General features: G+C 71.0%; 205 protein-coding genes, 5 tRNA genes and 1 riboswitch (2 of these 211 running past the window's edge). Of the genes, 69 read left to right on the top strand and 141 right to left on the bottom strand.

The window, feature by feature from the left end; translation table 11 throughout:
• The 19 genes from J5V96_RS07075 to prmC all read right to left on the bottom strand — a co-directional run.
• On the bottom strand, positions 1-1,714 hold the 5' portion of the coding sequence (locus J5V96_RS07075; protein WP_208502088.1) for a cation-translocating P-type ATPase. 1,019 nt of this gene lie to the left of the window's left edge; 1,714 of the gene's 2,733 nt are visible here — the first part of the coding sequence; the start codon lies at positions 1,712-1,714; the stop codon falls past the left edge of the window.
• 139 nt (positions 1,715-1,853) lie between these two features.
• A complete protein-coding gene (locus J5V96_RS07070; RefSeq protein WP_208502086.1) occupies positions 1,854-4,646 on the bottom strand; it encodes an FtsK/SpoIIIE domain-containing protein in 2,793 nt (930 codons plus the stop codon).
• Positions 4,647-4,703: 57 nt separating this feature from the next.
• Entirely contained in the window at positions 4,704-5,621 is a 918-nt protein-coding gene (locus J5V96_RS07065; RefSeq protein WP_208502084.1) for a PP2C family protein-serine/threonine phosphatase, read from the bottom strand.
• A gap of 122 nt (positions 5,622-5,743) precedes the next feature.
• Positions 5,744-6,709 carry an aldo/keto reductase gene (locus J5V96_RS07060; protein ID WP_208502082.1) on the bottom strand — a complete coding sequence of 322 codons (966 nt, stop codon included), beginning with the start codon at positions 6,707-6,709 and terminating at the stop codon, positions 5,744-5,746.
• Between the two features lie 67 nt (positions 6,710-6,776).
• Positions 6,777-7,679, bottom strand: a complete 903-nt coding sequence (locus tag J5V96_RS07055; protein WP_208502080.1) for a DUF5684 domain-containing protein — start codon at positions 7,677-7,679, stop codon at positions 6,777-6,779.
• A gap of 135 nt (positions 7,680-7,814) precedes the next feature.
• Complete coding sequence (locus J5V96_RS07050; protein WP_208502078.1) at positions 7,815-8,585, bottom strand: magnetosome magnetite crystal formation protein family; 771 nt, start codon at positions 8,583-8,585, stop codon at positions 7,815-7,817.
• Positions 8,586-8,714: 129 nt separating this feature from the next.
• Positions 8,715-9,476: a YaaA family protein gene (locus tag J5V96_RS07045; RefSeq protein ID WP_236014540.1), complete on the bottom strand. Its 762-nt coding sequence runs from the start codon at positions 9,474-9,476 to the stop codon at positions 8,715-8,717.
• Positions 9,473-9,736 (bottom strand): F0F1 ATP synthase subunit epsilon, encoded by a 264-nt coding sequence (locus tag J5V96_RS07040; protein ID WP_208502076.1) that lies wholly within the window; start codon positions 9,734-9,736, stop codon positions 9,473-9,475. The genes J5V96_RS07045 and J5V96_RS07040 overlap by 4 nt, the downstream gene beginning before the upstream one ends.
• 2 nt (positions 9,737-9,738) lie before the next feature.
• Positions 9,739-11,175 (bottom strand): F0F1 ATP synthase subunit beta, encoded by a 1,437-nt coding sequence (gene atpD / locus J5V96_RS07035; protein ID WP_208502074.1) that lies wholly within the window; start codon positions 11,173-11,175, stop codon positions 9,739-9,741.
• A 29-nt stretch (positions 11,176-11,204) separates the two neighbouring features.
• On the bottom strand, positions 11,205-12,098 hold the full coding sequence (locus J5V96_RS07030) for a F0F1 ATP synthase subunit gamma (protein WP_208502072.1): 894 nt from the start codon (positions 12,096-12,098) through the stop codon (positions 11,205-11,207).
• A gap of 21 nt (positions 12,099-12,119) precedes the next feature.
• A complete protein-coding gene (gene atpA, locus J5V96_RS07025) occupies positions 12,120-13,763 on the bottom strand; it encodes a F0F1 ATP synthase subunit alpha (RefSeq protein WP_208502070.1) in 1,644 nt (547 codons plus the stop codon).
• 80 nt (positions 13,764-13,843) lie between these two features.
• Positions 13,844-14,626, bottom strand: a complete 783-nt coding sequence (locus J5V96_RS07020; protein WP_208502068.1) for a F0F1 ATP synthase subunit delta — start codon at positions 14,624-14,626, stop codon at positions 13,844-13,846.
• On the bottom strand, positions 14,626-15,189 hold the full coding sequence (locus tag J5V96_RS07015; RefSeq protein ID WP_208502066.1) for a F0F1 ATP synthase subunit B: 564 nt from the start codon (positions 15,187-15,189) through the stop codon (positions 14,626-14,628). Before J5V96_RS07015 ends, J5V96_RS07020 begins: the two co-directional genes overlap by 1 nt.
• Positions 15,190-15,223: 34 nt before the next feature.
• Positions 15,224-15,460 (bottom strand): ATP synthase F0 subunit C, encoded by a 237-nt coding sequence (atpE, locus tag J5V96_RS07010; RefSeq protein WP_208502064.1) that lies wholly within the window; start codon positions 15,458-15,460, stop codon positions 15,224-15,226.
• 44 nt (positions 15,461-15,504) lie between these two features.
• Positions 15,505-16,338, bottom strand: a complete 834-nt coding sequence (atpB, locus tag J5V96_RS07005; protein ID WP_208502062.1) for a F0F1 ATP synthase subunit A — start codon at positions 16,336-16,338, stop codon at positions 15,505-15,507.
• 171 nt (positions 16,339-16,509) lie between these two features.
• Positions 16,510-17,016, bottom strand: a complete 507-nt coding sequence (locus J5V96_RS07000) for a Cg1360 family ATP-synthase-associated protein (protein ID WP_208502060.1) — start codon at positions 17,014-17,016, stop codon at positions 16,510-16,512.
• Complete coding sequence (locus tag J5V96_RS06995) at positions 17,013-18,194, bottom strand: MraY family glycosyltransferase (RefSeq protein ID WP_208502057.1); 1,182 nt, start codon at positions 18,192-18,194, stop codon at positions 17,013-17,015. The genes J5V96_RS07000 and J5V96_RS06995 overlap by 4 nt, the downstream gene beginning before the upstream one ends.
• Positions 18,191-18,898 carry an L-threonylcarbamoyladenylate synthase gene (locus J5V96_RS06990; RefSeq protein ID WP_208502056.1) on the bottom strand — a complete coding sequence of 236 codons (708 nt, stop codon included), beginning with the start codon at positions 18,896-18,898 and terminating at the stop codon, positions 18,191-18,193. The genes J5V96_RS06995 and J5V96_RS06990 overlap by 4 nt, the downstream gene beginning before the upstream one ends.
• Before the next feature lie 62 nt (positions 18,899-18,960).
• Entirely contained in the window at positions 18,961-19,845 is an 885-nt protein-coding gene (gene prmC / locus J5V96_RS06985; protein ID WP_208502054.1) for a peptide chain release factor N(5)-glutamine methyltransferase, read from the bottom strand.
• A 206-nt stretch (positions 19,846-20,051) separates the two neighbouring features.
• Here prmC and cysK point away from each other — a divergent pair, with 206 nt between their 5' ends.
• The 5 genes from cysK (at position 20,052) to J5V96_RS06960 (ending at position 25,665) form a co-directional block, all read left to right on the top strand.
• Complete coding sequence (gene cysK / locus J5V96_RS06980; RefSeq protein ID WP_208502052.1) at positions 20,052-20,990, top strand: cysteine synthase A; 939 nt, start codon at positions 20,052-20,054, stop codon at positions 20,988-20,990.
• Positions 20,991-21,020: 30 nt separating this feature from the next.
• Positions 21,021-21,584: a serine O-acetyltransferase EpsC gene (gene epsC / locus J5V96_RS06975; protein ID WP_208502050.1), complete on the top strand. Its 564-nt coding sequence runs from the start codon at positions 21,021-21,023 to the stop codon at positions 21,582-21,584.
• Positions 21,585-21,664: 80 nt separating this feature from the next.
• Positions 21,665-23,056, top strand: coding sequence for an amidase (locus tag J5V96_RS06970; RefSeq protein WP_208502048.1), 1,392 nt, complete (start codon positions 21,665-21,667; stop codon positions 23,054-23,056).
• A gap of 70 nt (positions 23,057-23,126) precedes the next feature.
• Positions 23,127-23,921: a WecB/TagA/CpsF family glycosyltransferase gene (locus J5V96_RS06965; RefSeq protein ID WP_208502045.1), complete on the top strand. Its 795-nt coding sequence runs from the start codon at positions 23,127-23,129 to the stop codon at positions 23,919-23,921.
• A complete protein-coding gene (locus J5V96_RS06960) occupies positions 23,914-25,665 on the top strand; it encodes a glycosyltransferase family 2 protein (RefSeq protein ID WP_208502043.1) in 1,752 nt (583 codons plus the stop codon). Before J5V96_RS06965 ends, J5V96_RS06960 begins: the two co-directional genes overlap by 8 nt.
• A 302-nt stretch (positions 25,666-25,967) precedes the next feature.
• On the opposite strand, the gene J5V96_RS17390 is transcribed toward J5V96_RS06960, so the two are convergent.
• The 29 genes from J5V96_RS17390 to argS all read right to left on the bottom strand — a co-directional run bounded on the left by J5V96_RS17390 (position 25,968) and on the right by argS (position 61,916).
• Positions 25,968-27,008, bottom strand: coding sequence for a glycosyltransferase (locus tag J5V96_RS17390; RefSeq protein WP_208502041.1), 1,041 nt, complete (start codon positions 27,006-27,008; stop codon positions 25,968-25,970).
• Positions 27,005-28,366, bottom strand: a complete 1,362-nt coding sequence (locus J5V96_RS17240; RefSeq protein WP_208502039.1) for an O-antigen ligase family protein — start codon at positions 28,364-28,366, stop codon at positions 27,005-27,007. Before J5V96_RS17240 ends, J5V96_RS17390 begins: the two co-directional genes overlap by 4 nt.
• A gap of 8 nt (positions 28,367-28,374) precedes the next feature.
• The gene (locus J5V96_RS06945; RefSeq protein WP_208502037.1) at positions 28,375-29,331 is read right to left on the bottom strand and encodes a YveK family protein; all 957 of its coding nucleotides are present in this window, start codon (positions 29,329-29,331) and stop codon (positions 28,375-28,377) included.
• On the bottom strand, positions 29,328-29,987 hold the full coding sequence (locus J5V96_RS06940) for a hypothetical protein (RefSeq protein ID WP_208502035.1): 660 nt from the start codon (positions 29,985-29,987) through the stop codon (positions 29,328-29,330). Before J5V96_RS06940 ends, J5V96_RS06945 begins: the two co-directional genes overlap by 4 nt.
• Entirely contained in the window at positions 29,984-31,222 is a 1,239-nt protein-coding gene (locus tag J5V96_RS06935) for a rhamnosyltransferase WsaF family glycosyltransferase (RefSeq protein ID WP_208502033.1), read from the bottom strand. Before J5V96_RS06935 ends, J5V96_RS06940 begins: the two co-directional genes overlap by 4 nt.
• Complete coding sequence (locus J5V96_RS06930) at positions 31,219-32,406, bottom strand: glycosyltransferase family 2 protein (protein WP_208502031.1); 1,188 nt, start codon at positions 32,404-32,406, stop codon at positions 31,219-31,221. Before J5V96_RS06930 ends, J5V96_RS06935 begins: the two co-directional genes overlap by 4 nt.
• A gap of 67 nt (positions 32,407-32,473) precedes the next feature.
• On the bottom strand, positions 32,474-33,460 hold the full coding sequence (locus J5V96_RS06925) for a glycosyltransferase family 2 protein (protein WP_208502030.1): 987 nt from the start codon (positions 33,458-33,460) through the stop codon (positions 32,474-32,476).
• Positions 33,457-34,965 carry an oligosaccharide flippase family protein gene (locus J5V96_RS06920; RefSeq protein WP_208502028.1) on the bottom strand — a complete coding sequence of 503 codons (1,509 nt, stop codon included), beginning with the start codon at positions 34,963-34,965 and terminating at the stop codon, positions 33,457-33,459. Before J5V96_RS06920 ends, J5V96_RS06925 begins: the two co-directional genes overlap by 4 nt.
• Positions 34,962-36,191, bottom strand: a complete 1,230-nt coding sequence (locus J5V96_RS06915) for a glycosyltransferase (protein ID WP_208502026.1) — start codon at positions 36,189-36,191, stop codon at positions 34,962-34,964. The genes J5V96_RS06920 and J5V96_RS06915 overlap by 4 nt, the downstream gene beginning before the upstream one ends.
• Before the next feature lie 3 nt (positions 36,192-36,194).
• Entirely contained in the window at positions 36,195-37,328 is a 1,134-nt protein-coding gene (locus tag J5V96_RS06910; RefSeq protein WP_208502024.1) for a DegT/DnrJ/EryC1/StrS family aminotransferase, read from the bottom strand.
• Positions 37,325-38,008, bottom strand: coding sequence for an acetyltransferase (locus tag J5V96_RS06905; protein ID WP_307793549.1), 684 nt, complete (start codon positions 38,006-38,008; stop codon positions 37,325-37,327). The genes J5V96_RS06910 and J5V96_RS06905 overlap by 4 nt, the downstream gene beginning before the upstream one ends.
• The gene (locus J5V96_RS06900) at positions 38,008-39,207 is read right to left on the bottom strand and encodes a DegT/DnrJ/EryC1/StrS family aminotransferase (RefSeq protein ID WP_208502023.1); all 1,200 of its coding nucleotides are present in this window, start codon (positions 39,205-39,207) and stop codon (positions 38,008-38,010) included. The genes J5V96_RS06905 and J5V96_RS06900 overlap by 1 nt, the downstream gene beginning before the upstream one ends.
• Positions 39,204-40,220 (bottom strand): dTDP-glucose 4,6-dehydratase, encoded by a 1,017-nt coding sequence (locus tag J5V96_RS06895; protein ID WP_208502021.1) that lies wholly within the window; start codon positions 40,218-40,220, stop codon positions 39,204-39,206. Before J5V96_RS06895 ends, J5V96_RS06900 begins: the two co-directional genes overlap by 4 nt.
• Complete coding sequence (locus tag J5V96_RS06890; protein ID WP_236014539.1) at positions 40,217-41,311, bottom strand: Gfo/Idh/MocA family protein; 1,095 nt, start codon at positions 41,309-41,311, stop codon at positions 40,217-40,219. Before J5V96_RS06890 ends, J5V96_RS06895 begins: the two co-directional genes overlap by 4 nt.
• Before the next feature lie 52 nt (positions 41,312-41,363).
• Positions 41,364-42,215, bottom strand: a complete 852-nt coding sequence (locus J5V96_RS06885; protein ID WP_208502019.1) for a glycosyltransferase — start codon at positions 42,213-42,215, stop codon at positions 41,364-41,366.
• Between the two features lie 275 nt (positions 42,216-42,490).
• A complete protein-coding gene (locus J5V96_RS06880; RefSeq protein WP_208502017.1) occupies positions 42,491-44,974 on the bottom strand; it encodes a CHAT domain-containing protein in 2,484 nt (827 codons plus the stop codon).
• Positions 44,975-45,162: 188 nt separating this feature from the next.
• Positions 45,163-46,770, bottom strand: coding sequence for a S8 family peptidase (locus J5V96_RS06875; protein WP_208502015.1), 1,608 nt, complete (start codon positions 46,768-46,770; stop codon positions 45,163-45,165).
• Between the two features lie 85 nt (positions 46,771-46,855).
• Positions 46,856-47,326 carry a hypothetical protein gene (locus J5V96_RS06870; protein ID WP_208502013.1) on the bottom strand — a complete coding sequence of 157 codons (471 nt, stop codon included), beginning with the start codon at positions 47,324-47,326 and terminating at the stop codon, positions 46,856-46,858.
• On the bottom strand, positions 47,323-48,012 hold the full coding sequence (locus J5V96_RS06865; RefSeq protein WP_307793548.1) for an RNA polymerase sigma factor: 690 nt from the start codon (positions 48,010-48,012) through the stop codon (positions 47,323-47,325). The genes J5V96_RS06870 and J5V96_RS06865 overlap by 4 nt, the downstream gene beginning before the upstream one ends.
• Positions 48,013-48,077: 65 nt before the next feature.
• Positions 48,078-49,811, bottom strand: a complete 1,734-nt coding sequence (locus J5V96_RS17000) for a DUF4012 domain-containing protein (protein ID WP_208502009.1) — start codon at positions 49,809-49,811, stop codon at positions 48,078-48,080.
• 31 nt (positions 49,812-49,842) lie between these two features.
• On the bottom strand, positions 49,843-50,499 hold the full coding sequence (locus J5V96_RS06855; protein ID WP_208502007.1) for a cell wall protein: 657 nt from the start codon (positions 50,497-50,499) through the stop codon (positions 49,843-49,845).
• A gap of 138 nt (positions 50,500-50,637) precedes the next feature.
• On the bottom strand, positions 50,638-51,717 hold the full coding sequence (gene prfA, locus J5V96_RS06850; protein WP_208502006.1) for a peptide chain release factor 1: 1,080 nt from the start codon (positions 51,715-51,717) through the stop codon (positions 50,638-50,640).
• 18 nt (positions 51,718-51,735) lie between these two features.
• Complete coding sequence (gene rho, locus J5V96_RS06845; protein ID WP_208502004.1) at positions 51,736-53,742, bottom strand: transcription termination factor Rho; 2,007 nt, start codon at positions 53,740-53,742, stop codon at positions 51,736-51,738.
• Positions 53,743-53,915: 173 nt separating this feature from the next.
• Positions 53,916-54,875 carry a homoserine kinase gene (gene thrB, locus J5V96_RS06840; protein ID WP_208502002.1) on the bottom strand — a complete coding sequence of 320 codons (960 nt, stop codon included), beginning with the start codon at positions 54,873-54,875 and terminating at the stop codon, positions 53,916-53,918.
• Positions 54,876-54,877: 2 nt separating this feature from the next.
• Complete coding sequence (locus tag J5V96_RS06835; protein ID WP_208502000.1) at positions 54,878-56,182, bottom strand: homoserine dehydrogenase; 1,305 nt, start codon at positions 56,180-56,182, stop codon at positions 54,878-54,880.
• Positions 56,179-57,669 (bottom strand): diaminopimelate decarboxylase, encoded by a 1,491-nt coding sequence (lysA, locus tag J5V96_RS06830; RefSeq protein WP_307793547.1) that lies wholly within the window; start codon positions 57,667-57,669, stop codon positions 56,179-56,181. The genes J5V96_RS06835 and lysA overlap by 4 nt, the downstream gene beginning before the upstream one ends.
• A 986-nt stretch (positions 57,670-58,655) precedes the next feature.
• Positions 58,656-59,420, bottom strand: coding sequence for a GNAT family N-acetyltransferase (locus J5V96_RS06825; RefSeq protein WP_208501998.1), 765 nt, complete (start codon positions 59,418-59,420; stop codon positions 58,656-58,658).
• A gap of 56 nt (positions 59,421-59,476) precedes the next feature.
• Positions 59,477-60,244 carry an LmeA family phospholipid-binding protein gene (locus tag J5V96_RS06820; RefSeq protein ID WP_208501996.1) on the bottom strand — a complete coding sequence of 256 codons (768 nt, stop codon included), beginning with the start codon at positions 60,242-60,244 and terminating at the stop codon, positions 59,477-59,479.
• A gap of 4 nt (positions 60,245-60,248) precedes the next feature.
• Positions 60,249-61,916, bottom strand: coding sequence for an arginine--tRNA ligase (gene argS / locus J5V96_RS06815; RefSeq protein ID WP_208501994.1), 1,668 nt, complete (start codon positions 61,914-61,916; stop codon positions 60,249-60,251).
• 56 nt (positions 61,917-61,972) lie between these two features.
• On the opposite strand from argS, the gene J5V96_RS06810 reads away from it, so the two are divergent.
• Positions 61,973-62,758, top strand: a complete 786-nt coding sequence (locus J5V96_RS06810; RefSeq protein ID WP_236014538.1) for an SGNH/GDSL hydrolase family protein — start codon at positions 61,973-61,975, stop codon at positions 62,756-62,758.
• A gap of 16 nt (positions 62,759-62,774) precedes the next feature.
• Positions 62,775-62,847, top strand: a tRNA-Arg gene (locus J5V96_RS06805).
• Between the two features lie 125 nt (positions 62,848-62,972).
• On the opposite strand, the gene J5V96_RS06800 is transcribed toward J5V96_RS06805, so the two are convergent.
• The 4 genes from J5V96_RS06800 to J5V96_RS06785 form a co-directional block, all read right to left on the bottom strand.
• On the bottom strand, positions 62,973-64,427 hold the full coding sequence (locus J5V96_RS06800) for a serine/threonine-protein kinase (RefSeq protein ID WP_208501992.1): 1,455 nt from the start codon (positions 64,425-64,427) through the stop codon (positions 62,973-62,975).
• A gap of 83 nt (positions 64,428-64,510) precedes the next feature.
• The gene (locus J5V96_RS06795) at positions 64,511-65,350 is read right to left on the bottom strand and encodes a CPBP family intramembrane glutamic endopeptidase (RefSeq protein ID WP_208502431.1); all 840 of its coding nucleotides are present in this window, start codon (positions 65,348-65,350) and stop codon (positions 64,511-64,513) included.
• A gap of 38 nt (positions 65,351-65,388) precedes the next feature.
• Positions 65,389-66,171, bottom strand: a complete 783-nt coding sequence (gene trmB / locus J5V96_RS06790; RefSeq protein WP_208501990.1) for a tRNA (guanosine(46)-N7)-methyltransferase TrmB — start codon at positions 66,169-66,171, stop codon at positions 65,389-65,391.
• 14 nt (positions 66,172-66,185) lie between these two features.
• Entirely contained in the window at positions 66,186-67,019 is an 834-nt protein-coding gene (locus tag J5V96_RS06785; RefSeq protein ID WP_208501988.1) for a DUF3097 domain-containing protein, read from the bottom strand.
• Positions 67,020-67,161: 142 nt separating this feature from the next.
• Here J5V96_RS06785 and J5V96_RS06780 point away from each other — a divergent pair, with 142 nt between their 5' ends.
• The 5 genes from J5V96_RS06780 to J5V96_RS06760 all read left to right on the top strand — a co-directional run bounded on the left by J5V96_RS06780 (position 67,162) and on the right by J5V96_RS06760 (position 73,321).
• A complete protein-coding gene (locus J5V96_RS06780; RefSeq protein WP_208501986.1) occupies positions 67,162-69,171 on the top strand; it encodes a TPM domain-containing protein in 2,010 nt (669 codons plus the stop codon).
• Complete coding sequence (locus J5V96_RS06775) at positions 69,171-71,102, top strand: TPM domain-containing protein (protein ID WP_208501984.1); 1,932 nt, start codon at positions 69,171-69,173, stop codon at positions 71,100-71,102. The genes J5V96_RS06780 and J5V96_RS06775 overlap by 1 nt, the downstream gene beginning before the upstream one ends.
• 56 nt (positions 71,103-71,158) lie before the next feature.
• Positions 71,159-71,896, top strand: a complete 738-nt coding sequence (locus J5V96_RS06770) for a PspA/IM30 family protein (protein WP_208501982.1) — start codon at positions 71,159-71,161, stop codon at positions 71,894-71,896.
• Between the two features lie 106 nt (positions 71,897-72,002).
• On the top strand, positions 72,003-72,827 hold the full coding sequence (locus J5V96_RS06765; protein WP_208501980.1) for an arginase family protein: 825 nt from the start codon (positions 72,003-72,005) through the stop codon (positions 72,825-72,827).
• Entirely contained in the window at positions 72,824-73,321 is a 498-nt protein-coding gene (locus tag J5V96_RS06760) for a Fe-S oxidoreductase (RefSeq protein ID WP_236014537.1), read from the top strand. The genes J5V96_RS06765 and J5V96_RS06760 overlap by 4 nt, the downstream gene beginning before the upstream one ends.
• A gap of 8 nt (positions 73,322-73,329) precedes the next feature.
• Here the strand turns inward: J5V96_RS06760 and J5V96_RS06755 are convergent, their stop codons facing one another.
• Both J5V96_RS06755 and J5V96_RS06750 read right to left on the bottom strand, forming a co-directional pair.
• Entirely contained in the window at positions 73,330-73,830 is a 501-nt protein-coding gene (locus tag J5V96_RS06755; RefSeq protein WP_208501978.1) for an SIP domain-containing protein, read from the bottom strand.
• A 62-nt stretch (positions 73,831-73,892) separates the two neighbouring features.
• Entirely contained in the window at positions 73,893-74,357 is a 465-nt protein-coding gene (locus tag J5V96_RS06750; RefSeq protein WP_208501977.1) for a carboxymuconolactone decarboxylase family protein, read from the bottom strand.
• A 218-nt stretch (positions 74,358-74,575) separates the two neighbouring features.
• Here J5V96_RS06750 and J5V96_RS06745 point away from each other — a divergent pair, with 218 nt between their 5' ends.
• Genes J5V96_RS06745 through J5V96_RS06720 form a run of 6 tightly spaced genes read left to right on the top strand, consistent with a single transcriptional unit; the run spans position 74,576 to position 80,496 of the window.
• On the top strand, positions 74,576-75,505 hold the full coding sequence (locus tag J5V96_RS06745) for an alpha/beta fold hydrolase (RefSeq protein WP_208501975.1): 930 nt from the start codon (positions 74,576-74,578) through the stop codon (positions 75,503-75,505).
• Positions 75,506-75,535: 30 nt separating this feature from the next.
• Entirely contained in the window at positions 75,536-77,056 is a 1,521-nt protein-coding gene (locus J5V96_RS06740; protein WP_208501973.1) for an ABC transporter substrate-binding protein, read from the top strand.
• Between the two features lie 47 nt (positions 77,057-77,103).
• Positions 77,104-78,054 (top strand): ABC transporter permease, encoded by a 951-nt coding sequence (locus J5V96_RS06735; RefSeq protein WP_208501971.1) that lies wholly within the window; start codon positions 77,104-77,106, stop codon positions 78,052-78,054.
• Positions 78,051-78,944 carry an ABC transporter permease gene (locus tag J5V96_RS06730; protein WP_208501969.1) on the top strand — a complete coding sequence of 298 codons (894 nt, stop codon included), beginning with the start codon at positions 78,051-78,053 and terminating at the stop codon, positions 78,942-78,944. Before J5V96_RS06735 ends, J5V96_RS06730 begins: the two co-directional genes overlap by 4 nt.
• Positions 78,941-79,723 (top strand): ABC transporter ATP-binding protein, encoded by a 783-nt coding sequence (locus J5V96_RS06725; RefSeq protein WP_208501967.1) that lies wholly within the window; start codon positions 78,941-78,943, stop codon positions 79,721-79,723. The genes J5V96_RS06730 and J5V96_RS06725 overlap by 4 nt, the downstream gene beginning before the upstream one ends.
• Positions 79,720-80,496, top strand: coding sequence for an ABC transporter ATP-binding protein (locus J5V96_RS06720; protein WP_208501965.1), 777 nt, complete (start codon positions 79,720-79,722; stop codon positions 80,494-80,496). The genes J5V96_RS06725 and J5V96_RS06720 overlap by 4 nt, the downstream gene beginning before the upstream one ends.
• Before the next feature lie 11 nt (positions 80,497-80,507).
• Here J5V96_RS06720 and J5V96_RS06715 read toward each other — a convergent pair whose 3' ends face one another.
• The gene (locus tag J5V96_RS06715; RefSeq protein ID WP_208501963.1) at positions 80,508-81,482 is read right to left on the bottom strand and encodes an aldo/keto reductase; all 975 of its coding nucleotides are present in this window, start codon (positions 81,480-81,482) and stop codon (positions 80,508-80,510) included.
• Between the two features lie 349 nt (positions 81,483-81,831).
• On the opposite strand from J5V96_RS06715, the gene J5V96_RS06710 reads away from it, so the two are divergent.
• The 6 genes from J5V96_RS06710 to J5V96_RS06685 all read left to right on the top strand — a co-directional run bounded on the left by J5V96_RS06710 (position 81,832) and on the right by J5V96_RS06685 (position 87,608).
• Positions 81,832-82,605, top strand: a complete 774-nt coding sequence (locus J5V96_RS06710) for an ABC transporter ATP-binding protein (RefSeq protein WP_208501961.1) — start codon at positions 81,832-81,834, stop codon at positions 82,603-82,605.
• Positions 82,581-84,035 carry a hypothetical protein gene (locus J5V96_RS06705; protein WP_208501959.1) on the top strand — a complete coding sequence of 485 codons (1,455 nt, stop codon included), beginning with the start codon at positions 82,581-82,583 and terminating at the stop codon, positions 84,033-84,035. Before J5V96_RS06710 ends, J5V96_RS06705 begins: the two co-directional genes overlap by 25 nt.
• Before the next feature lie 120 nt (positions 84,036-84,155).
• Entirely contained in the window at positions 84,156-84,356 is a 201-nt protein-coding gene (locus J5V96_RS06700; RefSeq protein ID WP_208501957.1) for an AsnC family protein, read from the top strand.
• Positions 84,353-86,206 carry an ABC transporter ATP-binding protein gene (locus J5V96_RS06695; RefSeq protein ID WP_208501955.1) on the top strand — a complete coding sequence of 618 codons (1,854 nt, stop codon included), beginning with the start codon at positions 84,353-84,355 and terminating at the stop codon, positions 86,204-86,206. Before J5V96_RS06700 ends, J5V96_RS06695 begins: the two co-directional genes overlap by 4 nt.
• A 48-nt stretch (positions 86,207-86,254) precedes the next feature.
• Complete coding sequence (locus J5V96_RS06690) at positions 86,255-86,815, top strand: dihydrofolate reductase family protein (protein WP_208501954.1); 561 nt, start codon at positions 86,255-86,257, stop codon at positions 86,813-86,815.
• A gap of 25 nt (positions 86,816-86,840) precedes the next feature.
• The gene (locus J5V96_RS06685) at positions 86,841-87,608 is read left to right on the top strand and encodes an alpha/beta hydrolase family protein (protein WP_208501952.1); all 768 of its coding nucleotides are present in this window, start codon (positions 86,841-86,843) and stop codon (positions 87,606-87,608) included.
• A 1-nt stretch (position 87,609) separates the two neighbouring features.
• On the opposite strand, the gene J5V96_RS06680 is transcribed toward J5V96_RS06685, so the two are convergent.
• The 5 genes from J5V96_RS06680 to J5V96_RS06660 are packed head-to-tail and all read right to left on the bottom strand — an operon-like array spanning position 87,610 to position 92,730.
• Positions 87,610-89,235: an acyl-CoA synthetase gene (locus J5V96_RS06680; RefSeq protein ID WP_208501950.1), complete on the bottom strand. Its 1,626-nt coding sequence runs from the start codon at positions 89,233-89,235 to the stop codon at positions 87,610-87,612.
• A 44-nt stretch (positions 89,236-89,279) separates the two neighbouring features.
• Positions 89,280-89,735: a MaoC family dehydratase gene (locus J5V96_RS06675; protein WP_208501948.1), complete on the bottom strand. Its 456-nt coding sequence runs from the start codon at positions 89,733-89,735 to the stop codon at positions 89,280-89,282.
• A gap of 19 nt (positions 89,736-89,754) precedes the next feature.
• On the bottom strand, positions 89,755-90,927 hold the full coding sequence (locus J5V96_RS06670; RefSeq protein WP_307793546.1) for an acyl-CoA dehydrogenase family protein: 1,173 nt from the start codon (positions 90,925-90,927) through the stop codon (positions 89,755-89,757).
• Positions 90,924-91,808: an amidohydrolase family protein gene (locus J5V96_RS06665; protein ID WP_208501946.1), complete on the bottom strand. Its 885-nt coding sequence runs from the start codon at positions 91,806-91,808 to the stop codon at positions 90,924-90,926. Before J5V96_RS06665 ends, J5V96_RS06670 begins: the two co-directional genes overlap by 4 nt.
• A gap of 4 nt (positions 91,809-91,812) precedes the next feature.
• Positions 91,813-92,730: an SDR family oxidoreductase gene (locus J5V96_RS06660; RefSeq protein WP_208501943.1), complete on the bottom strand. Its 918-nt coding sequence runs from the start codon at positions 92,728-92,730 to the stop codon at positions 91,813-91,815.
• A gap of 87 nt (positions 92,731-92,817) precedes the next feature.
• Between J5V96_RS06660 and J5V96_RS06655 the strand changes: the two genes are divergently transcribed.
• Entirely contained in the window at positions 92,818-93,258 is a 441-nt protein-coding gene (locus J5V96_RS06655) for a MarR family winged helix-turn-helix transcriptional regulator (protein ID WP_208501941.1), read from the top strand.
• Positions 93,259-93,317: 59 nt separating this feature from the next.
• Entirely contained in the window at positions 93,318-93,902 is a 585-nt protein-coding gene (locus J5V96_RS06650) for a MarR family winged helix-turn-helix transcriptional regulator (protein WP_208501939.1), read from the top strand.
• A 3-nt stretch (positions 93,903-93,905) separates the two neighbouring features.
• Here the strand turns inward: J5V96_RS06650 and J5V96_RS06645 are convergent, their stop codons facing one another.
• Genes J5V96_RS06645 through J5V96_RS06610 form a run of 8 tightly spaced genes read right to left on the bottom strand, consistent with a single transcriptional unit; the run spans position 93,906 to position 102,414 of the window.
• On the bottom strand, positions 93,906-95,084 hold the full coding sequence (locus J5V96_RS06645) for an MFS transporter (RefSeq protein WP_208501937.1): 1,179 nt from the start codon (positions 95,082-95,084) through the stop codon (positions 93,906-93,908).
• Positions 95,085-95,092: 8 nt separating this feature from the next.
• Positions 95,093-96,340 carry a 2-hydroxyacyl-CoA dehydratase family protein gene (locus tag J5V96_RS06640; RefSeq protein ID WP_208501935.1) on the bottom strand — a complete coding sequence of 416 codons (1,248 nt, stop codon included), beginning with the start codon at positions 96,338-96,340 and terminating at the stop codon, positions 95,093-95,095.
• Positions 96,333-97,406 (bottom strand): 2-hydroxyacyl-CoA dehydratase family protein, encoded by a 1,074-nt coding sequence (locus J5V96_RS06635; protein WP_208501933.1) that lies wholly within the window; start codon positions 97,404-97,406, stop codon positions 96,333-96,335. Before J5V96_RS06635 ends, J5V96_RS06640 begins: the two co-directional genes overlap by 8 nt.
• Positions 97,403-98,638, bottom strand: a complete 1,236-nt coding sequence (locus J5V96_RS06630; RefSeq protein ID WP_208501931.1) for a CaiB/BaiF CoA transferase family protein — start codon at positions 98,636-98,638, stop codon at positions 97,403-97,405. The genes J5V96_RS06635 and J5V96_RS06630 overlap by 4 nt, the downstream gene beginning before the upstream one ends.
• Positions 98,635-99,768 carry a CapA family protein gene (locus J5V96_RS06625; protein ID WP_208501929.1) on the bottom strand — a complete coding sequence of 378 codons (1,134 nt, stop codon included), beginning with the start codon at positions 99,766-99,768 and terminating at the stop codon, positions 98,635-98,637. Before J5V96_RS06625 ends, J5V96_RS06630 begins: the two co-directional genes overlap by 4 nt.
• On the bottom strand, positions 99,765-100,598 hold the full coding sequence (locus tag J5V96_RS06620; RefSeq protein ID WP_208501927.1) for an amino acid ABC transporter ATP-binding protein: 834 nt from the start codon (positions 100,596-100,598) through the stop codon (positions 99,765-99,767). The genes J5V96_RS06625 and J5V96_RS06620 overlap by 4 nt, the downstream gene beginning before the upstream one ends.
• Entirely contained in the window at positions 100,595-101,512 is a 918-nt protein-coding gene (locus J5V96_RS06615; protein ID WP_208501925.1) for an amino acid ABC transporter permease, read from the bottom strand. Before J5V96_RS06615 ends, J5V96_RS06620 begins: the two co-directional genes overlap by 4 nt.
• Positions 101,509-102,414: a transporter substrate-binding domain-containing protein gene (locus J5V96_RS06610; RefSeq protein WP_208501923.1), complete on the bottom strand. Its 906-nt coding sequence runs from the start codon at positions 102,412-102,414 to the stop codon at positions 101,509-101,511. The genes J5V96_RS06615 and J5V96_RS06610 overlap by 4 nt, the downstream gene beginning before the upstream one ends.
• Positions 102,415-102,617: 203 nt before the next feature.
• Here J5V96_RS06610 and J5V96_RS06605 point away from each other — a divergent pair, with 203 nt between their 5' ends.
• From J5V96_RS06605 to J5V96_RS06585, 5 genes are read left to right on the top strand one after another with little or no spacing between them, the layout of a single operon-like run.
• Complete coding sequence (locus J5V96_RS06605; RefSeq protein WP_208501921.1) at positions 102,618-103,625, top strand: ABC transporter substrate-binding protein; 1,008 nt, start codon at positions 102,618-102,620, stop codon at positions 103,623-103,625.
• Positions 103,626-103,642: 17 nt separating this feature from the next.
• A complete protein-coding gene (locus tag J5V96_RS06600) occupies positions 103,643-104,485 on the top strand; it encodes an ABC transporter permease (protein WP_208501919.1) in 843 nt (280 codons plus the stop codon).
• Positions 104,485-105,261 carry an ABC transporter permease gene (locus tag J5V96_RS06595; protein ID WP_208501917.1) on the top strand — a complete coding sequence of 259 codons (777 nt, stop codon included), beginning with the start codon at positions 104,485-104,487 and terminating at the stop codon, positions 105,259-105,261. The genes J5V96_RS06600 and J5V96_RS06595 overlap by 1 nt, the downstream gene beginning before the upstream one ends.
• Positions 105,251-106,111 carry an ABC transporter ATP-binding protein gene (locus tag J5V96_RS06590; RefSeq protein WP_208501915.1) on the top strand — a complete coding sequence of 287 codons (861 nt, stop codon included), beginning with the start codon at positions 105,251-105,253 and terminating at the stop codon, positions 106,109-106,111. The genes J5V96_RS06595 and J5V96_RS06590 overlap by 11 nt, the downstream gene beginning before the upstream one ends.
• Positions 106,092-107,321 carry a multidrug effflux MFS transporter gene (locus tag J5V96_RS06585; protein WP_208501913.1) on the top strand — a complete coding sequence of 410 codons (1,230 nt, stop codon included), beginning with the start codon at positions 106,092-106,094 and terminating at the stop codon, positions 107,319-107,321. Before J5V96_RS06590 ends, J5V96_RS06585 begins: the two co-directional genes overlap by 20 nt.
• On the opposite strand, the gene J5V96_RS06580 is transcribed toward J5V96_RS06585, so the two are convergent.
• The gene (locus J5V96_RS06580; protein WP_208501911.1) at positions 107,309-108,352 is read right to left on the bottom strand and encodes a LacI family DNA-binding transcriptional regulator; all 1,044 of its coding nucleotides are present in this window, start codon (positions 108,350-108,352) and stop codon (positions 107,309-107,311) included. The genes J5V96_RS06585 and J5V96_RS06580 overlap by 13 nt on opposite strands.
• A gap of 21 nt (positions 108,353-108,373) precedes the next feature.
• Positions 108,374-109,576 (bottom strand): Gfo/Idh/MocA family protein, encoded by a 1,203-nt coding sequence (locus J5V96_RS06575; RefSeq protein ID WP_208501909.1) that lies wholly within the window; start codon positions 109,574-109,576, stop codon positions 108,374-108,376.
• 155 nt (positions 109,577-109,731) lie between these two features.
• Here J5V96_RS06575 and J5V96_RS06570 point away from each other — a divergent pair, with 155 nt between their 5' ends.
• From J5V96_RS06570 to J5V96_RS06560, 3 genes are read left to right on the top strand one after another with little or no spacing between them, the layout of a single operon-like run.
• Positions 109,732-110,661 (top strand): carbohydrate ABC transporter permease, encoded by a 930-nt coding sequence (locus J5V96_RS06570; protein WP_208501906.1) that lies wholly within the window; start codon positions 109,732-109,734, stop codon positions 110,659-110,661.
• 10 nt (positions 110,662-110,671) lie between these two features.
• The gene (locus tag J5V96_RS06565; protein ID WP_208501904.1) at positions 110,672-111,610 is read left to right on the top strand and encodes a carbohydrate ABC transporter permease; all 939 of its coding nucleotides are present in this window, start codon (positions 110,672-110,674) and stop codon (positions 111,608-111,610) included.
• A gap of 25 nt (positions 111,611-111,635) precedes the next feature.
• Positions 111,636-112,967, top strand: coding sequence for an ABC transporter substrate-binding protein (locus J5V96_RS06560; RefSeq protein ID WP_208501902.1), 1,332 nt, complete (start codon positions 111,636-111,638; stop codon positions 112,965-112,967).
• Between the two features lie 176 nt (positions 112,968-113,143).
• Here the strand turns inward: J5V96_RS06560 and J5V96_RS06555 are convergent, their stop codons facing one another.
• The 4 genes from J5V96_RS06555 to J5V96_RS06540 form a co-directional block, all read right to left on the bottom strand.
• Positions 113,144-114,316: a 4-hydroxybenzoate 3-monooxygenase gene (locus tag J5V96_RS06555; protein WP_208501900.1), complete on the bottom strand. Its 1,173-nt coding sequence runs from the start codon at positions 114,314-114,316 to the stop codon at positions 113,144-113,146.
• A 56-nt stretch (positions 114,317-114,372) separates the two neighbouring features.
• Positions 114,373-115,170 (bottom strand): IclR family transcriptional regulator, encoded by a 798-nt coding sequence (locus J5V96_RS06550; protein WP_208501897.1) that lies wholly within the window; start codon positions 115,168-115,170, stop codon positions 114,373-114,375.
• A 67-nt stretch (positions 115,171-115,237) separates the two neighbouring features.
• Positions 115,238-117,328, bottom strand: coding sequence for a SpoIIE family protein phosphatase (locus tag J5V96_RS17385; protein ID WP_208501895.1), 2,091 nt, complete (start codon positions 117,326-117,328; stop codon positions 115,238-115,240).
• A 250-nt stretch (positions 117,329-117,578) separates the two neighbouring features.
• Positions 117,579-119,474 (bottom strand): phosphoenolpyruvate carboxykinase (GTP), encoded by a 1,896-nt coding sequence (locus J5V96_RS06540; RefSeq protein WP_208501893.1) that lies wholly within the window; start codon positions 119,472-119,474, stop codon positions 117,579-117,581.
• 83 nt (positions 119,475-119,557) lie between these two features.
• Here J5V96_RS06540 and J5V96_RS06535 point away from each other — a divergent pair, with 83 nt between their 5' ends.
• The gene (locus J5V96_RS06535) at positions 119,558-121,015 is read left to right on the top strand and encodes an XRE family transcriptional regulator (protein WP_208501891.1); all 1,458 of its coding nucleotides are present in this window, start codon (positions 119,558-119,560) and stop codon (positions 121,013-121,015) included.
• A 207-nt stretch (positions 121,016-121,222) separates the two neighbouring features.
• Positions 121,223-122,185, top strand: coding sequence for an alpha/beta hydrolase (locus J5V96_RS06530; RefSeq protein ID WP_208501889.1), 963 nt, complete (start codon positions 121,223-121,225; stop codon positions 122,183-122,185).
• A 108-nt stretch (positions 122,186-122,293) separates the two neighbouring features.
• Here the strand turns inward: J5V96_RS06530 and J5V96_RS06525 are convergent, their stop codons facing one another.
• Complete coding sequence (locus J5V96_RS06525; protein ID WP_208501887.1) at positions 122,294-123,175, bottom strand: bifunctional methylenetetrahydrofolate dehydrogenase/methenyltetrahydrofolate cyclohydrolase; 882 nt, start codon at positions 123,173-123,175, stop codon at positions 122,294-122,296.
• Positions 123,172-124,446 carry a serine hydroxymethyltransferase gene (gene glyA, locus J5V96_RS06520; protein WP_208501885.1) on the bottom strand — a complete coding sequence of 425 codons (1,275 nt, stop codon included), beginning with the start codon at positions 124,444-124,446 and terminating at the stop codon, positions 123,172-123,174. Before glyA ends, J5V96_RS06525 begins: the two co-directional genes overlap by 4 nt.
• Positions 124,447-124,483: 37 nt before the next feature.
• Positions 124,484-124,568, bottom strand: a riboswitch (ZMP/ZTP riboswitch).
• 171 nt (positions 124,569-124,739) lie between these two features.
• Here glyA and J5V96_RS06515 point away from each other — a divergent pair.
• Together J5V96_RS06515 and J5V96_RS06510 are read left to right on the top strand one after the other, a co-directional pair.
• A complete protein-coding gene (locus tag J5V96_RS06515) occupies positions 124,740-126,854 on the top strand; it encodes a sigma-70 family RNA polymerase sigma factor (protein ID WP_208501883.1) in 2,115 nt (704 codons plus the stop codon).
• A 372-nt stretch (positions 126,855-127,226) separates the two neighbouring features.
• The gene (locus tag J5V96_RS06510) at positions 127,227-129,341 is read left to right on the top strand and encodes a sigma-70 family RNA polymerase sigma factor (protein ID WP_208501881.1); all 2,115 of its coding nucleotides are present in this window, start codon (positions 127,227-127,229) and stop codon (positions 129,339-129,341) included.
• Positions 129,342-129,371: 30 nt separating this feature from the next.
• On the opposite strand, the gene J5V96_RS06505 is transcribed toward J5V96_RS06510, so the two are convergent.
• From J5V96_RS06505 to J5V96_RS06495, 3 genes are read right to left on the bottom strand one after another with little or no spacing between them, the layout of a single operon-like run.
• Positions 129,372-131,264, bottom strand: a complete 1,893-nt coding sequence (locus J5V96_RS06505; RefSeq protein ID WP_208501879.1) for a helicase HerA-like domain-containing protein — start codon at positions 131,262-131,264, stop codon at positions 129,372-129,374.
• Between the two features lie 10 nt (positions 131,265-131,274).
• Positions 131,275-131,934 (bottom strand): phosphatase PAP2 family protein, encoded by a 660-nt coding sequence (locus J5V96_RS06500; RefSeq protein WP_208501877.1) that lies wholly within the window; start codon positions 131,932-131,934, stop codon positions 131,275-131,277.
• 19 nt (positions 131,935-131,953) lie between these two features.
• Entirely contained in the window at positions 131,954-133,237 is a 1,284-nt protein-coding gene (locus J5V96_RS06495) for a multidrug effflux MFS transporter (protein WP_236014535.1), read from the bottom strand.
• A 121-nt stretch (positions 133,238-133,358) separates the two neighbouring features.
• Between J5V96_RS06495 and J5V96_RS06490 the strand changes: the two genes are divergently transcribed.
• Entirely contained in the window at positions 133,359-134,045 is a 687-nt protein-coding gene (locus J5V96_RS06490) for a thioredoxin-like domain-containing protein (RefSeq protein WP_307793545.1), read from the top strand.
• A 1-nt stretch (position 134,046) separates the two neighbouring features.
• Complete coding sequence (locus J5V96_RS06485; protein ID WP_208501871.1) at positions 134,047-134,694, top strand: DUF305 domain-containing protein; 648 nt, start codon at positions 134,047-134,049, stop codon at positions 134,692-134,694.
• Positions 134,695-134,865: 171 nt separating this feature from the next.
• Here J5V96_RS06485 and J5V96_RS06480 read toward each other — a convergent pair whose 3' ends face one another.
• From J5V96_RS06480 to rplJ, 5 genes are all read right to left on the bottom strand, one after another.
• On the bottom strand, positions 134,866-135,816 hold the full coding sequence (locus J5V96_RS06480) for a carbohydrate ABC transporter permease (protein ID WP_208501869.1): 951 nt from the start codon (positions 135,814-135,816) through the stop codon (positions 134,866-134,868).
• Positions 135,816-136,949, bottom strand: a complete 1,134-nt coding sequence (locus tag J5V96_RS06475) for a carbohydrate ABC transporter permease (RefSeq protein ID WP_208501867.1) — start codon at positions 136,947-136,949, stop codon at positions 135,816-135,818. Before J5V96_RS06475 ends, J5V96_RS06480 begins: the two co-directional genes overlap by 1 nt.
• Before the next feature lie 30 nt (positions 136,950-136,979).
• Complete coding sequence (locus tag J5V96_RS06470; RefSeq protein ID WP_208501865.1) at positions 136,980-138,326, bottom strand: ABC transporter substrate-binding protein; 1,347 nt, start codon at positions 138,324-138,326, stop codon at positions 136,980-136,982.
• 254 nt (positions 138,327-138,580) lie between these two features.
• Positions 138,581-138,958, bottom strand: coding sequence for a 50S ribosomal protein L7/L12 (rplL, locus tag J5V96_RS06465; protein WP_208501863.1), 378 nt, complete (start codon positions 138,956-138,958; stop codon positions 138,581-138,583).
• 48 nt (positions 138,959-139,006) lie between these two features.
• Complete coding sequence (rplJ, locus tag J5V96_RS06460) at positions 139,007-139,495, bottom strand: 50S ribosomal protein L10 (RefSeq protein ID WP_208501861.1); 489 nt, start codon at positions 139,493-139,495, stop codon at positions 139,007-139,009.
• Positions 139,496-139,884: 389 nt separating this feature from the next.
• Between rplJ and J5V96_RS06455 the strand changes: the two genes are divergently transcribed.
• From J5V96_RS06455 to J5V96_RS06440, 4 genes are all read left to right on the top strand, one after another.
• Entirely contained in the window at positions 139,885-141,777 is a 1,893-nt protein-coding gene (locus J5V96_RS06455; protein WP_208501859.1) for an amidohydrolase, read from the top strand.
• Positions 141,778-141,856: 79 nt separating this feature from the next.
• Entirely contained in the window at positions 141,857-142,522 is a 666-nt protein-coding gene (locus tag J5V96_RS06450; RefSeq protein ID WP_208501857.1) for a hydrolase, read from the top strand.
• Between the two features lie 82 nt (positions 142,523-142,604).
• Positions 142,605-144,359 (top strand): MFS transporter, encoded by a 1,755-nt coding sequence (locus tag J5V96_RS06445; RefSeq protein WP_208501855.1) that lies wholly within the window; start codon positions 142,605-142,607, stop codon positions 144,357-144,359.
• 10 nt (positions 144,360-144,369) lie between these two features.
• Entirely contained in the window at positions 144,370-144,825 is a 456-nt protein-coding gene (locus J5V96_RS06440) for a MarR family winged helix-turn-helix transcriptional regulator (RefSeq protein ID WP_208501853.1), read from the top strand.
• A 62-nt stretch (positions 144,826-144,887) separates the two neighbouring features.
• Here J5V96_RS06440 and J5V96_RS06435 read toward each other — a convergent pair whose 3' ends face one another.
• The gene (locus tag J5V96_RS06435; RefSeq protein ID WP_208501851.1) at positions 144,888-145,574 is read right to left on the bottom strand and encodes a YqaJ viral recombinase family protein; all 687 of its coding nucleotides are present in this window, start codon (positions 145,572-145,574) and stop codon (positions 144,888-144,890) included.
• Between the two features lie 78 nt (positions 145,575-145,652).
• Positions 145,653-146,540, bottom strand: a complete 888-nt coding sequence (locus J5V96_RS06430) for a LysR family transcriptional regulator ArgP (RefSeq protein WP_208501849.1) — start codon at positions 146,538-146,540, stop codon at positions 145,653-145,655.
• Between the two features lie 75 nt (positions 146,541-146,615).
• Between J5V96_RS06430 and J5V96_RS06425 the strand changes: the two genes are divergently transcribed.
• Together J5V96_RS06425 and J5V96_RS06420 are read left to right on the top strand one after the other, a co-directional pair.
• Positions 146,616-147,359, top strand: a complete 744-nt coding sequence (locus tag J5V96_RS06425; protein ID WP_307793544.1) for a LysE/ArgO family amino acid transporter — start codon at positions 146,616-146,618, stop codon at positions 147,357-147,359.
• Between the two features lie 108 nt (positions 147,360-147,467).
• Entirely contained in the window at positions 147,468-147,749 is a 282-nt protein-coding gene (locus J5V96_RS06420) for an acylphosphatase (RefSeq protein WP_208501847.1), read from the top strand.
• Positions 147,750-147,811: 62 nt separating this feature from the next.
• Here J5V96_RS06420 and rplA read toward each other — a convergent pair whose 3' ends face one another.
• Complete coding sequence (gene rplA, locus J5V96_RS06415; RefSeq protein ID WP_208501845.1) at positions 147,812-148,504, bottom strand: 50S ribosomal protein L1; 693 nt, start codon at positions 148,502-148,504, stop codon at positions 147,812-147,814.
• 14 nt (positions 148,505-148,518) lie between these two features.
• On the bottom strand, positions 148,519-148,950 hold the full coding sequence (gene rplK, locus J5V96_RS06410; RefSeq protein ID WP_208501843.1) for a 50S ribosomal protein L11: 432 nt from the start codon (positions 148,948-148,950) through the stop codon (positions 148,519-148,521).
• Between the two features lie 357 nt (positions 148,951-149,307).
• Between rplK and J5V96_RS06405 the strand changes: the two genes are divergently transcribed.
• A complete protein-coding gene (locus tag J5V96_RS06405) occupies positions 149,308-149,922 on the top strand; it encodes a TetR/AcrR family transcriptional regulator (RefSeq protein ID WP_208501841.1) in 615 nt (204 codons plus the stop codon).
• An 82-nt stretch (positions 149,923-150,004) separates the two neighbouring features.
• Here J5V96_RS06405 and nusG read toward each other — a convergent pair whose 3' ends face one another.
• The 5 genes from nusG to J5V96_RS06380 all read right to left on the bottom strand — a co-directional run bounded on the left by nusG (position 150,005) and on the right by J5V96_RS06380 (position 153,867).
• Positions 150,005-151,057 (bottom strand): transcription termination/antitermination protein NusG, encoded by a 1,053-nt coding sequence (gene nusG / locus J5V96_RS06400; protein ID WP_208501839.1) that lies wholly within the window; start codon positions 151,055-151,057, stop codon positions 150,005-150,007.
• Between the two features lie 62 nt (positions 151,058-151,119).
• Positions 151,120-151,380 carry a preprotein translocase subunit SecE gene (gene secE / locus J5V96_RS06395; protein WP_208501837.1) on the bottom strand — a complete coding sequence of 87 codons (261 nt, stop codon included), beginning with the start codon at positions 151,378-151,380 and terminating at the stop codon, positions 151,120-151,122.
• 35 nt (positions 151,381-151,415) lie between these two features.
• Positions 151,416-151,488: transfer RNA gene (locus J5V96_RS06390), tRNA-Trp, on the bottom strand.
• A 173-nt stretch (positions 151,489-151,661) separates the two neighbouring features.
• Positions 151,662-152,768 (bottom strand): thiolase family protein, encoded by a 1,107-nt coding sequence (locus tag J5V96_RS06385; protein WP_236014534.1) that lies wholly within the window; start codon positions 152,766-152,768, stop codon positions 151,662-151,664.
• A complete protein-coding gene (locus J5V96_RS06380; RefSeq protein ID WP_307793543.1) occupies positions 152,761-153,867 on the bottom strand; it encodes a class I adenylate-forming enzyme family protein in 1,107 nt (368 codons plus the stop codon). Before J5V96_RS06380 ends, J5V96_RS06385 begins: the two co-directional genes overlap by 8 nt.
• 152 nt (positions 153,868-154,019) lie before the next feature.
• Here J5V96_RS06380 and J5V96_RS06375 point away from each other — a divergent pair, with 152 nt between their 5' ends.
• Positions 154,020-155,219 (top strand): pyridoxal phosphate-dependent aminotransferase, encoded by a 1,200-nt coding sequence (locus J5V96_RS06375; protein WP_208501833.1) that lies wholly within the window; start codon positions 154,020-154,022, stop codon positions 155,217-155,219.
• Between the two features lie 130 nt (positions 155,220-155,349).
• Here the strand turns inward: J5V96_RS06375 and J5V96_RS06370 are convergent, their stop codons facing one another.
• Genes J5V96_RS06370 through J5V96_RS06355 form a run of 4 tightly spaced genes read right to left on the bottom strand, consistent with a single transcriptional unit; the run spans position 155,350 to position 158,223 of the window.
• Positions 155,350-156,489, bottom strand: coding sequence for a UDP-N-acetylmuramate dehydrogenase (locus tag J5V96_RS06370; protein WP_208501830.1), 1,140 nt, complete (start codon positions 156,487-156,489; stop codon positions 155,350-155,352).
• The gene (locus J5V96_RS06365; protein WP_208501829.1) at positions 156,489-156,902 is read right to left on the bottom strand and encodes a MaoC/PaaZ C-terminal domain-containing protein; all 414 of its coding nucleotides are present in this window, start codon (positions 156,900-156,902) and stop codon (positions 156,489-156,491) included. The genes J5V96_RS06370 and J5V96_RS06365 overlap by 1 nt, the downstream gene beginning before the upstream one ends.
• The gene (locus tag J5V96_RS06360; protein WP_208501827.1) at positions 156,899-157,345 is read right to left on the bottom strand and encodes an FAS1-like dehydratase domain-containing protein; all 447 of its coding nucleotides are present in this window, start codon (positions 157,343-157,345) and stop codon (positions 156,899-156,901) included. The genes J5V96_RS06365 and J5V96_RS06360 overlap by 4 nt, the downstream gene beginning before the upstream one ends.
• A gap of 38 nt (positions 157,346-157,383) precedes the next feature.
• The gene (locus J5V96_RS06355; RefSeq protein WP_208501825.1) at positions 157,384-158,223 is read right to left on the bottom strand and encodes a class I SAM-dependent methyltransferase; all 840 of its coding nucleotides are present in this window, start codon (positions 158,221-158,223) and stop codon (positions 157,384-157,386) included.
• Positions 158,224-158,421: 198 nt separating this feature from the next.
• Between J5V96_RS06355 and J5V96_RS06350 the strand changes: the two genes are divergently transcribed.
• Positions 158,422-158,910: an FBP domain-containing protein gene (locus J5V96_RS06350; RefSeq protein WP_208501824.1), complete on the top strand. Its 489-nt coding sequence runs from the start codon at positions 158,422-158,424 to the stop codon at positions 158,908-158,910.
• 73 nt (positions 158,911-158,983) lie between these two features.
• Here J5V96_RS06350 and J5V96_RS06345 read toward each other — a convergent pair whose 3' ends face one another.
• Together J5V96_RS06345 and J5V96_RS06340 are read right to left on the bottom strand one after the other, a co-directional pair.
• Complete coding sequence (locus J5V96_RS06345; protein ID WP_208501822.1) at positions 158,984-159,970, bottom strand: malate dehydrogenase; 987 nt, start codon at positions 159,968-159,970, stop codon at positions 158,984-158,986.
• 60 nt (positions 159,971-160,030) lie between these two features.
• Complete coding sequence (locus J5V96_RS06340) at positions 160,031-160,840, bottom strand: sulfite exporter TauE/SafE family protein (protein ID WP_208501820.1); 810 nt, start codon at positions 160,838-160,840, stop codon at positions 160,031-160,033.
• Between the two features lie 213 nt (positions 160,841-161,053).
• Between J5V96_RS06340 and J5V96_RS06335 the strand changes: the two genes are divergently transcribed.
• Complete coding sequence (locus J5V96_RS06335; protein WP_208501818.1) at positions 161,054-162,202, top strand: zinc-dependent alcohol dehydrogenase; 1,149 nt, start codon at positions 161,054-161,056, stop codon at positions 162,200-162,202.
• A 302-nt stretch (positions 162,203-162,504) separates the two neighbouring features.
• Here the strand turns inward: J5V96_RS06335 and J5V96_RS06330 are convergent, their stop codons facing one another.
• From J5V96_RS06330 to J5V96_RS06300, 7 genes are all read right to left on the bottom strand, one after another.
• The gene (locus J5V96_RS06330) at positions 162,505-163,908 is read right to left on the bottom strand and encodes an APC family permease (protein WP_208501816.1); all 1,404 of its coding nucleotides are present in this window, start codon (positions 163,906-163,908) and stop codon (positions 162,505-162,507) included.
• 159 nt (positions 163,909-164,067) lie between these two features.
• Positions 164,068-164,141: transfer RNA gene (locus J5V96_RS06325), tRNA-Met, on the bottom strand.
• A 28-nt stretch (positions 164,142-164,169) separates the two neighbouring features.
• Positions 164,170-164,241: transfer RNA gene (locus J5V96_RS06320), tRNA-Thr, on the bottom strand.
• Between the two features lie 82 nt (positions 164,242-164,323).
• A complete protein-coding gene (locus tag J5V96_RS17380) occupies positions 164,324-165,574 on the bottom strand; it encodes a M23 family metallopeptidase (RefSeq protein ID WP_208501814.1) in 1,251 nt (416 codons plus the stop codon).
• Between the two features lie 262 nt (positions 165,575-165,836).
• Positions 165,837-166,631 carry an inositol monophosphatase family protein gene (locus J5V96_RS06310; RefSeq protein WP_208501812.1) on the bottom strand — a complete coding sequence of 265 codons (795 nt, stop codon included), beginning with the start codon at positions 166,629-166,631 and terminating at the stop codon, positions 165,837-165,839.
• A gap of 83 nt (positions 166,632-166,714) precedes the next feature.
• A tRNA-Tyr gene (locus tag J5V96_RS06305) sits at positions 166,715-166,795 on the bottom strand.
• Positions 166,796-166,909: 114 nt separating this feature from the next.
• Positions 166,910-167,395: an FBP domain-containing protein gene (locus J5V96_RS06300; protein WP_208501810.1), complete on the bottom strand. Its 486-nt coding sequence runs from the start codon at positions 167,393-167,395 to the stop codon at positions 166,910-166,912.
• 22 nt (positions 167,396-167,417) lie between these two features.
• Between J5V96_RS06300 and J5V96_RS06295 the strand changes: the two genes are divergently transcribed.
• Positions 167,418-167,906: a YajQ family cyclic di-GMP-binding protein gene (locus J5V96_RS06295; RefSeq protein ID WP_208501808.1), complete on the top strand. Its 489-nt coding sequence runs from the start codon at positions 167,418-167,420 to the stop codon at positions 167,904-167,906.
• Between the two features lie 161 nt (positions 167,907-168,067).
• On the opposite strand, the gene J5V96_RS06290 is transcribed toward J5V96_RS06295, so the two are convergent.
• Positions 168,068-168,337 (bottom strand): hypothetical protein, encoded by a 270-nt coding sequence (locus J5V96_RS06290; protein WP_208501806.1) that lies wholly within the window; start codon positions 168,335-168,337, stop codon positions 168,068-168,070.
• A 105-nt stretch (positions 168,338-168,442) separates the two neighbouring features.
• On the opposite strand from J5V96_RS06290, the gene J5V96_RS06285 reads away from it, so the two are divergent.
• The 3 genes from J5V96_RS06285 to J5V96_RS06275 all read left to right on the top strand — a co-directional run bounded on the left by J5V96_RS06285 (position 168,443) and on the right by J5V96_RS06275 (position 170,218).
• Positions 168,443-169,126 (top strand): DUF4145 domain-containing protein, encoded by a 684-nt coding sequence (locus J5V96_RS06285; protein ID WP_208501804.1) that lies wholly within the window; start codon positions 168,443-168,445, stop codon positions 169,124-169,126.
• Positions 169,127-169,336: 210 nt separating this feature from the next.
• A complete protein-coding gene (locus J5V96_RS06280) occupies positions 169,337-169,765 on the top strand; it encodes a hypothetical protein (protein WP_208501802.1) in 429 nt (142 codons plus the stop codon).
• Positions 169,766-169,990: 225 nt separating this feature from the next.
• On the top strand, positions 169,991-170,218 hold the full coding sequence (locus J5V96_RS06275; RefSeq protein ID WP_208501801.1) for a helix-turn-helix transcriptional regulator: 228 nt from the start codon (positions 169,991-169,993) through the stop codon (positions 170,216-170,218).
• A gap of 232 nt (positions 170,219-170,450) precedes the next feature.
• Here the strand turns inward: J5V96_RS06275 and J5V96_RS06270 are convergent, their stop codons facing one another.
• Positions 170,451-171,458: an ABC transporter substrate-binding protein gene (locus J5V96_RS06270; RefSeq protein ID WP_208501799.1), complete on the bottom strand. Its 1,008-nt coding sequence runs from the start codon at positions 171,456-171,458 to the stop codon at positions 170,451-170,453.
• Positions 171,459-171,605: 147 nt separating this feature from the next.
• Between J5V96_RS06270 and J5V96_RS06265 the strand changes: the two genes are divergently transcribed.
• The 4 genes from J5V96_RS06265 (at position 171,606) to J5V96_RS06250 (ending at position 175,224) form a co-directional block, all read left to right on the top strand.
• Positions 171,606-172,562 carry a FecCD family ABC transporter permease gene (locus tag J5V96_RS06265; protein ID WP_208501797.1) on the top strand — a complete coding sequence of 319 codons (957 nt, stop codon included), beginning with the start codon at positions 171,606-171,608 and terminating at the stop codon, positions 172,560-172,562.
• Positions 172,559-173,638 (top strand): FecCD family ABC transporter permease, encoded by a 1,080-nt coding sequence (locus tag J5V96_RS06260; protein ID WP_307793542.1) that lies wholly within the window; start codon positions 172,559-172,561, stop codon positions 173,636-173,638. The genes J5V96_RS06265 and J5V96_RS06260 overlap by 4 nt, the downstream gene beginning before the upstream one ends.
• Positions 173,635-174,435 carry an ABC transporter ATP-binding protein gene (locus tag J5V96_RS06255; protein ID WP_208501795.1) on the top strand — a complete coding sequence of 267 codons (801 nt, stop codon included), beginning with the start codon at positions 173,635-173,637 and terminating at the stop codon, positions 174,433-174,435. Before J5V96_RS06260 ends, J5V96_RS06255 begins: the two co-directional genes overlap by 4 nt.
• 165 nt (positions 174,436-174,600) lie before the next feature.
• Entirely contained in the window at positions 174,601-175,224 is a 624-nt protein-coding gene (locus J5V96_RS06250; protein ID WP_208501793.1) for a GntR family transcriptional regulator, read from the top strand.
• 76 nt (positions 175,225-175,300) lie between these two features.
• Here the strand turns inward: J5V96_RS06250 and J5V96_RS06245 are convergent, their stop codons facing one another.
• The 3 genes from J5V96_RS06245 to J5V96_RS06235 form a co-directional block, all read right to left on the bottom strand.
• Positions 175,301-176,188 carry a sugar ABC transporter permease gene (locus J5V96_RS06245; RefSeq protein ID WP_208501791.1) on the bottom strand — a complete coding sequence of 296 codons (888 nt, stop codon included), beginning with the start codon at positions 176,186-176,188 and terminating at the stop codon, positions 175,301-175,303.
• The gene (locus tag J5V96_RS06240) at positions 176,188-177,819 is read right to left on the bottom strand and encodes an ABC transporter permease subunit (RefSeq protein ID WP_208501789.1); all 1,632 of its coding nucleotides are present in this window, start codon (positions 177,817-177,819) and stop codon (positions 176,188-176,190) included. Before J5V96_RS06240 ends, J5V96_RS06245 begins: the two co-directional genes overlap by 1 nt.
• A 107-nt stretch (positions 177,820-177,926) precedes the next feature.
• Positions 177,927-179,150, bottom strand: coding sequence for a sugar ABC transporter substrate-binding protein (locus tag J5V96_RS06235; protein ID WP_208501787.1), 1,224 nt, complete (start codon positions 179,148-179,150; stop codon positions 177,927-177,929).
• A 201-nt stretch (positions 179,151-179,351) separates the two neighbouring features.
• Between J5V96_RS06235 and J5V96_RS06230 the strand changes: the two genes are divergently transcribed.
• From J5V96_RS06230 to J5V96_RS06220, 3 genes are all read left to right on the top strand, one after another.
• The gene (locus J5V96_RS06230; protein ID WP_208501785.1) at positions 179,352-181,070 is read left to right on the top strand and encodes a glycoside hydrolase family 13 protein; all 1,719 of its coding nucleotides are present in this window, start codon (positions 179,352-179,354) and stop codon (positions 181,068-181,070) included.
• Positions 181,071-181,170: 100 nt separating this feature from the next.
• Positions 181,171-182,181 carry a LacI family DNA-binding transcriptional regulator gene (locus tag J5V96_RS06225; protein ID WP_208501783.1) on the top strand — a complete coding sequence of 337 codons (1,011 nt, stop codon included), beginning with the start codon at positions 181,171-181,173 and terminating at the stop codon, positions 182,179-182,181.
• A 277-nt stretch (positions 182,182-182,458) separates the two neighbouring features.
• The gene (locus J5V96_RS06220; protein WP_208501781.1) at positions 182,459-184,081 is read left to right on the top strand and encodes a DEAD/DEAH box helicase; all 1,623 of its coding nucleotides are present in this window, start codon (positions 182,459-182,461) and stop codon (positions 184,079-184,081) included.
• Positions 184,082-184,217: 136 nt separating this feature from the next.
• Here the strand turns inward: J5V96_RS06220 and rhaS are convergent, their stop codons facing one another.
• The 9 genes from rhaS to J5V96_RS06175 all read right to left on the bottom strand — a co-directional run bounded on the left by rhaS (position 184,218) and on the right by J5V96_RS06175 (position 194,299).
• Positions 184,218-185,267: a rhamnose ABC transporter substrate-binding protein gene (gene rhaS / locus J5V96_RS06215; protein ID WP_208501780.1), complete on the bottom strand. Its 1,050-nt coding sequence runs from the start codon at positions 185,265-185,267 to the stop codon at positions 184,218-184,220.
• Positions 185,268-185,292: 25 nt separating this feature from the next.
• Complete coding sequence (locus J5V96_RS06210) at positions 185,293-186,369, bottom strand: ABC transporter permease (protein ID WP_208501778.1); 1,077 nt, start codon at positions 186,367-186,369, stop codon at positions 185,293-185,295.
• Positions 186,369-187,361 carry an ABC transporter permease gene (locus J5V96_RS06205; protein ID WP_208501776.1) on the bottom strand — a complete coding sequence of 331 codons (993 nt, stop codon included), beginning with the start codon at positions 187,359-187,361 and terminating at the stop codon, positions 186,369-186,371. The genes J5V96_RS06210 and J5V96_RS06205 overlap by 1 nt, the downstream gene beginning before the upstream one ends.
• On the bottom strand, positions 187,361-188,908 hold the full coding sequence (locus J5V96_RS06200; RefSeq protein WP_208501774.1) for a sugar ABC transporter ATP-binding protein: 1,548 nt from the start codon (positions 188,906-188,908) through the stop codon (positions 187,361-187,363). The genes J5V96_RS06205 and J5V96_RS06200 overlap by 1 nt, the downstream gene beginning before the upstream one ends.
• Before the next feature lie 149 nt (positions 188,909-189,057).
• Complete coding sequence (locus tag J5V96_RS06195; protein WP_236014532.1) at positions 189,058-190,422, bottom strand: MFS transporter; 1,365 nt, start codon at positions 190,420-190,422, stop codon at positions 189,058-189,060.
• A gap of 92 nt (positions 190,423-190,514) precedes the next feature.
• Positions 190,515-191,888, bottom strand: a complete 1,374-nt coding sequence (locus tag J5V96_RS06190) for an FAD-dependent oxidoreductase (RefSeq protein WP_208501770.1) — start codon at positions 191,886-191,888, stop codon at positions 190,515-190,517.
• 19 nt (positions 191,889-191,907) lie between these two features.
• Entirely contained in the window at positions 191,908-192,948 is a 1,041-nt protein-coding gene (locus tag J5V96_RS06185; protein WP_208502419.1) for a polyprenyl synthetase family protein, read from the bottom strand.
• A gap of 26 nt (positions 192,949-192,974) precedes the next feature.
• The gene (locus tag J5V96_RS06180) at positions 192,975-193,760 is read right to left on the bottom strand and encodes a demethylmenaquinone methyltransferase (protein ID WP_208501768.1); all 786 of its coding nucleotides are present in this window, start codon (positions 193,758-193,760) and stop codon (positions 192,975-192,977) included.
• Between the two features lie 5 nt (positions 193,761-193,765).
• Positions 193,766-194,299 (bottom strand): DUF402 domain-containing protein, encoded by a 534-nt coding sequence (locus tag J5V96_RS06175; RefSeq protein WP_208501766.1) that lies wholly within the window; start codon positions 194,297-194,299, stop codon positions 193,766-193,768.
• A 72-nt stretch (positions 194,300-194,371) separates the two neighbouring features.
• Between J5V96_RS06175 and J5V96_RS06170 the strand changes: the two genes are divergently transcribed.
• Complete coding sequence (locus J5V96_RS06170; protein WP_307793541.1) at positions 194,372-195,646, top strand: isochorismate synthase; 1,275 nt, start codon at positions 194,372-194,374, stop codon at positions 195,644-195,646.
• A 335-nt stretch (positions 195,647-195,981) separates the two neighbouring features.
• On the opposite strand, the gene J5V96_RS06165 is transcribed toward J5V96_RS06170, so the two are convergent.
• Both J5V96_RS06165 and J5V96_RS06160 read right to left on the bottom strand, forming a co-directional pair.
• Positions 195,982-197,229 carry an FAD-binding protein gene (locus J5V96_RS06165; protein WP_208501762.1) on the bottom strand — a complete coding sequence of 416 codons (1,248 nt, stop codon included), beginning with the start codon at positions 197,227-197,229 and terminating at the stop codon, positions 195,982-195,984.
• Positions 197,229-198,332, bottom strand: coding sequence for a glycerate kinase (locus J5V96_RS06160; protein ID WP_208501760.1), 1,104 nt, complete (start codon positions 198,330-198,332; stop codon positions 197,229-197,231). Before J5V96_RS06160 ends, J5V96_RS06165 begins: the two co-directional genes overlap by 1 nt.
• Positions 198,333-198,493: 161 nt before the next feature.
• Between J5V96_RS06160 and J5V96_RS06155 the strand changes: the two genes are divergently transcribed.
• Positions 198,494-199,027, top strand: coding sequence for an adenylyl-sulfate kinase (locus J5V96_RS06155; RefSeq protein ID WP_208501758.1), 534 nt, complete (start codon positions 198,494-198,496; stop codon positions 199,025-199,027).
• 1,069 nt (positions 199,028-200,096) lie between these two features.
• Here the strand turns inward: J5V96_RS06155 and J5V96_RS06150 are convergent.
• Entirely contained in the window at positions 200,097-200,996 is a 900-nt protein-coding gene (locus J5V96_RS06150) for an endonuclease domain-containing protein (protein WP_208501756.1), read from the bottom strand.
• 277 nt (positions 200,997-201,273) lie between these two features.
• On the opposite strand from J5V96_RS06150, the gene J5V96_RS06145 reads away from it, so the two are divergent.
• A complete protein-coding gene (locus J5V96_RS06145) occupies positions 201,274-202,140 on the top strand; it encodes a PPK2 family polyphosphate kinase (protein ID WP_208501755.1) in 867 nt (288 codons plus the stop codon).
• Positions 202,141-202,223: 83 nt separating this feature from the next.
• On the opposite strand, the gene menD is transcribed toward J5V96_RS06145, so the two are convergent.
• Together menD and J5V96_RS06135 are read right to left on the bottom strand one after the other, a co-directional pair.
• Positions 202,224-203,897 carry a 2-succinyl-5-enolpyruvyl-6-hydroxy-3-cyclohexene-1-carboxylic-acid synthase gene (gene menD / locus J5V96_RS06140; RefSeq protein ID WP_307793540.1) on the bottom strand — a complete coding sequence of 558 codons (1,674 nt, stop codon included), beginning with the start codon at positions 203,895-203,897 and terminating at the stop codon, positions 202,224-202,226.
• A gap of 1 nt (position 203,898) precedes the next feature.
• Entirely contained in the window at positions 203,899-204,306 is a 408-nt protein-coding gene (locus J5V96_RS06135) for a PLD nuclease N-terminal domain-containing protein (RefSeq protein ID WP_236014531.1), read from the bottom strand.
• Positions 204,307-204,401: 95 nt separating this feature from the next.
• Between J5V96_RS06135 and J5V96_RS06130 the strand changes: the two genes are divergently transcribed.
• Positions 204,402-204,707 (top strand): DUF4229 domain-containing protein, encoded by a 306-nt coding sequence (locus J5V96_RS06130; RefSeq protein WP_307793539.1) that lies wholly within the window; start codon positions 204,402-204,404, stop codon positions 204,705-204,707.
• A 77-nt stretch (positions 204,708-204,784) separates the two neighbouring features.
• Here J5V96_RS06130 and J5V96_RS06125 read toward each other — a convergent pair whose 3' ends face one another.
• From J5V96_RS06125 to J5V96_RS06095, 7 genes are all read right to left on the bottom strand, one after another.
• On the bottom strand, positions 204,785-205,744 hold the full coding sequence (locus tag J5V96_RS06125; RefSeq protein WP_372439930.1) for a 1,4-dihydroxy-2-naphthoate polyprenyltransferase: 960 nt from the start codon (positions 205,742-205,744) through the stop codon (positions 204,785-204,787).
• Between the two features lie 70 nt (positions 205,745-205,814).
• Positions 205,815-206,834, bottom strand: a complete 1,020-nt coding sequence (locus J5V96_RS06120) for a PQQ-dependent sugar dehydrogenase (protein WP_208501751.1) — start codon at positions 206,832-206,834, stop codon at positions 205,815-205,817.
• A 495-nt stretch (positions 206,835-207,329) separates the two neighbouring features.
• On the bottom strand, positions 207,330-208,463 hold the full coding sequence (locus J5V96_RS06115; RefSeq protein WP_208501750.1) for an AMP-binding protein: 1,134 nt from the start codon (positions 208,461-208,463) through the stop codon (positions 207,330-207,332).
• A gap of 13 nt (positions 208,464-208,476) precedes the next feature.
• Entirely contained in the window at positions 208,477-209,784 is a 1,308-nt protein-coding gene (locus J5V96_RS06110) for an acetate and sugar kinases/Hsc70/actin family protein (protein ID WP_208501748.1), read from the bottom strand.
• Between the two features lie 61 nt (positions 209,785-209,845).
• On the bottom strand, positions 209,846-210,313 hold the full coding sequence (locus tag J5V96_RS06105) for a hypothetical protein (protein ID WP_208501746.1): 468 nt from the start codon (positions 210,311-210,313) through the stop codon (positions 209,846-209,848).
• 93 nt (positions 210,314-210,406) lie between these two features.
• Entirely contained in the window at positions 210,407-211,318 is a 912-nt protein-coding gene (locus tag J5V96_RS06100) for a 1,4-dihydroxy-2-naphthoyl-CoA synthase (RefSeq protein WP_208501745.1), read from the bottom strand.
• A gap of 28 nt (positions 211,319-211,346) precedes the next feature.
• Positions 211,347-212,162, bottom strand: coding sequence for an LLM class F420-dependent oxidoreductase (locus tag J5V96_RS06095; protein WP_208501743.1), 816 nt, complete (start codon positions 212,160-212,162; stop codon positions 211,347-211,349).
• Positions 212,163-212,270: 108 nt separating this feature from the next.
• On the opposite strand from J5V96_RS06095, the gene J5V96_RS06090 reads away from it, so the two are divergent.
• Positions 212,271-212,765 carry a GNAT family N-acetyltransferase gene (locus tag J5V96_RS06090; RefSeq protein ID WP_208501741.1) on the top strand — a complete coding sequence of 165 codons (495 nt, stop codon included), beginning with the start codon at positions 212,271-212,273 and terminating at the stop codon, positions 212,763-212,765.
• 19 nt (positions 212,766-212,784) lie between these two features.
• Here J5V96_RS06090 and J5V96_RS06085 read toward each other — a convergent pair whose 3' ends face one another.
• The 5 genes from J5V96_RS06085 to J5V96_RS06065 form a co-directional block, all read right to left on the bottom strand.
• Positions 212,785-213,852, bottom strand: coding sequence for a hypothetical protein (locus J5V96_RS06085; protein ID WP_208501739.1), 1,068 nt, complete (start codon positions 213,850-213,852; stop codon positions 212,785-212,787).
• The gene (locus tag J5V96_RS06080; protein WP_208501737.1) at positions 213,839-214,393 is read right to left on the bottom strand and encodes an ATP-binding cassette domain-containing protein; all 555 of its coding nucleotides are present in this window, start codon (positions 214,391-214,393) and stop codon (positions 213,839-213,841) included. Before J5V96_RS06080 ends, J5V96_RS06085 begins: the two co-directional genes overlap by 14 nt.
• Positions 214,394-214,485: 92 nt before the next feature.
• Entirely contained in the window at positions 214,486-215,451 is a 966-nt protein-coding gene (locus J5V96_RS06075) for a peptidoglycan-binding domain-containing protein (RefSeq protein WP_208501734.1), read from the bottom strand.
• Positions 215,452-215,543: 92 nt separating this feature from the next.
• The gene (locus J5V96_RS06070; RefSeq protein WP_208501732.1) at positions 215,544-216,200 is read right to left on the bottom strand and encodes a hypothetical protein; all 657 of its coding nucleotides are present in this window, start codon (positions 216,198-216,200) and stop codon (positions 215,544-215,546) included.
• Positions 216,201-216,276: 76 nt separating this feature from the next.
• A complete protein-coding gene (locus tag J5V96_RS06065; RefSeq protein WP_208501731.1) occupies positions 216,277-216,585 on the bottom strand; it encodes a lactococcin 972 family bacteriocin in 309 nt (102 codons plus the stop codon).
• Positions 216,586-216,934: 349 nt separating this feature from the next.
• Here J5V96_RS06065 and J5V96_RS06060 point away from each other — a divergent pair, with 349 nt between their 5' ends.
• Positions 216,935-217,918 carry an o-succinylbenzoate synthase gene (locus J5V96_RS06060; RefSeq protein WP_208501729.1) on the top strand — a complete coding sequence of 328 codons (984 nt, stop codon included), beginning with the start codon at positions 216,935-216,937 and terminating at the stop codon, positions 217,916-217,918.
• A gap of 19 nt (positions 217,919-217,937) precedes the next feature.
• Here J5V96_RS06060 and J5V96_RS06055 read toward each other — a convergent pair whose 3' ends face one another.
• Complete coding sequence (locus tag J5V96_RS06055) at positions 217,938-218,585, bottom strand: TetR/AcrR family transcriptional regulator (RefSeq protein WP_208501726.1); 648 nt, start codon at positions 218,583-218,585, stop codon at positions 217,938-217,940.
• Between the two features lie 108 nt (positions 218,586-218,693).
• On the opposite strand from J5V96_RS06055, the gene J5V96_RS06050 reads away from it, so the two are divergent.
• Positions 218,694-221,453 carry an MMPL family transporter gene (locus J5V96_RS06050; protein ID WP_208501724.1) on the top strand — a complete coding sequence of 920 codons (2,760 nt, stop codon included), beginning with the start codon at positions 218,694-218,696 and terminating at the stop codon, positions 221,451-221,453.
• Positions 221,450-223,642 carry a YhgE/Pip domain-containing protein gene (locus J5V96_RS06045; protein WP_208501722.1) on the top strand — a complete coding sequence of 731 codons (2,193 nt, stop codon included), beginning with the start codon at positions 221,450-221,452 and terminating at the stop codon, positions 223,640-223,642. Before J5V96_RS06050 ends, J5V96_RS06045 begins: the two co-directional genes overlap by 4 nt.
• 143 nt (positions 223,643-223,785) lie before the next feature.
• Here J5V96_RS06045 and J5V96_RS06040 read toward each other — a convergent pair whose 3' ends face one another.
• The 3 genes from J5V96_RS06040 to J5V96_RS06030 all read right to left on the bottom strand — a co-directional run.
• Entirely contained in the window at positions 223,786-224,661 is an 876-nt protein-coding gene (locus J5V96_RS06040; protein ID WP_208501720.1) for a 1-phosphofructokinase family hexose kinase, read from the bottom strand.
• A 49-nt stretch (positions 224,662-224,710) separates the two neighbouring features.
• Entirely contained in the window at positions 224,711-226,732 is a 2,022-nt protein-coding gene (locus J5V96_RS06035; RefSeq protein ID WP_307793538.1) for a PTS fructose transporter subunit IIABC, read from the bottom strand.
• A gap of 69 nt (positions 226,733-226,801) precedes the next feature.
• Positions 226,802-227,318: the 3' portion of a DeoR/GlpR family DNA-binding transcription regulator gene (locus tag J5V96_RS06030; RefSeq protein ID WP_208501718.1), read on the bottom strand. Its footprint extends 260 nt past the window's final position; only the last 517 of its 777 coding nucleotides appear in the window; the start codon falls outside the window, past its right edge — the gene reads right to left on this strand; the stop codon is at positions 226,802-226,804.

Raw genomic sequence — 227,318 nt, 5'->3', positions numbered from 1 at the left:
CCGTGATCATCTTCACGCGCACGCCCGCGGTGTGGCAGTCGCGCACGGCCTGGATCACCTCGGGCCGCGGCGGATCGACGATGCCGTAGACCCCCAGGAACTCCAGGTCCTGCAGGTCGAATGCGTCGAGGTCGCCTTCGCCGGCCGGATCCCTCCTGCGCGCGGCCGCGAGCACACGCAGACCCTGGCCGCTCAGCTCGGCGATCGCCGCCTCCCAAGAGTCGAGGCGCAGCGGAACGGATCCGTCCGGACCGCTCTGGGTGGTCGAGCGATCGAGCAGGCGGTCGGGTGCCCCCTTCACCAGCAGGGTGCGGGTGCCGTCGGAGGCGAGATCGACGGTGCCCATGAACTTGTTGGCCGAGTCGAAGGGAAGCACCCCCACGCGCGTGTGGTCGTGCGGGTCGAAGCCGCCCTTCATCGCGAGGGTCTTCAGCGCGCCCTCGGTGGGCTCGCCGACGAGCTGCCAGCGCTCGCCGTCGCGGACGAGGTGGGCGTCGTTGCAGAGCGAGGCGACGGCCAGCAGCGGCTGCAGATCCGCGCCGTCGGCCGCGGCGCCGTTCTCGTCCGTGATGGCGCCCTCCGGCTGGTACCCCAGACCGGAGACGTCGTAGCGGCCGAGAGGGGTGACGAGGCTGCGCACGGTCATCTCGTTCGTCGTCAGCGTGCCGGTCTTGTCCGAGCAGACGACGGTGACGGATCCGAGCGTCTCGACCGCGGGGAGCTTGCGGGTGATCGCGTTGCGCTTGGCCATCTGCTGCACGCCGATCGCGAGCGTGATGGTGACCAGCGCGGGAAGGCCCTCCGGGATGGCGGCCACGGCGAAGCCCACGGTCGCCGAGATCACCGTGTCGAGATCCATGCGGTGAAGGAAGAGGCCGATCAGGAGCATCACCACGCCCATGCCCAGGATCACGAAGGTCAGCACGCGACCGAAGGCCGCGAGCTGGGACTTGAGGGGCGTGTCGAGAGATCCGGCCTCGCCGACGAGCGCCTGGATGGTGCCGATCTCGGTGTCGCCTGCGGTGGCGGTCACAACGGCACGCGCCTGGCCGGCCGACACGATGGTGCCGGAGAAGACCATGGACGAGCGATCCCCCACCCCGGCGTCCGCTGCGACCGGGTCGACGGCCTTCGAGGACGGAACGGACTCGCCCGTCAGCGCCGCCTCGTCGACGCGCAGCTGCGATGCGACCGTCAGCCGCATGTCGGCGGGGACCTTGTCGCCCGGGGCCAGCCGCACGATGTCTCCGGGCACCAGATCGCCGGCGTCCACGACCTTCCATGCGCCGTCCCGACGCACCTGCGCGGTCGCGGAGAGCATGCCGCGGATGCCCGCCAGGGCCTTCTCAGCGCGACCCTCCTGGACGAATCCGATCACCGCGTTGATCAGCGCGACGGCCATGATCACCCAGAAGTCGAGCCAGTCGAGCATGATCGCCTTGATCACGGCGGCGGCCAGGAGGATGTAGATGAGCGTGTCGTTGAAGTGCGAGAGGAACTTCAGCACCGGATGCAGCTTCTTCGCCTCCGGCAGGACATTGCGCCCGACGACCTCGGCACGCCGGCTCGCCTCGGCCTCGCTGAGGCCGGTGAGCTCCGAGCCCAGCAGGCCGACGACCTCCTCGGTGTCGCGTGCCCAGGGGGTGAACCGGGCACGCTGCTCGGGGGTGAGAGCGCCATCCCCGTACACCTCGACGCCGCCGGTTGTGCTCATCTCCGCCTGCCCTTCCAGAGGGCCGTGCGCATGCGACGACCGCTTCTGCGCGTGCTCCTGCTGTCATCCTGACGAGCCCCGCACGACGGTGTCAACACACCCGTGACTCGGTCGTTCGACGCCACGCTCCCGGCTCGGATCACGGCAGGATCACGCGCTCGGGCGGCAGTCCGTCGCGCACCAGCCAGGCCCGCGACGCTCGCATGCGCGCGAAGGGCGGGAGCTCGCGCTCACCCGCGATCGTTCGCAGCTCCGTCGCGCAGTCGGCGCCGACCACCAGCGGCGCCGAGGCCCGCACCTCCTGCAGCAGACCCCACTGTCGCTGCCACGCGTCGCCGTCTCCGATGAGCACGACCCTCTCCCCCGGCCTGAGAAGCGCGCTGAGGCGAAGGCCCGGTGGAACGTCGTCGAGCATCACCACGCGCACGTCGCGCGGCCACACGGCGGCCAAGTGCTCGCCCCGGCGGCGCGCCGACCGCAGCACCATCGCCGTGATCGACGTCTCCGGCTCCCAGTGGGCCGGCCCGGGGTCGGCATCGGCATCCGACGAGGTGACCCACGGCGCGCCGCGGACGAACTGCACCTCGAGACCGTCGAGGACGGCGCGGCCGGGGGCGCGGTGGGGATCGAAGCCCGCGGGCTCGCCACCCGCGGCGACATGCTCCGCGCGCCCCGGCAGCGCGAGCAGCGCGCGTCGCGGCAGCAGGTCGGCGAAGCGCATCACCGATCCCGTCAGGCGGGCAGCGGTGAGCACCACGGTGGTGCCGGTGTCGCCCGCGTCGCGTACGACCGCCTCGAGCCGCTCCGCCACCGCGTGGGCGTAGTCGGGTGGGAACCTCGCCAGCATCGCGTCGACGTCGTCGATGACGATCAGGGGCGGCCGCTCCCGTTCCATCCGCTCGAGCGCGTCCCATGCGCCCTCGGCGTCCCGGGGCGCCACCACCGCGTCGGGGTGCGCCGCGGCGATGAGGCCCGCGATGCTCGACCGTCCGGTGCCCGGCCCGCCCACAACGACCAGGCCGCGGTCGACGCCCGGACGCAGCAGCACCGCCGTCTGCCGCTGACGACCCGGGTCGTCGGCCACGCCGAGCAGGATCGCATCGGCCGGGGGCTCACCGGCCAGCGCGACCGCCTCGTGATGCGAGAGCTGTGTCGGCAACGGCGGCTGCCAGGGCGCAGGCCGTCTGGGCCGTCCCGCGAACCGGGCGACGGCGGATCCGACGTCGCCCGGTGCCGACAGCGCGATGCGCGTCAGACGCGGCCGGATATCCCCCACGCGCCGGATCCACGCGAGGCCACGCCCCTCGGCACCTCCCGGAAGTGCGGCGGCCTCATCGGTGCCCAGGAGCACGCGGCTCTCCGAGGGCTCGGCGACGCGCAATGCGACACGCAGAGGGCAGTTGGCCACGAGAGCGTCTCGCAGCACCCCGCCCGCGCGCTGGGTGCCGAGCACGAGGTGCATGCCGAGAGCCCGTCCTCGCGCAGCGATGTCGGTGAAGAGGGCGTGCAGATCCGGATGCTCCTGCAGAAGCGCCGCGAACTCGTCGACCACGATCACCAGCCGGGACAGATCCGCCCGCGGATCGGACACGTCGCGCGCGCCGACCGCCGCGAGCGCGGCCTCCCGCGAGCGCAGCTCGGCACGCAGGCTCTCGACGGCGCGTCGGGCACCGCCCTCGTCGAGATCGGTGATGACACCCGCCACGTGAGGGAGCGCCGCGAGCGGTGCGAAGGCGGTGCCTCCCTTGAAGTCGGCCAGCAGGAACTGCACGCGGTCGGGTGGCAGGGTCGCCGCCAGCGACGTGACCCACGTGATCAGCAGCTCGCTCTTGCCGGTGCCGGTGGTGCCGACGACGACGGCGTGCGGCCCGTCTGCCACGAGGTCGAGCGCGGCGGGCTCACCCGCCTCTCGCCCGATCACCGCTCCCAGAGCGCCCAGCGGCTCGCCCGCTGCCCTGCCAGCGAGCAGGTCCGCCAACGCGACCACGCCGCCGTGGGTGTGCGGCGTCGGCACGGGCATCGCCCGCGCGGCCAGCTGAGCGGCGACCGCCTCAGCCTGAGTGAGCGAGAGCGCCTCGACGCGCAGGTCGCAGATCTCGCCGCGCGTGATCAGGCGTCCGGCGAGCGGCGTCTCGCCGAGTTCCAGCACGGCGTGGCAGGCCAGCGGCACCTCCGCTCCGTGCGCGCCGGTGGCGATCACCACCTCCGCTGGCGGCGCGGGCTCGCCCTCGCCGATGAACGCGAGGCGCCTGCGTCCCTGCGCGGCCGACGGCTCCCAGTGCGGCAGCGCCTGCGCCCACCCGCGCTCGGCGGCGGGTGCCGCGACGAGGCGCAGGTCGCTTGCGGGTCGCCCGAGGCACAGCTGCAGGACCAGCGCTCGCGCGACGGCGCCCGCGACGACCGGATCGCCGAGCACGGCGACCCCCTCTTCGAGGGCGATCGCGACGGGAGCGTCCTCGACATGCTCGGCCCGCAGCCGCAGCCCCGCGGCGTCATCGTCGTCGCCGCCCGTCACCCGCACGGCGCTGGGCTGCCGGCCCCGTCCGACGACGAGAGCATCCGAGCTCACCCGCCACTGCCGGCGCGCGTCGCCGAGCAGCGCCGCAGCATCGGGGCACTGGCGCCAGAGCGTCGTGCGCTCGGCGTCGTGACGACGCGCGATCTGCTCGGCTGCCCGCGCGAGCGCCTCCGCGTGCTCACGCTGCTGCTCACGACGGCGCCGTCGCCCGCCGCGCGCGCCGTCGACCAGCGAGGCGAGCGCCATGAGCGGCCCGAGCGCGGCGAAGCACAGCGCCATAAACGAGCCCGTGACCGCCCAGATCGCAACGGCGGCGACCACCGGCATCACCGACGCGACGATGGGGAACGGAGCGCGCCTCGGTGGTGCCGGGGCGGGCGGCAGGACGATGGGATCGTCGCGGGTCGTGGGCATGAGCCCAGTTCATCGGAGGATGAGCGCCGGCCGCGGCCCGCGAAGAGACGGGGGACGTCAGCCCCGCGAATCGTCTCCTGTGGACGAGTCTGCGGCGGCCTCCGCGCCGCTGGCCCCCTCGGGCGAGGCGTCCGATCGTGCGCCGTCCTCGGATCCGGTCTCCGCTGCCGCGCCCTCGTCGCTCTCGGACTCGGCGCGCTGGCCGGGCACCGCCACGTTCAGCACCACGATCGTGACGTTGTCGCGGCCGCCGTTCTCGAGCGCGGCCTCGAGCATCGCCTCGGCCGCCGCGGCGGGCTCGGCATGCAGACGCAGGAAGTGCAGGATGCCGTAGTCGGTGAGCTCCTTGGTGAGACCGTCGGAGCAGATGACGAAGCGGTCGCCGTCGCGCACGTCGATGCGCACGTAGTCGGGCACCGCGCCCTCGCTCGGGCCCACCGCGCGCGTGATCACGTTGCCGTAGGGGTGGTTCTCGGCCTCCTCGGGGCTGAGGCGCCCCGCTGCGACGAGCTCCTGGACGAGCGAGTGGTCGGTCGTGATCTGCGCGAGCGCGTCGTCACGCTGCAGGTAGACCCGCGAGTCGCCGATGTTGAGTGCGACCCAGGCCGCGTCCTTGTCGGTGACGTCGAGGTACACCCCCGTCACCGTTGTTCCGGTGCCCTCGTCGGTGGTGTCGGGGTGCTCACCGATGTCGCGCACCGCCTTGACCAGGGCACGCTCGATCGACTGCGGCGACACCTCGCCCTTGCGGACCATACGCTGCAGGCGGTCGATCGCGCTGGCGCTGGCGATCTCGCCGCCGATGTGACCGCCCATGCCGTCGGCGACCACGAAGAGCGGGTACGCGGTCAGCAGCGCATCCTGATTGATGTCGCGCTTGCGGCCTCGGTCGGTGACGCCGGCCCAGGTGAGCACCGCGTCGAGGCCTGTGGGCAGCGCCACGGTCTGCGACTGGGTCGTGGGGGCGTCGGACACGCGCGGAACCTCCGGATCATGGCGACGGCGCACAAGCGGCCTGACAGCTCGGTGCGGCTGAGTCGCGCTCACATCCTATCGGGCGGGTCGCACCCCACCGGGACGGGACCGCCGCCGAGGCGTCAGGCACGCGGGAAGATGCCATCGATCTCGGCGAGGTCGGCGTCGGATGGCGTCCACGCCGCGCCCGCTGCGGCGTTCGAAGCCACCTGCTCGGGGGACGTCGCGCCCGCGATCACGCTCGAGACGCCGGGCTGTGCAAGAAGCCATCCGAATGTCGCCTCGAGCATGGTGAGGCCGCGCGCCTCGGCGAACACCCGGAACGCGTCCAATGCGTCCCACGGAGCGTTCTCCCAGAGGTGCCGGCGCTGATCCATGATGCGGCTGCCCTCGGGCCCGCCGTCGCGCGTGAACTTGCCGGTGAGCAGGCCGTTGTAGAGCGGGAAGTACGGGAAGAAGCCGAGACCGAAGCGACGCACGGCCGGGAGCTTCTCCTGCTCGACACCGCGCGCGAGCAGCGAGTACTCGTCCTGCGCGGAGACGAAGCCCGCCGCGCTCCGCGCCCGCGCGACCAGGTGCGCCTCCGCGATCTGCCATCCGGCGAGGTTCGAGTGACCGTAGTAGTGGATCTTCCCCTCGCGCACGAGATCATCGAGCGCGTCGATGGTCTCCTCGATCGGAGTGCCCGGATCCGGCGTGTGCAGCTGATAGAGATCGATGCGGTCGGTCTGCAGGCGTCGCAGCGAGCGCTCGACGGCAGTGCGCACGTACGCGCGCGAGCCCTTCGCTCCGGCCGTGGGGCCGTAGCCCATGTCGACGCCTGAGTGCCCGAACTTCGTCGCCAGCACCACATCGTCTCTCCGGCCGGCCAGTGCCTCGCCCATCAGCGTCTCGCTGCGTCCCTGGCCGCCGTACATGTCGGCGGTGTCGAGGAAGACCACCCCGTGCTCGATCGCGGCGTCGAGCACGGCGCGCGTGCCCTCGATCGTCTCGGTCTTCGTGCCGGGGCGCCCGAAGTTGTTGCAGCCGAGACCGACCTCCGAGACCAGCAGACCCGACAGACCGACCCGACGCAGCGCGACACTCATGCCTACACGCTAACCACATGACGGACGCCCCGTCTCGGAAGGAGAGACGGGGCGTCCTGAGAAGATCTCACGGCTGGGGCGGAGCCGGCGGCACGGGCCCGGCCGGGGGCTGCTCTTCGTCGCGACGTGACGGCGCCTGGGTCGACGGATCGGTCGACGGATCGGTCGCCGGAGCGTCGGCCGACGGCGCGAACGGATCTGCCGCGGGCGGCGGGGTGTACGGCGCAGCCGGCGGGACGGCGGCTGCGGGTTGCGCGGGATAGCCCGGCTGAGCCGGGTACCCCGGCTGAGCCGGCTGACCGTATCCGGGCTGCTGACCGTAGCCAGGCTGCGCCGGGTATCCGGGCTGTCCCGGCTGCGCGGGGTAGCCGGTCTGCGCCGACTGACCGTATCCGGCCTGCTGACCGTACGGCTGTCCGTAGCCGGCCTGGCCGTAGCCGCCGGCGGCCGGCACGGTGCTCGTCTGCGCAGGCACACCCTCCCAGACCGTCGTGTCCCCGAGGAAGGCGTTGCCCGCCCACTGTGCCGGCGGCACGTTCGGGTTCCAGCGCGACCGGTCATAGGCCAGGATGCCGAGCCAGACGATCTCGACGAGCACGAACAGCACGACCCACACCGGATCCTTGCCCAGCTTGAGGCCGATGCGGTAGGCCGCGACCGCGGCGGCGACGTGGAAGGCGAGCCCCACCAGGCTCGAGAGGAAGTTGACGCCCGGAATGGCGCCGAGCACGATCGCGCCGCCCAGCGCATAGAGGACCAGCCAGGGGCTCAGATCGCCGAGCTTGAAGAACACCATGTAGTTGTAGACGGGCACCCAGGCGCGCCATCTGCCCTGCACGCCGGCCTTGTCGAACAGCTTCATCAGAAAAAGTGAGCCGACGACGTAGACGATCAGGCCGATGAGGAGGCCGAAGCCCAGCAAGGCGGCGAAGATCGCCCAGAAGGCCGCGGAATCGTCGTAGGGGTTCATGTCTTCCTCCCGAGTGACTGCAGAACGGCGAGACGCCGTCGCTTCACCCTAGCGACCCTGAATGTCGCCTGAAAGTGCGCGCGGACCGGCCCCGCGCCCCGATCGCCGCCCGGGCGGCGATCGGGGCGCGTCGGCTCACTTCACCCAGTCGGGCGCCAGGATGTAGCCGGGTGCCTGCCCCGCCGCCACCTTGGGCGGCACGGTGACCGCGTGGATGATGCCGATGACGAGACCGCCGGCCCAGACCACGACGAGCAGCAGCCCGCCGAGGAACGGGATGCCCGACAGCACGGTCGCGGCGAAGATCGCGATCGTGCGCACGATGTTGAAGTTCAGGTTGCCCGCATTGGCGGCCTGGTAGGCGGGCGCCACCTTGTCCTTCTCGATGAGGAAGAAGATGAGCGCGGGCAGCCACACGAAGAACGCGGACAGCCACAGGTTGAGCTGCAGGTTCGACGCGGTCTGGGCACCGTAGCCGTACGCCTGAGGCTGTCCAGGACCCGGCTGGCCGTAGCCCTGCTGCCCGTAGGCGGGGGCCTGCTGTCCGTAGCCGGCCTGGCCGTACCCGGGTGCCTGCTGGCCGTAGCCCTGCTGTCCGTAGCCGGGCTGTCCCTGGCCCGGGACGTGCTGCCCGTAGCCCAGGGCCTGCTCCCCATACGCGCCGGACGCGGAGACACCGGGTGTGCCCGAGGCGTCGGGCGCGGCGGGGGCGGCAGAGGCCTCGGGCGGGGTCGCCGTCTCGCCGGGGCGGAACACCGGGGGCTCCCAGCCGGTGGGCGCCTCTGCGTCGGCGGCCGGGCGATCCTCGGCGGGGACCTCGCTGACGGGCGGATCGAACGCGTCCGCCTCCGGGGGCTGGTGCGATGCGGACTTGTCGTCCTGCTCATCGAACGGGTTGTTGGTCATGAGCGGCCTCTCAGGCTTGCTGCGGCGACGGATCCGCGGATCTCGTCGCATGGACGACACCAGAGTGCCAGCAAGGCGACGCGCGCACCAGCGCTTGGCGGCGCGTGCCGCCGGGCGCGACACACGCCGTCATCCGAGTGCGACGAGCTCGACCTCTCCCGGAGTCGCCGACGCCCGGATGACCAACCCGGCCGAGCGAGCCCAGTCGATGAGATCCGCGACGGAGCTCAGGTGCGGGCGGTCGAGTGCGAGCCGGCCGACGAGCATCCCCTTCGACTTCTTGTTGAAGTGATTGAGGGCGCGCACCGATCCGTCGGGGCCCTCGGCCACAACGCGCACGTAGGTCGTGGCGATGCCGGCGGGCACCGGGCCGAGCGCCGCGTACGCCTCGGAGCGCAGATCGATCACGAGCCCCGGCAACACCGCGAACGCGTCCCGCACCGGATCGGCCCACACCCGCTTCAGCGGGCCGAGTCCGGGAATCGACGCTCCGGCCGCGAGCCGGTAGGCCGGGATCGGATCGAGTGCGCCCACGGGTCCCAGCAGCGCTGTCTGGATGAGCACATGCTCCCCCAGCCAGCGGCGGGCGTCCGTTTCGAGCGCGGGGGCGTCCAGCGCATCGAAGAGCACACCGGTGTAGCGGTCGACCGCGGGCATCGTCGGCGCCGACCGGATCGACGCGTTGACGTCGATCTCTCCCAGCTGACGAGGCGAGAGCTTCAGCACCTGCGCCGCGAGCACGGGATCAGCCGACAGCGCCATCAGAGACGACACAACGGCCTCGCGCTGCGGTGCGAGCACCGGCAGCGCGAGGCCGTCGAGAGTCAGAGGCGCCTCGGCCGATCCCCCTGCCCTCTTCGTCTCCGAAGGGGGCAGGAGGATGGTGGTCAAGAGACCAGCGTTGCGTGGCCCGCCACGATGGTCAGGGCGGAGCCCTCCATCGAGACGAAGCCGTCGCGGGCGTCGGCGATGACCTTGGTGCCGGAGGGCTCGGTGATCCGAACCTGGCCCTGGTCAGCGAGGATGGCCAGCACGGGCTCGTGACCGGTCATAAAACCGATCTCACCCTCGGTGGTCTTCGCGACCACGAGGCTCGCCTCGCCCGTCCAGACCTCCTCCTCGGCGGAGACCAGCGTGACCTGGAGAGCCATGGTCAGCTGTTCTCCTTCTGGATCTTCGCCCAGTTGGCCTCGACGTCGGAGATGCCGCCGACGTTGAAGAACGCCTGCTCCGCCACGTGGTCGAACTCACCCTTGACGATGGCGTCGAACGACTCGATGGTCTCCTTGATCGGAACCGTCGAACCCTCGACACCCGTGAACTTCTTCGCCATGTAGGTGTTCTGCGAGAGGAACTGCTGGATGCGACGTGCACGCGACACGACGATCTTGTCCTCTTCCGAGAGCTCGTCGACACCGAGGATGGCGATGATCTCCTGGAGCTCCTTGTTCTTCTGGAGGATCTGCTTCACCGAGGTGGCCACGCGGTAGTGGTCCTCACCGATGTAGCGCGGGTCCAGAATGCGCGAGGTCGAGGTCAGCGGGTCGACCGCGGGGTACAGACCCTTCGACGCGATCTCGCGGGAGAGCTCGGTCGTGGCGTCGAGGTGCGCGAACGTGGTCGCCGGGGCCGGGTCGGTGTAGTCGTCAGCCGGCACGTAGATCGCCTGCAGCGAGGTGATCGAGTGACCGCGCGTCGAGGTGATGCGTTCCTGGAGCACACCCATCTCGTCGGCGAGGTTCGGCTGGTAACCCACGGCCGAAGGCATACGACCGAGAAGGGTCGACACCTCGGAACCGGCCTGCGTGAAGCGGAAGATGTTGTCGATGAAGAGGAGCACGTCCTGCTTCTGGACATCGCGGAAGTACTCCGCCATCGTCAGGGCCGACAGGGCGACGCGCAGACGCGTCCCCGGCGGCTCATCCATCTGACCGAAGACAAGGGCGGTCTTGTCGAAGACGCCCGCGTCCTCCATCTCGTGGATGAGGTCGTTGCCCTCACGGGTGCGCTCGCCGACACCGGCGAACACCGACACACCGCCGTGGTCCTGCGCCACGCGCTGGATCATCTCCTGGATGAGGACGGTCTTGCCGACGCCCGCACCACCGAAGAGGCCGATCTTTCCACCCTGCACGTACGGGGTGAGCAGGTCGATGACCTTGATGCCCGTCTCGAACATCGTGGTCTTCGACTCGAGCTGGTCGAAGCTCGGAGCCTTGCGGTGGATGGGCCAGCGCTCGGTGACCTCGATCTGCTCGCCGTCCGCGAGGTTGAGCACCTCGCCGGTGACGTCGAACACCTTGCCCTTGGTGACATCGCCCACGGGCACCGAGATGGGGGCGCCGGTGTCGCGAACCTCCTGGCCGCGGACCATGCCGTCCGTCGGCTTAAGGGAGATGGCGCGCACCAGGTCGTCGCCGAGGTGCTGTGCGACCTCGAGCGTGATCTCGGTCGACGAGTCGCCGATGACGATGGTCGTCTTCAGCGCGTTGTAGACCTCGGGAATGGCGTCGTGCGGGAACTCGATGTCGACGACAGGGCCCGTGACGCGGGCGACCCGTCCGACGACCGCGGTCTCAGTGGCAGTCATTTTCGTCTCTTCCTCAGTGGTTTTCTCGCTCACGACGCCAGAGCGTCGGCACCGCCGACGATCTCGGCGATCTGCTGCGTGATCTCGGCCTGTCGCGCGTTGTTGCGCAGGCGGGTGTAGTCGGTGATCAGCTTCTCGGCGTTGTCCGATGCCGACTTCATCGCCTTCTGCGTAGCGGCCTGCTTGGCGGCGGCCGACTGCAGAAGCGCGTTGAAGATGCGGCTCTGGATGTACACGGGAAGGATCTTGTCGAGCACGACGGTCGCGTCGGGCTCGAACTCGTACAGCGGGAAGACCTCGCTGCTCGAGCCCGAGTCGTCGGCCTCCGAGACCTCGAGGGGAAGCAGGCGGACCTGCACCGCCTCCTGGGTCATCATGCTGACGAAGCGGTTGTACACGAGGTGGATCTCCTGGACGCCGCCCTCGGCCGCGTCCTTCGAGTACGCCTCCAGCAGCGCCCCCGAGATCGCCTCGGCGGTCGCGAAGCCCGGAACATCCGCGTCACCCGTCCACTCCGCCGCCGCGGCGATGCCACGGAACTGGAAGTAGCCGACGGCCTTGCGGCCGAAGAGGTAGAACACGACTTCCTTGCCCTGCGAACGCAGCATCTCGGCGAGCTCCATGCCCTCGCGGATGACCTGCGAGTTGAAGGCGCCCGCGAGACCGCGGTCCGAGGTGACGATGACGATCGCCGTGCGCTCGACCTTCTCGGCCTCCCGCGTGAGCGGGTGGTCGATCGTCGTGTGCGTCGCGACGGCCGAGACCGCTCGCGTCACCGCGCGGGAGAAGGGCTCCGACGCGCGCACGCGCGCCATCGCCTTCTGAATGCGCGAAGCCGCGATGAGCTCCATCGCCTTCGTGATCTTCTTGGTCGTCTGAGCAGAAGAGATCTTCTGCTTGTACTCCCTGAGCTTTGCTCCCATGAGAGGTCGTCTCCTTCGGGCTTACGCCCGGCGGCCCTTGACGATCTTCTCCTGGTCGACCTCGACGGCCGCGGTGGCCGTGAACTCCTCGTGACCCGGAGCAGCGAGCGACTGACCCTTGCCACCCTGGAACTCGAGGATGAACGCGTCGATCGCCTTGTCCATCTCGGCGACCGTCTCGTCGGACAGCTGGCCCGACTCGCGGAGCGTCGTGAGGATCGTCGAGTTGCGACGGAGGTGGTCGAGAAGCTCGGCCTCGAAGCGCAGCACGTCCTCGACGGCGATCTCGTCGAGCTTGCCGTTGGTGCCGGCCCAGATCGAGACGACCTGCTCCTCGGCGGGGTACGGCGAGTACTGCGGCTGCTTGAGCAGCTCGGTCAGACGCGCACCGCGGGCGAGCTGACGACGCGACGCCTGGTCGAGGTCGGACGCGAACATCGCGAACGCCTCGAGCGAGCGGTACTGGGCGAGCTCGAGCTTCAGCGTGCCCGAGACCTTCTTGATGTGCTTGAGCTGAGCGTCGCCGCCCACTCGCGACACCGAGATGCCCACGTCGACCGCCGGACGCTGGTTGGCGTTGAAGAGGTCGGACTGCAGGAAGATCTGGCCGTCGGTGATCGAGATCACGTTGGTCGGGATGTACGCCGAGACGTCGTTGGCCTTGGTCTCGATGATCGGCAGACCGGTCATCGAACCCGCACCCAGCTCGTCCGAGAGCTTCGCGCAGCGCTCGAGCAGACGCGAGTGCAGGTAGAAGACGTCACCCGGGTAGGCCTCGCGTCCCGGCGGACGGCGAAGGAGGAGCGACACGGCGCGGTAGGCCTCGGCCTGCTTCGACAGGTCGTCGAAGACGATGAGGACGTGCTTGCCGTCGTACATCCAGTGCTGACCGATGGCCGAGCCGGTGTAGGGAGCGAGGTACTTGAAGCCCGCCGGGTCGGACGCGGGAGCCGCGACGATGGTGGTGTACTCCATCGCGCCGGCCTCTTCGAGGGCGCCCTTCACCGAGGCGATGGTCGAGCCCTTCTGGCCGATCGCGACGTAGATGCAGCGGACCTGCTTGGAGGGGTCGCCCGACTCCCAGTTGGCCTTCTGGTTGATGATGGTGTCGATCGCGATGGCGGTCTTGCCGGTCTGGCGGTCGCCGATGATGAGCTGGCGCTGGCCGCGGCCGACCGGGATCATCGCGTCGATGGCCTTGATGCCGGTCTGCATCGGCTCGTGAACCGACTTGCGGGCCATAACGCCGGGAGCCTGGAGCTCGAGAGCGCGGCGGCCCTCGATGCCCGTGATCTCGCCGAGGCCGTCGATCGGGTTGCCGAGCGGGTCGATGACGCGACCGAGGTAGCCCTCGCCGACCGGGACCGAGAGGACCTCGCCGGTGCGGGTGACCTGCTGGCCGGCCTCGATACCGGCGAACTCGCCGAGGACGACGACACCGATCTCGTGCTCGTCGAGGTTCTGCGCGAGGCCGAGCGTGCCGTCCCCGAAGCGGACGAGCTCGTTGGCCATAACGCCCGGCAGGCCCTCGACGTGGGCGATGCCATCGGCCGCGTCGACGACGGTGCCGACCTCGGTCGCCGCGTCGCCGGTGGGCTCGTAGGCGGCGACGAAGTCCTTCAGCGCGTCACGGATGACGTCGGGGCTGATCGTGATGTCTGCCATTGTCTTCCTTTGTTTCTTTGAGATCGGGATGCGAGATCCGCGATCCCCACGTGGTTCCGCCGCTGGGCGGGAAAAGTTGATCAGCCGGCGAGCTGCTGGCGCACGTCTGCGAGACGCGACGAGATGCTGCCGTCGATGACGTCATCCGCGATCTGCACGCGCACACCGCCGACGAGCGAGGGGTCGACGACCGTGGAGATCGTCACCTCGGCGCCGTAGCTGCGGGACAGGGCGGTGGCCAGACGTTCTGTCTGGGCCGCGGTCAGGGGCGAGGCGACCGTGACCGTGGCGACCGTGCGACCGCGCTGGGCGGCGACGATGCGGATCGCACGGGCGAGGATGGCGCGGACGCGACGTCCGCGGGGCTCCTGCACGAGCGACGCCACGACGAGCGTCGTGGCGTGGCCGGCGCGGCCTCCGAGGAGCTTCTCCATCAGCGTGCCCTTGGCCGACCCGTCTCCGAGACGGCGGCCGAGCGCGAGCTCGAGCTCCGGGTTCTCGGCCACGATGCGGGACACGCGGAACAGCTCTCCCTCGAGATCGTCCCGGTCGGCCGAGGCGGCCGCGCGGATGGCGAGCTCCTCGATGCCGTCGACCAGGTCGTCCTGCGACGACCACCGCTGAGCGGCGGCCGTCGTCAGGAGCGACTGGGTCACGGGCGAAAGGGTGCCGAAGACGCGGGCGACGAGCGCCGCACGGGCCTCGGGAGCCGCTGCCGGATCGGCGAGCGCGCCGCTCAGCGCCGACGAGCCGGCGACGGCACGGGCGGCGGCGAACAGCTCGCGCGCCGTGTCGAGGTCGACCGTCGTCGCGGCGAGCGCGGTGACGCTGGTCGCGAGCGCCTGAGTGGTCGCGCTGCCCATTACTTGACCGCCTTCTCGGAAGCCTCGAGGTCGGCGAGGAAGCGGTCGACCACGGCCGAGGCCTTCTGGTCGTCGCTCAGCGTCTCGCCGATCACGTTGCCGGCCAGGTCGATCGCGAGCGCGCCGACCTCGCTGCGGAGCGTGACGAGCGCCGACTGGCGCTCCGCCTCGATCTGCGTGTGAGCGGTGGCGGTGATGCGCTCGGCCTCGGTGGCGGCGTTGGCCTTGGCCTCGGCGACGATGCGCTTGCCGTCCTCACGGGCGGCCTCGCGGATGTCACCTGCCTCCTTGCGGGCGTCGGCGAGCTGCTTGGTGTACTCCTCCAGAGCAGCCTCAGCCTGGCGCTGCGCCTCGTCGGCCTTGGCGATGTTGCCCTCGATGGCCGCCGAGCGAGCGTCGAGCATCGCCGTGAGCTTCGGAAGGGCGATCTTGATCACCACGAACAGGATGACCAGGAAGCAGAGGCCCGACCAGATGATGTCGTAGACCGCCGGGAAGAGCGGGCTCGGCGGAGTCTCCGCGTGCCCTTCTTCGGCGGCGAACGTGACAAGAGCGTTCAGCATCCTGTCTCCTAACGTGTCAGCTTGAGGAAAGGGTTCAGAAGCCGAACATGTAGGCGGTCGCGATACCGACGAACGCGAGCGCCTCGGTGAAGGCGATACCGATCCACATCATCGACTGCAGGCGACCCTGCAGCTCGGGCTGGCGGGCGACCGACTCGATCGTCTTGCCGACGACCAGGCCCACGCCGATGGCCGGGCCGATGGCGGCGAGACCGTAGCCGACCGTGGCGATCGAACCGGAGACAGCAGCGGCAACCGTAGTAGCGTCCACGGGTGTTTTCCTTTCGGTAAGGCGATTCGGCGTTTGCCGGACCGTCAGTGCTCTTCCGCAACCGCGAGCTGGATGTACAGCGCGGTGAGGATCGTGAAGACGTACGCCTGGAGGAAGGCCACCAGGAGTTCGAACAGGGTGAAGACGAAGCCGAAGGCCAGCGTGCCGATGCCCAGCGGCACGAAGCCCGCCTGGCCGGCCGCGGGGGCGAGGATCGTGAACGACCACGTCGCCGAGAACAGCAGCACGAGCATGAGGTGGCCGACCATCATGTTCATCAGAAGACGCAGCGTCAGCGTGACGGGGCGGATGATGAAGGTCGAGAGGAACTCGAGCGGCGTGACGATGATGTAGAGGAACGGCGGCACGCCCGAGGGGAACAGCGCGTTCTTGAAGAAGCCCTTGGGGCTCTTCTTGATGCCCGCGTAGATGAACGTCACGTACGAGATCAGCGCCAGCATGAGCGGGACCGCGATGACGCTGGTTCCGGCGATGTTGATGCCGGGCACGATGCCCGTCAGGTTCATGAACAGGACCATGAAGAAGATGGTCAGCAGCAGCGGCTTGAAGCGCTCGCCGTCCTTGCGTCCCAGCAGGTCGGTGGCGATGCCGCGACCGACGAAGTCGAAGCCCATCTCCACGATCGACTGCAGCCGGCCCGGGACGATCGACATGCGACGCGTGCCGACGATCAGCAGGATGACGACGACGGCCGTCGCGATCAGCTGAGCGATGTTGATGCGCGTCATGCCGAAGAGGTGCTGATCGTTGAACACGATCGGCCCGAAGCCGAACAGCTCCGGCGGGAAGAACTCGAAGATGGACGGCGGGTGGAACTCGAAGCCCCCGTCAGAGGATTCGGCAGAGGCGATCAGCATCGCGGCATGAGTCAACGTGTGGCTCCGGCTTCATAGCTCCGGCATGATGACCGGGGAGGGCAGGAAGTCGTCATCTACCGGACTCAGCGTCACCATTGGCTTCATAGAGCACGCGGCAGGAACGAGGTAAGCCTATCAAAAGATGGGGGCCTTCTACGCCGCGTCGAAAAGTCAGTCTGCCGTGGGCTTCTCGCCGGGTGCCGTGTCCTCGGCGACCTCCGTCGGGAGGGCCACGTCGACGTACGGCGCACGGGTGCGGATCATGGCGATCGCGTCGATCGCGAGCGACGTCACGACGCTGGCCACGACCGCGAAGAAGAACACCTGCGGCTGGATCCACGGCGCACCGCGCAGCACGATCAGCACGATGATGAACAGCACCAGCTTGAGCAGCCACCCGCCCAGGACGACCGCGAAGAAGATGGGCGCGAACAGCTGGTCTCCGGTCCAGCGGTTGGCGAGCAGGATCGTGCCGGCCGTCAGCCCCATGAAGACGAAGGCCAGTGCCGCTCCGGCCAGGGCGCTGAACAGGCCGTTCGACCCGGCGACCGCGTAGCCGATCGCGCCGCCGACGACGGCGATCACCGCGGTCGCGATCGCGCCCCAGATGAGCGCGCGACGGAACACCGGGTTGCTGGTGGCCGCGGCCTTGGGGGCCGGAGCCTCGTTGCTGGTCATCGTGTGGCCTCCTGAGGCGCGGGGGTCGGATCCGGCGCGGCGGGCGCACGGCGGCGGGTGGGGGTGAGGGTGAGGAACAGGCACGCGACGATCCCGATGACACCGAACGCGACGCCGACCCAGTACGACCCGAGCCAGTCGTCGCGGGTGCCGAGGTACATCAGCAGCACGGCGAGCGAGATCACCGAGGTCCAGGCGTAGAAGATCAGCACGGCGTCGAGATCGGAGTGGCCGAGATCGAGCATCCGGTGGTGCAGGTGCTTGCGGTCGGGGGCGAACGGCGACTTCCCCGCGCGCAGACGCCGGATCACCGCGAGACTGAGATCGGCGAGCGGCAGCAGCACGATCACCAGCGGCAGCAGGATCGGGAGGAACGCACCCAGCAGCTGCGACTGGCCGAAGCGGTCGACGTCAGCCTCGGGCAGCAGCAGCTCGGGCGGGAGCGATCCGGTCACCGCGAGAGCGGAGGTCGCCATGAGCAGACCGAGCAGCAGCGCGCCCGAATCGCCCATGAACAGCTTCGCGGGTCGCCAGTTCAGCACGAGGAATCCCCCGCACGCGCCGATCATCGTGGCCGCGAGGAAGGCCGCGATGCTCGAGTTCGTGGTGAGGAAGTCGCGCGAGAGCAGATAGGAGTAGACGAAGAAGACGCTGTTCGCGATCAGGCACACGCCCGCGACCAGGCCGTCGAGGCCGTCGATGAAGTTGACGGCGTTCATCACGACGACGATCGAGAACATGGTCAGGATGATGCTCGTCCAGCTGGAGACGAGGGTCATGCCGCCGATGGGGAGCACGTAGATCTGCAGGCCGCCGACGACCGCGATCACGCCCGCCGCCAGGAACTGCGCGCCGAGCTTGATGGTCCAGTCGAGGTCCCACAGGTCGTCGGCGACGCCCACGATCACGATGAGGAGCGACGCGCCGAGGATCGCCCACATCTTGCTGGGGTCGATCCAGAGGATCTCGAAGAAGGGGTTCTGCGACGAGACCAGCACCGCGGCCACGATGCCGAGGAACATGGCGACGCCGCCCAGCCGCGGCGTGGGGGTCTTGTGGACGTCGCGCTCCCGGATGCCCGGGTACAGCTTGTAGCGCATGCTCAATCGCCACACCGCCCACGCGAGCGCCGTCGTCAGCGCCGCCGTGAGCAGGATGGTGAAGAGGTACTGCCTCACGCGGGGGCGTCCTCGGCGGGGTCGGCATCGGGCTCGAGCAGGTCGCCGAGCACCTCGGCCAGCTCGTCGCGCGAGACCGCGCCGTCGCGCAGGATGCGCACGCGCGGCTCCTCGCCGTCGGGGAGGACGCCGACCAGCGAGGTCGCGTCGATGATCGTGGAGGCCACGCCCGTGCGGGAGGGACCGGCGTCGAGGTAGACGGCCACGCTGTCGCCGAGCATCGCTCGGGCGTCGTCGCCCACCACAGCCGCGGGCTTGCCGGTGAGATTGGCGCTCGACACGGCCAGCGGACCCGTCTCGCTCAGCAGCTCGAGGGCGATCCGGTGATCCGGCATGCGCACCGCGACCGTGCCGCGCGTCTCCCCCAGGTCCCAGGTGAGCGACGGCTGAGCGGGCAGCACGATCGTCAGGCCACCCGGCCAGAAGCGCTCCACGAGCCGCTCGACGGCCTCGGGCACCTCCTCGACGAGCGCGCGGAGGGCGTCGACGCCGGCCACCAGCACGGGCGGGGGCTGCTGGCGCCCGCGACCCTTCGCGTCGAGGAGGCGCTGGACGGCCGCCGCCGAGAAGGCGTCGGCCGCGACGCCGTACACGGTGTCGGTGGGCAGGACGACGAGGTGACCGCGCGCGATCGCCTGACGTGCCTGGCGCATGCCGCTGAGCAGCTGCGCCTCATCGCTGCAGTCGAACAGAGGGGAGGACATCCCTCGGATTCTACGGGGACGGACTCCGAGGATCCGGAGATCGTGTCACCGGGTCGCGCGCCTCACTGCGCGCGGAGCGCGGTGGTCGTGCGATCGCGCAGGGTCAGATCGCGGTGGGTGGCCGCTCCGCGCCATCCGTCGACCGTCAGGATGTCGCGGATCGCGGCGCCCTGCAGCTCGCCATGCTCGATGACGAGCAGGCCCCCCGGCCGCAGGAGGCGGTGTGCGGTGCGACTGAGCACGCGCACCACGTCGAGCCCGTCGGGGCCGCCGTAGAGCGCCGCGTGCGGGTCGTGCAGGCGCACCTCCGGGTCGCGCGGGATGGCGTCATCCGGCACGTAGGGCGGATTGGACACCACGACATCGGCGGTGCCGTCGAGCTCGGGGAAGGCGTCCGCGAGATCGACGAAGTCCAGGCGGAGGTTGTCCGCGCCGCTGGCCTCGACGTTGCGCCTCGTCCAGGGGAACGCCTCGGGCGAGTTCTCGGCCGCGAAGACGCGGGCGTGCGGCACCTCGGTCGCCATGGCCAGGGCGATCGCACCCGACCCGGAGCCGAGGTCGACGCCGATGGGCTCCGCGGCGGCGGCGGCGCGCAGGGCGTCGATCCCGAACTGCACCACTCCCTCGGTCTCGGGCCGCGGCACGAAGACCCCGGGGCCCACGGCGAGCTCGAGGTGGCGGAAGTAGGCGACGCCCGTGATGTGCTGCAGCGGCTCCCGCGCGGCGCGTCGGGCGACCGCCGCATCGAACGCGCGCGCCTCCTCGGGGGCGAGCACGGCCCCGGTCATGACGGCGACCTGGAGAGCACCACGCGACTGGCCGCGCACGTGCGCGAGCAGCAGCTCGGCATCGACCTGCGGATCCGTGACGCCCGCCTCGGCGAGTCGGGCGGCGGCCGCCGCGAGCACGTCGCGGACAGACGCTTCGGTCGAGGGGGTTCCGGTCATGGGGAGCCAGCCTACGCGGCGGCGGCCGGACGGATCCGGGGGGCATCTTGCATGTCGCGGAACGCGTCCGCATGTATGTGACCGAATGCGTCAAGGACGTGCACGGCGTCGGACGTGCGGCCTACGCTGGATCGAGGCGGGGAGGCTCCGCCGTCTTCCGTGCGGCCCCGACCGCCGGATCCCGCTCACGAAAGAGGAGAACCGCCATGGCCGGTGTCCACGCAGACATCACCACCGCGTTCGGCAACACGCCGCTCGTCAAGCTCAACCGCGTCACGGGCGACGCGGGAGCCGAGGTCTACGCCAAGCTCGAGTACTTCAACCCCGGTTCGTCGGTCAAGGACCGCCTGGGCATCGCCATCATCAACGCCGCCGAAGCGTCGGGCGAGCTGAAGCCGGGCGGCACGATCGTCGAGTCGACCTCGGGCAACACGGGCATCGCCCTGGCGCTGGTCGGCGCGGCCCGCGGCTACAAGGTCATCCTCACCATGCCCGCCTCGATGTCGAAGGAGCGCCGCGTGCTCCTCAAGGCCTTCGGCGCCGAGCTGGTGCTCACCGACCCCACGGGCGGGATGAAGCTCGCCCTCGCCGAGGCGGAGAAGATCGTCGCGGAGACCCCGGGCGCCATCCTCGCGAAGCAGTTCGCGAACGAGGCCAACCCCGAGATCCACCGCAAGACCACCGCCGAGGAGATCTGGCGCGACCTCGACGGCGACGTCGACATCTTCGTCGCCGGCATCGGCACGGGCGGCACCATCACGGGTGTCGGCCAGGCCCTGAAGGCCAAGAAGCCCGACGTCAAGGTCGTCGCCGTCGAGCCCACCGACTCGCCGCTGCTGTCGACCGGCACCCCCGGCCCGGCCAAGATCCAGGGCATCGGCCCGAACTTCGTGCCGCCGATCCTCGACACCGAGATCTACGACGAGGTCGTGACCGTCGAGTTCGCCGACGCGATCGAGACCTCCCGTTCGCTCGCCACCGGCGAGGGCATCCTCGCGGGCATCTCGGCCGGTGCGGCCGTGTGGGCTGCCGTCCAGCTCGCCAAGCGCGCCGAGAACGCCGGCAAGAAGATCGTCGTCATCGTCCCCGACACGGGCGAGCGCTACATCTCGACCGCGCTGTTCGAGCACCTGCGCGAGGACTGAGCGGGCCCGGGCGTCACTAAGCTCGAGCGTATGGAACTGAACATCCGCGAGGATGTCGAGGCCGCGCGCCGCCGGGATCCGGCGGCGCGCGGTTTCTTTGAGATCGCATCGCTGTACCCCGGACTGCACGCCGTCTGGGCCCACCGCTTCAACCACGCTCTGTGGCTGCGGGGGCACCGGTTCCTGGCGCGCGCCGGCTCGCAGTTCGCGCGCTGGCTGACCGGCGTCGAGATCCACCCCGGGGCGCGGATCGGCCGGCGCTTCTTCATCGACCACGGCATGGGCGTGGTGATCGGCGAGACGGCGGAGATCGGCGACGACGTGATGCTGTACCACGGGGTCACCCTCGGCGGCACGTCGTTGAGCCACGGCAAGCGGCACCCCACGATCGGCGACCACGTCGCGATCGGCGCGGGAGCGAAGGTGCTCGGCCCCGTGGTGATCGGCGCGAACAGCGCGATCGGCGCGAACGCGGTGGTGACCAAGGACATGCCCGCCGACAGCGTCATCCTGGGCATCCCCGCCAAAGCCCGACCGCGCGTGCAGGGCGAGGACACCAGACGGGTGCTGATGGCGCCCGAGTACATGATCTGACGCACGCCGACATCGCGGCCGTCGACCGGCGGGCGCGAGCAGCCGGATCCGGTGCGCGGATGTCGTCTCGAGGGAGGCCCATGAGCGAGCTGCACGAGCTGGGGCTGCGCGCACTCGCCCGCGCGCTGCGCGTCGGCGAGGTCACGCCGACGGAGGCGACCGAGCACTACCTCGCGCGCATCGACGCCCACGCGGCGCTCGGGGCGTTTGTGGAGGTGACCCGCGAAGCCGCTCGCGCACACGCGGAGCGCCTCGGCGCTCCCCCGCCGGATGCCCCGCCCCTGTGGGGTGTGCCGCTGGCCGACAAGGATCTGACCGCCCGGGCCGGCGTGCCCACCCGCTACGGCTCCCGCGTGCACCTCCACCACGTGCCGGAGGAGTCCGACCCCCTGGCGCTGGTGCTCGATCGCGCCGGATCCATCAGCCTCGGCAAGACGAACACCCCCGAGTTCGGCCTGTCGGGCTTCACCGAGACGGTGTTCGCCCCTCCCGCACGCGATCCGTGGGATCCGGCGAACGGCGCCGGCGGATCGAGCGGAGGCGCGGCCGTGGCGGTCTCGGCGGGGCTGCTGCCCGCCTCCCCCGCGACCGACGGCGGCGGCTCGATCCGGATCCCCTCGGCCACCGTGGGCGTTGTGGGTCTGAAGCCGTCGCGGGGGCGGGTGAACTCGGGATCGGGCATGGACTCGGCGCACGGGCTCTCGGTCGCGGGTCCGATCGGGCGCTCGGTCGACGATGTCGCCCTGCTGCTCGATGTGCTCGTGGAGGGGGCGCTCCCCTACGCCACGCGTCCGCCCGGCGACGGACCCTTCGCGGATGCCGGACGCAGGGCTGTCGGCGCCCTGCGGGTGGGGGTCACCACCGTGTCGCCCTGGGAGGAGAGCATGGACATCCGGCTCGATGCCGGGGCACGGGACGCGCTGGAGGCCGCCATCGGCATGCTCGAGCACGCGGGGCACGTCGTCGACGACGCGCCCTGGGCCCCGACGGGCTACGCCGACATGTTCCTCACGCTGTGGCAGGCATCGGCCGCGCGCGTCGCCGTTCCCGATGCCGGCCTCGACGAGCTGGAGCCGCTGACGGCCTGGCTCATCCGCGCGGGACGGGCGCTGTCGTCGCAGACGCTGCTCGGCGCGCTGGCGGGGGCCCGTGCCTTCGAACGGGCCACGATCTCGGCCTTCGCCGACTACGACGTGGTGCTCACCCCCAGCCTCGCGCTGCCGCCGCAGCCGATCGGATGGTTCGCTCAGCACGATCCCGCGCTGAGCTTCCGTCGCCAGTGCGAGTACGCGCCGTACAGCTCGTGGGTGAACGTGGCGGGGCTGCCCGCGCTCACCGTCCCGGTCACCACGCAGGGCCACCCGGTGAGCGTGCAGCTGGTCGGGCGCCCCGGCGGCGAGGCGACGATCCTCGCGGTCGCCGCGCAGCTCGAGGCCGCCCGCGGGCCGCTGCCGTGGCCGATGCGGGGCTGATCCGGGACGCCCACCCCTGCGGATCGCCCGGCGACGGTATCAGCGCGCATGTGGGGCGCTCTGAGGGAGCATGAGCCCTGCAGGCACCTTCACGGGAGCGATCCCCACCATCGACACCGACGGCGTCCCGATCCATCTGTGCGAGGCCGCGCCCGCGATCGAGGTGATCGCCGAGGCCGCCACTCGTCGCGGCGCGAAGCCACTCGCCGTCGCGTCGATCAACCTCGACCACCTGCACCACTTCGGGCGGCACACGAATCCCGGCGCGCCGGGCGACGGCGACGGCCCCGTGGAGTGGCTGAATCTCATCGACGGAGCGCCCATCGCCGCGCACGCGAAGCGCGAGACCGGCCGCGCACATCCGAAGCTCTCCGGCAGCGACCTGGTCGGCGAGGTGCTCGACGTCGCCGCGCGCCGGGGGCTGGCGGTCGCCGTGCTCGGCGGCGACCCCGCGCTGACCGACGCCCTGCGGGCACGGCTCGCCCGCGACTGGGCGGGCCTGCGGTTCGCCGGACACTGGGCGCCGCCGCGAGAGCAGCTGGCGACCCCCCAGGGAGCCGGTGCGATCGCGGACGAGATCCGGCAGGCGCGGGTGGACATCCTGCTCGTGTGCCTCGGGAAACCGCGGCAGGAGCGGTGGATCGAGCAGCACGGTGTGCGCTCGGGCGCCGGCGCGCTGCTGGCGTTCGGGGCGGTGGTGGACTTCCTCGCCGGAAGGGTGACGCGCGCGCCGCGCTGGATCTCCGACGCCGGGCTCGAATGGGCCTGGCGCCTGATGCTGGAGCCGCGCCGGCTGGCGAACCGATACCTCGTGCAGGGGCCGCCGGCCTACCTCGCGCTGCGCCGGTCGGCGCGCCATGCCTGAGTTCGCGACCGCCGGGCGGGCGGAGATCGCCGCGATCGTCGTGACCTACGGCAGCGCGGAGTGCCTCGGCGCACTGCTGGACGACCTGCGGGCGCAGGCCGAGCACCTCGCGCTGCGGGTGGTCGTGGCCGACAACTCCCCCGACGACGACACGCTCGCGGTCGCGCGCTCGCACGCCGACGTGATCGCCGTGCCCACCGGCGGCAACCTCGGCTACGCCGGGGGCGTGAACGTCGCGCTCGCACACGTGGGCGACGCCGAGGCGATCGCCGTGCTGAACCCGGACCTGCGGGTGCGGCCCGGCGCGCTGCGAACCCTGCTCGACGAGCTGCGCGCCGTGCCGCGCCCGAAGGCCCGCCCGACCGGCGTGGTCGTACCGCGCATCGTCGACGAGACCGGAGCGACCTCGACCTCGCTGTTCCGCGAGCCGTCGGCGACGCGGGCGCTCGGGGATGCGCTGCTGGGTCCGCTGTGGCCCTCGCGGCCCGGGTGGCTGTCGGAGGTCGTGCGCATGCCGTCGGCCTACCGGAGCCCTCGCGAGGTGGACTGGGCCACGGGCGCCGCCCTCCTCCTCTCGGCGGATGCGGCCCGAGCGGTGGGCGCCTGGGATGAGCGCTTCTTCCTCTACTCAGAGGAGACCGACATCCTGCGACGCGTGCGCCAGGCGGGCTTCGCGGTGCGGTACACGCCTCACGCCGTGGTGGAGCACAGCCAGGGTGGATCCGGCTCCTCCCCCGCCCTCGACGCGCTGCTCGAGGCCAACCGCGTGCGCTACCTGCGCAAGCACGCGCCCCGCCAGGCCGCGGCCTACCGCGCGGCGCTGGTGCTGGGCGCCGCGCTACGTCGCCGACGCGCGGCCGTGACCGCGCTGCGCGACGAGCGCTCGTGGCCGTCGCTGCCGGAGGCGAGCTGGCGCGGATCCGGGTCTCCGGCTGCCGCGATCGTGATCCCGGCCTGCAACGAGGCGGCCGTGATCGAGCGCACGCTCACGCGGATCGCGGAGCCGGCCGCTGCCGGGTCGCTCGAGGTCGTGGTGGTCGCCAACGGCTGCAGCGACGACACCGCCGAGCGCGCGCGGGGCTTCGCCGGGGTGCGGGTGCTCGAGCTGTCCGTGGGATCGAAGACCACGGCGATCTCGGCGGGGCTCGTGGCCACGGCCGCGCGGCCCGTGCTCGTGCTGGATGCCGACGTGGAGCTGCCGTCGGCGGCGATCCCGGGCCTCGTGCGCGCGCTCGCCGAGCCCGGCGCCGTAGCCGGACGTCCGCCGTTCGCGTACGACCTGCGGGAGGCCTCGCCGCTCGTGCGGGCGTACCACCGCGCGCGACTGCGCATCCCGGGGATGTCCCGGGCACTGTGGGGCGCGGGGGTGTACGCGCTGACGCCGGAGGGGGTGGCGCGCGCCCTGCCGCTGCCCGCAGTGACCGCGGACGACGTGTGGGTGGACCGGCTCGTCGCACAGGACGAGAAGCGGATCCCGCCCGTGCCGCCCGTGCGCGTGCGCGTGCCCCGGAGCGCCCGAGCACTGCTGCACACGCTGGTGCGCGTGCGGCGGGGGCCCGCGGAGCTCGGCGTGGACACGGGACGCGGCACGCTGCGCGCGCTCGTGCGCACCGCCACGACGCCGTCTGCCGCCTGGGACGCCGCGGTGTACGCGGGCTTCGCGCTCGCGGCGCGGCGGCGCGTGCGCCGCGGCACGTCGGGCTCGTGGGAGCGCGACGCGTCCGCGCGGACCGCTGCGGCCTGACGCGGGTTGGCGCGGGTTGGCGCGGTGCGCTTCGGTGCGCCCCGGACCCGCGCGAAGGGCCTGCGTGAAGGTTTGGGGCGTCTCGACTCCCTGCGCTCGCAGAGCTCGCTCCGGTCGCTCGACGAGCGAGGGGGTGGGGGCGCGGCGTCGGCGAGGGGGCGGGCGCGAGGGGTGGGGGCGCGGCGCGGCGGGTGACGCGCGCAAGGGGGTGGGCGTGCGGGAAGGCTTGGGGCGTCTCGACTCCCTGCGCTCGCAGAGCTCGCTCCGGTCGCTCGACGAGCGAGGGGTGGGGTGGGGTGGGGTCAGAGCAGGGCCGAGACGCCGGCCGCGAAGACCGCGTGATCGCGGGTCGCGAGCACCCGCGCGCGGCCCGCCGCCCCCATGGCCGCGGCGCGCACGGGGTCGTTCCAGAGCGTGAGGATCGCCGCGCGCAGCGCCTCGGGATCGCCGGGCGGCACCCACAGCCCCTCGACGCCGTCCGAGAAGGCGTCGCGCTGCCCCGCGACCGCCGACACGATGACCGGGCGCCCCATCGCCCACGCCTCGTTCATGCACGTGATGCCGTTGTCGCTGTCGGTGGGGTGCAGGGGCACCACCACGATCCGCGATCGGTCATAGAGCGCGCGCAGCTCCAGGGCGGGCATGGTGCCGAACGTCACGTTCTCGGGCGCCGCATCCTCGCCGGTGCGGTCCGCGTCGTCCGCGTTCCACCAGTCGGGTCGCGCCGTATCGAGCACGCCGGCGATGTGACACGGGATGCCCGTGCCCTCGAGCGAGCGGACGAGCGTGACGTAGTCGCGCATCTCGCCGCCCGCGGCGCTGATCATGGCCCCTCCCGACGCCTCTGGCGCCCAGAACGACGTGTCCAGCGTCCACGGCAGGGCCACGAGCTTCGCGGCGGGCACCCCCAGATCCACGGCGATCTCCCGCTGCGTGACCGGGGGCAGGATGATGCGCTCGATGCCCGGATGCGCGACGCGCAGCAGCCGCGCCTTCTTCGCCTCCGAGACGCGCGTCAGGAGCGCCACCAGGCGCATCCGGCGTCGGGTCACCCGGCGAAGGAGGCCGAGCAGCAGCGCGACGTCGGCGACGCTCCAGCACAGCACCGCGTCGAACGAGGAGCCCACGCGCAGCGCCTCCAGCACCTGCACGGCGCGCATCGGCGCCCGCCGGTACAGCCGGCGCAGCCATCGCGGCGGGTCGGTGAGCAGCCGCTGGTCCACGGGGACGAGCGCGGCGTCGACCTCCGAGACCCACGCGCGCGGCTCATCCGGCCGACCGGCGAGCTCGTCGATCCAGGGCGGCGAGAAGCGCGTGTTCGCCAGCACCAGCACGCGCCTCACGCGCGGACTCCCGCGAACGCGGGCAGCGCCGCGTCGGCATGGCCCACCGAGCGCAGCGCTCCCGAGAGACCGATCAGCAGCACGAACACACCCGCGGAGATGGGGAAGCTCAGCCCGTCGAAGAACGCGAAGAGGATCGCCGTGGTCGCCAGCGACGCGGCGACCCCCTTCCCGAGCGCTGCGACGTCGGCGAAGGGCGAGCGGCGGAAGGTGGAGGCCGCGCTCCACATCGCGGCGAGCACCGTGCCGGCGAAGGCGAGCGCCCCCAGGATGCCCAGCTCGAGCAGGATCAGCACCCACTGGTTGTCGAAGATGTAGTACCGCGGCAGGAACGTGCCGAAGCCGAGCCCGATCGCAGGACTGGAGGCGATGAAGTCGGGCACACGCGCGAGCGCGTTCGTGCGGGAGAGGGTGCTCGAGTCGGAGTCGACCGTGGCGAACAGCCCCACGACCGTGCCGAACAGTCCGGGCACGGCGATGACCGCCGCCGCCCCCGCGATCAGTCCCCCGATCGCGATCATGCCGCGATACGCGCGCGGCAGAGCCGGCAGCGATGCGGCGAGCGCGACGACGAGTCCGATCATGGCCGAGCGCGACACCGACAGCAGCGCGGAGAACAGGATGATGCCCGCGGGGATCCACGTCCACGGGAGGCGGCCGCGGCCGGCCTCGGCGCGCGTGACGCCGAGCGTGATGGCAAGCGGCAGCACGGCGCAGATCGCCGCGGAGTACTCGAGCGGATGGGTCGCCGTGCCGCTCGGGCGGGTGAATCCGCCTCGCGCCAGCACGCCGGCGTCCTCGCTGGTGAAGCCGGGCAGCAGGCCGTAGACGTCGAGCAGCGTGCTGCCGGTGACGAACTGCGCGAGCCCGAGCAGGGCGATCGCGGTGCCGGCGATCACGAGCCGCGCGACGAGCCGGTCGACGTCTCGCAGGGTGCGCAGGCCGTCCATGGTGACCAGCACGACGCCGCCCCACGAGAGCAGGCGCGCGATCGACGTCATCGCCGTCATCTGCTGGTCGCCGGGCTGGCCGCGCAGCATCGCCGCGGCGAAGCTCACGAGAGCCACCGCGAACAGCAGGGTGATGGCCCAGCGCACGGGCTGAGAGGCGGGGGTCACATCGATCGCGCGGGCCTGAAGGCGCGCGATCACCCACCAGAGCAGCAACACGAGTCCCCACAGCAGGGAGGGGCGCCCCAGAGAGCCGAGACCCGTGAGCGTGAGGTTGGAGGGCACGCCGAACAGCAGCACGATGTAGACGGTCACCATCGTCAGCGCGGTGCCGGTGCGGGCCCTACGGCTGCGTCCGTGCACGGCCGCGACGGGCGGCGCGGGGCGCGCGGAGGGCGGCGATCCCACGGGGGTGCTCATCGCCGGCGGGCCCGCGCGCCCACGGGGGCGGTTCCGGGATCCGGGAGGTCGGGATCCTGCTCGTCGTCGTCGGACTCGGACGCCTCGTCGGAGGCGCGCTCGGCGCGCTCGGCGCGCTCCGGGTCGCGATCCGTGAGCGGCAGGTGCACGACGTTGCCCGGCACCTCGGCCGGCTCGTCGTCGTCGGCCAGCTCCTCGACGCTCTCACGGAGCGGCCCCGGTTCGCTCGTCTCCAGGCCACGCCGCCCGGACTCGCGGTCGCGGCGGCTCTTGCCGCTCGCCCGCGCCCGTCGACGCGCCGCACGGCGTCCGCGGCTGCGGACCAGTCCGTCGACCGCCGCGGCGAGCAGCACGGCGAACAGGAGGATGCCGACGCCGGCGCCGGCCGCGAGCATCATGCGGTCTTTCGTGCCGAGGGTGCTCTCGAGATCGACGGCGATCGGCGAGATGGCGATGCGCGACCGATCCGGCACATTCTGGGTCGTCTGGATCTCATCGAGCACACGCGCGGTCTCATCCAGCATCGCAGCGAGCAGGGAGGCCGCGTCGTCGTCCGTCGCCGCGGTCACCGTCACGAGCAGCATGGGGCCGGACGACATCGGATCGCGGGCGACCTCGATCTCGGAGCCCGGATACCGCTCGGCCGCCGACGCCACGGCGGGCGCGCCGCGCACGGCGCTGACCAGCACGTCGGCCGCGGTGTTCAGGCCACCGAGGTAAAGGAAGGGGTTGGGGGCCAGGGTCTCGGTCTCACCCGGCTCGCCGCCCTCGACCTTGATCTCGACCTCGGGCAGCGTGGCCTCCGCGGGCAGCAGCAGCTGCGATCCGGAGCGCTGATACGTGGGCGGGGTCTCGATCCACAGGTACCCGGCGGCTGCCACGGCGAGCAGCAGGCCCGGGATCAGGATGTACCAGCGGCGCAGCAGGCCGCGCAGCGTCTCGGCGATGTTCATGATGTTCTCTCCTCGGGGGCGGATGAGCGGTGCGCGAGGCGGTCGACGCCCACGGAGAGCGCTCCCGCCGCGAGCAGGCCGGCCCCGCCCAGCGCCGCGATCGCGGCGACGAGGGCGGTGCGTGACGGGGTGATGTGCTGGATCTGCAGGCTCAGGGGGTCGACGCGCGGCACCAGATCGGTGATGTCGCCGGGCTGCTGGATCACGTAGGGGCTGTGCTCGATGCGCGCGAGCGCCTCGCGCTGCCGGGCCTGGACCCACGCGAGCGACTCCCCCACGATCTGGATCTCGATCGCGGCGACGCCGTAGCTCGGGGTCCACTGGTTTCCGTAGTCGACGAGGCCGACGAGCACACCCTCGCGCAGGCCGGCGCCGTAGTAGGGCGCGTCGCCTGCGGCGTAGCGCACCGCGTCGCGACCGGGCACGACCTCGGCGGCGACGGCCCCCGCGAACGCGATGACGTCGTCGTCCTTGACCGATCCGTCCAGCGCGAGGCTCGACTCGTACGAGTACAGGAAGTTGACGATCGTGCGCGTCGAGTAGACGCCGTCGGCGTGCGCGACGAGGTACGCGGTGCCCGCCCCGGCCGCGCCGAGCACGAGGAGCATCACGTACCAGCGACGCAGCAGGATGCGCAGGATCGTCCGGACAGTCATCGCAGGGCGGCTCTCGTCGAGTGCCGGGCGGGCCCGTGCACCTCGTCCTCGATGATGCGCACGACATCGTGCTGCGCCCTGCTCCATCCGCTGCGGGCGGTCGCCGAGATCTCCAGGGCGTGCGCGTCGCGATCGGGGCGGTCGAGTGCCGCACCGAGCGCGGCCGCGATGCCTGCCGGAGTGGGCCGCGCCCACGCCGCGGCGTCGCCCGGGAGGTCGGCACGGGCCAGGGCCGAGTCGCCCACGACCGGCACCACACCCGCGGCGATCATCTCCTCGGCCACGAGCGAGATGTTCGTGAACGACATCGCGATGCCCGCGACGCACTCCGCGTACAGCTCGTTGAGCTCGAGGGGCGAGAGGCGCCCGTGCTGGATGGCCTCGAACGGCAGCTGCCGACGGGCCGCGCCCGTGAGGACGTCGCCGTAGAGGTGGATCGGCACCTCCGGACGCTCTTCGTGGAAGCGGGCGAGCGCGAGGCGCGCGAGCTCCCAGCCGCGCCGCGCGACGCCGGGGCGCACGTAGGCGACGACCCCCTCGCGCCGGGCGCCGGGGAGCGGACGGTAGATGTCGGTGTCGCAGCCGAAGGAGGTGACATCCGGCTCGATCCCGATCTCCTGCCGCAGGGCCTGCGCGACCGCCTCGCCGAGCGCGATGGTGCGGAACCCGAAGCGGTAGGTGTCCTCGGCGAGGGCGTAGGCGGCGCCACGCGGGTGGAACCACGGCTCGAAGTCCTGCACGAAATAGAGGCGGCGCATGGCGTCGGCCCCCCGGGTGGCGAGCACGTGCGCCGTCTCCCACGACGACGCGACGGCGGCATCCACGCCCGCGATGCCGTCGGCCGCCGAGCGCACCTCGGCGCGCACGCCGGGCCACCAGTCGCGGATGACGCGCTCACGGGCGACCGGATCGCCGTCGTGGCGGTCGGCGAGGAAGAGCACGCAGCGGTGTCCGGCTGCTTCGGCCGCCTCGACCATGCGGAACAGCGTCGTGTGGCCGCCCGATCCCGGGCCGGGAGGCGTGGTCACCCAGCCGATCGCGAGCGGCTCTCCCTCCGCCGGCCGGATGTCCGGAACCGGCAGGTGCAGGTTCGCCGAGTCGGCCACATCCGCGTCGGCCAGGCCGAGCCCGTGGTCCTCGCCCAGGCGGAGCGCGGCGAGTTCGAGCGCACGGCGCGCGAAGGCGCCGGGGCCCTGTCGGCGCAGCACCCTCAGCCCTGCGGCGAAGGAGGTCATACCGCCTCCCGCAGAGGGATCGGGCCATCGCCCTCGTTCGCCGGTGTGAGAGACGTCACGGGCTCGCCGCGCGAGATCCGCAGCGGCTCATAGACCCCGGTGGCGCCCCAGCGCTCCCATCGGGCGTCGATCCGGCGGCGACGCGCGGCCCGCGGCGCCAGACCGGCCAGACGCGCCAGGGGCGCGGGCCAGGCGGAGCCGCGGCGGCGGGCCGCCTCGAAGGCGCGTCCCTCGGGAAGATCGAGCACGGCGGGCCAGAGCTCGAGGGCGAGCGCCCGCAGATCGGCGGCCGATGCGGTCCATTCCCCGCGATCGACGTCGCGACGGGCGTAGCCGAGGGCCGACAGCGCGACACCGCGACGGGCCGCGCGACGCAGCGGCTCGGGATCGTGCACATCGCCCTCGTCGCACAGGGTCTCGAATGCCGCGCTCACCTCACGCAGGAACACGCTCGGATCCTGGGCGGCCATCGACAGGCTCGCGTCGTGCTCGCGGTGCCAGGCCTGGTCGCAGCCTTCGAGGTACGCCACGTCGGCGTGCGCGGCGATGCGCAGCCAGTGCTCCATGTCGTGCGTGTGCGCGAGGGGGCGCTGGCCGCCGACGCGGTCGAGCACGCTGCGGCGCATCACCACCTCGGGCGACGTGATGACGTTGTCGCCGGAGGCGCAGCGCGCGGCGAGCCACTCGGGTCCGTCCCAGACGAGCCAGCCGGTGGCTTCGGTGCGGGCGGGGCCGCGGCCGTGGCGGAAGTGCAGGGGGTGGCCGTAGACGAGGCCGACCGCCGGCAGGTGCTGCATCACGGCGGTGGCCCGCTGCAGCGAGCCGGGGGTGAGCAGGTCGTCGGCGTCCAGGCGCACCACGTACTCCCCGAGGGCCACGTCCAGCCCGCGGTTGAAGGTCTCGACGGGCCCGCGGTTGACCGCGTTGGCGAGCACCCGGATCCGCTCGTCCTGCGCCGCGAGCCGATGGGCGATGGCGAGGCTGTCGTCGGTCGAGCAGTCGTCGACCACGATCACCTCGACCTGCACGCCCGGTTGGGCGAGCACGCTGCGCACCGCCTGCTCGAGGTACCGCGCGTAGTTGAAACACGGGATCACCACGGAGACGGTCGGCTCCTCCGTCGGCGGGAGGGGTGCGAAGCGCACCGTCTCGAGAATCGTCTCCCGCTCACCTGCTGCGCGCATCGTGTCTCCTTCTCGTCGCACACAGGACAAGAGCGCGGATCGCCGCGGGTGATACGCGAGAGCGGACTCAGACGCCGAACCGTCGCCAGCGGCGCCAGCGCAGCCTCCCCGCGACGTCCCGCCACGCGTCGCCGAGTGCGTCGGGGCGCGCGGTGAGGGAGCGGATCGGGCGGGCCCCGGAGCGCGCGTCCAGGTCGTCGGCGAGGGCGGTCGCCGCATCGAAGCCCCGCGCCGCGAGCGCACGGGCCTCGCGGGCCAGAGACGACAGCCCGAGCGCCCGCAGCTCGTCCACCTCGTATCGCCCACCCGGGTGCTCCAGGAGGAACAGGTCGATCGCGGCGATGCGCCAGCGCAGGTCGGTGAGCTCGAGGTCGCCGGCCGAGCGCATCAGGCTCTTCTCGTGCACGCGGTACAAGCCCTGCGTGGGGCCGGCGACGCGGCCGACCGCACCGCGGGCGGCCAGCCGCAGCCAGAGATGGAGGTCTTCCGCCCAGGGCAGGCGGTGGTCGTAGCCGCCCGTGCGCTCGAGAGCGGTGCGCCGGATCATCACCTCGGGCTGGCGGATCACGTTGTGGCCGCGTCGCAGCACCCGCCGGGTCCAGTCGTCGCCGTTCCACACCTGCATGCGGAAGCCTCGGCCGGGATCCTCTGGCAGCACCGGCGGCGTGCCCGTGAACTCCTCCGCCCAGCCGTAGCAGAACGACACCTCGGGGTGCGCGCGCAGCAGCGCGGCCGAGCGGGCGAGGGATCCGGGCGCGAGCAGGTCGTCGGCATCGAGCTTCACGACGAACTCCCCCGATGCGAGGCCGAGCGCATCATTCGCGGTGGCGAGGTGGCCGCGGTTCTCGCGGTGCCGCGCGACGTGGATGCGCGGATGCTGCGCGGCCAGGGCCTCGGCCACCGCGACGCTGTCGTCGCGGGACGCGTCGTCGACGATGACCACGTCGACGTCGACGTCGTGCTGCGCGAGGGCGGATCCCACGGAGTCGGGCAGGTAGCGCGCGTAGTCGAAGCACGGGATGACCACGCTCACCCGCGGCAGGGCGGCGCTCATGCCGTGCGCTCCCTCGGGGCGCGGCCCCGGCGAACCGTGGCCAGGCCGCGGGCGGCCAGGGCGCGCGCCTCGGCGAACGCCTCGGGCAGGAGCAGGCGCGCCGCGAGTGCCGACACGGCGATCACGGCCGCGCCCGCGATGGCCGCGCGGGCCGGGCCGGGCAGGGCCGCGGCGAGCGCGATGGCGGCGAGCCCGCCGGCGACCGCGAGCGATCCCATCGCAAGCGATCGCACGAACGGCGCGGCGAGCATCGTCCACGCGGTGCCCAGCTGTCGCGCCACGAGCGGCCAGCGCGCGAGGGTCGCGGCGAGGGCGACGCCGGCGAAGCCGATCGCGATCGCGAGCAGGCCGAACGGGGCCAGCAGCCAGGTGACGAGCACCGTCACCGCGTCGACCGCGAGGCCGTACGCGAACCAGACGCCCGAGCGCCCGAGGCCGAGGAAGAGACCGTGGTCGAGAGTGGCGCCGAGGGTGAGCACCCCCGCCACCGCGTAGGCCCTCGCGGGATCGGCGCTTGCGTCCCACTGCGCGCCGAACACCAGCGCCGTCAGCTCGGGCGCGGCGACGACGATCATCGCCATCAGGGGGATCACGATCAGCGAGATCATCCCCTGCGCGCGGCGATAGGCGGCCGCGAGCCGCTCTCGTCCGGCCCGGATCTGCGCGAACACGACCGTCGAGACGGGCACGATCGAGGTCGCGCCCAGATCCTGCGCCGTCTGCACCAGCCGCTGCGCGATGCTGAGGTATCCGAGGCCTGTGACACCGAGCACCAGCGCGACGATCGCGTTCTCGGCCCACGCACGACCGATGGCCACGAGCTCCACGCCCACCACGTTCACGCCGAACCGCGCCATCGCGCGGAACTCCCGCGGGTCGAAGGCGAGGCGCGGGCGCCACCGTGCCGAGACAGCCGCCGCGAGCGTGGCCGCCGCCTGCTGCACCACGGTCTGTGCGACGAGAGCCATCGCACCGGCGCCGAGGAGCGCCAGGGCGACCGCGGCGACCTGGCCGAGAACGCCCGCGACCAGCCCCTGAGCGGCGAGGCGGCCGAAGGCCATGCGGCGCCGCAGGATGGCAAGGGGCACGGATCCGAGGGCGACCGCGAGAGCCGCCGGCGCGAATCCGGAGATGACGGTTCCGGATCCGGCGATGCCGAGCAGTGCCTCGACCGCAGGACCGGCGAACCACACCCCGCCCGCGAGCACGAGGCCCGCCGCGGCGGAGTACCAGAAGGCGGTGCTGAGGGTGCGGTCGGTGGGCGACTCCGCCTGCACGAGGTAGGCCGCGAATCCCAGGTCGGAGAGCAGATACAGGAACGGGACGATCGCGAGTCCGATCGCCACGACACCGAAGTCGGCGGGAGTCAGCAGACGCGTGAGCAGCGCGAGAGTGGCGAGGCCGAACAGTCGCGCGCCCCACTTCTGCCCCGTCGTCCAGAGCACGCCGGCGGCGGCGCGCCCGGCGAGGCCGCCGGTGGCGGTGGGGGCGGCGGGGGCGCTCATCGGCCCGACAGCCTGCGGAACGAGGTCTGAAGCGCCGGATGGCGCATGGCCATCCGGTGGGCAGCGATGTCGCGCGCGAGGCCGAACGATCCCGCGAGGCGCTGACCGCGCGTGGGGCGGGGCGCGTCGAGGGTCTCGCGGTAGCGGCGCCCCAGCTCGGACGCCGCCTGCGCCAGGCCGTAGCGGGCGGCGACGACGTCGCGCCCCCACGCGCCGAGCGCGGCGCGCGCGGTGGCGGGCAGCCGCAGCAGGGCGTCGAGCTCGATGATGCAGCGCTCCACCGATCCCTCGCCCGTGCCCTGGCCGTACCAGCCCTGGGCGAGGAAGACGGGCAGCGACCGCGCGTCGGCGATGCGCCAGAAACCGCGCTCGCCCTGCACGAGCAGGGGACGTCGCATGGCCATCGCCCGCAGCGCGGAGCCGCCCATGCCCACCACGACATCCGCCGCGGCATAGCACGCGCGTGGATCATCGCGCGGGCCGAGAAGCCGCACCACCTCGCGTCCGGCCTTGGCGTTGGCCTGCCTTGCGGCCTCGGCCACCCGATCGCGCGCGGGTCCGTCGCCGACGAGCGCCAGCCGCAGCGGATGCACGGCGGCAAGACGCCCGCACGCCTCCACGAGCGCGAGCAGCCCGTCGAGCTTGAGCTCCTCCGAGAGGCGCCCGACCACCACGACCAGCAGCTCGTCCGGTGCCGCACCGGCATCCCGGCGCACCTCCGCGATCTCGGCGCGCGGCACCGCATCCGGATCGAAATGCTGCAGGTCGACGTGCGGCTCGAGCAGGTGCACCTCGGGGCGCCCCTCTGCGCGGGCGCGCTCGCAGAGCTCGCGGGTGCCCAGGATCAGCGGCACCGCCGCGGGCAGGAAGCCGGGGTAGTCCATCGACTGCACGGTGGCGATGACCGGCGTGCCCCGCAGGCCCCGCGCGCCGTAGGCGGCATCGACGGTCGGCGCCCACTCATAGGTGTGCACGAGGTCGATCCCGCGCCGGCGCACCAGGTCGGCGAGTTCGCGGATGCGCCCGGGTGACGGCGCCGACTCCCGCAGCGGCGAGAGGTGCAGCTCGAGGCCCGTGGCGCGGGCGCGCTTCTCGAGCGCGCCGTGGGGCGCGTACAGCACCACCTCGTGCTCTCCCTCACGCGCCACCTCGGCAGCCAGCTCGAGCGCGACGAGCTGGCTGCCGCCGATCTCGAAGTGATGCGGCGCGACGAGCACCCGTGCCACGGGTCACTCCCCCACGGCGGCGCGCAGCGCCTCGGCGACCGCGACCTGCTGCGGGCGCGTGAGGTGCGGCCCCATCGGCAGCGACAGGATCCGGTCGGCCGCCGCCTCGGCGACGGGGAACTCGCCGCGGCGGTGCCCGAGGTGCGCGTAGGCCCCGGTGAGGTGCAGCGGCGTCGGGTAGTGCACGCCCACCCCGATCCCGGCCTCGCCGAGCGCGGCCGCGACGCGGTCGCGCTCCGCGAGCCGCACGACGTACAGGTGCCAGACGTCGCTCGAGCCCGATCTCGTGGCGGGCAGCCGCACGCCGTCGAGGTCGCCGAGCAGCTCGGCGTAGGTGGACGCGGCGGCCCGGCGCGCGGTGTTCCACGCGTCCAGGCGCCGCAGCTTGGCGCGCAGCACCACGGCCTGCACCGCGTCGAGGCGCGCGTTGACGCCGATGCGGTCGTGCACGTACTTCGTGGTGCTGCCGTGCGACTGCAGCGAGCGCACGGTCTCGGCGAGGGTGTCGTCCGAGGTGGTCACGGCGCCGGCGTCGCCGGCGGCCCCGAGGTTCTTGCCCGGATAGAAGCTGGTGGCGGCGATGTGGCCGACGGCGCCGGCCCGGCCCGCGGACCCGACGGCGCCCTGTGCCTGGGCGGCGTCCTCGACGATCGCGAGGTCGTGCCGCCGCGCGATCGGCAGCAGCCGCTCCAGCGGCGCCGACTGCCCGAACAGGTGCACGGGCGCGATGGCGCGCGTTCGCGAGGTGATCGCCGCATCCACCGCGTCCGGATCGATCAGCAGGTGCTCGTCGTCGACGTCGACGAACACGGGCATGGCCCCGATGCGGCTCGCCGCGGCGGCCGTGGCGATGAACGAGTTGGCGGGCACGATGACCTCGTCACCCGCGCGCACGCCGACGGCGCGCAGCGCCAGCTCGAGGGCGTCGGTGCCGTTCGAGACGCCGATCGCGTGCCGCGTGCCGATGTACTCGGCGTACTCGCGTTCGAAGGCGGCGACGGGCGATCCGCCGACGAACGCGCCCTCGCGCAGCAGGGCCTCCCAGGCGGGCAGCACCTCGTGGGCGATCTCGGCCGACTGCGCGGGCAGGTCGAGGAAGGGCACGGCAAGGCCGATGGGGGCGGGGGCGAGTGTCATGCGAAGACCTCTCGGATCGAGGTGGAAAGGGTCGGATCGACGCGCGCCGGCATCGCGCGCACCGCGGATCGGAGGGGTCGGGCGGGCACACCCACCCACGTCTCGCCGTCGGGCACATCGCGCAGCACGGCGGCGCCCATGCCGACGGTGGCGTCGTGGCCGATCGAGACTCCGGGGTGCACCGAGGCGTTCATGCCGATGTAGGCGGCCTCGCCGACGGCCACGCCGCCGCCGAGGCTGACACCCGCGGCGAGCGTGACGTGGTCGGCGAGCGTGTCGTCGTGGGTGATCGTGCCGTGGGGCATCACCACGACGTGGGCGCCGACACGCGCATCGGCGGTGACGACGACGCCGTCGAGCAGGATCGAGCCGCGCCCGATCGCGACGCCGCGCCCGATGCGTGCGCTCGGCGCGACGAAGGTCGCGAAGCGCTCGGGCCCGACGCCGGCATCCGCGAGGCGGCGCACCACGTCGCGACGCGCTCGGCCCGGGCCGATGCAGATCAGCAGCTGGTCCTGCGGGCGGCGCACGGCCTCGTCGAGGCCGCCGCGCACGACCACTCCCCCGCAGTGCGCAAGGTGGGCTGCGGGATCGTCGTCGAGCACGCCGGTGACGTCCTCGAGGCCGGCCCCGAGCACCTCGCGGGCGAGGCCGCTCGCGCCGATCAGCAGGATCCCCATCAGGCCACGCACATCTCGGACAGGTGCTCCGGCATCGCCTCGTCGGCGACCTCGCGGATCACCGCGATCACGCGATCCTGGTCCGCGTCGGTCAGCTGGTGATGAAGCGGCAGGATCAGCGTGGTGTCGGTGAGCCAGTCCGTGACGGTGAGGGAGGCGGATCCGGTGTCCCGGTGCTCGTAGGCCGGCTGGCGGTGACTTGCCATGATGCCGCGGCGGGCGGAGATGCCGGCCTCGGCGAGGCGCACCAGCAGGCACTCGCGGGCGATCGGGAAGTCGGGCCCGAGCTCGATCCAGTACGACTGGAAGCTCGTTGTGCCCCAGGCCGGGTCTGCCACCGTTGTCACTCCCGGCACCTCCGCGAGCGCCTCGGTGTAGCGCGCGGCGAGCCGGCGCCGGTCGGCGACGATCTGGGGCAGACGGTCGAGCTGCACAAGGCCCACGGCCGCCTGCAGGTCGGTCATGCGGAAGTTGAAGCCGATCTCCGAGTAGTGCTCGGCGGGGGTCAGCAGGGTCTCGTGCCGCGAGGCGGCCGACTGGCTCATCGCGTGCTCGCGCAGCTTCCGGGCGCGATCGGCCCAGTCGGCGCGCGAGGTGGTGAGCATGCCGCCCTCTCCGGTCGTGAGCACCTTGCGCGGGTGGAACGACCACGCGGCCAGCTCGGCGCCCGCGCCGACGGGGCGGCCCCGGTAGGTCGATCCGGCGCCGCACGCGGCATCCTCGATCACCACGATGCCGAGCGGATCGCACAGCGCGCGGATCGGGTCGAGGTCGACCGGCACGCCGCCCTGATCCACCGCGATCACCGCGCGGGTGGCGTCGGTGAGGGCCGCCGCGACGGTCTCGGCGGTCACGTTGCCGGTGAGGGGGTCAACATCGGCGAACACCGGACGCGCGCCCACATACGTGGGTGCGTTGGCCGTGGCGATGAACGACAGCGACGGCACCACGACGTCGTCGCCCGCGCCGATGCCGGCGACGATCAGGGCGAGGTGCAGCGCGGTCGTGCAGTTCGAGGTGGCGACCGCGTACGCGGCCTGCTGCGTCTCGGCGAAGCGGCGCTCGAACTCGGCCACGCGGGGCCCCTGCGCCACCCAGCCGGAGGCGATGACCTCCGCGACGGCGACGGCCTCCTCCTCCCCCAGCCACGGACGCATCACGTCGATGCGCGGCAGGCCCGTGGGCTCGGCGGCGGTCATGCCGTCACCACCCAGTTGCGGTCCTCGATGCGCTGCTGCATCTGCTCGGGGGTGCTCGGTCGGCTGCGGAACCAGCGCACGAGATCCGCAACTCCCGCCTCGAACGGCATCGCGGGGGTGAAGCCCGTGAGGCGCTCCATCAGCGTGGCGTCGACAAGCAGGCGGCGCACATCTCCCGGGCGGTCCTCGAGGTGCACGGCGTCGAGATCCGGCCGCCCGGTGAGCCAGGCGACGGCACGGGCCAGGGTGCGGATGGCGACCTCCTGGCCCGATCCGAAGTTCACCGTGCGGCCCACTGCGGCGTCGCACTCCGCGAGCAGCGCGAGTCCGCGCACCGTGTCGCTGACGTGCATGAAGTCGCGCGTCTGCTCGCCGTCGCCGTAGATCAGGGCGGGGAGCCCGCAGAGGTTGCGGATGATGGTGCGCGGCAGCACCTCGCCGCTGTCGCCCTCGAAGTGGCTGCGCGGGCCGTACGTGTTGAAGGGACGAACGACGACGACCGGCAGGCCGTGCGTGCGGAAGGCCGCCCGGGCGTAGGCCTCGCCGGCGAGCTTGGCCGCGCCGTAGACCGTCTCGGGCCAGGTCGGGTGGCGCTCGTCCATCGGCGCGCGCTGCGCCGTGCCGAACACCTCGCTCGAGCTCACGTGCACGAACCGGCCGATGCCGACCTCGCGCGCCTGCTCGAGCAGTCGCAGCGTCGCGGTCGCGTTGACCTCGTGGTTGGTGATCGGGTCGTGCAGGCTGTGCCGCACGCCGAGGCAGGCCAGGTGGAAGACCACGTCGGCGCCGTCGAGCGTGCGCAGCGCCTGGTCGGAGCGGATGTCGGCCTCCACCAGACGCACCCGCGGATCCCCGGCCCACTGCGCGAGATTCGCGCGGCTGCCGTTGATGAGCGAGTCGATGACGGTGACGTGGGCGACGTGGCGACGGGTGATGAGCTCGTCGACGAGGTGGCTGCCGATGAACCCGGCGCCTCCCGTGACGATCACGCGGGTTCCGGTGAGCGAGGTCATGCGGCACCTCCGATGAGGGTGGGGACGGTCGTGGCGATCGGCGCGGGCGCACCCTGCGCGGCGAGGCTGCGCGAAGCGGCCTCGAGCACCGACAGCACACGAAGACCGGAGTCGCCGTCGGTGCGGGCGGGGCGTCCGGACCGGATCGCGCTCGCGAACTCGGTCATCACGTTGGCGAGGGCCTCCTGCTCCGGCAGGGCGGGCGACCAGGTGTCGCCGAGGCGGTACGAGACGCGGGCGGCGTGATCCGCATCCCCCGCGAGGGCGACATCCACTCCGCGGTCGAAGATCGACAGGCGCTGCGCGGGGTTGAGGTCGTCCCACACGAGCGTGCGACGGGTGCCCCCGATCACCATGCGCCGGATCTTCGTGGGGCTGAGCCAGTTGACCTGCACGTGCGCCATGGCCCCATTGGCCAGCGGCAGCGCGAGGTAGCCCACGCATGCCCGGCCGGCGCCGAGTGGGTCGGCACCCGATGCGGAAACCGTGGCGGCGCTGAGGCCGCCGGGCAGCACGAAGTCGAGGATCGCGAGGTCGTGGGGCGCGAGGTCCCACAGCACGTCGACATCGGGCTGCACGAGCCCGAGGTTGATGCGGGTCGAGTCGACGTACAGGATGTCGCCCAGGGCGCCCTCGGCGATGAGATCGCGGATGCGCAGCACGGCCGGGGTGTAGCAGTAGGTGTGGTCGGTCATCAGCACGAGCCCGCGCTCTCGGGCGAGCTCGACCATGGCGACGCCCGCCGCTCGGTCGGCCGCGAGCGGCTTCTCGACGAGCACGTGCTTGCCTGCCTCCAGGGCCCTGGTCACGAGGCCATGGTGGGTGCGGGCCGGGGTGGCGATCGCCACCGCGTCGATCAGCGGATCGGCCAGCACCTCCTCCACGTCGGTCACCACGGGCGCCCCGCCGACCGACTCGGCCACCCGCGTGGCCCGCTCCCGGTCGAGGTCGCACACGGCCATCAGCTCCCAGTCCGCCGAGCCGCGCAGGTTGCGCGCCAGGTTGGGGCCCCAGTAGCCGGCTCCGATCACCGCGGCGCCCATCCGGGCGGGTGCGGGTCGTCCGGTTCGCACCGTCTCGCTTGCTGTCATGTGTGGGAGGAGCGGGTGACCCGGATCCTGATACGCGGATCCGGATCCGTTCTCACGCCCGCACGAGCAGGTTCTTGAGACGGTCGAGTCCGTCCTTGCCGGCCACCGCGAGCACGGCCCGCTTGGCGGTCGCGCGCACGACCTCACGGGATTCCCGCACCGGCCGACGCACCCACGCGTCGGCGGCCACGCGGGAGGCGGCCACGGCGGGCGCGTCGTCGAGCAGGCCCGCGAACCGGTCGCGGTGGCGGGTCGGATCGGTGAGGCGACCGCGCACGCGGTTGCTGACGTTGCGCGCATGGACCACCTGGATCCACCCGGGCGCTCCCTGTGCCGAGGTCACCGGCAGGTGCAGGTGCAGCCGGTTGTGCCAGTCGCACCACGCGGTCAGGGCGTCGTCCCAGGGCTCGGCGACGGAGGCGAACGCGTTGTCGCGATCACGACGCAGGTACACCGCGTCTCCTCGCCGGATCAGTCCGTCAGCCAGGTACAGCGCACGACGCTGCCCCGTCGCGGCCAGCTGCTGCAGCCGGGCCGCGAAGTCGGAGGCCAGCGCGTCGTCGTTGTCGAGGTTCGTCGTGAGCAGGATGTCCCCGCGCGCGCCCGTCAGCCCGCGGGCGTCCGAGACGATCTGCGCGGTGGTGACGCTCTCGCGGAACACCGGCGCGAACACCCCGCGGGCGGCCACCTCGCCCAGACGCTCGAGCAGCCAGCCGGGGCTGGCCGGATCGAGGTAGACGATCCAGCTCACGGGCGCGGTCTGCGCCTCGACACTCGGCACGGTGTAGCGCAGGAACAGCTCGATGCGCTCGCGCAGCCAGCCGTCCTGCGCCCGGATCACGCTCTCGCGTCCCAGAGAAGGCAGGTTGAAGCGCGTGAGCAGCACGTGATCGACGGTGGCCATGGCGGGAAGGAGCCCCCGAGAGTCGCCCTGATACCGCCGCCGGAGCCTTGACCGGTCGTGCGGGGGCGGCCATGCTGAGCGGACGGGCATATGTGCCCCGACCACCTCCCGACGAGCAAGGAGTCTCTATGCCTTTCACCAGAACCAACGACGCGTCCAAGACGGCCGCGATCACCATCATCCCCGAGTGGGTCAAGGCGCTGTTCGGCTTCTTCCGAGGCTGACCGCTTGACCCCGGACCCCGCGGACGCCTCGGCGCCGCGGGGTTCGTCGTGTCAGAAGCCGCTGCCGTGGGTGATGAACGGCGAGATGAGCCCGGTCTCCGTGGTCGCCATCGCCAGCGCGTCGGCGGGGGCGAGGCCCGCGGCGAGACCGCCGTGCAGGGCCCCGAGCAGCTCGGCGGCGATGTCGTCGGCCACGGTCACGGGGGCCGCGATCACGCACACCGCTCCGGCGTGCAGCCACGCGTGGGCCATGCCCAGCGCCTCCGCTCCCCATCGCACCGATGAGCGGCCCAGCTCGCAGGCCGACAGGATCACGGTGCGGGGCATCCGGTCGATGAGGTCGATGTCGTAGCCGAACAGCGCGCCATTGCTGAAGCCCAGACCGGAGAGCAGCGGAGCATCGATCGAGTGGCGGCCGTGGGCGACGAGATGCAGCACGTCGACCGTCTCGGCGAGATCCGTCACCGCCTCGACCGTCGCGTCCGCCCCGTACAGCACGGTCGGATGGGTGCCGCCGTGGCTGGCCGCATCGACCTCCCAGGCGAAAGCCGCCGCCTGGGCTTCCTCCGGCCCGCGCGCGATGCCCGGTCCGACGGCGAAGCCCGCGCTTGCTCCCGGACCGACCCGCGGGCGCGCGGCCACCCAGCGCGAGGCCGAGCGCACGAGCGAGACCGACCGGCCGCGCATCGCGGGCAGCATCGTCCACGGCAGCCCCGCGAGGATCCCCGGAGTGGTGATCATCACCCGGCGCGGGTCTCCCGCGGCGGTCATGGCCTCCTCCACCAGCAGGGATGAGAGCGTCGCGAGCCGCGCGTCGAGCGCGACGCGCACGATCCGCGCCATCGGGCCGGATCCCACGGCGGCGGCCACGTCGAGGTCGGCACGCAGACCGGGCATCCGCTCGCGCACCGCGGCGGCGTCGATGTCGATGATGCGCGCGGGCCCCGTCGCGGGCACGACCAGACACTGCAGCTGCCCGCGCGCGTACACGTAGCTCAGCAGCGCCGTGTCGGTGCCGAGGGCGGCTCGCAGCGTCTCGAGGTCGATGCGGGGCACGGCCTCCGCCTCGCCCGCCGTGGCCCATTGGCGCTTGCGGATGCGCTCGCGCAGCTCGTGCACACGCGCGTCGGCCTCCCAAGAGACCCCCGTCTCCTCGCGCAGCATCCGCAGCTGGGCGAGGTCGGCGGCGTGCGCGGGATCGCGGGGCGGACGCACCGGGGCGACCTGGTGCGCGAAGTGCCGCGCCTGCTCCGACCACTCGAACAGCACGTCCGGGCGGCCCGAGCGCATGGCGGCCCCCAGGCCCTCGAGCATCAGCGCGTTGCCGTGCATGGCGATCGATGACGCCATGTCCAGCGAGCCGAACGACCGCTGCCATGCGGCCAGGCTCTCGAGGCCGGCGGCGGCGTGGCGGCGAACGTCGGCGTCGCGTCCCCGGGCCCCGGCCTGCACCGCGCGCGCCTCGTGCGCGAGCAGCCGCACGGGAAGCGGATCGGAGGGGCTGAGCCGGATGCGCGTGGGATCGAGGTCACCGCGGCGAGCGCGCGACACGCGGTGGGTGAGCCGCAGCATCTGCGCCTCGGTGCGGAAGCCGACCTGCTCGAGCTCGATCTCGGCGGCACGCACCTGCTCGACAGTCGGTCGACGCCGCCCGACCGTTGGGAGCGAGAGCAGCGCGCGCTGTCGCAGCCCCTCGGCGCGCGCCGCCCAGACCCTGCTGCCGAGCCTGCGGAAGCGCCGCACGGCGTGCCCCGCGACCTCGGCGGCCTTCGCCGGATCGTGCGTGACGAGGGAGCGCGCCAGGTGGAACTCCGCCTCGGCGCGCGACTGCGGCATGCCCGCCGCGCCGAACGAGCGTGCGACGCTCTCGAGCGTGCGCTCGGCCTCCTCGAGCTGCCCCGCCTCGCGCAGCACCTCGGCACGGTCGAGGTCGCAGATGGCCGCGTTCACGGGCGACGAGGCGGCCAGCGGTCTGGCCTCGCTCATCAGCTCCAGCGCCGTGATGAGATCACCCTCCAGGAGGGCGACATAGCCGGCGTTGTGGATGCTCATCGCACGGTTGTGCACTGCCCCCGCATCGGCGAACCGCTTCGCCGCCTCATCCAGATCGCGACGCGCCTCTCGCAGGCGCTGGCGCCTCATCAACGCGACGCTGCGCACCACGAGCATGTTGCCCAGCCGAGTGGCATTCGTCTCCAAGCGGATCGCTCGCGCAAGGACGGGAAGCGCCTCGGCGTGATCGCCTCTCGCGGTCGCGAGGGCGCCCAGTTGCCCGAGCAGCACCGCGGTGGCATCAGAACCCACTGTGCCGCGCGCTTCCGCCCGCGCGAGCGCTTCGCGGCAGATCCGTTCGGCCTCATCGGGGTGCCCGGTGCGCGTCAGCACGAACGCGAGCGTGCCCGCGATCCGAGCACGCTCGTCCTCGGTCTCGGCGCGCTCCGCCGCGGTCCGGAGCGTCCGATGAGCGGCCGCGAGGTTGCCGCGATTGCTCAGCACCACGCCGCGCGCGTGAAGCTCTTCAGCGGTCAGTCGCACGGCGTCTCACCCTCAGGGTGAATCTCGCCGGAAAGGGTGCGGATGTCAGAGGTCGGGAGCATCATGTGTCCAGACGGATCGGATCCCCGACCGAGCCGCCGGACCGCGTTTCCTTTACCCTGAGGCTCCCCCCATGCCGTTCACACCCACGAATGTCCTGCGTGCCTGCCCCCCGGCGCACGTTCATGTCAGATCCTTGACCCGTCGCTCTTCGCGATCTCTGTCAGCGCCGCCTCCGTGGCCTTCCGCGAACGTTGGACGGCTCCGGCTCGCACCGCGCGATTGACGGAGATCAGACCCAGTTCAGCCGCGATCGCGCCCGCGACGTACGGGGCCGCGAAAGAGGTGCCGCTCCATGTCGCGAACGCCCCCCGGAAGTCCTCAGGGGCGATCGTCTGGCGACGTCGGTCATAGAGATCTTCTCGGGTGCTCGCCTGCCGGCCGCCCTCGAAACGCGGGATGCTGCTGACGACCGACGTGCCAGGCGCGTATGCGCGCACCCAGGGGCCGACGTTCGAGTACAACGCGACGGATGTCTCTCCGGGATTGAGCGCGCCCACCGAGACGTGCTCGGCATCGTCGTCATGGGGGATGCCGTTGTCAGCCCCAGGCCACGGCCACAGTGATGCCGGGAACGCCGGCCGATCGATCGCATCGTTGCCCGCCGAGCACACGACAGCGATCCCGAGCCCCCGTGCGAAGCGGAGCAGGTGATACACGGTGAGGGAGAACAGACCGTCGTCGGGCGTCTCGTGGTAGTAGCCGAAAGAGAGGTTGAGCACATCGATGGGCTGTCCTCCCGACTCGCCTGCGGCGTGCCGCCTGGCGAGTTCGATCACCTCTCCCAGCGTGCGGATCAGCATGCTCTCATCGACCACTCCTTGTGCATCCGCGAGCCGTACGGACACGAGATCCGCTTCGGGTGCGAGCTGGCGGACGATGCCGGCGATGAAGGTGCCATGACCCGGAATCGGATCGATGGCTCCGTCGAGCTGACCGTAGAGGTCTCCATACTTCTCCGGGTCGGCGTCGTCGGTGAGCCCGATGGGCGCTCCGTCTATGGTCAGCTGCCGGGTGACGATGTCCTCCGGCAGCCACTCGTGGACGCCACACCCCGTGTCGAGGATGGCGACCACCGGGCGGCGCTGGCCACGCCCTGGCTTCGCCACCCGGACAGGTCCGGCCCCGAGTCGCGCAACCGGCTGCCGGCCACCCGACCCGGGATAGGCGTACTCTGCAGAACCCGCCGGATTCGTCGGGATGAACGGGTTCGTCGGGATGAAGGGGTTCGTCGGGATGAAGGGGTTCGAGGAGGCGAACGGGTTCACACCGACGGGGTGAATAGCCAGCACGTGGTTGAGCCCGATGCCCTCGAGATTCGACTTCGACCGCGCGCGGGCGCGCTGCAGCAGCCGCCAGGCGTCGGGCGCGAACGGCATGGCGCCGTCGCCGAGGCTGTCGTCGGCGACGACGCGCAGCAGTCGCGTCCCGGGCACCCCGGGCAGAAGCTCGTCGGGCTCGGCGCCCGGATCACGCAGCGCGCGGCCCTCGAGGTCGGTCACCTCGACGCGCCAACCCAGCTCGCGAGCGGCTCCCTGCAGCTCGCGCAGGTTCTGTTCGCGCGAGGAGCGGTGGCTCGAGTCGATGAGCTCGACCGGCTTGTACACCGTGGGGTATGCCTGGATGCCCTCGATCGGCTCGATCGTGGGGTCCAGCGTGCGCCCGCGCGGCACGCTGCCGGCGGCGCGCTCCCGCCATGTCCAGTTCTCGGGCTGGGAGCCGTCGTCGGATGCCATGGGTCACCTCTCTCCGCGGCGCGTTGCCGCACTCCATCACCAGACGACGCCCGGGGGGAAGCGCCGCCTCAGCCGCGGGAGGAGGTCACACCTCGAATTGAGGCGTGATGAACTCCCGCAGCTCGCCGTCGAGCCGGACGATCAATCGCACGGATGACAGGCCCGGGGTCACGTCCGCGAACGCGAATCGGCCCTCGTCGCTCAGCTCGGCCGCCCACTCGCGCGCATCCTGCGACAGGCGCGCGGCGAGCACCGAGGGCTCGGACCATCCGTCGACGCGACGCGCGCCCGATTCCGTGGCCGAGACGTGCAGCAGCACGCTCGTGGTCTCGTCGCTGAACTGCAGCGTCAAGCGCTCCTGCTCGGAGCGCACCGCGACCTCGCCGGCCGACACCTCGGTCAGCAGCGCGTACTCGCGGGAGAGGTCGTCGACCGCGACGGCCGCGATCATCCTCTCGGCGAGATCGGCGGGCGGCGCGTCCCTCCGCTCCCACATACGCGCGAGCGCGTCGAGCGTTCGCCGGTCTTCCTCATCCATATGCACGTTCACGATCATCCCCGAATCACCCCTTGCGGGCCGTCAAGCCGCGCCCGCAGCTTGCTCAGACACCTCTGCCGCGTCGGTCCGATGCTTCCGATGGGCATGTGCAGATCGCTCGCGATCCGCCGGTAGTCGGGCCGGTCGTCGAAAGCGACCACACGCAGCAGCCGCTGGCAGCGCTCGTCGAGCCCGCTCACGGCATGCCACAGCGACTGCGCCTCCAGGTCGCCCAGAGCGGTGTCCTCGGCGGTGGCGCTCGTGGGCAGCTGCCGCTCCAGCGTCTCGTCCTCGGTGGCGTCCGCTCGGCCGTCGATCTTCGATGTGCGCCACGCCTCGCGGCGAGCGGTCATGGTGAGCCAGGCCGACACCGCGAGCGGATCGGCGATGCTCTCGTGCTTGCGCACGAAGGCGAGCCAGGTGGCCTGCACAACATCCTCGGCGGCCTCACGTCGCAGCCCGTACGCGCGCACGACGTGCCAGAGCATCGGGCTGAGCAGCCGCACCAGCTCATCGAGGGCGCGCGAGTCGGCCGCGTCCCGCCAGCGCAGAAAGAGCCTCGCGGCCTCCTGCCAGCGCGCACGACGATCACCCGTGTCGTCGCCGGACGCCGGGGGCGCCTGATCCGATGCGCGGGGTGACGCCTCGGAGACGGCATCCGGAACGGGGGATTCCGGATAACGCGGCAGAGGTTCTTCCTCCACGCGCCACATCCTGTCCGCCTCACGGGCCCGCCCACAAGGGCCATGGGCGTAAACGTCCGCGAATTTCATCGACATGACCCCTCCTCGACACGAATAGGAGGATCACCGACCAGCGGTGTGTGGATCAGGACGGGATCGGACGGATCCGGATCGCCCGCGAAGCGGAACTCGACGACGGCGCTCTGCCCGGGCGTCAGCGTGACACGTGCCGCCGCGCCGGGGCGGCCCACCACCGTCGCGGCGCTCCAAGCCACGGGCTTCCCGTCGACCTGCACCGCCTCCACCACCGATCCGGGAGGAGCCAGCGCCGTGAGGCGCAGGCCGATGTCGTGGCGATCGAAGCCGCCCATCGCGGGGAACGACGTCCACGGCAGGATCATGCCCGGATCGACCGCGCTGGTCAGGGTGGCCCTCACCACCGTGGTCGCCACCCCATCCGGCCGGCAGCGCGACGTGGTCAGCCCGAGGTCCGCGGCCAGATACGCGTCGAGCTTTCCGCCCGTGAGGTCGTCGAAGAGCAGAGCGTGCGCGTCGCGCTGCGCGATCCGCGCCGCGAGGCCGGCGGCCGGCGTCTCCTTGAGCACGGACTGCTCCTCGGCATGCGCGCTCCACACGGCCAGACGCCCCGCGTCGATCATCGGGGCGAGGTGGAATGCCATGCCGGGGGCCTCCGCGGGCTTCGCGATCGCCGCGGTGAAGACGCTCTCGGTGACCGCCCGGAAGAAGGCGGTCTGCGCATCCTGCTCCTGCTCGAGGTACGGATCCCTCAGCAGCGCGTCGACGACCTGCTCGGCCCAGATCTGCCGCTCCCCCACCATCACCGGGCCGGTGAGCGCGAGCAGGGGCTTGAGCACCAGAGGATCGAGCGCCACGACCGCGTCGGCCTGCTGCCCGGTGCGCCCCTCCCACCACGCGGCACCGAGACGCGCGGACAGCGCGAAGTCGGGGGTGGTGGTGATGTTCTGCACGAACCGTCCGACGCCGTCGTCGGGGCTGGCACTCGCGTCGGCCGGGATCTCCAGCAACGGCTCCGACGCGGGGGCGAACACCGATCCGTCGGCCTGATCCACCAGCTCCAGGTGTCCGTCGTCGGCGCGGATCGCGATGAATGTGCCGGTGATCCCGCCGCCCGCACGCAGCTCCGCGGGGTTCTGCAGCATCAGCAGGATGAGCCGCGGCTCGTCGGCACCGAGCAGGGGCGGCACCACCGCCGCCGTCGCCCGCATCGCCTCGAAGGCGGGACCCGTGCGCTCGATCATCGCCTGAAGCGCATCGAGGCCCTGGTCCACCGGTCCGAGCAGACGCGTGCGGTCGATGCCGTCCAGCGCGGTGCGCGCATCGTCGAGCGCGGCGACCACGTCGTCGAGCGGCGGACGCAGCGCGCGGATCGCCTCGAGGTCGAGGCCGCCGGCGGCGGGGGCGTCGAGCACGCCCGCCGCCGCGCGGAGCACGTCGCGGCCCGCGACCGTGAGGTGCGCGAGCTCGGCGGCGCCCACCCGCGCGGCGGCCAGCTGCTCCCCCGCGAACGGCACCGCCTCGGCGGCCCGCCACACGGGATCCGACGTCAGAGACGCCAGCGTCAGCGCATGTCCGGCGAGCGCCCCCGCGTCACCGGACATGCGGTCCAGGGTGGATGCGGCGCCCGCCGCGTCCGAAGCCGCCACGTCGAGATCGGCCTCGAACTGCGCGGCGGCCGTCTTCAGCGCCATGGCCTCGCCCACGGCGAGCACGCCGCGCACGATCAGCCAGGCGCCGGCGGCGACCACGAGCACAACCGCGCCCAGAAGGACGCGCGGCACGATCCGACGGAGGCCCATGGTGTTCCGCCCGTCACATCCGCGGTCGTCGACGCGCGGTGGCGAATGCGACGCCGCCCGCCACGAGGGCCGCCCCGACCAGCAGCGGAACGGCGATGTCGGCGCCGGTGGCGGCGAGTCCCGTGGGTCCGGGTTGGGCGGCCGCCGGCTGCGCCCCGGTCTGCGAGCGGGGGTGGAGCACGCAGCCCGGCGTGGACGGCGGGTAGGTCATGGCGGTGACCGCCTCGGGATTGACCTCGACGGTGATCGCGGTGCCCTGACGCGTCCAGCCGAGATCGGCCTCACCGACCTCGCTCCACCGGCCCGCGGCATCCTGCACCCAGCCGGGCCAGTCGGATCCGGTGCCGGATGCGTCCACCTCGGCGGCGGGCCAGAGGATCCGGCCCTCGAGATGGTTGTCGGCGCCGAGCGTGCCGAGGGGAACCTCGAAGCGGTTCGCGCCCTTCGTGAAGACCAGCGACGCGTCCCGCGAGGTCGAGGCGTCGTCCGCATCGACCAGCGTGACGTCGTACGTGATCCACGGCGCATCGTCGATGCACTCTGCGAAGGCCGTCGCGTTCAGCGACGGCTCCGACGGCTGCTCCGGCGGGTACAGATCGTCGGTCGCCGGAGCCGCGGGCGCACCGAGTGCCAGCGCCATCGCGGCGCCGGCGAGCATCCCGTACAGCATGAGCCTCTCCGTCCCGCCCGCGCACACGGCGGGCCATACCCCTCACGAGGGGCGACGGCGGATCCTGATACACGGATCCGGGCGAAGGTCAGGCAGGTGGCACCCGTCGGGCGGGGCGGCGTCAGCCGTGGCGCGGCGTCAGCCGTGGTCGCCGAGCGCCGCGAGACGCTCGGCCTCGTCGGCCTCGATGCACGACTGCACGATCGGCTCGATCGCGCCGTCCATGACCTGGTCGAGGTTGTACGCCTTGTATCCCGTGCGGTGATCCGCGATGCGGTTCTCCGGGAAGTTGTACGTGCGGATGCGCTCCGAGCGGTCCATGCCGCGGATCTGCGACTTGCGCGCGTCCGCGGCGACCTGGTCGAGCTCCTCCTGCTGACGCGCGAGCAGGCGGGCGCGCAGCACGCGCAGCGCGGCCTCGCGGTTCTGCAGCTGCGACTTCTCGTTCTGCATCGACACGACGATGCCCGTGGGCACGTGGGTGATGCGCACGGCCGAGTCGGTCGTGTTGACCGACTGACCGCCGGGGCCGGATGACCGGAAGACATCGATCTTCAGGTCGTTCGGATCGATGTGGATCTCCTCGGGCTCGTCGACCTCGGGGAAAACGAGCACACCCGTCGTGGAGGTGTGGATGCGCCCCTGCGACTCGGTCGCGGGCACCCGCTGCACGCGGTGCACCCCGCCCTCGTACTTCAGATGCGCCCAGACGCCCTGCGCGGGGTCGGACGAGGAGCCCTTGATCGCGACCTGCACGTCCTTGTAGCCGCCGAGATCCGACTCGTTGTAGTCGAGCAGCTCGACCTTCCAGCCCTTCGACGCGGCGTACTGCGTGTACATCCGCAGCAGGTCGGCGGCGAACAGCGCGCTCTCGGCTCCGCCCTCGCCGCCCTTGATCTCCATGATCACGTCGCGGGCGTCGTCCGGATCGCGCGGGATCAGCAGACGGCGCAGCTTCTCCTGCGCCGCCGCGAGCTTCTCCTCGAGCGAGGGGATCTCCTCCGCGAACATCTCGTCCTCGCGGGCGAGCTCGCGCGCGGCATCGAGGTCGTCCCCTGCCGCCGTCCACGCCTCGTGCGCCTGCACGATGCGGTTCAGTTCGGCGTAGCGCCGGTTCACGCGCTTCGCGCGCGCGGCGTCGGCGTGCACCGCCGGGTCGGAGAGCTCCTCCTGCACCCGGCGGTGCTCGTCGATCAGCGCGTCGACGGACTCGAACATCCGCGGATCCGGATCAGGTCAGCGGATGTCGTTCTCGTGGCCGGACGAGCGTCCGCCGGCCGCGGGAATCGACTTCTGCATCTGCACCAGGAACTCGACGTTCGAGGAGGTCTCCTTGAACTTGTCGAGCACGGTGCCCAGCGCCTGCTCGGGCGTGAGGCCCGCGAGCGCACGACGCAGCTTCCACGTGATCTTGACCTCGTCGGCCGAGAGCAGCATCTCCTCGCGGCGGGTCGACGACGCGTTGATGTCGACGGCCGGGAAGATGCGCTTGTCGGCGAGCTGGCGCGAGAGGCGCAGCTCCATGTTGCCGGTGCCCTTGAACTCCTCGAAGATGACCTCGTCCATCTTGGATCCGGTCTCCACGAGCGCGGTGGCGAGGATCGTGAGGGATCCGCCGTTCTCGATGTTGCGCGCGGCGCCGAAGAAGCGCTTCGGCGGGTACAGCGCCGAGGCGTCGACACCACCCGAGAGCACACGGCCCGACGTGGGGGCCGACACGTTGTAGGCGCGCCCCAGGCGGGTGATCGAGTCGAGCAGCACAACCACGTCGCGGCCCAGCTCGACGAGGCGCTTGGCGCGCTCGATGGCGAGCTCGGCGACCGTCGTGTGGTCCTCGGCGGGGCGGTCGAACGTCGAGGCGATGACCTCGCCGTTCACCGTGCGCTGCATGTCGGTGACCTCTTCGGGGCGCTCGTCGACGAGCACGACCATGAGGTGGGCCTCGGGGTTGTTGTGCGCGATCGCGTTGGCGATCTGCTGCAGCACGATCGTCTTGCCCGCCTTCGGGGGCGCGACGATGAGGCCGCGCTGGCCCTTGCCGATCGGGGCGACGAGGTCGATGATGCGCTGCGTCAGCTTCTCGGGAGCCGTCTCGAGGCGCAGGCGCTCCTGCGGGTAGAGCGGGGTGAGCTTCGAGAACTCGACGCGGTTCGCCGCGTCCTCCACCGACAGTCCGTTGACCGAGTCGACCTTGACGAGCGCGTTGTACTTCTGGCGACCCTGCTGCTCGTTCTCGCGCGGCTGCTTGATCGCGCCGACGACGGCGTCGCCCTTGCGCAGGTTGTACTTCTTGACCTGGCCCAGCGAGACGTACACGTCCTGCTGGCCGGGCAGGTAGCCCGTGGTGCGCACGAAGGCGTAGTTGTCGAGCACGTCGAGGATGCCCGCGATGGGGATCAGCACGTCGTCTTCGAGGATCTCGGTCTCGAACTCGTCGACCGTCTGGTTGCCGCGGCGCTTGTTGCGCGCGCCACGACCGCGACCGCCCTGCTCGTCGTCGTCCTGGGTCTGCTGCTGGATCTGCTGCTGGCCGCGCTGGTTGCGGCCGTTCTGCTGCGGGGCCTGCTGACCGCGTCCGTTCTGCTGTGGCTGCGGCTGGGCCGGGGCGGACTCGCCCTCGCCCTGCTCGGCGCCCTCGGCGGCCCCGCCCTTGTTGCGGCTGCGGCTGCGGCTGCGGCTGCGCGAGCGACGGCTCGGGCCGGACTGCGCGGCCTCGCCCTCGACGTTCTCGCCCTCGGCGCCGTTCTCGCCCTCGGTCGCGGCGGTCTCGCCCTCGGCGGCGGTCTCGGCCGGGGTCTCGCCCTCGGCGGCGGTCTCGCCGTTCTCGGGGGTCTCTGCCTCGGCCGGCTCCTCCGCGGAGGTCTCCGCCTCGGCGGCCTCCGCCGCAGCGGGCTCCTCCGCGACGGCGGGCTCCTCGGACGAGGTCTCCGCGGCCTGGGGCTCCTCGGCGGGAGCCTCCTCGAGCGGCAGCTCCTCGGCCGGGGCGGCCTTGGGCGTGCGCTTGCGCGGGGCGCGCTTGGGCTTGACGGGCGCCTCCACGGCCTCCGCCTCGGCCGCCGGCGCCTCTGCCGGGGTCTCGGTGGCGGCCTCGGCGACGGCGACGTCGTCGGACTTCGCGCGGCGCGGGGCGCGCTTGCGCGGCGCCGCCTTCTTCACCGGCGCGTCGGTAGCGGCCGCCTCAACGGCCTGGGTCTCAGCGGCCGACTCGGTCGCGTCGTTCTGGGTCTCGGAGATCGTCTCCACGAGTGTGCTCCTCTAGGTGGAACGTGATGAATTCGCCCGATGCACGTCGGGCGCGCGTCTGAGACGCGCGGTGGTCGCCCAGGCGCTCGAAGTTCAGCTGCTCAGGTGAGCAGCTGCGCAGTGAGCTGGTCGGAGGACCTGTGCGGGGCTTCGCAGATTGCGAAAAATGGTGGTCAAGAATCGTGCCGATCGGCACCCACCGGGGTTTCCCTCACTGTACCACCCTTGAAATCGACGGCGAGCATCAGGGTCTCCCACGGAGTGTCAGAGATCGAAGCGACAAGGCGAGCCGCCTCCGCACGGCGGCCGGGGCCGTCCGCCAGCACCAGCACGCTCGGGCCGGCGCCCGAGACGACGGCCGCGAAGCCCGCGGCACGCAGCGCACGCACGAGCTTGTCGGTCTCCGGCATGGAGGCCGCGCGGTAGTTCTGGTGCAGCTTGTCCTCGGTGGCAGCCAGCAGAAGATCGGGGCTCTGAGTGAGCGCCGCGATCAGCAGGGCCGAGCGAGAGAGGTTGAAGACGGCGTCCTCGCGCGGCACCTCGGGGCCGAGGACGCTGCGAGCCTTGGTGGTCGACATGGTCGTCTCGGGGACGAACACGACCGGCGAGACGCCGCGGTGCACAAGCAGCTTCTTGTGGTGCGGGCCCGTCTCGTCGATCCACGCGATCGTGAGGCCTCCGAACAGCGCGGGCGCCACGTTGTCGGGGTGCCCCTCGACGTCGTTGGCCATCCGCAGGAGATCCTCGTCGGTGAGGTCGACATCGCCCTCGAGCAGCCCGGCAGCAGCCAGCACTCCCGCGGCCACCGCCGCGGCCGACGATCCGAGACCGCGCCCGTGCGGCACGCCGTTGTGCGCCGTGAGACGCAGCCCGGGGGCCGTGCGACCGAACGCCTCGAAGACGTGCTGGATCGTCCGGACGATGAGGTGCGATCCGTCGCGCGGGATCGAATCCGCGCCCGAGCCGGTCACCTCGATCTCGAGCTCGCCGGCCGGCAGCGCCGTGACGGTCAGCTCGTCATAGGCGGAGAGGGCGAGGCCGAGGCTGTCGAAGCCGGGGCCGAGATTCGCGCTGGTCGCCGGAACGCGCACGAAGACGCTGCGGCCGACGGCCGGCGTGGTCGACTCCCCCACTCTCACTCGCCTTCCACGCGCAGCACCGAGACCACCCGCTCGACGACGTCGCTCGCCGCGAGCGACGCGACGGTGTCGCTCAGCGCCTGCTCGCGCGCGCGATGCGTGCCGATCACGATGTGAGCCCGCCCCTCCGCATCGGCCGACGGCGTCTGCTCGATGGTCGCCACCGAGACACCGGCCTCGCTGACGATGTTCGCAATCTTCGCCAGCACGCCCGGCTCGTCGGCGACCTCGAGGGTCACCTGGTAGCGCGTGAGGATGCGGCCGATGGGCGCGGTCGGCAGGCTCTGGCGGGCCGACTCGCCCACGCCCACGCCGCCCGCGATGTGACGGCGCGCCGCCGAGACGACATCGCCGAGCACGGCCGACGCGGTCTGCAGCCCACCGGCGCCCGCGCCATAGAACATAAGATCGCCGGCGGCGGCCGCGGACACGTACACCGCGTTGTTGCCGCCGTGCACGCTCGCGAGCGGGTGCTCGCGGCTGATGAGCGCCGGGTAGACGCGCACCGAGATCGCCTCGCCGCCCTCCTCCTGGAGGCGCTCCGCGACCGCGAGCAGCTTGATCGTGTAGCCCGCGCGACGCGCGCCCTCGATCATGCCCGCCGTGACGTTCTCGATTCCCTCGCGGTGCACGTCCTCGATCGCCACCTGCGTGTGGAAGGCCAGGCTCGCGATAATCGCGGCCTTCTGAGCGGCGTCGTAGCCGCCGAGATCGAGCGTCGGATCCGCCTCGAGGTAGCCGAGCTCGGTCGCGATGCGCTGCGCCTCCGAGGCACTCAGGCCCTGGCGATCCATGCTGTCGAGGATGAAGTTGGTGCTGCCGTTCACGATGCCGAAGACACGCTGCACACGATCGCCGGCGAGCGAGTCGCGCAGGGGACGGATGATCGGGATCGCACCGGCGACGGCCGCCTCGTACGAGACCGACGCGCCCAGCTGATCCGCCGTGTCGAAGATCTCCGCGCCGTGCGTGGCGAGCAGCGCCTTGTTGCCGGTGACGACGTCGGCGCCCGAGTTGAGGGCCGTGAGGATGTGCGTGCGGGCCGGCTCGATGCCGCCCATCAGCTCGATCACGATGTCGGAGCCTTCGATGAGGCTCTTCGCATCGGTCGTCAGCAGCTCGCGCGGAAGCTCGACGTCGCGCGGGGCGTCGACGTCGCGCACGGCGATGCCCGCGAGCTCCAGCCTCGCGCCCGCGCGCTCGGCGAACTCGTCCGCCTGCGTGAGCAGCAGGTTCGCGACCTGGGATCCGACGGATCCGGCGCCCAGCAGGGCGATCCGGAGGGTGCGGGTGTCGTTCATGCTTCTCCGTTTCCGGCGTGCTTCTCAGCAGCCGCGGGCAGGTCGATGCCGGCATCGCGCGCGAGCAGATCCTCGATCCGCTCGCCGCGCACGATGATCCGGGCGCGTCCGTCCGCGACCGCCACAACGGGCGGACGCGGCACATGGTTGTAGTTGCTGGCCAGTGCGGCGGTGTAGGCGCCCGTCGCCGCGACGGCGAGGAGGTCGCCGGGGGTCACATCGCCCGGGAGGTACTCGTGGTCGACGACGATGTCGCCCGACTCGCAGTGCAAGCCGACGACGCGGCTGAGCACGGGCGCCTCGACGCCCTCGCGGGAGGCGAGCCGGGCCGAGTACTGCGCGCCGTAGAGCGCGGGGCGGGCGTTGTCGCTCATGCCGCCGTCGACGCTCACGTAACGGCGCTCGGCGCGCTCCTCGCCCTCGCCGACCTCGACCGACTTGGTCGTGCCGACCTCGTAGAGCGTCACCCCGGCGGTGCCGATGATCGAGCGGCCGGGCTCGAACGCGAGCACCGGAAGCTCGATGCCGCGCACGGCGCACTCGTCGGCCACGGCGTCGACGATGCCCGAGGCGAGCTCGTCGATGGGGCTCGGGGTGTCGGCGCGTGTGTAGGCGATGCCGAAGCCGCCGCCGAGGTTCAGCAGGGGCTTGGCCGCGGCGCCCTTCGAGGTGAGCGCGGTGAAGCGGCCCTCCTCGAGCAGGTGAGCGTGCAGCTCGACCAGGCGCGAGGCCGACTCGCGGAAGCCCGCGACGCCGAAGATCTGCGAGCCGATGTGGCAGTGCAGGCCCGCGAAGTCCACCAGCGGCAGCTCGGCGATGCGCTCGACGGCCTCAACGGCCGAGTCGAGCGTGAAGCCGAACTTCTGGTCCTCGTGCGCGGTGGCCAGGAAGCTGTGGGTGTCGGCGTGCACGCCGCTGTTGACGCGCACCAGCACGTTCTGACGGCGGTCGAGGCGCTCCGTGATGGCGCCCAGTCGCTCGATCTCGATGAGCGAGTCGACGATGATCGTGCCGACGCCCGCCTCCACCGCGCGCTCCAGCTCGAACACCCGCTTGTTGTTGCCGTGGAAGCCGATGCGACGCGGCGGCACTCCCGCGGCGAGGGCCACGGTCAGCTCGCCGATCGAGCACACGTCGACGTTCAGGCCCTCGTCCACCATCCAGCGGGCGACCTCGGCCGAGAGGAACGCCTTGCCCGCGTAGTAGACGCGCACCTTGCCGTCGTGGCGGCCGGCAGCCCGGCGGAACGCCTCCAGCGTGCCGCGGGCGCGGGAGCGCACCTCGTCCTCGTCGAGCACCAGCACGGGCGTGCCGAACTGGCGGGCGAGCTCCGGCGCCGGCACACCGGCGAGCACAAGCGCGCCGTCCGCGTCGCGATGCGCGGATGCGGGCCACACCCCCGGGGCCAGGTCATTCGGGTCGGAGGGCTCGGTGAGCCACTCGGGCGCGAGGCGCGTGGTCTGATGGTCGGAAGCGTCGATTGACACGGATCACCTTCGGGATGGGAATGTCCGCGGGGCGGGAAATCACGCCTCCGCAGGTGCCCCCGAGTCTAGGGCACCGGGACTCCCGGCCCCGACCCGGCCGGTCGCGCGACGACGCGCGGGGGCGTGGCGCGCGACCGGAGGAGATCCCGCGACGGGAGGACGGATCCGGATCCCCCGCCCCTCCGCATCCGAGATCCCCTCCCCCTCTGCGCGTGGCCGGGCGGCCCGGGTCGGGAGGAGATCCCGCGACGGGAGGACGGATCCGGGTCACATGCCCCTCCGTGTCCGGGATCCCCTCCCGTTCCGTGCACGGCTCCGACCACGACCGGTGGAGATCCCACGAGGGCGGACCGATCCGGATCAGACGAGCCTCCGGGCCCGAGATCCCCTCCCCCTCCGCGCACGGCCCGCCCCCGCCAGTCGCCTCACGACACGGTCCGCGCGCCGCCGCGGCCGAATGGGAGGGGATCCCGCGACGGGAGGACGGATCCGGATCGGCCGCCCCTCCGCATCCGGGATCCCCGCCCCTTCCGCGCACGGCGAGGCGGGCCGCGACGGGAGGAGATCCCACGACGGAAGGACGGATCCGGATCAGGCGAGCCTCCGCATCCGAGATCCCCTCCCCTTCCGCGCGCGGCACCGCGGGCCGCGACGGGAGGAGATCACACGACGGGAGGACGGCGCCGGATCAGGCGAGCCTCCGTATCCGGGATCCCCTCCCCTTCCGCGCGCGGCGCCGCGGCCCGCGACGGGAGGAGATCCCACGACGGGAGGACGCATCCGGATCACACGCCCCTCCCGATCCGGGATCCCCTCCGGTTCCGCGCGCGGCGAGGTGGCCCGGGACGGGAGGAGATCCCACGACGGGAGGACGCATCCGGATCACTCGCCCCTCCCGATCCGGGATCCCCTCCCGTTCCGCGCCCCGCGGCACCCCGCCGCACCGCCCCGCCGCACCCCGCCGCACCCCGGGCCGTGGGCAGGAGTCAGAGCGGGAGGCGGTAGCGGCGCTCGCCGCCGTACCGGCGGAAGCCCGCGCGGGTCAGGATCGGCGCGGAGGTGGCGATCCGTCCCTTCACGAGCGCGAGAGTGGCGCCGGCCTCGGCGGCGAGCCGCAGCCGCTCGGCCAGCACGGCGCGATAGGCGCCGCGGCCGCGGGCGTGCTCGAGGGTCGCCGCGCCCCACAGCCGCGCGACCGTGCCGCGCGGGCCCGGCGCGAGGGTGACGCCGCCGGTCGACACCACCTCGCCGTCGAGCTCGGCGAGGATGCGGAAGCCGGATCCTTCCTGCTCCTCCCGCAGCACCTCGGCGATCCGCGCCTCGTCCGGCTCGGCATTCGCCCACACGGCGGTGTTGATCCTGCCGACCGCGAGCACGTCGTCGCGCGTCGCCACTCGGCGCGCCCCGGCTCCCGCGGGCAGGCCGAGGGCGCGGTCGAGCGGCAGCGCGAGAACATCGAGCTGCTCCATCAGGGTCGCACCGCGCGCGAGCAGTGCCGCGTCGAGCGCCGGATCGTCTCTATCCGACACCGCCCATTCGAGTGCGTCGTCCGCCCACTCGCTCGCGACGGTGGCAGCCCGATCGATCAGTTCGGAGGCGGGCCGAGCCGAGCGCACGCCCTCGACCGCCACGTGACCGCCCACCCAGGCGGGACGCTGGACGATCAGCAGCTCGTCATCGTGAACACGCGAGCCGTCGGGGATCCAGGTCCATTCGGCCGCGGCATCCCGCACGTCGTCGTCGCTCCACATGAGCCCGACCCTATCGACGCGCTCGGGATCGACGCGCTCGCGGCGAGCTGCCGGATCTAGTCGCAGGTGCCCATCGCCTGGAGCGCCGGGTCGCTGAGAAGGCCCTCCGCGATGTCGATGTCGGCCGTGAGGTGATCGCCGGCGACCTCGGCGGACGTGAGGGTGAGGCCCGCGGGGATGTGATCGGCGAAGCAGATCGGGAAGGCCGGCACCTCACCGCGCAGCATCGCAGCGAGCTGGTCGACCGACAGCGCCGCGCCGCCGAGCTTCGCGCGGGAGGGCGTGAGCGTGAGGTCACCGCCGGCGGCCGCCGGGGTGAGCCCGATCTCAACCGGTACCGAGGCGCCCAGGATCGTGAACCCCTTCGAGAGCAGCACGTCCGGTTCGGAGAGCGCGACCTGGGCATCGGCCAGCACCGGGGGCACGTCGGCCGCCTCGACCAGCGCCTGCAGGTCGGCGGCGTCGAGGCGCAGCTGAGCGGTACCGGGTCCGCCCTCCACGCCGTCGCGGATCGGCACCCCCGTCAGCTGCACGTCGGCGTCGACCGTGAGGTCGCCGATCGGCACCTCCGAGCCGGAGATGCCGAGCGCGTCGAGCGAGCCCGCGAGCAGCTGCGGAACGACGAGGCCACCGCCCAGATCCACGTCGAGCTGCTGGTCGGCGGGCAGCGCGAGCGCCGACACGACCTTGTCTCGCACCACACCCGGCACCACGGCACGCGCCGCCGCCTCCGCGGCGACGACGAGGAGCGCCACGAGCACAACGATGACGAGCAGGATCCACGGCCAACGCCGTCTGCGGGTCGCGCCGCTCGCGGGGGTCACGGCCTTACATCCGCTCCGGTGCGCTCACGCCGAGCAGGTCGAGGCCGTTGCGCAGCACCTGCCCCGTGGCGTCGTTCAGCCACAGGCGGGTGCGGTGCACGGTCTCGACCTCGGCGTCGCCGAGCGGCGTCACGCGGCAGTTGTCGTACCAGCGGTGGTAGAGGCCCGCGAGCTCCTCGAGGTAGCGAGCGACGCGATGCGGCTCGCGCACGTCGGCGGCGAACGCCACGATGCGCGGGAACTCCTGCAGCGCGCCGAGCAGCGCCGACTCGGTCTCGTGCGCGAGCAGCTCCGGCGCGAACTCCGAGCGGTCCACGCCCGCGTCGGCGGCATTGCGCGCGACGTTGTGCGTGCGTGCGTGGGCGTACTGCACGTAGAAGACCGGATTGTCGTTCGTGCGCTTGCGCAGCAGATCCGGATCGAGGTCGAGCGGAGAGTCGGCGGGCGAGCGCTCGAGCGAGTAGCGCAGCGCGTCGGTGCCGATCCACTCGATGATGTCGTCCATCTCGATGATGTTGCCGGCGCGCTTGGAGAGGCGGGCGCCGTTGATCGAGACCATCTGGCCGATCAGCACCTCGATGTTCTTCTCCGGATCCTCGCCCGCCGCGCCCGCGAGCGCCTTCAGGCGGTGCACGTAGCCGTGGTGGTCGGCGCCCAGCAGGTAGATCTTGTCGGCCCAGCCGCGGTCGCTCTTGTTGAGGTAATAGGCGGCGTCGGCGGCGAAGTACGTGTACTCGCCGTTCGAGCGACGGATCACGCGATCCTTGTCGTCGCTGAAGTCGGTGGTGCGCACCCAGACGGCGCCGTCCTCGTCGAAGACGTGGCCCTGTGCGCGCAGGCGGTCGACGGCCTGGTCGATGAGGCTCGGCTCGCCGTTCTCCCCCTTCGCGTGCAGCGTGCGCTCCGAGAACCACTCGTCGAAGTGCACGTTGAACGACTCCAGCGATGCCTGGATCTCGGCGAGCTGGAGGGGGTAGGCGACATCGCGCGCGACCACGATCTGCTCCTCGGCATCGAGGTCCAGGATGTCGGGGCGCGCGGCCTGCACCTTGCGGCCCAGCTCGTCGATGTACTCCCCGGCGTAACCGCCCTCGGGCTTCTCCTCGCCCTTGAGCGAGGCCACGATCGAGGCGCCGAAGCGCTCCATCTGGGCGCCGGCGTCGTTGATGTAGTACTCGCGTGCCACGGTCGCGCCGCTGAACGCGAGCACGCGCGCGATCGTGTCGCCCAGCGCGGCCCAGCGGGTGTGCGCGATGTGGAGCGGGCCGGTCGGGTTGGCGCTGACGAACTCGAGGTTGACGGTGTTGCCCGCCTGGGTCTCGTTGCGGCCGTAGTCGGCGCCCGCGTCGACGATCGTCTTCGCCAGCGCCCCCGCCGCCGCGGCCTCGAGCCGGATGTTGATGAAGCCCGGACCCGCGACCTCGACCGAGGCGACCCCGTCGGCGGCGGTGAGGCCCTCGGCGATCTCCTGTGCGAGTTCGCGCGGGTTGGTGCCCAGGCGCTTGGCCAGCTTCATGGCGATGTTGGTCGCCCAGTCGCCGTGCTCCCGGTTGCGGGGACGCTCCAGAGTGACGTCGGCGCCACTGAGCGAGAGCTCCTCCTCGGGGCGTCGGCGGGCGGCGATCGGCGTGACGACGGCGAGGATGGCGGCGGCGAGAGCGTCAGGATTCATAACGTGGTAAGTCTACGGGCGCGGACTGTCAGGATCCGTCGCCTACAGTTCCATCCATGACGTCGATCCCACGTCCTCGCCGAAGCACCTCGATCCTGCTTGTCGCGGCGCTGGTCGCTGTCCTCGGCATCCTCGCGGCGGGTCTTCTGCGACCGTGGTCCGCCCCTGTCGCGGATCAGGCTGCCGCCGAGGACTCCGTGGTGCTGCCCGCACCTCTGTCCCTGCCCGATGATCCGCGGATCCTCGTTTTCGGAGACTCCTGGACGTACGGACAGGCAGCCACCCCGATCGAGCGGGGCTACGCGTACGTGCTGCCCGAGGTGCTCGGCGGCTCGACCGTCGTCGACGGTGTGCCCGGCAGCGGGTACATCCGCGTCGATCGTCCGCGCTTCGGCGACCGGATCGAGGCCCTCGATCCCTCTGCCGAGTACGACCTGATCATCCTGCAGGGATCGATCAACGACCGCCGCACGGACCTCGGGGGGTACACCGCCGCCGTGAACGCCGCGTGGGACCGGCTCGCGCGCACATACCCGGATGTGCCCGTCGTCATCCTCGGACCGGCCCCTCAGGTGCTGCCCGTCGAGGTCGCGACCGCGCAGATCGATCGCCGGCTCGCCTCGCTCGCCGCGGCGCGCCAGTGGTGGTACATCTCGCCGCTCCAGGAGCACTGGATCACCGATGAGAACTACCTCGACGTCATCGACACAAGCGGCGTCGGTCGCGATCACCCGTCCGTCGCGGGGCACGCGTATCTCGCGAAGCGCCTGGCCGAGGCGATCCACGCGATCACGGATCCGGTGACGCGCCTGGCCGCGTCCGAGGACCACCCCACCGACTGATAGCCTGGACCCACATGCGCCCGTAGCTCAGTGGATAGAGCATTGGCTTCCGGTGCCAAGGGTCGGGGGTTCGAATCCCTTCGGGCGCACAGAGCAAGAGAACAACAGAGCAAGAGAAAAGATGAAGGGCCGCACCGATCGGTGCGGCCCTTCTTCGACTCAGTGGCGCCCGAGGCGCGGATGCTCCCGCCGTCCCTTGCGGGTCCGCGCTCGCTCAGCCGCCACCGTGTCCGCGATCCGACTTTCCCGAGCCGGATCCGCTCCCTTTCCCTTTCCCATTCCCGGGGGTCCCATTCCCGTGGGTCTGTGATCCGGACGAGGCGTCTTCGCCTCGTCCGGAAACTCCGTGGCCGCCCTTGTCGTCCTTCGCCGCGGGCGCCTGCACCGCCGGCTGCTGCACCGCGGGGGCGGCGGGCTCGACGACGGCCGTCTGCTGCTCGGCCGGCTGAACGACCGCCGGCTCGACCGTGGTCTCCGCCGTGTCCGCCTCGACGACCGGGGCGACGACGCGCGAGACGGGCGAGACCGACGTGTCTGCGGCGGCCGCCCACACGCCACCGGCGATGAGCGCCGCGGCAGCGCCGCCGACGAGCATCGCGGCGACCGGGCGGCGGCGCCCGCGACGGGCGGCGCGGGTGTGACGACGCGACGTCAGCTCGACCGTGGGCAGCACCTGCGTGCTGTGGCCGACCGCGCTCGCGGGCGCGGGCTCGGGTTCGGGTGCCGGCGTCGGCGCGGCGGCGAAAGCGATCGCCAGCTCCGCCTGGGTGGCCTGCACATCGATGTCGGCCTCGACGAGCCGGGCGGCGCGGTCGGCGACCTCGGCGGCCGACGGCCGCTCGGCGGGATCCGTCGCCGTCATCGCCGTCAGAAGCGAGCGCCAGCCGTACCCGAAGCCCGCGGGCACCTCCGGCGGCGTGTGCAGCCGGGCGATCGCCGCCTCGATGGGGGTGCTCTGCGGGAACGCACGGCGTCCCGTCAGCGACTCGATGAGCACGAGCCCGAGCGCGTAGATGTCGGAGGAGGGCGTGGGCTGTGCGCCGCGCGCCTGCTCGGGCGAGAAGTAGGCGGCGGTGCCGACGGCCATGCCCGGCGTCGTGAGGCGAGCGCTGTCCATGAGGTAGGCGATGCCGAAGTCGGCGAGGGTGGCCTGGAAGCGCCGGCCGTGGCTGGTGCGCATCAGCACGTTCGGCGGCTTGATGTCGCGGTGGATCACGCCGGCGGCGTGCACCGCGGCGAGCGCGTCCCCGAGGTCGACCGCGACATGGGCGACCTCGCGAGGGGCGAGAGGGCCCTTCTCGAGGAGGTCGCCGAGCGTGCCGCCGTCGACGTATTCCATGGCGAGAAAGCCGGATCCGTCCGCGAAGGCGTCGGCGTCGTAGAGGGTGACAAGCGACGGGTGGCTGAGCGAGGCAAGAAGGCGGGTCTCGGCGTCGCGGCGAGCGCGGTCGGTGTGATTTCCGGCCGCGGCGGGGAAGAGCTTCACCGCGACGGTGCGGCCGAGGAGCTCGTCGGTGGCACGGAAGACCCGACTCATCCCGCCGATCCCGACGAGCTCCTGCAGCCGATAGCGGCCTCCCACAAGGCCGCCTACCTCAAGATGACGGGGTCGCGCATCCGGGGTCTGAATCACCCCTGAATCCACCTCGCGGATGCGCATCGTCGTCATGGGTTCAAGCATGCCTGCCACAGCGATTTCCCCCCGGAGGGTTGACAGATGGCAGCGAGTGTGCGACCACCCAGCTCGACCTCTCAGACGAGGAAGAGGCCGTCCAGCACACCCGGATTGTGCGCGTGCACGAGCACCAGGAACACCACCGCATCGAACAGCAGATGCACCGTCACGACGTAGCCGAGCGAGCGGGTGCGCAGGAAGATCATGCCCTGCAGCAGCGCGAACGGAATCGTGAGCAGCGGCCCCCACTCGCGGTAGCCGAGTTCCCAGAGGAAGGAGACGAAGACGATCGCCTGGAGGACGTTGGCGGCGACATCCGGCAGATGACGGCGCAGGGCCGCGAAGACCGTGCAGATGAAGAACAGCTCATCCCAGATGCCGACGGCTCCGACGCCGACGAACAGGCGGGCGATGAGCTCAGGAGTGTCGACCACCGGCCAATTGCGATAGACGCCGCTGGTGATGAAGTAGAACGGCAGGATCGTCCATCCGAGCACGAGCACGGCGACGAGCCATCCCCACTGCAGGCGTCCCCACCGTCCGCCTCCGCGCCAGGGGAAGCGCACCACGTGGTCGCGATAGACGAAGCGCGACAGCACGTACGGCACGGCGACGGCGCCGCCGAGCACGAGGGTGAACAGCGCCATGGATGCGTTGTCCAGGCGCGCGGCCAGAGACATCGAGCTGACGATGCAGAGACCGACCGCGATCAGCGAGAGGTCGCGCGTCAGTCCCGGCCGCCGTGCGAGCCCCGCCGGGTCACGGCGGTCGAGGACCGCGGCGGCGACGAGCCCCGCGGCCAGGAGCGTCCAGCCGACCCACGGCTGCTGCAGCACGAAGAACGCCGGCGCGGCGAGGCACACCAGCAGCGCGGCGGCCAGCACCCGCGGGTCGAGAGGCGGATGCAGGTCGTCCACCGGCGCGTGCGTCCTGGCCACGATCGGTCGGCCCCGGATCAGCGCGCGACGCGACGGTAGGTGAGATCGCGGATCGCGCGGCCCGTGTTCAGGCCCTTGCGCTCGAAGGCGGTCATCACGCGGCCCTCGAACCGCGGCGCCCAGTCCTGCTCGGGATCGTCCGATCCCTCGAACGCGCGCTCGAAGAACGGATCGGCGTCGAGCACCTCGCGCATCTGCAGCGCGTAGTCCTCCCAGTCGGTCGCCAGGCGCAGCAGTCCCCCGTCACGCAGTGCGCGCCCGGCGATCTCGCCGAAGCCCTCCTTCACGAGGCGACGCTTGTTGTGACGGGCCTTGTGCCACGGGTCGGGGAAGAACACCCACACCTCCGAGGCGGCGCCCTCGGGCAGCAGCGTCTCGAGCACCTCGGGCGCGTTCGCCTCGACCAGACGCAGGTTCTTCGCGCCAGCACGGTCGGCGTCGAGCATCGTGCGGGCGAGCCCCGCACGGAACACCTCGACGGCGAGGTAGTCGTTGTGCGGGTGGGCCGCAGCGGCCGACACGATGGCGTGCCCCTGACCGGATCCGATCTCCACGGTCAGCGGAGCCTCGCGGCCGTAGACCTCGGACGGCACCAGGCGGGCCTGCGGATGCACGGATGTCGAGGCGACGTCGCGCGGCACGTCGAACGCGTAGAACGGGGCGAGTTCGGTCCATGCGCGCTCCTGCGCGTCGGACATCCTGCCGCTGCGGCGCACGAACGAGACGGGCTGCTTGCGGAAGGTCGACTCGTCCTCGGCCGGATCGCCGGCGGGTGCGTCCACGGAAAGCTCTTCGGGCATCCGGCAAGCGTATTTCAGGGAGCTGTGACGAAGTCGATGAGCTCCTCGACACGGCCGAGCAGCGTCGGCTCGATGTCACGGAAGGTCGTCACCTTCGACAGGATGTGCTGCCACGCCCGCGCGGTGTCGGCCTGCTCGGCGTACGGCCATCCGAGACGCCGGCAGACGCCCTTCTTCCAGTCCTCGCCCTTGGGCACCTCGGGCCAGGCGGGGATGCCCACCGAGGCGGGCTTCACGCACTGCCACACGTCGATGAACGGATGCCCGACGATGCGCATGTGCGGCCCGTGCGGGCTCTGCTCGATCGCGCGCGCGATGCGCTGCTCCTTCGAGCCGGGCACAAGATGATCCACGAGCACGCCGTATCGGCGCCCCGGTCCGGGCGGCTCATCGCGCAGCAGGTCGGGCAGCTTGTCGACGCCCTCGAGAAACTCGACGGCCACACCCTCGACGCGCAGGTCGGCGCCCCACACCTTCTCGACGAGCTCGGCATCGTGCTTTCCCTCGACGAGGATGCGGTGCGGCAGCGCGACGCGGGCACGCTGATCCGGAGCCGCGAACGATCCGGATGCGGTGCGGCGCCGTCCCTGCGGCTGCGCCTGAGGCACCACCAGCTCGATGGGCTCGCCGTCGATCAGGAAGCCGCGCCCCAGGGGGAACAGGCGCCGGCGCCCCTTGCCGTCCTCCAGCTCCACCGTGCCGCCCTCGCGGCGGGTGATCGCGCCGCAGAAGCCGTCGCCCGCCACCTCGACCACGAGGTCGATCTCGGCGGGCACCTTCGGCACCGCCTTCGCGCCGCGGCTCTGCCAGCCGGCAGCCAGCACATCGGATCCGTATCGATCGTCCACCCCGAAAGCCTAGGTTCTCTCTGTGCGCGGACCGCTTTTCGCAGGGGGCGAACTGCCCTATGGCACATGCCGCGCGGTGCATAGGATCGCACCTGAGACCGTCCGACGCCGTGACGGGATCCAGGATCGGATGGGGGTCGCGATGCGAGCACGGAGAACAACGACGTGGCGCGCGATCGCGGCGCTGGGTCTGGTCGCCGCCTCGATGTGGGCGGGCGCGCCCGCGCTCGCCGCCGAGCCGGTGCAGTTCGGCTCGGGCTTCGTCACCGACGTGTCCGATGTGCTCACCGACGCGCAGGAGGCCGACGCGAACGCCCGGCTCCAGGAGCTCTTCGACTCGTCCGAGGCCGATCTGTGGGTCGTGTTCGTCGACACGTTCGAGAACCCGACCGACCGGGTGGCCTGGGCCGATGAGACGGCCGTGCTGAACGGGCTCGGCGGCGACCAGTATCTGCTCGCCGTCGCCACCGAGGGGCGGCAGTTCGCCCTCTCCTCGCCTGAGGGCGGCCCGGTCTCCGAGAGCCGCCGCGCCCAGATCGAGGACTCCCTCATGCCCTACCTCTCGCAGGACGACTGGGCGGGCGCGATCGACGCCGCAGCCGACGGCTTCGCAGGCGGCGGCGGATCGGCTCTGCCGTGGGTCCTCGGCGGCGTGGTGGTCGTCGGGGGCGGCGCGGGCATCGCGTACGCGATGTCGCGGCGACGCAGGGGCCAGGCCGGCGCAGCGGGCGCGGATGGTGCGACCGTCGAGCCCGACATCAGCACCGAGGAGCTCTCGCGCCGCGCCTCCTCCGCGCTGGTCGCCACGGACGACGCCGTGCGCGCGAGCGAGCAGGAGCTCGGCTTCGCGGTAGCCGAGTTCGGCGAGGAGCCCACGGGCGAGTTCTCGAACTCCCTGCAGGAGGCCAAGGCGCACCTCACTCAGGCTTTCGAGCTCAAGCAGCGACTCGACGACCACGAGAAGGACACCGAGCAGGATCAGCGTGTCTGGAACGCGGAGATCATCCGTCTGTGCGAAGAGGCGAACGACATCCTCGAGCAGAAGGCCGCGGCCTTCGCCGAACTGCGCCACATCGAGCGGGATGCGCCCGCCGCTCTCGGCGAGGCCCAGCGCCGCCGCGCAGCCGCCGCCGAGCGTCCCGCGCGTGTGGCCGCCGCGCTCGACGCGCTGCAGCAGCACTACGCGGCTGAGGAGATCTCGGTCGTCGCCGACAATCCGGCTCAGGTCGAGGCGCGCCTCGCCTTCGTCGACGAGCAGCTGGCGACGGCGCAGACGGCGGTCGGCGCAGGAGACGGCGCGGCGGCGGCGGTCTCCATCCGCGCGGCAGAGCAGGCCATCGCGCAGTCAGCCGAGCTGGAGAAGGCGGTGATCGACCTCGGTCAGGCGCTGGGGGCCGCCGAGCGCCAGGCCTCCGCGCTGGTCGCCGAGCTCGAGCAGGACCTCGCTCAGGCGCGCGCGCTCCCCTCGGCGCCCGATATCACCGCCACGATCTCGGCGACCGAGCAGGCCATCGCGCAGGCGAAGCAGAATCTCGGCGGCGCGGCACGCAGCCCGAAGACGCTGCTGGCGGCCCTCGAACAGGCCAACGCCCGCATCGACGGCGTGGTGGGCAACGCCCAGCGCGCCCTGCAGATGCTCGGCCAGACCCTGCTGCAGGCACGCAGCCAGGTCACGGGCGCGGAGGAGTACATCGCTTCCCGACGCGGCGCGGTCGGCGCCCCGGCCCGCACCCGCCTCGCCGAGGCGGGCGCCGAGCTGTCGCGCGCGGAGTCGCTGCAGCAGACCGACCCCGGTCAGTCGCTCCAGCGCGCGCAGCGAGCGCTCCAGCTCGCGTCGGAAGCCATCCGGCTCGCGCAGGCCGACGTGCAGTCCTCTGAATGGGGCGGCGGCATGGGCGGAGGCTTTGGCGGCGGAGGCTTCGGCGGCGGCATGCGCGGCGGCGGCGGCATGGTCGACGGTCTCGTGGGCGGCATCATCGGCGGCCTGATCGCGGGCGGCGGATCGCGACGCGGCAGCTCGGGCTGGGGCGGTGGTCTCGGCGGCGGCTTCGGCGGCGGCATCTCACGCGGCGGCGGCTTCGGCGGCGGCATCTCTCGGGGCGGCGGCTTCGGCGGCGGACGCAGCGGACGGCGCAGCGGCGGTCGCTTCTGATGCGGCCCGCGGTGTCGCTCGGCGCGACGGTGCTCGCGGCCGTGCTCTCGCTCGCCCCGCTCTCGATCGCGCGCGCCAGCGAGCCGGTCGAACTCGGAGCCGGCTACCTGCTCGACGAGTCGGATGTGCTGACGGATGCACAGGAGGAGCGGCTCGAAGCGAAGCTGGCCGCCCTCGCCGACAAGAGCGACCGCCCGGAGCTCTATGTGGTGTTCGTCGAGAACTTCGAGAGCCCGTCCAACGCCGGCGACTGGGCCGCTCGCACCGCCACGCTGAACAACCTCGCGCCGGATCAGCACCTGCTCGCGATCGCGACCGAGGGCCGCAGCCTCGCCCTGAGCTTCCACACCGACAGCGACCTCTCGCTGCAGCGTGTGCAGGAGATCGAGGAGGGCCTCGGATCCGGGTACCTCGCAGACGACGACTGGGCCGGCGGGGTGGAATACGTCGCCGACGAGTTCGACGAGGTGCCGCTGCCCTGGTGGGTCTGGGTGCTCGGTGTGCTGGTGCTGGCGGCGCTCATCTGGGTGGTGACCCAGCTCGTGCTGCGCGCTCGCCGGCGGGCGGCCAGGGCGGCCGAGCTGCGCACCCTCGAGGGGCAGAAGAAGCGCGCCGCGGTCACGCTGGTGCGCGCCGATGAGGCCCTGCGCACGAGCGAGCAGGAGCTGGGCTTCGTCACGGCCGAGTTCGGCGACGCGGCGACCTCCGAGTACCAGGCGGTGCTCACCGAGGGCCGCGCGAAGCTGAGCCGCGCGTTCGAGCTGCAGACGCTGCTCCAGGACGTCACGGAGGACTCCACCGCCGAGTCGCGCTCCTGGACCGACGAGATCCTGCGCCTCTGCGGACAGGTGGATCGCGCGCTGGACGAGCGCCGGCGCCGGCTCGCCGAGCTGCGGGGCGTCGCGAAGGACGCGGCCGCCACGCTCGAGCGGCTCACGATGGCCCGTACGGAGGCGGATGCGCTCGTGCGCGCCGCCGAGACGCACCTCCAGACCCTGGGCAGCACGGTGGCACCCGACCGTCTCGCCGGCATCGGCGACGACCCCGACGAGATGCGCGAGCGTCTCGCGCACGCCGACGAATGGCTCGCCCGGCTGAGGGACGCCGCGGGCCGCCGCAGCGCGAACGAGATCACCACGGCCGTTCGCGAGATCGAACGCGACCTCGCCGAGGTCACGCAGCTGCACAGCGCCGTGGCGGGCTTCGCGCTCGCCGAGACCCCCGCGGCCGTCGCGACCCCCGCCGAGGCAAGCGGGCCGCCGCTGCCGTCGTTCGCCCGCACCACGATCGAGGCGACGGGCGACCGCGAGATCGACCGCGTCGCGGCCGCGCTGCGGGTCGCCGAGAACTCCGTGAGCGCCCGCGCAGGCCGGGTCACCGCGGGCGTGCTGGCGAAGCTCAGCTCCGCGCAGAACGAGCTCGCGCTCGCGCGCACGGCCGACGATCCCGAGACGAAGTCGGCGCACGTCCGGGCCGCCCTGGCCATGGCCGAGCAGGTGCAGGGTTCGCTCGGCGAGCGTTCGACCGCGCGCATCGCGGCTCACGGAGGCGACGACGGGGCGCGCCGCGACGGATCCTGGGCCCGCCCGCCGCGGCCCTCGTTGAGCTCCCTGCGCTCCTCGCGCGCCGCCGACGGGGACGACATGGGGGCGAAGGCGGGCGTCGGCGCCGTTGTGGGAGGCGTGATGGGCGTGCTGCTCGGGGCGAACGCCGCCGGGGGCGCGGGAGCCATCGGGGGCCTCCTGCTCGGTCTCGTCTTCGGCGCCCTCACCGGTGCCTTCGGCGGCGAAGGCGGTGGATCATCCGGATCGTCCTCGGGCTGGGGCGGCTCCTCGTCGCGATCGCGTTCCCGATCCTGGTCCGGCGGGTCGTCGCGCTCGTCGTCCCGCAGCTCCGGCAGGCACTCGTCCTCCGGTGGCCGTCGCTTCTAGACTCACCACTAGGCCCCCTTTCCATACGTTGTAACCACGCCGACGAAAGGCAAACCATGGCAAAGCAGTCCATCTTCGGGCGCATCTCGACACTCATGAAGGCGAACATCAACGCTCTCCTCGACCAGGCCGAGGACCCGGAGAAGATGCTCGACCAGCTGGTGCGCGATTACACCAACAACATCGCGGACGCCGAGGCCGCGATCGCCGAGACCATCGGCAACCTGCGCCTGCTCGAGCGCGACCACGCCGAGGACAAGCAGGCGGCGACGGAGTGGGGCAACAAGGCGATCGCCGCCAGCCGCAAGGCCGACGAGCTGCGCGCATCGGGCGACGCGGTCGACGCCGACAAGTTCGACAACCTCGCCAAGGTCGCCCTGCAGCGCCAGATCTCGGCCGAGAACGAGGTCAAGACCACGGCCCCGCAGCTGGCCGCTCAGAACGAGGTCGTCGAGAAGCTCAAGAGCGGGCTCAACGGCATGAAGTTCAAGCTCGAGGAGCTCCGGGCCAAGCGCAGTGAGCTGCTCGCGCGTCAGAAGACGGCCGAGGCCCAGACCAAGGTGCACGACGCGGTCAAGTCGATCAACGTGATGGACCCGACCAGCGACCTCGGCCGCTTCGAGGAGAAGGTGCGTCGCGTCGAGGCCCGCGCCGCGGGTCAGCAGGAGCTCGCCGCTTCCTCGCTCGACGCGCAGTTCGAGAGCCTCGACGACCTCGGCGAGCTCACCGAGGTCGAGGCCCGTCTCGCGGCCCTCAAGGCAGGTGGCCAGCCCCAGGGCCAGCTCGGATCCTGAGCCGTCCCGATCGCGACGCCCGTTCCCTCCGGGGAGCGGGCGTCGCGTCGTTCGCGGCCCGCGGATCTTCCACCGCCCGATGCCGATCCGGGGCAGGATGAGAGCTATGGCTCGGTTCGTAGTGGTGCCGCAATGGCAGGGTTCGCCGTCGTCGCGCGCGATGGCGCATGTCGACGGGGCCGAGGCGATCGCGGGCGATCTGCCACGGTCGGCGTGCACCTTCGTCGACGTGCCGCTGGAGGCGGGCGAGCAGCTGGGCACCGGGGTGCAGCGGGCGAGCGCGCTGCTGCGCACGCGCATCGCGCTGTCCACCGCGCTCGCCGACGTCGAGCCGCCAGCGATCGTCATCGGCGGCGACTGCTCGGTGTCGGTGGGAGCGATCGGCCACGTGGCGGAGGCGGGAGAGGGCCCGCTCGCAGTGCTCTGGTTCGACGCGCACGCCGACCTGCACACCCCCGAGACCTCCCCATCCGGCGCGCTTGCCGGCATGGCGCTGCGCTCGGTGCTGGGTGAGGGTGCCGAGGGCCTCTCGCTCGCCACGGGCGCGGTGGATCCCGCGCACGTGGTGCTGGCCGGTGTGCGCATGCTCGACCCCGAGGAGGACGAGCACCTGGCGGCCTCCTCCCTGACCACACTCGCACCGTCCGATCTGGTCGACCCGCAGGCGCTGGCCGAGGCCGTCGCGGCCACGGGCGCGCGCCGCGTGTACATCCACGTCGACCTCGACGTGCTGGACCCGGCCGAGATCACGGGCGTCTCGTGGGCCGAGCCGTTCGGCCTCACACCCGCCCAGCTCGTCGCCGCGATCGGCGCCGTGCGCGCCCGGGTGCCGCTGGCGGGTGCGACCATCGCGGGCTTCACGCCCCGTACGCCGGCCGCCGCCGTCGAGGATCTCGGCACCATCCTGCGCATCATCGGAGCGCTCGCATGACCGAGGTCGCACACGACCTCGCCTCCCGCCACCCGCATGCCGACCTCGGCTCGCTGCCGGAGACGATCCGCATCCGTGCGGAGCGGGCGCTGCGCACCGGGGATCGGATCGACCGGCTCATCCCGCCCGTCCTGCTCGACTCCCCGATCAGCCTCGTGGGGTTCTGGTGGGGCACCGCCGTCGGATGGCTGTGGGGCTCGCTGTGGAGCACCGGCCGCGTCGAGCGCCGCGCGGGGCTCTGGGTGTTCCGCGGCCTCCCCCGCTGGGCGTTCCCGCGCGGAGGAGTGTGTGTGGGAGGCTGCTTCCTCACCGGCGACACACCGCTCGGAGAGGCCGTGTTGCGGCACGAGGCCGTGCACAAGGCGCAGTGGCGCCGCTACGGCTTCCTTATGCCCCTGCTGTACCTGCTGTCAGGGCGCGACGCGACGCGCAACAGGTTCGAGATCGCCGCGGGGCTCGTCGCCGGCAACTACGTGCGGCGCCGCCCCCGCTGATCGGGGTGTCAGCGGCCGAGAGCCAGGCCGTATCGCTCGGGGGTGCGGATGCGCTCGGGCGCCACACCGAGGTGCTCGACGAGGTGGTCGGCGATGTCGGCCGTGCCCAGGAATCCGCCCAGCAGGTCGATGCGCGTCTCGTCGTCGTCGGCGCAGAGCATCTCATCGGCCCACGCCGTCACCGCGCGCGTGAGCGCGGCACCGGGAGCGCAGGCGCGCCCCGTGCCAGGCGCGCCCGTGCGGGCGGAGCGGTCGAGCCAGGCGACCACCATCCGGGCGGGAGCGGCGACGGGAGAGATCCAGGATGCGTCGGGCACCTCAATGAACACACGACCCGTGGCGCAGATCGGCAGCGTCGCGAGCAGCATCTCGAGATCGACGAGCGAGTGCTCGTCGGCCGTGATGAGGTGCTGTGTGCGCGAGTGACGCGAAGCGCGGCAGGCGCGCGCGCTGTGCGCGGCGGCCTCCGGGGCCGGCGCGCCATCGATGCGGAGCTGAACGGACGTCATGGTCCTTCCAGTGTAGACCCGCGGTGAGGGTTGCCTAACCTTCCTGCGTCATCGCACGACATTCACTGCTGAACCGGAGGCACCGGGTACCGGCCCGCGATGACGACGCGGTTGAAGGCGTTGATCGAGATCGACAGCCAGCTGATCCCGAGGTACTCCTTCTCGCTCAGCACCGCCCCCACGCGGTCATAGACCTCGTCGGAGATGCCGTCGCGATGGATGAAGGTGTGCGCCTCGGCGAGCTCGAGGCCCGCGCGTTCCCGCTCCGAGAACACGCCCGACTCGCGCCAGACCGGCAGCTGCGCGATCTCGTCGACGCCGACGCCCGCGGCGACCGCGCGGTCGACGTGCACCCGCGTGCAGTAGGCGCAGCCGTTGAGCTGCGAGCAGTGCAGAAGGACGAGCTCCTTGAGACGATCGTCGATGCCGTTCGCACGCGCGATCCGGCCCACCTCCCTCGAGAAGGCGTCGAGCGCCTTGTACGCGGTGGGCTCCGACTTCGACAGGTGCACGCGCTCCGAGCTCATGCACACAGCCTACCGATCTCGCGGAGCGCAGAGTCGGGGTCGCGCGCGAAAGGGCCGGGATCAAGATGCCCAACTCATTCGTTTCGTTATGGAAGATCAGCTCAAAGCTATCCGTTGAACTTGGGCACATTGATCCGCGATTTCTCGACGCCGCGCCGCGGGCGTTACAATGGTGACGCGCCGCGCATCCGCCGCGCACACAGCGAAGGCAGGTCGACATGACGGAGAACGAGTTCTCGTTCCTTCCCGGTCAAGCCGCGCGCCTCGGCTCGGAGGCCCCGGGCGCCGCGCGTGTGAATCTAGCGCTCGCCGACGGACGCACCCTGAGCGCCCTCCGCTTCGGCACCGGAACCCCCCGGGTGGTGCTGCTGCACGGGGCGGGTCTGAACGCCCACACGTGGGACACGACCGCGATCGCGCTGTGCGCCGCCGCTCCGGGCGCCTCGGCGCTGGCCCTCGATCTGCCGGGCCACGGCGACTCGTCCTGGCGCGACGACGCCGACTACCGGCCCCGCACGCTCGCGCCCGATGCGATCCGCGCGATCGAGGAATGGGCCGACGCCCCGGTTGTGCTGGTGGGCCAGTCGCTCGGGGGCCTGACGGCCGCCGCCGTCGCCGCCGACCGGCCCGATCTCGTGACGCGCCTGCTGCTGGTCGACATCACGCCGGACGCCGCCGGCGGCGAGGGTTCGGCCGCCCTGCGCCGGTTCTACGAGGTCACCGACTTCGCCACGCGCGACGACGTCACCGACCACGCCCTGTCGTTCGGCCTCGGCGGCTCGCGCGAGGACACGGCCCGGGGCGTCTTCCACAACACCCGCGTGCGAGAGGACGGCCGGGTCGAATGGAAGCACCACTTCGCCCGCCTCGCCGCGCAGGCCCTCCCCTCCGCTGCCACAGCGAACCCGCCGGCGCCGATCGTCGACGGGAGCGGCTGGAGCGACCTGGCGGCCGTCGCCGCGCCGATCACGCTGATCCGGGGCACGCGCGGATTCGTCGACGAGACGGCCGCCGCCGACTTCGCCGCTCGACTGCCGCACGCCACCGTGGTCTCGGTGGATGCGCCCCACAACGTCCAGGAGGTGGCGCCCGTCGAACTGGCGGCGCTGATCTCCGCATCTGCCCGAACTCCTGACTCGAACTTCTGACCCGAACGCATAAACGCACAGAAGGACACCATGCTCACTCTTCCCACCGTCATCCGCCGCACCGCCCTCGCCGCGGTGGCGATCGGCGCGCTCGCGCTCGCGGGCTGCACCTCGGCGCAGTCCGGCGGAGGCGAGACGGCCACCGGCAAGCCCGACCCCGACGCCACGCTGCGCGTGGGCCTCGTGCTCGAGCCCACCAACCTCGACATCCGTCACCAGGCCGGGGCGGCACTCGAGCAGGTGCTGCTGGACAACGTGTACCAGGGCCTGGTGACGCGCACACCGCAGAACGAGATCGCCCCCGCGCTGGCCTCTGAGTGGGAGGTGTCGCCGGACGGCCTCACGTACACCTTCACGCTCGAGGAGGGCGTCACCTTCCACTCGGGCGGAGATCTCACCGCCTCCGACGTGGTCACCTCGCTCGAGACCGCGCGCACCGACAAGACCGTCAACGGCAACGCGCAGCTCTCTCATGTGGTGTCCGTCTCGTCGCCCGAGGAGGGCACCGTTGTGCTCACGCTCGACGAGCCGAACCAGAACCTGCTGTTCTCGCTCACGGGTCCCGCCGGAATCGTGCTCGATGAGGGCGACGACACCGACATGAAGACGGCCGCCAACGGCACGGGCCCCTTCACGCTCGCCAGCTGGACCAAGGGCGACGGCGGCACGCTCGCGCGCAACGCCGACTACTGGGGCGAGAAGGCCGGCGTCGCGAAGGTCGAGCTGGTGTACATCCCCGACAGCACCGCCGGCGTGAACGCCGCGCTCGACGGGAGCGTCGACGTTCTGACGGCCGTGCTGCCCGATCTCGCGCCCCAGCTCGACGGACAGGCGGGCTTCACGCTCGCCCACGGCAAGTCGACCGACAAGGGCACGCTGGCGTTCAACAACGCCAAGGCTCCCCTGGATGACCCGAAGGTGCGCGAGGCGCTGCGCCTCGCCGTCGATCACGACGCGCTCGCCGAGGCCCTCGGCGGGGCCGTGACCCAGTTCGGTCCGATTCCGGCTCTGGACCCGGGGTACGAGGATCTCTCCGAGCTCGTGCCGTTCGACCCGGAGCGCGCCAAGGAGCTGCTGAAGGAAGCCGGTCAGGACGACCTCGAGCTGACCCTCACGATCCCGAGCCACTACAGCACCACGATCCCGACGTTCCTCGTCTCGGCGTACCACGAGGTGGGCGTCGAGCTGAAGGTCGAGACCGTGGAGTTCCCGACGTGGCTCGAGGACGTCTACACCAACCACGACTACGACCTGAGCTTCGTGCTGCACGTCGAGCCGCGCGACTTCGAGAACTTCGCGAACCCCGCCTACTACTTCGGCTACGACAACGCCGAGGTGCAGGAGCTGTACGCCGAGGCCATGGCCACGCTCGACGCCGACGAGTCGGCCGAGCTCCTGGCCCAGGCTGCGCGCATCGTCTCCGAGGATCACGCGGCGGACTGGCTGTACACCGTCGAGCCGATCACGGCCATCGGCGACACGGTGAGCGGTTTTCCGACCGACTCGACCAACTCGCGACTGAACCTGTCGGCCGTCACGGTCGCGGGCTGATCCGGATCCGCCGCCCCACGCCGCACACAGGACCGTAGTCTCTCCCCATGATCCGCTATGTCGCGACGCGGCTGATCCTGCTCGCGGTGGGCCTGCTCGTCGCGAGCGCGGTGATCTTCGCGGTGCTGCGAGTGCTGCCCGGCGACGTCGCTCAGCTCATCGCGGGCACCGAGAGCTCTCCCGAGGCCGTCGCCGGCATCCGGGAGAGGCTCGGGCTCGATGAGCCCCTCCTCGCGCAGTACCTGTCGTGGATCGGAGGGGTGCTGCGCGGAGACCTCGGATCGTCGCTGCTGACGGGCGCGCCGGTCGCCGACCAGCTCTGGGCGAAGGCGCAGATCACCGTGCCCCTGGGGCTGCTCGCCATGCTGGTGGCCCTGCTCATCGCGGTGCCGTTCGGCGTGCTGTCCGCCCTGCGCCGCGGGCGCGCAGACGGCACGGCGATCTCCGTGGTGGCGCAGGGCCTCGCCGCGGTGCCCGCGGTGTGGGCGGGACTGATGCTGATCGTGGTGTTCGCGGTGATGCTGGGCTGGTTTCCGGCGCAGGGCTTCCCCCGCACCGGCTGGTCGACCCCGGATCTCGCGCTGCGTTCGCTGATCCTCCCCGCGGTCACGATCGGCGTCATCGAGGGGGCGATGCTCCTGCGGTTCGTACGCAGCGCGACGCTGCTGGCCGCCGGCCAGGATTTCGTTCGCACGGGCGCCGCCAAGGGCCTCACGCGCACGCAGGCCCTCCTGCGTCACGGCCTGCCCTCGGTCGGACTCTCGATCGTGACCGTGCTGGGCCTGCAGGTCGCCGGCATCCTCGTCGGCGCGGTCGTCATCGAGCTCGTCTTCAACCTGCCGGGGATCGGCCGCATGCTCGCGACCGATGTCGGATCACGCGACCTCACGATGGTGCAGGGAGAACTGCTGGTGCTCACCGGATTCGTGCTGCTGATCGGCTTCGTCGTCGACCTCGTGCATCACGCGATCGACCCCCGCCAGCGGGAGGCGACATGACCGGCGCCCTCCGCAGAACCGCGCGGCACCTGTGGCGCCTCGCGACGGGCCGCTTCGGCCTGATCGTGCTCGGCGCGATCGCGCTGATGGCGCTGACCTCGCTCGTCTGGACGCCCTTCGATCCGAAGACGGTCGACATCGCGGCGCGCTGGGGAGGGCCGGGCTGGCCGCACCTGCTCGGCACCGACGGCACGGGCCGCGACATCCTGAGCCTGCTGATGGCCGGCGCCCGCACGACCCTGCTCGTCGCGATCGGCGCGGGGCTCGTGGCGACCGCGGTCGGCGTGCTGCTGGCCTCGGTCGGTGCACTCACGCCCCGGTGGACGCGCGAGGCGGTGGCGGTCGTCATCGACATCCTCATCGCGTTCCCCGTGCTGCTGATCGCGATGATGATCTCGGCGGTCTGGGGCGGATCGCTCTGGGTCGTCGTCTGGTCGGTCGGCATCGGGTTCGGCGTCTCGATCGCACGCGTCACGCGCCCCGAGCTGCGCCGGGTGCGGGGCGCCGATTACGTTCTCGCGGGGCGCGCCGCGGGCCTGACCCCGCTGCAGAACCTGCGCGTGCACCTGCTGCCGAACGTGGCGCCCGTGTTCATCGTGCAGCTGTCCTGGTCGATGGCGGTCGCGGTGCTCGCCGAGACCGGCCTGTCGTACCTCGGCTTCGGCGCCGCGGTGACCGAGCCGTCCTGGGGGCTCCTGCTGAGCGAGCTGCAGAAGTACCTGCAGATCCATCCGCTGTCCGTGGTGTGGCCGGGCCTCGCGATCACGCTCACGGTGCTCGCCCTGAACCTGCTCGGCGATGCCCTCCGCGAGGCGACGGATCCGACCCTGCAGGGCCGCACGCACGGCCCGAAGGCCATCGCCCACACCACCCCGGGAGTGGTCGCATGACGCTCGAGGTGCGCGACCTCGTCATCGAGATCGGCGACCGGCGCGTCGTCGACGGCGTCTCGTTCTCAGTGCCCGACGGCGCGCGCATCGGCCTGATCGGCGAGTCCGGCTCGGGGAAGTCGCTGACCGCGCTCGCGATCCTGGGGCTGCTCCCCCAGGGGGCGACCGCGCGGGGCTCGATCCGGTGGAACGGCCGCGAGCTCATCGGCCTGCGCGACCGCGACCTCGCCGCCCTGCGCGGCGACGAGATCGGCATGGTCTTCCAGGAGCCGCAGACCGCGCTCAACCCGATCCGCACCGTGGGACGACAGATCGCCGAATCGGTGCGGATCCATCACCGCGTCACCCGCGCACAGGCGCGCGAGACCGCGATCGACGAGGCCCGCCGCGTGATGCTGCCCGATCCCGAGGGCATCGTGAAGCGCTACCCGCACCAGCTCTCGGGCGGGCAGCGGCAGCGCGTGGCGATCGCGATGGCCCTCGCGTGCGAGCCGCGGCTGCTCATCGCCGATGAGCCCACCACGGCGCTCGACGTCACGATCCAGGCCGAGATCCTGCAGCTGCTGCTCCATCTTGTGTCCGACAGCGGCATGTCGCTGGTCTTCATCACCCACGACCTCGCCGTGCTGTCGCAGGTGGCCACCCACGGTGTGGTGCTCGAGGACGGCAAGGTGGTGGAATCCGGCGAGGTATCGCAGCTGCTCACCGCCCCCGCGCATCCCGTGACCCGGGGACTGCTGCGCGACGCCACCGCCACGCTCTGGAGGCCCGGCACATGATCACCGCGCACGGCCTCACGCGCCGCTACACGCTGCCCCGCGAGAACCTCTTCGCCCCGCGGCGGGAGACCGTGGCGCTCGCGCCGACCGACATCGAGATCGCGGACGGCGAGGCCGTCGGCATCATCGGCGAGTCCGGATCGGGCAAGTCCACGCTCATCCGCCTGCTGCTCGGTCTCGACCAGCCGAGCGGAGGATCCGTGTCCTTCGACGGGCGAACGGTGGACGCCCGCGCCTCGGCGCGGAGCCTGCACTGGCTCCGCCGCGAGACGGGCATCGTGTTCCAGGATCCCTATGCGTCGCTCGACCCCCGCATGACGATCGAGCGGATCGTGTCCGAGCCCCTCTGGGCGCTGGGCATCGAGGGCGACCACGCGGCCCGGGTGCGCGAGGTGCTGGAGGACGTGGGTCTCGAACCCGAGATGGCCGACCGATACCCGCACGAGTTCTCCGGCGGCCAGCGCCAGCGCATCGCGCTCGCGCGCGCCATCGCCCACCGGCCGAAGGTGCTGATCGGCGACGAGCCGCTCTCCGCCCTCGACGTGACGGTGCGGGCGCAGATCCTGGGCCTGCTCGCGGAGCTGCGCCGACGCGACGGGCTCACGCTGGTCATGGTGTCGCACGACATCGGCGTTGTGCAGTCGCTGTGCGACACCGTCGCGGTGATGAAGGACGGCGAGATCGTCGAGCGCGGCGCCACCGACGACGTGCTGCGCCGCCCGCAGCACCCCTACACGCGGCGCCTGCTCGCGGCCATCCCGACGATCGGCTGACGCCGCCCGGCTCAGACCCGCGCGTCCCGGCGGAGCGCGGCGATCGCGTCGAACACGTCGGGCGCGAGCGGGCCTCGGCGTTCCGCCTCGAGGCAGGCCTCGAGCTCGGCGCGGTTCTTGACGCCCAGCACCACGGTCGCGACATCGGGAGCGGTGAGCGCCCAGCGATGGGCGAGATCCTGGGGCTCCTCGCCGAGCTCGGCCGCCAGCGCCCGGAACCCGGCCGCGCGTGCGAAGTCGCGGGCGACGGTGCTGTCCGCATCGACGGCGCGATCGATGCGGCCCGTGAACGCCCCCGCCCCCACCGCCCGGATGCCGATGACCGCCACACCGGCGTCCGCCGCCGACGCGATCTGCTCCTCCTGCGAGGGCCGCGGCTCGTCGCCCAGCATCCACATGTCGCCGGGCAGGTCGAGCGCGTTGACCACGACCTGCACGGCGTCGGGGCGCTCGCTCGCCGTGAGGGCCGCGTGCACCGCATCGGGATGGCCGCATCCGGTGATGCCCCAGGCGCGGATCGTGCCGGCGTCGCGCAGGCGGACGAGCTCGGGGACGACGAGCTCGGCGCAGCGATCCACGCCGATCATGTTGTGGGAGGGCTCGGTGGCACCGGCGCGGCGCAGCTGGCTGTGCACGAGCAGCAGATCGAGGTGCTCGCGGCCGAGGCGACGCAGGCTCTCGGTGAGGCTCTCTCGGATCCGCTCCACCGGGTCGGCGACCTCGTCGTCGTGCACCTGCACCTTGGTCGTGAGCAGCGGGGCCGCGCCGCTCCAGCCGCGCAGGGCCTCCCCGACCACCACCTCGGCCTCGGAGCCCGTGCCGTAGCTCGGCGCGACATCGAGATGCGTGATGCCGCCGTCGAGCGCGGCGTGCACGGTGGCGATCGCCTCGGCGCGATCGGTCGCGCCCCAGACCCCGCCGATCCCGCCGCCGCCCAGCGTCAGCGCGCTGACGCGGCCCAGGCGTCCGAAAGGTCGAAGCTCCATGGTGATCCTCCTTCGATGCGGGTTGCGATGGATCCACCCTGCCGCTGCGCGGACCGGATGAACAGAGCGATCGAACTGACCTCCGTCGATCTCCCCATGATCATCACGCAGGTGCGTTGTCGAACTTTCCCGCCCACGGCAATCCGCACCTGCCGGTCACTGCCTGATCGGCGTACACCACTCAAAGGCCGCGAAAGCCACGGATGAGGAGGGGGTGCGCCGCATCTCGCGGCCGCCGAGTAAGAGGATCCGGTATTGCTGGTGTGCTGGTCTTCGTTCCGGCCACCGCCGCGCGTTGATCCTTTGGGCGGGCGGTGAGGCAATCACCGCCCGCTCGTTCCTTTCCCCGATGAACGACCGAGGAGCTGATGCGCAGATGATTGCCGTTGAGCACGTATCGAAGTCCTTCGGGCGCAGATACGCGCTCGACGATGTTTCACTTGGCGTGCCCCACGGCGCAGTGACCGGCCTTGCAGGCAGCAACGGCGCAGGGAAGACGACGCTCTTATCGATCATGGCGGGCTTCATCCGCCCCGACTCGGGCGAAGTCCGCTACGAGGGCCGAGAGCTTCGCTCGGCTGACGCACATGTGCTGGGTGTTCAGATCGAGGATTTCCGCTCCTACGACACGCTGTCCGCTCATGCGCTTCTGACGACTTCAGCGATGCTCTACGGGGTATCACGTCGCGAGGCGATGCTTCGGAGTGAAAGCATCTTGACGGTCCTGGGGCTCGAGGCCGATATGCATCGGACCGTCGAGGAGTTCTCTACCGGGATGCGCAAGAAGGTGCATGTCGGCGCGGCTCTGATTCACGCGCCACGCGCAATACTGCTCGATGAGCCGCTCGAGGCGGTTGACCCTCCATCGCAGGTTGTGATCATTGACATCCTGCGCGAGTTCGCGCGTCGCGGAGGAGCTGTCCTTCTCTCGACGCACAACCTCGAGATGATCGAACGCGCGTGTGACAGCTACGTCATTCTCGACAAGGGGAAGATCGTCGCCGAAGGCGCAGTGGACGAGATCTCTCATTCTCGACGGCTGCATCAGATTTTCGCCGAGGCGACGAACGCCCAGAGAGTCTCGTTGAAAGGACTTGGATGGCTCACGCCCTTCTCACGCTGAAGCTCGCGTCGTTGCAGGCCTGGCTCTCGGGCGGTCCCCGAAAGGTGTTTCCTGCACTTGTCTTCCTCGCAGGTGCGACATGGGCCGCATTCGCCTATGTCTTGACTGTGCAAGAGCATGCTCAAAGCCTGCCGTGGACGGGCGCCGCGATCTCCCTGCTGTTCTTCGTCCTGCCGCTGATGGCGCCGGGAGGGCGCACAATGCTGCCGGTGAATCTGCGGCGCTATCGCCTTTCCACGCGCGAGCTCGTCCTCGCAGCAGCAATCGATGCCGCGGTTAGCATTCCCTTCGCCGCTCTTGTGGCGTTCGTGATCGCCATAGCTCTGCAACGTTGGGCGGGCGGTGCCTCAGCTTGGGGCATGGTCGCGGCGGCCGCGGCGTCGTTGCTGTCAGTCGGCGCCCTCTACGTTCTGGGGCGCGTCGCGAGCGCCGCGAGGGCCGGGATCCGCATCGCGACCGGTGCTCTGGCTGCAACGGCGTCCGCTGTGGTGTGGCTCGCCTCTGGTGTGCTCGGTGACCTGTCGCCCGTCACCGATCTGGCCGCACGCACCCTCTCATGGTCCCCGTTTGGCGCTCCATGGTCGGCGATGGGAACTGATCGCGGGCCGCAATTGTGGTCTGCTCTCTTCGCAGCTCTCACGGGCACCCTGGTCACGTCTTGCCTGAGTGTGCTCCTCATCGCCGGCGAGGCCACGCGCTCGCTGGAAGCGCGGGCGCCGGCACGAGGCCTGCGACGCAACGTCATCGGCGATGGGCTCCTGGCCGCGATCATTCTTCGTCAGCGTTCAGCCTGGGTTCACGATGCGCGCGCACCACGCGAGGCGATCGTGAACTTCGCGGTGCTGATCCTGGTAGCTGCCTTCGTGTGGGCTCTTCCCGCCACGCGCTCATCAGCCATAGACGTGCTCGTTTTCGGCGCCATCGCCTTCATCGCCATGGACGCGCATAACTCCATCTCAAGAGATGGCACGAGGTCTTGGCAGGAGATCACCGCGCGGGTCCGAGGCGTGCAGGCTCTGATGGGACGGGCCTTCGCGCCGATGGCCATCGGTGCCGCGCTGGCCGTTGGCTACGCCGTCGTACTCGTCTGCATGAGCGCCGACGGGATCATCTGGCGTCTCGCGTTCGGGTTCACCGTGGCGATATGGACCTCGGCATGCGCGGTGTTCTTCGCGGCCTTTCTGCCCTATGCGTGGGGAGACGAGCACAACGGTGAGCGCCAGCTGCTGCGGGAGGTGGGGACCCAGGCCCTGTTGCTCATCGTCGTGATGATCCCCCTGGCAATACTCGCCACCACGCAGACTGCGGAAACCCATCCGGTGACGATCGTGATCATCGCCGGAGTGGGACTGGTCGCTTCGTTGTGGATCAGCGGCGCGTCCTTGGATCGAAGCCGTGCCCGGCGTTTTCAGCGGATGGTGGTCGCATGAGGCCGCAGCACTCACTAGGAGGATCACCGTGACTGTGACTGAGAGCGCCGCGCGCGCCCTTCGCTGAGGGCGAAGCGGATCCACCCCCGGATCCCCCAGAAGTCAACTAAAGTTGACCGCATGACCGAGACGATCCAGGCGGCCGACGGAGGAGATCCGATCCCCGCGCTCTTCCGCATCGCCGAGCAGCGCCGCGAGCTCAGCCGCGAGGAGGAGGCGCAGGTGCGTCGCGCGCGCGTGCGGGGCTATTCGTGGGAGGCCATCGCCACGGCGCTCGGCATCAGCAAGCAGGCGGCTCACAAGAAGTTCGGCCGAAAATGAGTGACGTGTCCGAGACGCGCTCCCGCCGATCCCCGTTCGCCCGCCCCACGAAGGACGACGGGCCGCGCGCGACCCTGAAGCAGCTGCTGCCGTTCGTCTTCGAGCACAAGCGCACGCTGGTGTGGGTGTCGGTGCTGAGCGTGCTGGCCGCCGTCGCGACGCTCGTGCAGCCGCTGCTGATCGGTCAGGTCATCGAGCGCGTGCAGGCGGGCGAGGCGCTCGGGCTGCTGGTCTGGGCGCTTGTGGGCTTCGTCGTCGTGTCGTCGGCGATCAGCGCCTATCAGCACTTCCTCCTGCAGCGCACCGGCACGGCGGTGGTGCTGTCGAGCCGTCGCCGGCTGATCGCGCGCATCCTCCATCTGCCGATCTCGGAGTTCGACGCCCGGCGCACGGGCGACCTCGTCTCCCGGGTCGGAACCGACACGACCATGCTCTACGCCGTGCTGACGCAGGGGCTCGCCGACAGCGTCGGCGGTGTCCTGATCTTCGTGGGCGCCCTGATCGCGATGCTGCTGATCGATCCGATCCTGCTGTGCGCGATCGTCGGAGTGCTGGGTCTCAGCGTGCTCGCGGTGGTGTCGCTCAGCGGCCGGATGCGCCGGGCGACCGCGCGGCAGCAGACCCTGGTGGGCGAGCTCACGAGCGGCATCGAGCGGGCCATCGGGGCCGTGCGCACGATCCGCGCCGCGGGAGCCACCGCACGCGAGGAGCGGGCGGTCACGACGAAGGCCACGGAGGCGTACGACGCGGGCGTCGAGGTCGCCAAGGCGTCGGCGCTCGTGGTGCCGATCGCGGGCGTCGCGCTGCAGGCGTCGATGCTCGTGGTGCTGGGCGTGGGCGGGATGCGCGTCGCCTCCGGCGCCGTGGCCGTCTCGAGCCTCGTGACCTTCGTGATGTTCCTGCTGCTGCTCGTGATGCCCCTGGGCCAGGCGTTCGGCGCGATCGCGTCGGTGGGCCAGGCGCTCGGCGCGCTCGGGCGCATCCAGGAGGTGCTGGATCTCCCCACGGAGGACGCGCAGGATCAGGGCGCGCGCCCCGTCGCGCCGGTCGCCGGCGCGCCGGCGATCGCCTTCCGCGACGTGCGCTTCCGCTACCCCGAGGCGGCCGTTGCGGCCCGCGCCCAGGCGGAGTCCGAGGCGCACGTGCCGCTCGATGAGACCACCACCACCGACGACGTGCTGCGGGGCGTGACCTTCGAGGTGCCGCGCGGGTCACGCGTCGCGCTCGTGGGGCCCAGCGGCGCCGGCAAGTCGACCATCCTCGCCCTTCTCGAGCGCTTCTACGATCCGACGGCGGGCGTCATCGAGCTCGACGGACAGGATGCCCGCGAGCTGTCGCGCGACGACCTCCGCTCACGGTTCGGGTACGTCGAGCAGGACGCTCCCACACTCGCGGGCACGATCGCCGACAACCTGCGCCTGGCCTCCCCCGACGCTACGGCGGCCGACTGCGAGCGCGTGCTGCGCGCCGTGAACCTCGGCTCGGTCATCGACCGCTCACCGCTCGGGATCGACACCCCGGTCGGAGAGGACGGTGTGATGCTGTCAGGCGGCGAGCGCCAGCGCCTGGCGATCGCCCGAGCGCTGCTGGCGGCGCCGCCGATCCTGCTGCTCGACGAGTCGACGTCGTCGCTCGACGGGCTCAACGAGCAGCTGATGCGCGATGCCATCGACGCGGTCGCCGAGGGGCGCACGCTGATCGTGATCGCGCACCGCCTGTCGACCGTGATCGACAGCGACCGAATCGTCGTTCTCGAGAAGGGCCAGGTCGTGGGGCAGGGCACCCATGGCGAGCTGGTCGCCTCGACCCCGCTCTATCGCGACCTCGCGCGGCACCAGCTGCTCGTCTGACATCTCGCCTCGGCCGCGGATGTCGGTGGCCCGGTGCACACTCGTCGCATGGCGAAGCTCACCTACTACACGGCGGCCACGCTCGATGGCTTCCTCGCTGATCCCGATCACTCGCTCGACTGGCTGATGAGGCAGGATCAGGATCAGTCCGGCCCGCTCAACTACGACGCGTTCGTCGCGGACATCGGCGCGATCGTCATGGGGTCGACCACCTACGAGTGGGTGCGTCGACACTTCCCCGACGAGTGGTTCTACACGATGCCCGCCTGGGTCATGACGACGCGCGAACTCGCGCCCCCGCCGGTGCCGCAGGCCGACGTGCGCTTCCGGTCGGGCGATGTGCGTGCCGTGCACGAGGAGATGGTCGCGGCCGCGGGCGGCAAAGACCTCTGGGTCGTCGGCGGCGGCGAGCTCGCGGGCGCGTTCGCGGATGCCGGGCTGCTCGACGAGGTGATCGTCTACCTCGCGCCGGTCACGCTGGGAGCGGGCGCGGCGATCCTCCCTCGCCGTCTCGACCTGGAGCTGCTCGAGACGGCGCAGAACAAGGACTTCCTCACCGCGCGCTACCGCGTGCTCGGCCCGCTCACGGAGGATCGCGCGACGCAGTGACGGTCAGGACTGCCACGATGGATCCATGACGAGCCAGCCCGTTCAGTTCGCTTCCACGTCCGGTCCTCTGCTCAGCGGGGTGCTCGAGGTGCCGGAGGGGCCGGTGAAGGGATGGGGTGTGTTCAGCCACGGGCTGACGCTCGGCAAGGACAGCCCCGCCGCCTCACGCATCTCGAAGGGCCTCGCCGCGGCCGGCATCGGCATGCTGCGCTTCGACAACCTCGGTCTGGGCGGCTCCGGCGGCGACTGGGCCGACTCGTCGTTCTCGCTGAAGGTCGCCGACACGGTCGCCGCGACCCGCTTCCTCGCCGAGCAGGGCAAGCCGGTGTCGCTGCTCGTGGGCCACTCGTTCGGCGGTGCCGCGGTGCTCGCGGCGGCCGAGCAGTGCCCGGATGTGAGGGCGGTGGCCACCGTCGGCGCCCCGTATGAGCCGCAGCACGCCGAGCACAACTTCCAGGACATCGCCGAGCTCGTGATGGATCAGGGCGAGGCGGAGTGGCGCATCGGCGGCCGCGAGCTGACCCTGCGCAAGGGCTTCATCGACGACCTCCGCGCGACCGACCTCTCCCAGGTCATCGGGCGCCTGCGCACCGCGCTCCTGATCCTGCACGACCCCCAGGACGAGATGGTGCCGATCACCAACGCGCAGGAGATCTTCTTCGAGGCCACGCATCCGCGCAGCTTCGTCGATCTCGAGGGCGCGGGGCACTTCCTCACGGGCAAGGGACAGGCCGCGCGGGCGGCCCGGATCATCGCGGCGTGGGCCGAGAGCTACCTCGCCCCCATCGCCTGAGTCAGCGGCGTCGCCGGGCGACGGGATTCTCGCCCACCGTCCGCACGGTCTCGGTCTGCCACGGGATCCCCGTGCCGATCGGGCGGGTCGTGGCGGCCGCCGCCCCGCCGAAGCGGGCCCGCAGGTCGGCCTTGCGCACCTTGCCCGACGCGGTGCGCGGCAGCTCGTCGACGATCACCACGTTCTTCGGGATCTTGAACCGCGCGATCCGGCCCGCCAGGTGCTCCTGGACATCCTGGGTGCTCACCTCGACGCCCGGCTGCACCGTGAGCACCGCCCAGGGCACCTCGCCCCACTTCTCGTCGGGCACGCCGATGACGGCGGCCCCCGTGACGCCCTCGATGTCGAACAGGTGGTTCTCGACCTCGGCCGGGTAGATGTTCTCGCCGCCCGAGATGATCAGGTCCTTCAGCCGGTCGGCGATGAAGAGGAACCCCTCGGCGTCGAGGTAGCCCATGTCGCCCGTGCGGAACCAGCCGTCATCGGTGAAGGCTCCCGCATTCACCTCGGGCAGATTGAGGTACCCGGGGAACACGTTCGGTCCCCGCGCCTCGATCTCGCCGACCTCGCCGATCGCGGCGGGCAGGCCGTCGTCGCCGGCGATCCGCACGGCGCTGAAGAAGTGCGGCAGCCCGACGCTGCCCTGCTTGTCCCGGGTGTGCTCGGCGGTGAGCGCGGTGTGCCCGGGCGAGGTCTCGGTCATGCCGTACCCCTGCGTGAAGCTCAGCCCTCGGGCTTCGTAGATGTCGAGGATGCGCGTGGGCACCGCCGATCCGCCGCAGGTGAGCCGGCGCAGGCTCGCGAGGTCGGTCGCCGCCCAGTCGGGATGATCCGCGAGCAGCTGGTAGGTGGTGGGCACTCCGCTGAGCATGGTCACGCCGTGCCGCTGGATGAGCGACAGCGCGCGGCCCGGGTCGAAGCGCCTCTCGAGCACGATCGTGCCGCCCTTGAGCACGAGGGGCAGCGCGCCCATCCCGAGCGCGGCGGCGTGGAAGAGGGGCGAGATGAGCAGCGCGACCTCGCTCGAGAGGAGGTCGTAGTCGAGGATGCAGTTCAACGACACCCACGTGAGGTTGGCGTTGGTGAGCACGGCGCCCTTGGATCGCCCGGTGGTGCCGGACGTGTACATGTACACCACGGGATCCTCCGGCGCGCCGGCGTCGTCGACCGGCGCGGTGCCCGCGTCGATCTCGCCCAGCAGGCGCGTCAGCCCCGGATCGGCCTCGTCGCCGTGCCCGGTCGGGATGGCGCTGGTGATGCCGCGCTCCTCGATGCCCGGTGCGACCTTGTCCCACAGCTCCGGGTCGCAGATGACGAGCCGGGTGCCGCTGTCGGCGAGCACGTGGGTCACCTCGGGCGGGGCGAGTCGCGTGTTCACGGGGACGAACACGGCGCCGAGCCGGGCCGCGCCGAAGAGGGTGAACAGGAACTCGGGGCTGTTCTCGCCCACGTAGGCGACCGCGTCGCCGCGGCCGATGCCGTGCAGGGCGAGAAGGGTCGCGACGCGGTCCGCCGCGTCGGCGAACTCGCGGTAGGTGAACGACTCATCGCCGAACACCAGTGCGGTCTTGTCGGGCGTCCTGGCGCGCCGACGAGCGGGCCAGGTGCCGATCCCCGGGTAGGACATGGGGCTCCTCGTCATCGAGTGCGGTCGGGGGGGGAATGCGGATGTCAGCGGTAGAAGCGGTACAGCCCGCGGGCTGCGACGGCGGGACGTCCGGCGCCTTCGATCTCGAAGGTCTGGTCGACGGTGAACTGCACCCCGTCGCCCTTGACCTCCTCGACCTCCGCGATCACGGCGTTCATGCGGATCCGGGAGCCGACCGGCACGGGCGAGATGAAGCGCACCTTGTCGAGACCGTAGTTGACCTTGGTGCCGACGCCCTCGACCTCGAGCAGCTCGCTCCAGAACCGGGTCGCCAGCGACAGGGTCAGGAAGCCGTGCGCGATGGCGCCGCCGAAGGGCCCCTCCTTCGCGCGCTCCGGATCGGTGTGGATCCACTGGTGGTCGTCGACGGCGTCGGCGAAGGTGTTCACGCGGTCCTGGTCGATCTCTGCCCACTCGGTCCATCCGAGGTCGCGGCCGGCGAGCGAGGTGAGTTCGTCGAAAGTGGCGGTGGTGGTCATGTTTCCTCCCAGCGGTGGTTCAGGCGAAAGCGGATGCGCCCGTGAGCGAGCGTCCGACGATGAGGGCGTTGATCTCGTGTGTGCCCTCGTAGGAGTAGACGGCCTCCGCGTCGGCGAAGAACCGTGCGGCGTCGTGCTCGAGCAGCAGTCCGTTGCCGCCGAGCACCTCCCGGGCGAGCGCGGCGGTCTCCCGCGCACGCTCGGCGGTGACCATCTTGGCCAGGGCCGAGTTCTCGTCGCTCCAGGTCCCGGCGTCCTGGTTCGCCGACAGCGCGGTCACCAGGGCGAGCGAGGACGTGGTGTTGCCGAGCATCCGGGCGAGCTTCTCCTGCACGAGCTGGAAGCCGCCCAGCGGACGGCCGAACTGCTGCCGCGCGGTCGTATAGCGGATCGCCGCATCGAGGGCGCCCGCCTGCAGCCCGGTGGCGATCCAGGCGACATCCGAGCGCATCCGACGCAGCAGGGCCGCCACGTCGCGCCAGGAGTTCACGCCTCCCAGGCGCCGTTCCTCGGCCACCCGCACGCCGCGCAGGGTGATGTGCGCGTTCTGCACGGGACGCAGCGAGACCTTGCCGGTGATGATCCGCAGCTCCACACCCGGGGCGTGGCGGTCGACGAGGAAGGCCTTGACCTGCCCGTCGGCCTCGTCGCGGGCGAACACCGCCAGCACGTCGGCGGCATCGGCGCCGCCGATCCAGCGCTTCTCGCCGTCGATGACCCACGTGTCCCCCTCGCGGCGGGCGCGCGTGGCGAGCCCGCCGGCGATGTCGGATCCGTGGTCCGGCTCGGTGAGGCAGAACACCCCGCGCTTCTCGAAGGAGCGCACAAGCGGATCCCACTCTTCGACCTGCTCGGGCGATCCGCCGTGGCGGATCGTGGTGCGGAACAGGCCTGCCTGAGCCGTGTAGATCGTCGCGACCGAGACGTCGGCCCGCGCGAGGGTGAAGCAGCGGAAGCCGCTGAACAGGCTCGAGTCGGCCTCCCCAGGCTCCACGCCCGGCGGGTCCATCAGGCGCAGGGGCGCAAGGGCGTCGATCACCTCGGGCGGCATGGTCGCGGCGTCCCAGGCGTCGGCGAGCAGCGGCACCACGTCGCGGGCGAGCGTGTGGGACAGCTCGTCGAAGACGGCCCTCGCCGCGGCGCTCAGGTGGCGCTCGGCGAAGCCCAGCCGCTCGAGCACGTCGCCGCTCACGTCAGCCCCAGCAGACGGGCGGCGTTGTGCTTCATGATCCCGGGAAGCACCTCCGGGCGGAACAGGTCGGCGGACTCGGCGTCCCGGATCCAGCGGTCGGGCGTGAGCAGCGGGAAGTCGGAGCCGAACAGGATCCGGTCCTTCAGCAGCGTGTTCGCGTGCCGCACCAGCTCAGCTGGGAAGTACTTCGGGCTCCAGCCCGACAGGTCGATCCAGGTCGAGTGCTTGTGCGTGGCGACCGCGAGCGCCTCATCCTGCCAGGGCACGGAGGGATGGGCCATCACGATCTGCAGGCGCGGGAAGGCCGCGGCCACCTCGTCGAGCAGCATCGGGTTCGACAGCGCGAGGCGCAGACCGCGACCGCCCGGCATGCCGGCGCCGATGCCCGTCTGCCCGGTGTGGAACAGCGCGGGGACGCCCGCGTCCTCGAGGAGCGCGTAGAGCGGGAAGAAGCGGGCGTCGTCGGGCGAGAAGCCCTGCACAGTCGGGTGGAACTTGAAGCCGCGCACACCGTGGTCGTCGATGAGGCGCCGGATGCGGTCGGCGGCGTCCGCGCGCAGCGGATCGACCGAGCCGTACGGGATGAGCACGTCGTTGTTGCGAGCGGCACCCTCGGCGATCTCGGCGCTCGAGATGGGCGGCTGGCCGAGGTTCGTCGCGGCGTCCACCGTGAACACCACGGCCGCCATCCGGCGCTCGCGGTAGTAGCCGGCGATCGCATCGAGGTCGGGGCGCGGGCCGTCCGTGCGGAAGTAGCGGCTCGCCGCCTCCTGGAGGTCGGCCGGCAGCGACGAGTGGCCGTGCGCGTCGATCTCGATGTGCACGTGGGTGTCGATGGCCTCGATCGCGTCGAGATCGATCGCCGGCTCGTAGCGCTTCACCGCGTCAGCCCCGCTGGAGCGCTTCCGGAAGCGGCGGGAAGCTCTCCCCCACCGTCTGCAGCTCGCCCACCGCGTCGGCGAACGACTCGGTCAGCGCCTCGTACGTCCATCCGCCTTCGCGATAGGCCGTCGCCACGGGCTCCGGATGCGACCAGAGCTGGAGCCGATCGCCGCCGATGCCGACCGCCTGTCCCGTGACTCCCGCGGCCGCATCGGAGGCGAGGTAGGCGACGAGCCCCGCGACATCCGCGGAGGTGCCGAAGCCGAGGTCGTGGCGGAAGAAGGCGGGCATCGGCTCGCCCTTCTCGTCGGCCTCGACCGCGGCCGCGAAGTACGGCACGGTGGCGGTCATGGCGGTGGCGGCCACCGGGATCACCGCGTTCACGGTGATGCCGGCCTTCTTGAGCTCCATCGCCCACGTGCGCACCATGCCCACGATGCCCGCCTTGGCGGCCGCGTAGTTCGTCTGGCCGAAGTTGCCGCGCTGCCCCGTCGGGGAGCCGATCGCGATGATCCGGCCGCCCTCGCCCTGCTCGCGCAGGCGGGTCGCCGCCTCGCGCACGACGGTGAACGTGCCGCGCAGGTGCACGCCGATGACGGTGTCGAAGTCGTCGTCGCTCATCTTCCACAGCACGGTGTCGCGCAGTACGCCGGCGTTCGTGACGACGATGTCGAGGCGCCCGTAGGTGTCGAATGCGGCGTCGACGAGCGCTTTCGCCGTCTCGGTGGGCCCGACGGGGGCGACGACCGCGGTGGCGTGCCCTCCCGCCGACACGATGGAATCGACGGCGGTGGCGGCGGTCGACTCGTCCACATCGTTGATGACGACGGACGCACCCTGCCGGGCGAGCTCCTGGGCGTAGGCCAGGCCGAGGCCTCGGCCCGATCCGGTGACGATGGCGACTTTGCCGGTGAGCGTCATGGGGATTCTCCTTCGATCGCCATCAGGCAACCGCATATTCTTGAGAATGTCAACGATTGATTCCGTCCATCTTGTTAGAGTCGGATCATGACGAGCGATCTGCGCACCGGCGGGCCACTGCTGAGCGATACCGCCTTCCTCCTCGCGCGAGCCAACGCGAACTCGCTCGCGGCCACCCATGCGGCGCTCGCCGAGCACGGCCTGCGGGTGCGGTCGTACACCGTGCTCGCCCTTGCCGTATCCGAGGCACGGCTGTCCCAGCGCGACATCGCCGAGTACCTCCGTCTCGACCCCAGCCAGGTCGTCGCCCTCGTCGACGATCTGCAGCAGCGAGAACTCGTCTCCCGCGAGGCGGACCCGAACGACCGACGCGCGAAGGTGGTCGTCGCCACCGCCGAGGGTCGCCGCACCCACGCGCGCGCCGAGGCCGCCGTCAACGCCGCCGAACGCGGCACCCTCTCCGTGCTCGACGATGACGAGCAGGCCGTGCTGCGCGACCTGCTGTTCCGGCTCGCGTTCCCCGCCTGAGCCGCGCCGACGGACGATGACGCGACGATGGTGATCCCCCGGCGCGATACAGTCTCAAGGTGGATGACATCGTGCGGGATCCGCGCGGCGAACCGGCGACGACGCGGCTCAACTACACCGCGTACCGCCTCGCCCGTGCTCTGAACCGCTTCGCCGAGAACACGGCGCTGGCGCACGGGGTCACCCTGTCGCAGTTCTTCGTGCTCCAGGTGCTCGGCGAGGGGCTGCCGCTGTCGAACGCTCAGCTCGCCCGACGCACCTTCGTGAGCGCCCAGGCCGCGCACACCGTGTCCAACGAGCTCATCGACGCCGGGCTCGTCGACCGGGGCTCGCACCCGTCGAATCGGCGGATCCGGCTCGTGAGCCTGACCGAGGCCGGGTGGGACGTGCTGGCGCAGTGCCACGCCGAGCTGCGCGCGCACGAGGATCGCCTGGTCTCGATCATCGGCGCCGACGTGCACGGTTCGCTCGCGGAGGCGCTCGACCGCGGGGCTGCGGCTCTCGCCGGCGGCTACTTCGGCGACGACGAGGCGGAGGCCGCCGCCATCGCACGACGGCAGTCGTCGATCCGGCCCCGCCACATCCCGTCGCGCCTGGCCCGTGCCCGTCTGCGCGCCGCCTCGTCCGAGCCCGCCGAGGAATGACCCTCAGGCACGCGGCGCCCGCACCGCGATGAGCACGGCGCACGCCAGCGCCGCGACGCCCCCGATCAGCAGCGACACCAGCCCGGACGACGCGTCGATGACCCAGCCCATCAGCAGCGCGCCGAACGGCACCATCCCGTAGTTGCCGAGCGTGACGAGCGACATCACGCGCCCGATGGCCGCGGGCGCCACCGACGACTGCGCCGCGGCGTTGAGCACGCCCTGGTAGTAGCCGATCGCCAGCCCCAGCACCGGCCCCGCGAGCAGGAAGAGCGCGAGGGTGGGCGCCGCGGCATTGAGCAGCAGCGCGCCGCCGAACACCGCGGCGGCGGGGGCGAGGGAGCGCACGTCGACGCGGGGCAGCGCCGCCGCGATCCCGCCGCCGATGATCGCCCCGATCGCGTTGAGGGCGTGCGTGGCGCCCACGGCGGTCGCATCTCCCCCGTACGACAGGTCGACCGTCGCCGTGAGCACGAGGCCGAAGTTCATGGCGAACAGCGCGATCACGACGTTGGCGATGAGCAGCGTCGAGACCGACCGGTGCCGCAGCAGATCGGTCGTGCGCACCGGTGCGGCATCCGACCGGGCGGGGCGCTCGTGCAGGCTCGCGGGCCGGATCAGCAGCAGCGAGAGCCCCACCGCCACGAAGGAAGCGGCGTTGAGCAGCATGCAGGCCGACGCGCCGAGCTGCGCGAAGGCGATCCCCGCAAGCCCCGGCCCGATCGACCGGGCCGCCGCGAGCGCGATGGTGCTGATCGAGACGGCGCGCGCGAGGGCTGCGGCGCCCACGAGCTCGAAGATGATCGCCTGCCCGGCGATGCGCTCGAAGGCCTGCACCGTGCCGAGCACCGCGACGAGCGCATAGAGCACGGGGATGCCCGGATCCGGCTCCCCGACGACCAGCGCGAGCGCGGCCGTCACGCCCGCGGCGAGCGCGGAGGTGCACAGCAGGATCGTGCGCGGCCGCACCCGATCCGCCAGCCGCCCCGCCGCGACCCCGAACACGAGGATCGGCAGGAACTGCGCGATCGTGACACCGCTGAGGGTCTGCGCGCTGCCGGTGGCGGCGAGCACAACGAGCTGCAGCGCGAGGTTCTGGAACCAGGTGCCGACATTCGAGACGACCTGCCCCGCGAAGTACAGCGAGAAGCCGCGCTGCCGCAGCGGCTCGAACGCCCCCATGCGCGGCCTCAGGCGCGGCCGGGCACGCGGGTGCGCAGGAACTCGTCGATGCGCTCGGGGATCCGCGCCGCCCCGGTGGAGCGCGCGTCCGCGTTGTTCGCCCGGATCTCCAGCACCGGGATGCCCGCGGCCTCGAGGGCCTCCGTGATGAAGACGCCGCCCGGGGTGTCGTCCGCGACGAGGTGCACAACGCCGTCGACGTCGTGGCTCCGTGCCTCCTTCAGGTACCACTCCGACGACCACGGCGGCACGTAGAGCTGGTCGGTGATCCCGACGAAGCGCGCGGCGAGCGTGCGGATGGGATCCTCTCCGTAGCGGCGGTACCCGTCCGCGGCGATGGCCAGGTACATCGACCACACGAACACCGCGCCGTGCTCCTCCTGGAACCGCTGGTACATCGCCAGATCCGACCACAGGCCCCGTCCGATCCACATCAGGCGACGCCGTTCCGTCGGGCACACCGCGTGACGCCGGGCGATGCGCTCGGCGACCTCGTCGTGCAGAGAGCGCGCCGCGTCGACGGCCCACTGCGTGCCGCGATGCCACTGCGGCACCATGACCGCGGGCATCGTGTCGGTCACGCTGACCGGCGTCGGGCGGGCCTCGGCGATGAGATCGCGCGTGCGGCGGTTCCACTCCGCGTGCTCGTTGCCGAGCCGCAGGATCTCAGCGAGCCGCTCACGATCGAGCCGCCGTCCCGTCCGCTCCTCCAGCCAGCCGATCAGCTCCTCGATCTCCGCCTGCAGCAGATCCAGCCGATCGGTGCCGAAGGCCGTCTCCCACTCGTGCGGCACGAGCTCCCACCATCGCGACGGAACCGGATCGGCGGCCGTGCGCGACAGCAGGAACGCCTCGGTGCCCGGCCGCGCGCCCCACTGCTCGAAGATCTTCTGCGTCACGTCGCCGCTGCGCTCGGCGATCGCGAAGGCGGGGGCGGGAAGCCCGCCCCAGGGCCGCAGATCGGCCGGGAGGTCCTGCTCGCCGAGGGGCATCGCGTCGTACTGCAGGCTGAAGTCCGGGAGCCCGCGCGCGGCGACGCGCTCCATCGCCGCGGGTCCCACCTGCTTGGCCGCGATGATCGACGACCACCACTGCGTCACGACGTAGGGGATGTCGAGGGCGCGAAGGATCTCGTGCGGCACGTCCGCATTGACGATCGCGATCTGCTCGCCGTCCCGGGCGCGTGCGGCGGTCTGCGCGAACCACTCCTTCTGGTGGCGCGTCGCCGCGACCGCCGCCGCCAGCCGCTCACTCATGTGTCGCCTCCCCGCGCAGGATCCCCGCGAGCGCCGCCGCCGCCTCGCCGGCCGCTCGCACACCGGCGTCGGGGCCGATGCGGACGCGCGCCTCCAAGGGCAGACCCCGCCGCTGCGCGACCCGATGCTGAGCGGCGGCGTCCCACGCCGGTGCGTCATCGAGCTCTCGCACCAGGGCGATCACCCCGCGCGCGTCCGCCTCTCCGAGACGCCGCTCGAGGTGCGCGGTGCGCTCGGCGGTGAGGGAGCGCGCCGCAAGCGGCGCGCGCGTGGAGTGCCGGCGTGCCAGCAGCGAGATCGTCGCATCCACGTCCCCCGCGGGCACGGCGTCCCCGAGCCATGCGGAGTCGCCGGTGTCGTGGTCCTCCCCCACCACCGCGAGGCCGGCGGCCTCGATCGCCTCATACGCCGACGCATCCGGATGCGCGCTGCCCGTGACGAACACCGGGGTGCCCGGCACATCCTCGACGGCCGCATCCACCACCGCGAGCGCCTGCTCGGGCGCAAGGGTGGCCGCCGCACGGTAGGCGGCGAGGGCGGCCGAACCGGAGCATCGCCCCGTCCGGCGGCGAGCGCGCAGACGCTCGAGCGCCTCGCCGAGGCGCAGCTCGCGCTCCGCAGCCTCGTCCAAGAGCGGCGCGTCGGGACGTGTGCCCGTGACGGCGGAGCAGAACGCCGCGAGGCGCTCATACTGGCGCGCGACGAAGCGCTCGCGCGGCGCACCGCCGCCGCGGGGGGCATCCAGCAGGTGCACCGGATACGGCACCCGGCCGCGCTCCGCGAGGATGCGCAGCACGTAGAACACCCGCAGGTGAGCGGTCGAGTCGTTGCACACGATCAGAGCGGCGAGGTCGTCGTGCGCACCGGCCAGCGCGCCATCGAGGATGCGGGCCGCCACGACGTCGACGGCGCCCGGAAGCTGGCCAGCCTCATCCGACACGGCACCGGACCACGACCCGAGGATCCGCACCGGCGTCGCGCCCGCGGCCAGGACGAGCTGCCGCGGCAGGTCCGCCCCGATCACGCCGATGCGCGGGCGGCCGTCGCCCGGCGCACGCACCGTCACAGCACGCCGTCCGCGCGCAGTCGCCCGATCCGCTGATCGTCGTAGCCCGCGGCCCGCAGCACGGCCTCGGTGTGCTCGCCGAGGCCCGGCGCCGGTCGCGACAGATCGACCCGGCTCTCGGAGAAGACCACCGGCAGCCCCGCGCCGTAGAGCCCCTCGAAGTGCCCGAAGGTGGGATGGACGAGCGGCACGACCTCGGCGCGCGCGGTCACCTGCGGATCGCGCACGGCCTCGGCGGTCGAGCGCACCGGAGCCGCGGGCGCTCCGTGCCTGTCGAGCTGCCCGAGCACCTCCTCGAGCGGCCGTTCCACGGCCCATCCGGCGATCAGCCCGTGGAGCCGGTCGGCGTTGGCGACGCGGGCGTCGCGTGTGCCGAAGTCGGCCGATGCGAGCAGCTCCTCCCGCCCGATCGCCCGCAGCACACCCGCCGCGAACTGATCGGTCGGCGCGCAGATGGCGAACCACCCGTCCACCGCGCGGAAGGTGCCGAAGGGCGCGAGACGAGGCACGTACGCTCCGGTGCGCAGCGGGAAGCCGACCGACTCGAGCGCATCGAACGGCTCGCAGGCGACGAGGGAGGTCAGCGCGCCGAGCATCGACACGTCCACGTGCTGCCCCTGGCCGGTCTGCTCGGCCTGCAGGACGGCCGCGAGCGTGCCGATCACCGCGAACAGGGGCGCGACGAGGTCGCCGACGGGCAGGCCGAAGCGCACGGGCGGATCACCGGGCTCGCCGGCGGTGGTCATGACTCCGCTGAGGGCCTGGATGATCGTGTCCATCGCCTTGCGATCGCCGTGGTCGCCGGTGGCGCCGAAGCCGCTGATCGACGTGTAGACGAGCTTCTCGTTCAGGCCCCGCACCGACGCGTAGTCGATCCCCAGCCGACGGGTCACGCCCGCGCTGTAGTTCTCGACGACGATGTCCGCATCGCGGATCAGGTCGAACAGCACCTCGCGGCTCTCGGGGTGCTTGAGGTTGAGCGTGATCGACTCCTTGCCGCGGCCGCGCAGCATCATCGACACCGACATGTCCTCCGGTGACGTGCGGCGCAGGCTGAGCCCGTCGGCGGTCACGTAGGGCGAGTTGTTCCGCGACGAGTCGCCGCCGCGCGAGGGGTTCTCCACCTTGATCACCCGCGCGCCCAGCCCCGCCAGCAGCAGCGTCGCGTAGGGCCCGGCCAGCGCCGTGGTGAGGTCGATCACGGTCTTGCCCGCGAGCGGTGCAGTAGTCATCTCGTGCCCTCCTCGAGGCGGATGGTCAGGCGGTCGTCGTCCCAGTCGAAGGCGGTGCTCAGACCCGCATCGCGCGTGATGTCGCGGATGTATCCCGCAACCCGCTCGCCGCCGTCGGCTCTCGTCAGGGGCACGGGCCGGGCGTGGTCGTCGATCCAGCACGGGATGAGCCCGGCGCGCAGTCGCCCGGTCTCGTCGATGTCCAGCACCGCGATCGCGGTGTGACGGCTGTCGGGGTGGAAGGGGTACTCCGGCATCGCCGGGTCGGGCTCGAAGCCGAACAGCCTGCGGCGCTCGCGCGCCCAGGCACGACGCTCGGGGGTGTCGTCCTCTGCTCCCGACAGCGCGGAGGTCACCGTGGCGAAATTGCCGAGCCCGTGGAAGATGGGCCGCCCGCGGTGCACCTCGATCCCCTTCAGGATGTGCGCATGGTGCGCGATCACGGCGGCCGCCCCGGCGTCGATCGCGGCGTGGGCCACCTCGCGCTCGTACGCCGCGATGTCCACGGGTTGATGGACGAGCCCCTTGTGGAGCGCGACGACCACCGACGCGTCCTCCGCCGTGTGCCGTGCGATCTCCGCCGCCATCCGGCGAAGGCTCTGCGGCTCGGCGAAGGTGTAGACGCGCGGCGGTCCCCCGGGATTCGCGCCGCGCGGCTCGTAGTGCGTCACGACCTCCACGTACGCGCATCCGGGCTTGTCGGTTCCTGCCCAGGACTCGCGCGGCCCGACGCAGTTCACGCTCAGCACCACCACACGTCTCCCGTGGCGCTCGACGACGGCAGGCTCCCACGCCTCCGCGAGGTCGGCTCCCGCGCCGGTGACGGCCATCCCGCGCGCCCGGCAGTGGGCCCGCGTGTCCGCGATGCCCTCCCCGCCGAAGTCGAAGACGTGATTGCCCGCGAGCGTGAGCACATCGAACCCGGCGGCCGCGACGCCGTCCAGCGCGCTCGGCGGGGCGGGAAGGGCGGGCACGTCGGTCGACATCGACACGGTCGCCTCGGTGTGCGGCACCTCGAGCTGGCCGATCAGCACGTCGGCCTGCGCCAGCACGGGGGCGGCGGGGCCGAACAGCGGCGCGCTGTCGGGGCGCTCCAGGACCAGATCTCCCGTCGCGAGGATCCGGGTCATCCCTCCACCTCGATCGGCGAACGCCCCGATCGGGCGAGGAAGGCGCGCAGCCGCGCCGACCGCGGATCGCGGAAGAACTCATCCGCCGGCCGGTCCTCGATCACCTTCCCCTCGGCCATGAAGACGCAGCGGTCGGCGACGTTGCGCGCGAACTCCAGCTCGTGCGTCACCACGACCATGGTCCGGCCGGTCGAGGCGAGCTGCTTCATGGTCTGCAGCACCTCGTCGACGAGTTCGGGATCGAGGGCGCTCGTCGGCTCGTCGAACAGCAGGATGCGCGGATCCACGGCGACTCCGCGGGCGATCGCGACGCGCTGCTGCTGACCGCCCGAGAGGTGGCGCGGATAGGCGTCCGCCTTGTCCGAGAGCCCCACGCGCTCGAGCAGCTCCATCGCCCGGGCGCGCGCCTCGCGCTCCGGAATACCGTGCACCGCGACCGGAGCCTCGGTGATGTTGCGCAGCACACTCCAGTGCGGGAACAGGTTGAACTGCTGGAACACCATGCTCATCCGGCGGCGCTGGCGGCGGCGCCCGGCGTCGGTCAGGGGCCGCAGGTGCCCGTGGATCCGCTCGTAGCCCAGCAGCTCCCCGTCGAGGAACATGGCGCCCCCGTCGATCGCCTCGAGCTGGTCGACGCAGCGCACGAGGGTGGATTTGCCGGATCCGGAGGGGCCGAGGATGGCGACGACCTCGCCCTCGTACACCTTGAGGCTCGCGCCGTCGAGAGCCGTCGTGTCGCCGAAGCGCTTCACGACGTTCGCGACCTCCAGCACGGGCACCTCATCCACCACCCCGGGGGTGACGATCAGTCCGGATGACTCGCCGGTCATGACAGCGCCTCCTTCGCGCGGCGGGCGGGCCGGCGAGCGGCCACGCGGGCGTTTCCCCGGCCGAAGTGCTCTTCGACACGGCGTTGGACGACGGTCAGCACCGTCACGACGACCAGGTACCAGATCACCGCCACGATGAGCATCGGCACGACCTCGTAGGTGCGGTTGTAGATCACCTGCACGGCATGGAGCAGGTCGCCCATCGCGATGACGCTGACGAGCGATGTCCCCTTCAGCAGGGCGATCACCTGCGAGCCGGTGGGCGGGATGATCACGCGCATCGCCTGCGGCAGCACGATGCGGCTGAAGGTGTGCCACCTGCTGAACCCCATCGCGGCGGCGGCGTCGCGCTGCCCCTGCTCCACCGACAGGATGCCCGCCCGAATGATCTCCGCCATGTAGGCGGCCTCGTGCAGCGAGAGCCCGATGATCGCCGCCGTGAGCGGGGTGATGAGGTCGTTCGTCGACCAGCTGAACAGCTCGGGGCCGAACGGCACCCCGACCGAGATGCGCGGCAGCAGGTAGGCGAGGTTGAACCAGAAGATCAGCTGGACGAGCGGAGGGATGCCGCGGAAGACGCCCACGAAGGCCACGCACGCGGCCCTGACCGGCCAGAAGTCCGACAGCTGTCCGGCGGCCAGCACGGTGCCGAGCACCGAGCCGAGCACCATGCCCACCACGGTGAGGAGGATGCTCATCCCGAGGCCCACCAGGACGCTGGGATTGAACAGGTACTCGGCGACGACGTCCCATTCGAAGCGCTCGTTGCTGACCAGGAACCACAGCACACCCAGGAGGACGAGCAGCAGGATCGCTCCACCGAGGATCCGCGCCGGTCGCAGGCGGTTGCGGGCGGTGGCCACATCGATGTCGGGCGGGGCCTGGGTGGTGGTCATCACAAGCGCGCCGGTCATCCTGCGGTCATGGGGTTGAGCACGGGCTCCTCGACCATGACGTCGGTGAGGTTCCACTCGGTCATGATCCGCTCGTACTCGCCGTTGTCGAAGATGCCCTGGAACGCCGCGAGCATCGCCGGCGCGAGCTCGTTGTCCTTCGGCATGAACATCGCGAGCTGGTCGATCCCGGCGCCCTGCTCGTCCGACTGCACAACGAACTCGTAGGTGTCGGGCTTGGCCGACTGGAGGTCCATCGCGGCCGTCTGAGTGGTGCCGGCATAGTCGGCGCGATCGGAGTTGACCGCGAGGTAGGTCGAGTTGGTGTCCTCGAGCCCCACGAACTCCGGCGCCTCGAGCCCCTGCTGCGCGCACCACTCGGCGTAGCGCGCGAGCTGGCTCTCGGTGACCGAGCCCGTCACGCCCGCGACACGCGCGCCGCACACCGCCTCGGGATCGCTCAGCTCGTCGGATCGCTCCGCCAGGTAGACGTAGGACGTGCGGGTCGTCATCCAGACCACCGCGTCGAACTCGGCCTCGCGCTCCTCGGTGGTGCGGACGGGGCCGTTGAAGGCGTCGTAGCGGCCGGAGAGCATGCCCGAGAGCATGGCGTCGAGCCCGGAGGAGGTGCTGATCTCGAACGGCACTCCGAGCTGCTCCGACAGGGCCTTCTGGATGTCCGGGTCGATGCCCGTGATCTCCCCGCCCTCCTCGATGGTGCGGTAAGGCGGGTGCGTGTCTCCGGCGATGGTGATGACGCCCTCGTCCTTGATCTCCTGGGGCAGAAGGTCGTAGGCGGGGGCCTGTGCGTCGGCCTCGCCGCCTTCCGGCTGCTCCGGGGCGGCCGGGCTGGACGAGCACGACCCGAGGAGCAGCGCGGTCAGGGCGGCCGACGCCGCCAGCGCGAGCTTGCTGAGCTTCATGACGATCTCCACATCGATGTGCGAGGGGGTCGGGCAGCACAACGCCGTGCGCCCGAAAGTATCATTCGGGATGATATTCATGAGCAGTCTGCACTGGCTCGGTGAGAATGGCAACCATTGACGGTTTCAATGATTCGGTGTTCACTGGGCTCAATCGCCGCGCCCGTCGGCGTTCCTCAGTCACAAAGGAGTCGCTGAGCACCATGTCCCCCCGCACCCGTCTTCTGTCCGCCGCCGCTCTTGCGGCCGCCGCCCTCCTCGCCCTCACCGCCTGCGCCAGCGGCTCGCCCAGCGGCCCGGCTGACACCGCCCCCGCTGACACGGCCCCCGCCGAGGGCGGCGGAGAGCTCACGCCGATCACGGTCGGTCTGCTCTCCATCGCCCCCGCCGCCGCCGTGCAGTACGGAATCGACGAGGGCATCTTCGAGGAGCACGGCCTCGACGTCACGACCCAGATCGCCCAGGGCGGCGCGGCCATGCTGCCCGCCGTCTCGACCGGCCAGATCGACTTCGGCGTCGGCAACCCGCTGTCCGTGCTGACGGCCGCCAGCCAGGGGGTCGATGTGCGCATCGCCTCCGGCTACTCGTTCTCGCTCGCCGAGGGCGACGACATCAACGCGGTCGTCACCCGCGCCGACAGCGGCATCACGTCCTGGAAGGATCTGGCCGGACACAGCGTGTCGGTCAACGCGGTCAAGACCCAGGGCGACCTGACGATCGGCGCCTCGGTCAAGGAGGACGGCGGCGACCCCGCTGCCGTCGAGTACATCGAGATCGCCTTCCCCGACGCCCTCGCGCAGCTCGACGCCGGCAACGTCGACGCCGTCTGGATCCCCGAGCCGTTCCTCTCGATGGCTCTCGCGGCGCCCGACAAGTACAGCGTCGTCGGCTACCCGAACCAGAACGCGATCCCGGGCCTGCCCACGATGGTGACCTTCACCTCCGGCGCCGTCGCCGAGGACGCCGAGCTCGTGTCCCTGTGGCGCGAGGCCGTCGCCGACACGCTCAAGGCCGCCACCGACGACCGCGAGGGCTTCGGCCAGACGATCGCCGAGTTCACCGGCATGCCCGAGGCGGCAGCCGCGAACCTGCGTCTCGAGCGCCTCGACGGCGAGCTCGACCCGCAGCTCATCACGGATCTGAGCGACGTCGCCCTCGAGTTCGGCTTCCTCGAGACCGCGCCGGACCTCGGCACCGTCATCATCCCCTGAGCACGATCTCCGCGCCGATGACCGCTCTGTCCCCGCACGACACGATCACCCGCGCGGTGGCCGTCGCGCAGGCCCGCAGCAGGAGGCGCCGGCTCCGGCCGCGCAACCTGCTGCTGGGCCTCGCCGGCGTCGTCGTCTTCCTGCTCGCATGGGAGCTCGCCTCGCGAACCGGGTTGGTGGATCCCACGAACCTGCCCCCGGCCACCGAGGTGCTCGCCACCTTCGCATCCAACGCCGCGCTCACCGGCACCTGGGTCGCCTTCGGCCAGACCGTGCTGTCCTGGGCGCTGGGCATGCTGCTCGCGCTCGCGCTCGCGGCGCCGCTCGGCGTGGTGATCGGCCTCTCGCCGTTCCTCACGAAGGCGACGCGGTCGACGGTCGAGTTCCTGCGCCCCATCCCCTCGGTGGGGCTCATCCCGCTCGCGGTGCTGGCGTTCGGGGTGCCGCTCCAGCAGAGCCTGCTCATCATCACCTACGGGGCGTTCTGGCAGATCTTCATCCAGGTGCTCTACGGCGTCGCCGACGTCGACTCGGTCGCGATGAGCACCGCGCGCAGCTACGGCTTCTCGTGGGCGCAGCGGGTGCGCGACGTGGTGTTCCCGACGATGCTCCCCTACCTGCTCACGGGCCTGCGGCTCGCGGCGGCGGTCGCGCTGATCCTGGCGGTCACGGCCGAGCTCGTCATCGGCACCCCCGGCCTCGGCAATCAGATCGCGCTCGCCCAGCAGGCAGGCCTGTACGCGTCGACCTACGCGCTCGTCCTGCTGACGGGACTGCTGGGCGTCGCCATCAACCTCGCCGTGCGCGCCGCCGAGCGTCGCCTGCTGTCGTGGCACCAGTCGGTGCGCGGGGAGGCATGATGCGCCGCACGCTCCTCTCCCTCGCCTACGCGCTCGGCCTGCCGATCATCCTGATCCTGATCTGGTGGCTCGCCACCCTCGGCACCACGAGCATCTTCGTGCCGAAGCCCGTGCCGCTGATCACCGAGTTCTTCGAGACCTGGATCGGCGACCGGTTCGTCTCCGACGTGCTGCCCAGCCTCGGACGGTTCGCGGCGGGCACGGCGCTGGCCATCGTGCTCGGGGTGCTGATCGGACTCCTCGTGGGGCTCAGCTCGGGCCTGCGCGCGTTCACCGAGCCCGTGTTCGAGTTCTTCCGCGCGACCCCGCCACCCGTGCTCATCCCCATCCTGGGACTGCTGGCGGGCGTGGGCGACGAGATGAAGATCGCGGTCATCGTGATCGGCGCGATCTGGCCCGTGCTGCTCAACACGGTCGAGGGTGTGCGCGCGGCCGACTCGGTGCAGACCGAGACGAGCCGCTCCTACGGGATCCACGGTCTCAGCCGCGTGCGGTACCAGATCCTCCCCTCCGCCGCCCCGCAGATCCTGGCGGGCGTGCGGCAGAGCCTGCCCGTCGGCATCATCCTCATGGTGATCAGCGAGATGTTCTTCTCGTCGTCGGGCCTCGGGTTCTCCATCATCCAGTTCCAGCGCAGCTTCGCGGTGCCCCAGATGTGGGCCGGCATTCTGCTTCTGGGACTGATCGGATTCGCGGTGTCGCTGCTGTTCAAGCTCGTCGAGCGCCGCGTCCTGCGCTGGTACCACGGACTGAAGGATCTGCAGAATGCCTCCTGAGAACGACTCGCTCCCCGCCGCCGGTCGCGGACGCACGCTCCCGCCCGAGCAGACGCTGCTCTCGGTGCGCGGCCTGAGGAAGGTCTACGAGACCGACAGCGGCGACATCGAGGCGGTGCGCGATCTGACCTTCGATCTCGGCCGCAACGAGCTCACGTGCCTGGTCGGCCCCTCCGGATCGGGCAAGACGACGCTGCTCAAGTGCATCGCGGGCCTGCTCGAGCCGACGAATGGCGAGATCGTGCTCGATGGGAAGAAGGTCACGGGACCGCCCAAGAAGATGGCGGTCGTCTTCCAGGAGTACGGCCGATCGCTGTTCCCCTGGCTGCGGGTCGCCGAGAACGTGGAGCTGCCGCTGAAGAACGCCGGGGTGCCGAAGGCGCGCCGCGCCGAGCTCGTCGCCGAGGCGCTCGAGAGCGTGGGGCTCGCGCATGTGCCGAAGTCGTACCCCTGGCAGCTGTCGGGCGGCATGCAGCAGCGCGTGGCGATCGCCCGTGCGATCGCGTACCAGCCCGAGGTGCTGCTGATGGACGAGCCGTTCGCGGCCGTCGACGCGCAGACCCGCGCCGACCTCGAGGACCTCGTGCGCTCGATCCGGGAGCGACTCGGGGTGACCGTGCTGTTCGTCACGCACGACATCGACGAGTCGGTGTATCTCGCCTCCCGCGTGATCATCCTGTCGTCCTCGCCCACGGTGATCCAGGAGGACCTGACGATCGACCTGCCGGCCCAGCGCGATCAGCTGGAGACGCGTGCGCTTCCGCGGTTCACCGAGCTGCGCCATCACGTGTACGAGCAGATCCAGCTGGCCAAGCGCGGCTTCCGGCCCGATGAGGCCCGCGTCGGCTGACCCCGCCCCGGCCGCCGACCGGCTCACGCGCGGCCGCCTGGCGGCGCTCGGCTTCGTCGGCATGGCCGGGGCGCTGTCCACCGATCTCTACCTGCCCGCCTTCCCGGATCTCCAGGCCGACTTCGGCGCGACGGCCGCGGCGGTGCAGCTGACGCTCACCGCCTACCTCGCAGGATCGGCGCTCGGTCAGTTCGCCATCGGCACCGTCTCGGACGCCCTCGGCCGACGCCGCACGCTGCTCACGGCGTTCTCGCTCTTCGCACTCGCCGGCTTCGCGGCGGCCGCGGCGCCGTCGCTGGAATGGGTGGTGGCGCTGCGCCTGGTGCAGGGCCTGTGCGGATCGGCCGGCGCCGCACTCGCGCGGGCGATCGTCGCCGACCTCGCCACGGGCGAGCGAGCCGCCCGGGGCATCAGCGTCCTCATCGCCACGATGGGCCTCGGCCCGGTGCTCGGCAGCCCGCTGGGAGCGCTGCTGACGACGTGGGGCGGGTGGCGTGCGGCGCTTCTCGGGCTCGCCCTCGTGGCGGTGGCCATGCTCGTGGTGGCCGCGGTGGCCCTGCCCGAGACGCTGCCGCCGGAGCGACGGCACCCGGCGCGACTCGGCCCACTCGTCGCGAACCTGCGGCGGCTGATCCGGGATCGCGCGTTCGTGTGCCTGTGCCTCGCGTTCGCACTCGGCTATGCGGGGCTGATCCTCTACATCGGGTCTTCGTCGTTCGTTGTGCAGAACGTGTTCGGGGCGTCGCCGTTGACCTACTCGCTGGTCTTCGCCGCCGGATCCGTGTCGTTCGTCGCGGGCGCGTGGATCAACGCGATGCTCGTGCGCCGGCTCGGCACGCGCAGCACGCTGCGAGCGGCACAGGTCGCGGCGGCCGGATCGGCGGGTGCGCTGCTGGTGCTCGCATCGACCGGCGCCCTCGGCCTGGCCGCGTGGGTTCCCCTGACGTGCGTGTTCACGGCGAGCTGCGCGGCGATCATGTCGGATGCCTCGGCTCTCACCCTCGGGCGCGCGGCGTTCGCCCCCGGGTCCGGATCCGCAGCCCTCGGCCTCTTCCAGTTCACGCTCGGTGCGCTGGCCTCGCCCTTCGGCGGGCTCTGGGGCGACGACACCGCCGTGCCGGTCGCGGCGGGAATGGCCGGGGCGGCTGTCCTGAGCCTCGTGGCGGCGAGGCTCGCCGACGCCACTCGGGGCGGATCTCAGCCGGACTGAGCGGGCAGGTCGCGCGGGCAGCCGCACGACTGCCTCCGCACCAGCACGGGTGCGAACACCTGCGTCGCGCCGGCGCCCTCCCCGTCGAACAGCGCCTCGATCGCCGCCTCGGCCATCGCGGCCACGGGCTGCGCGACCGTCGTCAGCGGCGGCCAGCAGTACTCCGCGTCCTCGGTGCCGTCGAAGGCGACGAGAGCCACATCCTCCGGAACGCGCACACCGTGTTCGTGGAAGGCCTTCAGCAGTCCCTTGGCGAGCTGATCCGAGCTCACGAACAGCGCGGGCGGCAGCTCACCGGAGGCGACCATACGCAGCCCGGCCTCGTAGCCGCCCGCGGGCGTGAACGGGCTCCACTCCAGCGCACCGGGCATCGCCCCCAGCTGCTGCACGGCCGCCCGCCAACCCGCCTCGCGCTCCTCGCGTGCCCCCTCCGACGACAGGCCGGCGATGAGTCCGATCGTGCGGTGGCCGTGCTGCGCGAGATGCTCGACGGCGATCCGCGCGCCCTCTCGCAGGTCGACGCCCACGGAGGTGCGCCGCGTGCCCGTGCCCGGCTGATTCAGCGTCACGTACGGCACCCCCGCCGCTTCGAGCACCCCGGCGTCGTCCGGCGACGGGCTGGTGCACAGGATCACCCCGTCGACACCTCGCGACACGAGCATCTCGAGCCGGTGCGCGTCGTACCCGGCGGCGAGCTCGTCGGCGTTGACCGCGATCATGCTGTAGCCCCGGCGGCCCGCCGCGATCTCGACCTCGTGGGTCAGCGCGGCGAAGAAGGGATTCGTGGCATCGGGAACGATGATGCCGAGCGTCTCGGCCGATCCGAGCCGCAGGGCCCTGGCCGCGCGATTGGGGCGATAGCCCAGCTTGCGGATCGCGTCGGCCACGCGCTCCTCGGTCTCGGGGCTGAGCTTCTTCGTGCCGTTGATGACGTAGCTGACCGCCGCCGCGCTGACCCCGGCGAGGCGGGCGACGTCGTCGCGCGTCACGCCGGTTCGGGAGGAGGCGGATCTGCTCGGCACGCCGTTCATCCTAGGAGCCGGATGGGCACCTCACTCACGCGAGGGCGCGTCTCCGAAGTCCGGGATCGGCAGCCGCTCGCCGCCGCGCAGCGCCGACTGGTGCGCGATGATGCCCGGCAGGGTGTAGCGCGCGGCCTGCCAGGCATTCACGGGGGGAAGCTCACCGAACTCCACGGCCCTGGCGAAGTCGTCGACGAGGAAGTGGTGACTCCCCTCGTGCCCGTTGGGCATGCCCCGCAGCTCGGCGGGCAGGCGGCTGGCGTCGTGCACCGGGGCCATGCCCGAGATGAAGGCATCGCGCAGGGCGGGGTCGACGTCGGCGAGCGACGGGTCGTCCGGGCTGATGCTCGCGGTCGTCGCGAGCTGCTCGGTCACGTCGGTGAAGCCCGACTTGTCCTGCCACACGGAGGTCTCCACGAGCTGCTCGAAGCTGCCCTCGGTGCCGAAGAAGCGGAAGCGGCTCTCGCGGAGGTGCGAGGGGTAGCCGACCCGGCGGAACTCGTTGATGCGCATGGATCCGCCGCCCTCGAGCTCGAAGAGGGCCGTGGCGTTCGAGAAGTCGTTGTCGAACATGCTCACGTCGCGGTCGAACACCCCGTCGCCGCGCTGATCGCGCACGCCGATGCAGCTCACGCTGACCGCCCGGCCGCCGATGCCCCCGAGCACGCCGCCCACCGAGTGCGTGGGGTAGAGCATGGGCGGGTAGCTCGCCGTGCTCTTCCACGCCTCGCCTCCCGAGAACTGGTAGGCGGCGTAGAAGCCGAGATCCATGTCGTGCACATAGTCGCCCTCGGCGTAGAACACCCTCCCGAAGGCCCCCTCCGCCATGCGCTGCCGCGCGAACACCGTGGCCGGGTTGTACTGGCTGGTCTCGCCCATCATGTAGACGAGGCCGGTGCGCGTCACCTCGGCGATGATCTCCTCGATCTCGGTGACGGCCGTGGCCATCGGCACGGCCGAGTACACGTGCTTGCCCGCGCGCAGAGCCTGGACGACGAGGGGTCCGTGGGTCCAGCGCTGGGTGAAGATCGCGACCGCGTCGACGTCGCTCTCGAGCATCGCCTCGAAGCTCGGCAGGGTGCCCGCGAGCCCCTGCGCCGACACGAGCGCGTCGGCGCGTTCCGGGATCACATCGGTGACGAAGATCTCCGAGACCAGCGGGTGAGCGTGGAAGAGCTTGGCGAAATGGCCCGAGAACTGGCCGGCGCCGACGATGCCGATGCGAAAGGTCATGGCGATGACGATGACACAAGCGGTGACACGAGTCAACGATGAATTTTCGGGCTCGCAGGCGGCCTAAAAGACGCCTTGCCCATCATTCGGTTACTCGTGTACGTTCCCGGACAAACGTCCCCCACGATCTCGACATGACCACGACGGAGTGAGACATGACGGCAACCGCCACGCTGGCGACCATCGGTCGCGGCACCCCTTCGCCGCCCGCGCGACATCGCCGCACCGATCTGCGCGTGGCCCTCGTGTTCATCGCGCCGGCGCTGATCGGCCTCATCGCGTTCTCGATCATCCCGACGTTCCGGGGGCTCTACCTCAGCTTCACGGAGTACAGCGTTCTGGGCGATCCGGAGTGGGTCGGCACCGCGAACTTCGAGGCGATCGCGCGTGATCCGCTCTTCTGGAACGCGCTTGTGGTGACGAGCGAATACGTCGTCATCAACATCGTGGTGCAGACCACCGTGGCCACCGGCCTCGCCCTGCTGATGCATCGGGTCACCCGGTCGACGCTGGTGCGAGGGCTGCTGCTGCTGCCGTATCTGATGGCCAACGTGATCGCCGCGATGCTGTGGTTCTGGATGCTCGACTACAACATCGGCATCGTCAACCAGCTCATCGAGTGGGCGGGGCTGCCGCGGGTCGCGTTCTTCGGCAGTCAGGAATGGGCGATCCCCACCCAGGCCCTCATCAACACCTGGCGGCACGTCGGCTACACGGCCCTGCTGATCTTCGCGGGTCTGCAGTCCATCCCCGCCACCGTCTACGAGGCCGCTCGTCTCGACGGCGCCGGCGCGTGGTCGACGTTCTGGCGGATCACGATGCCGCTCCTGCGCCCGGTGCTCGCCCTCGTCCTGGTCACCACGGTGACCGGATCCTTCCAGGTGTTCGACACCGTGAACGTCACGACCGGCGGCGGCCCGGTCAACGCGACGCGCGTGCTGCAGGTCTACATCTTCCAGCGCGCGTTCACCCAGCAGGAGTTCGGCTACGGATCCGCCCTCGCCGTCGTGCTGTTCGTGATCCTCGCGATCGTCGCCTTCTTCCAGATGAAGTTCCTGCGCGGGAACGAATCGGACCTCGCGTGAGGAGCGCAGCATGACCACCACCCTGATCCCCTCGGCCGACACCCGCACGATCGTCACCGGCGGGCGCCGCGTGCGCCGGCGTCCGGGATGGCGCGACATCGTTCCCTGGGCCCTGCTCATCCTCGCCGTCGCCGCCAGCGTGCTGCCCTTCTTCTGGGTGCTGCGCACGGCGCTGTCGACCAACTCCGCGCTCGCCTCCCACTCGGCGAGCCTTCTGCCCGCGGAGTTCTCGCTCGGGGCCTTCCAGCGCGTGTTCGGCCTCCAGTCCGTCGAAGAGGCCATGGCGCAGGGCGGATCGGGCGCCGCGATCGACTTCTGGGACTACCTCGGCAACTCGGCCGTGTTCGCAACCGTCACCACGGTCAGCGCGGTGTTCTTCAGCTCGATGGCCGCCTACGCCTTCTCGCGCCTGCACTGGCGCGGACGCGACAAGGTCTTCGGTCTGTTTCTGGCGACCGTCCTGGTGCCGCCGATCTTCACGGCCCTGCCGAACTTCCTCCTCGTGCGCAACCTGCACCTCATCGACACAATGCTCGGTCTCGTCCTGCCGTACCTGTTCATGACCCCGTTCGCGATCTTCTTCCTGCGGCAGTTCTTCCTCGGGATGCCGCGCGAGGTCGAAGAGGCCGCGATGATCGACGGCGCAGGCCACGCCCGCATCTTCTTCCAGATCGTGCTCCCCAACGCGGCCGCTCCCGTGGCGACCCTGCTGCTGCTGACGTTCATGACCCAGTGGAACGAGTACTTCTGGCCCCTGCTCGTCTCGGGCGACAACACCCGGGTGCTCACGGTCGGTCTCGGCGTCTTCAAGGCGCAGTCGCCCCAGGGCGCCCCCGACTGGTCCGGGCTCATGGCCGCCACGCTCGTGTCGGCCCTGCCCGTGATCGTGCTGTTCGCGATCTTCGGCAAGCGCATCGTCAACAACATCGGCTTCACCGGCAGCAAGTAACGCTCTCGAAAGGACACCTCCCCCCATGACCAGATCTCTGCGAGCGCTCGCGCTCCTCACCGTCGGCGCCGCAGGCGCCGTCGCCCTCACCGGCTGCGGCGGCGGCTCCGGCGGAGAAGCGGAAGGCACCATCGACTACTGGCTGTGGGATGCCAACCAGCTGCCCGCCTACAAGCAGTGCGCCGAGGACTTCCACAAGGAGAACCCCGACATCACGGTGAAGATCACCCAGACCGCCTGGGACGACTACTGGAGCAAGCTGACGAACGCCATGGCCGCGGGCACCGCGCCGGATGTGTTCACCGATCACCTCTCGAAGTACGCGGACTTCGTCAACACCAAGCAGCTGCTGGAGATCGACACATCGGATGTCGACCTCTCCCAGTACGCCGAGGGCCTCGCCGATCTCTGGGTCGGCCAGGACGGCAAGCAGTACGGCCTGCCGAAGGACTGGGACACGATCGCCGTCTTCTACAACAAGGCGATGGCCGAGGAGGCCGGCATCACGCCGGAGCAGATGTCCGCGCTCACCTGGAACCCCGAGGACGGCGGCACCTACGAGCAGGTCATCGCTCGGCTCACGGTCGACAAGAACGGCGTGCGCGGGGACGAACCCGGCTTCGACAAGTCGAACGTCGCGGTCTACGGCCTCGGGCTCAACGCCTCGGGCGCAGGCATGGGGCAGACGGAGTGGTCGTACCTCACGGGTACAACGGGCTGGACGCACACCGACGACAACCCGTGGGGCACGCACTACAACTACGACGACCCCCGGTTCCAGGACGCCATCGCCTGGTGGGCGAGCCTCGTCGAGAAGGGGTACATGCCCCGGCTCGAGACCGTCGTGGGCGGCTCGATGGCCGACAACTACGGCGCGTCGAAGACCGCGATGACGACCGACGGATCCTGGATGGTCGGTCAGTACACGGGATACGACGGCATCGAGACCGGGATCGTTCCCACCCCGGTGGGCCCGAGCGGCAAGAACGCATCGATGTTCAACGGCCTCGCCGACGGCATCTGGGCGGGAACCGACGACAAGGAGGCCGCGACGAAGTGGGTGTCCTACCTGGCCTCCACGGCGTGTCAGGACGTCGTGGGTGAGATGGCCGTCGTCTTCCCCGCGATCACCAGCTCGACCGAGAAGGCCAAGGCCGCCTTCGCGGAGAAGGGTGTCGACATCGCCCCCTTCACCGATCACGTGGCCAACGGCACGACCTTCCTCTTCCCGATCACCGACCACGCCGCGAAGATCGCCGGCATCATGGAGCCCGCGATGGACGCCCTCCTTACCGGGCAGGCCGAGCCCGACAGCCTCACCGGCGCCAACGAGCAGGTCAACGCCCTGTTCGAGTGAGCCGGCTGTGCGAGTGAGCCGGCTGTGCGCGTGAGCTGAGGCGGACGGGGCGGGGGGCCGGGATCCCCCCGCGCCCCCCCCCCCGCGGCCCCCCCCGCGGCGCCCCCCCGGCTGGGCGCGGGCGCGGCGCGGGGGGGGGGGGGGCCCCCCCCCCGGCCGCCCCCCCGCCTCTCGCGTCAGCGCGCGAGCGGCCAGCCGGTGTAGGCCTCGGCGAGATACGCGCGGCCGTGCTCCGACTCGACCACCGAGCGCAGCTCGCCGACCTGACGACGGCGGTCGAAGTCGGTCGCCTCGGGCGACGTGTGCAGCATGCTCGTCATCCACCACGAGAAGTGCTGGGCCTTCCAGATGCGCGACAGCGCGCGCTCGGGGTAGGCATCCAGCAGCCGTTCGCCCTTCTCGCGCACCAGGGCGCGCAGCGCCTCCGCGAGCAGCACCACATCGGCGACCGCGAGATTCATGCCCTTCGCGCCGGTCGGCGGCACCGTGTGCGCGGCATCGCCGACGAGCACCGCCCGTCCGCGGCGCAGTTCGTGCGCCACGAAGCTGCGGAACCGCAGCACGTCGCGCTGGAAGATGTGGCCCTCCTTGAGCGTGGTCCCCGGCACGCGCGCCTGGAGGATGTCCCAGAGCTGGCGCTCCGAGAAGCGCTCCGGGTCCTCCTCGGGATCGCACTGGAAGTACATCCGCTGCACCGTCGCGCTGCGCTGGCTGATCAGCGCGAATCCCTCGGGAGAGCTGCTGTAGATCAGCTCCTCGGAACTGGGCGGCGCCTCGCAGAGCACGCCGAACCACGCGAACGGGTACTCGCGGAAGTGGCCGCTGGACGAACCGCCCAGGGCGCGCCGCACCACGCTGCGCGATCCGTCCGCTCCCACCACCACGTCGGCCTCGATCTCGATCCGCTCGCCGTCGGATCCCGTGGCGATCACCCGCGGGCGATCGGTGTCCACTCCCTCCACCGAGTCGGCGGTCACGCCCAAGCGCAGGTCCTGCCCGGCGGCGAGCCGGGCGGCGATGAGGTCCTTCAGCACCTCGTGCTGCGGGTAGAGCCACACCCCGCGCCCCACGGTGGCGGCGAAGTCGATCCGATGCCCCTCGCCATCGAACCGCAGCTCGATGCCGTCGTGGCGCTGGCCGACCGTGCGCACCCGATCCGAGGCACCTGTGTCCGTGAGCACCTCGACGGTGCCCTGCTCCAGGATTCCCGCGCGGATCGTGGTCTCGATCTCCTCGCGGGAGCGCTGGTCGATCACGATCGAATCGATCCCCGCGATGTCCAGCAGGTGCGCCAGCAGCAGTCCGGCGGGGCCCGCGCCCACGATCGCGACAGACGTGCGTTCGGTCATCTCGTCCCCTTCGACGGCACTCCCGGCGGCGACGCCGGCTCCCCTTGAGTCTCGGGTCAGGGGGTGTCGCGCGCCGAGGGGTTGCCCGTTGAACGGGAAAAGAAGTCGGTCGGGGCATCGAGCACCCGAGCGATCCCGGCCGCGGCGCGACGCAGCTCGTCCACCGCGCCCCCGGTGGGGGCATCCCGCGGCAGGATGACCGACAGCGCGGCGATCACGCTGTCTCGCTGCCGGATGGGAACCGCCACGCCCGTCGAGACCGACTCCACGAAGCCGCGCGCGATGACCACGCCCTCGCGGCGGATCCGTTCGAGCAGGGCACGCAGCTCCGCCGGATCCGTGATCGACTCGCGCGAGACGGCGGGCAGCGGCCGGGAGATCGTGCGCTCACGCTCGCGCTCGTCGGCGAAGGCGAGCAGCACCAGCCCCGACGACGAGGCGTGCAGCGGGAGCCGGCCCGCGATCCGCGTGATGTTGGACACGGCGTCGGGGTGGGACAGGCGCTCGAGGAAGAGCGCCTCCCCCTGCTCGAGCACGGCGAGCTGCGTGTGCTCGCGCACCCGCGCCTGCACCCGCTCCATAAACGGCAGGGCGGCCTGTCGCAGGCGCAGCGCACGCGATCCGCGCTGCGCGACCTCCCACAGATGCATCCCCAACCGCAGGCGGCCGTCCTCATCCCGGTCCAGGAGCCCGGTGGCCACCAGCTCGAGGGTCAGCCGATGCGCCGTCGATCCCGGCAGGCCCGCGCGTCGTGCGATCTCGGACGCGGTCTGCACCGACCGGTCGGCGTCGAAGGTCTCGAGGATCCGTGCGATGCGCTGCGCGACGGACTCCCCAGAAGGCGAGTTGGCCATTGTCACAGCCTGCCAGAGCCACAGCCGGCCAGAGCGTCGCGCCGACGGCGGACCCGCCCGCCCCGCGCTACGCCGGGGGCTGCGAGCCGGCGTCCGGAGAGCGGCGCAGCGCCAGCACCGTGAGGTCGTCGTCCACCTGCCCGGCGGACGCCCGCTCGACGACGGCTTCGACCAGCGCCGCCACCGGCAGGTCGCGCGGCAGCTCGGCCCAGACCTCGGCGAGGTCGTCGAGCGAACCCCCGACAGCGTCGAGCACGCCGTCGCTCACCACCAGCAGCACGTCGCCCGGTGCGAGCCGTTCGTGGGCGACGGTGCGCACCTCGTCCGGCACGATGCCCAGAGGGAGCCCGTTCGACTCGAGCCGGCGGGCACTTCCATCCCGCGACAGCACCGCGGTGAGCCCGTGCCCGGCGTCGACGTACGTGACGTCGCCCGTGGGCGCGTGGACGAACGAGCGGAAGACCGTGACGAACGCGCCGGCGTTGTCGAGATCCCGCGCCATACCCCGCTCGGCCTCGACGAGCGGCTGCAAGACATCCTCTCCCCCGCCATGGGCACGCAGCAGGGAACGGGTCGTCGCGGCCAGGATCGCGGCTCCCATGCCCTTGCCCATCACATCGGCAAGAGTGAGCACCACTCCGTGGTCGATCGAGTACCAGTCGTAGAAGTCGCCGCCCACGCTTCCTGCCGGAACGAAGCGCGCCGCCAGGTCGTATCCGGGAACGCGCGGGGCGTCGGTCGGCAGCAGCCCGGCCTGCACCTGCGCGGCGCGCCGCAGCTCGGCCTGTTCGGCCGTGACATCCCGCAACACGGTCACCACGCCCTCCGCCGGAGCAGGGAGCCTCGTGGCCGTGAAGGTGACGACGCGCTCCGAGGCGATGCCCGGCGGGTGGATCAGCAGATCCGCCACGATCGACCCCTTGTCGGGGAGGTGCTCGAAGAGCTCACGATGGTCGCCCTCCAGAGCGTGCCCGTTGATGTCGCGGACATGCTGCAGATCACCGGCGTCGGGCAGGTCGGAAGGGCCGTCCTCGCGCCCGAACAGCAGCCGGAGGGCCGCCCGGTTGCGGATGATCGTGCTGCCGTCGGGCCGCACGACCCGCACCCCCTCGGTGATGGTGTCGATGATGGTCTCGAGCAGCGACGCCTGGGTCTCCGCGTTCTCGCTCGCCCGGGCCAGCTCGCGCACGAGCAGCTCGCGGGAGTCGCGTTCTGTGGCGAGGGCGAGACCGATGACGATGACGAGGACGACATACAGCTGCGCCGCGGCGAGTTGGGTCGCGGTATCGCCGACGTCACCGAACGGTCCCCGCCCCTCCGCGCTGAGCACGACGATCACCACGGTGATCAGCACTCCCTGGAGCATCACGATGCTCTGGGGCAGACGCATGCCCGACACGCACGCCAGCGCGAGCAGCGGGAAGACCACGTTGTACTGCTCCAGCGCGGTGAACCAGAACCAGTACACCGCGGGAACGAGGATGAGCACCGCGACCCACTCGATCGGGCGCGAGCGCACCGACCAGCCCAACGCCGCGAAGGACTGGGGGGCGACGCCGGACCTGCGGTGACGGATCCCGTCGGCGATGACGAAACCGAGGGGACACAGCGCCAGGATGCTCACCACGTTGCGGCCGAACCACAGCAGCAGGATGCCCCAGTTCCAGCCGTCGCCCGACAGCAGCGACTGCACCTCGAGCAGCGGGCCCGATGCGAACGGCCCCGCAAGGGCGGCGGTGATGAACCACCACAGCTCCGCTCGCGTGCGCAGGGAGCTTCCCCCCTCCCGCCAGACTCGTCGGCAGCCGTGCCAGATGATCCACGAGCAGACGATCGTCTGCACCGCGGCGGCCAGACCACCGCTGACGGCGAGAACGGGCGTCGCACCTGTCGCCAGCGCGACGAAGACCGTGAGCACCGCGATGAGCACGTGATCGAGTGCGAACCAGGCGCGGCCCGCGCGCGCGACCACCCACAGCACCGATACCGCGGCAGCCGGCCACACGGCGCTGATGGCGCTGTCCGAAAGCAGGGTCAGTCTTCCGATCACCGCCGCCACGACGTAGCCGACGGCGAAGGCCGCGATCATGACCACGTCGGTGGCGCCGAACTCGCGCGCCCGGACGTCGGCGCGGAGCGCCGATCCGCTTTCTCCCACTGTTCCCCCCGACTGCCTGCACCTCCGCCCGAGGCTACCGATCCTCCCGGCATCCTGTAAGGGCATTGCGCCCCGGCGTGACGTCACCATATCGGTGGGGCCTCACGCCCGCGGGGCCAGGGGGACGCGCCGGACGCGAGAACGACCCGCCCCTGGATCGGAAGACAGGGGCGGGCCGTTTCTGTGTTCACGGACGATGGGGCGTGTGCGGCGCCGGATCCGTCGTCCGCGGCGAAGGACCGTGTGCGGTTCAGTCCTTCGCGGTCTGGGGAACGCCCTGACCCTGCGGGGCCAGGCGAGCGCGGATCAGCCGCGAGCGGAGAGCGCTCAGCTGCGCGTGAAGCTCAGCCGGCAGGCGGTCGCCGAAGAGGTCGTAGAACTCGTCGGTGAGTTCGGCCTCCTCGAGCCACGCGTCGACGTCGATCGCGAACAGCTCGTCGAGATCATTCTGGGGCACATCCGCACCCTCGAGGTTCAGCGAACCCGGGGCGGGCACCCGCCCGATGGGAGTGTCGACCGCATCGGCCTCGCCCTGCAGGCGCCGGATGATCCAGTCGAGCACGCGCGAGTTGTCACCGAAGCCCGGCCAGAGGAAGCGGCCGTCAGCGCCACGGCGGAACCAGTTCACCTGGAACACCCGCGGGAGCGTCTCGGCCCGCCGCCCCATCTCGAGCCAGTGGCCGAAGTAGTCGCCCATGTTGTAGCCGCAGAACGGCATCATCGCGAACGGGTCGCGGCGCAGTTCGCCTACCCGTCCCTCGGCGGCGGCGGTGCGCTCCGACGAGATGTTGGAGCCGAGGAACACCCCGTGCTCCCAGTCGAAGGCCTCGACGACGAGCGGGACGTTGGTCGCACGGCGCCCGCCGAACAGGATCACATCGAGCGGCACCGCCTCCTCCCAGTCGTCCGCGATCGAGGGGGCCTGAGAGGCCGCGACCGTGAACCGGGAGTTCGGATGCGCCGCCGGGCGGCCCGACTCGGGAGTCCAGTCCTCGCCGCGCCAGTCGATGAGGTGATCCGGCGCCTCGTCGGTGAGGCCCTCCCACCACACGTCACCGTCGTCCGTGAGCGCGACGTTGGTGAACAGGACGTTGCCCCACAGGGTCTCGACGGCCGTCACGTTCGTCGCCGCGCCGGTGCCCGGGGCGACGCCGAAGAACCCGCTCTCGGGGTTGATGGCGTAGAGGCGTCCGTCGGCCCCGGGACGGATCCAGGTGATGTCATCGCCGAGGGTCTCGACCGTCCATCCCGGGATCGTCGGGCGCAGCATCGCGAGGTTGGTCTTGCCGCAGGCCGAGGGGAAGGCGGCGGCCACGTGGTACGCGCGGCCCTGCGGGTCGATGACCCGGATGAGCAGCATGTGCTCGGCCATCCAGCCGTTGTCCCGTCCGAGCACGGAGGCGATGCGCAGCGCGAAGCACTTCTTCGCGAGGATCGCGTTGCCGCCGTAGCCCGATCCGAACGACCACACCTCGAGGCTCTCGGGGAAATGCACGATGTACTTCTCGGGGTTCGACGGCCACGCGGAGTCGGCCTGGCCGGGCGCGAGCGGCGCGCCCACCGAGTGCACCGTGCGCACCCACGGGCTGCCCTGGGCGATGAGCTCGGTGACTTCGAGGCCCACGCGCGTCATCACCTCGATGGAGGCGACGGCGTACGGGCTGTCGGTGATCTGCACACCGAGCTGCGAGATCGGTCCGCCGATCTTGCCCATCGAGAACGGCACGACGAACATCGTGCGACCGCGCATGGATCCGGCGAACAGCGGCTGCAGCGTGGCCCGCATCTCGTCGGGAGCGGCCCAGTTGTTCGTGGGGCCGGCATCGTCCGGATCCTCCGAGCAGATGAAGGTGCGCGACTCGAGGCGGGCGACGTCGCCCTCGTCGGAGCGCGCGAGGTACGAGTTGGGCCGCTTGCGCGGGTCGAGCTGGATGAGCGTGCCGTCCTCGACCATCTGGCTCACCAGCGCATCGTTCTCGTCGGTCGAACCGTCGATCCAGTGGATGCGTTCCGGCTGGGTGAGCGCGGCGATCTCCTCCACCCAGGCCACCAGGGCCGACATGCCAGGGCCGGTGAGAGCGGGCTGCGCTCCGTAGGCGGACAGCGGCGCGACGATGCGGGCTGTGGTGTGTTCGATGAGGGCCATGCATCAAGATTCACCCGGATCGACGCCCGCTTTCGGCCGAATCGATGTTTAAGAATGCCGGATTTTTCGATTACGCTCAAGGAATGACCCCGCGGGACGACCAGAAGACCGGCCTCGAGCTGAAGACGCTCGGCCACCGCATCCGCCACTACCGCCTGGAGCAGGGCTTCACCCTCGATGAGCTGGGCGCCCAGGTGGGGGTGGCGGGCAGCCAGCTCAGCCTCATCGAGAACGGGAAGCGCGAGCCGAAGCTCTCCCTGCTGCAGGCGATCGCCGCCGCGACGGGCACGGCCGTGACCGACCTCATCTCGGGTGAGCCGCCGAACCGTCGCGCGGCGTTGGAGATCGAGCTCGAGCGGGCGCAGTCGAGCTCGCTGTTCCGCAGCCTCGGCATCGCACCGGTGCGCGTGTCCAAGACGCTGCCCGACGAGACGATCGAGGCGGTGCTGGGGCTCCATCGTGAGCTGCAGCGCCGCGAGAGCGAGGCCATCGCCACCCCCGAGGAGGCCCGCCGGGCGAACACCGAGCTGCGCCTGCGCATGCGCGGCCGGGACAACCACCTGCCCGAGCTCGAGCAGCTCGCGGAGAAGCAGCTGCGCGCCGCGGGGCACACGCAGGGCGCGCTCACCCACCGCACGGTGAGCATCATGGCCGAGCAGCTGGGCTTCACCCTGATCTACGCGAACGACCTGCCGTCGGCCACGCGCTCGATCACCGATCTCGAGAACGGCCGCATCTACCTGCCGCCCGCCTCGATCCCGGGAGGCCACGGTCTGCGCTCGATGGCCCTTCAGGCCATGGCGCACCGCCTGCTCGGCCACAAGCCCCCGACGTCGTACGCCGACTTCCTGCAGCAGCGACTCGAGATCAACTACTACGCCGCCTGCTGCCTCATGCCCGAGACGCAGTCGGTGCGGTTCCTGCAGCAGGCGAAGAAGGACCGCAACCTGGCGGTCGAGGACTTCCGCGACGCGTTCGGTGTGACGCACGAGGCCGCGGCCATGCGCATGACCAACCTGATGACCGAGCACCTGGGGATGCCGCTGCACTTCCTGCGCGTGGGCGAGGCCGGCCAGATCGACCGCGTCTACGAGAACGACGGCCTGCCCCTGCCCGAGGACGTCACGGGCGCGATCGAGGGCCAGATCGTGTGCCGCAAGTTCTCGGCGCGCAGCGCGTTCGACCAGCAGAACCGCACAACCGAGCACTACCAGTACACCGACACCCCCGCCGGCACCTTCTGGTGCTCGACGCAGACCGGCACGAGCGAGCGGGGCGGGTTCTCAATCACGGTGGGCGTGCGCTTCGACGATGCGAAGTGGTGGCGCGGCCGCGAGACGCAGAACCGCGCGACCTCGACCTGCCCCGACGAGAACTGCTGCCGCCGCGCGCCCTCCGACCAGGCCGCGCGATGGAAGGGGCGCGCCTGGCCGAGCGCGCGCGTGCACACGCACATGTTCGCCCCGCTCCCCCGAGGCGCCTTCCCCGGCGTCGACGAGACCACGGTGTACGAGTTCCTGGACCGCCACCAGGGCGCATGACCGCGGGCCCTGCGCGATAGGCGACCGGCGCGAGCCGATTCGCCGCAGGCCCAGGTCGGATGGCAAATCCCCCGGTGCGACACGCCCGGGGGATTTTCGCTCTTGCGCAGAGAACGCGCGTTCTCATACAGTGGTGCTCATCACCGAGAACGAACGTTCTCCACCCACCACAGGATCCTCGGATCCACGCCAGAGAAGAGTCAGGTCATGTCCATCGGAAACCCCCGGAACGTCTCTCTCGAACCGGCCGCCCAGGCCTTCGTCGAGGCCACCGCCACCCCGCCGTTCCTGTTCCAGCTGCCGGTCGCCGAGGGCCGGGCCGCGGTCGACGGCGTGCAGGACGAGCCGATCTTCAAGCCCGAGGTCGATGACCAGTGGATCGAGGTGCCCGGCGGACCGACCGGCACCGTGCAGGTGCGCATCGTCAAGCCGGTGGGTGCGACGGGCGAGCTGCCCGTCATCCTCTATATCCACGGGGCCGGCTGGGTCTTCGGCGACGCGCACACCCACGATCGCCTCGTCCGCGACCTCGCGGTGGGCACGGGTGCCGCGGTGGTCTTCCCCGAATACGACCGCTCCCCCGAGGCGCGCTACCCGCACGCCATCGAGCAGGCGTACGCGGTCGCCCAGTGGGTCACCACCTCGGGCGCCGAGCAGGGACTCGACGGATCGCGCATCGCCGTGGCCGGCGACTCGGTCGGCGGCAACATGTCGGCCGCGCTGACGCTGATGGCCAAGGAGCGCGGCGACGTGTCGTTCCGCTTCCAGGTGCTCTTCTACCCCGTCACCGACGCCTCCTTCGACACGGCCAGCTACCACGAGTTCGCCGACGGGTACTTCCTCACCCGCGACGGCATGAAGTGGTTCTGGGACCAGTACACGACCGATGAGGCCGAGCGCGCCCAGATCACCGCGTCGCCCCTGCGTGCCACCACCGAGCAGCTCGCGGGGCTCCCCTCCGCGCTCGTGATCACGGCCGAGGCCGACGTGCTCCGCGACGAGGGCGAGGCCTACGCCGCCAAGCTGCGCGCCGCCGGCGTGGAGGTCACCGCGTTCCGCGCCCTCGGCATCGTCCACGACTTCGTGATGGTCAACTCGCTTCACGGCACGTCCGCGGCCCGCGCCGCCGTCGCGCAGGCCGTCGCCTCGCTCACGGCCGCTCTGGCGTGACCCGCCCGCGGCGACGCGAAGAGCCCGGATCCTTCGGAGGAAGGATCCGGGCTCTTCGCTGTTGTCGCGCGCTCGCGAGGGACGACGAACGCCCCGCGCCGCGCGGGGTCAGGCGATGCTGCGCTCGGCGGCCTCGACGACGTTCGTCATCAGGAGGGCGACCGTCATCGGGCCGACGCCGCCGGGGTTCGGCGAGAGGAAGCCCGCGACCTCGGCCACATCCGGGTGCACGTCGCCGTAGACCTTCGACTTGCCCGTCTCGGGATCGGTCTCGCGCGTGACGCCCACGTCGAGCACGGCCGCGCCGGGCTTGACGTCCTCGGGCTTCACGAGATGCTTCACGCCCGCGCCGGCGACGATCACATCGGCCTGGCGCAGGTACGGCGACATATCGGGCGTGCCCGTGTGCAACAGCGTCACGGTCGCGTTCACGTCGCGACGCGTGAGCAGCAGACCGATCGGCCGGCCGATCGTGACACCGCGGCCGACGACCACCACGTGCTTGCCGTTCAGGTCGTAGCCGTTGCGCGTGAGCAGCTCGATGACACCGCGCGGCGTGCAGGGCAGCGGCGTCTCGATGGGCGAGTTGACGTTGAGCACCAGGCGGCCGAGGTTCGTCGGGTGCAGACCGTCGGCGTCCTTAGCGGGGTCGATGCGCTCGAGCACACGGTCGGTGTCGATGTGCTTGGGCAGCGGCAGCTGGACGATGAAGCCGTGGCACGCCGGATCCGCGTTCAGCTCGTCGATCAGCGCCTCGACCTGCTCCTGGGTGGCGTCGGCGGGCAGCTCGCGCTGGATCGAGTTCATCCCGATCTGCTCGGACTGCTTGTGCTTCATGCCCACGTAGAGCTGCGATGCCGGATCGGCGCCGACGAGCACCGTGGCGATCCCGGGCGTCACGCCCTTCGCCTTCAGAGCGGCGACGCGCTCGGTCAGCTCCTCGCGGATCTGAGCGGAGGCCGCGCGGCCGTCGAGCGTGACAGCCGTCACTGGCCGAGCCCCGGGTACAGCGGGAACTTGTCGGCGAGCACGGCGACGCGGGCACGCAGGGCCTCGACATCGGCACCGCCGATGAGGGCCCGGGCGATCACGTCGGCGACCTCGGTGAACTCCTCGTCACCGAAGCCGCGGGTCGCGAGCGCCGGCGTGCCGATGCGCAGACCCGAGGTGACCATCGGCGGGCGCGGGTCGTTGGGCACCGCGTTGCGGTTGACGGTGATGTGGATCTCGTGCAGGAGGTCCTCGGCCTGCTTGCCGTCGATCTGCGCGTCGCGCAGGTCGACGAGCACGAGGTGCACGTCGGTGCCGCCCGAGCGCACCTTGATGCCAGCGTCCTGGACATCCTGCTGCGAGAGACGGTCGGCGAGGATCGACGCACCGCGCAGGGTGCGGGCCTGACGGTCCTTGAACGCGTCGGTCGCGGCGAGCTTGAACGCGGTCGCCTTGGCGGCGATCACGTGCATCAGCGGCCCGCCCTGCTGGCCCGGGAAGACAGCCGAGTTGATCTTCTTGGCGATCTCGGCGTCGTTGGACAGGATGAAGCCCGAGCGGGGGCCGCCGATGGTCTTGTGCACGGTCGACGAGACGACGTGCGCGTGCGGCACGGGGCTCGGGTGCAGGCCCGCGGCCACGAGGCCCGCGAAGTGCGCCATGTCGACCCACAGCAGCGCGCCGACCTCGTCGGCGATCGCGCGGAACGCCGCGAAGTCGAGCTGGCGGGGGTAGGCCGACCAGCCCGCGATGATGACCTTGGGCTTGTGCTCGATCGCGAGCGCGCGCACCTCGTCCATGTCGACGAGCGAGGTCTCGGCGTTCACGCCGTAGGCGACGATGTTGTAGAGGCGGCCCGAGAAGTTGATCTTCATGCCGTGCGTCAGGTGGCCACCGTGGTCGAGCGACAGGCCGAGGAGGGTGTCGCCGGGGCGGGCGATGGCGTGCAGCACGGCGGCATTGGCCGAGGCGCCCGAGTGGGGCTGCACGTTCGCGAACTCCGAGCCGAACAGCGCCTTGGCGCGGGCGATCGCCAGCTCCTCGGCGACGTCCACCTCCTCGCAGCCGCCGTAGTAGCGGCGGCCGGGGTAGCCCTCGGCGTACTTGTTGGTGAGGACGGAGCCCTGCGACTCGAGCACCGACACCGGAACGAAGTTCTCGGAGGCGATCATCTCGAGGTAACCGCGCTGGCGGTCGAGCTCGCGCTGGAGGACCTGCGCGATCTCGGGGTCGACTTCAGCGAGGGGGGCGTTGAACAGCGGATCGGTCATAACGATCTCCAGACGACGAACGGGATGAAAAGGATCTCGCATCGGCCCAGGCGCGCGGTCGAATGCCGTCTTGGGTCGCTTCCCGGTGGTAATCCACCTCAACGCCAGTCGCGACATCCTGAGTCTAGTCGCACCTCCATATCGAGCCACCACTGCGCGTGGGGCCGGTGAACGCCAGGGGCAGCGCCGGACTGCCCGGGCAGGGGTGCGAAAGCGCAGCGCCGTTGACACAATGTCGATATCCCGGATGGCTGTCGCCGTCCGGCAGCCGCTGCCCCCGAAGCGAGACTGACGTGCACGATCCCTCCGACGACTCCGTCGCAGACACCGATCTGATCCTTCGATCGCGTTCCGGTGACGCCGACGCGTTCGCCCTGCTGTGGCAGCGTCACTATGCCGCCGGCATCGCGGCGGCGCGCTCGATCACGTCCAGCATCGACCCGGACGACCTCGTGCAGGAGGCGTACACGCGCATCTTCCAGGCCGTCCGGCGCGGTGGGGGTCCCACGGGCGCCTTCCGCGCCTACCTCTTCACCGCGATCCGCCACACGGCCGCATCGTGGGGCCGCGCTCGGCACGAGCTCGCGACCGACGAGCTCGACGCCGTCGCCGACCCCGGCTCCACCGACTCCGCGCTCCGGGAGCAGGACGACCGCACGCTCACCCACCGCGCGTTCCGCAGCCTGCCCACACGCTGGCAGGAGGTGCTCTGGTACACCGAGGTCGAGGGCCTCGGCATCTCCGAGACCGCCCCGCTGCTCGGGATGAAGCCGAACGCGGTGAAGCAGCTCGCGTTCCGCGCCCGCGAGGGGCTGCGCGAAGCGTGGATCCAGGCCCACATCGGCGCGCTCGGCCGAGGCTCCGACTGCCGCTGGGCGGTCGAACGCCTCGGCGCCGCCACGCGCGGCAACCTCGCCGAGCGCCACCGGGCACGATTCGAGGCGCACCTCTCGGCCTGCCGCAGCTGCACCCTGCTCGCCGCCGAGGCCGGCGAGGTCGGCGGCCGACTCGCGCTCGCGCTGCTGCCGCTCTTCATCGGCGTCAGCGCCACCGCGTCCTATCTGCTCGCGCTCGGCCGCGGGCCGGCCGCGATGGCGCTCGCCGCCCTGCCCGCCGAGCTCGTCGAGGGCGCGATCGTCGTGGGCGGCGGCGCCGCCGCGACGATGCCGCCCTGGGCGATCGGCGCGGGAGCCTCGGGATCGGGCGCCGGCGCGGCGGGCGTCGCCGCAGGAGCCGGATCGGGCTCGCTGGGCGGGCTGGTGGGCGCCGGGATGTCGACCGTCGGCGCGGCGAGCGCGATCGTCGCCACCGGCTTCGTGCCCAGCATCGCGACCGCCGAGCAGGCCGGCGCCGCCGTGTCGGACGCCCCAGCGGCGAGTGCCGACACGGTCGCGACGACGGGCGAGACCGTCGCACCGCATGACGCTCCGGCCGTCCCCGGCGCATTCGTCGTCCCCAGCGAGCTCGACGCCGAGACCGTGCCCGCGGTCGATCCGGCCGCGCTGCCCTCCGTCTCGGCCATAACGATCCTCTTGGACACCCGCCCCGCCGCGGAGGAAGAGGCCGCGCCGGCCGACGCCCCCGTCGCCGTCGAGACGCCCCGCACGCCGGCTCCGCGCCTCCTGGCTCCCCATACCCCGACTCCCCGCACCCCCGCGATCCAGATCGGCCTCGATGCGGGGGCGGCGACCGACGTGCGGATCGGGGCCGACGACACGGGCCTCGAGGTCGACGCCGAGGTACTCGACACGCTGGCCGAGGTCGGCGCGCACGTCGGCCGAGACGGTGCGGGGCTCGATGTCGCCCTGATCGAGGATGTGGTCGACGTCGGCGCCTCGATCGACTCGAACGGGGTCTCCGCCGACGTCCGTGCAGGCGACCTGGCCGACGTGCACCTCGAACTCGACGAAGCGGGCGTCGCGCTCGACGCCGAGGTGCTCGCCGACCTCGTCGACGTCCGCGCGGAGGTCTCGAAGGAGCGCGTCGCGCTCGACGCCGACCTCGCCTCCGGCCTGGTGGCCGCCGATGCCGAGCTCGGATCCGATGGCGCGGGCGCCGAGGTGGCCGCAGGCGACGTCGCCCAGGTCGGACTGGGCGTGGACCACCACGGCATCACCGTCGAAGTCGAGGCCCTCCCCGACGTGCTCGGGCTCGGCGCGGATGCCGGATCGGGTGGGCTCTCGATCGACGCCAAGGTGCTGGGCGATGTGCTCGGCGTCGCACTCGACTCCCGAGGCCTCCGGGTCGGCTCACCGCTCCTCGGCTCGCTGTTCGGCACTGCGAAGGCCGCGCCCGCGCCGCACGTGCCCCCCGCCCCGGCACCGCCCGTCGTCGAGCCCGACCAGACGGAGCCTGCAGAGGCCGCCGTGCCGGCGGCCGGCGCTGCGAGCGACGCCCTCGCGGAATGAAGGAGGCTCGGGAGCCCTCCACGGAGATCCTCCCGAGCCCCCCGCGAGCCGGAGGGGTTCCCTCGGCTCTCCCGCCGGCTCCGCGCCCCTCCCCCGAGTTCCGCGGCGCCGGCAAGATGTGCTCTCACCTGATGAGACGCTCGCGGGTGCGAGCTATTACGCGACTCCTGAGAGTTCTTTCGCAGATCTTCAGGTTGGACGCGGTCAGCACAGAAAACCCCGAAAAGCGGGGCTTTCCGGTGGCACTCGAGGGTGGCGTGGGGTCAGAATGGAGTGCAATCCGCGCGCCTCGCCCGAATCGAGCCCGGATCACCCTAGTCGGATCCGCAGCGGATCCGGCGACCTCGACTCCGAAGCAGAGTTCCGACATCCATGACGATGCACGATCTTCCCGACGCGGCTGACGCCGACGAGGCGGCGCCCGACGCCGACCTCGTGCTGCGTTCGCGCTCGGGCGACGTCGCCGCCTTCGGCGAGCTCTGGACGCGCCACTACCGCTCCGGCATCGTCGTGGCCCGATCGGTGACGAGCTCGATCGATCCGGATGATCTTGTGCAGGAGGCGTACGCGCGCATCTTCCAGGCGATCCAGAAGGGCGGCGGCCCGTCCGGTTCCTTCCGCGCCTACCTCTTCACGTCGATCCGCAACACCGCCGCCGCCTGGGGGCGCGCGTCGAAGGAGTCGGCGATCGACGAGCTCGACGCGGTCGAGGATCCGGAGAGCACCGAGGAGGCGACCCTCGCGGCGCTCGACCGGAGCCTCACCACCACCGCCTTCCGCAGCCTTCCCACACGCTGGCAGGAGGTGCTCTGGTACACCGAGATCGAGCAGCTCAAGCCCGCCCAGGTCGCGCCGCTGCTGGGGATGAAGCCCGTCGCCGTCGCGCAGCTGGCCTTCCGTGCGCGCGAGGGCCTGCGTGAGGCGTGGATCCAGGCGCACCTGAATGCGGTGGCCGACGGCTCCGACTGCCAGTGGACGATCGAGCACCTCGGCGCGCACACCCGAGGCAACCTCGGTGCGCGCAACCGGCAGCGCCTCGACGACCACCTGCGCGACTGCGCGCGGTGCACCATCATCGCCGGCGAGGCGCAGGAGGTCGGCAGCCGTCTGGCACTCGTGCTGCTTCCCATCACGATCGGCGTCTCGGCCACGGCCGCCTATCTCGCGTCGCTGCAGCGCGACGACGCGGCCGCGGTCGCGCTCGCCGCGATGCCGAGCGGCCTCGTCGAGGGCGCGGTCGTCGCGGCGGGCGGCGCCGGCGTCGCGGCGGGCGGCGCCGGCGTCGCGGCGAGCGGCGCGGCCGGCGGCCCCGGATCGAGCCCCGGCGGCAGTTCGACCTTCACGCTGGGCGGCCTGATCGCCGCCGGCGTGCTCGCGGTCGCGGTGGCGGCGGCGGCGGTCGCCGGATCACTCGGATTCCTCCCGGGCGGAGCGAGCGAGGCGTTCTCGCAGAGCGCCTCGGATCGGGCCGGGGCGCCCGCCGCCGACGTCGAGGCCTCGCAGGAGCTGGTCGACAGCACGCAGCAGGCGACCGATCCCGAGGCCAGCCCCTCGCCCACTCCCACCCCCTCGCCTGAGCGCCCCGCGACGCCGGCCCCGCGCCCCACGCTCACTCCTCCCGCCACGATCGCCCAGGTCATGGACCGCATCCAGGTCGTGTCGGCGCGCGGTCAGTCCGACGGCTCGGTCGTGATGCGGGTCGTCGGCCAACCCGGCGAGGCCGTGGAGGTGTACGCGATCGGATCGGACGGATCGGGCGGCCGCGGTCTCTCGTCCGGCGTCCCGCTCGCCGTGAAGCTCGCCTCGTTCTCGGCGCTGACGCGGACGACGCTCGACGGCGCCGGACGCGGCACCCTGTACTTCACGCTCTCGCGGGCTCAGGTGCTCGACGACGTCACGCTCGAGGTGCGTTACGTGCACAGCACGCAGGGAATCGCCACGCACCCGCTGACCGGTCTGTGGAGCCTGCGCGACGAGCTGCTCCCGCCCGCGCCGCCCGCCTCGCCCGAGCCGACCCCCGGCCCCGAGCCGACCGCCACCCCGGAGCCGACCCCGACGCCGGAGCCGACCGTCGATCCCACGCCCGAGCCCACCCCCGAGCCGACGGCAGAGCCCACTCCGGGCCCCATCGCGGAGCCCACCCCGACGCCCTCTCCCTCCCCCACGCCGACCGCGCCGAGCAACCCGGTCGCGCTCGTCGACATGGCCTCTTACTGCCGGGTGGATCTGCTCGGCGACGACGAATACGTCATCGGCTTCACGGGGCCCGCGGGCGCCGATTACCGCATCGTGCTCGACCCGCGCGCCAACGGACGCGAGCAGGTGGCGACGGGCATGTTCCCGGCCGACGGCACCGCCGAGGTGGTCTTCACCGAAGAGGGTGTCAAGCACGTGCACCAGGCGGTGGTGACGCTCACCAGCCAGGGCCAGACGGTGGAGGCGCGGCTCGACGAGCTCATCACAGCCGACGCCTGCAGTCTCCTCTGACCTCCGCGTGCCCCGGGCGACGGGACCGGCTCAGCGTCGCCGGCCGTTGCCGAACATCCCGCGGATCACCCCGTTGAGCAGCGTCTGCGTCGTGCGCGATCCGAGCACCTTCTCGAGCGTCGATCTCTCGGAGCGCGACGAGGTGCGGGTGCGTCCGGATCCGGACGTCTGCCTCAGAATGCGCTCGTACTCCTTCTGGGCCTTCTTCTCGGCCGCCTCCTGCTGCTTCTCGATCTCCGCCTGCTGACGAGCCAGCTCGGCATCGGTCTCGGCCTGCCGCTCGGCGGCCTCGGCGGCGTTCATCTTGGCGGTGAGGATCTCGTAGGCCGACTCGCGGTCGATGCGCTCGCCGTACTTCGGAAGCAGGGGCGATGCGGCCACCGCGGCATCGATCCGGTCCTCCGGCGTGGGCGACATCGACCCCTGCGGGGCGCGCACTCTCGTCCAGGCGACGGGTGTCGGTGCGCCCTTCTCGCTCATCACGGTGACGACGGCCTCGCCGGTGCCGAGCTCTTGCAGCACCCGCTCGAGGTCGTAACCCGATCGGGGGTACGTGCCGACCGTCGCCCGCAGCGCCTTCGCATCATCCGGGGTGAACGCGCGCAGGGCGTGCTGCACGCGCGATCCGAGCTGGGCGAGCACGTCCTCGTGCACGTCCTTCGGCGTCTGCGTGACGAAGAACACCCCCACGCCCTTCGAGCGGATGAGCCGCACGGTCTGGATGATGGCCTGCAGGAAGTCCTTCGACGCGCCGGAGAACAGCAGGTGCGCCTCGTCGAAGAAGAACACGAGCTTCGGCTTGTCGGGGTCGCCGACCTCCGGCAGGATCTCGAACAGCTCCGCGAGGAGATACATCAGGAACGTCGAGAACAGCTCCGGGCGGTTCGCGACCCCCGGCACCTCCAGCAGCGAGACGACCCCGCGGCCCGACTCGTCGATCCGGAGGAAGTCGGCGACGTCGAACTCCGGCTCTCCGAAGAACACATCGGCCCCGCCTTCGGCGAAGGTGATCAGCTCGCGCAGGATGACCCCGGCGGTCGCGCTGGAGAGGCCGCCCAGCTCCTTCAGCTCCGGCTTGCCCTCTTCGCTGGTGAGCCACTGCAGCACCGAGCGCAGGTCCTCGAGGTCGACGAGGGGCAGGCCGTTCTTGTCGGCGTAGTGGAAGACGAGTCCGAGGCTCGACTCCTGCGTGTCGTTGAGACCCAGCACCTTCGACAGCAGCAGCGGCCCGAAGCCGGTCACGGTGGCGCGCACCGGTACGCCCTTGCCGATACCGCCGAGGGCGAAGTACTCGACCGCGCTGGCCTGCGGCTCCCATGCCTGGCCGATGCCGGCCGTGCGGGCGAGCAGCTTGTCGTTCGCCTCGCCCGGGGTGGCCATGCCCGACAGGTCGCCCTTGATGTCGGCGGCGAAGACGGGCACGCCCTTCGCCGCGAGCTGCTCCGCGAGTCCCTGCAGCGTGCGGGTCTTGCCGGTTCCCGTCGCGCCCGCGACCAGACCGTGCCGGTTCAGCATGCCGAGGGGAATGCGCACCTGCGCGTCTGCGACGGGATCGCCGTTGACCAGCGCGCCGATGTCGAGAGTCGGCCCCTCGAAGGCGTAGCCCTGGGCGACCGCACGCACGTCGTCGGCGCTCAGCGGGCCGCCCGTCGCCGGTGCCGATGCCGGTGCCGGTGCCGCAGGGGCATCCGCGGATCCGGCGGCCGGGGCGTCGGCAGCGGGCGTCGCCGTCGCGGCCTCGGGAGTCTCGTGAGCGTCGGGAGCCTCCGGCGCCGCACCGCGGGCGGCGTCGGCGCGCGCCGCAGCGAGACGCGCCTTCGCCTCGGCGGCCCGCAGGGCCGCTTCGGCGGCCTCGGCCTCCGCCTGCAGACGGGCGAGCTCGGCCTCGGCGGCGACGACGGCGGCATCCTTCTCGGCGGTCATGGCAGTCAGCCTAGCGACGGGCCCCCACTCGTCCCGAGGGGGTTGCGCCCCGGCGCTCCGCGAGGAGTCCGGGGGCGAAGGCGAGGGCGACGAGCAGGGCGACCCCGGATCCGATGAGCGCTCCCCCGAAGGTGTCGGTGAGCCAGTGCGCCGACACATACGTGCGGGCGAAGGCCATCAGCGCGATCCAGCACCCGGCGAGCACGGCCACCCATCGCCGCGGAAACAGCAGCCACAGAGCGATGGCGAGGGTCGCCGCGTTCGCGACGTGACCGGAGGGGAAGGATCCGACATCCGAGGTCACCAGGATGTCCTCGGGACGCGCGCGCCCCAGCAGATGCTTCAGGATCTGCACAACGCCCGCGCTTGCGAGCAAAGCCACGACCAGGTACCCGGTCGCCCACGGACGGCGGGCGATGAGGAGCACGGCGATCAGCGTCAGCGGCACCCACAGGGTCGCCACTCTCCCGCCGCCGACGGTGTCCATGAACAGAGAGACCGCCAGAGCGGGTCCGTCCGGAGTGGCGGACAGCACCCCGTCCCACCAGAGATCCAGCGAACTGGGGTCGGCACCCGGAAGCAGCACGAGCGCCCCGATCGCGACGCCGCCTGCAAGCAGCGCCAGGCCCCACCAGAGCCAGGCCCGGGTCGTGCGTTCTCGCGGTGTCATCCGGTCGTCTCCTTCGACGTCAGGGGGTGAGCATCCCCACGGTACGCGGTCGCACCACGAACCAGAGCGCGGCCAGCGCGATCAGCGAGGTGCCGATCATCACCACCGCCATCGACGTGCCCGTGATGCCCGCGGGGCCCGCGACCGCGCCCACGATCGGCGAGATCAGGCCGGCGATGCCGAAGTTCGACGCGCCCAGCAGCGACGCCGCCGTGCCCGCCGCCTTCCCGTGGCGGTCGAGAGCGAGCACCTGAGCGCAGGGGAAGGTGAAGCCGCACGCGGTCATGAAGAACCACAGCGGGATCGCCGTGCCCCACATGCCGAAGCCGAGCTGATCGAACAGCACGATGAGCATCGCCGCGACCAGCAGCACGACGGTCGAGACGGCCAGCACCCACTGCGGCCCGAAGCGCGCGGCGAGGCGCGCGGCGATCTGGTTGCCGACGACGAGACCGATCGAGTTCGCGGCGAACAGCAGACCGTACTGTCCTGCGTTGAAGCCGTAGCTCTCCTGGAACAGGAACGACGACGCCGAGAGGTAGGAGAAGAGACCCGCGAAGGTCATGCCGCCCACCACGAGCACACCCACATAGACGCGGTCGGAGAGCACCGAGCGATAGCGCTGCCAGACCGTGCTGGAGCCCCGCTCGTGGCGACGCTCGCGCGGAAGCGTCTCGGGGATCCCGAAGAGTCCTGCGGCCAGCATCACGGCCCCATAGGCCGCGAGCACCCAGAAGATGCCCTCCCAGGGGACGACCGCGAGCAGCGCGGATCCGATCAGCGGCGCGACGACCGGGGCGGTTCCGGAGACGAGCGCGAGACGCGACAGCATCACCACGAGGCGCTTGCCTCCGAACAGGTCGCGCACGATCGCCATCGCGGCCACCGCGCCGGCCGCGGCGCCGAAGCCCATCGCCACGCGGGCGCCGCCCAGCACCGCGAGGTTCGGCGCGACCGCGGCGACGATGCTCGCGACGACGTGCAGGGCCGTGGCGATCAGCAGCGGCATGCGGCGTCCGACCGTGTCGCTCAGGGGGCCGACGAGCAGCTGCCCGAAGGCGAAGCCGATCATCGTGCCGGTGAGCGTGAGCTGGATCGCCGCCTCGTCGGTGGCGAAGTGCTCCTGGATCAGGGGGAACGCGGGCAGGTAGAGATCGACCGTGAACGGGCCGAGGGCCGTGAGCGCGCCGAGCAGCAGCACGTACATCGTGCGCCGTGCGGTCGAGATCGCATCCCCCGGGTGCAGCACGATCGGGGCGGTCTGCGGGTTGGATCCGAGGGTGCGGATGGCCCCGGTCGACATGGACGGCGAAGACGAGTGGGGGGAATCGTGCACGTTCGATAGTAAGCCGCATAGTGATCTCCCAGGCTCGTCCCGGGGGCATCCCGGCTCGAGCTCCATTCCGCCGAATAGGATCGAGCGCGTGACCCCCGAGAACCGCTCCGGCAACCCCGCCCGCCGCGCCGAGGCCGAGCAGACCGTCAAGCAGCAGCGCGAGGCCAAGCGCCAGGAGAAGCTCGCCGAGTACCAGCGCCAGCTCGCCAAGCGCCAGCGCACGAAGCTGCTGTGGTGGGTGCTCGGCGGCGTCGCCGTCCTCCTCGTCGCGGCCGTCGTCGTCGCCTCGATCGTCTTCGCGCCGAAGACCTACACCGCCGGCAGCGCGGGGGTCGAGATCGAGGGTGTGCAGAGCTTCGAGTTCGCCGGCGGAGAGCACGTCGACGGCACCGTCGACTACGAGCAGAATCCTCCGGCCGGCGGCCCGCACAACAACGCGTGGCTCAGCTGCGGCGTCTACACCGAGCAGCAGACCAACGAGAACCTCGTGCACTCGCTCGAGCACGGCGCGGTCTGGATCGCCTACGACCCCAAGGTGATCAGCGGCGGCGAGCTCGACACGCTGCGTTCGCACGCACCCCGCACGTACTCGATCGTTTCGCCCTACGAGGGGCTTCCCTCGCCCATCGTCGTCACCGCGTGGGGTCACCAGCTCCAGCTCGAGGATGTGAACGACCCGCGCATCGAGCAGTTCTACGAGGAGTACTGGCAGGGCGACTCCACCCCCGAGCGCGGCGCCTCCTGCGTCGGCATCGAGGGCCCCGGCAAGATCTGACATGACCGACGAGACGCGTCAGACGCGGCGCTGGCCGCTGGTCGTGCTCGCGGCGGTGCTCGTGGCGGGTCTCGCGTTCGCGATCGGTCGCTTCTCGACCTTCGGCGGGGCGGATCCCGGTCCCAACGCCGCGGATGTCGGCTTCGCCCGCGACATGCAGGAGCACCACGCGCAGGCCGTCACCATGGCGATGATCGAGTACCGCAGCACCCAGGACGAGGATCTGCGCCTGCTCGCTTTCGACATCGCGACCGCGCAGTCGCAGCAATCCGGTCAGATGTTCGCGTGGATCGACGGATGGGGCCTGCCCCAGCATTCGACAGCGCCCCTGATGGCCTGGATGGCCGAGGACGGCGGCCACGGCCACGGCGACGCGGAGGCGTCGACCGATGAGGAGCTGCGGGCCGAGATGGGCATGGCGACCGACGCCGAGCTCGACGAACTCCGCTCCTCCACCGGCGCGGCGCAGGATTGCCTCTTCACCGAGCTGATGATCCGGCACCATGAGGGCGCGATCGAGATGATCGACGCCGTGCAGCGACTCGGCTCGGATCCCCGGGTGCTCAGCACTGCGGAGGGCATGGCCCAGTCGCAGTCGCGGGAGATCCAGGCGCTCGAGGCGATCCAGGATCGCCTGGCCTGCCGCTGACGGCGTCTCGCGTTGCTCGCGACGCCCCTTGTGGTCAAGACCCGCCGCCGATGCAGCAGTGCGCGCGGCGCGTTCTGACCACCAACGGCGTGCGCTGAGCAGAGGCGCACCGCGCACAGCAAAGGACCCCGGTCCGCGCGGCGGACCGGGGTCCTCGGGCCCTCCCTCTGCTCAGCCCTTGGCGGATCCCGCCAGAAGGCCTCGCACGAAGTAGCGCTGCAGGAAAAGGAACACCAGCAGCGGCACGATGATGGCGATGAAGGCGCCGGCCGTGAGCAGGTGCCAGTCCTCGCCGCGCGAGCCGGTCATCTGCGCCAGCAGCTTCGTGATCGGCGCCACATTGCCGTCGGCGAAGATGAGGGCGACCAGCAGGTCGTTCCACACCCACAGGAACTGGAAGATCGCGAAGGACGCGATCGCCGGCATGCTGAGCGGCAGGATGATCCGGAAGAAGATCTGCCCGTGCCCGGCGCCGTCGACGCGCGCGGCCTCGATGACCTCGCCCGGGATCTGCGCGATGAAGTTGTGCAGCAGGAAGATCGCCAGCGGCAGACCGAAGATCGTGTGAGCGATCCACACCTGCGCGTAGCCCGCCGATCCGAATGCCTGGATCACCGGCACCCCGAACAGCTCTCCGCGCGAGAACAGCTGCAGCAGCGGGATGAACGCCATCTGGATCGGCACGATCTGGAGGGCGAACACGGCCACGAACAGGAGGTTCTTGCCGCGGAAGTCGATCCACGCGAACCCGTACGCCGCGAGCGTCGCGATGATCAGCGGAATGATGGCCGCCGGCAGGGTGATCGCGAACGAGTTCACGAAGGCCTGCAGCATGGTCAGTCCGCCGGTCGCCGTGTTCAGCGCCTCGGTGTAGTTCTCGGTCGTCCAGCCCCAGTTCTGCAGCGCCGTCCACCAGCCCGTGGTCTGGATCTCCACCCGAGGCCGGAAGGAGGACACCAGGATGCCGAACGTCGGGATGGTCCAGATCGCCGCGATGATGATCGCGGCGATCGTCGCCCAGGGCGAGGTCAGGCGCCGCTTCGTGTCGCTCAGCGCGGGCCTGCCAGAGGCCTTGCCGGTCGTCACGGCCTGCGTCGTGATCGGAGGGGTCGTCGTCGTCATCAGTGCACCTCCCTCTGCGCCTTGAGCTGTCTGGCGTTGTAGATGACCAGCGGCAGAACGAGGATGAACAGCACCACCGCGTAGGCGGCCGAGCGTCCGGCCTCGAAGCTGCGGAACTGCTGATACATCTCGTTCGCGATCACCGACGTGTCATTCGCGCCGGCGGTCATCGTGCGGACGATGTCGAAGATCTTCATCGAGGCGATGGCGATCGTCGTCAGCACCACGATGAGCGACGGCCGGATGCCCGGCACCACCACGTTCATAAAGCGCTCGAACGCGTTGGCCCCATCGAGCTCGGCCGCCTCCAGCTGCTCGGCCGGCACACCCTTGATGGCCGCCGACAGCACCACCATCGCGAAGCCCGTGTAGATCCAGACGAACACGATGATGAGGAACAGCGTGTTCCAGGGCTCCACCTGCAGGAACGGCACCGGGCTCCCGCCGAACCACACGATCAGCTGGTTGACGAATCCGATCTGCTCGGCGTCGGCCGGGCGCGCGGTGTACATAAAGCGCCAGATGATCGATGCGCCGACGAACGAGATCGCCATCGGCAGGAACACGAGGATCTTGTAGACCTTCTCACCCCGCGTCTTGTCGATGAAGTACGCGTACACGAGTCCGATCACGGTCGACGCGATCGGCGCGATCAGCACCCACACGATCGTGTTGACGATCGTGCGGATGCCCTGCGGCTGGGTGAAGATCCAGACGAAGTTGTCGAACCCCACGAAGGTCGTGCCCCGCGAGTTGAGCATCGACGCCCCGAAGGTCTGGATCACCGGGAACACCAGTCCCACCAGGAGCAGGATCAGCGCCGGGGCGAGGAAGCCGAACAGCTGGAACAGCGATCCCACTCCCCCGCGCGACCGGAGGTCGAGCCAGAAGAACAGGGCGCCGAGCACACCCGCGGCGATGATCGCCCACGTATACGACTGCAGCAGCCACATCACGCCCAGCGGCAGCAGCACACAGGCCGCGAGCCGGAGGATTGTGAAGATCCTGCCTTCGCGTGGCGCGATCTCGATGAAGAAGAGCAGCACGCCCACCGCGGCGACGAAGACCCCGATGATGATCGGGATCTCCAGCCACGGGGAGAGTGTGCTCAGCCATGCCAGAAAATCAGCCATGACTGAGGTCCGGGTCCGCTTGCGGCCGGATCACTCAGCCGGCCAGGCCGACTGGATCTGCTCCAGCACCTGGGGCGTCGCCGTTCCGTTCACCCAGTCGCGCATGCCCTGGAAGAAGGAGCCGGTTCCGACGGCAGAGGGCATCAGGTCAGACGCGTCGAAGCGGAACGTCGTCGCCTCGTCCTGCAGCACCTTGATGGCCTCCTGCAGGATCGGGCTCTTGGCGTTCTCCGGGTCGAGGCCCTTGTTCGCGCTGATGACACCACCGAGCGACACGCGCGAGTTGGCCCACTCCGGGCTGGAGAGGTACTCCTGCACCTTCACGACCGCCTCCGAGTCGTTGAACGCGCCGACGATCTCGCCACCGCCCGTGACCACCGAGCCCTCGGCGTTCTCATCGACCGGCGGGAGCATAAACGCCCAGACATCGGCGTCGGGGCCGACCTCGCCGCCCGCGTCGACGATGAAGCCGTCGAGGAAGGAGGCCTGGTGGCTCAGGGCGCAGTCACCCGAGACGAGGGCGTTGGCCACATCGCCGAACGGCACCGATCCGATCGAGGCGACATCGCCGAAGCCGGCGTTGACGTAGTCGGGGTTCAGCAGCACCTTGGCGGCCTCGTCGAATGCCGACTGGATCTTCGGGTCGGTGAAGGGCACGTCACCCGCGACCCACTGGTCGTAGACGTCCGGGCCGCTCTGGCGCAGGACGATGTCCTCGATCCAGTCGGTGCCCGGCCAACCGGTGGCCGCATCCGAGCCGAAGCCCGCACACCACGGCTGCGTGCCGAGCGTGCTCTGCATCTCGGCGGTGAGGTCGAGCAGTCCCTGCCAGCTGGTCGGCACCTCCCAGCCGTTCTCCTCGAAGAGCGACGGCTGGTACCAGACCCAGCCCTTCACGTTCGCCATCAGGGGCGCACCGTAGATCTTGCCGTCGAGAGAGGCGTAGCCCTCCCAGTCCTCGGCCCAGTTGTCGCGGAGGTTCTTGACGACGCCCTCGGGGGCCTCGAGCAGGTAGCCGCGGCCGGCCATGTCGGCCAGCAGACCCGGCTGGGGGAAGATCGCGAGATCCGGCGGGTTGCCGCCCTGCGCGCGCACGGCGATCTGCGCCTCGAACTCCTGCGAGCCCTCGTACTGGATGTCGATGCCGTTCTCTTCCTCCCAGTCGGCCCAGGACTCCTCGAGGAGCTCCTGCTCGGCGTTCACGATGGTTCCGTAGACGGTGACCACCTCGCCGTCGCCGCCTCCCTCGCCGCCGCCGCCTCCTCCGTTGCCGCCGCCTGTCGCACCGGGTCCGGCCGTGCATCCAGCCAAGGCGAGGGCGGTGGCGCCCAGAGCGCCAGTCGCGATCAGGATCTTCTTGCGAGCTGCAGTCGACATCGTCTGCTCCCATCGTCGGGGTCGGCCCAGGGCCGAGTGAAGGAACTTGTGGCCCTCACCGTATTCGCGCCTCCGGAGAGGCACAACGGGGTTGCGGTCACAGATCGATGTCGTCATAAGATCCCGGATCCCCCGGTCGACCACCGAATCGGCATCGATGTCCGGCCGCCCGAGGGAACGACGAAGGCCCCGGGATCGCTCCCGGGGCCTTCGCAGCGTTGATCAGTGTCGATCAAGCAACTCCGTGAAGGAGATTACTTGAGGACGACCGTCGCGCCGGCCTCCTCGAGGGACGCCTTGGCCTTCTCGGCGGCCTCCTTGTTCGCGCCCTCGAGCACGACCGAGGGGGCGCCGTCGACGACGGCCTTGGCCTCGCCGAGACCGAGCGAGGTGAGCTCGCGGACGGCCTTGATGACCTGGATCTTCTTGTCGCCGGCGGCCTCGAGGACGACGTCGAACGAGTCCTTCTCCTCGACCTCCTCAGCGGCGCCACCAGCGGCACCGGCAACGGCGACGGGGGCGGCGGCGGTGACGTCGAACTTCTCCTCGAAGGCCTTCACGAACTCGGAGAGCTCGATGAGGGTGAGGTCGGCAAACTGCTCGAGGAGCTCCTCGGTGGTGAGCTTCGCCATGATGTATCTCCTAATTAAGTGGGGTTTGTGGGAGAGAACGCGAACTGCTTACGCAGCCTCGGCGCCCTCGAGCTTCTCGCGAAGAGCGTCGATGGTGGCGGCAGCCTTGCCCATCGTCGCCTTCATCATGCCTGCGGCCTTCGCGAGCAGAACCTCACGGCTCTCGAGCGAAGCGTAGGTGTCGACCTCGGCAGCGCTGAGGGCCTTGCCCTCGAAGACGCCGCCCTTGATCACGAGAAGCGGGTTGGCCTTGGCGAAGTCACGCAGGGCCTTCGCGGTGGAGACGAAGTCTCCGTGCACGAACGCGATCGCCGACGGGCCCTTGAGGCTGTCGTCGAGCGAGTCGAAGCCCGCGGCGTTCGCCGCGATCTTCGTCAGCGTGTTCTTCACCACGGCGTAGTCCGCGTCCTGACGAATGCTGTTGCGCAGCTGCTTGAGCTGGGCAACCGTCAGACCGCGGTACTCGGTCAGCAGGACGGCGTTCGAGTTCTCGAAGTTCTTCGTGAGCTCGGCGACCGATGCATCCTTCTGCGCCATGGTCACTCCTAGATCTGTTCGGGACATCTCACGGCGGTGAGACATCGACCAGAAGATCGCCCACGAAAAGCAGAACGCTCCGGCGCAAGCGCACGGAGCGTGGATCCAGAAGGATTTCGTTCGTACACCTGCGCGGGCCCCTGCGATGCAGTGCTTCGGTCGTCTCGCGCAAGCGCATGACGATGACCGGCGGTCTTCGGCTTCCCCCACTCTAACACGGTCGAACGCGGACGCCGAACCGGCGCCGACCGGGCGCCGACCGGCCGGGCGCGACACGCCCGAGATCCAGATCTTCATCGATCCGGAATGAATATCTTGCTCGCAAGCTTCTTCCACACTGAACGTCATCGAGATAAGCAACGAGACGGCAGCACAGGAAGAAGAACGACATGGCCACCATGCCCGTCAGGGGGATCACGCCGGGGAAGACCTCCTCCCCCGCCGACGTGGTCGTCCGCAATGCAAAGGTTCACACAGGGGATCCCGCCCGCCCCGCGGCGAGCGCAGTCGCGATCACGGACGGCGTCATCACGGCCGTCGGACACGACGCCGAGATCCTGCCGCTCGTCGGTGTCGGCACGCGCGTCATCGACGCGCAGGGACGCCGCGTCATCCCGGGGCTGAACGACTCGCACCTGCACGTGATCCGCGGAGGCCTCAACTACGTGCTCGAGCTGCGGTGGGACGGAGTGCCGTCGCTGAAGATCGGCCTCGACATGCTGCGCGAGCAGGTCGCCCGGACGCCCCGCGGACAGTGGGTGCGTGTGGTCGGAGGCTTCACCAAGGAGCAGTTCGTCGAGAAGCGCCTCCCCACGGTGCGCGAGCTCAACGCGGCCGCCCCCGAGACGCCGGTGTTCATCCTGAACCTGTACCAGTCGGCCATCCTGAACCGCGCCGCCGTGAAGGCCGCGGGATTCACGAAGGACACCCCCAACCCTCCGGGTGGCCAGATCGTGCGTGGCCGCGACGGCGAGCCCACCGGAATGCTGCTCGCCGCGCCCGGCGCGCTCATCCTGTACTCCACCCTGGCGGCGGCGCCGACCCTGCCCGAGGACGAGAAGGCGGCCTCGACCCGCCACTACCTGCGCGAGCTCAATCGCTTCGGCCTGACCTCGGCGATCGACGCGGCCGGCGGCTTCCAGAACTTCCCCGACAACTACGGCACCGTGATGGAGCTCGCGGAGAAGAAGGAGCTGACCGTCCGGATCGCTTACCACCTGTTCCCGCAGGTGGGCGGACAGGAGATCGACGACCTGAAGCGCTGGATCGGCATGATCCGCCCGGGCGAGGGCGATGCCTTCCTGCGCCTGAACGGGGCCGGCGAGAACCTCACGTGGAGCGCGGCCGACTTCGAGAACTTCGCCGAGCCGCGTCCCGAACTGGGTGCGGGCTACGAGGCCGAGTTCGAGGCGGCGGTGCGCCTGCTGCGCGAGAACGGCTGGGGCTTCCGCCTGCATGCCACCTACGACGAGACGATCCAGCGCGATCTCGCGGTGTTCGAGAGGCTCGCCGCCGAGGGCCTGTTCGGGTCGGACGCCAGCTGGCTGTTCGACCACGCCGAGACCATGAGCCCCGAGAGCATCGAGCGCGTCGCGGCGCTGGGCGGATCCGTGTCCGTGCAGAACCGGATGTCCTTCCAGGGCGAGGCGTTCGTCTCGCGCTACGGGACGCATGCCGCCGAGACCGCTCCCCCGGTGCGAGGGCTGCTGGCTCGCGGTGTGACCGTGGGGGCCGGCACCGACGCGACGCGCGTCTCGTCGTACAACCCCTGGGTCGCGCTGCACTGGCTCGTCACTCGCAAGACCCTGGGCGGCACGACGCTGTCGTCGCTCGCCAACGTCGTCGACCGCGAGACCGCGCTCGAGATGTACACCCACGCCGGCGCGAGACTCACGGGCGAGGCCGACGTGAAGGGCATCCTGCGCGAGGGCTACTACGGCGATCTGTCGATCCTGTCGGACGACTTCTTCGCGGTCGACGCCGAGGACATCCCGCATATCGAGTCGCTGCTCACCGTGGTCGACGGGCGCGTGGTCTACGCGGCCGGCGAGTACGAGGGCCTCGACGAGCAGCTGCCCGCGGTGACGCCCGAGTGGAGCCCCGTCGCGCACTTCGGCGGCTACCACGCCACGTCCGCGCCGTCGAAGGGCGGGGCCGCCCAGGCGCGGCTCATCGCCGAGGCCGCGGCCGACAGCGAGCTGCAGCGCCAGTGGCGCGAGGCCCGCACCGGATCTCCCGTGCCCGTGATCGAGGCATCCGCCTTCGAGACGCATGCGCACTGATCCGATTCCTCCCCGAACCTCCGTCACCCGACGGACCCGAACCCCGCTCACGAGGCGGACCCAAGAGAAAGAAAGAGCAATGACCGATTTCACCCTGGACAACATCACGGCCACCCCCAGCGATGACCTGATCACGCCCGACAACGCCGTGTTCCTCTTCGTCGACCACCAGCCGCAGATGTACTTCGGTGTCGGATCGGATGACCGCCAGTCGATCATCAACGCGACCGTGGGCCTTGCGAAGGCGGCAAAGGCCTTCGACGTGCCGACGATCCTGACGACGGTGGCCGCGAAGGGCTTCTCGGGCAGCATCCAGCCGTCGCTGCAGGCCGTGTTCCCGGAGCAGACGCCGATCGACCGCACCACGATGAACGCCTGGGAGGACCAGAGCGTCGTCGACGCGATCAAGGCCACCGGTCGACGCAAGATCGTCATCTCGGGCCTGTGGACCGAGGTCTGCATCGTGCTCCCCACGCTCTCGGCACTCGCTCAGGGCTACGAGGTCTACGTCGTCACCGACGCCTCGGGCGGTGTCACCAAGGTCGCGCACGACAACGCCGTGACGCGCATGGTGCAGGCCGGCGCCGTGCCGGTCACGTGGATTCAGGTGCTGCTCGAGCTGCAGCGCGACTGGGCGCGCGGTGAGACCTACGCCGCCACGACCGACGTCGTGAAGGAGCACGGCGGCTCGTACGGCCTCGGCCTGTTCTACGCCGGCGAGTTCATCGGCGGCAACGCGGGCTGACCGGCCCGCTGGGCGACGGATCCGGACCCGAACCGGATCCGTCGCCCCCGGCCGCGAGACGAACGAGAAGAAGGAGCTGGACATGGGAATCGACCTCGGACTGCTGGCGCTGCGCCTGGTGCTCGGGTTCTTCCTCGCGGGGCACGGACTTCAGAAGGTGTCCCATCTGTTCGGAGGCGAAGGACTCGACGGTGGCAGCCGCGAGTTCGCCGACGACGGATTCCGGGGAGGCCGGCTGACGGCCCTCGCCGCGGGCGGGGGTCAGATCCTCGCCGGCGTCCTCTTCCTGTTCGGAGCGCTGACTCCGGTCGCGGCGGCGACCGCGACCGGGGTCATGGCCGTCGCCCTCACCGTCAAGGCCACCAAGGGCCTGTGGGTGCAGCACGACGGCATCGAGTACCCCCTGGTGCTCGTGATCCTCTCGATCGCGCTGGGCCTCACCGGTCCCGGCGCCTGGTCGGTCGACGCCCTCCTCGGGCTCACCGGCCTTCCCGGGTGGGTCGGCCTCGCGGCCGCCGCCCTCGGGCTGGGCGGAGCCGCCGCCGTGCGACTCCTCCTCCACCGTCCTGTTCCCACGCACCCAGAAAGCCGGGCCGTCGAAATGACCGTCTCCCCCGTCCGCTCTCGCATCCGTCCTCGCGCCCGGCTCGGGCGGCGTGGCGCCTTCCTCGCGATGGCTCTCACGTTCGCCCTTCTCACCACGGGCGGCACCCTTCCCATCCCGCTCTACACGCTGTGGGGCGCCGAACTGGGCTTCGACGCCTCCGTCACCACGTGGATCTTCGCGATCTATGTGCTCGGCACCCTGCTCGCCCTCGTGGTGGCCGGAGGGTTGTCGGATCAGGTGGGCCGCCGGCCGTTGATCATCGCCTCCGTGCTCATCACGGTCGCATCCGCGGTGCTCTTCCTGATCGGCGGATCCGTCGCCGTGCTGCTGATCGCGCGCCTCCTGTCGGGCATCGGCGTGGGTCTCATCACCTCGGCGGTGACCGCGGGTCTGGCCGAGGCCTACGAGGGCGAGAACACGGCCACTCCGCAGGTCGTGTCGACGGTCGCGAACATGGGCGGCCTCGGCCTCGGGCCGCTGCTCGCCGGCGTGTTCGCCCAGTACCTCGTGATGCCGACGATGCTCGTGTTCATCGTGTTCCTCGCGCTGACGGTGATCGCCACGGTGTTCGCGCTGCTGCTGCCGGAGACGAACCGCACGGCCGATCCGTCGCGTCTGCGCGCCCGTCTCAACATCGGCGTGCCGCGCTCGGCGCTCGGGGTCTACGTGCGTGCCGCCTTCGCCGTGGTGCCGACCTTCACTCTGCTGGGCCTGTTCTCGAGCCTCACCCCGCGCTTCATCGCGCAGTCGCTCGATGTGCACAACCTCGCCGTGGCGGGCCTTGCCACCTTCGTGCTCTTCGAGATCGGCGTCATCGCTCAGCTGCTCGGTCGCCGCTTCGCGCCGCGCGTGATCGTGCTGGTCGGCCTGCCGATCCTCATCGCATCGCTCGCGCTCGTGCTGATCGGCTTCGAGACAGAGCAGCTGGCGATCTTCGCGATCGGCACCGTGCTCGGCGGCTTCGGCGCCGGCCTCACCTTCTCTGGCGGGCTGCGCGCGGTGGGATCGGCCGTGCCGCACGCTCTCCACGCCCGCTCGGTGGCCACCTACTTCGTGGCGGCCCAGGGCGCTCTCGCCGTGCCGATCCTCACCATCGGCGGGCTCGCCGCCATCCTGCCTCTGCAGATCGCGACTCGGATCGTCCTGCTCGCGGTGATCGCTCTGGCCGCGGTCGCGCTGATCGTGAACCTCGTGCCGGCGCGCCGGACCGACGGCTCTCCCCGCGAATAGGGTGGACGACGTGGCCCGCACAGAGAAGATCAGCGACGACGACGCGATCGAGCTGTGGGGGTCGGTCATCCGGGCGGCGGGCATCGCGCACCGCCGCCTGCTGGCCGTCCTCCGGGAGCGCTTCGGCCTGAACGAGGCCGAGGTCGACACCATGGTCGTGCTCGGCGGTCGCGAGTCGGGCTGCGGCACGATGACCGAGCTCGCACGCAGCGCGAGCTTCACCAGCGGCGGCTACACGAAGATCGCCGACCGCCTGTGTGCCCGCGGCCTCGTGGAGCGCACCCCGGTTCCGGGCGATCGCCGCGTGACGCAGCTCATCCTGACGCCCGAGGGACGCGAGATGGCGATCGAGCTGCGCGCGCTCACCGCCGAGATCAACCGTGAGCACTTCATCGACGTGATCGGCATCGAACGTGCCCGCCTCGTCGCGGGCGCCCTCGACGAGGTGCGTGCCGCGAACGAATAACGCCTCGAGCCGGGGCCGCGCCGAGACGGGGCCGCGCCGAGCCGGGGCCGCCAGGCGGCGCCTCAGTCGGACAGCGCGAGGGCGCGGAAGATGTCGCGCTCGCGCAGCCTCTCGCGGTTCGAGACCGGCACGGGAGCAGGTGCCTCGGGAGCCACGGGGCGGGCGTTGCCGGTGGTGCGGTGATACAGCTCGTCGATGAGGGCGGTGGCAAGGCGCACGAGCTGCCCGATCTCGCGCTCGTCGCGGTCGATCCACATCGACTTCGGCTCGTCGTGCACCGGCTGGAAGTCGCGGTGCTCCTCCCACACGAACAGCGTGCGCTCGGCGCCCGTGACGTGCTGCTGCCACCACACCTGTCGCAGGTAGGTGCGCGGGATCGACCGGAACGGCTTGTTGGTGGTCTTGATCTCGGCCAGGCGCAGCCGGCCATGGGCGTCCAGGCCGACGCCGTCGGGCGTGGCCAGGTGGCGCCTCTCGACGACGGCGTGAAAGAGGGCGCTCGACGGCTGGATGCCGTGAGTCGCCGCCACCCAGGCGGCGATCTCCGGCTCGCGGCGCCGACCGTGATCGGTGTACGAGTTGCCCGAGAAGCGCGAGCCCATGAGCTTCTGATCGGCCACGCGTGTGATGGCCTTGTCGCTCGTCAGGTTGGCGACGTCGGTCGCGGTGATGCCACGCGCGCGGGCCCGCAGCCAGCCCACCCGGTCGCGGGAGTCCGCGAGGATCCGGGATTGCAGTTCGGGCGTCACCTGACGACCCTAACCCGCGGGTCCGACAACCACCCTGAGGCAACGCCGGATCCGTCGCACCCGGGTCGCGTCGGGACGTCAGGCGGGTTCCAGGGCTGCTCTGGCGGCGGCGACGACGGCCTCGCGGATGTCGCTCAGCAGCGGCGACCGCAGGTTCCACTGCTGCCAGTAGAGCGGCACCGAGACGTGCGGCCCGTCGAGCCGCACCAGCCGGCCCGTCTCCAGGGCCGCCTGCGACTGCATGGGCGGCAGCAGCCCCCAGGCGAACCCGAGCCGGATCGCCGTGGCGTAGTCCTCCGATGCCGGCACATAGTGCCGGGGCGGACGCGAGGGATCCACGCCCCGCTCCGCCAGCCACTGCGACTGCAGGTCGTCGGTGCGGTCGTAGTCGAGCACGGGCGCCGACGACAGGGCGTCAAGCGACGACCCGGCCGGGAACCAGCGCTCGACGAACGCCGGCGAGGCGACGGGCTCGTACACCGTCGCGCCGAGCGCGGTGACGACACAGCCGGCGATCGGGTCGCGCTGCGACGTGACGGCCGCGGTCACCGTGCCCGCCTCGAGCAGCGCGATCGTGCGGTCCTGATCATCGCGGTGGAGCTCGAGCGAGATGTCGTGCGCACGCACGATCGGCTCGAGCGCCGGCAGGAACCACGTCGCGAGCGAGTCGGAGTTGACCGCGATCGGCACGTGCATCCGCCCGGGGCCCTCGAGGCCCAGCTCGACGCCCGCGTCGTGCCCCAGCACGGCGTACTGACGGGCGAGCCGCACCACCACGGCGCCGGCCTCGGTGGCCCGCGCGGGCTTGGAGCGCACGACCAGCACCCGGCCGAGCTGCCCCTCGAGGGTGCGCAGGCGCTGGCTGACCGCCGACGGGGTGATGCGCAGCGCCCGGGCGGCGCCGTCGAGACTGCCCGTGTCGACGATCGCGGCGACCGTGGCCGCGAGATCCGGTGCGATCCACATGAAGCAGAGCTTACGTGGAGTGAGGATCGTGAAGGTCTGTTTGGTTGGCCTCCCATCCGGGCCTAACGTCGATCCGTGCTTATCCCCCTCTCCTCCCCCGGCTTCACCGCGCTCATCGCCGGTCTCGGTCTCACACTCTCGCTGATCATCGCGCCGGGGGCACAGAACATCTTCCTTCTGCGGATGGGCATCCTGCGTCGGCACATCGTTGTGCTGGCTCTGATCTGCATGGCGAGCGACGCGCTGCTCATCGCCGCCGGCGTCGCCGGCTTCGGTGCCGTGGTGCGCCACGTGCCCTGGCTGTTCGATGTCGTCCGCTGGTTCGGCGTCGCCTTCCTCGTCTTCTACGGCCTCTCCGCGGCGTGGCGCGCCTGGCGCCCGAGCGGTCAGACGCTTGTGGTGGACGAGCCTGCCCCGACTCCCGCGGGCTCCGGATCAGGATCCGACGCCGGATCCGACTCCGGATTGTCGCTCGGCACGGGCACCGCCGCCGTGCTGACGCGGGAGGTGACGGCGGTCGCCGCGCCGACGCGCACCCTCGTTCCCGCGATCCTGTCGTGCCTGGCCATGACGTGGCTCAACCCGCACGCGTACCTTGACACGGTGTTCCTGATCGGGTCGGTCTCGGCCGGCTACGGCGACCTGCGCTGGCTGTTCGGCGCCGGCGCCGTACTCGGCAGCGTGATCTGGTTCACGTTCCTCGCCTACGCCTCGCGGTACGCCGCCCGGCTGCTTCGCTCCCCGCGCTCGTGGCGCATCCTCGATGCCCTCATCGCGGTGGCCATGCTGGCCCTCGCGGCGAGTCTCGCGCTCTCCTGACGCGCCCCCTTCCGCCACATATCGCCGCGGTCCATCATGTGAATCCAGGCGGTGCATCGCGGCCCGTGACGCATGAGACGACGGTGCCCGAGCGACGAAGGAGACGAGATGAGACATGTCCACGTGATCGTCCACGGGCGAGTGCAGGGCGTCGGCTACCGCTTCGCTCTGCAGCAGTTCGCCCAGAAGCACGGGCTCACCGGCTGGGTGCGCAACCGCCGCGATGACGCCGTCGAGGCGGTGCTCGTCGGAGATCCCGTCGCCGTCGACACCGCGCTCGCCTGGATGGAGCAGGGCCCCGCGGGGGCCGAGGTCACCTCACTCGAGACGGCGGGCGGCGCATTCGCCACGCCGCTCGGCGACGGGTTCCAGATCCGCCCGAACGCCTGAACCCCCACGCGAAGAAGGCCCCCACCTGACGGTGGGGGCCTTCTGCGTCACGCGGAAGCGTCTCAGGCGATGCTGTTGACGTCCAGCGGGATGCCGGGACCGAAGGTGGTCGACACGGCGCCCTTCTGGATGTAACGGCCCTTCGACGAGGACGGCTTCAGGCGCACGATCTCGTCGAGAGCGGCCTGGAGGTTCTCACCCAGCTGCTCGGCGCCGAACGAGGCCTTGCCGACGATGAAGTGCACGTTGGCGTGCTTGTCGACGCGGAACTCGATCTTGCCGCCCTTGATCTCCTCGACGGCCTTGGCCGGGTTGGGGGTCACGGTGCCGGTCTTGGGGTTCGGCATCAGACCACGCGGGCCGAGCACCTTACCCAGACGACCGACCTGGCCCATGAGCTCGGGAACCGCGACGGCCGAGTCGAAGTCGGTCCAGCCGGCGGCGACCTTCTCGATGAGCTCGGCGCCGCCGACCTCATCCGCGCCCGCGGCGATGGCGGCCTCAGCGGCCGGACCGTTCGCGAACACGATGACGCGGGCGGTCTTGCCCGTGCCGTGCGGGAGCATAACGGTGCCGCGCACCATCTGGTCGGCCTTGCGCGGGTCGACCGAGAGCTTCAGCGCGACCTCGACGGTCGAGTCGAACTTCGCCGAACCGGTCTCCTTCGCGAGCGCGACGGCCTCGGTGGGCGTGTAGAGCTTGCCGGCGTCGATCTTCTCGACGGCAGCCTTGAAAGCCTTGGACTTGGTAGCCATGATCGTTATCTCCCTCAGTCCTCGACCGTGATGCCCATGGAACGGGCGGTGCCGGCGATGATCTTCGAGGCAGCCTCGAGGTCGTTCGCGTTCAGGTCGGGCTGCTTGGTCTTCGCGATCTCGAGGACCTGGTCCTTCGTGAGCTTCGCGACCTTGACGGTGTGCGGCGTGGCAGAGCCCTTGCCCACGCCCGCGGCCTTCTTGATCAGCTCGGCGGCCGGCGGCGTCTTCAGGATGAACGTGAAGCTGCGGTCCTCGTAGACGGTGATCTCCACGGGGATGACGTTGCCGCGCTGCGACTCGGTCGCCGCGTTGTACGCCTTGCAGAACTCCATGATGTTCACGCCGTGCTGACCCAGGGCCGGACCGATCGGCGGCGCCGGGTTGGCTGCACCGGCGTTGATCTGAAGCTTGATCAGGCCGGTCACCTTCTTCTTAGGTGCCATTTCCTCTTCCTCTCATCGAGCGGTGCCGGTTTGCATCCGCTCTCCCGCACGCAGGACCGACCCGGATGATCCGGGTCCCCCTGTGGCGGTGTCGTTCGCGCAGACAGGGCGCGAACCACAAGAGCTTACCAGAAGAGGAGGGACCGTGGCGGGGCGCTCCCCCTCCTGGCGTCCCGCCACGATCGTCGCGCACCAGGCCCGCCTCGAAGATCTGGGCATCCGCGGCGGGCGGAGACGCTCCACCCAGCACAGCAGATTTCTGGCCGAGTGTCCAGCCTTCACTGAACGGTCGTCCAGATCACCCTGGTCCCCGCACCCGGCGGCTCCTACACTGAGACCCCGAGGGCAGGAGGGGCCATGAGCAGCGTCACCGCGCGCGCCGAGCGCGCCAGGGAGGACAAGTTCGCCGCCCGCCGCCGCGAACTCGCCGAGACCGCTCTCGCGGTGATCGCCGAGCAGGGGTTCGCACGAACCGGCCTGCGCGACGTCGCCGCCCGCAGTGCGCTGTCGACCGGCGTTCTCCACTACTACTTCGAGAGCAAGGACGACCTGATCGCGCAGGCGGTCTGGCAGCACAAGTCGCAGTGCGCCCGGCGCTACGACGGCATCGTCGCGGCCGCCCGCACGCCCGATGAGCTCGCGGCGGGGGTCGCCGAGGCCATGGCGGCGACGCTTCGCGACGAGGCGACCCTGCACCGGCTCTGGTACGACCTGCGCAACCAGGCGCTGTTCGAGGAGGGCTTCCGCGACACCATCATCGCGATCGACGCCCTGCTGACCGACATGGTCTGGGCCATCGTCGAGCGTCATGCCGAGCTCGCCGGGCGTGAGCCGTCGATCACCCCCGGCACCGCCTATGCGCTGGTGGACGGGCTCTTCCTCAACACGCTGATCGCTCACCTGCGGGGCGACGGCGACGCGGTCGAGCGGATGCGCACGGGTGCGGAGGAGCTGATCTCGGCCCTCGTCTGACGCACGTTCGCGGGCCCTCGCGAACGCGGAACGCCCCGCCGGCAGCAGCCGGGCGGGGCGTTCGCGTGCGGACCGAAGTCGGTCAGATCATCTTGGTGACCTGGTCGAACGACAGCTCGACCGGGGTCTCGCGCTCGAAGAGCGAGACGAGAACCGTGAGCTTGCCGCTCTCGGGCTTGATCTCGCTGATCGAGCCGGGAAGACCCGCGAACGAGCCCTCCTTGATCGTGATGGTCTCGCCGATCTCGAAGTCGACCTCGGCGGTGAGGACACGCGCCTGCGCGGCCTGACCCTTGGGCGCGCCCGACTTGGCCTGGGCCTGCGCCTCCTTGATCTCGACGAGCGGCTTGAGCATGTTGAAGGCCTCTTCGAAGCGCAGCGGCGTCGGGTTGTGGGCGTTGCCCACGAAGCCCGTGACACCCGGGGTGTGGCGCACAACCGACCAGGTGTCCTCGTTGAGCTCCATGCGCACCAGCACGTAGCCGGGGATGCGCACGCGGGTGACCATCTTGCGCTGGCCGTTCTTGATCTCGACGACGTCCTCCATCGGGACCTCGACCTGGTAGATGTCGTCCTCGACCTCGAGCGTCGACTTGCGCTGCTCGATGTTGGCCTTCACCTTGCGCTCGAAGCCGGCGTAGGAGTGGATGACGTACCACTTGCCCTCGAGGGAGCGCAGCTCGGCGCGGAACGCCTCGTACGGGTCGTCGGACGACTCGTCGTCGGACTCCTCGTCGCCGGACTGCTCGCCCAGCTCCTCGTCGTCGCCGTTCACGTCGGGGCCGTCGTAGGGCGCGATCTCCTCGGCAGCGGCGGCCTCGGCCTCGGCCTGCTCCTCCGCGGCGGAGTCGTTGAGGACCTCGGCGGCGGCCTCGACCTCTTCGGTCTCGTCGATGTGCAGTGCGTCGTTCACGATCGCGTCAGCCTCCGGGTCGTCGATCTCGATGTCTTCGTCGTCGCGAACGTCCTCGTCGGCGTCGTCCTCGTCCCCGTCGATGTGCATCGCGAGGCGCTCGGCGGCGTCGCTCGAGTGGGAATCCTCGTACAGGACGTTGCCCTCCTGGGCCTCGTCCTCCTCGCTCGACTGCTCGGCTGCGGGAGCCCAATCGGCGTCGTCGACGTGCTTCTCAGACACTGGAATCCATCTCTTCCGTTCACGCGACGGATGAACGAACGTTCATCCGATCCTGCGTCAGATCAGGCGGGGACTCCGAAGACGACCTGCGAGACCCACGTGAAGACGTAGTCGAGGCCGTAGACCAGGCCCATCATGACGAGCACGAACCCGAGCACGACCGCGGTGAACTTCAGCAGCTCCGAGCGGGTCGGGGTGACGACCTTGCGGAGCTCGGCGATGACCTGGCGGAAGAAGATCACGATGCGGGCGAAGAAGCCGGGCTTCTTCTCGCCGGTCGTGCCTGCCGCGACGACGTCGCCGCTCGCTGCGTCCTGGACCATTGACTGCCTTTCGTGAGTCAGCTGATGCTGACGCGCAGGGCGGACAGGAATCGAACCTGCAACCTGCGGTTTTGGAGACCGCTGCTCTGCCAATTGAGCTACCGCCCTAGAGATCCGGGGATCTCATGGTCGTCTTCACCTTTCGAAGAACCGGATCAGGGCACGGCGAAAGAATGCAGACAACTGATGCACTCCCAAGCATACGACATGGTCTGAGGGCCCGCGAACCACGGCCGACGCCCGCGCGTGTTCCCGGCGGCCGATCAGCGGCGCTTTCGAGCTCACACGGCCTCGACCACGAGGGCGATCCCGAGGCCGCCGCCGACCGACGCCGCTGCCACCCCGAGGGCTCCGGGAGAGGGGTCGCGCACGAGGCGGCTGAAGAGGCGCACCACCGCGACCGCCGCGCTCGCACCCCACGGATGACCGAGCGCGAGGGCGCCCCCGTCCGCGCAGACGCGGGGGTCGTCGTCGGCGATGCCCAGGCGCGAGAGCACGGCGAGGCTCTGCGCGGCGAACGCCTCGACGATCTCGAAGGCCGCGATGTCCGCCGCCCCGAGTCCAAGCCCGTCCAGCGCCGCCTGCACGGCCGGGGCGGCCCCGATCCCGGGCAGCGCGGGGTCGCACCCGACGATGGCCTGGGCGCGGATCGCGAGCCCGTGCCCGTGGTCGGCGATCACGACGGCCGCGGCGCCGTCGCTCACGCGCGTCGCGCTGCCCGGGGTGACCGTGCCGCCCGGGAACAGCGGCTCCAGTCGCGGCAGCAGCGCCGGACGGACGCCGATGCCGTCGTCCCGGCGCACCGCGCCGACGGGCACGATCTCCGCGTCGAAGCGGCCGGCGTCGCGCGCCGCGCCGGCGCGGGTGTGGCTGCGGGCCGCGTGGGCATCCTGACGCTCGCGGGTGAGGCCGTCGCGGATGGCGAGGGCCTCGGCGGCCGCGAGCATGTCCGGATCCCCGAAGCCGGCGGGCGCGAACGGCGCCTGCCGGTAGGCGATCCCGTCCCGGATGCGCGCCGGGGCGGTGGAGGCGCTCTCCGCGCCCCCGGCGATCCGGGTGCGCCCGTCCAGGCGCACGGCGTTCGCGGCGTCGAGGATCGCGGCGAGGCCGCTGCCGCACTGGCGGTCGACCGTCGAGCCCGGCACCTGCACGCCGAGGCCCGCCTGCAGCGCCGCCACGCGGGCGGGGTTGCCGCCCGGGCCCATGCAGTTGCCGAGCACAACGTCGGCGATCTCGACCGGTCCCCCGGAGAGGGCCCCGGCGTCGTCACGCGTCGCGCGCACGACGGCGGCGGCGAGATCGGCGACCTCGAGCGAGGCCAGGGAGCGGCCTCGCACGCCGATGGGCGTGCGGCGAGCGGCGACGATGATGGGGGCGTTCTCAGACAAGGCGCACCCACTCCCCCGTCTGGATCTCGCGCACGATCTGGGCGCGAGCAGGTTTTCCGGATGCCGTACGGGGCAGCGGCCCCATGAACCAGCGTCGCGGCCGGTGCGCCGGGGCGAGCACCGCGGCCGCCGCGCCGCGCAGGTCGTCGAGCGAGGGGGCGGCATCCGGATCCGGCTCGATGACCGCCGCGACCAGCGCGCCCAGGGTGCGGTGCGGCAGCCCCACGACCGCGGCGTCGCGCACCCCGGGCAGGGTGCGCAGCTGCGCCTCCACCTCCTCGGGCACGATCGTCGCCGACGCCGACAGGATGGCGTCGTCCATGCGCCCGAGCAGGTGCACGCGCCCGTCCCTGAGCGTCGCCCGGTCGCCCGAGGCGATCCATTCGCCGTCGCGGCGCAGGGGTCCGTCCAGGTAGCGCGCCGCGACGTACGCGGAGCGCACCCACAGCTCTCCGTCCCGCACGTCGGCCTCGACGCCGGGCAGGAGGGCGAGGCCGGATCCGTGATCGGCGGCCACGTAGGACAGCTCGGCCGCGCCGTAGTACGCGACGACGCGGATTCCGGCAGCTTCTGCGCGGGCGCGCAGGGCCGGATCCAGATGCGATCCTCCGACGAGGGCCGCCCGCAGGCGCGGGGAGCCCTCGGCGTCGAGCAGCGCGCGCAGCGCCTGCGGTGTGCCGTGCAGGACGGTCGCCTCGGCGAAGTCCTGCGCCACCAGAGCGCGGCCCCGAGGCAGCAGGGGTCGAGGACCGCCCTCCGCGGCGTGGGCGAGAGAGAACTGCGTGAGCGAGGAGACCGCCGGAGCGGGCAGCGCCACCGCGTCATCCGGTCCGGCCTCCAGCAGGTCGGCGATCACGGGGAACGACGACGACCACGACGCGGCGGTGCGCAGCACGATGCGGGGACGGCCGCTGCTGCCGCTGGTGACGGCCGCCCACGCGATCTGCGGATCCGGCTCCGCCCGCGACGCGGCATCCTGCACCTGCTGCCAGTGGGAGGCCGACCAGCGCGGATCTCCGACCAGCGGCACCGCGCCCGCGGCGCGCACGAGGGCGATCCGCTCGACGACGCGCGGGGCGGCGTCGTCGCGGATCGGCACGAGCTCTCCTGGCCTCACGTCACCTCCCGAGCGCGGATGGCCGCTGGATGACGATCAGCCTACGTGCGCCGTGTTTCCGGGATGTCGCGGTGTGCGCGCGGTGTGCGCCGAGCGGGTTTCGGGCGCACGCACCGCCCAAATAGACTCGACGCGTGACCGACCGCGCGCCTCTCTCCCGCAAGCTCTCCGCCATCGCCGAATCCGCCACCCTCAAGGTGGATGCCAAGGCCAAAGCCCTCAAGGCCGAGGGCAAGGACGTCATCTCCTACGCCGCCGGTGAGCCCGACTTCGCGACACCCGAGTTCGTCGTCGACGCCGCCGCCGAAGCGCTGCGCAATCCCGCGAACCTCCGCTACACGCCGGCCGCGGGTCTGCCCGTGCTCAAGGACGCGATCGTCGCCAAGACCCGCCGCGACTCCGGCCTCGAGATCGCCGCGTCGCAGGTCGTCGTCACCAACGGCGGCAAGCAGGCCGTCTACCAGGCCTTCCAGGCCGTGGTGAACCCGGGCGACGAGGTGCTGCTCCCCGCGCCGTACTGGACCACCTACCCCGAGGCCATCCGCCTGGCCGACGGCGTGCCCGTCGAGGTGTTCGCCGGTGCCGATCAGGACTACAAGGTCACGGTCGAGCAGCTCGAGGCCGCGCGCACCGACCGCACCACGGTGCTCGTGTTCGTGTCGCCCTCGAACCCCACCGGCTCGGTCTACACCCCCGAGGAGACCAAGGCCATCGGCGAGTGGGCCCTGGCTCACGGCATCTGGGTCATCAGCGACGAGATCTACCAGAACCTCGTCTACGAGGGCGCCAAGGCCGTCTCCATCGTCGAGGCCGTGCCCGAGCTCGCCGGCCAGACGATCCTCGTCAACGGCGTCGCCAAGACCTATGCCATGACCGGATGGCGTGTGGGCTGGATGGTCGGCCCCGCCGACGCCATCAAGATCGCCGCGAACCTGCAGTCGCACCTGAGCAGCAACGTCAACAACGTCGCCCAGATCGCCGCCGCCGCGGCGCTGAACGGCCCGCAGGACGACGCCGAGAAGATGCACGAGGCGTTCGACCGCCGTCGCCGCCTGATCGTCTCGGAGCTGTCGAAGATCGACGGCGTGACCGTGCCGAACCCGCTCGGCGCCTTCTACGCCTACCCGGATGTGCGCGGCCTCCTCGGCCGCACGTTCGCGGGTCGCACGCCGACGACGTCGCTCGAGCTGGCCGACCTCATCCTCGACGAGGCCGAGGTCGCGGTCGTCCCCGGCGAGGCCTTCGGCCCCTCGGGCTACCTCCGCCTGTCGTACGCCCTCGGCGACGACGCCCTGCTCGAGGGTGTCCAGCGCCTCCAGCGCCTCTTCGGCTGACGCACGCCAAAGGGCCCGGATCCGCGGATCCGGGCCCTTTGTGTTGCTCAGAACACGTGGTGTCAGCGGCGACGTGCCTGATCTGCGCAGATCCGGCGTGTTCTCGCTGAGAGCACGTGTTGTCAGCGAGTCACAGCTGCACGCCGACCAGCACCGGCTCCGGCATCAGCACGATGCCGAACTCGGCGGCCACGCGGCTCTGCACGAAGCGCGCGAGCTCGGCGACCTCCTCGGCGGTGGCGCCCCCGCGGTTCGTCAGCGCGAGGGTGTGCTTGGTCGACAGCGACGCGCGCGAGCGCGGCAGCGCGTAGCCCTTGGGCAGGCCGGCGTTCTCGATCAGCCAGGCGGCGCTCAGCTTGACCGTGCGCTCGACCGGCTGCGGCGGCGGCAGCTGGCCGTCCCACTGGGCCAGCGGGATCACGGTGGCGCCGTCGTCGACGCGGCCGAGCGGCCAGCGCGGCGCGGTCTCGGGCAGCGTGCGCGCGACCGACTCCGCGACGATCGGGTTGTTGAAGAACGAGCCCGCGCTCCACGTGTCGGCATCCGCGTCGTCGAGCACCATGCCCTTGGAGGCGCGGATCGCGAGCACCGTCTCGCGGATCCACGAGACCGACGCCGCCTGATCCGGGGTCAGGGCGAGGGCGGAACGCAGGCGCGGATCGGCCACGACCCGCGGCTCGTGGCCCACGTGTGCGAGGTCGAGCGTGAGCGAGAGCACAACGGCCGAGCGCGGGGCGACGGATCCGTAGTGGTGCTTCAGCACGGACGTGCGAGGGCCGAGCCCGAGCTCGGACGCGGGCACGGTGGACACGTCGCCCGTCTCCTCGTCGATCAGCTCGACCTCGACGAGGGTCTGGACGATCTCCTGACCGTAGGCGCCGACGTTCTGGATGGGAGCGGCGCCCACGGTGCCGGGGATGCCCGACATCGCCTCGATGCCGCTGAGCCCCTGAGCGACGCTCCACGCGACCAGCTCGTCCCAGTTCTGACCGGCCTCGACGCGCACGCGCACGTACCCCTCGGGCGCGCCCGGCACGATCTCGAAGCCCCGGGTGAGGATCCGGATCACCGTGCCGGGGAACGCCTCGTCGCCGGCGAGCAGGTTCGATCCGCCGCCGAGCACGAACCACGGCTCGTCGGGATCGGCCCACACGTCGCGCAGCGCGGCGATGAGCTCTTCGCGCGTCGGCGCATCGATCATGCGCGCGGGCGCTGCCCCCACGCGCAGCGTGGTGAGCTGCGCAAGCGGGATCGGCAGGGCCTCGGGCATCAGGCCCTCCGGACGCGCACCTGCGCCTTGCCGAGCACCGCGGTGTCGGCGAACGTGACGGTCAGGTCGATGCGCGCCGTCTCGTCGTCGAGCTGCCCCACCTTGGCGATGACGTGCACGTCGGCTCCGGTCTCGGGATCCACGATCACGGGCTTGGAGAAGTTCACGGCGTAGTCGACGACGCGGCCCGGGTCGCCGAGCCATTCGCCGATGGTGGCCACCGACAGGCCCATCGTGAGCATGCCGTGGGCGAGCACGCCCTCGAGGCCCACGCGCCGCGCGACATCGTCGCGGTAGTGGATCGGGTTGAAGTCGCCCGAGGCGCCCGCGTAGCGCACCAGCGACTCGCGGGTCAGGTGCACCGTGCGCTCGGCGACGACCTCGCCGACCGCGAGCTGCGTGAGAGCGGTCATTCGTCTCCTCCGATCAGCAGCACCGACGTCGCGGTGACGATGTGGGCGCCCTCGGCGTCGGTGATCTCGGTCTGGCTGGTGACCATGGCGCCCGTGCCCATGGCGCGGACGCCCGTGACGGAGATGCGTCCCGTGACCTCGTCGCCGGCGACGAGGGGGCGCGTCCACGCGAACGACTGCTTGGCGTGGAGGGTGCGCTCGAGCGCGATGCCCGAGTCGGGCTCGCTCAGCAGCTGCTGGAGCGTCAGATCCTGGATCACCATCGCGAAGGTCGGCGGCGCGACCACGTCGGCGTAGCCGAGGGCGCGGGCGGCCTCGGGGTCGTGGTGGGCGGGAGCGTCGGCGAACACGGCGCGCGCGAACTCGCGCACCTTCTCGCGACCGACGAGATACGGAGGCGTCGGCGGGAACTCACGACCGACCAGTTCGGGATTCACGGGCACCGTCCGATCCTACCGACGGGCCCTGACAGCACCCCCGGTCAGGGCTTGCGTGCCACCAGCGTGAAGGTGCACGGCACGCGATCGCGCTCCCCCTCGGGCCACGCGTAGCCGCCCTCCACCTCGACCATGCGCGAGCTGAAGAGCCACGGCAGGGTGGTGTCCTCCTCGAGGCGCAGGATCTGCAGACCCGCCCCCACGAGGGCGTTCAGCACCTCGGAGATCGGATGCGGGTACTCGTAGGTGCGGGTGCGGGTGAGCTTCCCGTCGCCGGCGTACGTGCTGTCCTCGTCCCAGGCCTGTGCCTGGCCGTTCGGGAAATAGCGGTACGCGATCCGGAGGTCCGGGGCGTCCTCGTCGAGCGAGTACAGCGCGGGGTGCCCGTCCCGGATGTAGAAGTGGCCGCCCGAACGCAGCAGTCCGGCGATCTGCGCGGCCCAGCGGTCGAGGTCCGAGAGCCAGGTGATGGTGCCGATGCTCGTGTAGACCAGGTCGAAGTCGCCCTCCACCGCGGCGCGCGCGTCGAGCACGTCTGTCTGCACCCACGTCGCCTCCACGCCGTGGCGCTCGGCGAGACGCTGCGCCGAGGCGAGGGCCTCGGGCGAGAAGTCGACGCCCGTGACCCTGGCCCCCGCCCGCGCGAGCGAGAGCGTGTCGGTGCCGATGTGGCACTGCAGGTGGCAGACGTCGAGGCCCTCGATGCTCGGCAGGAATCGCGAAAGCGTGGTCAGGTCGTGTCGGACGACGTCGGAGAGGTGCGAGGGGTCGTCGTAGGCGTCGAGACCGTAGGCCTGCTCATGCAGCGGCACGCGCTCCTCCCAGTTCGCGAGGTTCGCCGCGCGCGCCTCGTGCCACTCGATCTCCGCGTCTTCGCCGCTCATTCGGCCAGCCTATGGTCAGCGGTCTTCGGTACCCTGGTTGCTATGTCCTGTGTCTCGAGAGCGCTTCCCGGCGCGAAGGAGGTCGTCGGCGCTTTCCGCGCCGGCAGGAGCTGACGCGCGTACGCGCATCCTCCCTTCTTCCGCTCCCCCGCGATCCGCGGGCGCCGAGCGTTCACTCACATTCATCAAGGACACCTCATGCTTCCCCTCACCGAGCGCGCCATCCGCGCATCCTTCCTCAACGCCTCCCGCAAGGAGGTCAGCGACCTCTCCCTGCCCGCCGGCTTCGACGAGCTGAACTGGGACGACCTGACCTACCTCGGCTGGGTCGATCCGAAGTTCCCCAAGCGCGCCTACGTCGTCGTCGAGCAGGAGGACGGATCCGTCGCGGGCGTCTTCCTGCAGCAGGGCGAGAAGCGCACCGGCAGCCGCGCACAGTGCTCCTGGTGCGACGATGTGACGCTCACGAACGACGTGCAGTTCTTCGCGGCGCGCAAGGCCGGCGCCGCCGGCCGCAAGGGCGACACCGTCGGCACGCTGGTGTGCGCCAACTTCGGCTGCTCGGCCGTGGTGCGCAAGCTGCCGCCGCTGGCCTACACCGGTTTCGACCGCGAGGCGGCTCGCACCGAGCGCATCCGCCGCCTCGGCGAGAACGTGCGGGGCTTCCTCCGCACGCTGACCGACTGATCCGGCTCTCCCGGTCAGGAACCGCCGCCCGGCAGCGTCCGCGCGCGGCGGTTCCTGACCACCTCCGGCGCGCTCAGATGAGCCCGAGCTGCTCGACGGCCGCGCGCTCCTCCGCGAGCTCGGCCACCGAGGCGTCGATGCGCTCGCGCGAGAACGCGTCGATCTCGAGGTCGGGCACGATGCGCCACTCGCCGCCAGACGACGTGACCGGGAACGACGACACCAGCCCCTCGGGCACCCCGTACGACCCGTCGGAGGGCAGCGCGACCGACGTCCAGTCGTTCGGCGGCGTTCCCTGCACCCAGTCCCGCACGTGGTCGATCGCCGCGCTCGCGGCCGAGGCCGCCGACGACGCCCCTCGGGCCTCGATGATCGCGGCGCCGCGGCGGGCGACGCCCGGAATGAACTCCTGCTCGATCCAGGATCGATCCACCCGGTTGATCACGGGCGTCCCGTTCGCGAGCGCGTGCGTGAGATCCGGGTACTGGGTCGCGGAGTGGTTGCCCCAGATCGTGACGCGGGCCAGGTCGGACACCGGGGTCTCGATGTGCGCCGACAGACGGCTGAGCGCGCGGTTGTGGTCGAGGCGCGTCATCGCGGTGAAGCGCCCGGCGGGGACATCGGGCGCGTTGCGCTGCGCGATGAGGGCGTTGGTGTTGGCCGGATTGCCCACCACCAGCACACGCACGTCGTCGGCGGCTCCCGCCTGGATCGCGGCCCCCTGGGGACCGAAGATGCCGCCGTTCGCCTCGAGCAGGTCGCCGCGCTCCATGCCGGGTCCGCGCGGCCGTGCACCGACGAGCAGCGCGATGTTCGTGCCGTCGAACGCGACCGCGGCGTCGTCCGTGATGTCGATGCCTGCGAGCAGCGGGAAGGCGCCGTCGTCGAGCTCCATGGCGGTGCCCTCGGCGGCGCCGACCGCCTGCGGGATCTCGAGCAGGCGCAGACGCACGGGCTGATCCGGGCCGAGCATGTCGCCCGCAGCGATGCGGAACAGCAGGGCGTACGCGATCTGGCCTGCCGCGCCGGTGACGGTCACGGTGACGGGGGTGCGAGACATCAGGATCTCCTGCCTGTGGTGCCGGATGCTCCCATCCTGCACCCGGAGGCAGCTCGCGGGTCAGTCCCTTCCGCGACGCCGATCACGGCTCGCGCGGAGGGCGCGCTGCGTCATCTGCACCGTGAGCGCGGCGAGGAACACCACGAACAGGACGTTCGCCACGAGGGGGTCGACGGCGCCCGCCACCAGCGCGCCGAGGGGCGTGGTGATGCAGGCGGCTGCGCCGACGGTGATTCCGGCGGTGAGGTCGACGTTCTTGTGCCGGATGTTTCCCAGCGTGCCCGAGATCGTGGTCGGGATCATCATCAGCAGCGAGGTGCCCTTGGCGACGAGATCGCTCGCCCCGAAGAGCAGGATCAGCACCGGCACGACGATGATGCCGCCGCCCACGCCGATCAGGCCCGAGGCGACGCCCGTGACGAGCCCCAGCACAACGAGGCCGATCCCCGAGAGCAGATCGATGTGGATCTCGGCATCGCGCGAGGGGATGACGAAGAAGAGGCTCGCCATAACGACGATCAGGAAGCCCACGAAGATCCAGCGCAGGAGCGGCTCGGACAGGCGGTGCAGCAGCATCGTGCCGAACTGCGCTCCGACCACGGCGCCGGCGGCGATCAGCAGCGCAGCGGTCCAGTCCACGTCCCCGTGCACGGCATAGGAGATCACGCCCACCGCGGCCACGGGGATGATCGCTGCCGACGAGGTGCCGGCGGCCAGCCGCTGCGTGAAGCCCGCGAGCATCACGAGCACCGGGACGATGACGGTGCCGCCTCCGACGCCGAACAGTCCGGAGAGGAAGCCTGCGAGCAGTCCGATGCCGACGAAAGTCAGGATCGCGCGCGGTCCGCGGGCTCGGAGGGCATCGATCACCGGCCCACCCTACACAACGCAGGTGAGCGGATCCGGCGCCTCGCGCGCCGCCGATTTCCTACCGGAACAGGGGGAAACCGGCTCGCCCCCGCACCAGGCCGTGCCGAGCGTGCAGGCAGGGCTCGCACTCTGCACCACGCGGCCGGATTCGACAAGGGGCTCCCCTGCAGCGCTGCGGGAGCGGAGCGTGGAGGGCATGAGCGAGGAGACACGATGAAGGCGATGGTGTACCAGGCCCCGTACCGGGTCGACGTCCAGGAGAAGGACATCCCGCGCATCGAGCATCCCAACGATGCGATCGTGCGGGTCACCCGCGCGGCGATCTGCGGATCCGATCTGCACCTGTTCCACGGGATGATGCCCGACACCCGCGTGGGGACGACCTTCGGGCACGAGTTCATCGGCATCGTCGAGCAGATCGGGTCGTCCGTGCAGAACCTGCAGGTGGGCGACCGCGTGATGGTGCCGTTCAACATCGCGTGCGGATCCTGCTGGTTCTGCGCCCGGGGACTTCCCTCCAACTGCCACAACGTCAACCCGAACGCCACGGCGGTCGGCGGCATCTACGGCTACTCGCACACGTGCGGCGGGTACGACGGCGGCCAGGCCGAGTACGTGCGCGTGCCGTTCGCGGATGTCGGGCCGAGTGTGATCCCCGACTGGCTCGACGAGGAGGACGCGCTGATGCTGACGGACGCGCTGCCCACGGGCTATTTCGGCGCGCAGCTCGGCGACATCACGGAGGGCGACACGGTTGTGGTCTTCGGCGCCGGCCCCATCGGCCTGTTCGCCGCGAAGTCGGCATGGCTGATGGGCGCGGGTCGCGTGATCGTCGTCGACCGGGTGGAGGAGCGTCTGGCCAAGGCGCGCGAGTTCGCGCACGCCGAGACGATGAACTTCGGCCATCACCGCGACGTCGTCGTGGCGCTGAAGAAGGCCACCGACCACCTCGGCGCCGACGTGGCCATCGATGCGGTCGGCGCGGAGGCGGACGGCAACCGGCTGCAGCACTTCACGGCCACGAAGCTCAAGGTGCAGGGCGGATCGCCCATCGCGCTGAACTGGGCCATCGATTCCGTGCGCAAGGGCGGCACCATCGGCGTCGTCGGCGCCTACGGGCCCATGTTCTCCTTGGTCAAGTTCGGCGACGCCATGAACAAGGGGCTCACGCTGCGGATGAACCAGTGTCCGGTCAAGCGCCAGTGGCCGCGGCTGCTCGAGCACATCCGAGCTGGCCACATCGTGCCCCGCGACGTGATCACCCACCGGTTCGCGCTCGACGACATCGCGGAGGGGTACCACGTGTTCTCAGACAAGCTCGATGGCTGCATCAAGCCCGTGATCGTGCCGTCCGGCATCTGAATCAGCAGAAGGAGAAGTCATGCCGTACACCGCACAGGACCCCCGCCACTGGTCGGCCGACGAGCTGCGCGCGCGCATCCCCGGCTGGGGCGCCGATCTCGACCCCGCAGACCGCCCCTCCACGCCGAAGCTCCGCTTCGCGCCGAACGAGACGGGGGCGCACTGGGAGCTGCCCCCTCAGCAGCCTGAAAAGCACCCCCGCGAGCGCTCGGTGGAACATGCCCGCCTCACGCCCGTGTTCGGAACCGTCGCGCCGCTGCACGGACTGTCGGGGAAGATCCGGCGCTATGCGTACCGGCGATTCAGCGAGGCTCGTGCGGCGCACTGGCTTCTGCTGATGCTCGGTGATCGCGTCGACGTGATCGAGAGCCGCGTGCGACGAGGTGCAGCACGACGCCGAGAAGGAGCAGACCGGCGCCGAACAGCCACACGATCCCGCGCTGCTGGGTGAGCAGCAGGATGCAGGATGCGATGCCCAGCACGGGCACGAAGGTCCAGACGCGGTAGTGGTCGCGCTCCACGCGGTCTCGACGCAGCACGAGCACCGAGACGTTCGCGCTGAGGAAGACGAACAGCAGGAGGAGCACCACCGTCTCGGCGAGCAGGGCGAGGTCGCCGATCAGGGTGAGCGCCATGGCGACGACGGTCGTCGCGATGATCGCCGCCCACGGGGTGCGGCGGTTCGGCAGCACCTTCGCGAAGACCGAGGGAAGCAGGCCGCTGTCGGCCATGCCGTAGGTGAGGCGGCTCGCCATGATCATGGTCAGCAGCGCGCCGTTCGCGACGGCGATGAGCGCGATCAGGCTGAAGAGCCAGGCCGGAACCGCCACCCCGGAGGCCTTGACCACGTCGAGAAGCGGAGCGGTCGATCCGGTCAGCTCGTCGGCCGGCAGCGCGATCGCGCTGGCGAGACCCACGAGGATGTACACCGCACCCGCCACCGCCAGCGCGCCGAACAGGGCCCGCGGGTACGAGCGGCGCGGATTGCGCACCTCCTCGATGACGTTGGCCGAGGTCTCGAAGCCGACGAACGAGTAGTAGGCGATGATGGCGCCGCTCAGCACGGCGATCGGAACGCTCGTCTCGGCCGGTGCCTCCAGCACCCGCGACAGCTCGCCTCCGCCACCCGCGGCGAAGATGCCGACGACCGCGATGACGATCACCAGGCCGCTGAGCTCGATCACGGTCATCACGAGGTTCGCGCCCATCGACTCGCGGATGCCGCGCGCGTTCAGCGCGCCCACGACGGCCAGGAACAGGATCGCCACGGGCGCCGCCGGCACGTCGAAGAACGTTCCGAGGTAGTCGCCGGCGAACGCGAGCGCGAGGCCCGCCGCGCTCACGACGCCGGCTGCCAGCATGCAGAAGCCGATCAGGAACGACACCACCGGGCTGCGGAAGGCGCGCTCGGCGAAGACCGCCGCGCCACCGGCCTTGGGGTACTTCGTCACCAGCTCGGCGTACGATCCCGCCGTCAGCAGGGCCAGCAGAAGCGCGAGCAGCATCGGCGCCCAGAGCAGGCCGCCCACCTCGCCCGCCAGCACGCCCATCAGCGCGTAGATGCCCGCGCCGAGCACGTCGCCGAGGATGAAGACGAACAGCAGGAGGCCCGTGATCCCCCGCCGGAGGCGGGTGCCGTCTGCGGTGCTGTCGGCGGGGCCGTCTGCGGGGCCGTCGGATGGGTGCTCGGTGCTGTGGGCGCTCATCGTCCCAGCGTGCGGGACAGGCCCGGGGAGGCGCCACCGCTTGACCCCCGGGCCCGCAGACACTACGGAAGGCTCCTACGGACGGGTTGGCAGGAGCGGAGTCACGGGGTGATCGGGGCACGAAAAAGCCCTCGGACGAATCCGAGGGCTTTCGATCTGTAGCAGGAGCGGGGCTTGAACCCGCGACCTCACGATTATGAGTCGTGCGCTCTCACCAACTGAGCTACCCTGCCATCGCATCCTGGTCGCCAAGATGCAAAGAGCCCCGAGTCAGGATTGAACTGACGACCCCTTCCTTACCATGGAAGTGCTCTGCCACTGAGCTATCGGGGCATGTCACCCGCTCGCGGGCAACTAGACGAGGATATCATCCTCGGCGCGGGGGATCGAACCGAGCCGACTCCCGCGCGCGTCATCACTCGACGGAGGCCACCTGGGCGCCACCCTCGGTGTCGTAGTGCCGCCCGGCGTTCTGCTGCAGCCACGGCATCGGGTCGAACGAGCGCCCGCCGGCGTCGCGCAGCTCGAAGTGCAGGTGCGCGCCGAACGACCGGCCCGTGTTGCCGACCTTGCCCAGCACATCGCCGACCTCGACGTGCTGGCCGTTGACGACCGCCACCGAGCCGTTCTCCATGTGCGCGTAGTGGCTCGTGATCTTCTTGCCGTCGATCACGTGGTCGATGTAGACGTTGTTGCCGTACGCGCCGTAGGCGCCGATGCGCACCGTGCCCGCGGCGATCGCCTGGATCGGGGCGCCCGCGCCCGGCGTGAAGTCGATGCCCTCGTGGAGGCGACCCCAGCGCGAGCCGAAGCCGTACGACTTGCTGGTGCCGAGCACGATCGGCCACTGGATGTCGGCCGTCGGGTCGTTCTGGTACACCGCGTTGGCGGTGTTGATGCCGGTGGCCGCGGCGACCTCGGCGAACGTGGTGGTGTCGTAGCCGCTCGAGGCCGTGATGGCCGTGCCGGCGGCGTCGGCCGGGGCGACGAAGGCCTGGATCTCGTCGTGGACCTCATCGATCGCCGAGACCTGAGCGGAGCTCAGCTTCGCCTCGGTCTGCTCGGTGGAGGCGAGCGCCGAGATCGGCGTGGTCATGCCCACCGCAAGCAGTCCGACGATGCCGAAGGCGCTGATCGATGCCGCGACGGTCGCGACGCGTCGGAAAGCCGACGGACCGCGGCGCGGGGCCATGTGCGCGGCACCGTGAAGGCGAGCCGACATGCTCTCCGCGCGAGGCTCGGAGGGGAAGACGGGCGTCTCGCCCGTGAAGTTGAGCGCGCGGGCCGCCTCGGCGAAGAGATCGACGGGCTCCGCCTCGGGCTCCCCCGCCTCAGCGTCGGGCTGCTCGGCCTCGGGCTGCTCGGCGTCAGACTCCTCGGCCGCGGGCTGCTCCGCCGCTGCCGCCTCGACAAGGGGCTCAGCCTCGAAAGCCGGCTCCTGCTCGACCGGGGCAGGCGTCTCAACCGCGGACTCGACCAGCGCGGGAGCCTCGGCGACCGTGGTCACGGAGTCGCCGATCACGGCGGGAACCGGCACGGGAGCGGGAGTGCTCAGCAGCGCCTCGGCGATCACCAGGTCGGCGATCGGCACGGCGGCCGCGGGGAAGGGGATGTTCTGAGTGTCGCGAATGCGGCGCTCTCGCCGCGTCAGCGGCGCCTCGCTCACGGGGCGCGCTGCTTCGACGCGGCGAGAGCGACGCGTGGGCGCGGGCTCAGCCGAGGGGACGTCGTAGGGCACAGAGAAACTTTCGGGTCAGCGCCGCGGGTGAACCAGGGGGGTCGGCGCAAGCTTGCTTCGGGATCAGCCTCGGGTGGCTGGTAACGATTGGATAAACGATAACGGTTCCCGCCTGAGAGCGCCATCCGTAATTCTCCCGGTAACCGAGACACCCGACGATCTCGGCGGTCCAACGCCGTTCACCCGGCGGTCATCCCAGGATCGTACGGTGCAACTCCTCGAAGAGAGCGGGCCCCGCCACGATCGCCAGCGACCGGCCGAAGGCGTCCGGCTCGAACCAACCGGTGCGGCCACCGGCCTCGTCGACCAGGAGGCGTCCGGCCGCGATGTCCCAGGGCTTGAGGCCGCGTTCGAAGTAGCCGTCCAGGCGTCCGGCCGCCACGAAGGCCAGGTCGAGCGACGCGGCCCCGATGCGGCGGATGTCGCGGGCGAGCGGCATCACGCGCGTGAGCGTCTCGATGTCGCCGGCGTGAGTGTTCTTGTCGTAGCCGAGGCCGGTGGCCAGCAGGGCACCGGCCGGGGCATCGGTCGTGACCTGCATACGCTCGTCGTCGAGCCAGGCGCCTTCGCCGAGCGCGGCGCGGAACGTCTCGCCGAGCATCGGGGCCGACACCACGCCCGCGAGCGCCCGCCACTCCCCCGGATCCCGCGATCCCTCGACGGCGGCGATGCTCACGGCGTACGACGGCATGCCGAAGGCGTAGTTGACCGTGCCGTCGATCGGATCGACGACCCAGGTGATCCCCGAGGTGCCGTTGTCTCCACCCGACTCTTCGCCGAGGAAGCCGTCGTCGGGTCGGGCGGCGGCGAGGCGGGTGCGGATGAGCTCCTCCACCTCGCGATCGGCCTCGGTGACGATGTCGGCGATCGTCGACTTCGAGGCGGCGATCGACACGCCCTCGCGACGTCGACGGCGGGCCAGCTCGCCGGCCTCCCGGGCGATCTCGATGGCGAGGTCCTGCAGCTCGAGCGGGGTCGCGGTCATGGCCTCCACGCTACCCGCGCGCCCGAGCCCGGCGAGAACGACGAAGCCCCCCGGATCTCTCCGGGGGGCTTCGTTTCGTGCGGTGGCAGGTGAGGGATTCGAACCCCCGAAGCTTTCGCGTCTGATTTACAGTCAGATCCCATTGGCCGCTCGGGCAACCTGCCAGGGGCGCACCCGACCGACTTATCCAGCCAACCGGAGACGCGAGTGTTTATCGTACCCGCTCTCTCCGATCCGTGGAAATCGGCCCGAGTCGCCGGGCGCGCCACGCGGATCCGTCAGCCGGCGAGCACCCGCTGGACGAACTCGAGCGTGCGTCGCTTGGTGCCGTCGATCTTCAGGTCGACGCTGCCGCGGTACTCGTTCGGCGCGAGCGGCATGGCCAGCCGCACGTTCTCGTGGCACGACAGGTCGGCGCACATGTAGGTGCCGACGCTGTCGCCGTGCTCGCCCGCCGGACCGGCCCTGCGGGCGCTGAACAGAGTCACCTGGTTGCCGGGCTGCAGCGTGCGGCAGATGTTGCAGAACGCCGACCGGGCGTGCGACGAGCCGTCGGCCGCGCGCAGCACCACGCCGACGGGAGCGCCGTCGACCTCCATGAGGATGTAGCCGCGGCTCTTGGTGCGCGGATCCATCCATGCCAGGAAGTCGAGGTGATCCCACTCGGTGAGGAGGAAGTCGTGCGGCAGGGCGATGACCGTCGAATCGGTCTTCTCGCTGTTCACGAACGAGGAGCGCAGTTCTGCCTCTGTGAGCGCACGCATGGCACAAGACTAGGCTTGCGCCATGGCTGACAGCTCTTTCGACGTCGTTTCCAAGGTCGACAAGCAGGAGGCGGACAACGCCCTCAACCAGGCGCGCAAGGAGGTCGAGCAGCGCTACGACTTCAAGGGCACCGGATCGGACATCCAGTGGAGCGGTGAGAGCATCCTCATCACCGCCAACAGCGAGGACCGCGCCAAGGCCGTCCTGGACGTGTTCCAGTCGAAGCTCATCAAGCGCGGCATCTCGCTGAAGAGCCTCGAGTCGGGCGAGCCCACCGCCAGCGGCAAGGAGTACAAGCTGGTCTCCACGCTGAAGGACGGCATCTCGCAGGAGAACGCGAAGAAGATCGGCAAGATCATCCGCGACGAGGGCCCCAAGGGCGTCAAGTCGCAGGTGCAGGGCGACGAGCTGCGTGTCTCGAGCAAGAGCCGCGACGACCTGCAGGAGACCATCCGTCTGCTCAAGGCCGCCGACCTGGACATCGACCTGCAGTTCATCAACTTCCGCTGACGCGAGCCGCTGACCTGGGGTAGGGAGAGGACCGGTTACTCGCGTTCGCGAGGCTCTCCCTGCCGATCGGGCCCGCCGGTAGTCACACCACCGGCGGGCCCGATCGCGCACCTGGTCTCGATCGCCCACGCGGCACGGGACAGCGCGCGGGCGGGGCGTCACTACAGGTTCTTGTGCAGCCAGTCGCTACCGGACTCCGGGATACCCCTCCACGCTCCGGGCGACGAGACCTTCGCAACGAGCAACCTGTCCGATGAGTCGAGGAACGCACCCGCGCCGTCTCTCACCTGCGCTGCGGTCTGATCTGTGACGATGAGCCAGGTGCTATCCAGGTGGTGCCACCACCAGCTGAAGCTCTTGAGGTACTTGATCAGGCCGTCGTAGTCGCGCCCAGGTTTACCCAGGTCGTATCCCACCATGAACGTCGTCACTTTCCGTCCCTTCGCCTGAGCGCCATCGCTGCCGGCTCAGCGTCGCAGAAGATCCGCTCGGCCACAACGTCTTCCCGATGGCGCCTCCGCATGTACGTTCATCCCATGGCCACGGACACGAGCTGCCCATACTGCAAGCGCCTGACGTTCATGGACTACGTGCAGGACAGTGCTCGAATTGTTGACGAGGACGACATGCGCGCGGAGGCGGCATTCCAGTGCGCCGCGTGCGGACGCTTCAGCGTCGGCGGCAAGCAGTACGCCGGCTTCACGACGGACACCAGCGGACACTCCTTCCCGCTGCGCCTGCACGAGACGTCGACACCCGCGGAGATCGCTGCAGTACTCATCGGATCGATCGAGTATTGGGAACCCGTCGCGCCCGTTGGCAAAGCCTACGAGGATGTGCCCGCCGCGATCTCTGCACCCGCGGACGAGGCCTACCGATGCCTGAGCATTGACGCCTACCGTGCTGCCGTGCTCATGTCCCGGGCCGTCATCGAAGCGACCGCCAAGAAGCAGGGCATCAAGACGGGCAGGCTAGTGGACAAGATCGACGCACTAGCTGAGCGGGGACACATCCGACCGCTCGTTGCTGAGGCTGCGCACGCGATCCGGCTCATGGGTAACGACATGGCCCACGGTGACTTCGCCAGCACCGCCATCTCGCGGGCGGACGCCGAGGACGCCTTGGTCCTGATGGACGAGGTACTCAACGACGTCTTCGCTGTGAAGAACCGCCTCGAGGGCCTACTCGCTCGGCGAGCAGGCGAGGAGCCTGCCGGCTGACAAGGCCGTCCCCGCCCCGGCGTACGGCCGCGCCAGATCGATCGCGCCCAGAAAATACCGCGCGTCCCGGTCGCTGCCAACCTCCCGCGCGGTCCTGGCGCCCCTCTTCGCGGGTGAATTGGAGCATGTAGGGGAATTGGGAACTCCAGCGCCCGACCGATGTCGGTGGTGCCCGCTAGTCTCGCAATCCCAATCGCGAGAGGAACAATCATGGCTGTTGAAACAGATGAATTGGTCAGGCCGGCCAGCGTCCAGTACGGAGACTTCAAGGGAACCGCGGCCGCCGACACTCACGGAGGCGGCTCCTCGGAGCTCATCGATCTGATCGGGCTCGATCGCGACCGCTTCTGGGTCGTAGGCATCGACTTCTGGGGTGCCGACCTAGAGACGGGCCGCTTGGAGGTCTTCGCGATCGATCGCGACACGACCGGCATCGCCGACCATGCCGCTCTCGTGGCCTACGAGGCACAGCACGGCGAGGTTCCCGTGACCAACTTTCTCGTGCACGGCATGTCGATCGCGCAGATCCTGAAGGTCGGCCTCAAGCGGCTGCACGTGCAGCTCCTATCCCGCAGCCTCCCCGAAGGAACCCAGCTGCGGGTGACGGTCCGTGACGACCTGAACTACGACGGGGACTGAAGCGATGACTGGTGACTCCGAGGAGCTGGCAGCGACTCGTCCCAACGAACTCGTTTATTTGTCGATCGGCCCTGACTACGACGATGGCGAGTTGATCCTGCGCAAGGATCTCCCGAGCGACGCCCTGCGGGGGGCCGGCAACGTCAAAATTGAGGACCCTGCCACCGGAGAGCTCCAATGGTTCGAAGAATGGGTCGTAGACCGGTAAGCGCCCGGACAGAGCGCATGGCGGAGCACACCAGCCGATCCCGCGGATCGTTCCATCACGAGTGGCTGTCGCCAGCGCAGGTCCGTGAGCGATACGGGTTCTCTCTGCGGCACCTGCAGTACCTGCGTGACGTGGGCCGCGGCCCGATGTACCGGAAGCCGACGGCCAAGACCGTCCTCTACGCCGCCGACGAAGTGGACGCCTGGATCGACGCCGCCGTCGTGACAACGAGGGACCAACCATGACTGGCCGCGCGCGGCAGCAGAAGTCCGCGCAGAGTCCGCAGAATCCCCACTCGACGGCACTCTCGGACAGCCCCACCCATCGATAGATCCGTGGATTTGCGCGGCGAACACTCGCGAGCGTTCACACACATTCGGCGGCATGCGATTCATCAACTTCCGCTGAGTCATCGGGTCACGCGACCCACGAAGAGGGCGGGCCGCACTGGTGCGGCCCGCCCCTTCTGCGCTCGGATCAGTCCAGCGGGTCCACGCCGAAGTGGTCGGCCAGCTCGCTGATGACCGCGTGCGCGCCCTGGATCGACACGGATCCGACGAAGGTCGCGTCGTCCACCTGGAGCACATCGCCCGTCAGCTTCTCCCACAGCGGGTTCGACTCGAACTGCTCGCGCTGCGCGCGCGACGCATCGCCCTCGGCGCCCTCGGGCTCCCAGGAGCTGACCACGATCAGCGAGGCATCCGCCTGCAGGATCTGCTCTGCCGACAGCGGGACGAAGATCGTCTCGTTCGTGTCGGGCGCCTCCGCGGGGCGGGGAATGCCCATGTCCGCCATGATCTCGCCGAAGTACGAGGTGCTCGAGTAGAGGCGAGCGGTGTCCTCACCCGCGAACCGCAGGAGCGAGTACGTGGTCTCAGGCGCGGCCGCGAGGATCTCGGCGCCGACCGCCTTCGCCCGCTCCTCGTAGGCGGCCACCGCCTCCTCTGCCTTGTCCTGAAGGCCGAGCGCGGTGCCGAGCAGCACCACGTTCTCCTTCCAGGTCGGCCCGGTGCTCTCCGAGAAGACCGTCGGCGCGATCTTCGCGAGCTGCGGATACAGCGCCTCCTGGCGGACCTTCGCCGAGATGATCAGGTCGGGCTCGAGCGCCAGGATCTTCTCGAGGTCGGGCTCGGCGATGGTGCCGACGTTGACGGCATCCGCGGTCTCCGCGCTGACGTCGCCGAGGTAGGGCGCGAACGGGTTCTCGGGATCCTGGCGGTACTCGGCGTAGCCGACGAGCTCGGCGCCGAGAAGCAGCGTCGCGTCGACGTAGCTGGGGTCGAGCGCGACAACGCGCAGGGGGCGCTCGGAGATCGTCGTCTCGCCCATCGCGTGCTCGATGGTGATCGGGAAGGCGTCGTCGGACTCCGTCGCGGCGGCGGCGTCCCCGGCGGGGGCCGCGGGTTCCGCGGGCGCGCAGGCGGAGAGCCCCAGCGCGAGCGCGCCGGCGGCGATCAGAGTGAAGACGGAACGGGGAAGCGGCATGGAGTCGCCCTCTCGGTGGTGGATTTCGATGCGTCGAGTCACCCAAGGTAAGGTGAGCCTAACCTCGCCGACGCTAGCAGACCGGACATCCCCCTGAGCACGCCGCCCCTCGCCGCCCGAAAGCCCCGACTCCTGCCTCTCGCGGCGATGCTCGGAGTGCTCGTCGTCGCCGTCTTGGCGAGCATCTCCATCGGCGGCCTGCCGACCACTCCCGCGGAGGTGCTCACGGCGCTGTTCGCCCCGACGGGCACCGCCGCAGACGTCGCGATCCAGGGACTGCGCGTGCCGAGGACCGTGCTCGGGATCGTCGTCGGCGCGTGCCTCGGCATGGCGGGCACGCTGATCCAGGGCCACACCCGCAACCCGATCGCCGACCCGGGGCTGCTCGGCATCTTCCAGGGCGCGGCGCTGGCGATCGTGCTCGCCGCCGCGCTCGGCGACCCGGCAGGCCCCGTGCAGGCCCTGTTCGCCTTCGCCGGAGCGCTCGGGGCCGCGGTGCTGGTCTTCACCATCGCATCGAGCTCGCGCGCCGGCGCGACCCCGGTCACGCTCGTGCTCGCGGGAGTCGCGGTGTCCGCCCTGGCCGGGGCGCTGGTCACCGCCGTTGTGCTCACCGACATGGACGCCCTCGACTCGCTGCGCTTCTGGCAGATCGGATCGCTCGCATCGCGCAACGGCGCCCTGTCGTTTATGTGGCCGTTCGCCCTGCTGGGCGCCGCGCTCGCGGTGCTCAACGCGCCCGCACTGAACGCGATGGCCCTCGGCGTGCAGACGGCCACCTCGCTCGGCGTGCGGGTGGGGCGGGCGCGCACTGTGGGCATCGCCGCCATCACCCTGCTCGCCGGCACCTCGGTGATGCTCGCGGGCCCCATCGCCTTCGCCGGCCTGATCGTGCCCCACCTCGCGCGCGCCGTCGTCGGCGTCGACCACCGATGGCAGCTAGCGGCCTCGGCGGTGCTCGGCGCCGCGGTGCTGCTCGCCGCCGATACCGTGGGACGTTTCGTCGCGCGCCCCGGGGAGCTCTCCGCGTCGGTGATCCTGGCGGTGGTGGGAGCGCCGTTCTTCATCCTTCTCGCTCGACGTCGCCGGCTGGTCTCCCTGTGACCGCGCTCCCTCGCACGACCGACCTGCTGCCCACGCTGCGCGTCGGCCCGGTCTCGATCCGGTGGCGTCCGCGCGCCGTGCTCGTCTCCTCGCTGCTTCTCCTCGCGCTGATCGTGATGTGCGCCGTGCACCTCGCGTGGGGCAGCACTTCGCTGGATCCGGTCACGGTGCTGCGCACTCTCGCGGGTGACGCCCCCGATGAACGCACCGCCCTGATCGTGCAGGAGTTCCGGCTCCCCCGAACCGTCGCGGCGATCACCTCCGGCATGACGCTCGCACTGGCGGGAGCGCTGATGCAGACCGTCTCGCGCAACCCTCTCGCGAGCCCGGATGTGCTGGGCGTCACCTCCGGCGCATCCCTGGGCGCGGTGAGCGTGCTCGTGCTCGCCGGCGGCGGAGCCGGCGGTCTCTCGGGCGCCGCCGCGCTGATCGGGATGCCCGCCGCCGCGTTCGCGGGAGGCCTCCTCGCGGGAGGCGCCGTATTCGTCCTCGCCTACCGCGGCACCGTGTCAGGGCACCGCGTCATCCTCGTCGGGCTCGGCATCACGTGGCTCGCCTCGAGCCTGACCTCCTGGCTGCTCACGCTCGGCGACGTCACCAACGCGGCACAGGCTCTGACCTGGATGACGGGGTCGCTCAATGCCGAGGAATGGGGACTGGTCGCCCCGCTCTCGGTGGCGGCCCTGGCGCTCTGCGCGGGCGCGACGATGCTCGCGCGCCCCCTGGCACTGGCCGCCTTCGACGAGACGACGGCGACCGGACTCGGTGCGCGGATCGGCGCCACGCGCACCGTCGCGCTGATCGCGGCCGTTCTGCTCTCCTCCGTGGCCACCGTGCTCGCGGGGCCGATCGGCTTCGTCGCACTGGCCGCGCCGCAGATCGCGCGGCTTCTGACCCGGGGCAGCACACCGCCTCTGTTCGCCTCGGCGCTGACAGGAGGGCTGATGGTGGTGCTGGCCGACCTGCTGACGGCACGCATCCTGCCCGTACCGCTTCCCGCAGGGGTCGGCACCGCGCTCATCGGCGCGCCGTATCTGGTCTGGCTCCTGATCACCATGCAGAGGAGGAGCTCATGAGCTCACGGCTCCAAGCGCGCGGGCTCACGCTCGCCTACGACGGCCGACGCATCGTCGAGGGCCTCGACCTCGACGTTCCCGACGGGGAGGTCACGGCGATCATCGGCCCGAACGGCTGCGGCAAGTCGACGCTGCTGCGGGGACTGACGCGCGTGCTCACCCCGGCAGCGGGCGAAGTGCTTCTGGATGGCACGTCGCTGCGGCGCCTGAGCACCCGGTCGATCGCGACGCGACTGGCGCTGCTGCCGCAGAGTCCGGAGGCGCCCGCCGGCATCACGGTGGCGGATCTCGTCTCGCGCGGTCGGCATCCGCATCAGCGCTGGTTCGCGCAGTTCAGCGCGGACGATGAGGAGATCGTGCGCGAGGCCCTGAAGGCGACGGGCGTGGAGGATCTCGCGCACACGCCCGTGGAGGAGCTGTCCGGCGGGCAGCGTCAACGCGCCTGGCTGTCGATGACGCTGGCGCAGCAGACCGACCTCGTACTCCTCGACGAGCCGACCACCTACCTCGATCTGGCCCATCAGCTCGAAGTGCTCGAGCTCATCCGGGATCTGCGGGACGCCCACGGCCGCACGGTGCTGATGGTGCTCCACGACATCTCGCTCGCGCTCCGCTATGCCTCGCAGGTCGTGGTGATGAAGGCGGGCCGGATCGTCGCGGCGGGGCCCTCGCAGGAGGTCATCACCCCCGCACTGCTCGAGGAGGTCTTCGGTCTTCACGCGGTCGTGCTGGATGACGACACCCTCGGGGGCACGCACGTGCTCCCTCTCGGCCTCACGAGATCACGACGGCACTGAGCAGTTCTCCCCACCTAGTGGGACACACTGCAGGCAGTATTCTGCTACGCTTCCCGCCCCCGCTACACTGGTGCGGTTCTGATCGTTGCGGGCGCACGGTTGGCGTGTGCTGCACGTACCCTCCCCCGACGAATGACACGTCCACGCATCCGTAGGGAGATCTCTGTGAGCGCACTCGCGCCGATCGACAAGGGCAAGCAGCTGCTGGCAGACACCGTCTTCCAGTTCCTCGGCGCCGCGATCATCCAGGGCGAGCTCGAGCAGGGAGAACGGATCCGCGACGCCGAGCTCGCCGACAAGCTCAACGTCTCGCGCATGCCGATCCGCGAGGCCCTCCAGCGCCTCGAGCGCATCGGTCTCGTGGAGATGATGCCGAGCCGCTTCACCCGCGTCACGCTCGTCACCGACGAGATCGTGAAGGCGTCGCTCTCGTACGCCGGCTACAAGTGCGGCATCGAGCTGCGGGCAGCGCTGCCCGTGATGACCGACGCCCAGCTCGAGCGCGCCATCCAGCTGCTCGACGCGGCCGATGCCGCCATCGGCGACGACGACGCATCGATCGATGCCCGCATCGCCTGCTCGCGCTACATCGCATCGCTCGGCATCGAGACGGTGTATTCCCAGCACCTGCAGGACCTCGACGTGGCGCTCGAGCGCAACCTCAAGCACGTCGGGCCGATGCTCGACAATGAGGCGCTGCGCGCGAACTACGTGCAGCTGCGCCAGGCCATGAAGGACCGCGACGGCGACGCCGCCGAGCGCCTCGTGCGCCGGCAGTTCGGCATCTGAGCCGCGCACACCCCCGAACGCGACGAGAGGCGCCGGATCCCGACGGATCCGGCGCCTCTGCCGTAAGTCCTGCGGCTTACTTCACGGCACCGGCCGTGAGACCGCCGACGATGTACTTCTGCAGGAACAGGAACAGCGCGACAACCGGCAGCGCCGCCATCACGGCACCGGCCGAGAACGCCGACCAGTCGGCGTAGCGCGGGTTCGACACCAGCTTGGTCAGGCCGACCGCGAGCGTCTGGTTGTCGGTGTCGATCAGCACGACCGAGGCCACCACGAACTCGTTCACGGATCCGATGAACGATAGCAGGGCGACGACCGCGAGGATCGGCGCGACCAGTCGCAGGATGATCGTGAAGAACACGCGCACGTGGCTCGCGCCGTCGATCTTCGCCGCCTCGTCGATCGACACCGGGATGGTGTTGAAGAACCCGTACATGAGATAGGTGTTCACACCCAGCGCGCCGCCCAGGTACACGAGGATCAGGCCGATCCGGGTGTCGAGGCCGATGGCGGGGAACCAGTCGCTGATCGCGCTCAGCAGCAGGAAGATCGCGACGACGGCGAGCAGCTGCGGGAACATCTGCACCACGACGATCGTGATGAGCCCGAAGCGCCGGCCCGTGAAGCGCATACGGGAGAAGGCGTACGCGGCGAGCGCGCCGAGGAACACCGTCAGGATGGCGGTGATCCCGGCGATGATCAGCGTGTTCGCGAACCAGGCGACGAACGGCACCTTCGGATCGCTCAGGATGCGCGCGTAGCTGTCGAAGCCGATGGCCGAGAACAGCGCGTTCGATCCCGTGAGCGTGCCGCGCGGGTTGAGCGAGCTCGAGATGACGAACACGATCGGCAGCAGCGAGAACGCGGTGACGATGATGCCGACGACGTGGCGCCAGCCGAGGTCGGCGAACCAGCGGCCGAACGACTGCTTGCGCTGCGGGATGTCCGAGATGGCGGTCATCAGTTCAGCTCCTCGAGCGACTTGGTCTGGCGGAACGCGATGATCGAGATCACGGCCACCACGATGAAGATGATGATCGAGTAGGCGCTCGCGAGACCGTAGTCGCGGGTCTGGCCGGTGAAGGCCACCTTGTAGACCATCGAGATGAGGATGTCGGTGAAGCCGACCGGGATCGGCGCCGCAGAGTCGCGTGGTCCGCCGTCGGTGAGCATGTAGACCACGTTGAAGTTGTTGAAGTTGAACGCGAACGACGCGATCAGCAGCGGCGCCACCGAGACGAGCAACAGCGGCAGCTTGATGAGGCGGAAGATCGCCCAGGGCTTGGCGCCATCGACGGTGGCTGCCTCCTGCAGCTCCTCCGGGATCGACTGCAGCGCGCCGGTGCACACGAGGAACATGTAGGGGAAGCCGAGCCACAGGTTCACGATCAGGATCGACACCTTCGCCATCCACGGATCCGTCAGCCACGGGATGTCCGCGCCGCCGAAGATCACCTGGTTGAGGAAGCCGAACGACTGGTTCATCATTCCGGCCCACACCAGTGCCGACAGGAACGACGGCACCGCGTACGGGAGGATCATCAGCACGCGGTAGACGGCGCGGCTGCGCATGCGCACGTTGTTGAACGCGATGGCGAGGAAGAGCCCGAGGAAGAACGTCGTGGCGACCGACAGGATCGCGAACGCGAAGGTCCACAGCGTGACGTACACGAGCGGGCCGGCGAGCCGGGTGTCGGTGACGGCGCGGACGAAGTTGTCGAAGCCGACGGTGATCTGCCAGCCGGGCAGCAGCTGCGAGCCGTCATCCGCCGTGAAGGCGCCGACGCCGGTGTCGCGGTAGACCACGCCGGTCTCGGTGTTCGTGAGCGTGGCGGCGGCCTCGTCGTACTCGAGGGTCGAGGTGTACAGATAGGCGCTGGTTCCGTCGGGGGTGCGCAGCGCGCCGTCGTTCGGGTCGTCCGAGAACGGCACGGACAGCTCGGTGACGTCGTTCTGGCGCTGCAGCACGTCGGCGAACTTCAGGGTGGTCCAGCCGTCGGCCGCGACGGCCTTGTCGCCGTCGAACTCCACACCCGCGGCCGGCTGCAGCGGCTGCTCGGGCGAGCCGACGAGCGCGTCGCCGTCCGGGGTGGTGACCAGCAGGCCGAGGGCTCCGCCCTGCTCGACGATCGTGACGGGGTAGGTGGCCGAGTCGGGCACGCGCTCGAGAGCCGAGGCCATCAGCGACGAGACGGCCTGATCCTTGTTGCCGTTGTGGCCGGTGCCGTAGTTCGTGAACGCGACGTAGCCCGTGTAGAGCAGCACGAACACCTGGAACAGCACGAGGAAGATGACACCCGGCGTCAGGTACTTGGCCGGCAGGGTGCGGCCGGAGAAGTAGATCCAGTTGACGAACAGCGTGACCGCGATGATGATGCCGATCACGATCCACTGCTCGAAGCCGATGAGCACCAGCACCGCATACACGGCGAGGGCGTCGACGATGCCGAGCAGGACGAGTTTGACGATGAGAGCGGCGAGGCTGCCGCTCGCGCGATCGGCCAGCGCGCGTGCCTGACGCTGGCGCTTGGTCCGCGCGGGATCCGCCGCGGGATCGGTGACCGGTTCTTCGGTCGAGGTGTCGATGGTCATGGCTCCCTGCCCGTCGGATCAGTGCTGGAAAGTCGCGCGCAACGCGAGAAGGCCACCCGGGGCGGGGAGCCGCGCTCACCCACCCCGGATGGTCGTTTCTCGGATCGTCAGCCGATGGCCGCCTGGACGTCGGCCGTGAGCTTCTGCCACGTCGCGACGGGGTCGGCGCCGTTGATGATCTCGGCCTGCGCGATGCCCCAGTACTGCCACACCTTGCCCATGGCCGGGATCGCCGGCATCGGAACGGCCTGCTCGCCGACCTTGGCGAAGCCGCCGATGATCGGGTCGGCCGAGGCGGTCTCGGCCGCGGCGGAGAGGGCCGGGAGGATGTTGCCGGCCTCGAAGAGCGCGAGCTGCGCGTCCTCGGAACCGAGGTAGTTCACCAGGAAGTCGTTCGCGGCGACCTTGTTGTCCGACTCCGCCGAGACGAAGAAGCCCTTGACGCCTGCGAAGGGCGAGGCGGGCTTGTCGGTGGGGCTCGGGACGGGGTCGATGGCCACGTCGATGCCGCCGTCGACCGCGGCGCCGACGTTCCACGGGCCGGTCAGCCAGAACGCGGCCTCGCCGTCGAGGAACTTCTGCTTGGCGATGTCACCGTCGATGTCGGTGTTGAAGACGCCGGTGCCGTTCTTGCCCTGACCGCCCAGCCACGTGGCGAACTCCTCGCCGCCGGCGTTGCCGAGCTGCAGGTCGGTCGCGTCGTAGCCTTCGTCGTTGGTGCCGAACACCGGGGCGCCGAACGCGGTCTGGAAGGGGTACAGGTGGTAGGGGTTGCCCTCGGCGCCCTGCTCCACGACGAAGGTGCCCTTGGCGACCATGTCGTCGAAGCTCGTGGGGGCGTCGGGAACCAGCGCCTTGTTGCGCAGCACGGCGATGTTCTCGACCGCGTAGGGAAGCATGTAGACGGTGCCCTCGTAGGTCGACGCCTGGAGCGCCACCGGGAGGAAGGCGTCGGAGGAGTCGCCGAGCTCGAGCGGGGCCACCACACCGTTGGTGGCGAGCTCGCCCAGCCAGTCGTGAGCGCCCATGGTGATGTCGGGGCCCTCGCCCGTGGGCACCTGCTGGATGAAGTCGTCCTTGATGTCGGCGTTGTCCTTGCCGACGAGCTCGACCTCGACACCGGTCTTCTCGGTGTACGCGTCGGCGGCACCCTGAAGGGCGTCCACGCGCTCGGCGTCGACCCAGACGGTGAGGGTCGAGGCGGCGTCGCCGCCGTCCTCGGGGGCCTTCGTCTCGTTGTCGGCGGGGGCCTGGGGGGCGCAGCCCGCCAGGCCGAGGGTCGTCGCGATGGCGAAAGCCGCGATCCAGCGGCCCTTGCTGTTCACCTTCATTGGTGTTGTTGCCTCTCGTGTCACGAACCGGCCACTCCGCCAGTTCTGCAAGCGATTACAGGTATACATGCCTGCTTCGGATCCGCAAAACGGACATACTGCCCAGAACAGCGGATCGATGTGTAACCGTGATGCTGTCATGGACGATCCACATCTGCAAGCGTTTCCACTTTCAGGCGCGATCGCCTAACGTTGCTTCTCATGACACCCGAAACGTCCCTGGCTGAGCGGCCCGCCCCGACCGCCGCCTCCCACCAGCGGCCGGTCCCTCGCGAGTGGTACCGCAGCGCTGCGATCTACCAGATCTACCCCCGCTCTTTCGCCGACGGCGACGGCAACGGCGTCGGCGACCTGCCGGGCATCACGTCGCGCCTCGACGACCTGCGTGATCTCGGCATCGACGCCATCTGGCTCTCGCCGTTTATGACCTCCCCGCAGAAGGACGCCGGCTACGACGTCTCCGACTACTGCGACGTCGATCCGCTGTTCGGCACGCTCGCCGACTTCGACGTGATGCTCGCGGAGGCCCACGCCCGCGGCCTGCGCGTGATCGTCGACCTCGTGCCGAACCACTCGTCCGACCAGCACGTCTGGTTCCAGGCGGCGCTGAACGCGGCTCCCGGCAGCGTCGAGCGCGGCCGCTACATGTTCCGCGATGGCAAGGGCGAGAACGGCGAGCTCCCCCCGAACAACTGGGAGTCGGTCTTCGGCGGCCCCGCCTGGACCCGCATCACCGAGGCGGACGGTCGCCCGGGACAGTGGTACCTGCACCTGTTCGACTCGTCGCAGCCCGACTTCGACTGGGCCAACCCCGAGGTGCGCGCCGAGTTCCACCGCATCCTGCGCTTCTGGCTCGACCGCGGCGTCGACGGCTTCCGCGTTGATGTCGCCCACGGTCTCGTCAAGCACAACGAGCTGCCCGACTACGTCCCGCCGGTCGACGCCGCCTCCATGGGCGGTGCCGAGCCGGTCCCCTACTGGGGCCAGGAGGGTGTGCACGAGGTGTACCGCGAGTGGCGCAAGCTGCTCGAGGAGTATGACGGCGACCGCGCCCTGTGCGCGGAGGCCTGGATGCCCTCGACCCAGGAGATCGCCAAGTGGGTGCGCTCGGACGAGATGCACCAGGCGTTCAACTTCTCGTTTATGTACACCGAGTGGGACGCGTCGGCGCTGCGCAGCATCATCGACGAGTCGTTCGCCGCGTTCGGCGGCGTGGGCGCCCCGTCGACGTGGGTGCTCTCCAACCACGACGTGGTCCGTCACGCCTCGCGCCTCGCGCTGGGCGCCGACTCCCCGCAGGGCCACGGCGTCGGCCCCCTCTCCCCCGGCAAGCCCGACCCGGTGCTCGGCCTGCGCCGCGCCCGCGCCTACACGACGCTGATGCTCGCGCTGCCCGGATCCGCGTACCTCTACCAGGGCGAGGAGCTGGGACTGCCCGAGGCGATCGAGCTGCCCGACGAGGCGCGGCAGGATCCGACCTGGTTCCGCACGAACGGCGAGCGCTATGGCCGCGACGGCTGCCGCGTGCCGCTTCCGTGGGAGGCGGGCGCCCCGGCGTTCGGCTTCAGCGAGACCGGCAAGGCGTGGCTGCCCCAGCCGTCCGACTGGGATGCCTACGCCCGCGACGTGCAGGCGCAGGATCCCGAGTCGACCCTGAACCTGTACAAGACGCTGCTGCGCCTGCGTCGCGAGCTGCACCTCGGCTCCGAGGAGTTCGCGTGGGCCGACGATGTCGATGTGCCCGAGACGGCCGTCGCCTTCCGAAGCGGTCGACTGCTCGTCATCGCCAACCCCGGCGCGCAGCCCGTCGCGCTGCCTTCGGACGCCCGCGTGCTGGTGGCGAGCGGACCTCTTGCGGAGGACGTCGACGGCGACAAGATGCTGCCGACGGACACCGCCGTCTGGCTGCTGCAGGGCTGATCCGGAGCCGCTCCGGATCGACGCGATAATCGAGGGGCGGATCCATCCGGATCCGCCCCTCGACAACACGTATGAACGAACGTCGCAAGGGAGCGCGTGAATGAGCATCGCTGAGGTGGCCCGTCTGGCCGGGGTGTCCACGGCCACGGTGTCGCGCGCGCTCTCGGGCCGCGGGCACGTGTCCGCGAAGGCGCGGGAGAAGGTGCTCGAGGCGGCCAGCGAGCTCGGCTACGTGGTGTCGCAGGCGGCGTCGTCGCTGGCCTCCGGACGCACGCGAAACGTGGGCATCGTGCTGCCCTTCCTCAACCGCTGGTACTTCACCACCGTGCTCGAGGGCGCCCAGCAGCGGCTGATGCGCGCGGGCTACGACGTCACCCTCTACAACCTCGCCGGCGACGGCGACGAGCGTCGCGAGGTGTTCGAGCACTTCCTGCTGCGCCAGCGCGTCGACGCGGTGATCGCCGTGTCGCTCGAGCTCACCGAGCCCGAGGTCACCCGCCTGCACGCGATCGGCAAGCCGCTGGTCGGCGTCGGCGGTCCGATCCCCGGCGTGCACACGCTCGCGATCGACGACGTGGCCGTCGCGCGCCTCGCCACCGAGCACCTCGTCGGCCTCGGACACACCCGCATCGGCCTGATCGGCGGCGACCACGAGTCGGACGCCGACTTCCACCTGCCGACAAAGCGCCGCCAGGGCTTCGAGGCCGCCATGAACGACGCCGAGCTCCCGATCGTCGCCACGCGCATCGCCGACGCCGACTTCACCATCGAGGGCGGCTACCGCGCCGCCAAGCAGCTGCTCGGTCCCCTGCGCGAACGTCCGACGGCGATCTTCGCGGCGTCCGACGAGATGGCGTTCGGCGCCATGCTGGCCGCGCGCGATCTCGGCCTCCAGGTGCCCAACGACATCTCGATCATCGGGGTCGACGACCACGACCAGTCCGAGTTCTTCGGCCTCACCACCGTCGCGCAGTTCCCGCGCGAGCAGGGCGCCGCCGCCGTCGACGTGCTGATGGCGCAGCTCGAGCCGCGGGACGCCGAGATGCCCGCGGACACCCCGCTGCCGTTCGAGCTGCGCGTGCGATCGTCCACCTCCCGCCCGCGCGACTGATCCGGATCCGCGTCAGTCTGACTGCGCGGGAGCGGATCTCCGCGCCTGACGCCACCGCTCGGCTCGGGCACAGCCCCGGGTGATAAAGTCGGTGTGCGCTCGGATCTCGAGCGCATCGTCGTGTCTCGACAGGGCTCGCCGGATCATCCGGCTGAACGACCCGCTCATCCTGCCGCGGCGAACGGATCCGGCATCCGCCGAGTTCGCCACCCCCGGCCGTGCGCACCGTTGCGCCTGCGCTCACGCGCGTGCGCGGCCGGAGCATCGAAAGACAACCATGACTTCTGCCCCTTTGACGCAGACGAACGATACGCAGATCTCCTTCGCCGACCTCGGCGTCCCCTCCGTGCTCGTCGACGCGCTCGTCGCGATGGAGCGCCCGACGCCCTTCCCCATCCAGCGCGAGACGCTGCCCTCGACCCTCGCGGGCCGTGACGTGCTCGGTCGCGGCAAGACCGGATCCGGCAAGACCCTCGCCTTCGCCATCCCGCTCGTCGCGCGTCTCGCGCAGGCGGGTCAGCGCGGACGGGCCGGTTCGCCCGTCGCCCTGGTGCTGGCTCCCACGCGTGAGCTCGCCACCCAGATCACCCGCACGGTGGAGCCGCTCGCCAAGTCGGCCGGCATGACCGTCACGACCGTCTTCGGCGGCGTGTCGCAGAACACGCAGGAGACCGCCTTCGCGCGCGGCGTCGACATCGTGGTGGCCTGCCCCGGCCGACTCGAGGACCTGATGGGCCAGGGTGTCGTGCGCCTCGACCGCATCGCGGTGACCGTGCTCGACGAGGCCGACCACATGGCCGACCTGGGCTTCCTGCCCGGCGTGACGCGCATCCTGTCGAAGACGCCGGCCGGCGGCCAGCGCATGTTCTTCTCGGCCACGCTCGACAACGGCGTGGACAAGCTCGTCAGCCGCTTCCTGCCGAACCCGGAGCACATCGCGATCGACTCGGCCGAGTCGCCCGTCGCGCAGATGACGCACCACGTGTTCGAGATCTCGAGCACCGAGCTGAAGACCGAGGTCATCAAGGCCCTCGCCTCCGGCACCGCCCGCCGCATGTTCTTCACCCGCACGAAGCACCAGGCCAAGAAGCTGGCCCGCCAGCTCACCGCCGCCGGCATCCCCGCGGTCGACCTGCACGGCAACCTGTCGCAGAACGCCCGTGACCGCAACCTCGCCGACTTCTCGTCGGGCCTGGTGAAGGTGCTCGTCGCCACCGACGTCGCCGCCCGCGGTGTGCACGTCGACGGCGTCGACCTGGTCGTCCACGTCGACCCGCCCGCCGAGCACAAGGCGTACCTGCACCGCTCGGGGCGCACGGCTCGCGCCGGTAACACGGGCGACGTCGTCACCCTGATGGTGCCCTCGCAGCGCAAGGACACCGAGATCCTGCTGCGCCGCGCGGGCATCGACGCCAAGCCGCAGCACGTCACCGCGAACCACACCGCCGTCATCCGCCTCACGGGCGAGGTCGCCGAGCGCGTGGCCCCCCGCGCGGGCGGTCCCGGCGTCGGCAACGCGCCGGCCGAGGGCTCCACCGGCGGCGGTCAGTCGCAGGGCGCCAACGCCCGCCGCAAGCGCGCGGCCCGCGAGGGCGCCGACGGCGGACAGCGCCAGGGCCAGAGCGGCGGCCGCGGACGCGGCGGTCGCGGCGGCCAGGGCGGCGGCCAGTCCGCCGCGCAGGGCGGCCAGCGCCAGGGTCAGGGCCGCGGCCAGGGCGGCCAGCGCGGCGCCCAGGGCGCCGGCGCGAAGCCGACCTACAGCACCTCGACGGGCCAGCCCGCACAGCGTCCCGCGCACGGCGGCTCGGCGCACGGTGGCTCGGCTTCGGCCGCGAACTCCTCGGCGCCGCGTCGCCGCACCGGCCCGCGCCGCGCGCAGGCCCCCGGCACCGCGCGCTGACGCGAGCCTGAAAGGACGTGTTCTCCGCGAGGACATGCCTGATCGGATCCGATTCGGCACGTCCTCGCTGACAGCACGTGTTCTGAGCAAGACAAGAGCCCGACCCCCACGGGGGCCGGGCTCTTGTGTTGGTGGCTCAGAAGTCGAAGTCGCCGATGTTGTCCGCGTTGAAGACGAACGGGTCGCCGAGGAGCACGGTGCCGTCGGCGCCGACCTCGAACTCGCCGAGGTCGCCGGCCTCGAAGCTGTCGCCCTCCTCGCCCGTGATGTCACCGGCGACCAGCGCCTGCGCGGCGAAGGCCGCAAGGTAGCCGAGGTCCTCGGGGTTCCACAGGGCGAAGGCCGTGACGGTGCCGTCCTCGACGTACTCGCGCATCTGGTTCGGGGTGCCGAGGCCCGTCAGGGCGACCTTGCCCTTGAACTCCGAGGTCGACAGGTAGCGAGCCGCCGCGGCGATGCCGACCGTCGTGGGCGAGATGATGCCCTTCAGGTTCGGGTGCGACTGCAGCAGCGCGGCGGTCTGGTCGAACGACTTCTGGTCGTCGTCGTCACCGTAGACCGTGTCCACCAGCGTGATGTCGGGGTGGTTCGCCTCGAGCTCGGTCTTCATGAGCTCGATCCACGCGTTCTGGTTGGTGGCGTTGGCCGACGCCGACAGGATCGCGATCTCGCCCGCGTCGCCGATCTGCTCGGCGATCAGGTCGACCTGCGCCTTGGCGATGCCCTCGGCGGTGGCCTGGTTGATGAACAGGTCGCGGCACTCCGGGTCGGTGTCCGAGTCGAAGGTGACGATCTTGGTGCCCGCCGAGCGCGCCTCCTCGAGCGCGTCGCACAGCGCGCTCGGGTCGTTGGCCGAGATGACCAGGCCGTTGACGCCCTGCTGCGCGGCGGTCTGGATGTACTGCACCTGCGAGGTGGGGCTGGCCTCGGTCGGGCCGACCTCCTCGAAGGCGCCGCCGAACGCCTCGACCGCGGCCTTGCCGCCCTTGCTCGAGGTGTCGAAGTACGGGTTGCCCAGGTTCTTGGGCAGGAACGTGACGGTGATGGCCTCGCCACCGCCCTCGCCGCCGCCGTTGCCGCCCTCGGGCGCACCGCCGCCGGCGGTGCAGCCCGACGCGACGAGCGCGACGCCGATCGTGAGCGCGGCTGCTCCCAGCAGCGCGCGGGTCTTTCGGAATCCGAACATCGTTGTTGCTCTCCTTGGTGTGGGGTTACTGCAGGGGTTTCGAGGCGGATCCGGCGGCGCGCGCGGTGCGCAGACGTCGCCGTCCGATGAGGGCGATCCGGCGTCCGCGTGCCCATGCGAGCACCGCGGCCGACACGACGGACAGGATCAGCAGCACGCCGGTGATGATGTTGATGACCTCGCCGCTGACGCCCGCGAGGCGCAGCGCGCTGCCGAGCGTGCCGATCAGCAGCACGCCCGCGATGACGCCGTGGAGGGCGCCGCGTCCGCCGAAGATCGAGACGCCGCCGAGCAGCACGGCCGCGATGATCTGCAGCTCCATGCCGGTGGCGTTGTCGCCGCGCGCGTTGCTGTAGAGCAGCGTGAAGTAGACGCCGGCGAAGCCCGAGACGGCTCCCGAGAGCACAAACAGCGTGAACTTCGTCTTCGCCACGTCGATGCCAGAGAAGTGTGCCGCCTCCTTCGAGAGGCCGATGGCGTACAGCGCCCGCCCGAAGGGCGTGAAGTGCAGCAGCACCGCGAACACGATCGCGAGAATCGCGAACGGGATCATGATCACCGGGATCGGGGTGCCGGGGATCAGCGCCTTCGCGAGATCCGTCCACTCCTCGGGGAACTCCGTGATCGCCGTTGTGCCCAGCAGGCCCACGGCGATGCCGCGGAACAGCGCGAGCGTGCCGATGGTGACGGCCAGCGAGGGCAGCCCCACCACGGTCACGAGGAATCCGTTGACGACGCCGCACACCGCACCGGCCACGATCGCGACGAGAGCCGCGAGCGGGAACGGAGCCCCGGCCTGGGTCAGCACGCCGGTCAGCACGCTCGACAGTCCCAGGATCGAGGCGACCGAGAGGTCGATCTCCTCGGTCACGATGACGAGGGTCATCGGCAGGGCGATGAGCAGGATCGGCGCGGTGTCGCGCAGCAGGTAGGTGAGCGTCAGCGGGCTGCCGAAGTTGCGCACGGTTGCGAGCGCATAGACGATCACGATCACGAGCAGCGCGATGATCGCGGCCTCGCGGGTGAACAGCCAGCGGCGCCAGAGCGGGTGGGCGTGGGCCGGGGTGGCCGTGCCGACGACGGTGGTGGCCGGTGCGGACATCAGCGGTGGTCCTCTCGCTCGGCGATGAGCTTGCGGTGCCGGCGCACGGCCAGCACGCGGTCGAGCACGATGGCGCCGATGATCAGCGCGCCGACCACGGCCTGCTGCCAGAAGTCGTCGATGCCGATGATGGGCAGCGCCCGGTTGATGGTGAGCAGCAGGAAGGCGCCGACGGCGGCTCCCCACACGGTTCCCGCGCCGCCCGCCATGGCCACGCCGCCGATGACGGCCGCGCCGATGGCCTGCAGCTCCCAGCCCGTGCCGGCGTTGGAGGCCACGGTGCCGTAGCGGGCGGCGAACAGCACCCCCGCGAAGCCCGACAGCGCGCCCGAGACGAGGAACGCCATCAGCACGCGGTTCGTGACCGGCAGACCGTACAGGTGCGCGGCGGCGGGGTCGGATCCGATCGCGTAGAGCTCGCGGCCCGAGCGGCGGGTGTGCAGGTACCAGGCCGCGACGATCAGCACCGCGAAGGCGATGAGAGTCAGGTACGGCAGCCCAAGGAACATGCCGGTGCCGAGACCGCGGAAGTCCTTCGGCAGATCCGACGCGTTGATCCGGTCGGATCCGGTCCACGCGATGTTGATGCCGCGGTAGATGTACATCGTGCCGAGGGTGATCACGAGTGCGGGCACCTTCGCGTAGGCGACGAGCGCGCCGTTGACGAGCCCGAGCAGCGCGCCCAGCAGGCCGCCCGCGAGGAACACCACGATCGGCGGGATGCCGGGTACGTCGATGAACAGGCGCCCGGTCAGGTAGGCGGTGAGACCCACGACCGAGCCCACCGACAGGTCGACGTTGCGCGTGATGATCACCACGGCCTGGCCGACGGCCACCAGCAGCAGCAGCGAGGGCGTCAGCAGCAGGTCGCGCGACCCGTCGCGCGAGAAGACGAACGACGGGTTCGCCACGGTCGCGGCGACGATCACCAGGATCAGCGCGAGCAGGATGCCCGTCTCGCGCGCGGTGAGCAGGGACTTCAGGATGCGCATCAGGCGGCCGCCTCTGCTGTCGCGGCGGTCATGACGTTCTCCGGGGTCGCTTCCGCGCGCGAGAACTCGCCGGTGATCCGACCCTCGCGCATCACGAGCACGCGGTCGGCCATGCCGAGCACCTCCGGCAGCTCGGACGAGATCATGAGGATCGCCAGGCCCTCCTGGGCGAGCTGCGAGAGCAGCCGGTGCACCTCCGACTTGGTGCCCACGTCGATGCCGCGGGTGGGCTCATCGACGATCAGCACGCTGGGGTGCGTGGCGAGCCACTTGCCCAGCACGACCTTCTGCTGGTTTCCGCCCGAGAGGGTTCCGACCTCGGTGTCCAGCGCGCTGGTCTTCACCTCGAGGCGGCTGGCCCACTCGCGCGAGGCGGCGGTCTCGCGCGACTCCCACAGCAGACCCCACCTCGAGAGGCGGCTGCGGATCGCCAGCGCGGTGTTGCGGGTGACGCTCTGGTCGAGCACAAGGCCCTGCTTGCGACGGTCCTCGGGCACCAGCGCGACGCCGCGGGCGGTGGCGGCCCGCACGTCGCCCTTGGGAAGCGCGCGACCCGACAGGCGCACCGAGCCCGAGTCGTAGCGGTCCACGCCGAAGACGGCTCGGGCGACCTCGCTGCGGCCGGCGCCGACGAGGCCTGCCAGTCCCACGATCTCTCCCGCGCGCAGCTGGAACGTGATGTCGCGGAACACTCCGCGGCGGCTCAGCCCCTCGACCTCGAGCACCACGTCGCCGATCTGCGCCTCGAGCTTCGGGAACAGGTCGGTCACGTCGCGCCCCACCATCTGACGCACGAGCGCGTCGACCGTGGTCTCCGAGATCGGCGTGGTCGCGACGTAGGCGCCGTCGCGCATCACGGTCACGGTGTCGCACAGCGCGAACACCTCGTCGAAGCGGTGCGAGATGAACATCAGCGCTCGGCCCTCGTCGCGCAGGCTCCGTGCGACGGCGAACAGGCGCTCGACCTCGACTCCCGAGAGGGCGGCGGTGGGCTCGTCCATGATGAGCACACGCGCGTCGAGTGAGATGGCCTTGGCGATCTCGATGATCTGCTGGTCGGCGATCGAGAGTCCGTCCGTGACGCGATCCGGATCGATCCGCACACCGAGGCGGTCGAAGATCGCCACGGCCTCCTCGCGCATGGCGCGGCGGTCGATGCCGCCCGTGCGGGTGGTGGGCTGACGCCCCATGAAGATGTTCTCGACGACCGAGAGGTCGGGGAAGAGCGTCGGCTCCTGGTAGATCACCGCGATGCCGGCGGCCTTCGACTGCGCCGTGCTGGCGAAGTCGACCTCGTCGCCGTCGAGCGTGAACCCGCCCGAGTCGCGCTGATACAGGCCGGCGATGATCTTCACGAGCGTGGACTTGCCCGCGCCGTTCTCGCCGATCAGGGCGTGGATCGACCCGCGATGCAGCGCGAGGCTGCCCGAGCGCAGGGCGACGACCGCGCCGAAGGCCTTGGCGACGTCGGTCAGCTCGAGCAGGGGCGAAGCCGGGGAGGACGGCGGATCAGCCGGGACCGGCGATTCGGGGGGTGCGACGACCATGACGCAGGGGCTCTCTTCCTTGAGATCCGTCAGATTTGAAACGGTTCAAATGGATGATAGCCCCCGCGCGTCCCGGGCCGTCAAGCGGGATGCGCACGGTCACACCCGTGAAAGCGCTTCCTCGGGCGGAACCACGCGGAAACACGAATTCAGCGCACCCGCGCGTCCTGGCGCGCCGCGAGGCGCACATCCTGCGCCTCCTGCATCGCGACCTCGTCGTCGATCCAGTTCGGCGCGCGGTTCTTCAGGAACAGCAGATAGACCACCAGCGAGGCGCCGATCGCGATCGTGACGTACACGATGAACAGCGGCACCCGGTCCGCGGCCGAGGCCGCCTGGAAGAGCAGCGGGGCGGTTCCACCGAACACCGAGTTCGCCAGGGCGTACCCGAACCCGACGCCCAGCGCCCGGATGTGGGTGGGGAAGAGCTGCGCCTTCACCACCGCGTTGATCGAGGTGTAGCCGGTCAGGATGATGAAGCCGCCGAACAGGATCAGGAAGGCGATGACGGGGCTCTCCTGCGCGGGCAGCGCCGTGATCAGGAACCACGTGTAGAGCACGCCGCCGATGCCGAAGAACACCAGCAGCGTCTTGCGTCCGACGATGTCGGCGACCCAGCCGCCCACCGGCTGCAGCAGCATCAGGCCCGTCAGCGCGATGAGGTTGACGATCGTGCCCGCCACCACGTCCTCCCCCGCGAACGACGCCTTCACGATCGCGGGGCCGTTGACCGAGTACGTGTAGAACGCGACCGTGCCGCCCATCGTGATGAGGAAGACCAGCAGCAGCGGACGCCATTGGTGCACAAGCAGCTCGCGCATGGAGCCGGATCCGCGGCTGCCCTTGGCCGCGGCGATGGTGTCGTCGCGCAGCGACTCGTCCATCGTGCGGCGCAGCCAGAACACCACCACGGCCGCGACGCCGCCGATGCCGAAGGCGACGCGCCAGCCCCACTCGGAGATCTGCTCGGGCGAGAGCGTGAGCACCATGATCAGCAGCGTCAGCTGGGCCAGCACGTGGCCGCCGACGAGCGTCACGTACTGGAACGACGACAGGAAGCCCCGCCGGCCGGGCATGGCCGCCTCGGACATGTAGGTGGCGCTCGTGCCGTACTCGCCGCCGGTGGCGAAGCCCTGCAGCAGCCGGGCGAGGGTCAGGATCACCAGGGCCCAGCCGCCGATGCTCGCCGCGGTGGGGGTCAGCGCGACCACGGCCGAGCAGAGGGCCATGAGCGACACCGACACGGTCAGCGCGAGACGACGGCCCCGCCGATCCGCGAATCGTCCGAAGAACCACGAGCCGACGGGGCGCATGAGGAACGTGACGCCGAAGATCGCCCAGATGTAGATCGTCGAGTTCGCCTCGTCACCCGCGAAGAACTGCTTCTCGAAGTAGCTCGCGAACACCGAGTAGACGTACACGTCGTACCACTCGACGAGATTGCCGGCCGAGCCCTTGAGGGTGTTCGAGACGGATCGCCGCAGCGAGGTGGGGACGGTGGTCGTGATGGCCATGACGGAGACTCCGATGCTCGGGAGGTGTCCGCCCATCCTGTCCCCCGCCCCGACGCCCCGTCAGCGGGGTGAAGTCCCCATGGCGGGAGGCGTCACTCGCCGCGCGAGACCCGCACCATCTCCTCGCGGGGGACGACCTTGATGCGGGCCCGGTTCTGCGGCGCGCCGAGCGACACCTCGTGCTCGTCGAGACGGTGCCAGCCTTCGAGATCCGTCCACGCGACGCCGCGCTCGGCGAGGAGCGCAGGGATCGCGTCGTCGGACGGATCCGCCGGCTGCCACCAGGAGCCCTGGTCGTTGACGAGGTGCTGGATGGTCTCCATCGCGTCGGACTTCGTGTGGCCGATGAGGCCCACGGGGCCACGCTTGATCCAGCCCGTCGCGTACATGCCCGGGATGCGGTCGTTCGAGTCCTGCGACAGCACCTGGCCCTCGTGGTTCGGGATGACGCCGTGGCGCTCGTCGAACGGCACGCCGGGCAGGGGCGACCCGAAGTAGCCCACGGCGCGGTAGAGCTGTCCCATCGGCACCTCGCGCAGCTCGCCGGTGCCGACCACGCCGCCCTGGCCATCCGGTCGCGTGCGCTCGTACACCAGGGCCTCGACGCGGCCGTCGGCGCCCGTGCGCACCTCGACGGGCTTCGCCCAGAAGTGCAGGTGCAACCGGCGCGAGGCCGTGCCGCCCGCATTGTTGACCGAGTCGCGCTGACGCCACGACTGCAGCACCCGATCGATGACCTTGACCTGCTTGTTGGTCTCGATCGCCGCCCGCGAGGCCTCGTCGTAGTCGAAGTCCTCGTCGTAGACGACCATGTCGACATCGCGCAGTTCGCCGAGCTCGCGCAGCTCCAGCGGCGTGAACTTCACCTGCGCGGGACCGCGCCGGCCGAAGACGTGCACGTCGGTGACCGGCGACGCCTCGAGCAGCTCGTAGACGTTCTGCGGAACCTCGGTCGGCAGCAGATCGATGGCATGCTTTGCCAGGATGCGGGCGACATCCAGCGCCACGTTGCCGTTGCCGATGACGCCCACCGAGGGCGAGGTGAGCGGCCACTCGCGCGGCACATCCGGGTGCCCGTCGAACCAGCTCACGAAGTCGGCGGCGCCGAACGAGCCCTCGGCGTCGATACCGGGGATGTGCAGGTCGGCGTCGCGCACGGCGCCCGTCGCGAAGATGACCGCGTTGTAGTGGCGCTTGAGGTCGTCGAGCGTGATGTCCTCGCCGAAGCGCACGTTGCCGAAGAGACGGATGTCGCCGCGGTCGAGCACCTCGCGCAGCGCGCCGATCACACCCTTGATGCGCGGGTGGTCGGGCGCGACGCCGTAGCGCACGAGCCCGTAGGGCGCGGGGAGGTGCTCGAAGAGGTCGATCGAGACATCGAACTTCTTCTCGGTCTTGAGGAGGATGTCGGCGGCGTAGATGCCGGCGGGGCCGGCTCCCACGATGGCCAGGCGGAGCTTGGTCAAGTGCTGCCTTTCGTCTGGGTCAGCTGCTGCGATCGACGAGCGACTCGGCGAATCGGGTGAGCGCCTCGCGCACGCCGCCGCCGAGGGGCCCGGCGGGCAGAGGGGCAAGGGCCGCGATGGCCTCGCGCGTCCACGTGAGCGCGAGCTCGCGGGTGCGCGCGGTCGCGGCGTGATCGCGCAGTTCGGCAAGAGGTGCGTCGAGGATCGAGGGGTCCTCCCCCTCGGCGATGCGGGCCACACCGGCGTCGATGCGACCCACGAGCTCCTGCGCCTGCGCGGACGGGTCGGCCGCGAGCAGCAGGTAGGGCATCGTCGGCACGCCCGCGCGCAGGTCGGTGCCGGGCACCTTCCCCGTCTCCTCGGGGTCGGCCGAGAGGTCGATCACGTCGTCGAGGAGTTGGAAGGCCACCCCGACCTTCTCGCCGTAGACGCGCAGCGGCTCGTGGTACCGCACCTCGGCGTTCGAGAAGATCGCCCCGGCCTGCACGGAGGCGGCGATGAGGGATCCGGTCTTGTCGGCCAGCACCTGGATGTAGAACTCGATCGGATCGTCAGACGGCTGCGCGCCGATGGTCTCGTGCATCTGCCCGAGCACCAGACGCTCGAAGGTGTCGGCCTGCAGCGCCATCGCGCGCTCGCCGAGGTGCGCCATGATCTGGCTGGCCCGCGAGAAGAGCAGGTCGCCCGTGAGGATCGCGATGCTGTTGCCCCACACCTGGTGCGCGCTGGCGACGCCGCGGCGGCGGTCGGCTCCGTCCATGACGTCGTCGTGGTACAGCGAGCCGAGGTGCGTGAGCTCGAGCGCCGAGGCGGCATCGACGACCTGCTCGGTGGCGCCATCGCCCAGCTGGGCGGCGAGCAGCGCGAGCATCGGACGCACCCGCTTGCCACCCGCCTCATACAGGTAGCGGCTTGTGGCGTCGACGAGGGCGTCGGTGGATCGCAGCTCTTCGGCCAGTCGCGTCTCGACCGTCTCGAGACCGGCCTCGATCGTCGCGATCAGGCGCTTCGATCCGGGCCCGGCGAAAACGCGCTCGCTGAGGCCGAATCGGCTCGCCATCGACGAGTCGGCTGTAGATCGAGAGGTCACGAGTCCAGCCTATCGGCGGGCTTCTCGCCCGAGACGGGGTTGACGACCGGCTTGACCGCGCGATGCAGCGCCACGATGCCGAAGGTGAGATCGCGGAAGGCGACCTGCGACCAGCCGACCTCACGGATCCAGTCGGCGAGCGTCTTCTGATCGGGCCACGTCTTGATCGACTCGTTGAGGTAGTCGTACGCCTCGGTGTTCGAGCTCACCGCGCGCGCGATGCGCGGCAGGATGCGGTCGTTGTAGAAGCGGTAGGCGCTGCGGATGGCGGGCTGCGGCGGGTGCGAGAACTCGCAGATCACGAGGCGGCCGCCCGGCTTGGTGACGCGCAGCAGCTCGGCGAGAGCCTTCTTCGGGCGCTTCACGTTGCGCAGGCCGAACGACATGGTGACCGCGTCGAACTGATCGTCGTCGAAGGGCAGGTCGGTGGCGTCGGCCTCGACGAACTCGAGGTTGCGCACGTCGCGGTGACGGCGGCGGCCCTCCGCGATCATGCCGGGCGAGAAATCGGCGGCCACGACGTGCGCGCCGCTGCGGGCGAGCGAGATGGACGATGCCCCGGTGCCCGCCGCGAGGTCGAGGATGCGCTCCCCCGGTCGCGGCGCGACCGCGCGGGTGGTGGCGATCCGCCACAGCTGGTCGTTGCCGACGCTCAGCACGGTGTTGGTGACGTCGTAGCGCGCGGCGACCTGGTCGAACATCCCGCTGACGCTGGCCGGATCCTTGCCGAGGTCGGCACGGTTGCCAGGACCGTTGGGCTCGGGATGCGCGGCGCGACTCATGGTATTCAGTCTAGGTCGGACAGCACACCCAGCCAGTGGTCGGCTGTCTCGTCGTCGAAAGGCTTCTCGCGCGCGACGACGCGGCGATGCAGGTCGGCGGCGGTGGCCTCCAGCTCGGCCATGACCTCGACCGGATAGCCCATCTGCACCGAGTGCTCGGCCCATTCGTCCTCGTCGTCGATGTAGACGCCGCGCTCGTCGAGCCGGCGCACGACATCGAGATCCATGTCGATCGCGGTCGGCAGGCCGTCATCGGGCCACTGCACGTCCCAGGCGACATCGATGTACACGCGGGTGAGCTCGGGCGCGTCGTTGAGGGTCAGCACCCAGTCGTGGCGGTCGACCGGCAGCAGCATCACGCTGGCGGAGGACAGGGTCACCTCGCGCCCGGGACGGAAAGCGCGCGCTCCGATGCGCTGACCGACCCACTCGCCGTGCTCATCCGATCCGAGGTACACGACCTCGTGATGCCAGTGCGGGGTGCCGTCCCACTTGCGCCAGATGAAATCGAGGGCGGTTCCAGGAACGGGGCGGGGCATGACTCGAGCCTACGTGCGGTGCGGGCCCGCGCCCGGAGGTCGTGCGCAGGCCGCCAGACGTAAGGTGGATGGGTGTCAGAAGCTCTCCCTCCCGCGGCTGAACGGGCACCGCGCCTGATCGTGGAGACGAGGGAGGTCGCGCACCTTGAGGATCCGCTGCTGTACGCCTCGCGGCTCTGGCCCCTCGCGTGGCAGCGCCGTGGCGACGGCATGGTCGGTGCGGGCGATGCGGTGCTTCGGATCGACGCGACCGGCGCCGACCGGCTGACGCGCATCGCGGAGTTCTGGCGCGCCGTCTGCGACGCCGCAGACGTGGATGACCCGGTCGGCCTGCCGGGCACGGGGCTCGTGGCCTTCGGTGCGTTCGCGTTCGACGAGTCCTCGGCCGAGCACTCGGTGCTGACGGTGCCGTCGACGATCCTCGGACGCCGCGGCGGACGGTCGTGGATCACCCGGATCCGCGACGCGCGCCAGGCGGAGTTCGCGCCCGATCCGATCGTCGACGAGTACGGATCGCACTGGTCGGCGACGCTGGGGCCGGGGCGGATGGATCCGGTCGCGCACGGCGATGCGGTGCGCCAGGCGCTGGCGGCCATCGACGCCGGCGAGGTCGGGAAGGTCGTGGTCGCACGCGACATCACGGGCACCGTCCCGGTGGACGCGGATCTGCGGCGTCTCGTCCGCGCGCTCGCAAGCGGTTACCCCGACACCTGGACCTTCTCGATCGAGGGCATCATCGGGGCCTCCCCCGAGACGCTCGTGACCGTGCACGGCGGCGACGTCACCGCGCGCGTGCTGGCGGGCACGCGCCCCCGCGGCGCGGACGCCGACGAGGACACGGCGATCATCGCCGACCTCGCCTCCAACCCGAAGGACATCGACGAGCACGAGTACGCCGTGCGCTCGGTCGTCGACGCGCTGCGCCCGCACACGTCGGCCCTGGCCGCGGCCGAGTCGCCGTTCACGCTCAAGCTCCCGAACCTGTGGCACCTCGCCACCGACGTGGAGGGCACCCTGTCGGACGGGGCGAGCGCGCTCGACATGGTGCGCGCCCTGCACCCCACCGCCGCGGTGGCGGGCACACCGACCCGCGCGGCGATGCAGCTGATCCGCCGCATCGAGCCCTTCGACCGCGGCCGCTACGCCGGCCCCGTGGGCTGGATCGACGGGGCCGGCGACGGCGAGTGGGCGATCGCGCTGCGCTGCGCCCAGTTCGGCGAGGCGGGCGAGTCCGTACGGGGCGTCACCGCCCACGCGGGCGGCGGCATCGTCGCGGGCTCGGTTCCCGAGGCGGAGCTGCTGGAGACCCGCGTCAAGTTCCGCCCGATCGTCGACGCCCTGGCCTGAGCCCCCTCGCTCGCTCGTCGAGCGAGGCAGGAACGACCGAGTCGAGACGCCCCACCCCGTCGCTCGTCGAGCGAGGGAGGAACGACCGAGTCGAGACGCCCCAAGCGACGAGCGTCCCCACGCCGCAGCGATGGCACCCGTTTCGACTCGCTCCGCTCGCTCAACGACCGGCTGGGTGAGCCACCCCACCCCCTCGCTCGTCGAGCGAGGGAGGAACGACCGAGTCGAGACGCCCCAAGCGACGAGCGACTCAACGCCGCAGCGATGGCACCCGTTTCGACTCGCTCCGCTCGCTCAACGACCGGTTGGGTGAGGCGCCCCACCCAGCGCGCGACTCAGCGACCGAGGTCGTCGAGGAAGGCGAGGTGATCGTTGCGGAAGCGACCCTCGGGGTCGAACTCGCGGGCGAGCGCGGCGAAGTCGCCGAGCTTCGGCCAGACGCGGGCGAGGTCGCGCACGGGGGCGAGCGAGAGCTTGCCCCAGTGCGGACGCGGGTCGAACGGCGCCAGCGCACCCTCGATCTTCGCGATGACGGCTTCGACGGCCGGCTGATCCTGCTTCCACGTGAAGTGCAGCCCGATGGCGTCGGTCTGGTAGGCCGGGCTCAGCCAGAGCTTGTCGGCCTTCATCGAGCGCACCTCGGTCACCTGGATGAGCGGCGCGATGTCGTCGGCGAGGGTGCGGAGGGTGCGGATCGCCTCCACGGCGTTGCGGCGCGGCACCAGCAGCTCCGACTGCAGCTCGTCGCCGTTGGACGGTGTGAAGTCGAGGCGGAAGTGCGGCAGGCGATCCATCCAGCGGCCCGGCAGGCCCAGCTGCTCGGTGCACGCCTCGGCCGAGACCCCGGCGAGCGGATGCATGCGCTCGCTCGCGGCAGCAGGGTCGCCCGGAAGCACGGGCACCTGCTCGTCGCGGGCCTTCGTCCACACCTGGTCGACGACGTCCGGATCCGTCCACTGCAGGAACATGCTCACGCTGTACGCGGCGCTCATGATCGCGTCGAAGTTCTCGAGCGCGGTCTCGAGCGGCAGCTTCGTGAACACACGCTGTGTCACCTCGAACGACGGCTCGATGTCGAGTGTGATGCGCGTGACGATGCCCAGGGCGCCGAGCGAGACGACGGCGCCGTTGAACTCGCGGTCTCCGCGGCGCAGGTTGCGCACCTCGCCCGAGGCGGTGACGAGCTCGATGCCCGCGACAGCCGACGAGAGCGTGCCGACGCCGTCGCCCGACCCATGCGTGCCGGTGGCGACCGATCCGGCGATCGTGATGTGCGGCAGCGACGCCAGGTTGGCCAGGGCCCAGCCGCGCTGCTCGAGCAGCGGCGCCAGCTCGCCGTAGCGGGTGCCGGCGCCCACGGTGACCGTGCGCGCCTCCTCGTCGATGACCGGCGCGGACGTCAGCTTCGCGGTCGAGATCAGGGTCGCGTCCGTGTCGGCGATGAGGTTGAAGGAGTGCCCGGATCCGAGCGCTCGCACCTTGCCGGGGCGGCTCAGGATCTCCCGCACCTCGTCGATCGTGGACGGCGTGGCGACCTCGGTCGCGCGGAAGCGGACATTGCCCGCCCAGTTGGTCAGCGTCATCAGGCGCCCTCTCGGTGGTTCGCGGCCAGCTGTGCGCCTGCGGCACGCAGCCAGGCCTGGGTGTCGGTCATCGCCGCCTCGGCGGATCCGGCGAGCGCGGTCAGCGAGACCGCGTCGAGGTCGTGGGTGTCGGCGTCGGCGGAGATGCGGCCGGCGACCACCGCGACCCGCGCTCCCGCCTCGCGGGCGAGCGCGGCGACGTAGGCGGGCGTCTTGCCGGCGGCCGACTGGCCGTCGTACGAGCCCTCGCCCGTGATGACGACGGCGGCGTCCGCGACGGCCGCGGGCAGCCCGGTGAGCTCGCCGATCTCGGCGGCGCCTCCCGCGAGACGTGCGCCCCAGGCGAGCAGTCCGTAGCCCGTGCCGCCCGCCGCACCCGCGCCGGGGGCGGCGGGATCGGCGCCCAGCAGGGTCGCGAGCAGGGCCAGTCCCTCGTCCGCGCGGGCGATCTGATCCGGATCCAAACCCTTCTGCGGCCCGAAGACTGCGGCGGCGCCCCGCGGCCCGGTGAGCGGATTGGTGACGTCGGTGAGCACCACGGCCCCTCCTTCCGGAAGCGGATGCAGGCGCGTCAGGTCGACCTTGGCGAGCTCCTCGAAGCCGGCGGCTCCCGGCGGCACCGAGACGTCGTACGCATCGGTGAAGCGTGCGCCGAGGGCGGTGAGCGCGCCGATGCCGCCGTCGGTGGAGGCGCTCGATCCGATGCCCAGGATGAGGCGCTTGACGCCGTGATCGAGCGCCGCACGAATCGCCTGACCGAAGCCGAGAGTCGACGCGTCGCGGGGACGCAGGGCGTTGTGGAGCAGCTCGATACCGGACGTCGAGGCGATCTCGACGACGCCGGTGCCGTCGGGCAGCAGCAGCCAGCTCGCGTCGACCGGCAGCCCGGCGGGGCCCGTCACCCGCACGCGCATGCGCTCGGCGGTGGGGATCGCGATGGCGAACGCGTCGACCGTGCCCTCGCCGCCGTCGGCCATCGGGCGCAGCACGAGGCGATCATCCGGACGGACGCTCGCCCAGCCCTCGGCGATGGCGCGCGCGGCGTCGCCCGCGGCGCAGGTGCCCTTGAAGCTGTCGGGTGCGATCACGATCTTTGTGCCCACCCCGCCAGCCTATGGGCGCTTCGAGGGCCTAGGCGTCGCAGACCGGGAGGAGCGCCCGGCTCCGGGCCGCTCGGCGGGTGGTGGTCACGATACGCCGCGGGTGCTGCGCATTGCGCGGCGCTTCTTGGCCAGGACCGGATCGCGCACGCCAGGATGAGGGAATGCACGCGGATCTGCCCACGGACGTGATCTTCATCGGCGGCCGCTCGGGCGTCGGCAAGTCCACCGTCGCGTTCGAGGCATCTCGGATCCTGGCGGCGGCAGACATCCGGCACGCGGTCATCGAGGGCGACAACCTCGACCAGGCACATCCCCAGCCGTGGCGCTCCGGGATCGACCTCGCGGCCCGGAACCTCCGGGCGATGTGGGCCAACTACCGGGCGCTGGGCTACGCGAAGCTGCTGTTCACGAACACCGTCAGCGTGCTCGAGGTGCCCACGCTGTCCGAGGCTCTCGGCGGCGAGGTGCGTGCGACCCCCGTGCTGCTCGTCTCCTCGGACGCGACCGCGACCGCACGACTGGAACGCCGGGAGACCGGCTCTTCGCTCGAGGCGCACCTCGATCGCAGCGAGCGCGCGGCCCGCCGTCTCGACGCCGAGGCGACCGGCGCGATCCGGATCGCCACCGACGGCCGCACCCCGTCCGACCTCGCCACCGAGATGCTCACCCTCGCCGGCTGGCTCCGGGCGGGCTGATTCCCGCGGCGCGGGGCTGGTGGTCACTACCCGCCGCACCGGAGTCGGCGCCTCCCGTCATGTGGTCACGACCCGTCGCGCCGGAGTCGGCGCCTCCCGTCATGTGGTCACGACCCGCCGCGCGGGAGTCGGTGCCTCCGGCGGTTTATGACCACCACCGAGCCGGTGCGCGAGGTGCGTCGCGGCTGCGTTCGCGAATCGGAGCTTGTGGTCACAACTCGCCGCACCGGGGCGGGCGCCTGCGGCGGTTCGTGCCCCCTGCCACCCGCCGCACCGGGCCGGCGCCTGCAGCGGTTCGTGCCCCCTGCCACCCGCCGCGCCGGGGCCGGCGCCTACGGCGGTTCATGACCCCCGACGCCCGCCGCGCCAGGCGCGTCACCACCGGGCCCGCGGATCGGCGCTTGCGGTCACGACTCGCCGTACCGGAGGCGGCGCATCCTGTCTTGTAGTCGCGACCCGCCGCGCGAGAGTACGCGCCTGCGGCGGTTTATGACCCCAGCCTTCGGCCGCGCGAGGTGCGTCACGGCTGCGTTCGCGAATCGGAGCTTGCGGTCACAACTCGCCGGGCCGGGGCCGGCGCCTGCGGCGGTTCGTGCCGCCTGCCACCCGCCGCACCGGGGCCGGCGCCTACGGCGGTTCATGACCCCCGACGGCCCGCCGCGCGAGGCGCGCCACCGCCAGGCCCGCGGATCGGCGCTTGTGGTCACGACTCGCCGTACCGGAGGCGGCGCATCCTGTCTTGTAGTCGCGACCCGCCGCGCGAGAGTACGCGCCTGCGGCGGTTTATGACCAGCAGCGACCCGGTGCGCGAGGTGCGTCACGGCCGCGTTCGCGAATCGGCGCTTGTGGTCACGACTCGCCGCACCGGAGGCGGCGCATCCTGTCCTGTAGCCAGGACTCGCCGCGCCGGAGTCGTCCCATCCGGCGGTTCGTGACCCCCGACGAGTCGCCGCGCGAGGTACGTCAGGGCCGAGTGTGCGAATCGGAGCTTGCGGTCACAACTCGCCGCACCGGCGCCGCGCCTGCGGCGGTTCGTGACCCCCAGCGACCCGCCACGGCGCGGGGTGCGTTACGGGCGAGTCGGGGCGGCGAGGAGGCGACGGATCCGCGCGACGAGTCGGGCAGGATCCCTGCGGTCGGCCGCCGTGACGTACGTCACCCGGTAGCCGGCCGCCTCCAGCTCGGCGCGCCGCAGTTCGTCGGCCCGCCACTGCGCGGGGTCGCGATGATGGTCGCCCTGGTACTCGATGATGAGCTTCTGCGCGGGATAGAGCATGTCGACGCGACCGATCATCCGGTCGCCGTCCCAGATCTCCACGTTGCACTCCGGCGCGGGCAGCCCGGCCGTCACAAGCGTGACCCGCGTCCACGACTCCTGCGGCGACTCCGATCCCGCGTCGGCGAGGCGGAGGGCCTCGGCGCGGAGCCTCGCGTACGGCGTCCGGGCGAAGCGCTCGGCCATCGCCATCAGATCGTCGCGCGTGAGCAGTGGCGCTCGGCGCGAGAGGATGCGGTCGGTCACGGCCACAAGGTCGGCGAGCCCCAGCTGCCGCGACAAGTCCACCCAGGTGCGGGCGACACTGAGCGTGCGCACCCCGCGCCTGCGCACCACATCGTCACCGACGAGGTCGAGCACGCAGCCCCTCACGCCCGGACGCCGCACACGAGTCGCGCCGACCGGCACCGCCAGAACGGGGCGACCGAAGGCATCCGCCTCCCTCGCCGGCGGCAGGGGCAGCCCGTGCAGGAGCGCGGCGGTGGCACCGGCGGCGCAGGCGTGCAGAGGTACGACGGCGAGCAGCAGCCCGAGCCTCTGCGCATCCGACAGTGCGCCGCGGGAGCGGGCGCCGTGGAAGGGGGGAACCAGGTCTTTCCGGCGCAGCCGGCTTGCCGACACACCGGCGTCGCGTGCGTCATCGACGGTGAAACCGGGAGCCAGGACCGATGGCAGCGGCGTTGGAGCGGGCATCTTCCCACTCTGGCGACGCGGGTGCGACGGATCCGCCGTCCGCCGGATCCGGGGACGGATCGGATCCGGATCCGTCCTGGGGACGAGTCAGCGCGCCCCCGCCCCGCCCGCCCGTCTCGAGCTCCTGGTCGAGCCGCGCCGCAGGGGCCGCTCTCCGCACGGCGAGTTCTGACCACGACCGGAACGAACGACCGGAGCGAACGACTCGAGCCGGACGCAGAAAAGGAGGGAAGTACAGCCCTTGACCCGGGGCGCTCCCCCGCGGGCAGAATGGCGCATGATCGCGAAGAGCCAGACCCGGTGGACGGATGATGCGCGCACGGTGCTGCGGGTGGGAGAGGGCTTCCGGCTCGCGGATGTCGACCCGAACGCGACGCCGGGATACGACGGCGACAAGGTCAGCGGAAAGCTCGACCTCAAGAGCGGGCTCGAGCAGCTGGCCGAGTATCAGGAGCGCCTCTACGCCGCCAGTCGCGGCGGCACGGCGACGGACGCGGTGCTGCTGGTGCTGCAGGCGATGGACTCGGCGGGCAAGGGCGGTGTCGTGCGCCACGTGGTCGGCGGCGTCGATCCGCAGGGCATCGAGCTGGCCGCGTTCAAGGCTCCGACCGAGGAGGAGCTGTCGCACGACTTCCTCTGGCGCATCGAGAAGCGCCTGCCCGGCGCGGGCCTGATCGGCGTGTTCGACCGCTCGCACTACGAGGACGTGCTCATCGGGCGCGTGCGCCGACTCGCGGAGCCCGCCGAGATCGAGCGCCGCTACGACGCGATCGCCGAGTTCGAGCAGCGCGTGGCCGACTCAGGCACGCGCATCCTGAAGGTGATGCTGCACATCTCGCCGGAGGAGCAGGGCAGGCGCCTGATGGAGCGCCTCGACCGGCCGGACAAGCACTGGAAGTACAACCCGGGCGACGTCGACGAGCGCGCTCACTGGGACGAGTACCAGGAGGCGTACCAGGTGGCCCTCACCCGTACGTCGACCGACCAGGCTCCCTGGTTCGTCGTGCCAGCGAATCGCAAGTGGTACGCGCGGCTGGCCGTGCAGGAGCTGCTGCTTGAGGTGCTGGAGGACATCGACCCCCAGTGGCCCGCAGCGGACTTCGATGTGGAAGGCGAGAAGGCCCGCCTGCGGGCCACCCTCTGACGGCACGAGTCGTGGTCAGGAAACGCCGGGCGGGCGAGAGGGCGCGCGGCGATTCGTGACCACCACCCCTCGAGCGCACGGGCTCAGCGCTCCAGCGGCACCTCGATGATCGTGCGACGGCCCGGCGCGATGAGCGCCTGATCCAGTGCGGAGCGGGTCGTGACGCGCGTGTGCTCCCAGCCGTAGGCCCGTGCGAGCGACGCGAGGTCGGCGACCTGGGGCGTGTACTGCACGCGCTCCATGTCGTCGCGCGAAGCCACCTGCGCGACCTCCAGGCCGTCGAAGATGGTGCCGCCGCCGTCGTTGCCGACGATGAGCTGGATGCGCGGCTCGTCCTCGGACGCGGGCACCAGCAGGGCGCCGACGTCATGCAGCAGCGTGAGGTCTCCGAGCAGCACGCGGGTGACGCCCGGACGCGCCCCGTCCTGCGCGGCGAGGGCGATGCCGAGGCCGGTGGCGACCGTTCCGTCGATACCCGCGAGCCCACGATTCGCGTGCACGGGCACGCGCTTGCCCGGCAGCACAGCGTCGGCCACGCGCACGATCCGCGACGAGCCGAACACCAGCCGGTCGTGCGGCCACGTCGCCGCCCACACCGCCGCCGCGAGCTGCTCGCGATCGACCTCGCGACGCACGGCGGCGAGCTCGATGCGATTGGCCTGGGCACGAGCGAGCGGATCCTTCGAGGTCAGGCCCGCGAGATCCGGCGCCGGAGCGTCCAGATCCACCACGCGCGCCGCCGACGCCCGCATCCACGCACCGAGCCACGCGCGATCCGGATCTCCCACAACCGTGAGGGCGTCGACATGCGCGGTCGTGTGGTTCAGATCCAGATCCTCGCCCGGGCCCCGCACGGCGATGACCTCGACGTCCTCGCGCGAGAGCAGGGACGCGACCTCGCGGCTCAGTGTGGGATGCCCGAAGACGACGGCGCGCTCGATCTCGCCGCCCAGCGACGGCTCCCGCAGCAGAGCGCGGTAGCCGTGCACGACGTGGCGGCCGAAGCGCGATCCGCTGACGATCTCGGCGATCAGCGGGAAGGATCCCTCGTGCGCGAACTGCTCGGCATCCGGGCCGGCATCGGCTCCCGCGATCACGACCGTGCGGGGGCCCTGCGCCACCGCGTGCGGGGCGGGGCCGGCCGCGGCCGACCGCTCGACAGGGACCGCCCGGGTCTCGCCGTCCGCGAACCATCCGGGCAGCACGCCGGCGAGCGGTTCGCGGGAGGGCAGATTGAGGTGCACGGGGCCGGCGTGCGGCGCCGACGCGGCGGCCATCGCCTCGCGAGCCAGCTCGCGCTGCGCATCGGTCTCGCCGGCGGCTCCCGCAGGAACCGGCGCGTCGGCGGAGAAGCGGGTGAAGGATCCGAAGATGCCCGGCTGAGCCGTGGCCTGATTCGCGCCCACGCCCCGCAGCTCGGGAGGACGGTCGGCCGTGAGCAGCAGCAGCGGCACGCCCGCGTGATGTGCCTCCATCACTGCGGGCAGCAGGTTGCCGACGGCCGTTCCCGAGGTACAGATCACCGCTGCCGGAACCCCGGTCTCGCGGCCGATGCCGAGCGCGGTGAAGCCCGCGACGCGCTCATCGATGCGCACGTGCAGCCGGATGCGCCCGGTGCGCTCGAGCGCGGCGGCCGCGAGGGCGAGCGCCTGCGAGCGCGACCCGGGGCTCACAACGACGTGCCGCACGCCGAGGGCCGCGAGCTCGTCGAGCAGCGCCGCGGCCGCCTCGGTCGCGGGAGACGCGAGCGCGCTCACGTCAGCGGGCTCCGTCGGATCCGGGCCCGTCCGGTGCGGAACCGTCCTGATCCGGAGCCGGCTTCTCTCCCCGCTTCTGCTCGGGCGTGGGGTCGTCGCCCTCGGCGTCGAGCCGGGCGAGCTCCTCCTCGAGGAGCCGGATGCGCTCATCCTGATCGCTCGCGCCGCGCAGCGTGCCCAGGAACTGCGGGTCGTCGTCGGGCGCGACCACACGGCCCGCCTGCGGGCGCGCTCGCCCGAGTGCGAACCAGAGCACACCGCCGAGCACGGGGATGAGGATGACGATGGCGATCCACGCGCCCTTCGACACCCCGCGGTGGCGCGAGGGCGGCTGCAGCGCCACATCGACCAGGCTGAACACCCAGAAGACGACGGCGGCGATGCCGAGGACGATCAGGACACGCGTCATCTCTCGATTATCCCCTCTGCGAGCGAAGCAAGCGGCCGCTGTGGTCGCGGCCGCTTCGCGAGGAGGCTCTCAGGCCTTCTTCGTAGACTCGAATCGTGAAGAACTCGCCCGCCGTCGCATTCGCCGTGTTCACCGTCCTGCGCCTCGCGGCGTTCCTGGTGCCCTTCGCGCTGATGATGCTGCTGCCGGCATTCCACGACCTCTGGTGGCTCGCCGCCGTGTTCGCGGCCCTCATCGGCCTCAGTGTCTCGGTGCTCTTCCTGCGCCGCCCGCTGGCCGACGCCACCCTCGCCCTGGCCAACCGACGCGCCGCCCGCGACGCCGCGCGCTCGACGAAGACCGAGCGAGAGCTCGAGGACGAGCTCGAGGACGCCGCGAACGACGAGGCTCAGCGGGGCTGACGCCTGCGGAAAGCTCGGGGCGTCTCGACTCGCTTCGCTCGCTCGACGAACGGGGGGCGGGGCGGGGCGGGGCGGAGTCAGCCCGCGAAGGCCCAGAAGAGGAAGCCGGCGTAGCCCAGCGACGTCAGCGACGTCAGAGCGAGAGCCGTGACGAGCTCGCGCGGGTCGCGGTAGGTCCACACGATCAGGATGGCCGGGCCGCCCGCGAGCAGGGCGAGAAGCGCCAGCCACGCGATCGGATAGAAGGCGGCGAGCAGCACCGCGATTCCCATCGGGAGCACAATGAACAGCGTGAACAGGATCTGCGTCCAGCGCCGGCCGATCAGCACCGTCAGCGTGCGCTTGCCGACGCGGCGATCCTGATCGATGTCGCGCAGGTTGTTCGCCAGAAGCACGGCGCACGCGAGGAGGCCCGCACCGATCGCGCCGAACCAGGCCTCCTGCGGCAGGGCGAGCGCCTGCACGTAGGTGGTCCCGAGGGTGGCCACCAGGCCGAAGAACACGAAGACGAAGACCTCGCCGAGGGCGTTGTAGCCGTAGGGACGCTTGCCGCCCGTGTAGAACCACGCGGCGACGATGCAGACGGCTCCCACCAGCAGGAACCACCACTGCTGCGTGCGGATGGTGATCGCAATGCCGGCGATCGCCGCGATCCCGAAGAAGATCAGCGCGGCGATCAGCACCGAACGCGGCGTGACCCTGCCCGACGCGGTGAGGCGCGCGGGACCGACACGATGGGCGTCGGTGCCCCGGATGCCGTCGCTGTAATCGTTCGCGAAGTTCACGCCGATCTGCAGCGCGACCGCCACCGCCAGGCAGGTCAGGGCGATCACCCAGTGGAAGACGTCGGTGACGAGGAGGGCTGCTCCCGTTCCGATGACGACCGGGGCCACCGCAAGGGGCAGCGTGCGCAGGCGCGCCGCGCCGATCCAGTCGCCCGCGGTCACGGGCCGCGCCGTGGGCGAGGCCGCCGCGCGCGAGATGCCGCGCCTCGCCGGATTGCCGCTCACGCCGTACGTCTGGGATTTCTTCGCCACGATCGATGATCCTATTCCGCCTGCGGCATCGGAGCCTCGCCGGGTGGCCGCCGCGGCTCGCGCGATCCGCTCACTCGGCGGGCAGGTCGATGCGGAGGATCCGGTCGTCGTCCGGGCCCGGGTCACCGCGGCCGTCGGTGTTGTTCGTCAGGATCCAGACCTCGCCGTCGGGGGTGACGGCGACGTCGCGCACGCGGTCGCCCGTGTGCAGATCCGCGCTGTGCTCGGGGGCCGCCACCGTGAGGGCGCGCAGCCGCTCGCCGCGGAGATTCGCGATCAGGATCACGTCGTCCGCGATCGCAAGTCCGCTGGGACTGGCCTCGGCGGTCGTCCACTGGCGGATCGGATCCGTGAAGCCGCGGTCCTCGCCGCCCGTGCCCTCGACATCCGGCCAGCCGTAGTTCGCTCCGGCCTCGATGACGTTGAGCTCGTCCCATGTGTTCTGGCCGAACTCGGTGGCGTACATCGTGCCGGAGCTGTCCCAGGCGAGGCCCTGCACATTGCGGTGGCCCATCGACCACACGAGGGAGTCCGGATCCGGGTTGCCGGGGGCCGGATCCCCGTCCTCGGTCATACGCAGGATCTTGCCGCCGAGGGAGTCGGGATCCTGGGAGTGGGATCCGTCGCCCGCGTCGCCGGTGGAGACGTAGAGGAAGCCGTCGGGGCCGAAGGCGAGGCGCCCGCCGTTGTGGTTTCCGGCCGCCGGGATCCCGTCGACCAGGGTCACGGGATCATCGAGCGAGCGAGGGTCATCGAAGCGCTCGACGCGGTTGCCGCCGGCGCCCGTCGAGTACGCGTAGAGCCGCCCCTCCTCGTCGAAGGCCAGACCCAGCAGTCCGCCCTCGCCGCCGTGCTCGACTCCCGCGACCACGCCGAGCTCGCTCGTTGTGCCATCCGGATCGAGGCGCAGGATGCGGCCGCTGTCGCGCTCGCTGATCAGGACGGTGTCGTTGTGGATCGCGATCGACCAGGGCGCGGCGAGTCCGCTCGCGACGACCTCCGAGGGGGTCTCGGGCGGCGGGCTCGGTTCGCCCGCGCATCCGGTCAGCACCAGCACGGCCGCCACCGTCACCGCCGCTCGTCGTCGCATGCGGCCAGGGTACGCCGGGTGCGCCGCCCGTCGCGCGGCAGCCCCGCCACGCGCGACGCCCCCTCGTTCGTCGAGCGAGCGCAGCGAGTCGAGACGCCCCAGCCCCCGCACGACCCCGACCACGCGCGACGCCCCCTCGTTCGTCGAGCGAGCGCAGCGAGTCGAGACGCCGAGGCCCCCGCACGACCCCGACCACGCGCGACGCCCCCTCGTTCGTCGAGCGAGCGGAGCGAGTCGAGACGCCCAGGCCTCCGCACGACCCCGACCACGACCACGACCGACGCTTCGGCGTCTCGACTCGGTCGTTCCTCCCTCGCTCGACGAACGGAGGCGAAGGAACCCCGACAGGCCCGAACGCACGGGACGCCCCTCGTTCGTCGAGCGAGCGCAGCGAGTCGAGACGCCGCAACCCTCGCAGGACCCCGACCACGACCGGCGCTTGGGCGTCTCGACTCGGTCGTTCCTCCCTCGCTCGACGAACGGGCGGCGGGCGACTCAGACGAGCGTGCGCAGCGCGACGCGGTCGGGCTTGCCCGAGCTCAGCCGCGGGAGGGCATCGAGCAGCACCAGGCGCGAGGGACGTGCGGGCTTGCCCACCGCCGCCTCGACCGCGGCGCGCGCCGCGGCGAGCGCGGTGTCCGGGTCGGCCACGTCCGCACGCGGCGCGACGAGCACCGGCGTCTCGCCCCAGCGCTCGTCCGCGGCACCCACGACGACCGCGGCGGCGAGCCCGGGCAGCTCCCGCACGACCCGCTCGACGCGGTCGAGCGAGACGTTCACTCCCCCGCTGACGATCACGTTGTCGATCCGACCGGTGATGCGCAGGATGCCGCCCTCGACGGATCCGGCGTCTCCCGTGCGGTACCAGCGGGTGCCGTCGTCGTCGCGCACGAAGACGCGATCGGTGAGCGCGGGATCGCCGAGGTACCCGTCGGCGAGGGTGGGGCCTGCGATGCGGATCTCGCCGTCGATCTCGGTCAGGCGCACGCCGTCGAGGGGAATGCCGTCGTAGACGCATCCGCCCGCGGTCTCGCTCGATCCGTAGGTGCGCACGATGCGGGCGCCGTGGGCGGCGGCGCGCTCGCGCAGGGTCTCGGGCAGCGCCTGTCCGCCGATCAGGATCGCCTCGAACGAGGCCAGGGCGCGCGCGATGGCCGGATCGGTGTCCGCCGCGTCCACGAGCGTCTGCAGCTGCGCGGGCACCAGCGAGGTGAATGTGGGCACCCGCTCGCCGCCGTGCGATGAGTGCATGCCGCTCACGACGTGCGCGAACGCGGCCGCCGAGAAGCGGCCGGCCAGGATCGCGGGCTCGGTGCCCTGCACCAGCGAGCGCACCAGCACCTGCACGCCCGCGACGTATGTGGCGGGCAGCGCGAGCAGCCACTGGCCCTCGCCGATCCGCGCCGAGGTGGCGAGCGCGCTGGAGGTGAGCGCCGCCCGCGAGAGGACGACGGATTTCGGCACCCCGCTCGATCCGGAGGTCGTCACGACCACCGCCGTGCCCGCCGGCACCTCCGCCGGCAGCGAGTCGCCACCGCCGAGGGCGACGGCGGGCCCGACGCCGAGAGCCGCGCGCAGGGCCCGGAGGACTGCGCGCGGCTCTTCGGTGCCGATCGGCTCGAGCCTCATCGGCGGGGCGACGTCAGGAGGACGCCTTCTGCTTGCGCGAGGTGGGACGTGCCTCGGCCGGAGCCCCGGCGGCGGCCTTGGCGGCCTCCTCCGCGGCGCGGGCCGCGAGGAAGAGGCCCTCGCGGTTGAGGTGACGCGAGTAGCGGGCGTCGAGGTAGAGCACGGGAACGTCGCCGGCGGCCTCGATGAGAGCCGGGTACAGCTCCTCCTTGATCGGGCCCGAGCCGCCGCCGTAGACGTAGACGACCTCGGTCGACTCGCCCGACTGGCTCAGCGTCTCGCTGAACGCGCGGCGGATCTGCTCGACCAGGTGCTTCACGTCGGGGTCGACGAGCGCCTGCGCGCGCTGGTGGCGCGAGCGCTGCAGCACCGTGGGGGTGGCCTGCAGGAAGTCGGCGAGCTGCTTGCGGCTCGTGAAGCGCAGGTCGGCCTCGTCCTGACGGTCGAGCGCGTTCTCGAGGATCGTGCCGTAGCCCATGTCGAGCGTCGACGCGGCCTCGGCGTTGAAGCGACCCGAGGTGAAGACGGGGAAGTTCACCGTGCCCTCGCCCACGTCGACGCCCACCGTGTTCTGCGCGGCGACGAGGTCGGCGCCGGTCACACCCGGCAGCACGTCGGCCTCGCGCGAGCGCAGGTCGGCGAGCAGGGCCTCGGCGAGCGGCTCGCCCTTCTCGGTGATGGCGAACTGCGCCGAGGCGCCCTCCGCCACGACCTGCACGTCGACGAACTCGAGGCGCACGCTGACCGGGGTGTTGAAGTTCTTGATCGTCACCAGGTGCACCGACGATCCCTTGGACCCGATGAACTCGCCGGCGTAGCCGTAGCGGCGAGCCACGAACTCGCTGATCGGCAGGGCCAGGCCCGCGCGCACCTCGACGCGCAGCTCGTGGTCGGGCAGCGAGCCGTTGGCGCGCACGTAGTCGCGCAGCGCCTTGGCGGCGAAGACGCCGAGCACGAGGATCTTGCTGAGCTGCTGGTCGGCCTTGCTGGCGTGGCCGTCGTGCACCTCGAACTCGCTGAACGCCGAGCCGCGCACGCTGAGCGCCGCGCGACCGAAGATGCGGCGGTCGCTGTCGGTGATCAGCGGCGACGAGAACGACGCGTCGAGGCGGTTGTAGAAGTCCTGCTCGGCGTCGGCCATGATCTGGTCCGCCTCGGCGTCCTCGATCGGCACCTTCGGCGACTGGCGCGGCGTGGCGACGATGGCGCTGGGCAGATCGATCCGGTCGCGCACCCCGCTGTCGGTGTTGAGGATCATGCCCTTCACGTAGCCGTTGCCGACGTCGATGCCGCCGGTGAGGTGGAGGGTGTCGGAGCTCATAGCTGGAGGGTCCTTCCGTGGGCGTGGTCGTATCCGGTCATTGCGGTCGTGCTGCCCGTGTTCACAGACCGAGGAGATCGTCGATGGTTGCAGATGCCGCCTTGGCGTCCGCCTGGGGACGAGATGCCGGGGGCGGAGTGGCCGCGCTCGCGGCACGGCCGGCGTTGATCTCGGCGATGAAGTCGTCGTCATCGGCTTCCGTCGAGGCGGGGGCCGCGGCCGGGTCCGGAGCGGGAGCCGCAGCCGGGGCCGGTGTCTTCGTGGGCGTCGGAGCGATCGGCCGCGAGACGATCTCCGCGACGAAGTCGTCCTCGTCCGGGTCGACGTACGCCATCTGCGCGTGGACGCGGGCGGGCGGGCGCACCGGACGGTTGGCGACGTCGACGAACCCCTCGCGCTCGATCGCCTCGCGGATGAGGCGGCGCACCGACTCGGACGCGGAGTACTGGAGGTTCAGCCACTCGATCACCGACACGTCGGCGACGGGCACAGTGATCTGCACCTTGCGACTGGTCACGGCCTCAGCCATGTCACGCTCCTCGGGATCTCGACGCGATTCTGCGTCACGGCCACCCTAATATGTCGGCTCTGGACGCGCCGGATGCGGGACGGCGGCGACCCGTCAGAAGTGCCAGGGATACGGCGACCAGTCGGGTTCCCGCTTCTCCAGGAACGAGTCGCGCCCCTCGACCGCCTCGTCGGTGCCGTAGGCGAGACGCGTGGTCTCCCCCGCGAACACCTGGAGACCCGGCAGGCCGTCGTCGACCGCGTTGAAGGCGAACTTCAGCATCCGGATCGCCGTGGGCGACTTGGTGAGGATGGTGCGCGCCATCGCCACCGCCTCGCGCTCGAGGTCGGCGTGCGGCACGACCCGGTTGACCGCACCCATCTCGTACATCCGCTGCGCGGAGTGCTCCTCGGCGAGGAAGAACACCTCGCGTGCGAGCTTCTGCCCGATCTGCCGTGCGAAGTAGGCCGACCCGTACCCGGCGTCGAAGGATCCGACATCCGCGTCGGTCTGCTTGAACCTGCCGTGCTCGGCGGAGGCGATCGTGAGATCGCACACGACGTGCAGGGAGTGACCGCCGCCGGCCGCCCACCCCGGCACCACCGCGATGACCACCTTGGGCATAAAGCGGATGAGCCGCTGCACCTCGAGGATGTGCAGGCGCCCGGCGCGGGCCGAGTCGGTGACCGAGACCTCTTCGTCCGAGTACTTGTAGCCGTCGCGGCCGCGGATGCGCTGATCGCCGCCCGAGCAGAACGCCCAGCCGCCGTCCTTCGGGCTCGGGCCGTTGCCCGTCAGCAGCACAACGCCGATCCGGGGGTTCTGGCGTGCCTCGTCGAGAGCGCGGTACAGCTCGTCGACGGTGGCCGGACGGAAGGCGTTGCGCACTTCCGGGCGGTCGAACGCGATGCGCGCGATGCGGCCGTCCTTCGACACGTGCGCGGTGATGTCCTGGTAGCCCTCGGAGCCGGGGGCCGGATCCCACTCGGCGGCGTCGAACAGGTCGGAGACGAAGCGGTCGGTCACCGCTTCAGCCTATGCCGGACCGCCTGGGCTAGCCGTTGATGCCGTCGCGCCAGTCGAGCCAGCGCTGCACCGAGTCGAAGTCGATGTCGGGCCCCGAGACGCCGTGCGTGAAGAGGCGCACGCCCGCGTCGTGGAGCTTGCGCGCCTCGGCCTCGTCGCGACGTCCGAGCTCGTTGGACAGCACGAGGGTCGACGTGTCGCGCTGCTCCTTGTCGGCCCAGCGGCTCAGCACCTCGAGCTTGTGCGGCAGCTCGTCGGGCGACACGAAGCTGTGCCAGATGTCGGCGTGACGGGCGACGAGCCGCAGCGTCTTCTGCTCCCCCGCACCGCCGATCAGGATCGGGATGTCCCGCGTGGGCTCGGGGTTCAGCTGCGCCCAGCGCGACTCGATGCGCGGCAGGGCCTCGGCCAGCGCATCCAGGCGCTGGCCTGCCGTGCCGAACTCGTAGCCGTACTCGGTGTAGTCGCGCTCGAACCATCCCGATCCGGTGCCGAAGATGAAGCGTCCGGTCTCCCCGCCCTTCTTCGAGATGTGGTCGATCGTGCGCGCCATGTCGGCCTGCAGATCGGCGTTGCGGTAGCTGTTGCAGTTCACCAGCGCCGCGAACTCCACGCGCTCGGTCTGCTCGGCCCAGGCGGCCAGCATGCTCCAGCCCTCGAAGTGCGTGCCGTCCGGATCTCCCGACAGCGGGAAGAAGTGGTCCCAGTTGAAGAGGATGTCCACGCCCATGTCCTCGAGACGGCTCACCGCATCGCGGATGACCTGGTACGAGTCGTGATGCTGCGGGGCGAGCTGAACGCCGAGGCGCACGGGACGGTCGGTGTCGAATCCACTCTGAGTCATGGCCGAAAGCCTAGGGGCGCCCCGAGGGGGCAGGGCTCGCGGGCCGCGAAGTCGGACGAGGGGTCACGGCGCGCGATCTCGGCCCGGCCCCCTCGATACGCTGGCGAGATGCAGACCCTCGCCGACGGCGCCATCCTGCGCCGTGCCATCCCTGCCGATGTGCCGGGCATCTTCGATCGCATCGTCGAGCTCGCGATCTACGAGCGCGAGCCGGATGCGGTCACCTCGACGCCCGAGCTGCTGCACGCGTCGCTCTTCGGCGAGAACCCCAACGTCTTCGCCCGCGTCGTCGAGTCGGACGGCGAGGTCGCGGGCATCGCGATCTGGTTCCTCAACTACTCGACGTGGACGGGACGCAACGGCCTGTACCTCGAGGACCTCATCGTCAAGGAGACCCACCGCGGCCGCGGCTACGGCCTCGCCCTCATGAAGGCGCTCGCTCGCGAGTGCGTCGAGAAGGGCCACACCCGCTTCGAGTGGACCGTGCTCGACTGGAACGAGCCCTCCATCCGCTTCTACCGTCAGCTGGGCGCGAAGGGGCAGGACGAGTGGACCGTGCAGCGCGTCGACGGCGAGGCGCTCGCCGCGCTCGCGGCCGACTGACGGCCTGCGCCTGAGCGCCTCAAGAACGGCTCTTGTAGTGGCGGTACAGGTCGCGCTCTCGGATGTGGAGGACGCCGATGAGACTGCCGACCAGGGCGCCCACTAAGCCGGCTCCTGCAATCCTCCACGCAGGCAGGAACTGGAGGACCGTGTCACCCACATCGGGCTGGAGCGCGACGAAGCACCAACCGGCCGCCAGAGCTGTCAGACAGGCGGGGACAGCCACGGCCATGCACTCGATCACCGAGCGACTCGCAAGCGTGCGACGGGTCACGCCGACGTGCAACGCGGACGCGATCTCGATTCGACGTAGGCCGTTCATAGCAGCGACCACGATCAGGGATCCGAGAAAGGCTGCGAGTGGGGCAAGCCGGGTGGGCCGATCCTCGATCCGCTGCACGAAATCGAACGTTGATCCGAGGCTGGAGTTGAGCTGCGCCAGCGTCGCGTCGGAGTCCGCACCGGCCAGGGATGCCATCGGCAGGGAGGTGAGATGGTCATCGCTCGAGGGGATGTCCACCCAGCATTGGTCGTACGGGCGAGTAGGTGGGGTGATACTCAGCGCCGCCCATCCCAGACCCGCTGCTCGGCCGTCATCGGGGTAGCTGAAGATTGCCGCGACCTCCGCGGCGCCTGTCTGCGTGACCAAGGTCGTGCCGATGCGTGCACTCAGGTCCTCCGCGAGCTCCTTCGACAGGATGAGGCCCGCTGACTGCGCAGTGTTGCGACCGGCGAGAAGCTCCGCAAATCCCGGTGTGACTTCAAAAAAGGGAACCTGGACGTCGGGAAGAGCGCGCAACCTGAGGGGCTTTCCGGTGCGGATCGCTCCCGCACCGGCCACCACGCCTGCCTGTGACAAGCGGTCGCACTCGCTACCCGAAACCGCTCCGATGGACGTTGCGGTCATGGTTGTCGCGCCGGACGCGACGAACTTGTTATAGGACTCGAAGACCCCTCGCACATCGGAAAGGTCGGCGGCCACGAGTGTGCCAAGTACGAGAAGCAGCCCGAAGAATCCGATGAATGGGCGCCCGTTGCGCGACCGCACCTCACGTACCGCCTCGCCGAACAGGTCATGGGGATGCATGGCGCCCCTGCGCCGTCAAGGCGATCTGCTCATCACATTGGTCGGCTGTCCGTTGATCGTGAGTGGCGATCACCACGATGCCGCCGTCAAGGCTGGTCTGGCGCAGTGCTTCATTGACGGTGGTGGCGGAGTGCTGGTCGAGCTGAGCAGTCGGTTCGTCTACGAGCAGAAGGCCCGGCGCGTGCGCAACCGCCCGTGCGAGCATGAGCCGTTGCCCCTGGCCTCCGGACAGAACCCGAAACTCCGAACGCGCCTGCGGCATCAAGCCGAACCGATAGAGCAGCCGCATCGCCTTCAACTGCGCCTCGGTGCGCCTCATGCCTCGCGCAAGCATCGGCAGGACGACGTGATCGATTGCGGTCCGCCGCGGCGACCCGGTCGGGTTCTGGAACACCCATCCGATCGTGAGTTCGGTGTCGTTTTCGATTGCGCCCGTCGAAGGGATCAACTGGCCGGCGAGGATGCTCAGCAGGGTGGACTTGCCGGATCCGGACGAGCCGGTGATCGCGTAACGCTTCCCTGATGCCAGGTCCGCGGTCACAGGATCGAAGAGAGGTCGACCCCCGGGGAACTGGTGCGAAACCCCGCGCACTCGTATGGCCGCAGGATGAACGGGGGTGAAGCATGAAGAACTCAACGACACCCCTGAGAGCTCTCGGCGGGAGACAGGGAGACCGCGTCAGGCGCGTCGGTGTCTTCGGGGAACGCCACGTACGCCTTCCCCAGTTGAGAAGTTACGAGCTCGACGGGGTAGCCGGTCGCCCCTGCCCACACACACGCGGACGTGTCTGCAAGGTCAGTGAGAGCGCTCACCGGGACGCCCCAGGCGTCGACGGGCTCGGCGAGCTCGAAGAGGACGTCCACTTGCAGGGTGGTTGATTCCTTCAGCACGCCGCTTGGCTGTGCCTGCGACCGCGCGATGGCGAAGGCGTCTGACGACTGCAGCGCAACGCGGCCTGCCTCGTCTAGGCTGCCTTCCGCGCTGATCGGGTGCTTTTCGCCTTGGATGTCTACAACGCGGGCGCCATCGATCATGGCAGATGGTGGATCTGTCAGCATCGCGGAATCGACCTCTCCGCGTGCGGTGGCGAGACTCGCTTGCAGGTTGATCTGCTGGCCGAGCGCGACATCGCAACTGACAGGCAGGAACTGATCGACCGGGAGCCAAAGGATATCGGCCCGGTAGATCGCGTCGGTTGCGGATGCTCCGATCGCCTTGTAGAGGGAGTTGACCCCCTCGAGGGTCTGCCAACTCACAACGCCCCCGGAGCCGGCAGCGAGCCCCAAGGAGTGCAGGGTGTCCTGGAGAGCTTCGACGTCGGGACCGGAGTCACCTAAGTGCAGATCTCGCCAGATGGGGACCTCTGACTGAAGATTGAGGAGAGGGCGCCCATCGACCGAGAAGCTGGAGGAACCGCTCACCATCTTCTCGCCAGGCAGACACGCCACGCGCGTCGCAACGCCTTCGGTAGGCGACTGCAGCACCGCAGGCACCCCGATTTGTACGGACAATGCGACCGTGCGGGCATCCGTCAGTTGCGAGGAATCGATCGGGTAGTCGTCGGCCGGGGAGTCAGATGCGACTGCCAGGTCGGGCACCGCGTGAGGCGCGAGGGCCAACCCCAGTGCGAAGGTTGCCCCGACGATGGGAGCGCCCAGAAGTACTGCCCAGACGACAGAGGGCCGCTTCCTCAACGCGAATGCCCGAGCGGGTCGATCTGGCATTCACTCAGTTTCTCGCGAGCCTCTTCGGTGTCGCCGATGAGCGGGAACTTTCCGTCACGCATGTTCTCCTCGAAGTCAGCCGGGGAGTACCCCTTCGGCACGACACCGCTGTCGATCAGGCAATCGATGACGATAGCTGATTCATCCAGGCGTTCTGGATTTCGATTCGTCCACGAGTAGAGGGAGAGAACCTGAGCCTCACCCGTCGACGTAGAGCAGTTATTCACACGTCGGTTGACGACATCTGTGCTGGCGTTCGGGGGGAAATCCACACCATACGATCCATCAAACGCATAGTTAGTGATTTCGTAGCCGAAATCGGATACGCACCGCTTGAAATCACTCAGAACTTCGTGAGCCTCAGCCTCGGTGATGTTGCTGTCGCTGAGCATTTCGCGTACCGCGTCATTCGGCGCGATCGAGGTGTTGTATGCGAACTCCGCAGCATAGGGCCCGGTGAATCCCTCGGTGCTCACCGGTGCGGGCGCGGCATCCTGGCGCTCAGGATCATCGGCTGGTGCGGATGAGCAGCCTGCGAGCGTGCTCACAACAAGTGCGACGCACCAAACGAGCACGGTCTTTGAACTGAAAGAGATACGAGCGTCCATGGTCTTGCGGTCCATCCCGTCCATGTCCCATGGGCACGTACTGCGGCCGTCGCGATGAGTGCGCCGGCGGCCGCAGTAGGTGCCAGATGAATCAGGACACGTTGTAGTAGGCGGTGTTCCCAGAGATCTTGGCCGGCTGGTTGGCCAGAGCGGCGACCCCGCGGCTCTTCCATCCCGTCGTCTGGCACCATCCGCTCAGGTCCTGAGCGCCGCAGGCGGTGGCCTTGTGCGTCTTGGTGTTGTGATAGTAGTGCGAGTACACGCTGTTGCCTGTGACCCCGTAGTACCAGGTGCCACCCGCGGGATACTCCAGTGCCGCGTTCGCTGCCACGGGTGACGCCACTGCGAATGTGAGACCGACACCAACCGCAAGGATCGTACCGAGCGACTTCTTCTTCATCGTTGCTTTCTCCTCAACGCAGACTTCAGCTACCGCGTCTTCACGGCAACCTGATCGCCCTCCTCATTTATAAGAGGTGGGAAACTCAAGAAGGACCCCAAAGGAGAGATGCAGTGGCGATCAATCCTCGTCGCGTGTGATTTCCTCCGCGAACGCGGTGATTTCCTCCGCGAACGCGTGTGCAGTCGCCTGCTCAGCGGGCATTGCCTTCTGGGCTTCCGGCGGGAGCTCATACCTCCTGACAGCGACCGGCAGCGCCGACCCGGATGAGCTCGGCGTACGCCATATCGTTTCGTCTGGGCTCCCGCCCCCGGCGCCGATCTCCTGCGCCACGCGGCAGGATGGGGCCATGACGAGCCCCACGCTGTCCGACGTCCTCGCCACCGCCCGGGTGGTGTCGCTTCCGCTGAACACCCGGTTCCGCGGGGTCGAGCATCGCGAGGCCGTGCTGCTCGAGGGGCCCGAGGGCTGGGCCGAGTTCTCGCCCTTCGTCGAGTACGACGACGCCGAGGCGAGCACATGGCTCGCCGCCGCGGTCGACTTCGCCTGGCGCCCGCAGCCTGCCGCTCTGCGCGACAGCATCCCCGTCAACGCCACGATGCCCGCCGTCGCTGCCGAGCGCGTGCCCGAGGTGCTCGCGCGCTATGACGGATGCCGCACGGTGAAGGTCAAGGTCGCCGAGCCCGGCCAGACCCTCGCCGAGGATGTGGCCCGCGTGGCCGCCGTGCGCGCGGCGATGGGCGCGGTGGGACGGATCCGCGTGGATGCGAACGGCGGCTGGAACGTCGATGAGGCCGAGCACGCGGCACACGCCCTCGCCGAGTTCGACCTCGAGTATCTGGAGCAGCCCTGCGCCACCGTGGCGGAGCTCGCCGAGCTGCGCGCGCGCCTGAAGCGCTGGGATCTGCCCATCGCCGCCGACGAGAGCGTGCGCAAGGCGCAGGATCCGATCGAGGTGGCACGCAGCGGCGCGGCCGACCTGATCGTCGTGAAGGCGCAGCCGCTCGGGGGTGTGCGCCGCGCGCTCGGCATCGTCGCAGAGGCGGGCCTGCCGGCGGTCGTCTCGAGCGCCCTCGACACCTCGATCGGTCTCGCGCAGGGCGCGGCGCTCGCGGCGGCCCTCCCCCGACTCGACTTCGACTGCGGGCTCGGCACCGCCTCGCTGTACGCCGCCGACGTCGTGCGCGAGCCGCTGCGGGCGCGCGACGGCGCCGTCCCCGTCGGACGGCTCACGCCGGATCCGGATCTGCTCGCGCAGCACGCGGCGAGCGCCGAGCGCACCGAATGGTGGATCGCTCGTGTGCGCCGGGCCTGGGAGGCCTCGGCGCTCTGACCCTCACGCGGTGTGAGGGTCAGCAGCCCTCGGGGCCGTGCTCGATGATCAGGTCGGCGATGCGCCCGATCTCCTGCGCGCGCAGTTCGAGCAGCTGCTGCTCGGGGAGCCCGGCGATGATGCCGCGGGCGGAGACGCCCTCCCAGGCGGTGAGCACCACGCGGGCGGCCTCCTCGGTGGGCAGGGTGAGCGAGAGGCCCTTGGCGCGCACGACGTCGTCGAGCAGCACACCGACCTCCCGGACCATGCCCTGATCCTGCGCGAGATAGGCCGCCGCGGTGTCCGCGTCGCGCATGGCGCGATTGCGGATCTCGCTCATCAGCAGCACTCCGAGGCGCACGTCGCCGGGCACATCGAGCGCCTCGACGAGGCCGACCGTGTCGTGGGCCGAGGGCCCTCCCTCGATGAGCCCCTGGATGCGCTCGCGCACGGCCTCGACCTGCTGGCTGATGAAGGATCCGGCGAGCTCGACGAAGAGCTGGTCCTTCGAGACGAAGTTCGAGTAGAAGGCGCCGCGGGTGAAGCCCGCGCGTTCGCAGATGTCCTCAACAGACGTCTCGCCGAGGCCGACCTCGGCGAAGACCTGGGCGGCAGCCTCGAGGAGGCGGGCGCGTGTGTTCTCGCGACTGCGGGTCGCGGGCTTGGCGTCGGTCACATCGTCCTCCATAGGGAACTTCCAGGATAAGAAGTTGCCTCTCCCTCACTTACGATACACACTTGTATCGGATACACCGCTGTATCGAATCCCCATTGTCTGTTCCTCTCGGAGGCGCCTGTGTCCACGCTGCTCTACTCGCTCGGTCGCTGGTCGTACCGTCACCCGTGGCGAGTGCTGTTGGGCTGGCTGCTGATCCTCACCGCCGTCGGCGGCGCCGCAGCGGGCCTGAACAAGGGCTTCGACAACGCCTTCTCGATCCCCGGCACCGAGTCGCAGGAGGGCCTGCAGCAGCTGCAGCGCACCTTCCCCCAGGTCTCAGGCACAAGCGCCCAGTTCATCGTGGTGGCGGCCGATGGCGACAAGGTCACCGACCAGGCCTACGTCGACGCCATCGACGACGCGATCGCGCAGATGGAGGATGTGCAGGGGGTCTCGAGCGTCACGTCGCCGTTCGACGAGATGGTCACCGGCATGGTCGCCGAGGGCGACACCGCCGCGATCGTCCGCCTCCAGTTCGACGGCACCATGACCGACGTCACCGACGAGGACAAGGAAGCGATGCACGCGGTCGTCGACGATCTGCGTGCCGAGCTGCCCGACGGATCCGAGACCGCCCTCGGCGGTGAGCTGTTCGCCACCGAGCTCCCGACCATCTCGATCACCGAGGCCGTGGGCGTCATTGTGGCGCTGATCGTGCTGATCATCGTCTTCCGCTCCTTCGTGCTCGCCGGCCTTCCCCTCGGCATCGCTCTCATCGGCGTCGGCATCGCGCTGCTCGGCCTCGTCGCCTCCACCCAGTGGGCCACGGTCTCGGCCACCACGCCGATGCTCGCCCTGATGCTCGGTCTCGCGGTGGGCATCGACTACTCCCTCTTCATCGCGGCCCGACATCAGGATCAGGTGCGCGACGGGGTCGAGCTCGAGGAGTCGGCCGGGCGCGCCACCGGAACGGCCGGATCGGCCGTCGTCTTCGCGGGCGTGACCGTGCTGATCGCGCTCATCGGCCTCGGCTTCGCGAACGTGCCCTTCCTCACGACCATGGGAATCGCCGCAGCCATCGCCGTCGCGGTGGCCGTGCTCATCGCCATCACGCTCACCCCCGCGATGCTCGGCTTCGTGAAGGGCCGCGTGCTCGGCTGGAAGCGCCGCCCGCGCACCCGCAAGAAGGCGCCGGCCGAGCCCAAGAAGGGCTTCGCCACCCGCTGGGTGGGGATGATCACCCGCCACCCCGTCGTCACCACGATCGCCGTGGTGCTCACGCTCGGCGTGCTGGCGATTCCGGTCGGCAGCCTCGGCCTGTCGCTGCCGAACGCGGGGGTGCTGCCCAAGGACAACGAGGCGCGCATCGGCTACGACCTGACCTCCGAGCACTTCGGCGCGGGTTTCAACGGCCCGCTCGTGCTGACCGGCACGATCGTGACGTCCGAGGATCCGCTCGGTCTGATGGACGACCTCAAGACCGAGGTCGAGAAGCTCCCGGGTGTGGAGAAGGTGGCGATCTCGACCCCCAACGAGACCGCCGACACCGGATTCGTGCAGATCGTGCCGACCACCGGCCCCAGCGACCCCGCCACCAACGACCTCGTGCGCGAGCTGCGCTCGCACCACGACGAGTGGCTCGACGAGTTCGGCATCGACCTCAAGGTGACCGGCGCCACCGCCGTCGGCATCGACATCTCCGACCGCCTGGGCGCCGCGCTCATCCCGTTCGGCATCTTCGTCGTCGGCCTGTCGTTCATCCTGCTGATGGTCGTGTTCCGCTCGATCTGGGTGCCGCTGAAGGCCGCCCTCAGCTACCTGCTGTCGATTCTCGCCGCCTTCGGCATCGTCTCGGCGGTGTTCTCGTGGGGGTGGGGCGCCGACCTGCTGCACGTGGCGCGCACCGGCCCGATCATCGCCTTTATGCCGATCGTGGTGATGGGTGTGCTGTTCGGCCTCGCCATGGACTACGAGGTGTTCCTGGTCTCCCGCATGCGCGAGGACTTCGTGCACGCCGCCCGCAAGAAGGGCGCGACGCGGGAGATCGCGATCGAATCGGTGCGCTCGGGCTTCTCGGCCTCGGCGCGCGTGGTCACCGCGGCCGCCGTCATCATGTTCGCCGTGTTCGCCGCGTTCGTCCCCGAGGGCGACTCGAACCTCAAGCCCATCGCGCTGGCGCTGGCCACCGGCATCGCGATCGACGCGTTCCTGGTGCGCATGACCCTGGTGCCGGCGATCATGACGCTGCTCGGCGAGAAGGCGTGGTGGATGCCCAAGTGGCTCGACCGCATCCTGCCGTCGCTCGACATCGAGGGCGAGGCCGTCGAGCGCGAGCGCACTCTCGCCGACTGGCCCGAGCCCGGGTCGACGGCGATCATCGCGGCCGACGACCTGGCCGTCGCCGCCGGCGACGTGGTTCTCGCCTCGGGCGTGACCCTGCGCGCCGAGCCCGGCGAGGCGATGGTGATCACGGCCGCCGACCCGCGCGCCGCCCGCGCCGTCGGCCTCGCGATCGCCGCACGCGTGAGCCCCCAGCAGGGGCTGCTGCGCGTCGCCGGACACCTCCTGCCCGGCCGCGCGCCGTGGGTGCGCGCGCATGTGGGCGTCGCCCTGCTCGACGGCTCCGAGCCGCCGGCACGCGCCCTGCGCGACGCCCTTCGCGGCGGCACCCGCCTCGTCGTCGTCGACGGCGTCGCCGAGCTCGACTCCGCCGAGCGCGACCAGCTGGCCGCCCTGCTGCGCGATGCCCGTGCCGGGCTCGCTCCCGAACCCCTGACGGTCGTGCTGACCGGATCCGATCCGCTTCCGTCCGCGCAGCTGCTCGCGGACGCCGGATGGGAAGCCGCCCAGCGCATCGACCTCGCCCCCGCTTCCGCCACCACCGAGGTGCACGCATGAATCTCCTCCGCCGTCTCACCGCCACCGGCATCGAGCGCGCACGCAGCGCCCGCCCCGTCACCTGGCTGACTCTCGTCGGCGTGCTGGTGCTGCCCGCCCTCATCGGCGGCGCGCTCGTGGCCGCGCTGTACAACCCCACCGAGCGTCTCGACAACATGTCGGCCGCGATCGTCAACCTCGACGAGCCCGTCACGATCCAGGATCAGTACACGCCGCTCGGACGCCAGCTCGCGGCCGGTCTCGTCGACGGCTCCGACGACCTCGACAGCAACCTCGACTGGGTGCTCTCGAACAAGGAGGACGCCGCAGAGGGACTCGCCGACGGCACGTACCAGGCCGTCGTCACGATCCCGAAGGAGTTCTCGGCCGCCGCGACCTCGTCGGGCCAGCGCCTCTCCGGCGAGGACACCGAGCCCGAGCAGGCCACCATCCGCGTCGTCACGGCGCCGGATGCGCGTCTGGCCGACGAGATGATCACCTCGCAGATCGCCTCTGTCGCCACCTCGTCGATGGGACGCATGCTCTCGGAGGCCACGCTCTCCAACGTTCTGATCGGCTTCGGCACGCTGGGCGACAAGCTCGGCGAGGCCGAGGACGGCGCGGTCCAGCTGGCCGACGGCGCCACGCAGCTCGCCGACGGCGTCACCCAGCTCGGCTCGGGCGCCGGTGAGCTCGCCTCGGGCGCCGGCCAGCTGGCCGACGGCGCCACGCAGGTCTCGTCGGGCGCCGCCGGGCTGTCGGGCGGCGCGACCGAGCTCGCCAACGGGGTGCACGGTCTCGCACAGGGCGCGAGCGGCCTAGCGGACGGCGCGAATCAGCTGGCCGCCGGCGCGAACGCGCTGTCGGTCGGCCTCAACGGCGACGGCACCGCGAAGAACCCCGGCCTCGCACCGGGCCTTCGCCAGGTGGCGAACGGCGCCACGGCGCTCGTATCGGGCCTGCGTGCCGGGGCGGACAAGATCGTCGCGGACGGCATCGTGCCCGCTGAGATCACCGAGGGGGCGCAGGGCGTCTCGACCGGCCTGTCCAGCCTCGCCAAGCGCTGCGCCACCTCGGGCGCCGATGCCGCGTTCTGCGCCGAGCTCGCCGGCTACTCCGACGGCGCGGCACAGCTCTCCGGCGGCATCTCGACCTTCGCCGCCGAGTCTCCCACGGAGCTCGCGGCGAAGCTCGACGGCGCGGCGAACGAGGCGTCCACGTTCACCGGCGGTCTCGAGCGGCTCGCCACCGGCGCGGCCGATGCAGCCACGGGAGCCTCCCAGCTCGCGACCGGCGTCAGTGGACTCGCCGGCGGCGCGGCCCAGCTCTCGCAGGGCACCACGCAGCTCGCCGGCGGAGCCGACCAGCTCGCCTCGGGTGCCTCGCAGCTCGCCACCGGCGCCAGCGGCATCGCCACCGGCACCTCCGAGCTCGCGACCGGCGCGAGCGGTCTCGCCGAGGGCACGTCGCAGCTGGCGACGGGCGCGGGAGATCTCGCGACCGGCACGACGCAGCTCGGCGAGGGCCTGGGCCAGGCGACCGAGCAGCTCCCCTCTTTCGACGCGGACGAGGCGAACTCGATCGCGAGCGTCGTCTCGGATCCGGTCGCCGCCGCCAACGGGACCGGCGTCTCGCTCTTCGGCGCCGCGGCCATCCCGCTCCTCGCCGCGATCGTGCTGTGGTTCGGCGGCCTCGCCACCTTCATCGTGATGCGCTCGGTCACCGCCCGCGCCCTCACGTCGCGACGCTCGTCGGTCTTCCTCGCCGGCAGCACGCTTCTCCCGGCGGCCGTGGTCGGCGCCATCCAGGGCATCCTGGTCGCCGCCGTCGTGCAGATCGTCAGCGGCTACGAGGCCGGCACGGCGCTCGGACTGTTCGCCCTCTGCGCACTCGTGGGCGTGGCGTTCGCCGCGATCCACCAGGCGCTCGTCGCCCTGTTCGGCGGCGCCGGGCGGTGGGTCGCCGCGCTGATCGGCGCGATCGCCCTGGCCACGGGCATCGTCTCGACGCTGCCTGGCTGGCTCGCCTCGCTCGCCGGCGCCCTGCCCACCTCGCCCGCCTACCGCGCCCTGCTCGGCGTGGTCACCGAGGCGGGAGGCACGGGCGGCGCGATCGTCGCGATGCTCGTGTGGGCGGTGCTCGCCTTCGTCATCACAACCCTCGCGGTCGCCCGCAAGCGCACGGCCTCGGCCCGCCTGCTCCTGGCCTGACCTCGCGCGCTGCGCTCGCTCAACCCCGGGCGGTGGTCCTCACCCCGCCCGCTCGTTGAGCGAGCGCAGCGAGTCGAAACGCCCAGGCCCCGGCGCAACGCCCAACCCCGGCGCAACGCCCAGCCCCCGGCCCAGGCCCCGGATCACCCGAAGGGCAGCTCCGCGAGCCGGGTGCCGGGGAGGGCGGCGGTGGCCGAGCCGTAGCGGATCGCCGTTGCGACGCGCTCGGCGGGCGGAAGCCCCGCCACGTCGGCGAGCAGGTACCCGGCAAGAGAGCTGTCCCCCGCGCCCACCGTGCTGCGCACCTCGATGCGCGGCGCGTCGGCGTCGTGCTCACCCGAGGCGTCGATGAGCGTGGCGCCGTCGCCCCCGCGCGTGAGCAGCACGGCTCGCACCTGCGCGGGCACGAGCTCGGCCACCGAGGCGAGCCCGAGCTCGCTCAGCAGGCCCGCGAGCTCCTCCTCGTTGGGCTTGATGAGGTCGACGCCCCCCGAGGCGACGGCCTCGGCGAGGGCCCGGCCCGAGGTGTCCACGGCGATGCGCGGCGGTCGCTTGGCGCGCGAGCGCACCGCCAGCGCGACGTCGACGTAGAAGTCGGCCGCGACGCCCGGAGGCAGCGATCCCGACATGACCAGCCAGTCAGCGCCGTCGGCGGTCACCACGACCGCGTCGATGAGGCGCGCCTGGTGATCTCGGGTGAGGGCGGATCCGGCGAGGTTGATCTTCGTCGTCTCGCCGTACGGATCCGTCAGCGTCAGGTTCACCCGCGCGTGCGCCGTGATCGGCACGGTGCGTACGGGAAGGTCACCGAGCGCCACGCGATACGGATCGGCGTGTGCGAGCGGGAGCACGGCCGTCACGGGGTGTCCCGCCGCACGTAGGACGCGGGCGACGTTGACGCCCTTGCCGCCCGGATCCTCTCGCACGGACAGCGCCGACTGCACCTCGCCGGGCTCGAGCACGTCCGCCAGCTCGACGGTGCGGTCGAGCGCCGGGTTCATCGTGAGCGTGACGATCATGCGCCCAGCCAAGCACGCGCGCCGCGCGACCCGCGAGGGGCTTGCCCCCTCACGCCGCCACCGCCTCCGGTGCCTCGACGGGACGGCGTCGGGCGAAGCGCTTGAGCGCGACCACGGCGAAGCCTCCGACCAGCACACCGGCGATCAGCGACACCGCGAAGCCCCACAGCGGGTCGATCGCGAAGAACACAAACGCCCCGCCGTGCGGCGCGCGCGAGCCGACCTGGAACAGCATGCTGAGGAAGCCCGTGACCGCGCCTCCGAGCATCGACGCCGGGATGACGCGCAGCGGGTCGGCGGCCGCGAACGGGATCGCGCCCTCCGAGATGAACGACAGCCCTAGCAGCCAGGCGGCCTTGCCGTTCTCGCGCTCCGGGGCGCTGAAGCGCTCGCGATCGAGCACCGTCGAGGCGAAGGCCATCATGAGCGGCGGCACCATGCCCGAGGCCATCACGGCGGCCATGATGAAGAACGGCACGGGGTTCTCGGCCGAGCCGGCGCCGAGGCCGGCGACCGCGAAGGCGTAGGCCACCTTGTTGATCGGACCGCCGAGGTCGAAGCACATCATGAGGCCGAGGATGATGCCCACGAGGGGCAGCAGGCCGGAAGCGGCGAGGCCGTTGAGGCCGTCGGTGAGGGCGCCCATCAGCGCCGCGATCGGGGCGCCGAGGAACAGCACGAGCAGCCCGCTCGCGAAGATCGACCCCAGCAGCGGGATGATCACCACCGGCATCAGTCCGCGCAGCCAGCGCGGCACGCGGAGGGATCCGAGCCACAGGGCCGCCAGTCCCGCGAGAAGACCGCCCACGATGCCGCCGATGAATCCGGCGCTCGTCAGCACCGCGACGGATCCGGCGACGAATCCGGGCGCGATGCCCGGTCGATCCGCGATCGCGAAGGCGATGTATCCCGCCAGTGCCGGCACCAGGAAGCCCATCGAGATGCCGCCGATGGTGAAGAAGACGGCGCCCAGGTACTGCGCGAGCCCGCCCTCGGGCAGGTTCCAGAGCGCGTTCTCGACGGCGATCTGGTTGGCGACCTCGTTGATCCGGTACCCGCCGAACAGGAAGCCGAGGGCGAGCAGCAGACCGCCGCCCGCGACGAAGGGGATCATGTACGAGACGCCGGTGAGCAGGATCCGCTGGATGCGCGCGCCGAACGACTCGGCCTTCGCGGGGCTGCTCGATGCCTCCGCCGATCCGGACACGCGCTCGGCGGCGGGATCGGACGCGGCCCGCGCGGCGCGCGCCAGCAGCTCGGGAGCACGCTCGATGCCGGCCTTGACGGGCACCCGCACGACCGGCTTGCCCGCGAAGCGCTGCGGCTCGCGCACGTCGACGTCGACCGCGAACACAACGGCGTCGGCCGCGGCGATCACCGCGGGGTCGATCGCGGCGTAGCCGCTCGAACCCTGCGGCTCCACGTGCAGCTCGACCCCGGCCTTCTTCGCCGCGGCGGTGAGCGCGTCTGCGGCCATGTAGGTGTGGGCGATGCCCGTGGCGCAGGCGGTGACCGCCACGATGCGCGCCGGACGACCGTCGACCACGATCGCCCCGTCGGCAGGGGTCGCGGCCGGGGCGGGCGCGGGCGTGGCGGCCGGGGCGGGGGCGTCCGCGGGCGCGTCCTCCTCGATCGCGCGGCGCACGATCGCCACCGCCTCGTCGGCGTTCTGCGCGGCGCGGAGAGCGGCGAGGAAGTCCTCATCCATCAGGCTGCGCGCGAGCTTCGACAGCACCGCGAGGTGCTGCTCGGCGGCCGTGTCGGGCGCGGCGATCATAAAGACGATGTCGCTCGGCTCGTCCTCGGCGCCGAAGTCGATGCCGGGGTTCAGCCGCGCGAACGCGAGGGAGGCCTGAGTGACCGCGGCGCTCTTGGCGTGCGGGATCGCGATGCCGCCCGGAAGGCCGGTGGCGTCCTGCTCCTCGCGCTTCCACGCGGCCGCGAACAGCTCCTCGGCGTCCGTGGCACGGCCCTGCGCGACGAAGCGATCGGCGAGAGCGCGCAGCACCGTGCGCTTGTCGGGCCCGAGGTCCTCATCGAGGCTCACGAGCTGGGGGGTGATGGTGGACACGACTCCTCCTCGAGGGTGTTCGCGGCGGCGCCGCAGCAGTTCAGGATCCGGATCGGATGGGTGTGCGGATCAGGCGACCCACACCTCGACGTCGGCGGCGGCGAGTGCGTCGGCGAGCGCGCCGCTGGGCGCCTCGTCGGTGACGAGCACGTCGATCTCGTCCAGCGCGGCGAAGCGGCGCAGCGACTCGACGTCGAACTTGGTGCGATCGGCGAGCAGGATGACCCGGCGCGCGGAGCGCACGATCGCGCGCTTGACCTCGCCCTCCTCGGGGTCGGGGGTGCTCGCGCCGAAGCCTGCGGAGAGGCCGTTGGCGCCGATGAAGGCGACGTCGGGGCGCAGGTTCTCGATGCTCGAGACCGTGGCCGCTCCCACGGCCGCCCCCGTGACGGCGCGCACTCGACCGCCGAGGATCGTGAGATCCGCGTAGCCCGCGGCGGTCAGCGCCGCCGCCAGCACCACGGAGTGGGTCACGACGTGCACGCCGGGCTGGGCGCGGTGAGCCAGCAGCTCGGCGAACGCGCCGGTCGTTGTGCCGGCATCCAGCAGGACGGATCCGGTGAATCCCCCTCCGAGCCCCTCGACG

It is taken from the genome of Microbacterium stercoris (assembly GCF_017592545.1).
GTDB classification, from domain to species: domain Bacteria; phylum Actinomycetota; class Actinomycetes; order Actinomycetales; family Microbacteriaceae; genus Microbacterium; species Microbacterium stercoris.
This window is presented reverse-complemented; position numbering and strand designations above follow the sequence as displayed.

What these genes read in the sequence shown, in the direction of transcription:
- J5V96_RS06930 (WP_208502031.1), bottom strand. Translation starts at nt 32,406, where the DNA reads ATGCGCGCAGCAGGTGAGCGGGAGACGATTCTCGAGACGGTGCGCTTC.
- J5V96_RS06280 (WP_208501802.1), top strand. Translation starts at nt 169,337, where the DNA reads ATGGCTGTTGAAACAGATGAATTGGTCAGGCCGGCCAGCGTCCAGTAC.
- J5V96_RS07040 (WP_208502076.1), bottom strand. Translation starts at nt 9,736, where the DNA reads ATGGCTCTCCAGGTCACGCTGGTCTCCGCCGAGGAGGAGGTCTGGACG.
- J5V96_RS06905 (WP_307793549.1), bottom strand. Translation starts at nt 38,008, where the DNA reads ATGGGGATCCTGCTGATCGGCGCGAGCGGCCTCGCCCGCGAGGTGCTC.
- J5V96_RS06585 (WP_208501913.1), top strand. Translation starts at nt 106,092, where the DNA reads ATGAGGCCCGCGTCGGCTGACCCCGCCCCGGCCGCCGACCGGCTCACG.
- rplA (WP_208501845.1), bottom strand. Translation starts at nt 148,504, where the DNA reads ATGGCTACCAAGTCCAAGGCTTTCAAGGCTGCCGTCGAGAAGATCGAC.
- J5V96_RS06590 (WP_208501915.1), top strand. Translation starts at nt 105,251, where the DNA reads ATGCCTCCTGAGAACGACTCGCTCCCCGCCGCCGGTCGCGGACGCACG.
- J5V96_RS06540 (WP_208501893.1), bottom strand. Translation starts at nt 119,474, where the DNA reads ATGGCCCTCATCGAACACACCACAGCCCGCATCGTCGCGCCGCTGTCC.
- J5V96_RS06240 (WP_208501789.1), bottom strand. Translation starts at nt 177,819, where the DNA reads ATGACCATCGACACCTCGACCGAAGAACCGGTCACCGATCCCGCGGCG.
- J5V96_RS06180 (WP_208501768.1), bottom strand. Translation starts at nt 193,760, where the DNA reads ATGAGTCGCGCCGCGCATCCCGAGCCCAACGGTCCTGGCAACCGTGCC.
- J5V96_RS06765 (WP_208501980.1), top strand. Translation starts at nt 72,003, where the DNA reads ATGGCTCGGTTCGTAGTGGTGCCGCAATGGCAGGGTTCGCCGTCGTCG.
- J5V96_RS07050 (WP_208502078.1), bottom strand. Translation starts at nt 8,585, where the DNA reads ATGACCAACAACCCGTTCGATGAGCAGGACGACAAGTCCGCATCGCAC.
- J5V96_RS06055 (WP_208501726.1), bottom strand. Translation starts at nt 218,585, where the DNA reads ATGGAGGACGATGTGACCGACGCCAAGCCCGCGACCCGCAGTCGCGAG.
- J5V96_RS06900 (WP_208502023.1), bottom strand. Translation starts at nt 39,207, where the DNA reads ATGACCGCCGCCGAGCCCACGGGCCTGCCGCGCATCGACGTGATGCGT.
- J5V96_RS06730 (WP_208501969.1), top strand. Translation starts at nt 78,051, where the DNA reads ATGACCGGCGCCCTCCGCAGAACCGCGCGGCACCTGTGGCGCCTCGCG.
- J5V96_RS06295 (WP_208501808.1), top strand. Translation starts at nt 167,418, where the DNA reads ATGGCTGACAGCTCTTTCGACGTCGTTTCCAAGGTCGACAAGCAGGAG.
- J5V96_RS07055 (WP_208502080.1), bottom strand. Translation starts at nt 7,679, where the DNA reads ATGAACCCCTACGACGATTCCGCGGCCTTCTGGGCGATCTTCGCCGCC.
- J5V96_RS06800 (WP_208501992.1), bottom strand. Translation starts at nt 64,427, where the DNA reads ATGACGACGATGCGCATCCGCGAGGTGGATTCAGGGGTGATTCAGACC.
- J5V96_RS06885 (WP_208502019.1), bottom strand. Translation starts at nt 42,215, where the DNA reads ATGGCCACCGTCGATCACGTGCTGCTCACGCGCTTCAACCTGCCTTCT.
- J5V96_RS06910 (WP_208502024.1), bottom strand. Translation starts at nt 37,328, where the DNA reads ATGACACTCGCCCCCGCCCCCATCGGCCTTGCCGTGCCCTTCCTCGAC.
- J5V96_RS06610 (WP_208501923.1), bottom strand. Translation starts at nt 102,414, where the DNA reads ATGAAGCTCAGCAAGCTCGCGCTGGCGGCGTCGGCCGCCCTGACCGCG.
- J5V96_RS06780 (WP_208501986.1), top strand. Translation starts at nt 67,162, where the DNA reads ATGCGAGCACGGAGAACAACGACGTGGCGCGCGATCGCGGCGCTGGGT.
- J5V96_RS06455 (WP_208501859.1), top strand. Translation starts at nt 139,885, where the DNA reads ATGGCCACCATGCCCGTCAGGGGGATCACGCCGGGGAAGACCTCCTCC.
- prmC (WP_208502054.1), bottom strand. Translation starts at nt 19,845, where the DNA reads ATGACCGGAACCCCCTCGACCGAAGCGTCTGTCCGCGACGTGCTCGCG.
- J5V96_RS06735 (WP_208501971.1), top strand. Translation starts at nt 77,104, where the DNA reads ATGATCCGCTATGTCGCGACGCGGCTGATCCTGCTCGCGGTGGGCCTG.
- rplK (WP_208501843.1), bottom strand. Translation starts at nt 148,950, where the DNA reads ATGGCACCTAAGAAGAAGGTGACCGGCCTGATCAAGCTTCAGATCAAC.
- J5V96_RS06350 (WP_208501824.1), top strand. Translation starts at nt 158,422, where the DNA reads ATGCTTCCCCTCACCGAGCGCGCCATCCGCGCATCCTTCCTCAACGCC.
- J5V96_RS06605 (WP_208501921.1), top strand. Translation starts at nt 102,618, where the DNA reads ATGTCCCCCCGCACCCGTCTTCTGTCCGCCGCCGCTCTTGCGGCCGCC.
- prfA (WP_208502006.1), bottom strand. Translation starts at nt 51,717, where the DNA reads ATGTTCGAGTCCGTCGACGCGCTGATCGACGAGCACCGCCGGGTGCAG.
- J5V96_RS06155 (WP_208501758.1), top strand. Translation starts at nt 198,494, where the DNA reads ATGCACGCGGATCTGCCCACGGACGTGATCTTCATCGGCGGCCGCTCG.
- J5V96_RS06550 (WP_208501897.1), bottom strand. Translation starts at nt 115,170, where the DNA reads ATGGCCAACTCGCCTTCTGGGGAGTCCGTCGCGCAGCGCATCGCACGG.
- J5V96_RS06940 (WP_208502035.1), bottom strand. Translation starts at nt 29,987, where the DNA reads ATGACTGTCCGGACGATCCTGCGCATCCTGCTGCGTCGCTGGTACGTG.
- J5V96_RS07015 (WP_208502066.1), bottom strand. Translation starts at nt 15,189, where the DNA reads ATGCTGAACGCTCTTGTCACGTTCGCCGCCGAAGAAGGGCACGCGGAG.
- epsC (WP_208502050.1), top strand. Translation starts at nt 21,021, where the DNA reads ATGGAACTGAACATCCGCGAGGATGTCGAGGCCGCGCGCCGCCGGGAT.
- J5V96_RS06630 (WP_208501931.1), bottom strand. Translation starts at nt 98,638, where the DNA reads ATGACTACTGCACCGCTCGCGGGCAAGACCGTGATCGACCTCACCACG.
- J5V96_RS06040 (WP_208501720.1), bottom strand. Translation starts at nt 224,661, where the DNA reads ATGATCGTCACGCTCACGATGAACCCGGCGCTCGACCGCACCGTCGAG.
- secE (WP_208501837.1), bottom strand. Translation starts at nt 151,380, where the DNA reads ATGGTCCAGGACGCAGCGAGCGGCGACGTCGTCGCGGCAGGCACGACC.
- J5V96_RS06560 (WP_208501902.1), top strand. Translation starts at nt 111,636, where the DNA reads ATGACCAGATCTCTGCGAGCGCTCGCGCTCCTCACCGTCGGCGCCGCA.
- J5V96_RS06870 (WP_208502013.1), bottom strand. Translation starts at nt 47,326, where the DNA reads ATGATCGTGAACGTGCATATGGATGAGGAAGACCGGCGAACGCTCGAC.
- J5V96_RS06655 (WP_208501941.1), top strand. Translation starts at nt 92,818, where the DNA reads ATGACGAGCGATCTGCGCACCGGCGGGCCACTGCTGAGCGATACCGCC.
- J5V96_RS06235 (WP_208501787.1), bottom strand. Translation starts at nt 179,150, where the DNA reads ATGAAGGTGAACAGCAAGGGCCGCTGGATCGCGGCTTTCGCCATCGCG.
- J5V96_RS06205 (WP_208501776.1), bottom strand. Translation starts at nt 187,361, where the DNA reads ATGCGCATCCTGAAGTCCCTGCTCACCGCGCGCGAGACGGGCATCCTG.
- J5V96_RS07070 (WP_208502086.1), bottom strand. Translation starts at nt 4,646, where the DNA reads ATGCCCACGACCCGCGACGATCCCATCGTCCTGCCGCCCGCCCCGGCA.
- J5V96_RS06710 (WP_208501961.1), top strand. Translation starts at nt 81,832, where the DNA reads ATGAACGACCGAGGAGCTGATGCGCAGATGATTGCCGTTGAGCACGTA.
- J5V96_RS06690 (WP_208501954.1), top strand. Translation starts at nt 86,255, where the DNA reads ATGGCGAAGCTCACCTACTACACGGCGGCCACGCTCGATGGCTTCCTC.
- J5V96_RS06645 (WP_208501937.1), bottom strand. Translation starts at nt 95,084, where the DNA reads ATGGGGGCGTTCGAGCCGCTGCGGCAGCGCGGCTTCTCGCTGTACTTC.
- J5V96_RS06300 (WP_208501810.1), bottom strand. Translation starts at nt 167,395, where the DNA reads ATGCGTGCGCTCACAGAGGCAGAACTGCGCTCCTCGTTCGTGAACAGC.
- J5V96_RS06725 (WP_208501967.1), top strand. Translation starts at nt 78,941, where the DNA reads ATGACGCTCGAGGTGCGCGACCTCGTCATCGAGATCGGCGACCGGCGC.
- J5V96_RS06430 (WP_208501849.1), bottom strand. Translation starts at nt 146,540, where the DNA reads ATGTGGATCGCACCGGATCTCGCGGCCACGGTCGCCGCGATCGTCGAC.
- J5V96_RS06935 (WP_208502033.1), bottom strand. Translation starts at nt 31,222, where the DNA reads ATGACCTCCTTCGCCGCAGGGCTGAGGGTGCTGCGCCGACAGGGCCCC.
- J5V96_RS06575 (WP_208501909.1), bottom strand. Translation starts at nt 109,576, where the DNA reads ATGACCTTTCGCATCGGCATCGTCGGCGCCGGCCAGTTCTCGGGCCAT.
- J5V96_RS06120 (WP_208501751.1), bottom strand. Translation starts at nt 206,834, where the DNA reads ATGCGACGACGAGCGGCGGTGACGGTGGCGGCCGTGCTGGTGCTGACC.
- J5V96_RS06275 (WP_208501801.1), top strand. Translation starts at nt 169,991, where the DNA reads ATGGCGGAGCACACCAGCCGATCCCGCGGATCGTTCCATCACGAGTGG.
- J5V96_RS06835 (WP_208502000.1), bottom strand. Translation starts at nt 56,182, where the DNA reads ATGAACGACACCCGCACCCTCCGGATCGCCCTGCTGGGCGCCGGATCC.
- J5V96_RS06640 (WP_208501935.1), bottom strand. Translation starts at nt 96,340, where the DNA reads ATGAGTGAGCGGCTGGCGGCGGCGGTCGCGGCGACGCGCCACCAGAAG.
- J5V96_RS06270 (WP_208501799.1), bottom strand. Translation starts at nt 171,458, where the DNA reads ATGCCGCTTCCCCGTTCCGTCTTCACTCTGATCGCCGCCGGCGCGCTC.
- J5V96_RS06365 (WP_208501829.1), bottom strand. Translation starts at nt 156,902, where the DNA reads ATGACCGCTCTCACGCAGCTCGCGGTCGGCGAGGTCGTCGCCGAGCGC.
- J5V96_RS06110 (WP_208501748.1), bottom strand. Translation starts at nt 209,784, where the DNA reads ATGAGCTCCGACACCCTCCACCTCACCGGCGGCATCGACGTCGGCAAC.
- J5V96_RS06895 (WP_208502021.1), bottom strand. Translation starts at nt 40,220, where the DNA reads ATGACCTCGCTCACCGGAACCCGCGTGATCGTCACGGGAGGCGCCGGG.
- J5V96_RS06485 (WP_208501871.1), top strand. Translation starts at nt 134,047, where the DNA reads ATGACCGACGAGACGCGTCAGACGCGGCGCTGGCCGCTGGTCGTGCTC.
- J5V96_RS06175 (WP_208501766.1), bottom strand. Translation starts at nt 194,299, where the DNA reads ATGCCCCGCCCCGTTCCTGGAACCGCCCTCGATTTCATCTGGCGCAAG.
- J5V96_RS06720 (WP_208501965.1), top strand. Translation starts at nt 79,720, where the DNA reads ATGATCACCGCGCACGGCCTCACGCGCCGCTACACGCTGCCCCGCGAG.
- J5V96_RS06150 (WP_208501756.1), bottom strand. Translation starts at nt 200,996, where the DNA reads ATGCCCGCTCCAACGCCGCTGCCATCGGTCCTGGCTCCCGGTTTCACC.
- J5V96_RS06990 (WP_208502056.1), bottom strand. Translation starts at nt 18,898, where the DNA reads ATGTCCTCCCCTCTGTTCGACTGCAGCGATGAGGCGCAGCTGCTCAGC.
- J5V96_RS06085 (WP_208501739.1), bottom strand. Translation starts at nt 213,852, where the DNA reads ATGCATCCCCATGACCTGTTCGGCGAGGCGGTACGTGAGGTGCGGTCG.
- glyA (WP_208501885.1), bottom strand. Translation starts at nt 124,446, where the DNA reads ATGACCGATCCGCTGTTCAACGCCCCCCTCGCTGAAGTCGACCCCGAG.
- J5V96_RS06445 (WP_208501855.1), top strand. Translation starts at nt 142,605, where the DNA reads ATGGGAATCGACCTCGGACTGCTGGCGCTGCGCCTGGTGCTCGGGTTC.
- J5V96_RS06145 (WP_208501755.1), top strand. Translation starts at nt 201,274, where the DNA reads ATGATCGCGAAGAGCCAGACCCGGTGGACGGATGATGCGCGCACGGTG.
- J5V96_RS06420 (WP_208501847.1), top strand. Translation starts at nt 147,468, where the DNA reads ATGAGACATGTCCACGTGATCGTCCACGGGCGAGTGCAGGGCGTCGGC.
- J5V96_RS06760 (WP_236014537.1), top strand. Translation starts at nt 72,824, where the DNA reads ATGACCGAGGTCGCACACGACCTCGCCTCCCGCCACCCGCATGCCGAC.
- J5V96_RS06700 (WP_208501957.1), top strand. Translation starts at nt 84,156, where the DNA reads ATGACCGAGACGATCCAGGCGGCCGACGGAGGAGATCCGATCCCCGCG.
- J5V96_RS06925 (WP_208502030.1), bottom strand. Translation starts at nt 33,460, where the DNA reads ATGAGCGCCGCCCTGCCGCGGGTGAGCGTGGTCATCCCGTGCTTCGAC.
- J5V96_RS06405 (WP_208501841.1), top strand. Translation starts at nt 149,308, where the DNA reads ATGAGCAGCGTCACCGCGCGCGCCGAGCGCGCCAGGGAGGACAAGTTC.
- J5V96_RS06355 (WP_208501825.1), bottom strand. Translation starts at nt 158,223, where the DNA reads ATGAGCGGCGAAGACGCGGAGATCGAGTGGCACGAGGCGCGCGCGGCG.
- J5V96_RS06510 (WP_208501881.1), top strand. Translation starts at nt 127,227, where the DNA reads ATGACGATGCACGATCTTCCCGACGCGGCTGACGCCGACGAGGCGGCG.
- J5V96_RS06200 (WP_208501774.1), bottom strand. Translation starts at nt 188,908, where the DNA reads ATGGTCGTCGCACCCCCCGAATCGCCGGTCCCGGCTGATCCGCCGTCC.
- J5V96_RS06595 (WP_208501917.1), top strand. Translation starts at nt 104,485, where the DNA reads ATGCGCCGCACGCTCCTCTCCCTCGCCTACGCGCTCGGCCTGCCGATC.
- J5V96_RS06090 (WP_208501741.1), top strand. Translation starts at nt 212,271, where the DNA reads ATGCAGACCCTCGCCGACGGCGCCATCCTGCGCCGTGCCATCCCTGCC.
- J5V96_RS06625 (WP_208501929.1), bottom strand. Translation starts at nt 99,768, where the DNA reads ATGACCCGGATCCTCGCGACGGGAGATCTGGTCCTGGAGCGCCCCGAC.
- J5V96_RS06750 (WP_208501977.1), bottom strand. Translation starts at nt 74,357, where the DNA reads ATGAGCTCGGAGCGCGTGCACCTGTCGAAGTCGGAGCCCACCGCGTAC.
- J5V96_RS06715 (WP_208501963.1), bottom strand. Translation starts at nt 81,482, where the DNA reads ATGGAGCTTCGACCTTTCGGACGCCTGGGCCGCGTCAGCGCGCTGACG.
- atpA (WP_208502070.1), bottom strand. Translation starts at nt 13,763, where the DNA reads ATGGCAGACATCACGATCAGCCCCGACGTCATCCGTGACGCGCTGAAG.
- rhaS (WP_208501780.1), bottom strand. Translation starts at nt 185,267, where the DNA reads ATGTTCGGATTCCGAAAGACCCGCGCGCTGCTGGGAGCAGCCGCGCTC.
- J5V96_RS06500 (WP_208501877.1), bottom strand. Translation starts at nt 131,934, where the DNA reads ATGACACCGCGAGAACGCACGACCCGGGCCTGGCTCTGGTGGGGCCTG.
- J5V96_RS06530 (WP_208501889.1), top strand. Translation starts at nt 121,223, where the DNA reads ATGTCCATCGGAAACCCCCGGAACGTCTCTCTCGAACCGGCCGCCCAG.
- J5V96_RS06945 (WP_208502037.1), bottom strand. Translation starts at nt 29,331, where the DNA reads ATGAACATCGCCGAGACGCTGCGCGGCCTGCTGCGCCGCTGGTACATC.
- trmB (WP_208501990.1), bottom strand. Translation starts at nt 66,171, where the DNA reads ATGCCCGAAGAGCTTTCCGTGGACGCACCCGCCGGCGATCCGGCCGAG.
- J5V96_RS06070 (WP_208501732.1), bottom strand. Translation starts at nt 216,200, where the DNA reads ATGGACCGCAAGACCATGGACGCTCGTATCTCTTTCAGTTCAAAGACC.
- J5V96_RS06965 (WP_208502045.1), top strand. Translation starts at nt 23,127, where the DNA reads ATGAGCCCTGCAGGCACCTTCACGGGAGCGATCCCCACCATCGACACC.
- J5V96_RS06470 (WP_208501865.1), bottom strand. Translation starts at nt 138,326, where the DNA reads ATGTCGACTGCAGCTCGCAAGAAGATCCTGATCGCGACTGGCGCTCTG.
- atpB (WP_208502062.1), bottom strand. Translation starts at nt 16,338, where the DNA reads ATGCTGATCGCCTCTGCCGAATCCTCTGACGGGGGCTTCGAGTTCCAC.
- J5V96_RS06370 (WP_208501830.1), bottom strand. Translation starts at nt 156,489, where the DNA reads ATGCCCGAGGCCCTGCCGATCCCGCTTGCGCAGCTCACCACGCTGCGC.
- J5V96_RS06210 (WP_208501778.1), bottom strand. Translation starts at nt 186,369, where the DNA reads ATGTCCGCACCGGCCACCACCGTCGTCGGCACGGCCACCCCGGCCCAC.
- cysK (WP_208502052.1), top strand. Translation starts at nt 20,052, where the DNA reads ATGGCCGGTGTCCACGCAGACATCACCACCGCGTTCGGCAACACGCCG.
- J5V96_RS06570 (WP_208501906.1), top strand. Translation starts at nt 109,732, where the DNA reads ATGACGGCAACCGCCACGCTGGCGACCATCGGTCGCGGCACCCCTTCG.
- J5V96_RS06770 (WP_208501982.1), top strand. Translation starts at nt 71,159, where the DNA reads ATGGCAAAGCAGTCCATCTTCGGGCGCATCTCGACACTCATGAAGGCG.
- J5V96_RS06600 (WP_208501919.1), top strand. Translation starts at nt 103,643, where the DNA reads ATGACCGCTCTGTCCCCGCACGACACGATCACCCGCGCGGTGGCCGTC.
- J5V96_RS06135 (WP_236014531.1), bottom strand. Translation starts at nt 204,306, where the DNA reads ATGACGCGTGTCCTGATCGTCCTCGGCATCGCCGCCGTCGTCTTCTGG.
- J5V96_RS06810 (WP_236014538.1), top strand. Translation starts at nt 61,973, where the DNA reads ATGACGTCGATCCCACGTCCTCGCCGAAGCACCTCGATCCTGCTTGTC.
- J5V96_RS06245 (WP_208501791.1), bottom strand. Translation starts at nt 176,188, where the DNA reads ATGACCGCCATCTCGGACATCCCGCAGCGCAAGCAGTCGTTCGGCCGC.
- J5V96_RS06185 (WP_208502419.1), bottom strand. Translation starts at nt 192,948, where the DNA reads ATGGCGAGCCGATTCGGCCTCAGCGAGCGCGTTTTCGCCGGGCCCGGA.
- J5V96_RS06495 (WP_236014535.1), bottom strand. Translation starts at nt 133,237, where the DNA reads ATGTCGACCGGGGCCATCCGCACCCTCGGATCCAACCCGCAGACCGCC.
- J5V96_RS06450 (WP_208501857.1), top strand. Translation starts at nt 141,857, where the DNA reads ATGACCGATTTCACCCTGGACAACATCACGGCCACCCCCAGCGATGAC.
- J5V96_RS06775 (WP_208501984.1), top strand. Translation starts at nt 69,171, where the DNA reads ATGCGGCCCGCGGTGTCGCTCGGCGCGACGGTGCTCGCGGCCGTGCTC.
- J5V96_RS06580 (WP_208501911.1), bottom strand. Translation starts at nt 108,352, where the DNA reads ATGAACGGCGTGCCGAGCAGATCCGCCTCCTCCCGAACCGGCGTGACG.
- J5V96_RS06060 (WP_208501729.1), top strand. Translation starts at nt 216,935, where the DNA reads ATGACGAGCCCCACGCTGTCCGACGTCCTCGCCACCGCCCGGGTGGTG.
- J5V96_RS06265 (WP_208501797.1), top strand. Translation starts at nt 171,606, where the DNA reads ATGCTCGGAGTGCTCGTCGTCGCCGTCTTGGCGAGCATCTCCATCGGC.
- J5V96_RS06105 (WP_208501746.1), bottom strand. Translation starts at nt 210,313, where the DNA reads ATGGCTGAGGCCGTGACCAGTCGCAAGGTGCAGATCACTGTGCCCGTC.
- rplJ (WP_208501861.1), bottom strand. Translation starts at nt 139,495, where the DNA reads ATGGCGCAGAAGGATGCATCGGTCGCCGAGCTCACGAAGAACTTCGAG.
- J5V96_RS06855 (WP_208502007.1), bottom strand. Translation starts at nt 50,499, where the DNA reads ATGCTGTACGGGATGCTCGCCGGCGCCGCGATGGCGCTGGCACTCGGT.
- J5V96_RS06565 (WP_208501904.1), top strand. Translation starts at nt 110,672, where the DNA reads ATGACCACCACCCTGATCCCCTCGGCCGACACCCGCACGATCGTCACC.
- J5V96_RS06285 (WP_208501804.1), top strand. Translation starts at nt 168,443, where the DNA reads ATGGCCACGGACACGAGCTGCCCATACTGCAAGCGCCTGACGTTCATG.
- J5V96_RS06310 (WP_208501812.1), bottom strand. Translation starts at nt 166,631, where the DNA reads ATGACCGCGACCCCGCTCGAGCTGCAGGACCTCGCCATCGAGATCGCC.
- J5V96_RS06680 (WP_208501950.1), bottom strand. Translation starts at nt 89,235, where the DNA reads ATGTCCTACCCGGGGATCGGCACCTGGCCCGCTCGTCGGCGCGCCAGG.
- J5V96_RS06660 (WP_208501943.1), bottom strand. Translation starts at nt 92,730, where the DNA reads ATGACGCTCACCGGCAAAGTCGCCATCGTCACCGGATCGGGCCGAGGC.
- J5V96_RS06685 (WP_208501952.1), top strand. Translation starts at nt 86,841, where the DNA reads ATGACGAGCCAGCCCGTTCAGTTCGCTTCCACGTCCGGTCCTCTGCTC.
- J5V96_RS06555 (WP_208501900.1), bottom strand. Translation starts at nt 114,316, where the DNA reads ATGACCGAACGCACGTCTGTCGCGATCGTGGGCGCGGGCCCCGCCGGA.
- J5V96_RS06335 (WP_208501818.1), top strand. Translation starts at nt 161,054, where the DNA reads ATGAAGGCGATGGTGTACCAGGCCCCGTACCGGGTCGACGTCCAGGAG.
- J5V96_RS06620 (WP_208501927.1), bottom strand. Translation starts at nt 100,598, where the DNA reads ATGACCGGCGAGTCATCCGGACTGATCGTCACCCCCGGGGTGGTGGAT.
- J5V96_RS06255 (WP_208501795.1), top strand. Translation starts at nt 173,635, where the DNA reads ATGAGCTCACGGCTCCAAGCGCGCGGGCTCACGCTCGCCTACGACGGC.
- J5V96_RS06920 (WP_208502028.1), bottom strand. Translation starts at nt 34,965, where the DNA reads ATGAGCGCCCCCGCCGCCCCCACCGCCACCGGCGGCCTCGCCGGGCGC.
- J5V96_RS07020 (WP_208502068.1), bottom strand. Translation starts at nt 14,626, where the DNA reads ATGGGCAGCGCGACCACTCAGGCGCTCGCGACCAGCGTCACCGCGCTC.
- J5V96_RS07000 (WP_208502060.1), bottom strand. Translation starts at nt 17,016, where the DNA reads ATGACCAGCAACGAGGCTCCGGCCCCCAAGGCCGCGGCCACCAGCAAC.
- J5V96_RS06505 (WP_208501879.1), bottom strand. Translation starts at nt 131,264, where the DNA reads ATGACCGCCGAGAAGGATGCCGCCGTCGTCGCCGCCGAGGCCGAGCTC.
- J5V96_RS06890 (WP_236014539.1), bottom strand. Translation starts at nt 41,311, where the DNA reads ATGACAGCAAGCGAGACGGTGCGAACCGGACGACCCGCACCCGCCCGG.
- J5V96_RS06615 (WP_208501925.1), bottom strand. Translation starts at nt 101,512, where the DNA reads ATGACCGGCGCGCTTGTGATGACCACCACCCAGGCCCCGCCCGACATC.
- J5V96_RS06195 (WP_236014532.1), bottom strand. Translation starts at nt 190,422, where the DNA reads ATGGCCATCACGACCACCGTCCCCACCTCGCTGCGGCGATCCGTCTCG.
- J5V96_RS07060 (WP_208502082.1), bottom strand. Translation starts at nt 6,709, where the DNA reads ATGAGTGTCGCGCTGCGTCGGGTCGGTCTGTCGGGTCTGCTGGTCTCG.
- J5V96_RS06330 (WP_208501816.1), bottom strand. Translation starts at nt 163,908, where the DNA reads ATGAGCGCCCACAGCACCGAGCACCCATCCGACGGCCCCGCAGACGGC.
- J5V96_RS06695 (WP_208501955.1), top strand. Translation starts at nt 84,353, where the DNA reads ATGAGTGACGTGTCCGAGACGCGCTCCCGCCGATCCCCGTTCGCCCGC.
- J5V96_RS06220 (WP_208501781.1), top strand. Translation starts at nt 182,459, where the DNA reads ATGACTTCTGCCCCTTTGACGCAGACGAACGATACGCAGATCTCCTTC.
- J5V96_RS06740 (WP_208501973.1), top strand. Translation starts at nt 75,536, where the DNA reads ATGCTCACTCTTCCCACCGTCATCCGCCGCACCGCCCTCGCCGCGGTG.
- J5V96_RS06165 (WP_208501762.1), bottom strand. Translation starts at nt 197,229, where the DNA reads ATGACGCTGACCAACTGGGCGGGCAATGTCCGCTTCCGCGCGACCGAG.
- J5V96_RS06825 (WP_208501998.1), bottom strand. Translation starts at nt 59,420, where the DNA reads ATGTGGAGCGACGACGACGTGCGGGATGCCGCGGCCGAATGGACCTGG.
- J5V96_RS06345 (WP_208501822.1), bottom strand. Translation starts at nt 159,970, where the DNA reads ATGTCTCGCACCCCCGTCACCGTGACCGTCACCGGCGCGGCAGGCCAG.
- J5V96_RS06970 (WP_208502048.1), top strand. Translation starts at nt 21,665, where the DNA reads ATGAGCGAGCTGCACGAGCTGGGGCTGCGCGCACTCGCCCGCGCGCTG.
- J5V96_RS06095 (WP_208501743.1), bottom strand. Translation starts at nt 212,162, where the DNA reads ATGACTCAGAGTGGATTCGACACCGACCGTCCCGTGCGCCTCGGCGTT.
- atpD (WP_208502074.1), bottom strand. Translation starts at nt 11,175, where the DNA reads ATGACTGCCACTGAGACCGCGGTCGTCGGACGGGTCGCCCGCGTCACG.
- J5V96_RS06875 (WP_208502015.1), bottom strand. Translation starts at nt 46,770, where the DNA reads ATGGCATCCGACGACGGCTCCCAGCCCGAGAACTGGACATGGCGGGAG.
- J5V96_RS06755 (WP_208501978.1), bottom strand. Translation starts at nt 73,830, where the DNA reads ATGACGTCCGTTCAGCTCCGCATCGATGGCGCGCCGGCCCCGGAGGCC.
- J5V96_RS06475 (WP_208501867.1), bottom strand. Translation starts at nt 136,949, where the DNA reads ATGGCTGATTTTCTGGCATGGCTGAGCACACTCTCCCCGTGGCTGGAG.
- J5V96_RS06705 (WP_208501959.1), top strand. Translation starts at nt 82,581, where the DNA reads ATGGCTCACGCCCTTCTCACGCTGAAGCTCGCGTCGTTGCAGGCCTGG.
- J5V96_RS06115 (WP_208501750.1), bottom strand. Translation starts at nt 208,463, where the DNA reads ATGAGGCTCGAGCCGATCGGCACCGAAGAGCCGCGCGCAGTCCTCCGG.
- J5V96_RS06230 (WP_208501785.1), top strand. Translation starts at nt 179,352, where the DNA reads ATGACACCCGAAACGTCCCTGGCTGAGCGGCCCGCCCCGACCGCCGCC.
- J5V96_RS06745 (WP_208501975.1), top strand. Translation starts at nt 74,576, where the DNA reads ATGACGGAGAACGAGTTCTCGTTCCTTCCCGGTCAAGCCGCGCGCCTC.
- J5V96_RS06045 (WP_208501722.1), top strand. Translation starts at nt 221,450, where the DNA reads ATGAATCTCCTCCGCCGTCTCACCGCCACCGGCATCGAGCGCGCACGC.
- J5V96_RS06480 (WP_208501869.1), bottom strand. Translation starts at nt 135,816, where the DNA reads ATGACGACGACGACCCCTCCGATCACGACGCAGGCCGTGACGACCGGC.
- J5V96_RS06960 (WP_208502043.1), top strand. Translation starts at nt 23,914, where the DNA reads ATGCCTGAGTTCGCGACCGCCGGGCGGGCGGAGATCGCCGCGATCGTC.
- J5V96_RS06225 (WP_208501783.1), top strand. Translation starts at nt 181,171, where the DNA reads ATGAGCATCGCTGAGGTGGCCCGTCTGGCCGGGGTGTCCACGGCCACG.
- J5V96_RS06535 (WP_208501891.1), top strand. Translation starts at nt 119,558, where the DNA reads ATGACCCCGCGGGACGACCAGAAGACCGGCCTCGAGCTGAAGACGCTC.
- J5V96_RS07030 (WP_208502072.1), bottom strand. Translation starts at nt 12,098, where the DNA reads ATGGGAGCAAAGCTCAGGGAGTACAAGCAGAAGATCTCTTCTGCTCAG.
- rplL (WP_208501863.1), bottom strand. Translation starts at nt 138,958, where the DNA reads ATGGCGAAGCTCACCACCGAGGAGCTCCTCGAGCAGTTTGCCGACCTC.
- argS (WP_208501994.1), bottom strand. Translation starts at nt 61,916, where the DNA reads ATGAATCCTGACGCTCTCGCCGCCGCCATCCTCGCCGTCGTCACGCCG.
- J5V96_RS06065 (WP_208501731.1), bottom strand. Translation starts at nt 216,585, where the DNA reads ATGAAGAAGAAGTCGCTCGGTACGATCCTTGCGGTTGGTGTCGGTCTC.
- J5V96_RS06675 (WP_208501948.1), bottom strand. Translation starts at nt 89,735, where the DNA reads ATGACCACCACCGCCACTTTCGACGAACTCACCTCGCTCGCCGGCCGC.